Source organism: Pseudomonas sp. EA_5y_Pfl2_R50 (assembly GCF_963970475.1).
In the GTDB taxonomy this organism is placed as follows: Bacteria; Pseudomonadota; Gammaproteobacteria; order Pseudomonadales; family Pseudomonadaceae; genus Aquipseudomonas.
On sequence record NZ_CAXAPT010000001.1, the window covers coordinates 458,744 to 689,429 of the forward strand.

A 230,686-nucleotide genomic window follows, 5' to 3' on the forward strand; every position below is an offset into this window, starting at 1 on the left:
TGCAATCGATGCTAGAACAGCGTTGATAATTTACCTAGCCTATTCTCGGCGTGTATAAACATTCATCACCGATATATGATCGGCTGATTGCCAGCCCCAAAAACATCGCCCTAAATAACAAGAGAAGCCGCGTTATGAATCTGAGTAAGGTCGACCTCAACCTTTTCATCGTCTTTGACGCGATCTACACCGAAGCCAACCTGACCCGCGCCGGGCAGATTGTCGGCATCACGCAACCGGCGGTGTCCAACGCATTGGCGCGGTTGCGCGAAACCTTCAATGATCCGCTGTTCGTGCGTACTGCGCAGGGCATGGTGCCGACGCCAATGGCACAGAACATCATCGGCCCGGTGCGTAACGCGCTGTCGCTGCTGCGCGTGTCGGTTCAGGAAAGTCGCATTTTCAACCCGGCGCAAGCGGTGAAGACTTACCGCATCAGCATGACCGACCTCACCGAGGCGGTCATTCTGCCGCCGCTGTTCCAGCGCCTGCGCCGCCTGGCGCCGACCGTCATCATCGAAAGCTTCCTGTCGAAACGCCGCGAAACCACCAAGGAACTGGCCGCCGGGCGTCTGGATTTCGCCGTGGATGCGCCGCTCAACACCGACCCGCAGGTGCGCCACGTCAAGCTGATGGAAGACCGTTACGTGTGTGCGATGCGCAAAGGCCATCCGATGGCGGGCAAGGAAAAGCTGTCGCTCGATGATTACCTGTCGCTGACTCACATCCATATCTCCAGCCGCCGCAGTGGTTTGGGGTATGTCGATCTGGCGCTGGGCAAAATGGGCATTCAGCGCAAGATTGCCCTGCGTTCGCAGCACTATTTGATGGCCTCCCAAGTGATGCAGCAGACCGACATGGTCATGACCGTGCCGGAGCGCTTTGCCCGTCGCCATGAACTGCAGGCGTTCAACTTGCCGGTGAATGACGTGCCGCCGGTGGAGACGCACCTGTATTGGCATGAAAGCACCGACCAGGACCCGGCGAATCGCTGGATGCGCGAGCAGATGATCGAGTTGTGCCAGCAGGTGACGGCGCAGGAGAAAAAGCTGGATAAGGTGTAGGTTTTTTTACCGCGGCGCTGCCTTCGCGAGCAGGCTCGCTCCCACATTCGACCGCGTTGCTCCAGTTGAAATGCGATTCAATGTGGGAGCGAGCCTGCTCGCGAAGGAGCGATCAAATACAACACTAATCATCCCGCTTGACGTAAACGTCAACTCACCATTAGCTTAGCGCCAAGACCTTTTTTCGAGCGCTTTCATGAGCAGTCAGACTTACAGCATCTCCGACCTCGCCCGCGAGTTGGACATCACCACTCGGGCGATCCGCTTTTATGAAGAGCAAGGCCTGCTCAGCCCCGAGCGCCGTGGCCAGGAGCGCATCTATTCGCCCCGCGACAAGGTCAGCCTCAAGCTGATCCTGCGGGGCAAGCGCATCGGTTTCTCCCTCGCCGAATGCCGCGAACTGATCGAGCTCTATGACCCTTCCAGCGGCAACACCAAACAGCTCAACAGCATGCTGGCGAAAATCAGCGAGCGCCGCGAACAGTTGGAGCAGCAGTTGCTGGACATCGAACAGATGAAGCTGGAGCTTGATACTGCCGAAGAGCGCTGCGTGCAGGCACTGGAGCAGACGCTCAAGAGCCAGCAGGCCATGCAGTAACATCCCCATTCCCTGTGGGGGCGTGTCTGTTCGCGAATGCACTTTGCCTTCAACTCTGTGGCGATTGATACAGCGCATTCGCGAGCAAGCCCGCTCCCACAAGGGCCCCTCATACCAATTCAGAAATCTGAGCAGGTCAGCCCATGTCCCTCCCCTCCCAAGTACGTCTGATCGAAGTCGGCCCGCGCGATGGCCTGCAGAATGAAGCCCAACCGATCAGCGTCGCCGACAAGGTGCGACTGGTCGACGCCCTGAGCGCCGCCGGTCTTGGCTATATAGAAGTCGGCAGTTTCGTCTCACCGAAGTGGGTGCCGCAGATGGCCGGGTCCGCCGAGGTATTCGCGCAGATCCAGCGCAAGCCCGGCGTCACCTACGGCGCACTGACGCCGAACCTGCGTGGCTTTGAAGACGCGCTGGCCGCCGGCGTGAAGGAAGTCGCGGTGTTCGCCGCTGCGTCCGAAGCGTTCTCGCAGCGCAACATCAACTGCTCGATCAGCGAAAGTCTGGCGCGATTTGCGCCGATCATGGAAGCGGCGAAACACAATGGCGTTACCGTGCGCGGCTATGTGTCCTGCGTGCTGGGCTGCCCATATGAAGGGCCGGTCGCGCCAGAGCAGGTCGCAATGGTTGCGCGCGAGCTATACGCAATGGGCTGCTACGAGGTTTCGCTGGGCGATACCATCGGCACCGGCACTGCTGGCGCTACTCGACGTCTGTTCGACGTTGTTTCGGCGCAGGTGCCGCGAGAAAAACTCGCCGGACACTTTCACGATACCTACGGGCAGGCCATGGCCAACATCTACGCCAGCCTGCTCGAAGGCATTTCAGTGTTCGACAGCTCTATCGCCGGGCTCGGCGGCTGCCCATACGCGAAAGGCGCGAGCGGTAACGTTGCTACCGAAGATGTCGTGTACTTGCTCAACGGCCTCGGTATCGACAGCGCAATTGACCTGGACGCCTTGATTGCCGCGGGTCAGCAGATCAGCGCGGTGCTCGGTCGACCGAGCGGTTCGCGTGTGGCCAAGGCCCGTAGCGCACAGTGAGGGGCAACAATGTTACCGCTGAGTCTGGAATGTGCGCCCAAACGAGTAACACGGAAACAAATTGTCTGGTTTGTGCCGACCGAAAAATCTTACTAAAAACATAACTACTTGATTTATATAGTTTTTTAAAAGTTGGCACGCGATCTGCTATCTCTATGGCATAACAAGAATAAAAAGCAGCAAACCAATAAAAACAAAACGTACCGACTCTGACATAACAAAAACAACACGGCAGAGACGCAGCTAACAGATTTTTTTGGAGAAGGTGTGCTTTTCAGGGTGCTCTCAGGAGTGACCCGCAACCGGGCAGAGAACAATAAAACTACCCTCAGGTAGCTCCCGAATCGGTTGGATCGTTTAACGAGAAGGCAGATCAGCGCTCAAAAAAATACGTTTGCTCTTGACCCCGGATGGGGGTCGCCAAAAACAGCGGTAAAGGGCCACGGTTGCCAAAAACAACAACAGACCGCCCCTCAATAATAAAAAGAGCACGCGACGACAAAATTAAAGGGGAGCTTCGGCTCCCCTTTGTGCTTTGCGTGATTCCTGTTTTCACCACAAATCCTTGTGGGAGCAGGCTTGCTCGCGAAGGCGGTGTATCAGACACATCTGCGCTGAATGACACACTGCATTCGCGAGCAAGCCGCTCCCACATTTGATCTTCGTCAGGCGTGCTTTTCGCTCAGCTCTGCGATGCTTATTTCGCGCATGCGAAACTTCTGGATCTTGCCCGTCACCGTCATCGGAAACTCCTCGACGAACTTGAAGTGCCGGGGCGTCTTGAAGTGCGCAATACGTTCCTTGCACCAGGTTTGCAGCTCCGGTTCAGAGGCGCTGTGCCCGGGATGGAATTTGATCCAGGCGACAATCTCCTCGCCATAACGCGAACACGGAATGCCGATCACCTGCACGTCCGCGACGGCCGGGTGAGTGAAGAAAAACTCTTCCAGTTCACGCGGATAAATATTCTCGCCGCCACGAATGATCATGTCCTTGTTACGCCCGGCGATGTTCACGTAGCCCTCTTCGTTCATGCTCGCCAGGTCGCCGGTGTGCATCCATCCCGCCTCGTCGATGGCTTGCGCCGAGGCTTGCGGATTGTTCCAGTAACCGAGCATCACGCTGTAACCACGGGTGCAAAGTTCGCCGATGGTACCGCGCGGCACGAGGTTACCGGCCTCGTCGATGATCTTGCTTTCCAGTTGTGGCTGGGTGCGGCCGACGGTGGTCACGCGCAGCTCCAAATCATCGTTCGGCCCGGTTTGCAGTGACACCGGGCTGGTTTCGGTCATGCCGTAAGCGATCTGCACTTCACTCATGTGCATCTCACTGATGACCCGGCGCATGACCTCAATCGGGCAGGTGGCGCCGGCCATGATCCCGGTGCGCAGGCTGGACAGGTCGAATTCGCCACGTTGTGGCTGATCGAGCATCGCGATGAACATGGTCGGCACCCCGTAAAGGCCGGTGGCTTTTTCCTCGGCAACCACTTGCAGGGTCAGCAGCGGATCAAAGGCGTCGTTGGGATAAATCATCGTGCTGCCGTGGGTCAAGCACCCAAGGTTGCCCATGACCATGCCGAAGCAGTGATACAGCGGCACTGGAATCACCAGGCGGTCGCGCGGGGTCAGGCCGATGCTTTCGCCGACCATGTAACCGTTGTTGAGGATGTTGTAGTGACTGAGGGTCGCACCTTTGGGAAAACCAGTGGTGCCGGAGGTGTACTGGATATTGACGGGTTGATCGACGTGCAGGCTATCGCTGCGTTCGCTTAATTGCTGCGGGGAAACACTGGCGGCCAGATCGGTCAATTGTGACCACGGCAGGAAGCCTGAGGGCGGCTGGGCATCGAGGCTGATCACCCCGCGCAACTCGGGTATGCGCTCGCTGCGCAACTGGCCGATGGCTTGCTCGGCCAGTTCCGGCACCAGATCCTGCAGCATGCAGTGATAGTTGGAGGACTTGAACGCACCGGCGCAGACCAGCCATTGGCAACCGGATTGTCTGAGCACGTATTCCAGTTCTGAACTGCGATAGGCGGGATTGATGTTGACCAGGATCACACCGATTTTCGCCGTGGCAAACTGAGTGATGCACCACTGCGCGCAGTTTGGCGCCCAAATGCCGAGGCGGTCACCGGCCTGCAGCCCCAAAGCGAGCAGCGCTCTGGCGTGCAGGTCCACTGCATCGGCCAGTTGTCGCCAGGAGTAACGCAACTGCTGGTGGCGCACGACGAGCGCTTCTGCGTCGGGGTACTGCGCGGCGGTGTGATCGAACTGCTGCCCGATGGTCATCACCAGCAAGGCTTTGTCCTGAGAACCGCGGGTGTAGCTGCGCTGCGGGTTTGCACTGGGTTGATCCATGACGACCCCTGTTGTCTTTATTAGTGGGTTTTACCGGATTTAATCCCGGTAGGAGCGAGCTTGCCCGCTCCCACCAGGTCTGCTGCGTTTCAATCTTGAACGGTCACTACTCTCACTCAAGTTGACGTTAACGTAAAGGGTGATTGACAGCCATTCGTCCCAGGCTTACGTTAACGTAAAGGTGAGAGCTGAATGTCCGCCCTCCCCACCCGACAAAAAAGCCAAAAGGTGACCCATGAGCTATCCATCCCTGAACTTCGCCCTCGGTGAAACCATCGACATGCTGCGCGATCAGGTTCAGTCCTTTGTCGCCGACCAGATCGCTCCGCGCGCGGCGCAGATCGACAGCGACAACCTGTTCCCCGCCGACATGTGGCGCAAGTTCGGCGATATGGGCCTGCTCGGCATCACCGTGCCGGAAGAGTATGGCGGTGCGGGGCTGGGTTATCTGGCGCACGTCGTGGCGATGGAAGAGATCAGCCGTGGCTCGGCGTCCGTGGCGCTGTCCTACGGCGCGCACTCCAACCTGTGCGTCAACCAGATCAATCGCAATGGCAACCACGAACAGAAAACCAAATACCTGCCCAAACTGATCAGTGGCGAACACGTCGGCGCGCTGGCGATGAGTGAACCGAACGCCGGTTCCGACGTCGTGTCGATGAAGCTGCGCGCCGATAAACGTGGCGACCGTTTTGTCCTCAACGGCAGCAAAACCTGGATCACCAACGGCCCTGACGCCAATACCTACGTGATCTACGCCAAGACCGACCTGGAAAAAGGCCCCCACGGCATCACCGCGTTCATCGTCGAGCGCGACTGGAAAGGTTTCAGCCGCAGCAACAAGTTCGACAAGCTCGGCATGCGCGGTTCCAACACCTGCGAGCTGTTTTTCGACGACGTCGAAGTACCGGAAGAAAACATTCTCGGCGTGCTCAACGGTGGCGTGAAAGTCCTGATGAGCGGCCTCGATTACGAACGCGTCGTGCTGTCCGGTGGCCCGACCGGGATCATGCAGTCGTGCATGGACCTGATCGTGCCGTACATCCACGACCGCAAACAGTTTGGCCAGAGCATCGGCGAATTCCAGCTGATCCAGGGCAAAGTCGCCGACATGTACACCCAGCTCAACGCCAGCCGCGCCTATCTCTACGCCGTCGCCCAAGCTTGTGAACGCGGCGAAACCACCCGCAAAGACGCCGCCGGAGTGATCCTCTACACCGCCGAGCGCGCCACGCAAATGGCCCTCGACGCGATCCAGATTCTCGGTGGTAACGGTTACATCAACGAATTCCCGGCAGGCCGTCTGCTGCGTGACGCCAAGCTGTACGAAATCGGCGCTGGCACCAGTGAGATCCGTCGCATGCTGATCGGTCGCGAACTGTTCAACGAAACGAAATGAATTTCGTCAGCGGCAAGCTGCGAGCCTCAAGCGGCAAGAGCCATGCGCTCTTGCCTCAACTTGCAGCTTGTAGCTTGCAACTCGAAGCTGCTACGGAGTAGCCCATGATCCTGCACACTCAGCTTAACCCGCGCTCAGCAGAGTTCGCCGCCAACAGCGCGGCGATGCTCAAACAGGTCGACGCCCTGCACACCCTGCTCGCCCAAGTGGCGCAGGGTGGCGGTGCGAAAGCCCAGGAACGCCACACCTCGCGCGGCAAACTGCTGCCGCGAGAACGCATCAATCGCCTGCTCGATCCGGGTTCGCCGTTTCTGGAAATCAGCCAACTGGCCGCCCACGCCGTCTATGGCGAAGACGTGCCGGCCGCTGGTGTGATTGCCGGTATCGGCCGGGTCGAAGGCGTCGAATGCATGATCGTCGCTAACGACGCGACGGTTAAGGGCGGTTCGTACTATCCGCTGACCGTAAAGAAACACCTGCGCGCACAGACCATCGCTCAGCAGAATCGCTTGCCGTGCATTTACCTGGTGGATTCCGGTGGTGCCAACCTGCCACGTCAGGACGAAGTATTTCCGGATCGCGAGCACTTCGGGCGGATCTTCTTCAATCAAGCCAACATGAGCGCGATGGGCATTCCGCAGATTGCCGTGGTCATGGGTTCCTGTACCGCTGGCGGCGCTTATGTCCCGGCGATGGCGGACGAAGCGATCATGGTGCGCAATCAGGCGACGATTTTCCTCGCCGGGCCGCCGCTGGTGAAAGCCGCGACCGGTGAAGTGGTCAGCGCCGAAGACCTGGGCGGTGCTGATGTGCACTGCAAGATGTCCGGGGTGGCCGACCATTACGCCGAGAGCGACGAACACGCCCTCGCCCTCGCCCGCCGCAGCGTTGCCAACCTCAACTGGCGCAAACTCGGCGAAGTACAACAGCGTGCACCGATTGCGCCCCTGTACAGCGGCGACGAGTTATATGGCGTGGTTTGCGCCGACCCCAAGCAACCGTTCGATGTGCGCGAAGTGATTGCGCGGCTGGTCGACGGTTCGGTGTTCGACGAATTCAAAGCGCTGTTTGGCACCACGCTGGTCTGCGGATTTGCGCACCTGCACGGTTATCCGATCGCGATTCTGGCGAACAACGGCATCCTCTTCGCCGAAGCCGCGCAGAAAGGCGCGCACTTCATCGAACTGGCCTGCCAGCGCGGCATTCCGTTGCTGTTCCTGCAAAACATCACCGGCTTCATGGTTGGGCAGAAATACGAAGCCGGAGGCATCGCCAAACACGGCGCAAAACTGGTGACTGCGGTGGCCTGCGCCAAGGTGCCGAAATTCACCGTGATCATCGGTGGCAGTTTCGGCGCCGGCAACTACGGCATGTGCGGCCGCGCCTACGATCCGCGCTTTCTGTGGATGTGGCCGAACGCGCGCATTGGTGTAATGGGTGCCGAACAGGCGGCCGGCGTGCTGGTCCAGGTCAAGCGTGAACAGGCTGAACGCAGCGGTCAGGCGTTCAGTGCCGCGCAGGAAGCCGAGATCAAGCAGCCCATTCTCGATCAATACGAAGAACAGGGGCACCCCTACTATTCCAGCGCACGGTTGTGGGACGACGGCGTCATCGACCCGGCGCAGACCCGCGATGTACTGGCCCTGGCCCTGTCTGCGTCGTTGAACGCGCCTATCGAACCGAGCCGCTTCGGCGTGTTCCGGATGTGATTTTTTGTAGGAGCGGGATGAACATGAGCGACTTCAACACCCTCGAATTGCATAACGACCCGCGGGGTTTCGCCACCCTGTGGCTCAACCGCGCCGAGAAGAACAACGCCTTCAATGCCGAGATGATCCGCGAACTGATCCTCGCGCTCGACAAGGTTGCCAGCGACGCCAGTCTGCGTTTTCTGCTGGTGCGCGGCCGTGGCAAGCATTTCAGTGCCGGCGCCGATCTGGCGTGGATGCAACAATCAGCCGAACTCGATTACCACACCAACCTCGACGACGCCCGTGAACTGGCGGAACTGATGTACAACCTCGCCAAGCTGAAAATCCCCACTGTGGCCGTGGTGCAGGGTGCGGCGTTCGGTGGCGCGCTGGGCCTTATCAGTTGCTGCGACATGGCGATTGGCGCCGATGATGCGCAGTTCTGTCTGTCGGAAGTACGCATTGGTCTGGCGCCGGCGGTGATCAGCCCGTTCGTGGTGCAGGCGATTGGCGAACGTGCGGCGCGCCGCTACGCACTGACGGCCGAACGTTTCGGCGGGCAGCGGGCGCGGGAAATCGGCCTGTTGTCGGAAAGCTATCCGGCCGCCGAACTGGATCAGCAAGTCGAACAATGGATCAACACCCTGCTGCTCAACAGTCCCGCCGCGATGCGCGCCAGCAAAGATCTACTGCGTGAAGTCGGCAACGGCGCACTCACTCCGGCCCTGCGCCGCTACACCGAAAATGCCATTGCGCGCATCCGTGTCAGCGCCGAAGGCCAGGAAGGCTTGCGCGCCTTTCTGCAAAAACGCCCGCCGAGCTGGCAGGCCGCAACCACCACCAAGGAGTCGCGTTGATGGGCGCACCTGTTCTCACCACCCTGCTGGTGGCCAACCGTGGCGAAATCGCTTGCCGCGTGATGCGCACCGCAAAAGCCCTGGGCTTGACCACCGTTGCCGTTCACAGTGCCACCGACCGCGAAGCGCGGCACAGTCGAGAGGCGGATATCCGCGTCGATCTTGGCGGCAGCAAGGCTGCGGACAGCTATCTGCAAATCGACAAACTGCTCGCAGCGGCCAAGGCCAGCGGCGCGCAGACGATTCATCCGGGTTATGGCTTTCTCTCGGAGAACGCCGGGTTCGCCCGCGCCATCGAAGCGGCGGGCTTGATTTTCCTCGGCCCGCCCGCCTCGGCCATTGACGCGATGGGCAGCAAATCCGCCGCCAAGGCGCTGATGGAAACCGCAGGCGTGCCGCTGGTGCCGGGCTATCACGGCGAAGCTCAGGATCTCGACACCTTCCGCGACGCCTGCGAACGCATCGGTTATCCGGTGTTGTTGAAAGCCACGGCGGGTGGCGGCGGCAAAGGCATGAAAGTGGTCGAGGACGTCAGCCAACTGGCCGAAGCCCTCGCCTCTGCCCAGCGCGAGGCGCAATCGTCGTTCGGCGATTCGCGGATGCTCGTCGAGAAATACCTGCTCAAGCCACGCCATGTGGAAATCCAGGTGTTTGCCGATCAGCACGGCAATTGCCTGTACTTGAACGAGCGGGACTGCTCGATTCAGCGGCGCCATCAGAAGGTTGTCGAAGAAGCACCGGCACCCGGCCTCACCGCTGAGCTGCGCCGGGCAATGGGCGAAGCCGCCGTGCGTTCGGCGCAGGCAATCGGCTATGTCGGCGCCGGCACCGTGGAGTTTCTGCTGGATGCGCGCGGCGAATTCTTCTTTATGGAAATGAACACGCGCTTGCAGGTCGAGCACCCGGTGACCGAAGCCATCACCGGCCTTGATCTGGTGGCGTGGCAGATCCGTGTGGCCCGTGGCGAAGCGTTGCCAATCACTCAGGCGCAAGTGCCACTTAATGGCCATGCCATTGAAGTGCGACTGTATGCTGAAGACCCGTCGAACGACTTCCTGCCGGCGACCGGGCGCCTGGCGTTGTACCGAGAATCGGCTGCCGGGCCGGGACGCCGGGTGGACAGCGGGGTTGAGGAAGGGGACGAGATTTCGCCATTTTACGACCCGATGCTCGGGAAGCTGATCGCCTGGGGCGAGGATCGGGAGCAGGCGCGTCTGCGTTTGCTGAGCATGCTCGACGAATTCGCGATAGGCGGCTTGAAGACCAATATCAACTTTCTGCGACGGATCATCGCCCACCCTGCGTTTGCTGCGGCAGAGCTGGATACCGGGTTCATTCCGCGTTATCAGGAGCAATTGCTCCCGGCTCCGGGAGCGTTGAGCGATGCGTTCTGGCATGCCGCTGCGCAGGCGTTTGCGCAGAGTTTGTCTGGCGCTGTCCGGGCAGATGACACGGCTTCGGCCTGGGCCTCAGCCAACGGTTTGCGCCTGGGCCTGCCGCGCGAGGTCACGCTGCACTTGAGCTGTGAAGGTCAGGATCGGGCGCAGACGCTGGGCTCGAGCGGCGACGCAACGCTGTCGGGCGAGGCGTTGATCGTTGAGCACGAGGGTGTGCGTCGTATGCTGCGGGCGATACGTCAGGGCGATGCGCTGTATCTGCAATGGCAGGGCGAATTGCGGCGCATCGAGACCTACGACCCGATCAGCGCCGTCGAGGCCAGTCACAGTCATCAGGGCGGTCTGACCGCGCCCATGAACGGCAGCATTGTTCGGGTACTGGTCGAGGCCGGGCAAACGGTCGAGGCCGGTGCGCAGTTGGTGGTGCTGGAAGCCATGAAGATGGAACACAGCATCCGCGCGCCGCATGCCGGGGTGATCAAAGCGCTGTATTGCCAGGAAGGCGAAATGGTCGGCGAAGGCAGCGCTTTGGTTGAACTGGAAGAAGTGTGAAGTGAGGATCGATCCTGCGCTTGGCGAGGATCGATCCGACTAGTAACGCGCCGTGGCCTGAACCACGACACCGATGATTCGGCACTCGTCAGTGAACAGGGCTTTGGGCCAAGTCGGATTGAGCGGCACCAGGTAACGCTGACCGCCCTCTTCGTCGAGTTTACGGAAAATCGCCTCCTCACTGTCCGCCCACTGGGCAATCACCAGTTTGCCGGGTACGGCCTCTGCCGCCGGGTCGACCAGGATCAGCATGCCTTCGGCGACGCTCGGGCCGCTGGGGGCGGTCATCGAGTCACCCGTCACCGTCAACCAGAATGCCGGGCCACGGGCGTGGTAATCCGTCAGCTCGTAGCGCTGTTTGTCCGACGTCGCGGCATAAGCCGGCTGGCCGCTTTCGCGCACCTCGCACGACCTGTGCCAATCGCTGACCGGGTAGCGGAAGTAAGGATTGTACTTCTGCGCCAGGGGCATGTCTTCGTCGGGTGTCAATGGCGGTTCGCGGATCACCATCACCACTTCGAGGAAATCCATGCCCAGCGCCTGCAGCACGCGATTCATTTCCGTGACACCGGGTTCGCGACGTTTATTCAGCCAATGGCCGATCCCGCCCTGGGACATGCCGACGCGCTCTCCGAGCTCTGTTTGAGTGATTTTGAGTTCACTCATCTTGGCCTTGACCAACTCAATCCATTTATCCATGTGCGGCACCTTACGCGGACGCCTTCGGCCGGCAAAACACATACTGTAGTATTTAATTTCTGGTCACAACTACGAACCGTACTATTCTAGCAGGACGGTTTTTCAATCAAACAAGGAGTGACCTCTCATCATGGATATCAGCAGCAAAGACTTGCCCGATCTGCAAATAGACACCACGTTCACCTCGCCCCAAGGCACCGCAGCGGCCCAAAGAGCGCTGGATTATTACTTGAAACCAGCTGTTTCAGAACCTGAGGTCGACGAGCGTTTTTTCAACGTCAAAGGTCATCTCAGCGGTGAAGAAGCGTTGGTGCATGCTTCAGACCTGTTGCGCTGCGCCGCCGCCACTGCATTCAAGGCAGCAGAAAACCTGCAAGGTGCAAGTCGTGATCTGGCGTTTTCAGTAGTCCACATGGTGGATATGGCGCGGGCTATGGTTGACCACTCGATTGATGGCGATGAAGTCTGAGGAGCGACAGTTCGGACGGACAGGAAAGAATTTTCCGATCGCGCAGATAAAAACATTTGACTTGCAAATGATAATGATTATTATTGCAAGCAGCTGGTCGCGAGATCAGTCGATGGGCCAGAGACCTTAGGTCGGTCTTCTGGACTATCTCCTCATCAGGCTAATCACGGTTTTTGACCCGGCTTTTTGCCGGGTCTTTTTTTGCCCGTTTTTCGGGCTTATGTCTTCAGGCTAATGAAGTCTTTCGGTGCTGCAAATTCGATGGCGCGGATAATATCAAAAGAATATCGGTTGGCAAGCGAAGCCCGGCCACATTGGGGCAAACTAACGGCAATTAGCACTTGAGAATCAATCGCATAGCCTCTAAGCTGCGTCCGCGTCATGGAGGACGCCCCCCGCCCGCCCCTGCAATTCCCCTCGGTTCGGCACTGTCTTGCGTGTAAAGTAACGGCCATAAAAATCATATTCAGGAACCGATTATGACCGTGGCCAAATCCTCGTTCGACATCAGCGCCAATTTCGACAGCGGCAACATCCAAGTCATCGATATCAGCAATCCGCTCAGCCCGGTTCTGGCCATCCGCCAGGATACCCGCAGCGCCCACTTCCAGTGGTTCCACTTCAAGGCTACCGGCCTGCATGTCCATCAGGAACACTGGTTTCGTCTGGTCAACGCCAGTCAATCTTCCTATAACAAAGCCTGGACCAACTATCAGGCGGTCGCGTCCTACGACCACGTCAACTGGTTCCGCATTCCAACCAGCTTTGAAGGCGACAGCCTGCGCTTCTGCCTCGAAGCCGAGCAAACCCATGCCTGGTTCGCCTACTTCGAACCCTACAGCCGTGGCCGTCATGACTGGCTGATCGAACAGGCGCTGACGAAGGCCGGCACCGAACTGCTGGCCACTGGCAAGAGTGTCGAAGGTCGCGACATTCAATTGCTGCGCAAAGGCTCCGGCGCCGAAGGCCAGCGCAAAGTCTGGATGATTGCCCAGCAGCATCCCGGCGAGCACATGGCCGAATGGTTCATGGAAGGCGTGATCGAACGTCTGGAGCGCCACGACGATCCGGTGCTGAACAAGTTACTGGCCAGCGCCGATCTGTATCTGGTGCCGAACATGAATCCGGACGGTGCCTTCCACGGCCACCTTCGCACCAATGCGATGGGCCAGGATTTGAACCGCGCGTGGCAGAGCGCCAGTCAGAAAATGAGCCCCGAAGTACTTTTCGTACAGCAGCAGATGGAAAAGTACGGCGTCGACTTCTTCCTCGACGTACACGGTGACGAAGAAATCCCCCACGTGTTCACCGCCGGTGGTGAAGGCAACCCGGGCTACACACCTCGGATCGAGAAGCTCGAAGAGCATTTCCGCAGCCACCTGAAACACACCACCAAAGACTTCCAGACCCAGTATGGTTACGTGCGTGACAAGCCGGGCAGGGCCAACATGACCCTGGCCTGCAACAGCGTCGGCGAGAAATTCGACTGCCTTTCGCTGACCCTGGAAATGCCGTTCAAGGATCACGACGACCACCCCGACAAACAAACCGGCTGGTCGGGCAAGCGCTCGAAACAATTGGGCAAGGACGTGCTGACCACCCTCGCCGACATGGTCGATACGCTGCGCTGATGTCCCCCGACCTCTGCCAAAAGATCGCAGCTTGCCTGCGATCTTTTGCGTTCTGCACTTCCCCGACCACGCTACTGACAGGTTGACGCTCAAAAGTGACGCAGCAGAGCGGTGCGCCACCCTCGCGCGTTATCCGCGATCACGCCCCCGCACCATGCTGTCGAGCACTTCGTCGCGCCGCACCCAACCATGAAACAGCGCCGCCGCCAAATGCAACAACACCGTCAGGAACAGCAGATACGCCAGATAGCCATGCGCCTTGCGCAACAGCGCAAACAACTGCGCATCCGCCGGCACAATCGAGGGCAGATTCAGCGTCGCGCTGAGCATGACCGGCTCGCCCGACGCGCTGATCATCGCCCAACCGAGCAATGGCAACACCAGCATCAACGCGTACAGCAGCAAATGTGAAGCCTTGGCGGCCATCACTTGCCAGCCCGGCAGATCCGCCGGCAGCGGTGGCTGACGGGTAGTAAAACGCACCAGCAAGCGCACGATCACCAGCGCCAGAATCGCGATGCCCAGCGGTTTGTGCAGGTTGATCAGCCATTCATGCCGCGCCGAAACCGAGGTGACCATGCCGGCACCAATAAACAGCATGGCGATAATCATCAACGCCATCAGCCAATGCAGCAGGCGCGCCAACAGAGCGAAATGAGTCGGTTGAGCGCTCATGGACGAGCCTCCTGTTTGGCGGCGGGCAACTGGCTGACTTCGCTGGTGCGACGCAGGTAGGAATTGGCGTAACCGGCGGAGCGCGCCGCCAGCAACGGATCATCGGAGCCTTGAATCCCGGCCGGCAACACCAGCGGGTCGTAGTTGATGTCACGGCATTCGCCGCTCAGTTGTGGCTGGGTTTTCTCCAGCACCAGCAAGCCGGCATTCAACACCTTGCGGCCGGCGGGCCAGGTTTTGCTGGCGTCGTTGACCGGGTCATCGGGGTTGGCCAGGGTGATGTTCAACTGAAAGCGCAGAGGCGCAGCGGCCAGTCGTTGCACCAGGTCCTTCTCGAGAAAGTCGCTGCCTTCAGGGGCGGTGGCATTTGCGGCGTCCTGCGCCAGCGGGGTCATGCTCCACCGCACAGCTTGTTTCTTGCCGCTGGCATCCACCAGATAGAACGCATTGATGCTGTTGTAGGTTTCGGTGGCGTAGCTGGCCGACGGCTTGGCGGTCTTCACCCACGTCAGAAATGGCACGGCTTCAGGATGCGAGGCGAAGAACGCCGGCACTTTCGCCGGGTCCGGTTTGCCCGTGGCCGGGTCTGGCGACTGCGCCTGCTGCAATTGATAGAACGCTTCAGGCGTGCCGACCGGAAACACCGGCATGCTGTTCATCCCGGTGCGCCACTGCTGCCCGTTGGCCTGGGTAAAGCGCAGTGCCAGACTGCGAATCGGCACGGCGCTGTCCGGCGCATAGGGATTGCCCGCCGGCAGGGCGAAACGTCCGACCACCGGCGTGCGCGCCTCGTTGAACACCTGTGCAGTGGAAAATACCCGCGCCTCGCCACTGCTCTCGAAATGCCCGATCACACACACGCCTTTGGCGTGATTGCGGCGAAAGCCCGGGTGCACCCCGTTGTTTTTCTCCAGCACATCGACCAGCGCTTTTGGCGTCAGACGATGTGGGTCGAGGTTACCGTGAACGTAGGCAAATGCCCCGGCCACGGCGGCAACGACGACGGCAATGCCACCCAGGCGCAGGATCAGGCTCGCGGCACTCAATGGCGGGCGTTGCGACCCGCCGGGCGGCGCGGGGTTCGGTGATGAGCGATCAACCATGAAAGACTCCAGGACCATCGGCCACAAGTAGGAAGAATCAGCAAGACGCGCCCCGTCGAGGTTTATTCCACCGCCCGGTATTTATTTTTCCGAACGTGGAATAACCTCCAACGGCGGACGTCTTCCTAGTCCAAAGCGTAGTAACCAGTAGACACTCATGAGCGAATTCGACGAACAGTTGAGAGAAATCATTCCCAGATTGCGCCGCTTTGCCGTCTCGTTGACGCGCAACAGCAGCAGCGCCGACGATCTGGTACAGGCCAGCCTCGAGCGGGCCCTGTCGAGTTGGGCCGATAAACGCGCCGACGGCGACCTGCGTGCCTGGCTGTTTGCGATCCTGTACCGGCAGTTTCTCGACGCCCATCGCCGCTCCCGGCGCTATGCGCGGATGCTCGAATTCTTCACCGGTCGCGACGACGCCGAGCCGTCGGTCGAGCGCACCGTGATCGCCCAATCGACCCTGCAAGCCTTCGACCGATTGCCCACCGAACAGCGCGCCCTGCTGCTCATGGTCTCGGTGGAAGGCCTGACCTATAAAGAGGTCGCCGAGATTCTCGGCGCCCCGCTCGGCACCGTGATGTCGCGCCTGTCCCGCGCCCGCCAGGCCTTGCGCCAACTCAGCGACGGCGAAATCAGCAGCCCTTCTTTGCGGATACTCAAATGATCAGCATGCCTCCCAGTGAGCGTGACCTGCACGCTTACGTCGATCACCAACTCAGCGACGCCGACCGCCGTGTGCTGGAAACCTGGCTGGCCGCCCACCCTGAAGAGGCCGTGCAGGTTCGCGCCTGGCAACAGGATGCCCAGCACCTGCGCGCGGCCCTTGGCGGTGCGTTGCAGCAACCGGCCAACCCGCAACTCGATCCGGCGATGATCCGTCAGCGCCTCAAGCGCCAGACTCACCGGCGCCTGGCCAGTGTGGCGGTATTGCTGATCGCAGTTGGCATAGGTGGCGTCAGCGGCTGGCAGGCGCGGGAGATGACCCTGGTGCGCGCCTCGCCGTTGCCGATGACCGACGCTCTGCAGGCGTACCGATTGATTGCCCAACAAGGCATGTTGCCCGCCGATCATGAGGTCGACAGCGACGGCGACATGCAACGCTGGCTTGACCGTTATTTCACTCAGGCCCGTCGTTTGCCGGACTTGAAGGCCGCCGGGTTCGAACCGGTCAGCGGGCGGTTGCTGAGCACCGATGAGGGCCCGGCAGCGATGGTCATGTATGAGGATGGCAGCGGGCACAAAGTCAGTTTCTACGTGCGCCCGCCGGGGCCGAAAAACACCTTCCTGCCTCGCGGCATTCGCAGCGATGGCGATTTGCAGGCGCAATACTGGTCGGGCGGCGGCTACAACTACGCAATGGTCAGCCCGACCGATTCCCCGGCAGCGCAACAACTCAAGCAATCACTGCCATTCTGAAAACATCTCAAACCCGCTCTCACAAGGATTGTGGTGAGCGGGAAAAATAAAAGGGCCCGGCCCCCGCATCGAGTGCCCCATTCTGCAGAGACTTTCCCGTCGGCGGCGTGAACGACGGTAGAAGAGCCCCTTCGCGCCCGGTTAAACTACACCGCCGTATTTGCGCATAGCGCTTCGCCCCCCACGGAGTAAGCCCAGAGTGCCCGCCCGAGCGTCCAAACGATCACGCCTGACCCAACGCTGGTCGGCGTTGCGCCGATTTTTCGGCAAGGGCTTGCCCGCGAGCGTCGGGCATGACGCCCGCGCTCAGGCCGTTCGCGATTACTTCCGGGAAAAAGCTCACGCGCAGGGCTATACCCTCAGCAACAGTCAGCAGCGTGTCATCGATTGCATGGCCCGGCAGGCCAGCCTGTTGTTCGCTTCAACCGGGCAAACGCCGCCAAGCCTTTACCTGTTTGGCGCCGTCGGACGCGGCAAGAGCTGGCTGCTCGACGGTTTTTTCCACGCGCTGCCAACCCCCCACAAACAACGCCTGCATTTCCACCAGTTCTTCGCGCAACTGCATCAGGGCATGTTCCAGCATCGAGAGCAGGACGACGCCCTCGCCGCGACCCTCGACGAGTTGCTCACAGACTGCCGCGTCTTGTGTTTCGATGAGTTTCACGTGCATGACATCGGCGATGCGATGCTCATCAATCGGCTGTTCAAGGCGTTGTTTCAGCGCGGCATTCTGCTGCTGGTGACCTCCAACTATCCGCCCGAAGGCCTGCTGCCCAACCCGCTGTATCACGCCCGTTTCAAACCGGTGATCGAACTGATCAACGCACGCATGCAGGTCATGGAAGTCGGGGGTGCCCATGATTACCGCAGTCAGACGCGCAATCACGCCCATCAGGTGTTCACTCAGGGTCATTACGTCTCACCGGGGACGGCCGCCCAGCGCACCGCTCTGAATCTGCCGCCGGAGAACGCGCCGCCCCTCGTTCTGACAGTCGGCAGCCGACAGTTTCAGGCCCGCCTGTGCGAAGGACGGCGTGTCGGCTTTACCTTCAACGATCTGTGCGAACAGCCGACGGCCGTGATGGATTATCTGGAGCTGTGCCGACGCTTCGACCAATGGATCATCGATGAACTGCCGCCTCTGGCTGACTGCTCGATTGCCGCGCAGCAACGCTTCATCAACCTGATCGACGTGCTCTACGACCAGGACAAGCACCTGACCCTGCTTGGCCCGCTGGCGTTGTGTCAAAGCCTGGGCGGTAACGCCATCGACCTCGCGCGCACCCGCAGCCGCCTGGGACAACTGCAAGTCATCCAGGCCCCGGCCTGACACGCCGATTTCCTTGCGGGTTCTTCAGGGGCCGGCTTTGCCGTTATCATGGCGACCATTCCAGCGCCCCGCGCTTTGCCTTTTTCTGAAGTGAACACTGACATGCACACCCTTGCTCAATTGCGCGCCGGCGAGTTGTCGGGCGTCACCCGGCTGGATCTGTCTTGCGGGCTGACCGAGTTTCCGCCGGAGATTTTCGATCTGGCCGATACGCTGGAGGTGCTCAACCTCAGCGGCAACGCCTTGAGCAGCCTGCCGGACGACTTGCATCGACTGACGCGGATGCGCGTGCTGTTCTGCTCCGATAACCAGTTCACCGAACTGCCCGCGTGCCTCGGCCAATGCACGGCACTGACCATGGTCGGCTTCAAGGCCAATCGCATCGTCGATGTTCCCGGCGCCGCGCTGCCTGCGCTGCTGCGTTGGTTGATCCTGACCGATAACGAGATCGAAACCCTGCCCCACGAACTGGGCGAACGTCCTTATCTGCAAAAGCTGATGCTGGCCGGTAATCGCCTGCAAGCGCTGCCGCCGTCCCTGAGCCAATGCCATCGACTCGAGCTGATCCGGATTGCCGCCAACCGCCTGACTGAACTGCCGCAATCACTGCTGACGCTGCCGAGCCTGACGTGGCTGGCCTACGCTGGCAATCCATTGGAAACCGAGGCCGAACCCACGGGCCTCGAGGCGACGCGTCGGATCGACTGGGCGGCGCTGCGTCTTGAGCAGCAGTTGGGCGAAGGCGCGTCGGGGGTGATCTCCCGTGCGATCTGGCAACGGGAGGACGGTTGCGCGCAACCGGTCGCGGTGAAGTTGTATAAAGGCGAAATGACCAGCGACGGCTCGCCGTTGCACGAAATGAACGCCTGCATTACCGCCGGATTGCACCCGAATCTGATCCGCATTGAAGGCCGAATCAGCGGCCATCCGGACGGGCAACAAGGACTGGTGATGCAACTGATCGATCCGAATTTCGCCAATCTGGCGGCGTTACCCAGCCTCGCGTCGTGTTCGCGCGACGTATACGCCGCAGACCGGCGCTTTTGCGCACCCGTTGCACTCAGCATTGCCAAAGGCATTGCATCAGCGGCGCAGCATCTGCACCAACAAGGCATCACCCACGGCGATCTCTACGGGCACAACATCTTGCTGAACGATCAGGGCGAGTGTCTGTTGGGAGATTTTGGCGCGGCATCGTTCCATGCCATGGCTGACACCCCGCAAACACGCGCGCTGCAGCGCATCGAAGTGCGGGCGTTCGGGATATTGCTGGGGGAATTGCTGGCGCGTATCGACTCGGGGCTGAGTGATGAGCGGCGTGTGCTGCTGGAGGGACTGGAGCGGCGTTGCTGTCAGGCGGATGTACTGGCGCGGCCAGGGTTCAGTGAAGTCGTCGAGGTACTGGAAAACCTGTGACCGCTGCTCGGTCAATCGCTGGCAGGCCAGCGCCGACAGGGTCCGGGTCGTTCATAAATGCGTGAACAACGCCAAACCTGTGGGAGCCAGCCCGCTGACGATGAGGTCATCACTGACCCGGCAGATCAGCCTGCCAGACCGACGAACATATCCTGCACGTCATCATGGTTATCGAGACCTTCGAGGAAGGCTTCAACTTCAGCCATTTGCTCATCGCTCAAACCGCTGACCGGGTTCTTCGGCTGGTAGCCCAGTTTGGCGGACAACACGGTGAAACCTTGTTCCGGCAGTGCTTTCTGCACCGAATCAAGGTCGGTCGGGTCGGTCAGAAACAGGGTCGCGCCGTCTTCGCCGGCTTCAAAGTCCTGCGCGCCAGCTTCGATGGCGGCCATTTCCGGATCGGCGTCCGGGGTGTCCGGCGAGGCTTCGATCATGCCCACGTGGTTGAAGTCCCAGGATACAGAGCCGGAGGCGCCCAACTGGCCCTTGCGGAATGCCACGCGGATTTCCGCCACGGTGCGGTTGATGTTGTCGGTGACGCACTCGACGATCAGCGGCACCTGATGCGGAGCAAAACCTTCGTAGGTCACGCGATGGTATTGCACGGTTTCGCCCAGCAGGCCCGCGCCTTTCTTGATCGCGCGATCCAGGGTTTCTTTCGGCATCGAGGCTTTCTTGGCCTGTTCAACCACCAGACGCAGGTGTGCGTTGGTTGCGGTATCGGCGCCATTGCGGGCCGCAATGGTGATTTCCTTCACCAGTTTGCCGAAGATCTTGCCCTTGGCGTTGGCTGCCGCTTCTTTGTGTTTAACCTTCCACTGTGCGCCCATTACTCACTCTCTTGATCTGTGGCGCCGAGACATCTATTGGCCGACGCGTGGCGCCAAGTTTATACGGCCTAAAGTCGGCAATCGACCAAAAAAATCCATTACGGAATCGACTTGTTCGCCAGAACTCGTAGGGCAATTCTGAAAAACCGCTTTGATACGACCATTCTGCGCTGCGGTTTCGTACCCTCTGCGGTCCGTATTGCCTGACAGAGCCTGTGCAAATGCTCAATGACAAGGAAAGTCCGTTCACCCTGACCCTGATCGACAGTGGCTTGAGCCTGTCGGTGTTGAGCTTTGTTGGCGACGAAGCGCTCAACCAGCCCTTTCACTTCGACATCGAGCTGATCGGTCTCGCCCCTGCCTTGGCGCCGGCATTGCTCCTGCAGCAGCCGGCGTTTCTGCGCCTGGATGATCTGCATGGCATCCACGGCGTAATCCAGAGTGTCAGTTGCGAACATCGCGGTACGCACCGTATCGGCTATCGGCTGGTTTTGGCGCCGCACTTGCAACGGTTGGCCCAGCCGCACAAGCGGCGGGTTTTCGTGCACAGAAGCGTGCCGCAAATACTCCGGCAACTGCTCGACGAGCATGCGCTGCACGACTACCGGATCGAAATGAGCGCAGGCCAGTATCCCGCGCGTCCCTTTTGCATCCAGTACGAAGAAAGCGACCTGGCGCTGTTGCAACGACTGTGCGAAGAAGAAGGCATTCATTACCACTTCGAGCACGGACCTGGCGGGCATGTCGTGGTGTTTGCCGACGACAGCCTGAGCCTGCCCCAGGATTCGCGACTGATGCCGTTTCAGGCCGATGAGCAAACGCCTGCGTCCGGCATCAGCATGCTTTATCAGCGTCATCAGCCCGCGCCCGCTCCCACGTTGCATGCCGTGCGCAATCGCGGCCAGCCAACGGTCGGCGAAGAAGCCGCCAATCAGACCGTGGCGCATCCGCCGACACCGGTGCCTTCGGCCGAACAGCGCCATGCCGAGCAACGCAGCCGTCGTCACCTGCAACGACAACGCTGCCAGCATCGCTTGATCCATGGACGCAGCGACTGCGCCGGTTTGCTCAGCGGCCACTTGCTGCAGGTGACGGAGCATCCGCTCAGTCACTTCAACGAACAATGGCTGATCACCGACATGCGTCACCACGGTCAGCACCCGTCAATCCTTGAGCCGACGACGCGGGTGCATCGCTATCACAACGATTTCACCGCGCAACCGTGGTCCAGCGATTTTCGCCCGCCGCTCAGGCAAGTCCGCCCGAACGTGGCCGGCTATCACTTGGCGCAAATCATCGGCTTGCCCGGGCAACCGGCGCGCCTCGACGCACAGGGTCGCGTCGCCGTGCGGTTGTGGCCTGCACCGACCGCGCCGAGTGACGATGCCGACGCGATTTGGCTGCCCATCGCCATGACGCGAATCCATGGCCGGTTGTCCGCCGATGACGTGCCCTGCGCCGGCAGCGAAGTGTGGGTGAGTTTCCTCGACAGTGACCCGGATCGGCCGATCCTCTGCCTCTGTCAGTCGAGGGATTTCGCACCCCGAGAAACCCGCCCCCTGCGCGACAGCAGCCTGTTGCTCGACTGGCTGCTCGACAGCGACGCCTGCTGACCCTGCCACGTGGGGGCTGCCGCAGACTGCGAGCTTCTGGACATCAACATCAGAACATCGCAGCCTGCGACAGGCCTGCAGTGAGGGTTTCAGGCTTTGTCGGCTTTGCCAGCCGCTGCGGCGAACTTCGCCAGCCGCACGTCCAGATGCCGGGGTCGATGGCCATGGTCTTCGGCGCGCTCCTTGCGGCGGATGGCATTGCGCACCATCAGCGAACCGAGGTAACGAATCGGTTCCGGCGGAAAATACCCTAGCGGCCCGTTGACCAGCGGCGAACGCGTCCACGGGTTGTCGAGCCCCTGCACCAGCGACGAGAGGATCTGCCCGCCCATGTGGCACGGGCCGACGCCGCTGCCGGAATAGCCGAATCCGTAAAACACATTGCCGCTGCTGCTCATCTGGCCGAAGAACGGCAAACCGGTGACCGAGCGATCCGACGGCCCGTTCCAGGTCGCATCGACTTTGACATCGGCAAAGGCCGGGAAGAAGTCGGCGAGGCTGTTTTTCAGCAGGCCGGCATAAGGCGACGGCTGATCGAACACCGGCAGCATTCGCCCGCCAAAGGCGAAGGTGTTGCCGCCCTTGCCGAGCATCATCCGGCCGTCCGGGGTGTTGTGGTAGTAGTGCACGAAAATCCGCGAATCAAGCACGGTGACGCCACTGGTCAAGCCGATCTGCTGCAACAGATCCGGGCGCGGTTCGGTGATCAGCATGTCGCTGGAAACAATCGCCACGCTGCGTGCGAACTGTGGAAAGGCACGGGCCATCCAGGCATTCATCGCCAGCACCACGCGGTCGGCGATTACATTGCCGTTCGCAGTCTGGATGCGCGCCGGACGGCCCTCCTCCAGGCCGGTCATCGCCGTGTTTTCGTGGATCTTCACGCCCGATTGCAAGGCCACCCGGCGCAAGCCACGGACCAGTTTGCCGGGCTGGACACTGGCGGCGGCCGGCGAAAACCAGCCCTCCAGATGTTTGCTTGAACCGGCCATGCGCTGCACATCGGCGAGCGGACGCTGGCTGAACGAGTTGATGCCCTGACGTTCAAGCGCCGCGATCACCGCATCGGTCGAGCCGACTTGCGCACGATTGGTCGCGGTGTACAGCGTGCCATCAAGACGGTAATCGGCATCGACGCCGTACTGCTCGCAGAATTCGCCGATGGCGTGAATGCTGCGCTCGGACTCCTTGACCAGACGCACCGCCTCCTCAACGCCGAACAGGCGCTCAAGGGTGAAATACTTGGCCGACCATGACAGCGCGCAGCCACCGTTGCGCCCACTGGCGCCCGCGCCGCAAATGTCCGCCTCAATCAGCAATACCTCGAGTTCGGGGTTTTGCTGTTTGAGCATGATCGCCGTCCACAAACCGGTGTAACCGCCGCCGACGATGCACACGTCGGTACGCACTTCGCCTTGCAACGGCGGGCAGGTCTCGGACGTATCAGCCTGCAAGGCCTGCTCCAGCCAAAACGGTCTCATGGGTTTTCTCCAGTCAAAGGCTCACGCCACAGCCTGCCGCGAGCACCGCAGCAGGCCGCGAGGCAAAGGGGTTTCAGGAACGCAGGGGTTTGATCGTCAACGGGCAATTGGGGATCGACGCGCGCGGTTCCATGACGCCGACCGGGCGACTGTTCCAGTGCGGAATCAGCACCAGCGCTGAGAACAAGGCGCAACCGGCGAAGACAATGAACACCGTCACCGTGTCGAAGTAACCCGGCAGCAAGCCGCCGAGCACCGCGCCAACCGAGCCGCAGCCGTTGACGAAACCGGCAGCGGTGGCGCCCGCCTTGGCTTTGCCGAAGTCGATGGCGGCCGCGCCGCTGATCATCGAATCCGGGCCATAGAGGGTCAGGCCCATGACAAACAGCAGCGCGACCACCAGCAACACACTGCCGGTGTGCAGCGCGGCCATGAACAGCGCCAGGGTCACGGTCAGCGCCAGCAGACTCAGCACACAGGCCGGCATGCGCCGGGCGCCGAACAGTTTGTCCGAGGCCAGGCCAATCATGATCGGGCCGAGCAGGCCGGCCAGTTCAAACGAGGTGGGAATGATCGCCGCACCGACCTTGCCAACACTGGGCATTTGCTCGAACACGATCACCGGGCCCCACAGCAGAATCGCGTAACGCGCCGGTTTCAGCATGAAATACGCCAGGCCCAACACCAGCACCGTGCGGTTGCGCAGGATTTCCTTTAACGGCTCCCAGACACTGAGCTTGCTGTTGGCTTCGGTTTCCTCCGGCGTCAGTTCAGGCTCCGGCTCAACCGCCGGCAAGCCGACGTCCTCCGGTTTGTTGCGCTGAAAGATAAAGAACAGCACCGCCACCACCGCCACCACGGCGGCACTGGAAACAAACGCCGCGTGCCAACTGCCGACCAGCGTGTACGCCCACCAGCCAGCAAACGGCGAAGCGACCAGGCCACCAAAGGCGTAGCAGGAACTCCATAACCCGAGCACCCGCCCACGCTGCTGTGCGGGGAAGAAACTGCCAAGGTTTTTACACAGCCCCGACCATCCCGTCGATTGCGCCAACCCTTGAATCAACATGCAGGTGGCGAAGATCGGCAACGTGGCGAAACTGCCCATCACCAGCGCGGCGGCGGCGGAAATCAGCAAACCGCCGAACACCACGACCCTGGGGCCAAAGCGGTCGGCGAGCATGCCCCAGGTGAATTGGCCAAGGGCGTAAGCCGCCAGATAGATCGCATCGAGGTTGGCCATGGCCATTTTGTCGAGCATGAAGGTGGGGTCTTCGGCGATGCCGAGTTTGGCCACCGAGAAGGCCTTGCGGGTGAAGTAGAAAGCGGCGTAAGCAAGCCAGGTGACAGCGAAGATCTGCACGCGCCAACGCGCAATGGTGCCGATGGTCTTGTTCATGGTGGTTCTGACCTCAGGGTGTGAGTGTGCCGGCAGAATCGTTAAGAAAAACGCCTGTGTTTTTATTGTTGAGCACTGCGATATCAACCCGTCCCTATGGCGATACCGGTCAGATGAGTCCTGCTGTTGCACGCACAGGCTCATCGCCAACCCTGCTGCCCGAGAGGACAGTCAAAACTGGCGTGAGCCGATCAAAGCAATTACTGTTTAATAAATAAAATCGATTTATCGTATTTCACACATAAGCTCAGCTTGTTACTGACTGAGCGATCAGGTGACTTCATGTCGGTGTCCCACGCCCAACTCAAAGCCTTCCATGCCGTGGCCGTGCAGGGAAGCTTCACCAAAGCCGCCGAGCGGCTTTTTCTGACGCAACCGGCGATTTCCGACCAGGTGCGCAAACTCGAGGAACGCTTCGGTGTGCTGTTGTTTCATCGCAACAAACGCTCGGTGCGCCTGACCGATCTCGGCGAGCGTTTGCTGGCGATCACCCAGCGCCTGTTTGTCATTGAAGCCGAAGCACAGGAACTGTTGCAGGAGTCCCAAGCGTTGCAGACCGGCAGTCTGATTCTGGCGGTGGATGCGCCGGTGCATGTGTTGCCGCAGATCGCGCGGTTCTGTGAGCGCTATCCCGGGATCAGCGTGAAGATCGAAACGGGCAATACCGATGAATCGCTGTTTCGCCTGTTCAACTATCAGGCCGATCTGGCGCTACTCGGGCGCGATGTCAGTGACGAGCGTTTGATGTGTGTGCCGCTGCGTAACGATCCGATGGTGGCGTTCGTTTCGCGCCATCATCCATGGGCCGAGCGTGAATCGATCTGCCTCGCCGACCTCGATGACACGCCGCTGGTGCTGCGTGAGCACGGCTCGGTGACGCGGCAGACGCTGGAAGAAGAAATGGCCCGCGCCGGGCTTCGCATTCGTCCGGCCATTCAGGTTGAAGGCCGTGAAGCGGCGCGCGAGGCAGTGGTGGTCGGCATTGGAGTGGGCGTGGTGTCAGCGGCGGAGTTCGGTGCGGATTCGCGGGTGTGTGCCTTGCCGATTGTCGACTGCACCCGGCGATTGACTGAAACGCTGGTGTGCCTGCGGGAACAGAGTTCGCGGCGGGTGGTGGCGACTTTCCTGGATATGGTCCGCGACAGCCTTGTGTGAACCATGATGGCCCCTTCGCGAGCAGGCTCGCTCCCACAGGAGATTGCATTGCAGTGTGGGAGCGAGCCTGCTCGCGAAGGAGGCACCACCGCGTATCAGGCGGGCGCAAGACCAAAGAACGCCTGAATCAGACGCAACTCCCGCCGCCGCTCCATGCAACCGATCATGTGCCGGTTCATCAGCCCTTCCCCCACAATCGGAATCGCCACCACGCGCGGGTCGTGGCTGACCTCCACCGATGACACCACGCCCACACCCAACTCTGCCGCCACCGCTTCGGTCACCGCCTCACGGCTGTCGAGTTCCAGCAGCACTCGCGGATGGATCGACGCCTGCGCGCATGCCTCGTCAAACGTGCGCCGGGTGATCGAACTCGGCTCGCGCAGCACCATGATCACCTGATCCAGTTCCTTGAGTTTCACTTCACCGGCCCGCATCGCCCACGCATGCCCGGCCGGCACCAGCGCGCAGATCCGCGACTCGCTCAACGCCTGCAGATGCAGGCCTTTGCGCGGTTCGACTTCGGTCAGCACCGCAACGTCCGCGTGCTCGGATAGCAACGCTGCCAGGGTTTCCTGAGCATTGCCCAGCCGCAAATTCACCGTAATCCCCGGATACCGCGCGCGCAGGCTGGCGAGCATCGGCATGACCATGTGCGGCCCATCCGCTGCCACTTCCAGGCGCCCGGTCAATAACTGCCGATTGGCCTCGAGCAGGGTCTGCGCCTCTTCCGCGAGACCAAACATCGCCCGGGTGATCGCCGCGAGTTTGGTGCCCTCCTCGGTCAATTCCACCCGTCGCGCGGTGCGCCTCAGCAAGGTGATCTGGTAGTGCTCCTCCAGCGCCTTGATGTGTCCGGTGACCGCCGGCTGACTGATGAACAGGCGCGCGGCGGCGCGGGTAAAGCTGCCTTCACGGGCCACGGCATCGAACGCACGGAGCTGGAACAGGTTCATGAATAACTCTCACTGATGGCTGGCATAACAATAAACAATTTGATTGATGCAACGGCGAATTGCAACGTATGCCCCGTAGCTTCATCCCACAGCGCAATCCGAGGACACACGAATGAGTATCGCCGAACCCATCCTGCTCACTCCCGGCCCGTTGACCACTTCGGCCCGCACCCGCCAGGCGATGATGGTCGACTGGGGGTCATGGGATGACCGCTTCAATCAACTGACCGCCAGCCTGTGCGAACAACTGCTGGCGATCCTCAAAGGCGCCGCGACCCACCACTGCGTGCCGTTGCAGGGCAGCGGGACTTTCGCCGTCGAGGCCGCCATCGGCACCCTGGTGCCCCGTGACGGCAAAGTGCTGGTGCTGATCAACGGTGCCTACGGCAAGCGTCTGGCGAAAATCTGCGAAGTGCTCGGGCGTTCCTTCAGCACCTTCGAGACCGCCGAAGACGAACCGACCACCGCCGCCGACGTCGACCGTCTGCTGCGCGCCGACAGCAACATCACCCACGTCGCGCTGATCCATTGCGAAACCAGCACCGGGATTCTCAACCCGCTGGCGGATATCGCTCAAGTCGTCGAACAACACGGCAAACGCCTGATCATCGATGCGATGAGCTCCTTCGGCGCATTGCCGGTGGACGCGCAAAAAGTGCCGTTCGACGCACTGATCGCCGCGTCTGGAAAGTGCCTGGAAGGCGTGCCGGGGATGGGTTTTGTCTTCGCTCGCAAGGACTCACTGGCCGCCGCGGCTGGCAATTCGCACTCGCTGGCGATGGACCTGTTTGACCAGCACACCTACATGCAGAAGACCGGGCAATGGCGCTTTACTCCGCCAACCCACGTGGTCGCGGCGCTGCACGAAGCGCTGCTGCAATACAACGAAGAAGGCGGCCTGCCGGCGCGGCATGCACGCTATGCGGCCAACTGTCAGGCGCTGATGGAAGAGATGGGCAAACTCGGTTTGCGCAGTTTCCTGCCGGCGGCAATTCAGGCGCCGATCATTGCCACCTTCCATGCACCGAAAGATCCGCGCTACCAGTTCAAGGACTTCTACGAACGGGTCAAGGCCAAGGGTTACATCCTTTATCCGGGGAAATTGACCCAGGTCGAGACCTTCCGTGTGGGCTGCATCGGCCACGTCAACCCCGACGACATGCGTCAAGCCGTCTGCGCAGTGGGTGAAGTGCTGCGCGAAATGGAAGTGCTCGAAATCTAAGCCCGACCCCAATCCCACATTTTGAATTGCATTGCCAACTCAGGAATTGATTGCCATGAACTACGCAAACCCAAGCAAGCTGCAAGCCGCCATCCTCGACTGGGCCGGCACCGTGGTCGATTTCGGCTCGTTCGCCCCGACGCAGATCTTTGTCGAAGCCTTCGCCGAGTTCGACGTACAAGTCTCCATCGAAGAAGCCCGAGGCCCGATGGGTATGGGCAAGTGGGATCACATCCGCACCCTGTGCGATCAACCACAGGTCGCCGAGCGCTATCGCAAAGTGTTTGGCCGCACGCCAACCGACGACGATGTCACCGCGATCTACAACCGCTTCATGCCCCTGCAAATCGAGAAAATCGCCGAGCACTCAGCGCTGATTCCCGGCGCGCTGGAAACCATTGCCAATCTGCGTGAACAAGGCATCAAGATCGGTTCCTGCTCCGGCTATCCAAAGCAGGTCATGGACAAAGTCGTCGAACTGGCCGCCACCAACGGTTACGTCGCTGACCATGTCGTGGCCACTGACGAAGTACCGAACGGTCGCCCATGGCCGGCTCAAGCCCTGGCCAACGTGATCGCGCTGGGCATCGAAGACGTGGCGGCGTGCGTGAAGATCGACGACACCGTGCCGGGCATCCTCGAAGGTCGCCGCGCCGGAATGTGGACGGTCGCGCTGATCTGTTCCGGCAACGCACTGGGCCTGGATTACGAGGGGTTCCGCGCCTTGGGCAGCGATGAACTGGCCAGCGAGCGCAAGCGCATTCACGCCTTGTTTGCAGGCTCGCGCCCGCACTACATGATCGACACCATCACCGATCTGCCGGAAGTGATCGCCGACATCAACAAGCGTCTGGCCAACGGCGAGATGCCGCAATCGGCCTGACCCGCCATCGAGCTGCACAGAAAAAACGCCAGTGGTTTGCGCCACTGGCGTTTTTGCATGTTCGCCGAAGGTTTCAGTGCATTTCAGGACCAAGGTCGAGCGCGCGGCGTCCCTGCAAACCACCGGTGTGGACAAAAATCAGTCGAGTACCGCGGGAAAATCCGCCCGCCTCAACCTTCTCCTTGAGCGCCAGCAACGCCTTGCCGGTGTACAGCGGTTCGAGTGGCACGCCGCTGGCTTGCTCGGTCTGCTGGATGAACTTCAGCAACGGCGGATCAACCCTGGCGAAACCACCGCGACAGGCGTCGATCAACCCATACCCGGTATTCGTCCGCCCGGCGTCCTGCAGGATCGACGCCACCTGCTGCGGCACACCGTGATCATTCGGCACCGCCAGTGCGCCATACACCGGATGCGCCCCCGACTCGGCGAGCACCAGCCCCGCCAGCGTCGTCCCGGTGCCGCAAGCCAGCCACCAGCCGTGGTAATCGCTCCAGCCCAGCGTGTGCAATTGCGCTTGCGCCTGTTCCTTGATGGCCGCGCAGCCGCGCGCCCCCGATAATCCACCGCCGCCTTCCGGCACTTCTTGAAAGTCCGGATACTGCGCCCGCCACGGCAACCAGAAACCCGGCTCATGGCGCGCCCGATAACCGCCGTAACCGAGCCAGTGCAGTTGCATGCCGAACGCCAGCAGATCCTGCACCGTCGGCGTCTCCTGCGGATGCCCGCGCAACAGGCCGACGGTGTTGAAACCCAGACGTTTACCCGCCGCCGCCAAGGCATGCAGATGATTGGAGTGCGCCCCGCCAAGGCTGATGATGCCCGCAGCGCCGGCGCGGTCGGCGGCGTTGAGATGCTCAATGAGCTTGAACCATTTGTTGCCGCTGATCAGCGGGTCGATCTGGTCGAGGCGCAGGATCGCGACTTCAATGTTGGCGGTGGTCAGCCAGCCAAGTTGAAGGGGTTCAAGCGGGGCTTGAGGTAGCCAGTTGGAGGGGGGCAAAAGCATAAGGTGCCGGCTCGGTTTCAAGAGCCGGCATCTTACCAGTGAGCGACGGAAAATCTGCCAGTGTTCACTGTTCCCCTGTGGGAGCGAGTCTGCTCGCGAAGGCGTCGTGTCAGTCGACATGTGTACTGGCTGACACTCCGCTTTCGCGAGCAGGCTCGCTCCCACAGGTTAAGCGGCAGAGCTTAGAGCTCAGCCGCCAGACGCGAACCCTGGTTGATCGCGCGTTTGGCATCCAGTTCTGCCGCGACATCCGCGCCGCCAATCAGGTGCACGTTCTGCCCCGCTGCCACCAGTCCGTCATGCAATTCACGCAACGGGTCCTGGCCTGCGCAAATCACGATGTTGTCCACTGCCAGCACCTGCGGTTCGCCGGTTTCACCGATGCGAATATGCAGGCCTTGATCATCAATGCCCAGGTATTCGACGCTGTTGAGCATCTGCACTTGCTTGTTCTTCAGACCGGTGCGGTGAATCCAGCCAGTGGTCTTGCCCAGGCCATCGCCGACCTTGGTTTTCTTGCGCTGCAAGAGGAACACTTCGCGGGCCGGCGCGTGCGGTGCGGCCTTGATCCCGGCCACGCCACCGCGGGCTTCGAGTTGGGTGTCGATACCCCACTCTTTCCAGAACGCGGCACGATCCTGACTGGTGGCAACACCTTGATGGACGAGGAACTCCGCGACGTCAAAACCGATCCCGCCAGCGCCAATCACCGCGACACGCTTGCCAACCGGTTTACGCTCGAGGATCACGTCCAGATAGCTCAACACCTTGGCATTCTCTACGCCCGGAATGGCCGGCAGACGCGGCGCAATGCCGGTAGCGAGGATGATTTCGTCGTAGCCGCCTTCCACCAGTTTCGCCACATCGACGCGGGTGTTCAGGCACACCTCGACGTGGGAGGTCTGCAACTTGCGGTTGAAGTAGCGCAGGGTCTCGTAAAACTCTTCCTTGCCCGGCACGCGTTTGGCGACGTTGAACTGGCCGCCGATTTCGCTGGCCGAATCGAACAGCGTCACCTGATGGCCACGCTCGGCCGCCACGGTCGCGGCAGACAAACCGGCAGGGCCGGCGCCGACCACAGCGATTTTCTTGATCTGCTGCACCGGCAGGTAATTGAGCTCGGTTTCGTGGCAGGCACGCGGGTTGACCAGGCAACTGGTGAGCTTGCCGCCGAAGGTGTGGTCGAGACAGGCCTGGTTGCAACCGATGCAGGTGTTGATTTCATCGGCGCGACCTTCGGCAGCCTTGTTGACGAAGTCCGGGTCGGCAAGAAACGGCCGCGCCATCGAGACCATGTCGGCATCGCCTTCTGCGAGGATCTGCTCGGCAATTTCCGGGGTGTTGATGCGGTTGGTGGTGATCAGCGGAATGCTCACCGAGCCGCGTAGCTTGGCCGTAACCTTGCTGAACGCCGCGCGCGGCACCTTGGTGGCGATGGTCGGTATCCGCGCTTCGTGCCAGCCAATGCCGGTGTTGATGATGGTTGCGCCAGCCTGCTCGATGGCTTTGGCGAGCGTAACGATTTCATCCCAGGTGCTGCCGCCCTCGACCAGATCGAGCATCGACAGACGGAAAATGATGATGAAGTTCGGCCCCACTGCTTCACGCACCCGGCGAACGATTTCCACCGGCAGACGCATGCGGTTTTCGTAACTACCGCCCCAACGGTCGGTGCGGTGGTTGGTGTGCGCGGCGAGAAACTGGTTAATGAAATAACCTTCCGAGCCCATGATTTCCACGCCGTCGTACTCGGCGGTCTGCGCCAGCACCGAGCAGGTGACGAAATCGCTGATCTGCTTTTCGATGCCTTCCTCGTCCAGCTCTTTAGGCTTGAACGGGTTGATCGGTGCCTGAATCGCGCTCGGTGCGACCTGCTTCGGGCTGTAGGCGTAACGGCCGGCGTGAAGAATCTGCATGCAGATCTTGCCGCCTGCATCGTGCACCGCGCGGGTGACGATGCGGTGCTTGAGCGCTTCTTCCTCGGTGGTCAGTTTTGCCGCCCCGGAGTACACCCCGCCCTCGTCGTTCGGACCAATGCCGCCGGTGACCATCAAGCCAACGCCACCACGGGCACGCTCGGCGAAATACGCTGCCATGCGTTCGAAGCCTCCCGGCTTCTCCTCAAGACCGGTGTGCATCGAGCCCATCAGGGTGCGGTTGCGCAGCGTGGTGAATCCCAGGTCCAGCGGGGCCAACAGGTGCGGGTAATGAGCGGCGGTCATCGGTAACTCCACAACGAGCGATCACGGAAAAGTTGCGGGAGCTCTTCGTCCCCCGTCAGTCATGCCCCACAGACTAAGAGTCGCGTTGCTGTCACTCAATGACCGTAACTGACAAGTTAATGATCAAAATGTGCAGCACCCCTTGGCAAGCACGGGCATGGGCCCTACCCTAGTCGGCACACTCTGTACCCGGTTGTTGTTGGTCTTCATGCGCAAACTTTTGTACCTGACGTTTTCCATGGCCCTTGTGGCTGTCCTGACCACCTACGCCATGTGGGCGGCAGACCGGCCGGCAGGGCATTACCTGTCGGACCTGCGCATCAAACTCGCGGTCGATCAAGGCACGCCCGCCGACCGTGGCAATCTGCTGGGCATCCAGCCGGAACTGTTTCCCACCGACTATCAAAGCCCTGAGCGCCTGCATCGCAAACTCGCGGCCTATTTGCAGCAGGCGCAGGATCAGGGCTTGCTGAATGAAAAAACCATCGTGGTGCTGCCCGAGCATGTCGGCACCTGGCTGATGATCAGCGGCGAGAAAGACGAGCTGTATCAAGCGCCCAACCTGGCCGAAGCGATGAACTGGCTGGCGGCAAGCAATCCACTATTGTTCGCTCGTGCCTGGCTCAGCGCCAAAGGCAACAACCGCCTCGACGATGCGCATCTGCGAATGAAGTCCAAGGCCATGGCCAAGGATTATCAGCAACTGTTCGGCGGCCTGGCCAGGGAGTTTCGCGTCACCCTCGTGGCCGGCTCCATCGTGCTGCCCGAGCCAAGCATTCGTGACGGTCAGCTCAAACCCGGCAGTGGCGCATTGTTCAACAGCAGCGTGGTGTTTGGCCGTGATGGCGTACCGCTCGGACAGCCGCAGCGGCAAATGCACCCGATCTTCGATCAGCGCGACGTGATCGAAGGCGAAGACAAGCACGCGATCAACGTGGTCGACACCCCCGCCGGACGCCTGGGCATCCTCATCGGCAGCGACAGCTGGTATCCGGACAACTACCGCAAACTCGACGAACACGGTGCGCAACTGATTGCCGTGCCTGCGTTCGTCGTCGGTCATGGCGTGTGGGATCAGCCGTGGGGCGGCTACAAAGGTTCGAGCACTCCGGGCTCGGTCAGCTTGAAACCGGGCGAAGTCAGCGAAGGTCAGGCCTGGCATCGCCTGACCTTGACCGCACAGCCGCCCAGCAGCCACGCGATTGCCGGGGTCAGCGTGTTCCTGCGCGGGCAGTTCTGGGACAAGTTGAGTTCCGGTCAGAGCTTCCTCAGCAGCAACGGCCAGCAATTCGCCGATGGCGATGCCCGTGGTGCGCGTTTGCTGAATATCTGGTTGTAAGCCATGAAGCCGCTGCCGATGCGTCTGGGAGATTTGTCGGTCGGCTTCGTGCACAGCCTCGCCGACGCCGTTCGCAGTCGCGGTGCCGATCCGCAACCTTTGCTTGAACAATACGGCCTGGATGCCGCACGGCTGGCCGAGGCCGGCGCACGGTTATCGATTCCGCGCTATATGCGCCTGGGCCACAGCGCGATCCAATTGACGGGTGACGCGGCGCTAGGGCTGCACATGGGCCAGCTCAGCCGTCTGAGCCAGGCCGGGCTGGCCGGCGTCACCGCCTCCCAAGCGCCGACCGTGCGTGAAGCCGCGCGCTGCCTGATCCGATTCGAACCGTTGTACGGCTCCAACTATCGCGGCCAGTCGAGCTTTCATGAAGACGCCAATGGCGCGTGGCTGCGCTTCTATTCGATCAGCCCGTACAACGCCTATAACCGCTTCGTGGTGGATTCGATCATCGCAGGCTGGTTGCATCAACTTTCCAGCGTCAGTCGTGAAGCGCTCAAGGCCGAGCGCATCGAGATCGAATTCGAACCGCCTGAATATCGTGATGTTTACAGCGTGCTCGGCGATTGCCCGATCCAGTTTGGCGCCGAGCGCAATCAGCTACGCCTTAGCCTGAGCAGCCTGGCCCAACGCAACCCGGAACACTGCCCGAGCACCTGGCGCCACCTGCTGCAATTGTGTGAGCGGGAACTGGAGCAATTGACCCGCACCCGCAGCCTGCGCGAACGCATCACGCAATTGCTCGGGCCGTTGCTCAATGGTGGCCGGGAACCCGACCTGGAAGAAGTGGCGGCACGCCTGAAACTGCCGACCTGGACGTTGCGGCGCAAACTGGCCGAGGAAGGCACGCAGTTTCGCGCGATCCTCAATGACACCCGCCGCGACCTGGCAATGACTTACATCCGCGATACCGAACTGGCCTTTGGCGAAATCGCCTACTTACTGGGATTCGCCTCAGCCGAAGCGTTCCAGCGAGCCTTCAAACGCTGGAGCGGACAGACCCCGGGCGAGTTCCGCCGCAGTCATCGCAAAACGGCATAGAAGCCAGTTGCAAGCCGCCATCCACGAGCAGCAAGCAAGTGTTTAAAGCTCGGTCGCGTCGTCGGCAGGCTCGGGTTGATCCAGTTCATAGGCCTGGAATTCGAGCAGCTCTTCTTGATAGTCATCCATCGTGTCATCCCCCCTGCTGCTCTCTTGAATGGGCCTGAGCAAATGCCCAGCGCCTCGAGCATAAACTGCCCGTGTGAAGGAAAAGTGAAACCCAGCCTTCATCAATAAAACGTAGCAGGGGGTCAGGAATTTATCGCAGGATTTTTGTCAGGGGAATGTAACGAGATTTTAAGCCAACCCAAAATCGTTGTGGGAGCGGGCTTGCTCGCGAAGCGTCGGTACATTCAGCACTGATGAGACTGAACGTCCGTCTTCGCGAGCAAGCCCGCTCCCACAGTCAGTTGTGGTGAGGCTGAATTATTGGCCGGACGCAGGCATCGCCGGAATAGGCTCGGACGGCGGCGGGATGTCCGGGTTTGCCGGCGGTGTGATGGTTTCGGTCGCCGGGGCAGGTGCAGGTTCAGCGCTCGGCTCCGGTGTGATCGGAGCTGCCTCTGCAGGCGCAGCCACTGGTTCCGACGTCAAAGGTGCCTCCTCAGCGGGTGCAGGTGCAGGTGCAGGTTCAGCCGCAGGCGCCGGCGTCGCGACAGGCTCAGCCGCTGGCGTCGGGGCTGGGATTGGCGTTGGCGTTGGCGTTGGCGTTGGCACCAGCGCTGCCGGAGCGACCTTTGCCTCGGGCACACCCAGGTCCGCGTTCGGCTTCTCTTCGATATGCGCCGCTTTCTTAGCGTCCGCCGGCAGGAACTGCTCGACCAGCGTAAAGAAACGTTCGTAAAACTTCTGCGCCGTCACCGTCTCGCTGGCGACCTTGACCATCGAGTCGTCAGACGAACCGATCGGCATCGACACCGAACCCAACACACCCACACCGAGGCTGGCGGAATTGTTGGTCTTCTTCAGCGCATAACGATCCTGCAGGGCGTTCGCGAACATCGTGGCGTGGTGCCCCGCGCTGCCGTCATCGGCACAGACCACATTGAAGCTGATCTCCATGTGGGTTTCGCCGGTTTGCTGGAAGCTCTTGTGCCCGCTCACCAGTTTCGGGTCACTGCTGGTGATGATGTAGCCCTGGCTGAGCAACGCACGACGTGCCGCTTCGCAACTGACCGAGTCGGTCACCGGGTAATTGCGCGAAAACGTACCGGAGTCATCAAAGTTCTCATGCTCATACATCGGCTTGTCTTTCGAACAGCCGGCAACAGCGGTCAACAATAGCGCCAAACCGACAACACGCATGGGAGAGGAAATCAACATTGAACATCCTGAGAGAAAACAGCCTGGGGCGTATTGTGCAACAGATCGCGCCCCTGCGGCGTATGGATTAGTGTCTTGAGACAGCTACAACTTTAACGACACTCAATGGCACGCAAAAGTCGCGTTGCGTGTTGCTCGATGAAAACCCTGTCATCGAGTTGCAGTCGACCATAAAAAAACCCCGGTGTTGCGACCGGGGCTTTTGTCTTGCAGTTCAATCAGACATCAGAAACGCTTGATGTCAGCCTCGCTTTCCAACTGCTTGCGGTAGGCCGCGAAGTCCTGCTGACCTTCACGGGACGCGAGGAAGCGACGGTACTGAGCCTTCTCTTCATCGGTCGGTGCAGCCGCTTCGTTGACGCCGTTCAGGCGCACGATCATCAGGCTGCCGTCCGACAGGGTCACGCTGTTGAAGGTCGGCTTGTCCTTGGCAACCGGTTTCGGCATGCGGAACAGCGCCTGCAGAACGGCGGGATCAACACCTTCCTGCGCACGGGTCGCAGCTTCAGTGACTTTCCAGTTCTGACCGTCAACGGCCTTGTCCAGAGGCGCCTTGCCTTCGCGCAGATCAGCGATCAGCTTCTCGGCCTTGGTCTTGGCGGCGGCGCTGGCGTGCTCCTTGGTCAACTGAGTGCGGATGGCCGCGCTCACGCTTTCCAGAGGCAGTTGCGCAGGCTTCAGGTGCTCTTTGGCGCGCACTACGACCACGGTGTCCGGGTCGAGCTCGATGGCGGTGCTGTTGGCCCCCTCATCAATCACTTCAGTGCTGAACGCAGCGGTCACCACGGCGCGGTTGGCCGCAATACCTTCGCCACCTTCACGGCCAAATGGCTTGGAGGTGTGCACGGTGAGCTTCAGATCCGCCGCTGGCTGAGCCAAATCGGACGCTTCGAACGCCGAGTCTTCCAGTTGCTTGGTCGCCTCGACGAAACGCTGCTCGACCTGCGCGGCTTTCAGATCGCGGGTCAGCTTGTCTTTCAGGCTGGCCAGGGTCGGTACTTCCGGCGCTTCAACACCCAGCAGCTTGATCAGGTGATAACCGAAGTCGGTACGCACCGGCTCCGAAACCTGATCCTTGTTCAGCGAGTACAGGGCTTTTTCGAACGCCGGGTCGTAAACGCCTGGACCGGCATAACCGAGGTCGCCGCCATTGTTGGCCGAACCCGGGTCCTGCGAGAACTCCTTGGCCAGCGCTTCGAACTTCTCGCCCTTGGCCAGACGCGCCTGGACGTCTTCGATCTTCGCCTTGGCCTGGGCTTCGGTGGTCTTGTCGTTCACTTCGATCAGGATGTGCGCGGCACGACGCTGTTCCGACAGGTTGGCGATTTCTTTCTGATACGCCGCCTGCAGGTCTTCGTCCTTGACGGTAACCTGGTCGAAGAACGAAGCCTTTTTCAGCTCCAGGTAATCAATGACCACTTGATCCGGAGTCATGAATTCCTTGGCGTGCTCGTCGTAGTAAGCCTTGACCTCGTCATCGGTCAGCTTGACTGCAGCCAGGTCAGCCTTGATGTTCAGGGTGGCGAAATCGCGTGTCTGTTTTTCCAGACGGGCGAAGGCCAGCACTTCTGCATCGGTCACGAAACCGCTGCCCGCCACACCGGCGCGCAGTTGGCCGATCAGCATTTCCTGAGCCAGCATCTGGCGGAACTGCATGCGGCTGTAACCCAGTTGACGGATCACCTGGTCGAAACGCTCGGGGCTGAACTTGCCGTCGACCTGGAACTCAGGTGTCTGCAGGATGACTTGGTCGAGTGCGCCTTCAGAGAAAGCGAATTTCGCTTGTTCGGCGCCTTGCAGCAGCAGCTTGCGATCGATCAGACCCTTGAGGGCCGATTCGCGGAGCATTTTTTCATCGAGCAACGAAGCGTCGAAATCCTTGCCCAGCTGTTGCATCAGCTGACGGCGTTGCATGTCAACGGCCTGGCTCAGCTCGTTCTGGCTGATTTCTTCACCATTGACCTTGGCCGCCTCATTCTTGTGAGTGGTGGCCTGAAAAATGGCATCGAAACCGGTCAGGGCCATCAGTGCAACGATGACCCCGATAATGGTCTTGGCAATCCAGCCTTGTGAATTGTCCCTGATATTCTGCAGCATGCGTCCCCCAGAAACGGTTGAACTTCAAAATTAGGCAACCGTGGAGCGTGGGTAGAATCCGGATAGAAGAAAGGCGCATCCGAGGATGCGCCTTCTCGTAACTGGCGGAGCGGACAGGGCTCGAACCCTCGATCCCGGCGTTACAGGCAACTGTTCCAGCTACCTGCTCTACCGCTCCGCTGCCAAGTCAGGCATGACCCCGACCCGGATGGGTAAAAACTGAAACTTAGTTAACCGCTTCTTTCAGTGCTTTACCGGCTTTGAAACCTGGTTTTTTAGCAGCAGCGATTTGCAGCGTCTTGCCGGTCTGTGGGTTACGACCAACGCGAGCTGGACGATCAGTTACGGAGAAAGTACCGAAACCAACCAGAACAACGGAGTCGCCAGCCTTGAGAGCGCCAGTGACGGATTCGATTACAGCGTCCAGCGCACGGCCAGCAGCAGCTTTCGGGATATCAGCGGATGCAGCGATAGCATCAATCAGTTCCGACTTGTTCACTCTAAGTCCCCTTATATCTATTTTGAGATGATTCTAAGTTTTTTGGTGAAAGCAAAAACGAGTGCTGAATGGCCTACAGACACTTAAGAGCCGCTTTATAACAAGGGCTCTAAAAAGCTGTCAAGGAAGCCCCCCAGGCAAAAACGTATTAATGCGTGCTAATTCTTTCCTTAGAGTCAGACTCGCGCTTTTCATCCTTGGCAACTATCTCGGGAGCCACATCCGGCAAGGGCTCCGGCGCGTATTGCAGCGCAATTTGCAGGACCTCGTCAATCCATTTAACCGGTTTAATCTGCAGATCCTGCTTGATATTGTCAGGAATCTCCTTCAGATCGCGCACGTTCTCTTCCGGAATAATCACAATCTTGATTCCGCCGCGATGTGCCGCGAGCAGTTTTTCCTTCAGACCACCAATTGCCAGTACCTGACCACGCAAAGTGATTTCACCGGTCATGGCGACGTCGGCCCGCACAGGAATGCCGGTCAACGCGGAAACCAGCGCCGTGCACATGCCCACACCGGCGCTAGGACCGTCTTTCGGGGTCGCCCCTTCCGGCATGTGAATATGCGTGTCGCGCTTCTCGTGGAAGTCCAGGGGAATGCCCAGGCTTTTGGCACGGCTGCGGACTACAGTGAGCGCGGCAGTGATCGACTCGACCATTACATCACCCAGCGAACCCGTCTTGATCAATTGACCTTTACCCGGCACGACAGCGGCTTCGATGGTCAGCAATTCGCCGCCGACCTGCGTCCAGGCCAGCCCGGTCACCTGACCGATCTGATCCTGTTGCTCGGCCAGGCCGTAGCGGAATTTGCGCACGCCGAGGAAGTGTTCCAGCAGATCAGCTGTCACTTTCACCGAGAAGCGTTTTTCCAGCGCATGCTCTTTCACAGCCTTGCGGCAGACCTTGGCGATCTGACGTTCGAGGCCACGCACACCCGCCTCACGGGTGTAGTAACGGATGATGTCGCGAATCGCCTCCTCGTCGAATTCCAGTTCGCCCTTCTTCAGGCCGTTGGCGGCAATCTGCTTTGGCGAGAGATATTTGACGGCAATGTTGATCTTCTCATCTTCGGTGTAACCCGGCAGACGAATGACTTCCATGCGGTCCAGCAGCGCCGGCGGAATGTTCATCGAGTTCGAGGTGCACAGGAACATCACATCGGACAGATCGTAATCGACTTCCAGATAGTGATCGTTGAAGTTGTGGTTCTGCTCCGGATCGAGCACTTCCAGCAACGCCGACGCCGGGTCGCCACGCATGTCGCTGCCCATTTTGTCGATTTCATCGAGCAGGAAAAGCGGGTTGCGAACGCCCACTTTAGTCATTTTTTGAATCAATCTTCCTGGCATCGAACCGATGTATGTCCGGCGATGACCACGAATTTCCGCTTCGTCACGCACACCACCGAGGGCCATACGCACGAATTTACGGTTGGTGGCGTGGGCAATCGACTCCGCCAGCGAGGTTTTACCCACACCCGGAGGACCGACCAGGCACAACACCGGACCACGGATTTTCTTCACGCGCTTCTGTACGGCGAGGTATTCAAGGATGCGCTCCTTGACCTCTTCGAGGCCGTAGTGATCGGCGTCGAGAATGTCTTCGGCACGGGCCAGATCCAGGCGCACCTTGCTCTGGGCCTTCCACGGCACTTGCACCAGCCAGTCGATGTACGAGCGCACCACGGTGGCTTCAGCCGACATCGGCGACATTTGCTTGAGCTTGTTCAGCTCGGCCGTGGCTTTGGCCAGAGCGTCTTTTGGCAGACCAGCGGCATCGATGCGCTTTTTCAGCTCTTCGATTTCATTGTGACCTTCATCACCGTCGCCGAGCTCTTTCTGAATGGCCTTCATCTGCTCATTCAGATAGTACTCGCGCTGACTGCGCTCCATTTGCTTCTTGACGCGGCCACGAATGCGTTTTTCGACTTGCAGCAGATCGATCTCGGCGTCCAGTAGGGCCAGAACGTGCTCGACGCGTGCCGACAAGTCGATGATTTCGAGAATTTCCTGCTTCTGCTCGATTTTCAGCGCCATGTGCGCGGCCATGGTGTCGACCAGGCGGCCCGGCTCATCGATGCTGTTGAGCGACGACAGGACTTCAGCCGGGACTTTCTTGCCCAGCTGCACATATTGTTCGAATTGCGACAGCAAGGTGCGCACGAACACTTCGGACTCACGCTCGGCTGTATCGACTTCTTCGATCAGTGACACTTCGGCACGGCAGTGGCCATCGACTTCGCTGAAGCGCTCGACGGTGCCCCGCTGCTCGCCTTCGACCAGAACCTTGACGGTGCCGTCAGGCAGCTTCAGGAGCTGCAGAACAGTGGCAATTGTACCTACGCGATAGAGAGCGTCTTCACCGGGATCATCATCAGCCGGGTTTCTCTGGGCCAGCAGCAGGATCTGCTTGTCGCCCGTCATCGCGGCCTCGAGGGCTTCGATGGATTTCTCGCGCCCCACGAACAGCGGGATAACCATGTGCGGATAAACCACGACATCACGCAATGGCAGGAGAGGCAATTCGATGGTTGTCTTCATGATTTCGCCTCTACGGCGGCCATATGGCCGTAATCAGATGGAATTGAGCTTGAAACCAAGATGGGGGCTGCCTTGAAAAAAAACAAGCGCAAAGCGGATGTAAAAAATGACATAAAAAAAAAGAGGCCCGAAGGCCCCTTCTTTGTTGCGGCGCGGTGGACGCTTACGCGTCCGGCGCTGCCTTGGCAGTCGGCTCACTGTTTTCGTAGATATACAGTGGCTTGGACTTGCCTTCGATCACGCTTTCATCGATCACGACTTTGCTCACCTCGGACTGCGAGGGGATTTCGTACATCGTGTCGAGCAGTACACCTTCGAGAATCGAGCGCAGGCCACGGGCACCGGTTTTACGTTCCAGGGCACGCTTGGCGACCGATTTCAGGGCGTCGGTGCGGAATTCCAGATCCACGCCTTCCATCTCGAACAGCTTGGCATACTGTTTGGTCAGAGCATTTTTCGGCTCGGTGAGAATCTGCATCAGCGCAGCCTCGTCGAGTTCGTCCAGCGTCGCAAGAACTGGCAGACGACCAACGAATTCCGGAATCAGACCGAACTTGACCAGATCGTCAGGCTCGACTTCACGCAGGGATTCGCCGACTTTCTTGCCTTCTTCCTTGCTGCGCACTTCTGCGTTGAAACCGATGCCGCCCTTGGTGGAACGGTTTTGAATAACCTTTTCCAGACCGGAGAACGCACCACCGCAGATGAACAGGATGTTACGGGTGTCGACCTGCAGGAATTCCTGCTGCGGATGCTTGCGGCCACCTTGCGGCGGTACGGAAGCGACCGTGCCTTCGATCAACTTGAGCAAGGCCTGCTGCACGCCTTCACCGGAAACGTCCCGGGTGATCGACGGGTTGTCGGACTTGCGGGAAATTTTGTCGATTTCGTCGATGTAGACAATGCCCATCTGGGCCTTCTCTACGTCGTAATCACATTTCTGCAACAGCTTCTGAATAATGTTCTCGACATCTTCACCCACGTAACCCGCCTCGGTGAGGGTGGTTGCGTCGGCGATGGTGAACGGAACGTTCAGCAAGCGGGCCAGCGTTTCGGCCAGCAGGGTTTTACCCGAGCCGGTCGGGCCGATCAGCAGGATGTTGCTCTTGCCGAGTTCGACGTCGTCAGCCTTTTTGTCACGCTGATTCAGGCGCTTGTAGTGGTTGTACACCGCTACGGCCAAAACCTTTTTCGCACGCTCCTGACCAATGACGTACTGGTCAAGGATGCCGCTGATTTCTTTGGGCGAAGGCAATTTATGCGCGCTGCTTTCGGCCTGGGCTTCCTGCACCTCCTCACGGATGATGTCATTGCACAGGTCGACGCACTCGTCGCAGATAAAGACCGAGGGGCCGGCAATCAATTTGCGCACTTCATGCTGGCTTTTGCCACAGAAGGAGCAATAGAGCAGCTTGCCGTTGTCCTCGCCGTTGCGGGTGTCAGTCATTCGTTCGATCCAAATCCGATAGGCTTGCAACACAAGATGAAGGCTATTGCGGGCTTTTTCAAGCCCGCCGCTGATCGGACCAGCCGACCAGGCCTATTTTGAGCTGCTTATTTTTAAGCTGGACGCTGGTTGATCACTTCGTCGATCAGGCCATATTCCTTCGCAGCTTCTGCACTCATGAAGTTGTCGCGATTGGTATCGCGCTCGATTTCTTCCAGAGTGCGACCGCTGTGCTTGGCCATCAGCATGTTCAGACGCTCGCGGATGAAGAGGATTTCCTTGGCATGGATTTCGATATCCGAAGCCTGGCCCTGGAAACCGCCCAGTGGCTGGTGAATCATCACACGCGAATTCGGCAGGCAGAAACGCTTGCCCGGAGCACCTGCGGTGAGCAGGAATGCACCCATGCTGCACGCCTGACCGATGCAAGTGGTCGACACGTTGGGCTTGATGAACTGCATGGTGTCGTAGATCGACATGCCCGCCGTCACCGAACCGCCCGGAGAGTTGATATACAGATGGATGTCCTTGTCCGGGTTTTCCGCTTCAAGGAACAGCAGTTGCGCACAGATCAGGTTGGCCATGTAGTCCTCTACCGGACCAACCAGAAAGATCACTCGCTCCTTGAGCAGGCGCGAGTAGATGTCGTAGGCGCGTTCGCCACGAGCGGACTGCTCGACAACCATCGGGACCAGGCCGCCTGCGGCCTGGATATCAGAGTTCTGCTGAATATAAGAATTACGGAACATGCTCTGCAGTCGCTCCCAAATAGTTATGTCTTGAATACGCATAAGCCAGCTCGAGAGCTGGCTTATGGTGTGCACTTCTAACGCAAAATCAATCAGTCGGCTGTTGGAGCTTCTACCGGCTTGACCGCTTCTTCGTAAGAGACCGATTTGTCGGTCACACTAGCTTTCTGCAGAACAGTATCCACAACTTGTTCTTCCAGCACAACCGAACGGACTTCGTTCAGTTGCTGCTCGTTCTTGTAGTACCACGACACAACCTGCTCAGGCTCCTGATAAGCCGAAGCCATTTCCTGAATCATCTCGCGAACGCGGGCTTCGTCAGGCTTCAGATCGAATTGCTTGACCACTTCAGCAACGATCAGGCCCAGCACGACGCGGCGCTTGGCTTGCTCTTCGAACAGCTCGGCCGGCAGTTGATCAGGCTTGATGTTGCCGCCGAACTGCTGAACTGCTTGCACGCGCAGACGGTCAACTTCGTTGGACAGCAGAGCCTTGGGCACTTCAATCGGGTTGGTGGCCAGCAGACCATCCATTACCTGATTCTTGACCTTGGATTTGATTGCCTGACGCAGTTCACGCTCCATGTTCTTGCGAACTTCGGTGCGGAAGCCGTCGATGCCGCTTTCCTTGATGCCGAACTGGGCGAAGAACTCTTCGTTCAGCTCAGGCAGTTTTGGCTCGGAAACGGTGTTGACGGTCACGGTGAACTCGGCGGTCTTGCCAGCCAGATCCAGGTTCTGATAGTCCTCTGGGAAGGTCAGGTTCAGAACGCGCTCTTCGCCGGCTTTAGCACCCACCAGGCCTTCTTCAAAGCCAGGAATCATGCGACCGGAACCCAGCACCAGCTGAGTACCTTTGGCGGAGCCGCCAGCGAAAACTTCGCCGTCAACCTTGCCAACGAAATCGATGTTCAGTTGGTCTTCGTTCTGGGCAGCACGGTCAGCCACTTCAAAACGGGTGTTCTGCTTGCGCAGGATGTCGAGCATCTTGTCCAGATCAGCGTCAGCCACTTCAGCGCTCAGACGCTCAACGGTGATGCCGTCGAAACCGGCAACGGTGAACTCAGGGAACACTTCGAAGACAGCAACGTATTCCAGATCCTTGCCAGCTTCGAGCGACTTTGGCTCGATCGAAGGCGAACCGGCAGGGTTCAGCTTCTGCTCAACCACGGCTTCGTAGAAGGAGGACTGGATTACGTCGCCTACAGCTTCCTGACGAGCATCGGCACCGAAACGGCGCTTGATTTCGCTCATTGGCACTTTGCCTGGACGGAAGCCAGCAATCTTGGCCTTTTGGGCAGTCTGCTGCAGACGCTTGTTGACCTGAGTCTCGATGCGCTCAGCCGGCACGGTGACGCTCATGCGGCGCTCGAGAGCAGTAGTATTTTCAACAGAAACTTGCATGGATATTCCTCGTTGCACAGACGTTAGCCGGCCGTTTCCGACCCCAGAATCAAGGGCATGCATTCTAGTGGGTCAAACTCAAGAAGTCACCCTACTGGAAACGGGTAAAAAAACAGCGGGCAATTTAACGGGATCGATGCACGAATGCAGCGCACCCCACGGACGATTACAACCCATTCACGCCAGGGCTCTGCGCCAGCCGCTCCTATATATAGAAGGAACTGCCAATCACTCCCTGACAGCCATTCTTGCGAACAAGTACGGCAGGCAGCGCAGCATCATCGAGCAACATTAATTCGACGAAGCGCACTGCCCTGCAGCGCGAAATCGGCAAGCGCCGGATTTCAAACCGCTAAAAACAAAAAAGGCGCCAGACTGTTAAATCTGGCGCCTTTCGAAATATGGGGTGGACGATGGGGATCGAACCCACGACAACGGGAGTCACAATCCCGTGCTCTACCAACTGAGCTACGCCCACCATATTGCGTAACAAAAAAGCCAATCAACTTCTTTGTTGAAACCCCAAACACACCACAGGCATGAATGAAGCTTGTTTGGTGCGGATGAAGAGACTCGAACTCTTACGCCTTGCGGCGCTGGAACCTAAATCCAGTGTGTCTACCAATTCCACCACATCCGCGGATGAAGCTTTTTAAAGCAAAGGCGCCAGACTGTTACATCTGGCGCCTTTCGAAATATGGGGTGGACGATGGGGATCGAACCCACGACAACGGGAGTCACAATCCCGTGCTCTACCAACTGAGCTACGCCCACCATATCGCGCTACTTGTGCCAAAGCTGCCTAATGGCGCACCCGGCAGGACTCGAACCTGCGACCATCCGCTTAGAAGGCGGATGCTCTATCCAGCTGAGCTACGGGCGCCTTGTTAATCTGTACTCTTAAAGGACTACAAACTAAGTGCTTTCCAGCGTAACAGAACCTTAATTCCGCTTCGCCTTCTTAACCAGTGCTAGGCTGTGCCCGACAAGTGCGACGAATAGTATAGAGCGCTCCCAAGGTCGTCAAATCCTTTTTGAAAAAAATTCATTTAATTAAAGGAGTTAGGGGAATTTGCTGACCAAGCGCCTTTGCCCTCACCGTCTGACATGCGAGAATGCGTTCTCATTTTTTCCCCTCTCGATGGTTAATCACGCGCAATGACTGCACAACTAATCGACGGCAAATCGATCGCCGCCAGCCTGCGCCAGCAGATCGCCAAACGAGTTGCCGAGCGTCGCCAGCAAGGCCTGCGCACTCCCGGCCTCGCGGTGATCCTGGTCGGCAGCGATCCTGCCTCTCAGGTTTATGTCTCGCACAAGCGTAAAGACTGTGAAGAGGTTGGTTTCCTCTCTCAAGCCTACGACCTGCCCTCTGAAACAACGCAAGAAGCCCTGACCGATCTGATTGATCGCCTCAACGACGACCCTGCGATCGACGGCGTCCTGCTGCAGCTCCCGCTGCCGGAGCACCTCGACGCGTCGAAACTGCTCGAGCGCATCCGCCCGGACAAAGACGTCGATGGTTTCCATCCTTATAACGTCGGTCGTTTGGCCCAGCGCATTCCGCTGCTACGCCCGTGCACGCCCAAAGGCATCATGACGCTGCTGGAAAGCACCGGCGTTGATCTTTATGGCCTGGACGCAGTGGTTGTCGGCGCTTCCAACATCGTCGGTCGCCCGATGGCGATGGAACTGCTGTTGGCCGGTTGCACCGTGACCGTGACCCACCGCTTCACCAAGGATCTGGCCGGGCATGTCGGTCGTGCCGATCTGGTGGTCGTGGCCGCCGGCAAGCCGGGCCTGGTCAAGGGCGAATGGATCAAGGAAGGCGCGATTGTGGTCGACGTTGGCATCAACCGTCAGGATGACGGCAAGCTGGTCGGTGATGTCGTGTACGAAACCGCCCTGCCACGCGCTGGCTGGATTACTCCAGTACCGGGCGGCGTTGGTCCGATGACCCGCGCCTGCCTGCTCGAAAACACCCTCTACGCCGCAGAAACCCTGCACGCCTGAGTCGCGTTTTCAGCCATGACGGAACCCGCCTCGTGCGGGTTTTTTCATGCCTGAGAAAAAACTGTAACCGTTCGCCGGAAACCCCTCTTTTTACAGGCCTTTTCACGAGATTTTCAGGTCGCTCAAACAACCATCGACAGATCTTCAGCCATACTTCTAGAATGCGACGCTTTAAGAAATAACCCGTTACAAACTAACGGAATATCCAACCTTTATGAGTTCGCCCGCGTGAAAATTCGTCTTTCGATTCTGAGCCTGTTTTTTGCTTTTTCAGGCACATTCATCACGCCAACGATCAACGCTGCGGAAACCACAGCTGCTCCCCGCGACGCTTCGTCCCTGAAGATCGCCTCCGGCAGCGCCCTGCTCATGGATATGCAGACCAACAAAGTCATCTATTCCAGTAACCCTGACGTGATCGTGCCGATCGCTTCCGTCAGCAAACTGATGACTGGCCTGGTAGTGGTTGAAGCCCGGCAAAACATGGACGAATGGATCAATGTCGATATCAGCAGCACCCCGGAAATGAAGGGTGTGTTCTCCCGGGTCAAACTGAAAAGCGAACTGCCGCGTCGCGAGATGCTGCTGATCGCTCTGATGTCCTCGGAAAACCGCGCGGCGGCCAGTCTCGCGCATCACTATCCGGGTGGCTACGCAGCCTTTATCGCGGCGATGAACGCCAAGGCCAAGGCCTTGGGCATGACCAACACCCACTTCGTTGAGCCGACAGGCTTGTCCGAGCGCAACGTTTCCACGGCGCGCGACCTGAGCAAGTTGCTGGTGGCCGCGAGCAAGCATCCGATTCTCAGCGAGCTCTCCACCACCAAGGAAAAGACCGTGGCGTTCCGCAAGCCCAATTACACCCTGGGTTTCCGTAACACCGATCATTTGGTCAACAAGGCCAACTGGGACATCAAGATCACCAAAACCGGCTTCACCAATCCGGCGGGCCACTGCCTGGTGTTGGTGACGAAGATGGGCAATCGCCCGGTCGCCCTGGTGATTCTCGACGCGTTCGGCAAATACACCCATTTTGCCGATGCCAGCCGTATTCGCAGCTGGGTCGAAACCGGCAAGAGTGCCAGCGTGCCTGCGGTAGCGCAGCAATATAAGGCGGAAAAAAACCTCAAGTCGCGCCAGAGTGGCGTGGTTGAGGCTTCGAAGTAGGGAGTAACAGGCCCTTTCAGACCTGCCCCACTGTGGCGAAGGGATGCATCACCTCCCCACATGGCCCTCGACTGTTACGCCAATGAACACTCAATCATTGGGCAACGGCATCTGATCATCATCCGGAATCCCATCCCCCGCACTCGGGTCTCGCGAAGGTTCCGGGGTCAGCACAGCAGGTCTCGCCATCGGGTCGCGCAGCGGGCTGTCCGGGTTCAGCACCGGATCAATGTCCGGCTCCGGCGTGGTTGGCACGCTGTCGGGCTTTTGGTCATCGAAGCTCGAATCGGTACTCATACGCACCTCCCGTCAAGGTTTCAGATCGGCTAACGGATCGTAGGGTTTGGCCGGTTTCCTGTCGTCGTCACCCGGCTCCACATCCTTTGGCGCCTTTGCGGGGCCGATGGGATCAACTTGCGGATCGGAGACGTCCGGAGAGTCCGGGTCGAAGCCCAGGTCATTGCCGGAGGAATGCTCAGTGGAATGCGGGCCGTCTGGATTTTGGGGATCTGCCATGTTCGCCTCCTGTGTGGCCCGAGAAACGGGCTATATCCTTAAGAGGCGTGCCAGGCGTCGTTGTGCCCGGCAAATGACGAACGGACACTCAATGTGCAGCCAAAGCCTTTCTCGCCCGCGCGGCTTCGTTTTCCTGACCCGCCTGGGCCAACTCATCAGCGGCCTTCAGCCAGCGCTGGCGGTCGACGGCAGCCGGGATCTGGTTCGGTTTCTGGATCAGGATTGCCCAGCCACCGGATTTTTCCAGCGCCGATTCAAAGGCGCTGAAGCTCATCAACTCGCGGCGATTCATCCCCGCGCGCAATAGCACCTTCTGTTTGTTGCGGTCGTAACCCGACAAAATCGCGTAACGCGGTTCGGCCCAGAATGCCGAGCCTTCGCTGAAGCGCACCATCACCGGATAGCCCGCGGCGACTTGCGTCAACAGCGCCGGCAGGTTGCTGTCGAGCGGATAGACCACCATGCCGTACTCGCGAGCAAGGCTTTGCATGTTCTGCTGCAATTTATCCTCGGCACCCGGCAGGTGCAGCGGCTTTTCCAGCAACCCCGGCGTGATCACGATGCCCTGCTGCGACAACAGGCTGGCGAGCACCTGCGGGCCGCTCTGATTAGCCTGACCACGGTAGAACGTGCCGCTCAGCTCGACCCGCTCGGGCAGACGCTTGAGTTCTGGCGCGACACTGCCTGCACACCCGGCCAACGCCAATGCACACCCGGCGGCCAACAACGCTGCACGCATTCGAGAAAATACCTGGACCATCGTCACTCTCTGTTCAGACGCCGGTCATCGTGTTCCGGCAACGTCGCCGATCATAGGGCTGCTGAAGCTCGCGGTATAGCTTTAAGCGGCAGACAGATTGATTGCATAGAGCAAACTGATTGGTCATCAGCGACCTTTGGTCAATAGTCTGAAACACCTCATTGACTAGACTGTCAGTGGAAAAGAACGAAACGAAAAAAGTGGGCGCCCGACGCAGGGCAAAGAGGAGGCATTGATGAGCCTGACCATGACTATCGTAATGTTGATCGCCGGCTGGCTGGCTGTGGCCACTGCCATGCTGTGGGGCGTATTGCGCATTTCCCGACGCCACCATCACCACCCTGTCCAGCCTGCACCGCTGGAAAAAACCGCGAAGCACCGCGTGCGTCACGCAACTGCGCACTGACCCGCAGAAAACAAAAAGGCCCCCTGGACTCGATGAGTTCAGGGGGCCTTTTCGTTTATCGGCCGTTACGCCTGGGCAGCCAGTTTCTTCTGCTTCGAACGACGGGACATCATGTTCAACACCTCAATCGCGGCCGAGAAAGCCATCGCGGCATACACATAACCTTTCGGTACGTGGGCGCCGAAGCCTTCGGCGATCAGGGTCATACCGATCATGATCAGGAAGCCCAGAGCCAGCATCACCACGGTCGGGTTGTCGTTGATGAACTTGGCCAGCGGTTCAGCCGCAAACAGCATCACCAGTACCGAAACGACTACCGCGATGACCATGATCGGCAAATGCTCGGTCATGCCGACAGCGGTAATGATGCTGTCAATCGAGAACACCATGTCGAGCATCAGGATCTGGCCGATAGCGGCGGCAAAACCAAGCGTCACGGTCGAGGTCGCCGTCTTCGGATCGTCCGGCGCCGGGTCCATGCTGTGATGAATCTCGGTCGTGGCTTTCCATACCAGGAACAGGCCACCGGCAATCAGGATCATGTCCTTCCAGGAGAACGCCTGGCCAAGAACTTCAAACACCGGCTCGGTCAACTGCACGATGAACGCGATGGTACTCAACAGCGCCAGACGCAGAATCAGCGCCATGCCGATACCGATGCGGCGCGCCTTCTGCCGATGCTGCACGGGCAGTTTGTTGGTCAGGATCGAGATAAAGATCAGGTTATCGATGCCGAGCACGATCTCCATCACCACCAGCGTGGCCAAGGCAATCCAGGCGGCTGGGCTGGCGGCGAGTTCTAACAGATATTCCATGGGTCAGTCCTGACTCTGTGTAAGGCGGTTTAGATAGTCTTGGAGGAAGATTCGGATGTTTGCGAATCTTTTTCCGGGGTTTCCTTTTTCTCGATCAACCCGCCAGTGGCATCGCTAAGCGCTTGCTCGGCGGCCTTGTGGGTATCGTCAATCGCTTGCTTGGCGCTTTCGGCGGCCTTGCCCATCAACTGCTGAGCGCTTTTCTCGGCCTGATCGCAACCGGCCAGAAGCAGTAAAGACGTAAACATCAAAGCAGGCATTGTGTATTTCATGAGACTTCCTTCGAATGAACAGACAGGGTCACAGACCGACCGTCGATGGATGGGCATTCTAGGGAGGCAAACACTTCAGGAAAATTCGTATTTTTAGCGGCTATACTTCGATTTTTACGAAGTGAAGATCGCCATGCTCAACTACCGACAACTGCACTACTTCTGGGTGGTGGCCAAGACCGGCAGCATCGTGCGCGCCTGCGAGCAGCTGAATCTGACGCCACAGACCATCAGCGGGCAGATTTCTCTGCTCGAACACACCTACGGCATCGAGTTGTTCAGACGCGTGGGCCGGCAACTTGAGCTCACCGAAGCCGGCAGACAGGCCCTGCCCTACGCCGAGCAAATGTTCCAGCTCGGCGGCGAACTGGAACTGATGCTGCGCGCCCAACCCAATGAACAGCAGATTCTGTTCCGCGTTGGCGTGGCGGATGTGGTGCCGAAATCCATCGTTTATCGCTTGATCGCACCGACCATGGAACTGAACGAGCCGCTGCGCATTACCTGCCGTGAAGACAAACTGGAGCGCTTGCTGGCGGATCTGGCGATTCAGCGTCTGGATCTGGTGATTTCCGACAGCCCGATGCCCTCGCACCTGGACATCAAAGGCTATAGCCAGAAACTCGGTGAATGCGGCATCAGTTTTTTCGCCACCGCCGAACTGGCGGCACGCTACGGGCAGGATTTCCCGCGCAGCCTGCACGGCGCGCCACTGCTGATTCCAGGGGCAGAAACCGTGGTGCGCAGCCGCTTGCAGCGCTGGTTCGCCGAGCAACAGATTCAGCCGCAAATCGTCGGCGAATTTGATGACAGTGCCTTGATGCAGGCGTTCGGCCAATCGGGTAGCGGAATTTTTATCGGCCCGAGCGTGATTGCCGATGAGGTGAAGCGCCAGTACGGCGTCGAACTGATTGGCCAGACCGACGCCGTGACGGAGTCGTTCTATGCCATTTCGGTGGAGCGCAAGGTCAAGCACCCCGGCATCGTTGCGATTACCGAAGGTGCCCGACGCGAGCTGTTTACCGCGTTATGAGACTTGGGCGCAGAGTTCACGCGGTTTCAACGTCATCAGCACCATCGCGAGGAATACCGACAGCAGAATGAACCCGGCAGCGGCAAAGCCGAGGAAGCCCAGCCCCGCACTGTCGATGACCCGGCCACCGACGATGGCGCCCAGCCCGATCCCCAGATTCGCCCCGGCAATATTCAACGAGGCGGCAAACGCTGGCGCTTCTGGCGCGGCTTTCATCAGGCGCACGTGGCTGACGAGGAACAATGCAGCCTGGGTCACGCCCCAGATGCCCATCGCCACTGCCAGGCCCAGCGTCGAATGGATGTTCGGCACCAGCGAGACCATACCGGCAATCATGAAGGCGCAGAACAACACGGACGCCCCCAATGGATGCCGGTCCACTGCCCGGCCGCCCAACGAGTTGCCAATCAGCCCGACCGCACCGAAGCCCATCAAGCACCAACCGACCACAGTGCCGTTGAAACCGGCGAGGCGTTCAAGAATGTCGGCCAGGTAGGTGTAAGCGGTAAACATGCCGCTGAACACCAGAATCGACAGGACGATATGACCGATCATCAACGGGCTGCGCAGGATCTTGAACTGCGAGCGGAGGCTGACCTGATGCTGGTGCAGGCTGGTTTTCGGCAAGTAAACGAACAGCAACAAAGCCTTGGCAAAGGCGATCACCGCCAGAATGCCAAAGGCACTGCGCCAGCCGAACGCATCGGAAATCAGCGTGCCGACCGGGATGCCGAACACCGTAGCGCAGACAATGCCGAAGCCGATCTTGGCGATGGCGCGACCGGCGAAATCCGGGCCTACGATGTCCACCGCCGTTTCGCTGGCCAATGCCCAGAATACCGGCAGACCGAGCGCCGGGATCAATCGGGCAAACGCCATCACCCAGATATTCGGTGCCAGCGCCGCGACGGTATTGGCCAGGCCAAACATGATCAGGATGCTGATAAACAGTTTGCGCCGCTCGAAGCGGGCGAAATATGCGGTCAAGAAAGGCCCGAACATCGCCACGGTAAAAGCGAATAGAGTCACCAGCAACCCGGCCTGCGGGATGGTGACTTCGAGGTCTCGGGCAATCGCCGGCAACAGGCCGACGATGACGAATTCCGTAGTCAGCACCGTGAAACCGGCAGCAGACAACAGAAGAATGGGCAACAGCATGCGCAACTCCAGAAAAACGACGACACCAGCGATGACCCGAAGGCCCGCTGGCAGAACTTGAAAATAAGGATGCGCAATCTTAACAGAGTGTGTCCGGTCTGACTTGCTCAAACCTGCCGACTTTGTTGCCTGATCCGGTGGCAGATCGTCACATGCCTGAAGGATAAGGCCTACGCTGTGATAAAGTCCGCGCCCTGAAAAACGTACACCCTGATCAGCGACGTTTTCAAGACGCTGATGTCGATTCGACTTTCGGCTCGTGCCTGCCCACGAGACCTCGCACCCTATAAAAACAGAGATGCCGTTATGACTGCTTCATCCCCTTCGCTACTGCAACGTTTGGGCAAACTGAGCCTGGTCACCCAGATCGTGATCGGCCTGATCGCCGGTATTGCGCTGGCCCTGATTGCGCCCGAACTGGCCAAATCCACGGCGTTCATCGGCAAGGTCTTCGTGTCGGCGTTGAAAGCCGTGGCGCCGATCCTGGTATTCGTCCTGGTGATGGCATCGATTGCCAACCACAAGCACGGTCAGGAAACCCATATCCGCCCGATTCTGTTCCTGTACCTGCTCGGCACCTTCAGTGCGGCGGTGGTGGCCGTTGTGGCCAGCATGATGTTCCCGTCCAATCTGGTGCTGGCGACTGAAAACGTCGCCGTGACAGCGCCGGGCGGCATCGCTGAAGTGCTGCAGAGCCTGCTGCTGAGCGTGGTGGACAACCCGGTCAGCGCCCTGATGAACGCCAACTTCATCGGTATTCTGGCCTGGGCCATCGGCATGGGCATTGCGATTCGCCATGCCGGCGACACCACCCGCGAAGTGCTGGGCGATCTGTCCAATGGCGTGACCGTCATCGTTCGCGTAGTGATTCGCTTCGCACCGCTGGGTATTTTCGGCCTGGTCGCTTCAACACTGTCCACCTCCGGTTTTGGCGCACTGATCGGTTATGCGCACCTGCTGGCCGTGCTGCTGGGCTGCATGCTCTTCGTGGCGCTGGTGATGAACCCGCTGATCGTGTTCTGGAAGCTGCGTCGCAACCCGTACCCGTTGACCCTCAAATGCCTGCGTGAAAGCGGCATCACCGCGTTCTTCACCCGCAGCTCGGCGGCGAACATTCCGGTCAATCTGGAATTGAGCAAACGTCTGGGCCTGCACGAAGACACCTATTCGGTGTCGATCCCGCTGGGCGCGACCATCAACATGGCCGGCGCGGCGATCACCATTACCGTGCTGGCTCTGGCTGCCGTGCACACACTAGGCATCACCGTGGACATTCCGACCGCGATCCTGCTCAGCGTGGTCGCAGCGATCTGCGCCTGCGGTGCGTCGGGTGTGGCCGGTGGTTCGCTGCTGCTGATTCCGCTGGCGTGCAGCCTGTTTGGCGTTCCGAGCGAAATCGCCATGCAGGTCGTGGCGGTCGGTTTCATCATTGGCGTGTTGCAGGACTCGGCGGAAACCGCGCTGAACTCGTCGACTGACGTGCTCTTTACCGCCGCAGCGTGCCTGGGCGAAGAGGCGAGAGCCCAACGCACCGCGTAGTCATCGCCGCAATGAAAAGCCCGCCGAGGTGTGAACCCGGGCGGGCTTTTTTGTGGCTGAGATCTTTCCCCCCTCACCCCAACCCTCTCCCCCAAGGGGGGCGAGGGGGGAAAGGGAGCTGATTGGTGTGCTGTTCAAAACCTGAGTTCGACTCGATAAATCAGCTCGGCGTACCTCGAACCAACAACGCGATCAGTCCCCTTTCCCTCTGGGAGAGAGTTAGGGTGAGGGGCTTTGACGTTTTAGAACGCGCCCATGTAATCGCGTTTACCCACTTCAACACCGTTATGGCGCAGCAGCGCGTAAGTGGTGGTGACATGGAAGAAGAATTGCGGCAGGCCGTAAGTCAGCAGATAAGCCTGACCGCTGAAGCGCTTCTCTTTCGGCGTGCCCGGACGAGTCACGATTTCGATGCCCTCCTTGCCATCGATCTGCTCTGGCTTGATCTCGCCGATGTAAGCCAGAACCTTGGCGATCAGGGCTTGCAGCTCGGCGAAAGTGGTTTCGGTATCGTCGTACTTCGGCACTTCGACTTCGGCCAGACGCGAGGAAACGCCTTTGGCGAAATCCACGGCAATCTGTACCTGGCGGGTCAGCGGGAACATGTCCGGAAACAGACGAGCCTGCAGGAAAGCGTTCGGGTCGATGTTTTTTTCGGTGGCGTGGGCTTCAGCCTTTTTCAGGACATCGCTCAAGGCGTTGAGCATTTGTTGAAAAACCGGGACGGATGCGGCGTACAGGGAAATGGTCATGGCAGTCTCGTGTGGTGGCTGGGTGGAACAAGGTGGCGATTATAGCCATGCTTGATGACCACACGGCTTGCCTTTTGTTTGGCAAGGATTAGGCTAGGCGCCTTCGACTGCAAAGGGAACGCGCGATGAACACCGATCAAGAATCCACCTTCGACGAACCACGGCTGAACGCCACGGAAATCCGCATTCTGGGCGCATTGATCGAGAAACAGGCGACCAGCCCGGAGACGTATCCGCTGACCCTCAATGCGCTAGTCCTGGCGTGTAACCAGAAGACCAGCCGCGAACCGGTGATGAACCTGACCCAGGGTCAGGTCGGTCAGAGCCTGCGTGCCCTCGAAGGTCGCGGCTTTGCCAAACTGGTCATGGGCAGTCGCGCCGACCGCTGGGAGCACAAGGTCGACAAGGCGCTGGAACTGGTCCCGGCGCAGGTGATTCTGAGCGGCTTGATGTTTCTGCGCGGCCCGCAAACCGTCAACGAACTGCTGACCCGCAGCGGTCGCATGCATGATTTCGAAGATGCCGAGCAGGTGGTGCATCAACTCGAGCGCCTGATCGCGCGCGGGTTGGCGGTGTTGATTCCGCGTCAGGCCGGGCAGCGCGAAGATCGCTACACCCATGCGCTGGGTGATCCGGCGGACATCGAGGCTGTCCTGGCGGCGCGGCAGAATCCGCAGGATCGCGGCTCTAGCGGCGGTGTTTCAGTGGAACGCATCGAAGAGCTGGAAGCGCGGATTGCCGCGCTGGAAGAACGCCTGGCCCGACTCGAATAATCCCTGTTTTATGGTGGGAGCGAGCCTGCTCGCGAAGAGGTTGTGTCAGCCACATCATTTATGAATGACACACCGCCTTCGCGAGCAAGCTCGCTCCCACAGGGGTTATTCACCATCCCAGTAATCAACACCATCCGCCTGCCGCGCCACCGCAACAAAGCCTGAGGCATTGCCCTCGGCATCCACCGTGAAGTGATCCATCACCGCATATTTGTTCGAGTCCGGGTACTCACAGATCTCCGGCTGCTGCTGGGTGCTCACCGCCAGATAACGCAATTCGCCCGCGCTGGTATTGATGATCTGATGCGCCTGCTCCGGCCCGCCCGGCGGACAGGCGATCACGTCGCCCTCACGGATCGGAAAACGCTCGGCGCCAAGCCGCACCTCACCCTCCCCGGCCACCACGTAGAACATCTCTTCATTGACCCGATGACTGTGAAACGGACTGCCGCGCATGCCTGGGGGCAGCGCGCACAGGCGATAGCCGAGCTTCTGCGCGCCCAGTTGCTGGCCGACCCGCGCCATGCGCTGCTGATAGCGTCCGGCGGTTTCGCCTTCGGGGGCGAGGGCTTCGGGCAGGGGTTCGAGTTCGACCAGATGCAGGTTGAGAATGGGTGGGTGCATGAGGGCCTCGGTCACGGTTTTTATGGTGGGCAAGTCTGGGCTTGCCAAGGAGGCAGTATAGGCATTGATGCCCGGCATGAAACCGCGTCGCAGCCTTCGCGCTCCCACAGGCGACCGCATGCCAATGTGGGGCGAGCCTGCTCGCGAAGAGGCACGCCCAGCCACCAAGGCACTCAATCAGCTACGGGCAAATGCCACCGCCGCCGCAAACTGCTCTTCGGTCGGTCGCACCCCGGTGTACAACACAAACTGCTCAAGCGCCTGAATCGCAATCACCTCAAGCCCGGTGATCACCCGCTTGCCTTCAGCCCGGCCACGCACGATCAGCGGCGTCTCCGACGGAATCGCCACCACATCAAACACGGTCTCGGCCGCCTGAATCACCTCAGCCTCAAACGCCAGTTGCCCGGCTTCCGGCCCGCCATCCATGCCCACGGGGGTGACGTTGACCAACATCTGCGGACGCTCATCACCCAGTTCCGCCTGCCAGCGATAACCCAGCGACTGCGCCAGCGCACGCCCGGCGCGCTCGTTGCGCGCAACGATCAAGCCATTCCGGTAGCCGCCGTCGCGTAGTGCACTGGCCACCGCTTTGCCCATGCCACCGCTGCCGCGCAGGGCGAAGGTCGTTTCCTTCGGCACCGCATGGGTTTCGAGCAATTGCGCGACGGCAATGTAATCGGTGTTGTAGGCCTTGAGATGGCCGTTGGTATTGACGATGGTGTTGATCGACTGGATCGCCGCCGCCGACGCATCCAGCTCATCGACCAGCGCAATGCACGCCTCCTTGAACGGCATCGACACGCCACATCCACGAATGCCCAGCGCACGAATGCCACCGACAGCCCCGGTGAGATCCTGGCTGCTGAACGCCTTGTAGTAGAAATTCAGACCCAGTTGTTCATACAAATGGTTATGAAAACGCAGACCGAAATTACCCGGGCGTCCGGACAGGGACATGCACAGTTGGGTGTCTTTGTTCGGGTTCATCTGCATGAAACTTCTCCTTCAAACGCACTTTCGGATAGACGGGATTAGCCAGCCCATCGGGTTCTGAACGATCATAGAGGCCGGTCTTAAAGGTGTTTTGTGGCCCTTGCACGGCCCGGTAAAGAAGCCGGTACAGACCTTACACAAAATTTACCCAACGGCTGTGCTGATTTTCAGAGTTTCGCTGTCTGAGAAGTATCCCCGCGACAACTGTGGGCCTGGTGCAGGCCCTGCCGCCGGGTCGAAGAACCGAGGAATTATCATGATTCGTAAACTCCCCATTATGGCCTTGTTGATTGGCTCACTGGCGGTCACAGGTCAGGCAGAAGCCGGTGGTGGCCACGGCTGGCAAGGCCCTGCGGTGTTTGGCGCGATCGTCGGCTCGGCCATCATCGGCTCGGCGCTGATCAATCAGAATCGACCGGTGTATGTGCAACAACAGCCGGTGTATGTTCAGCAACAACCGGTCTACGTGCAGCAACCGCCCCCCGTTTACTACCAGCCAGCGCCGGTGTACGTGCAACAACCGGTATATGTTCAGCCGGCCCCGGTGTATTACGGCCCGCCGCGCGGATACTACGGCAGGCCTCATGGCTACTATGGCGGCCCACGCTGGTAATCGAAACGCAAAGCCCCGCTTTTACAGCGGGGCTTTTTATGACCGTTGGTCGGCCAGCGTCTTAAAAAATCTCGCCAGGGTCGCTGTGAGGACAGTTTCACCGGCTAAAGTCGGCATGATTGATTGACCGTTGTGGGCATTTCCATAAAACGGTCATCTATTTGTCATGACGGAACCGCAATCTGAATCCGTCCGTAAACAACAGGTTGATAACAACAAGGACGACTGTATGCCAACACAAAACCCGCACCGCATCGTCGGCCTGTGCACCTCCAGCAAGGTGTACAGCGCCCTGACCGAGCTCAAACATCTGGAAGGCCATCGCTGCGCGAAGTTTCTCTCGCTGCTGGCGGAAAACCTTGTGCACAAAGGTCTGCTCAACGAGCGCGAAGTCATGCATATGCTCGATCAAGTGGTCGACTGAGCCAGCCCTCAACGGCGTCAATGACCACTATCGAAAGCGTTGATTGTCCGTAAAACCCGCGAATCTTTAAGGTGGCTCCATTGATAGATGGAGGTACCCGTCATGGCTCAGGTTCAAATCATGTCCGTAATCGGCAGCGCCGTTCCCGCGACGCTCAGAGCATCAGGCCTGCTCGCCTGCTGGTATCTGATGCGCGACGGCGAAGCCATCAGCGGCCCGCTGACCTCGTTGCCCGCCGCACAAGCGTTGTCGCAGAAGATCGTCAGCCAGCCGTTCCATGCTTAAGGCAATTGCACCTTGGGCTTGGTTTCGACGAACAACGCCCAGCTCGACATGAACAGCGCGGCGATCAATGGCCCGATCACAAAGCCGTTGAGGCCGAACACCGCGAGGCCACCGAGGGTCGAGATCAGAATCATGTAATCCGGCATTTTGGTGTCCTTGCCAACCAGAATCGGGCGCAACACGTTATCCACCAGCCCGATCACGAATACCCCGAACAACCCCAGTACCATGCCCTGCCAGATCATCCCGCTGAGCAGGAAATACACCGCCACCGGCGCCCAGACAATCCCCGCGCCCACCGCTGGCAACAGCGACAGAAATGCCATCAACACCGCCCACAACAAAGCGCTGGGGATGTCGAGAAACCAGAAAATCGCCCCGCCCAATGCACCTTGTGTCACGGCCACCAGCACATTGCCCTTCACCGTTGCGCGCACCACCCGGTTGAACTTCAATTGCAAGCGGCGCTTGTGATTCTCCTCCAGCGGTACAGCCGCGCGCACCTTGCGCGCCAGTTCGGCACCGTCGCGCAGAAAGAAAAACAGCAAGTACAGCATGATGAAAAAACTCACCACGAACTCGAAGGTTCCCTGCCCAAAACTGAACGCCTGACTGGCGAGCACCTGGCTGCCCTGCATCGCCGCTTTGACGATTTTCTCGCGCAGGGCATTCAGTTCGCCCATGCCGAAACGGTCGAGCAGATGCTGAAAGTACGGCGGCAGACTGTGTTTGAACTGCGCCAGATAGGCCGCGATGTCCAGTTCGCCGCTCTCGATGTTCTTGTATACCGTCGTCCCTTCCTGCACTAACAGCACGCTGACGATGATCACCGGCAGAATCGCGATTACCAGACATACACTCAACGTACACAGTGACGTCAGGTTGCGTTGCCAGCCGAATTTCGCCTGCAGCTTGCGTTGCATCGGCGTAAACAGAATACCGAGGATCACCGCCCAGAACACCGCGCCGTAGAACGGCAACAGAATCCAGATAAAGGCGACCGTCACCAAAAACAGCAGGATGGTGAGGGATTTGAATTGAAGACTTTTTGCGTTCATGTCCGGTCCATGTCAGTCAGGCGTCATGCACGCCCGAAACCTTAGTCCGCCGGGACGTGTGCGAGTGCCATCTTTTATTCATCGAGCATAGTTGCGGATTGGCGTGAACCCCTATGTTCTGCGCTGTGACTGCGCCCGCAAAAACACCCGGATCGTAGACGCAGATCAATAAATCCCCCGCCCGACCGCATTACCCTGCCGCACTTTTGCGATTGACCTTGCCATGACCCCGACCCTCGTCGCCCCCGAACTGCTCGCTCCCGCCGGCACCCTGAAAAACATGCGCTACGCCTTCGCCTATGGCGCCGATGCGGTCTACGCCGGCCAGCCGCGTTACAGCCTGCGGGTGCGCAACAACGAGTTCGATCACGCCAACCTGGCGCTGGGCATTCGCGAGGCTCAGGCGCAGGGCAAACGGTTCTATGTCGTGGTCAACATTGCGCCGCACAACGCCAAACTGAAGACCTTTCTCAAGGATCTGACGCCGGTGATCGAAATGGCACCGGATGCGCTGATCATGTCCGACCCGGGGCTGATCATGCTGGTGCGCCGGCATTTTCCGCAGATGCCGATTCACCTGTCGGTGCAGGCCAACACGGTGAACTGGGCAAGTGTCGAGTTCTGGCAGCAACAGGGCCTGAGCCGCATCATCCTGTCGCGGGAGCTGTCATTGGAAGAGATTGGCGAAATCCGCGAACAGGTGCTAGGCATGGAGCTGGAAGTGTTTGTTCACGGCGCGTTGTGCATGGCCTACTCCGGGCGCTGCCTGCTGTCGGGTTACCTGAACAAGCGTGACGCCAATCAGGGGAGCTGCACCAATGCCTGTCGCTGGAAATATTCCGCGCAGGAGGCCACGGAAAACCAGCTCGGCGAGATCGTCCAGACGTGCCAGCCCGAGCCGACCCTGGGCCTCGGCGCGCCCACCGATCAGGTATTTCTGTTGCAGGAGGCCAACCGCCCTGACGAGTTGATGCCCGCGTTCGAGGACGAACACGGCACCTACATCATGAACGCCAAGGATCTGCGCGCGGTGCAGCACGTCGAACGCCTGACCCGGATGGGCGTGCATTCCCTGAAGATCGAGGGCCGGACCAAATCGCACTTCTACTGCGCGCGCACCACCCAGGTGTATCGCCGGGCGATTGATGACGCGGTGGCCGGTCATGAGTTTGACCGCAGTCTGATGACTGACCTGGAATCCCTGGCCCAACGCGGCTACACCGAAGGCTTTCTGCGCCGCCATGTACATGATGAATACCAGAACTACCTCAACGGCAGCTCAGTCTCGGAGCGCCAGCAATTCGTTGGCGAACTGACCGGCGAACGGCGTGATCGTCTGGCCGAGGTCAAGGTGAAGAACCGCTTTGCCCTCGGCGACCATCTGGAGTTGATGACGCCCAAGGGCAACTTCCACTTCGATCTGCACCAATTGCAGGACGCCACCGGTCAAGCCATCGACGTGGCACCGGGGGATGGTCATACGGTGTATCTGCCGATTCCGGATGCGGTGGATTTGCGTTTTGGATTATTGATGCGGGATTTGCGTGATGCCTGAAATTACGCCGGTGAATCCACAAACGACTCCTCCCACAGGGAAATTCGTTCCACTGTGGGAGCGAGCCTGCTCGAGAAGGGGCCGGCAAATCCAGCTCAAGAACCCAGTCTCAGCGCCGATCATCCGACAACGGCGTCGGCTCATCCGCTGGCGGCATGTCCTCATCGTCCGCCCCCGGGTCTTTCCAGTCATCTGGCCGGTCGGCGTCGCTCAATGGATCGCGACCCGGGGGAATTCCCATCGGTGAATCGTGATCAGCCAGCGTTGGTTCATCGGTACCGGGCAGCGGCCGGGTCGGATCGGTGGGCAGCACGCCACCCTGAAACAGCACATCATTCGCCATGACACACCTCACCAAGGAAGTCCGGAAAACCCGGGCCGTACAACTTGGAATCAGCCCTGCAGACGGCGTGCTATCGAACAGACCAACGGCCATCAACCCCGCGCTGAAAACCGGTCACGGCTGTTGGTCAGGTGCAGCCACATGGCTGCCCGTGCTGCATCCGGGTCCTGACGCTTGATCGCATTCAGAATCGCCTCATGCTCCAGATGGGCCAGTTGCCCGAGTTTGCTCAGATCCGCCGCGCCGCGCTCCGAGGCGTTGAGTCGATTACGCGGAATCATCGCACTGCCCAGGTGCTGCATGATCTCGCTGAAGCAGACGTTGCCGGTCGCTTCGGCAATCAGCAGATGAAAACGCCGATCCGCTTCGACGCAACTGTCGTGGTTATCCAGCAAACGCTGATAGTCATCCAGCGCCTGGCGCATCTGCAGCAAATGCTGATCGGTGCGCCGCTGCGCCGCCAGCGCCGCCGCTTGAGTCTCCAGACCCAGCCGCAGTTCGAGAATGCTGCGCACACCGAGCGCGGTGTCGACATTCAGTCGCAGACCCTGTTCCGGCACGCGCTCGATGACGAACGTGCCGATGCCGTGTCGCGTCTCTACCAGCCCGGAGGCCTGCAATTTGGAAATCGCCTCGCGCACCACGGTGCGGCTGACGCCGTGTTCCTGAACGATGGAGTTCTCCGACGGCAGTTTGTCGCCGGGGGATAGCTGGCCGAGCAGGATGCTCTGGCTGAGTTTTTCCACCAGATCATGGGCGAGGTTATGCGCACGTTTGCGAGCGGGGGCTTCGAGGTCTTCTTGCATGGTCGGTTCCGGTGATCGGGGCTTGCGGATCGTAGCATCGCACGGGGGCTGACAAGATAGAGTTTAGCGCCCCATCTTGTATGACAACACTCAAACTTAAGCTGACAACGTCAGGCAAGCCTGGCGACTAAATCAGCGCACCCGCATGAAAATATTGAACCTAGCCTCCTGAAGAGCCCAGCAAACATTGAGTAAAAACACGAAAAAGCATAAAAAATCGATCCTCCAGAAAAAATTAATCAGCCCTCCCCACTTGTAGGACAAAAAAAAGCGGTTGTATGATGTCTAGCAACAACGCAGCACCTGCCCTACCCCGCATAAAAATAATCAGTGGGAGAAAACCAAGTGAAAACCTCCGTCTCCGGGATGAACGAGGGCGTCGATTCGACACTCGCGTCGGCCATCTCGAAAGTGAAACGCCACGTCCTGCCACTCTTCGTGATCATGTTCATCGTCAATTACATTGACCGGGTGAACATCGGTTTCGTCCGTACCCACATGGAACACGACCTGGGCATTGGTGCCGCCGCCTATGGCTTCGGCGCCGGGCTGTTCTTCATCGGTTACGCGCTGTTCGAAGTCCCGTCGAACATGCTCCTGCAAAAAGTCGGCGCCCGCATCTGGCTGACCCGCATCATGTTCACCTGGGGCCTGGTCGCCGCCGGCATGGCGTTCATCCAGAACGAAACCCACTTCTACGTGTTGCGTTTTCTGCTCGGCGTCGCCGAGGCCGGGTTCTTTCCCGGAGTGATCTATTACTTCACCCGCTGGCTGCCCGGCGCCGAACGTGGCAAGGCGATTGCGATCTTCCTCAGCGGCTCCGCTGTAGCCTCGTTGATCTCCGGCCCCTTGTCCGGCCTGCTCCTGCAGATCAACGGGCTGGGCATGCACGGCTGGCAATGGATGTACTTCATTGAAGGGATGTTCTCCGTGTGCCTGTGCGTGTTCGTCTGGTTCTGGCTCGACGCCAAACCCCACGATGCGAAATGGCTGACCCGCGCCGAACAGGACGCACTGGTCGCCGCCATCGACGCAGAGCAAAAGGCCCGCGAAGCCGCGACACCAATCCGGGCATCAATGGGCAAACTGCTCAAGGACCGCCAGATCATTCTCTTCTGCCTGATCTACTTCTTCATTCAACTGACCATTTACGCGGCGACCTTCTGGCTGCCGAGCATCATCAAGAAAATGGGCGAGATGAGCGACTTCCAGGTCGGCCTGTTCAACTCGATTCCCTGGTTGCTGTCGATCATCGGCATGTACGCCTTCGCTTCGTTCTCGGCGAAGTGGAAGCACCAACAGGCGTGGGTCGCCACCGCGCTGTTGATCGCGGCAGCGGGGATGTTCATGTCCACCACCGGCGGGCCGATCTTCGCCTTCGTCGCCATTTGCTTTGCGGCGCTGGGCTTCAAGTCCGCATCGTCGCTGTTCTGGCCGATCCCGCAGGCGTATCTGGATGCCCGCATCGCTGCGGCGGTGATCGCGCTGATCAACTCGGTGGGCAACCTTGGCGGCTTCGTCGCACCCACCACGTTCGGCCTGCTCGAAGAACACACCGGTTCGATTCAGGGCGGCCTCTATGGTCTGGCCGCGACCTCGATCATCGCCGCCATCATTGTTTTCTTCGCGCGCACCACACCGAAACCGGCGGCTGAAATAGCCGTGGCCGACGCGGCGCCAAAGCACGCCTGAACTCTTTATAAGAAGGATAAAAACCATGACTGCACACAACACCGCCAAAGCCCCGATCATCACCGACATGCAAGTCATCCCGGTGGCCGGCCACGACGGCATGCTGCTCAATCTGAGCGGCGCCCACGGACCGTTTTTCACCCGCAACATCGTCATTCTCAAGGACAACGCCGGCCATACCGGTGTCGGTGAAGTACCCGGTGGCGAGCGTATTCGCCAGACCCTGGAGGACGCCCGCAGCCTGGTGATCGGCAGCCCGATCGGCACGTATCAGAAGATTCTCAATCAAGTGCGCCAGACCTTCGCTGACCGCGATGCCGGCGGTCGTGGCCTGCAGACGTTTGACCTGCGCATCACCATTCACGCCGTTACAGGCCTCGAAGCCGCCCTGCTCGACCTGCTCGGTCAGCATCTTGATGTACCCGTTGCAGCCCTGCTCGGCGAGGGCCAGCAACGTGACGAAGTGAAGATGCTCGGCTATCTGTTCTACGTCGGCGATCAACGGGAAACCGATCTCGCCTACCGCAGCGAACCGGACGCCGACAACGACTGGTTCCGCGTGCGTCACGAGAAGGCGATGAGCGCCGAAGCCGTGGTGCGCCTCGCCGAAGCAGCCCATGCCAAATACGGTTTCAAGGACTTCAAACTCAAGGGCGGCGTGCTCAGCGGCGATGCGGAAATCGAAGCGGTGACGGCGCTGGCCGAACGCTTCCCCGACGCGCGAATCACCCTCGATCCGAACGGCGCCTGGTCACTGAAAGAAGCCATCCGCTTGTGCCGCGATCAGCATCACGTTCTGGCCTATGCCGAAGATCCGTGCGGTGCAGAAAACGGCTATTCCGGACGTGAAGTAATGGCCGAGTTCCGCCGCGCCACCGGGTTGAAAACCGCCACCAACATGATCGCCACTGACTGGCGCGAAATGGGTCATGCGATCCAGTTGCAGTCGGTGGACATTCCACTGGCCGACCCGCACTTCTGGACCATGCAAGGTTCGGTGCGCGTGGCGCAGATGTGTCATGAGTGGGGCCTGACGTGGGGCTCGCACTCCAACAACCACTTCGATATCTCGCTGGCGATGTTCACCCATGTGGCGGCTGCCGCACCGGGCGACATCACCGCCATTGACACCCATTGGATCTGGCAGGATGGCCAGCGCCTGACCAAGGCACCGCTACAGATTGTCGACGGTCTTGTGCAAGTGCCGAAAAAACCGGGGCTGGGTGTGGAGCTGGACATGGACCAGGTGGCCAAGGCCCACGAACTGTACAAAGGCATGGGCCTCGGCGCGCGGGATGACAGCGTGGCGATGCAGTTTCTGATTCCGGGATGGACGTTCGATAACAAGCGGCCGTGCCTGCTGCGCTGACACTTCTTTGAATCCACCACTGTCCTCTTGTGGGAGGTTTTGCATTAACCGGAGATTTGCAGCAGCCAGTTTTTGAAGGCGAGCATCGCCGCTGTTTCCGGGCGAGACTGCAACCGCGTCAGCCAGTAACTCCCCGTGGTGATCTCAATCGCAAACGGCTGACAAATTGCCTCTGCGGCCAGTTGTCGGGCGAACATCAGCGGCGGTGCCAGTGCCACCCCGCCGCCCTGCAACGCCGCCTCCATCATCGCCAACGACGAATCGAACACGATGCTTTGCGGCGGAGCAGCCTGGGTTGCCAACCCGGCGGCCTGAAACCATTCCGGCCATTCATCCGTGCGATATGAACGCAGCAATGTCTGCTGCAGCAAATCCCCCGGCGTCTGCAGTTGTCGGGCGATTTCCGGGACGCACAACACCGACAGCGGTGCATCGAGCAAGCGCGTCGCTTCGATGCCATGCCACGCACCGGCGCCAAAACGGATCGCGTAATCCAATCCTTCCGCCGCCACATCCACACGGTTGTTGTTGGTCGACAGGCGCAAATCTATCAGCGGATGTTTCGCCCGAAAATCCACCAGTCTCGGCAACAGCCACCCCACCGCGAACGTCCCCACCGCGCCGACGGTCAACATTTCGCGATACTGACCGCCGGCGAGGCGCTCGAGCATCTGCGCGATATGATCAAACGAGGTGCTCAACACCGGCAGCAAGGTTTCGCCTTCACTGGTCAGCATCAGCCCACGGGGCAAGCGTTTGAACAGGGTGACGTTGAGTTGCGCCTCCAGACTTTTCACCTGATGGCTGACCGCCGCTTGCGTGACACACAACTCCACCGCCGCGCGGGTGAAGCTCAAGTGACGCGCCGAGGCTTCGAAGGCGCGCAATGCGTTGAGCGGCAATTGAGGTCGAATCATGCCCAGTCCCAAATTTTTCTAATGGCTCGTGCGAGATTTCATCGTTTGCCGAACCTCGCGACACTGCCTAAATTGGCGGCGCTGATCAGCCGCCCAACGAATAAATCGCCCGCAGTGTAGCGGGCCAACACTATCAACACTCATGGAGAGTGGTTCATTCATGTCATCCCTTCAATCGAGCAAAGTCATTTCCCGCGCCGCTTTCGGTCTGGTGTTCGGCGCCACGTCCTGCCTGGCCACCGTACCCAGCGACGCGCAACTGCAAGCGCTGGTCAACGATGCGGTGACGCCAGTGATGCAACAACAGCACATTCCCGGCCTGACCGTAGCGCTGACCATCAACGGTCAGGCGCATTACTTTAACTACGGTGTGGCGGCGAGAGACACCGACCAGAAAGTCAGCGAAAACACCCTGTTCGAAATCGGTTCGGTGAGCAAAACCTTCACCGCCACCCTCGCCGGTTACGCTCAGGCCACCGGCAAGCTCGACCTGTCGACCAAGGCCAGCCAACTCTGGCCTGATCTCGAAGGCAGCGCCTTCGACCACATCAGCGTGCTGCAACTGGGCACCTACAGCGCCGGCGGTTTGCCGCTGCAATTTCCGGACAATGCCGATTCGCCTGACAAGATGCTCGGCTATTTCCAACAGTGGAAACCGCGTTATCCGGCAGGCAGCCATCGCCAGTACTCCAATCCAAGCCTCGGACTGTTTGGCTATCTCGCCGCGAAAAGCCTCGGCCAGCCATTTGATCAAGCGATGACGCAAACCCTGCTGCCGAAAATGGGCCTGCAACACACCTACCTCAGCGTGCCCGCCGCACAAATGGGCCTGTACGCGCAGGGTTACAACAAGGATGGCAAACCGGTTCGCGTCACTCCCGGTGCGCTGGACGCGCAAGCCTACGGCGTGAAAACCAGCGCCGTGGACATGCTGCGCTACGTGCAGGCCAACCTGAAACCTGAAACGCTGGAAGCGTCCCTGCAAAAAACCATCGCCAACACCCACACCGGTTACTACACGGTCGGCGACATGACTCAAGGTTTGGGTTGGGAAATGTACCGCTACCCGATCAGCCTCGACCGCTTGCTCGCCGGCAACTCGACAGAAATGGCCATGGAAGCGCACAAAGTGCAGTGGCTGAATCCACCGCAACCGCAACCGCATGACGTGCTGATCAACAAGACCGGCTCAACCGGTGGTTTCGGGACTTACGTGGCGTTTGTGCCAAGCAAGGATGTTGGCATCGTGATCATGGCCAACAAGAACTTCCCGATTCCTGAGCGGGTGAAAATCGCCCATGCAATTCTCAGTGCCGTGGCCGACTGAACAGGTTTTCACATGGCAAAAAATGGGCGACCTTTTCCGGGTCGCCCATTTTCGTTTCGGCGGTTAACGCTGCGCTTGCAGCTTCCAGCCGATGACATCCATCAAGTCGCAACTGTCACGCAGCGGAATCGCCATCACCCGGGCAAAATCCTGCAGCAGCAAGGCGTCATGACCCTTTTCCGTCTCCCAGCGCCAGCGTTTCCATCAGTTGCGTGACGCAGCGTAAACGGTAAGCCGCCGTGCCGTGCAGCACATCCACTGGCGCCTCGCGGTCGATCAGCAGGCAGGGAATCTTGCAGTCGATCCCGGTAATCGGAATGTATCGCGTCATGTTCGAACCTCCCTGTTCAATGTTGCGTCGCCGTTGGCGGGTCGAGATTGTCCAGCGCCCGGTTGACCAGCAACTCACCAAGTACAGCCAACTGCTGAATCGACAAGGCAAGGCTGCGCGGTGAACCCTGCAGTTCAGCGGCGAGGTCGGTGGTCAGGACGTTCAATGAAGCGAGGGTTTCGCAAGCGTGGCAGAGCAGCGTGGGCGTATCGATATCAGGGAGGATGGTGAAGAGATGGCTGATGGGATCGGGGTGATGGGGGTTGCGTAATCGGGGGCTGTGGGCGTCGAAGGGGCCTGAATCCATGGGGGATTCGGGAGGGTTTGGCGTTGGTTTTTTCATGTATGAGTACCGTAGTGAATTGTAGGAAAAACTACCTTTCTCACTTCCACATGAGGGTGGCAGCTGTACGCAGGTGTGGAAGACCAGGCCAATCCACCAAAACCCGGCGCACTCGAAAGTGCCCCTGCGCACAGCCGCCAAAAACGCGGCGATGTTGACATAAATAACGTCGACATGCGCTTTTGAGACATTGATGGATGTAACCGACAACCGGACTTCCACACCCAACCGCTGTGTTTTGCAGCGGCCAAAGAAGACTATCCCGCCTCCCCAAAACCCACCAGTTCACCACCGCCGCCGCGACTTGCAGGAAAAATCCCAGGGGTCTGAAGGAGCTTTGTGTCAGACATATCCGCCGGCACATGCTGCAACGACTTTGGGTTAACGAATGAATTTGTTGTATCTACACTGCACCGAGTCAATCTTTGGACGAGGATGGCGTCGGGCAAAGAAACAGTCATTCGAAAGGCACAGTGATGGAAATCAAAAGTTTGAAGCTTACGGATGTCGGACAATTTGGCGACATGGATATTCAGTTTGCCCCTACCCTGACACACCGCTCGAACATCACGGTGCTGGCGGGAAATAACGGCAGCGGAAAAACCACCATTCTTAAATCCCTGAATATCTGTCTGAGCTGGCTGATCGCAAAAATTCGCTCCAATAACGGCAAAGGCAAATACCTTATCCATGAAGACATTCGCAACGGCGCCTCAGGAGCAGTTCTTTCGATTGGCATCACCGACATTTCGCACCCGCGCACGGCTGACAGTGATACGGGTTCCGAAAACGAAGACGGGATTTCCGACACCGCACTGGCCGAAATCGCGAAAAAATTCGGGACTGACAGCGACGCCTGGAAAACGCTCGCCAATGTGAAAGTCTCCACTCGCGATCGCCAATTGACTGCCGTCCGTTCGGCCCTCAACGCGTTCATGCCGGATTTCACTAACCTGCGTGTGCAACGTAAACCACATCTGCATATGGCAGTCGACAAACATGGCGCAACATTCAGCCTCACTCAGCTCTCGCTTGGCGAAAAGTCGATGATTGCGTTGGTGGGTGATATGGCCAGGCGTCTGGCGATGATGAACCCGTCGATGGACAACCCGCTGCACGGCGACGGCATTGTTCTGATCGACGAGGTGGAGTTGCGCATGGACCCGCAATGGCAGCTCGGTCTGATCGCACAATTAAGTACGACCTTTCCCAATTGCCAGTTCGTGTTAACCACGCGCTCTCCTCTGGTCGTAAGTGATACCGAAGGTGTGCTGGTTTACCTGCTTCATGAGGGCGATAGGCCTGAGTAGACAAGTAGCTGTGAGGGCGTCGGTGTCCGCCAATATGCAGATAACGGAATAAACATTGTAGAAGTGAGCAGGCTCACTCCTACAGGGGGCCGTTTTTATTCAGTGAGTGTGCAATCAATCATCCGGCATTTCCGGCGGCTTGCTCGGTTTCGCAGGCTTCGCCGACTTGGCATTCTTGGCACCTTTCGCAGGCTCTGGTTCGGCAGCAGCCGGAGCCTGCGCGGCAGCCGCAGCGGCGGCTTCTTTCTCGGCCATGGGCATGGCGTCGATGGTGTCGAAGATTTTCTTCAGGTCCACAGCTTTCGCTTCATCCCCGGATGCCGAAAGTTTGGTCTCGCCGTCCTTGCCCACCAGAAACACTTTCGGATACGCCCCGGCGCCGAGCTTCAGCGAGCGCAGCAGCGCCATGGTCTCTTGCTGGCCCAGGTCCTTACCGTCGAGCTGGCCGGCCATGTTGAGGATGGTGTAGACCTTGATGTTGCGGTCGGCAACGCCTTTTTTGTTGGCCGGGTCTTCCAGCGATTTTTTCAGGCTTACCCACACCGGGTCGACGGTGCTTTTTGCGATCACGATCAGCGGTCGGGCGCGGCCCACGTCCCCGGCGATGGGCGAATCGCTGTCTGCGGCGAACAAGGGGCCGGCAATCGCCAGCAAGAGTGTCAGGGTCAGTGACCTGATGAGCATGCGCATCTCCTTTTGATATCCACGCTCTAATGATTGCGCATCGTGGCGATTGTTCCGGGAGTGACCGGCAAATATGTCTCGCCTGATCAGAAGCTTAGGACAGGCACGACATTGCGCAACATCACAGACGTGATCGCAACCCGGATTTGATTACCTTTTATGACCGCATTAGGGTGGCTGCTCTGCCAACGAAATGGAGTTCAGCCGCATGCACATCGATTACCTGTGCGATCACCCCGAATTGATCGAAGAACTGGCGACGCTCAACTTCAAGGAATGGGGCGAGTTTCGTCCCGGGCAAACCGTCGAGGACCGTATCGAGCACATGCGCGCAGCGTGTGGCAAAGGCGCAGTGCCCAGCGTGGTGGTGGCGCTCGAAGGTTCGCGTCTGCTCGGTGGCGCATTGCTGATCAAGAACGATCTGACATTGCGGCCAGACCTGACACCCTGGCTGGCCGGGGTTTATGTGAAGGCTGAGGAGCGTGGTCGCGGGATTGCTTCGCAACTGGTCAATCGGGTGGTCGAAGAAGCCACGGCGCTGGGTGTGCGGGAGCTGTATCTGTACACCGACACGTCGCAGTCGCTGTATGCGCGACTGGGTTGGGAGGTGCTTGAGGAACTGGTGTACGAAAACTTGCCGGTGACGGTGATGAAATACACCACTCAGAACGCCAGTTTGTAACCGATCAACACCAGCATCGTCGCCAGGCACGGGCGCAGCACTTCATCGGAGATGCGTCCGGTCAGGTGGCTGCCGAGCCAGATGCCTGGCAACGAGCCCACCAACAGGAAGCCCAGCACGCCCCAATCCATGTTGCCCATGCTCGCGTGGCCCAGACCGGCGACCAGGGTCAGCGGCACGGCGTGGGCGATTTCGGTGCCGACCAGACGGCGGGTCGGCAGCAGCGGATAGAGGATGAACAATGCGACGGTGCCGAGGGCGCCGGCACCAATCGACGTCAGCGCGACCATGCTGCCGAGGATCAGACCGGTGATCACGGTCATCGCGTTGAGCCGGGCACCACTGGGGTTGTAGTGGCCGCCGGCGCGTTTGTGGGCGAAGTCGAGCAGGCGTTTCTTGAAGAAAATCGCCAGCGCCGTGGCAAACAGCACGAAGCCCAGCGCCTGTTTGATGATGGCGTTCATCGCGTCCGGCGCGGTGTGCAGGGTGCTGAGGAACCACAAGGTCAGCGCCACTGCCGGCACGCTGCCGAGGGTCAGCCAACCGGTGATGGCCCAGTCGATATTCTTGTTCTTGCGGTGAACGAGGACGCCGCTGGATTTGGTGATGGCCGCATACAGCAGGTCAGTGCCCACTGCCGTTGCCGGGTTGATACCGAACCACAGCAGGATCGGCGTCATCAACGAACCACCGCCGACACCGGTCATGCCGACAATAAAACCCACGACCAGCCCGGCGATCACCAGACCGAAATTTGCCAATTCCATTAAGACGTCCAGAAAAACGACATGAAAAATCTGGCCCGCAGCATAGCGATTTTTCTTATAACTACATATATCGATGCGGTCTATCGTTATGCCACATCGAACTCAGCGCGACTCTGGTGGGAGCGCGCTTGCTCGCGAAGGCGTTGTGTCAGTCGACAAACTGATTGCAGATCCACCGCTTTCGCGAGCAAGCCCGCTCCCACAGGTTTAGGCCGCAGCATTGACAGTCAGTGCACCCGCCGCCCCGGTTTAAAGCTGTGCTGGCTGTTGATCCACACCGTGACCAGGGCGATCAGCGACAGAATCAGCAACGCCCACGGAAACGACATTGCTCCGGCCCGATCCAGCAACAAACCACCGAACAAGCCGCCGCCGGCAATCGCCACGTTCCATGACGTGGTCAGCATCGCCTGCACCACATCGACATGCTCGCCCGCCGAGTCCGCCGCGGAGGTGAGCAGCAAGGTGGCCGAGCCGCCAAACGACAAGCCCCACACCGCCATGCTGGCGTAAATGATCAGCGGTGACGGCGCTGCCAGCGCGAGGACCAGCGCCATCAGCGCGAACACCGTGAGGCTGATCAGTGTCAGCCAGCGCAACCAGCGATCCACCAGCAGACCGATGATCCAGATCCCCCCAAGCGAACACAGGCCAAACACCAGCAGCACCAGATCGACCCGATCAGCCAGCCCGGCCTGGGTCAGGAACGGCGCGATGTAGGTATAAAGAATGTTGTGGCCGAGCATCCACGTCAGCACCACAAACAGCACCGGCCGCACGCCGGGCAGGCGCAAGGATTCGAGCAACGGCAGACGTTGCTCCTGTGTTTGCCCCGGACGATCCGGTACGGCGAGGACGATCCACGCCGCCAGCACCAGCGCCAGCGCCGACATGATCCCGAACGATGCACGCCAGCCGATCAGATTGCCCAGCCACGTCCCCGCCGGCGTACCCAGTGACAACGCCACCGGCGTGCCGAGCATCGCCAGCGCCAGCGCACGCCCCTGCTGGTGCACTGGCACGATCCCGCGCGCATAACCGGCCATGATTCCCCACGACAACCCCGCCGCCATCCCGGCCAGAAACCGCGAGGCAAGGGTCAGGCCGTAATGACTGGAGAACGTGGTAATGGTGTTGAACACAAGAAAACCACCGACCGTCATCAACAGCACCCGCCGCCGAGGCCAGCCGCGCGTGGCGACCGTCAGCGGAATGGCCGCGACAATCGAACCCAGCGCGTACAGCGTCACCAGTTGCCCGGCGAGCACTTCGCTGACGTTGAGTCCGGCGCCGATTTGCGGCAGCAACCCGGCGGGCAGGGTTTCGGTGAGGATGGCGATGAACCCGGTCATGGCGAACGCCAGCAACGCGGCATAGGGCAGTTTTTCCGCACGGGCGGTGCGGTCGACGCGGCTGAAATCGGCGCTTGCGGGGTCGGTCATGACGGGTGCAGCTCCATGCTGATCAATAACGGTGACGGATTGTATACAAAAACCCTGTGGGAGCTAGCCCTGTTAGCTCCCCCATTGGATATTTGCCACACCCTAAATCCCGGCCGTATCTCCAACCGGTATTGAGCTCCCACTGGGGTAAGCAATGCTTCGAATTCACTGCACCGGCAGGAAATTCAGGAACAGCAAACTCTGCGCGTAGTTAAGGCCGATGCGCCGGTAACGCTCGTCGAGCATCTGCGTGATCAGATCCAGTCGCGCAACGATTTTGCCGAACTCGGTGGCGAAGCTGAGGTTGGTGCCCTCCTCCGAGATTTCATTGGAAAACAGCAGCGGCTGGCCTTCCTTGTTCTGCCGTTGGGACAGAATCCACGTGGCTTTTTCGATATTGCGGGCGGCGTTGTGCACGAACGTCGGGTTGATTGCGTCCGTCATGTAGAACTCGGTGCGATTGCCGTGGGCGGTGACGAGCATGCTGCCAATCGCATAGATGAACGCGCCGACGCGGTCACCGAGAAATTCCGGACTCATTGCATAGCTGAGCGCTGCCAGATCCTTGCGACCGCCGAGCACCGGCAGCGGCTGTTGCTGCTCGATGGCCAGGCGCACCTGCTTCACCGCAGCATGAATGTTGAGAAAACCGGATTTGCGCAGCTCATCCGGGTTGCGCAGGTACAGCTTGGCTTGCAGGCGGTACAGGCTGCCGAGGTTGTCGCGCATTGCCAGGGTGGCCATGCGGTCGACGCTGGTCTGCAGGAATTCCTGCGGCTTGCCCTCACGCATCTGATTGAAGAAGCCGTTACCGTCCTGATGGCTGCAACCGCTGAATAACAGCGACAACAGACAGACGAGCAATACGCACGGACGACGAAAAAAAGGGGCTGTCAGATGAAAAGCGCTCGGCATGAATTCTCGATCAGGCACGTTCCTGTGCGGCGGGAGTCACCGCATCCTGGCCATGGATAGAGCCGCCGATTGCGAAAAAGTGCAGTGGTGCATATGAACAACCGACCTCCGGCACCTTCGCCACAACCAATTAGTCTGTCTTTATTGTTGAAATAAACGATTAATCAGCTATAAATTTCTTTCTAGCCGATAAATAGCCTGACTAGTTACGCTTTAAAAACAACAACAACAAGGAAGGTCTACCATGCTTCAATCCCGTCACCTGCTCTCCGGCCTCGGACTGTCCCTGATGATCGCTACGCTTTCTGCCCAGGCCGCAGGCCTGACCGCCGAACACAAATCTTTCGGCAAAACCAATGACGGCACGCCCGTCGAGCAATACATCCTGCGCAACAGCCACGGCATGCAAGCCACCGTCATCACCTACGGCGCGACGCTGCAATCGCTGAAAGTGGCGGACAAGCACGGCAAGTTCGACGACGTGGTGCTCGGCTTCGATGATGTGCAGGGCTACCAGAAAGGCACTGCTTACTTTGGCGCGACCATCGGCCGCTTCGGCAATCGCCTGGCTGACGGTGCGTTCGAACTCGATGGCAAACGCTATCAAGTGCCGCAGAACGACAAGACCAACGCGCTGCACGGCGGCACGCAGGGTTTCGACAAGAAGGTCTGGAAGGCGCAAGAAACCAAGGACAAGGACTCAGTCGGCGTGACCCTGACCTATCTGTCGGCGGACGGCGAAATGGGCTTCCCCGGCAATCTCACCACTGAGGTGACCTATCGCCTCACCGACAACAACGAACTGCGCATCGACTACAAGGCCAGCACCGACAAACCGACCGTGCTCAACCTGACCAACCACAGTTACTTCAACCTCGCCGGCGCCGGCAATGGCGACATCCTCAAACAGATCGCAACCCTGCACGCCAGCCACTACACGCCGGTGACGGCCAAGCTGATTCCAACCGGTGAACTGGCGCCCGTGGCCGGCACGCCGATGGATTTCACCCAACCCACGGCGATTGGCACGCACATCAAGGCTGATCATCCGCAGCTGAAATTCGCCGAACCGCAACAGGGTGGCTTCGATTTCAACTGGGCGCTGGACACCAAGGGCGATATCACAAAAGTCGCCACTGAAGTCAGCGATCCGCAGTCCGGTCGCGTTCTGCAACTGTTCACCACGGAACCGGGCGTGCAGTTCTACACCAGCAACTTCCTGGACGGCTCGGTCAAGGGCAAGGGCGGCAAGGTGTATCCGCATTGGGGCGCGTTTACCCTGGAGACCCAGCACTATCCGGACTCGCCGAATCAGGCGAACTTCCCCAGCACTCGCCTCGATCCGGGGCAGACCTATGCTCACAGCGTAATACTCAAGTTCTCCGCAAAATAACCTGCCTCGCCGTAACGGATCGTTCCCGCGCAGAGCGTAGGCACGATCCGGCTGCGTCTGATCTGAAAGCATTCGGAACGATCTGGTCTATCCTGCTGCCAATTAAAAGGTAGCGAGACATTTCAGATAGGAGGTTTGAATGCGTACCCTCGAACTGGCCGGTGTGCAGGTTCCGCTGATCGGCCAAGGCACCTGGCGCATGGGTGAAGACCGCTCGGCGCACAAACGTGAAGTCGCCGCGCTGCGCAGCGGGATCGAGTTGGGCATGACCCTGATCGACACGGCGGAAATGTACGCCGAGGGCGGCGCCGAAAGCGTGGTCGGCGAAGCGATTGCCGGCATTCGCGATCAAGTGTTTCTGGTCAGCAAGGTCTACCCGCACAACGCCAGCCGCAAAGGCATCCCGCAAGCCTGTGAGCGCAGCTTGCGCCGGCTCGACACTGACTACATCGATCTCTATCTGCTGCACTGGCGCGGCCAGTATCCGCTGGAGGAAACCGTCGAAGCCTTCGAACGCCTGCGCGAGGACGGCAAGATTGGCCGTTGGGGCGTGTCGAATTTCGATGTCGACGATCTCGAAGAACTGTCGAGTTCGGCCTGTGCCACCAATCAGGTTCTTTACAATCTCGAAGAACGCGGCGTCGAATTCGACCTGTTGCCGTGGTGCCAGCACCAGCGCATGCCGCTGATGGCCTACTGTCCGATTGGTCAGGGTGGCGCGATGCTCGCCGAACCCGTGTTGAACGACATTGCCATTCGTCATGGCGTGACCCCGGCACAGGTTTCGCTGGCGTGGATTCTGCGTCAGGATGGCATCATTGCGATCCCCAAGGCTGTGCGACCCGAGCACGTGCAACTCAATGCACAAGCGGCGCAGCTGCAACTGGAGGCCGGGGATCTGGCGGCGCTGGACCAGGTGTTTCCAGCGCCACAACGCAAGCAGCGGCTGGCCATGGTCTGAGCCGCTGCCGACTGGCGGGCTTTGCGATGAGAAGCACTGATCAGTACGACCCGTTCAACCTGCAACGTTTTGTCCAGGCACAGGACCCGGTGTTCGAGCGCGTGCAACGCGAGCTCGCCGAAGGCCGCAAACGCAGCCACTGGATGTGGTTTGTCTTTGCGCAGTTTGCCGGCCTGGGCGGCAGTGAAACGTCCCGGCGCTTCGCCATCGGTTCAGCCGAAGAAGCCCGGGCCTATCTGGCCCACGAGCAGCTCGGTGCACGGCTGCGTACCTGCACGCAGTTGGTGCTGAACGTGCAACAGCGTTCGATTGCGCAGATTTTCGGCCATCCCGACGACCTGAAATTCCATTCCTCAATGACCCTGTTTGCACAGTTTGCCGCTGAGGACAGCCTGTTCAATCAGGCACTGGAGCGCTATTTCCACGGCATTCTCGATGAATGGACGCTGCAACTGCTCGACTTAGAACAGGCCCAGTTGCCCACCGATCAGGGTTGAGAAGTCGTCGTCGACAAACGGCAGAATGGCGTCGGCCACCGGTTGCAGCTGGCGGGTGATGTAGTGGTCGTAGTCGATGGCCGCACGACGCACTTCCAGCGGTTCCGGGCCGGCCAGGGTGATGACGTAACTGATCCAGCCACCGTTCTGGTACTGGCGCGGGCGCCCGTGTTGCGCGTTGTAATCATCGGCCAGGCGCGCCGCGCGCACGTGCGGCGGGACATTGCGCTCGTAATCGTCGAGGGTGCGACGCAGGCGTTTGCGGTAGACCAGTCGATCATCGAACTCACCGGCCAAGGTCTTGCGCACATAGTCACGCACGTAATCCTGATACGGCTTGCGCTGGAAGATCCGCTCGTAGAGTTCCTGCTGGAATTGCCGGGCCAATAGCGACCAGTCGGTGCGCACGGTTTCCAGGCCCTTGTAGACCATTTCATCGCTGCCGTCTGCGCGGGTGACGAGACCGGCATAGCGCTTTTTGCTGCCCTCCTCCGCGCCACGAATGGTCGGCATCAGGAAGCGTTTGTAGTGAATCTCGAATTGCAGTTCCAGGGCGCTTTCCAGGCCATATTCCTCGCGCACGTACTCGCGCCACCAATCATTGACGTGCTTGACCAGCGCATGCCCGATGTTCGCTGCCTCTTCCTGCCCGTGCGGGCGACGCAGCCAGACAAACGTCGAATCGGTGTCGCCGTAGATCACCTCGTGGCCTTGCTCTTCGATCAGCTTGCGCGTGCGCAGCATGATTTCGTGGCCGCGCAGGGTGATTGACGACGCCAGCCGCGTATCGAAGAAGCGGCAACCGCTGGAACCGAGCACGCCGTAAAAGGCGTTCATGATGATCTTCAGCGCTTGCGACAACGGCGCGTTGCGCTCGCGTTTGGCGGTCTCGCGGCCCTCGGCAACGCGCGAAACAATCGAGGGCAGGCAATGGCGGGTGCGCGAGAACCGCGCGCCACGAAAACCCGGCACCGAATCGGCATCATCCGGGTGCTGCAAGCCTTCGATCAGTCCCATCGGGTCGATCAGAAAAGTGCGGATGATCGACGGATACAGACTCTTGTAATCGAGCACCAGCACCGATTCGTACAGGCCCGGTTGCGAGTCCATGACGAAACCGCCGGGGCTGGCCTGGGGTGGATTGGTGCCCAGGTTCGGCGCGACGAATCCCTGTCGGTGCATCAGCGGCATGTACAAGTGAGTGAACGCCGCCACCGAACCGCCACTGCGATCCGCCGGCAGTCCGGTGACGCTGGCGCGCTCGAGCAAAAACGTCAGCAGCTCGGTCTTGGCGAAGATTCGCGTGACCAGTTCGCAGTCCTTGAGGTTGTACTTGGCCAGCGCCGGCTTGTCCTCGGCGAACATGCGGTTGATTTCGTCCATGCGCTGGTACGGGTTATCGATGGACTTGCCCTCGCCCAGGAGCGTCTGCGCGACATTCTCCAGACTGAACGAAGGAAAACTCCAGGTCGCCGAACGCAGGGACTCGATGCCGTCGATGATCAGGCGTCCCGCTGCCGAGGCGAAATAGTGGTTACGGCTGCCGTGTTCACGCCACTGCATTTCTTCGCCGCCACGGCCGATCTTCAGCGGCACACCCAGGCGCCGGGCGTGCTCGTGGAGGATGCGCAAATCGAACTGCACGACGTTCCAGCCAATGATCGCGTCGGGGTCGTGGCGGGCAAACCAGTCGTTGAGCTTCTTTAAAATGATGGTGCGCGAGTCGCAATATTCCAGATCGAAGTCGACGATGCTGGCGTCGCCGTTGGGTGTACCGAGCATGTACACCTGGCGCTGGCCGCAGCCTTCGAGGGCGATGGAATACAGCTCGCCGGTTTCGGTGGTTTCGATGTCGAGCGAGACCAGCCGCAGATTCGGCCGGTAATTCGGCGCCGGTTTGAGCTGGGCGTTGCGCAACACGCCGTCGGCATCGGGTGTTCCGCTGAACAACACCGGGGCGGTGATGAAGCGCTCCATCAGATAGCGTTCCGGCGGCCGCACGTCTGCCTCATAAACGTCGACACCGTTGCGATTGAGCGCGGTTTCCAGGCGCATCAACTGGCCGTGTTGCTGGCAATACAGGCCAAGCACCGGGCGATGCTGGAAATCCTGCAGAGCCAGCGGGCGCAGTTCGACGTTCTTTTCGTCGTGCAGCAGACGTTCGGCAACCGCCCGCTGCTCGGCGGGGATAAACGCCACTGACGGTTGGTGCGGCAAGCGCACACGGCGCGGCCCGGCGTCGGTCGCCAGCCAGAACTCGACTTCGGTGCCGGCCGGTGTATCGCGCCAATGCCGGGTCAGGACGAAGCCCTGCGGTAAATCCACCACTGCAACCTCGGAAACTGAAACAGAGGGGCATTCTACGCGGCATTGCGTGGGATGACCCTTGGGATAAATCGACGCCAGCCGCGGAAAAAACCGGCAAATGACGTTTTTTGCGTGCTATCTGCCGCTTTGCCACCTTGCCCTGCGCGCTTGCGTCTACGATGCTTGGATAACAACTACAACACCTGAGTAACCGCCATGAAGACCGTCGCCCAACTGCTCAAGCTCAAAGATCAGATAAATCAGGAAGTGCACCAGATCAAGCCTGATCACATGGTGCTCGATGCGCTGAGGAAGATGGCCGAAAAAAACGTCGGCGCCTTGCTCGTGGTCGAAGACGAGCAAGTGGTCGGCATCATCAGCGAGCGCGACTACGCGCGCAAACTGGTGTTGCATGGCCGCTCCTCGGTCGGCACGCCGGTGCGCGACATCATGGTCGCGAACGTCATCACCGTGGACACCCATCAAACCGTCGACACGTGCCTGGGCATCATGTCCGACAAACGCCTGCGCCACTTGCCGGTGGTGGAAAACGGAAAGTTGATCGGCCTGCTGTCGATTGGTGACCTGGTCAAGGAAGCCATTGCCGAACAGGCGGAGTTGATCAAGCAGTTGGAGCAGTACATTCGCGGGGAGTAAATCCCGCAAATTCACCGCAATCCCCCACATTTGATTTGGGGTGGGTCAGGCGGGCCAATGCCGCGCGAAAACCGGCGCCAGCACCGGGTGCCGGTCGATGCGTTGCAGCCACGCGTAGAAGCCGGGTCGGGACTGGCGCAAATGCTCACGACTGCCCGCCCAGCGCGTCACCACCGCCGCCAGCACATCCAGCGCCCCTGGCGTTTCGTCGTCCAGATACAACGCGGCGGAAAACTGGTCGGCAAACACCTCCCAACACCAATGCAAACGCTCACGCGCACCGGCCATCAGGTTCTGCCGTGAGGCTTCGTCGGGCATCAGCAGCCAGCGCTCGGGGTAATCGATGACGCCGATGGCCGCGTAACAATTGCTGACGATATAAACCATGCCGCGAATGGCCTGGTCGCGGTCTGCGGCCCCGGCGGGCAGCAGGCCCGATTGCGGGAACGCCAGGCCCAAGTGAATCAGGATCGCCGCGCTCTCGGTCAGTGCACTGCCGTCGGGCAATTGCAGGGTTGGAATCTGTTTCAGCGGGTTGAGTTTGGCCAACGCTTCGGCGGCCTCGGTACTGGCTTCGATATCGATGAAACGGTAGGCGATCTGGCACAACTCCAGCGCCGCTTCAATCGCGGCTGCGCCCGAATTTCTGTGCCCGTAGAGCTGGTACATAGCCGATCCCCCGAATTGAGCCTTTGCCAAGGGTAGATGGCGGCAGGCCCGATGTAGAAAAATTCTGCATGTGTGTCGGTTTTGGCACGTTTTTCCCATGCCATCGCGACTTGCGAATTCAAACCTCGCAAACAGCGCTGATGGTGCCCATCCCGCACCAAGAGCAATCATCGAACGCTATCCGCGTTCTTGTAAGGTGCGATACCGAACCAAAAGTTCGTGTGTCCGAGCTGGCAATAAGGAGTTCACCGCGTGAATCTTCAATCGCTTTGCCGCATTACCCTCTTTTCGCTTATTCCTGAACAGCGCCGGGTTCACCTGAACAGTCGCGTCTGGCTTCGCACTTACTTTATTACCTGAGATAACGAGAGCACACGGCATTCGGCAATGGATCATTGGCCGACGGCAGCGTGCTATTTGTTTTTTAAATATGACCGACTAGTTGTTGCGCAACGGCTTCAGCATTTGAACGGAAAGAGGATTGTCGAACAATAACTTTCAGGTTCTTTGCAAGTGCACCAAAACCGTTCCACCGACTTCAATCGCTCGATACATCAAACATTGATTTCGTTTAAACAAAAACAAGGAACACGCCCCGTGACCCGCTAAAACATTGACCCGCACCAATTCAGTCCGCCGCGCACCAGCAAGTGCCCTGGCCGCAAGCCAAGCAGCCGCTCTATTCCGCCGTTCAGCCGGATAGCGCGCTTAGCCTGACTCGCCTCTGAAAAAGCTCTGCCAGACAGAGTCACGGATGGCTGCGCCCCGCAGAAAAACGGCGACGACGGTAAAACTTATATAAATGCGACACGGGTAACACCGATGAAATAACAGCGCGACATTTCGGCAATATCTGGCACAACCGTTGCTATGTATCAGGAATGAGACAGCTTGATGTCTCAATCAAATAAGAGAATCACCAGGGATCGGGTATATGAACAGACGAAGTCGATGGCGCTAAGCCAGTAAGTTTGCACATGCCTTGTTAACCGGATAGTCCAACTATCGGCTTGTGCACACCCCTAAGAAAGTTGCACCCATTCACTCGAACATCACTTACATGTTCGGACGGCACCTTATTGCCCTTCATCAACCCGAGGGAGCTTTAATGAACGATGCGGTAAAGCACAGAACCCTGCCGGGCCCGTTGCGGGAAGCGCCGATCCCGTCGCCCTCGGACCGGCCGGCCTTTAAAGCCAACACCTCGCAACCCGGCGGGTTGAATAAACAGCAAATGGTGTTGCTGGTGGCTGTGTCGGCACTGATACACGGTGGCGCCTGGTGGTTTCTCCAGCAGTCGCGAACCGAGCCATTGCCGACGCCCCCACAGATTCCGGAAATGACCGTCGAGCTGACCAGCCCGACGCCACCGGCACCGCCCACGCCAGAACCGCCACCACCGCCGCCTCCACCGCCCCCGCCGGAGCCTGAACAACCGGTGGAAGACGAAGACGCGGTCAAGCCGCCCCCCAAGCCGGTGGAGAAGCCCAAGCCCATCGAAAAACCGAAACCGGTCGAGAAGCCCAAACCGGTGAAAAAAGTCGAGCCGCCAAAAGCCCCGCCCGCTCCGGCACAACCCGCTGCGCCTGCCGCACCGGCCACCCCGAGCGCGCCGCCAGCGCCTGCTGCCGCCCCTGGGCCGGTGAAGGAGTCGGCGGCGATTTCCGGCCTCGCCAGCCTCGGCAACCCGCCACCGGAATACCCGTCGCTGGCGCTGCGACGCAATTGGGAAGGCAGCGTGGTGCTGCGCATTCAGGTGCTGGCCAACGGTCGCGCAGGGACGGTCACAGTGACCAAATCCAGCGGCAAGGCACAACTGGATGATGCCGCCGTCGCCGCCGTGAAGAACTGGAAATTCATTCCGGCCAAGCGCGGAGACACACCGATTGACGGCTTCGCCACCCAGACCATCGATTTCAAATTGCCGCAATAACCAAACGCTCAATCAACGCACAACCGAATAACGCAAGCGAGGTGTCACCATGAACGATTTGTCTTCGATGATTGTCCCCGGCGTGCTCTGGGGTCTGGTGCTGTTTTCCGTGGTCAGCTGGGCGATCCTGCTGGTCAAATCGGCGCAGTACCTGCGGCAGAAAGCGCAGAACAAACAATTCACCAAAGCCTTCTGGGGCGCGCCGGATCTGCTCACCGCCGCCGAACATGCCAGCCAGTATCCGGGTTCGCTGGCGCGCATCGCCAGCAGCGGTTTCGAGGCGCTGCTGGTGGAAGATTCGCCGCGCACCACACAACAACTGGCGCACACCATCAATCGCTCGGATCGCCTGGAGCGCAACTTGCGCCAGCAGATTCAGAAGGAACGCCGTTCCCTGGAAAACGGTCAGGCGATCCTCGCCAGTATCGGCAGCACCGCGCCGTTCATTGGTTTGTTCGGCACCGTGTGGGGAATCATGGAAGCGCTGAAAAGCATCGGCGAAACCGGTTCCGCCAGCCTGGAAGCGGTCGCCGGGCCCATCGGTCACGCGCTGATCGCCACCGGTGTGGGGATCGCCGTCGCGGTGCCGGCAGTGCTGATCTACAACTTCTTCCTGCGCCGCTTGAAGCTCGCGTCGGCTGACATGGATGACTTCGCCCACGACTTCGACGCCCTCGCCTCGCGCAGCGCGTTTTCCATCAGTCGTCAGGCCATTGCCAGCAAAACCACCACCGCCGTGCGGGAGGCCAGCTGATGTCATTCTCCACACAAGACAGCGATGAAGTGCTCAGCGAAATGAACGTCACGCCACTGGTCGACGTGATGCTCGTGCTGCTGGTGGTGTTCATCGTCACCGCGCCGCTGATGACCAACGCGATCAAAGTCAACCTGCCGAAAACCGACGCCGTCGCCCCCGCCGAGAAAAAAGACCCAGTGGTGGTCAGCGTCGATCAGGACGGCAAGTTCTATCTGGCGAAAACCGAACTGGCCCCGGAATCCTTGGAGGCCAGCCTCAAAGAGGTCAAGGCCAAGGACGCCGAAGTACGCGTCCAGTTGCAGGCCGACTCCGCCGTCAATTACGGCCAGGTAGCGAAGGCCATGGCGTCTATCGAACGCTCGGGCATCACCAGAATATCGGTGATGACCACCCACTGAGTGCGGTGGCGGACGCACCTTGAAAGACGCGCCCGCCACCGCCCGCTGAATCCCGTCGCAACCCGCCGACCGAAAAAACGCCACGCGTCTTCGGAGGGGATCGGCTTGCTTGAAGAAAGTGGTTTTCCGCACGCGGTATCACCGAAAGCGGAGCAATGAGGGGCTCACAAGGCCAATTCGATAACGTCTGATAAAGTCGGAAACAACCATGCTGATGAACACTCCACGCTTCACGCTCAAACCCTTGGTGGCAACGATTTCTCGCCACCGTTTTGTTCCGTTGTATCTGGTGGCCATGGGGATGGGCGCCGGGACCGTGCAAGCGGCCGAGGACGACAACGCCGCCGTGCCCGCTGCAGCCGCAGTGGTGGCGCCGACCACACAACTGCAACGGGTGGAAGTGACGGGTTCGGCGATTCGCCGGGTCGATGCGGAAACGGCGGTGCCGATCACCATTCTCAAAGCCGATGAGCTGCGCAAACAGGGCGTGACCACCACCGCCGAACTGGTCCAGCGCATCACCGGCAGCCAGTCGATCAACAACAGCGCAGGCTCCGTGGGTGCAGCCACCGGCGGCGCTTCGTTCGCCGACATGCGCGGCATCGGCGCGAACAAGACGCTGGTGCTGCTCAACGGTCGACGCCTGGCCAACAACGCCTTGTCGGGCACCAACTCGGCCGGTGGCGCGGTGGATCTGAACATGATCCCGTTTGCCGCCATCGAGCGTGTGGAAGTCCTGCGTGACGGCGCCTCGGCCCTGTACGGCACTGACGCCATTGGCGGCGTGATCAACTTCATCACCAAAAAATCCCTCACCGACGGCCAGTTGACCCTCGGCGGCGAAACCCCGACCCACAGCGGCGGCGGTGCAACCAAAGACATGAGCGCCAGTTGGGGCTATGGCGATCTGGAAGAAGACCGCTTCAACGTCCTCGGCGTATTCAACTACAACAAGCAGCAGAACCTCGACGCCAACGACCGTTCCTTCGCCCGCGACTACGATCCCGGCCGTGGCCTCGATCAGACCTCCGGCACCGCGTTCCCCGGTAACTACAGCCAGAACGGCAACGCCACCAACCCGCTCGCCAACAGCAATTGCAACGGGCCGAACCTGGTCGCGCGCGATGGCCTGTGCCGCTTCAGCACTCGCGAATACATCGACCTGGTACCGCAGACCGAGAAGACCTCGTTTTTCGGCAAGACTACCGGCAAACTCGGTGACGATCACAACGTCAACCTCGAATACTTCTGGTCGCGCAACAACAACGCCACCGCTGTCGGTCCGGCGCCGCTGACCGGTCTGAGCCTCGACGGCTCATCGCCCTACTACCCCGGCAACGGTATCACCCCCGCCCCGACCGATTTCACCCTCGACCCGACCCAACCGGTCGACGTCAACTGGCGCGAAACCGCTGCCGGCCCGCGTGAATCGAAAGACCAGAACACCAGCCAGCGCTTCCTGCTGAGCTTCGATGGTCTGGTCGGTGGTTGGGATTACAACGTCGGCGCCTCGTACAACCAGAACAAAATCGTCTCCAGCGTCACCAGCGGGTATGTCAGCGATCAGGCGATGATCGACGGTCTGGCCAGTGGTCTGCTCAACCCGTTCGGCCCGCAGTCCGCTGCCGGTCAGCAATACATCGACGACGCGGCCTACCATGGTGCCTACTCCACTGCCGTCGGCCGGGTCGCCGGTTTTGACGGACGCATCAGCCGCGAAATCGGTGACTGGTTCGGCGCCGGCCCGTCCGGTCTGGCGCTGGGCGGCGAGTACCGCAAAGAGAAATTCCACCAGGATTTCGAGTCGTTCGCCGGTGACATCCAGAGCCTCGGCATCGACCCGGCCGGCAGTGTCGAGGGCGACCGCAGCGTGAAAGCCGCCTACGCCGAAATCAACGTGCCGGTGCTCGACAGTCTCGAACTCTCCGCTGCTGTGCGTCACGACAAATACAGCGACTTCGGCAGCACCACCAACCCGAAATACTCGTTCCGTTATCAGCCGTTGAAAGAACTGGTGGTGCGTGGCGCCTACAGCGAAGGTTTCCGTGCGCCGTCGCTGTATGAATTGTATTCGCCGCGCAGCATCACGTTCACCCAGGGCTACTACAACGACCCGGTGCTGTGTACCGGCGGCGTGGTGCAACCGGGCGGCAACGGCGGGCGCGATTGCGGTCAACAGTTCCTCAACCAGATCGGCGGCAACGAAGACCTGGCCCCGGAGAAGGCGCGCAACGTGACGCTGGGCTTCGTTTACCAGCCGATCAGCAACTTGTCGGTGGGTCTGGATTTCTGGTGGATTCATATTTCCAACCAGATCCAGCCGTTCCCGGAATCCACCGTGTTTGATCAGGCTGGTTCCTACCCGGATCGCTTTGTGCGCAACGCCGACGGCACGCTCAACTACATCGTCACCGGCAATGCCAACCTCGGCATCGTCGAAACCAACGGTGTCGATGTGTCGCTCGACTATCGCTTCCCGAACACCCCTTATGGTCAGTTCGGTTTGGGGCTGCAAGGCACTTATGTCGACGAGTACGACTTCCAGAGCACCATCAAAGGCCCGTTCACCGACAAGGTCGGCGACTTCCAGGGTGACGGCGTGATTGCGCGCTGGAAGCACAACCTTACCGGTAGCTGGACCTTAGGTGCCGCTCGCGCGTCGCTGACCAACCGCTTCACCACCGGCTACAACGATTACGACCGCGAGACCCACGCGCGCGTGGCGTCGTATTCGGTGTGGGACCTGTCGGCGGGTTACACCTTCAACAAGGTGCTGGACGTCGATGCCGGGATGAAGAACGTGTTCGACCGCAACCCACCGTTCTCCAACCAGGCCTACAACTTCCAGAGCGGCTATGACCCGCGCTATACCGACCCGCTGGGCCGCACCTTGTTTGCGCGCATGACGTACCACTTCTAACCGGAAACACCAGATGTCTCCCCTGTGGGAGGGGCCTTGCCCCCTCCCACAGTTTGATCTGTGTGCATTCAGGAATTAAGGAGTGATTTCATGAGATTCATGCGCAACATGGCCGCTCTGCTTCTGGGTGGTGCGCTGCTGTGCCCCGGCACCTCGGCGCTGGCCGCTGGCAGTTATGCGCTGACGGTGTACGGCGAGGCGCCGAAGTATCCGGCGAACTTCCAGCATTTCGATTTCGTCGACCCGCACGCGCCCAAGGGTGGTTCGCTCAGCCGTGCATCGATGGAAATCGGTCAGTACAACTACATCACCCCGTATGCCGATCAGGGCATTTCCGTGGTGCAGGTCAACGACTGGGTGTACTCGCCGCTGGCGTTCCGCTCGCTCGATGAGCCGTACACTGTTTACGCACTGGTCGCGCAGCAGATCGAACGCGACCCGGAGGGTTTGTGGGTGCGTTTCACCCTCAACCCAAAGGCACGCTTCGCCGACGGCACGCCGATCACCGCCGAAGACGTGCGCTACACCTTCAACCTGCTGATGACCAAGGGCAGCCTGAGTTATCGCCAGCAATACGCCGACGTGCAGGACGTGACAATCGAAGGCCCACGGCAGGTGCTTTTCACCTTCAAGAACAACCTCAACCGCACCTTGGCACTGGACCTGGCGACGATGCGGATCGTCCCCGAGCACTGGTGGAAGACCCGCGATTTCGCCAATGGCGGCGGTTTCGAGCCACCGTTGGGCAGCGGTCCGTATCGGGTGAGCAAAGTCGACGCCGGGCGCAGCATCAGTTTCCAGCGCGACCCGGACTGGTGGGGCAAGGACCTGCCGGTCAGTCGCGGCCTGTACAACTTCGACACCCTGACGGTGAATTTCTACGGCGACACCGACGTCGCCCGGCAGTTGTTGCAGGCCGGCGCGTTCGACTACAACCGCGAGTTTTCCTCCTCCGGTTACGTGGTCGGCTACGACAGCCCGGCATTGCGCGACGGTCGTTTGCAGCAGTCGATTCTTGCCCCGGAAAAACCGACGGCGGCGCAAGGCTTCGTGTTCAACCTGCAGAACCCGATTTTTCAGGATCGCCGCGTGCGCCAGGCAATCAGCCTGCTGTGGGATTTCGAGTGGACCAACAAGCAGATGATGCGCGGCTTCTATGTGCGCCAGAACAGCTTCTGGCCGAAGAGCGAAATGGCCGCCACCGCGCTGCCTGATGCCGAAGAGTTGAAAATCCTCGAACCGCTGCGCGGGCAGATCCCCGACGAGGTTTTTACCACCGTCTATCAAGCGCCAAAAACCGATGGCAGCGGCTACATCCGCGACAAGCAACTGCAAGCGCTAAAGCTGCTCGCCGAGGCTGGCTGGACGCCGCAGCACAATCGGCTGGTCAATGCTGCCGGAGAGCCGCTGGCGTTCACTTTCCTCGATGGTCAGGGCGGTTTCGACCGCATGCTGCTGCCGTTCAAACGCACCCTCGCGCAGATCGGCATCACCCTCAATCTGCGCCGGATCGATTCGGCGCAGTACGTCAACCGTCTCAACGCCCGCGACTACGACATGATCGTCACCACTTTCCCGCGCAGTGGCGATCCGATCGTCTCTCCGGGCCGCGAGTTGTACAGCCTGTACGCCTCGCAGAGTGCCACGCAAGTCGGCAGTTCCAACTCGATGGTGCTGGCCAATCCGGCGGTCGATCAACTGATCGACGGACTGGTCCAGGCCAATACCCGCGATGCCATGGTGCATTACGCCCGCGCCCTCGACCGGGTGCTGCAATGGGGTTACTACATGATTCCCAACTACTACTCCAAAGGCACACCGACGGTGTATCAGAACCGCTTCGGCATGCCAGCCGTGCAACCGGCCTACAACGAAGGCCTCGACACCTGGTGGGAGGTGTCGACCAAGGCGTTGACCAACCAGCAGATGCACAGCCAGCTTGCGGGGGGACAGTGACATGCTGCGTTATCTGAGTCGCCGCTTGCTGCTGATCATCCCCACGCTGTTGTGCATTCTGGTGGTCAATTTTTTGATCGTGCAGGCCGCGCCGGGCGGTCCGGTGGAGCAAGCCATTGCGCGCCTGCAAGGCTTCGGCGGGCACAGCATGGGCGGTGGTGGCGAGGTCGCCGCGATTGGCGGCGCGGGCCGCAGCAGCCGAGGCCTCGACCCGGCGCTGATCGAAGAAATCAAGCACCACTACGGCTTCGACAAGCCGCTGCATGAACGCCTGTGGCTGATGCTGAAAAACTACGCGCAGCTGGATTTGGGCAGCAGTTTCTTTCGCGGCGCCAAGGTCACCGACCTGATCGTGCAGAAGTTGCCGGTGTCGCTGTCGCTGGGCTTGTGGGCGACCTTGATCACCTATCTGATTTCGATCCCGCTGGGCATTCGCAAGGCGATCAAGAACGGCAGCGCCTTCGATGTCTGGAGCAGCACGGCGATCATCATCGGCTACGCGATGCCGGCGTTCCTCTTCGCGATTCTGCTGATCGTGGTGTTCGCCGGTGGCAGTTACGTCAACTGGTTTCCGGTGCAGGGCCTGATCTCGGATAACTTCGCCAGCCTCAGCCCCCTGGGCAAGGTCGGCGATTACCTCTGGCACCTGGTGTTGCCGGTGACGGCGCTGGTGATCGGCGGTTTCGCCACGCTGACGATCCTGACCAAGAACAGCTTCCTCAACGAGATCAGCCGTCAGTACGTGATCACCGCACGGGCCAAGGGTCTAACCGAACGCCGCGTGCTCTACGGCCATGTGTTTCGCAACGCGATGTTGTTGGTGGTGGCGGGCGTGCCGTCGGCGCTGATCGAGGTGTTTTTCGCTGGTTCCCTGCTGATCGAAACCATCTTCAACCTCGACGGCCTCGGGCGCATGAGCTACGAAGCGGCGGTGTCGCGCGACTACCCGGTGGTGTTCGGTGCGCTGTTTCTGTTCACCCTGTTCGGTCTGTTGATCAAGCTGATCGGCGACCTTTGCTACACCCTGCTCGACCCGCGCATCGACTTCTCGGCGAGGACTGCCTGATGTTCACTCTTTCCCCTCTCGGCCAGCGCCGCGTGGCGCTGTTCAAGGCCAATCGGCGCGGGCGCTGGTCGTTGTGGCTGTTCATAGGCCTGTGCCTGATCTGCCTCGGTGGCGAGTTGATCGCCAACGACAAGCCGCTGGTGATCCGTTATCACGACACTTTCTACTTCCCGATCCTCAGCGATTACCTGGAAACCGATTTCGGCGGCGAGCTGCCGTTTCAGCCGGATTACGCCAGCGGTTATGTGCACAAACTGATCGAGGATCAGGGCGGCTGGATGCTGTTTCCACCGATCCCGTTCAGCTACGACACGGTCAATTACGACCTCAGCGAACCGGCGCCGAGTCCACCTTCCTCAAGCAACTGGCTGGGCACCGATGATCAGGCCCGGGACGTGTTGGCCCGAGTGATTTTCGGCACGCGGATTTCGATTCTGTTTGCGTTGATGCTCACCGCTGTCAGTGCACTGATCGGCATCGTTGCCGGCGCGTTGCAGGGTTATTACGGCGGTTGGGTCGATTTGCTCGGGCAGCGGGTGCTGGAGATCTGGTCGGGGTTGCCGGTGCTGTATCTGCTGATCATTTTGTCCGGGTTTGTCTCGCCGAGTTTCTGGTGGCTGCTGGGGATCATGGCGCTGTTTTCCTGGCTGGCGCTGGTTGATGTGGTGCGTGCCGAATTCTTGCGGGGGCGCAACCTCGAATACGTGAAAGCCGCGCGGGCGTTGGGCCTGACTGACACCGAACTGATGTGCCGACACATCCTGCCCAACGCAATGACCTCCACCCTTACCTACCTACCGTTCATCCTGACCGGTGCCATCGCCACCCTCACCGCGCTGGATTTCCTCGGTTTCGGCATGCCGGCCGGCACCGCGTCGCTGGGCGAATTGATCGGTCAGGCCAAGCGCAATCTGCAAGCGCCGTGGCTGGGACTGACGGCGTTTTTCGCCTTGGCGCTGATTCTGTCGTTGTTGGTTTTCATCGGTGAAGCCTGCCGAGATGCCTTTGATCCGAGGAGCTGACATGAATGACCATTTGATCGAGATCCGCGACCTGCGTGTCGCCTTCGCCGGGCAGGAAGTGGTGCACGGTTTGAACCTCGACATCCGCCGTGGCGAGTGCCTGGCGCTGGTCGGTGAATCCGGCTCGGGCAAGTCGGTAACGGCGCATTCGATCCTGCGTTTGTTGCCGGGCAAAACCGTTAGCAGCAGCGGCGCGATCCGCTACAACGGCGTCGACCTTTTGCACGCCAGCGAACAGCAGATGCGTGGTTTGCGCGGCAATCGCATAGCGATGATTTTCCAGGAGCCGATGACTTCGCTGAACCCGTTGCACACGGTGGAAAAGCAGGTCAGCGAAGTGCTGGAGATTCACAAGGGTTTGAAGGGCCGCGCCGCCCGTGCGCGCACCTTGGAGTTACTGGAACTGGTGGGCATTCGCCAACCGCTGCAGCGCTTGAAAGCCTATCCCCACCAACTCTCCGGCGGTCAGCGGCAACGCGTGATGATCGCCATGGCGCTGGCCAACGAGCCGGAACTGTTGATCGCCGATGAGCCGACCACCGCACTGGACGTGACCGTGCAGCAGAAGATTCTTGAGCTGTTGATCGAGTTGCAGCAACGCCTGGGCATGTCGTTGCTGCTGATCAGCCACGACCTCAATCTGGTGCGGCGTATCGCGCAACGGGTGTGCGTGATGCGCCAAGGCGAGATCGTCGAGCAGGCCGATTGCGAAGCGCTCTTTCGCGCGCCACAGCATCCTTACAGCCGCTTGTTGATCGAGGCAGAACCCAGCGGAGCGCCGGTGCCGAGTGAGTACGACCACAACCTGCTGGAAGTCGATGACCTGAAGGTCTGGTTCCCGTTGCCCAAGGCGTTGTTCAGTCGACAGCAGGAATACATCAAAGCCGTGGACGGCGTGAGTTTCAGCCTGCAACGGGGCAAGACCCTGGGCATTGTCGGCGAGTCCGGTTCGGGCAAGTCGACGCTGGGTCAGGCGATCCTGCGGCTGGTGGAATCGGAGGGCAATATCCGTTTCGGCAACAAGCAACTGAGCCTGCTCAATCAACGCTTGATGCGGCCGCTGCGGCGGCAGATTCAAGTGGTCTTTCAGGACCCGTTCGGCAGCCTCAGCCCGCGGATGTCGGTGCAGCAGATCATCGCCGAAGGCTTGCTGACCCATGGCATCGGCACCGAGGCCGAACGTGAGGCGGCGGTGATTCGCGTGCTGGAGGAAGTCGGCCTCGACCCGCAGAGCCGCCATCGTTATCCCCACGAGTTTTCCGGAGGCCAGCGCCAGCGCATTTCCATCGCCCGCGCACTGGTGCTGGAACCGGCGCTGATTCTGCTGGATGAACCGACCTCGGCGCTGGATCGCACGGTGCAGAAACAGGTGGTGGAGTTGTTGCGGCAGTTGCAGATCAGGCATGGGCTGACGTATCTGTTCATCAGCCATGATCTGGCGGTGGTGCATGCGCTGGCCCATGATTTGATGGTGATCAAGGAGGGCAAGGTGGTGGAGCAGGGTTCGTCGCGGGAGATTTTCGCCGCGCCGCAACATCCCTACACCCAGGAACTGCTGAAGGCCTCTGGCCTCAAGCCCGACAACAATCCCTGTGGGAGCGAGCCTGCTCGCGAATACGGTGTATCAGTCACATAAGTGTTGGATGACCTAGCGCCTTCGCGAGCAAGCCCGCTCCCACAGGGGGTATCGTCGGGTTTGAAATTTATTTTCGGGCCACTGCATCCAAACGCCTCCGTCACGGGTAGTCCCTGTAACAGCCCTCTTCGGCTGTCAGCGGTTTACCCTTTTCGGAGAAACATACTGATGAACATCACCCATCTGATTGGCCTCACCGGTTTGCTCGCCGTCACTTCGACGACCTTCGCCCAAAGCAGTTATCCCGACGCGATCAAAGTGCCGGAGGGCCACAAGATCGCGATGGAAACCACCGGCGTCGGTGAAATCACCTATGAATGCCGCGACAAAGCCAATGCGCCGGGGCAGACCGAGTGGACCTTCGTCGGCCCGAAAGCGGTGCTCAATGATCGCGGCGGCAAGCAGGTCGGTACCTACTACGGGCCGCCGGCCACTTGGCAGGCCACGGACGGTTCGAAAATCACCGGTACGCAACTGGCCGTGGCGCCGTCAAGCCCGGGCAACCTGCCCTATCAGCTGGTCAAAGCCAATCCCGCCGAGGGCAAAGGCGCGATGACGGGCGTGAGTTATATCCAGCGCGTCGCGCTCAAGGGTGGCGTGGCACCGGGCAGTGAGTGCACGGCGGCGAACAAGGGCAAACAGGAAGTGGTGAAGTACCAGGCGGATTACATCTTCTGGGCGGCGAACTGATTCCTGAAACCACTGCAAAACCCTGTGGGAGCGGGCTTGCTCGCGAAGCGGTGCATCAGCAAAAGAGGTGGTGGCTGACACAACGCCTTCGCGAGCAAGCCCGCTCCCACAAGGATTGATGTTGTTTTGGCGAATGTGAGCTAGATTGCAGGACATGTCTTTACCTGAATCCGTTTTCGATTACGAAGCCCGCCTCGCCGCCTGTGCCCGTGGCGAGCGCTCGGCCCTGCGCGATTTGTATGTGCAGGAAGGCCCGCGTCTGCTCGGCGTGGCCAAGCGGCTGGTGCGCGACACGGCGCTGGCGGAGGACATTGTCCATGAAGCGTTTATCAAGATCTGGAACGGCGCGGCGGGATTCGATCCGGCGCGGGGTTCGGCGCGCGGCTGGATGTTCAGCGTGACGCGGCATCTGGCGCTGAATCTGTTGCGTGATCAGGGTCGCGAGACCTCGCTCGGCGATGAGCACGAAACGGCTGACGACGCTGACGGCTTCGATGCTCACGCGCATTCGGCGCGCATTCATCGTTGTCTCGAACAACTGGAGCCGCAACGCCGCCACTGCATCCTCCACGCCTATGTCGACGGCTACAGCCACGCACAGATTGCTGCGCGCCTGGACACGCCGCTCGGCACGGTCAAGGCGTGGATCAAACGCAGTCTCAACGCATTGCGGGAGTGCATGGGATGACCACTGAATCGGCACAGGATCGCGATGAACTGGCCGGCGAATACGTGCTCGGCACCCTGCCTGTCGAGCAGCGAATCGAGGTGCAACGGCGTCTGGCGAATGATCCGGAACTGCGCGCAGCGGTGGATGCCTGGGAGCGGCGTCTGCTGGAGCTGACCGATCTTGCGCCCTCGCAACAACCCTCGGCGCTGCTATGGCCACGCATCGAACGCAGCCTCGACCGAATCACGCCAAAAGCGTCATCGAGTTCATGGTGGAACCTGCTGCCACTCTGGCGCGGGCTGAGTGCTGCCGGCTTGGCCGCGACCTTGATATTGGGCTCGATCCTGCTGACCCAGACCACGCCGACACCAAGCTATCTGGTGGTGCTGGTCGCGCCGCAGGACAAGGCGCCGGGCTGGGTGATTCAGGCCAGCAATTCACGGGAGATCCAGTTGATTCCGCTGGGCGTGGTCGAGGTGCCGAAAGACAAGGCGCTGGAATTCTGGACCAAGGCTGACGGCTGGCAAGGCCCGGTGTCGCTGGGGCTGGTCAAGCCTGGGCAGGCCTTGTCGGTGCCGCTGGACAAGTTGCCGCCGCTGCAACCGAATCAGCTGTTCGAACTGACGCTGGAAGGAACCAATGGCTCGCCGATCGGCAAACCGACCGGGCCGATTCAGGCGATCGGGCGTGCGGTGAAGGTGCTGTGAGGCTCTGATCTGCGGGTTCCAGCAACCATCATCGGCGTCGATGTTTACCATCACGGCAATGAAGTTCTCATAAAAAATCTCCGGCGTAACATCTGCTCCATACCAACCAACAACACCCCGGAGCACACCATCATGAAACGCCAAACTCTTCTCAGCATCGCTTTCTCGGTCTTCGCTATCAACGCTTTCGCCGCGACCCCGGCCCACACCATGATCGCCGAAGGCGGTTCGGACAAACTGATCGAAAGCCGTTTGGCTGAAGGTGGTTCGGATCGTTTGATCGAACGCCGTGTGGCCGAAGGTGGCTCGGATCGTCTGATCGAACGCCGCGTGGCCGAAGGTGGTTCTGATCGTCTGATCGAACGCCGCGTGGCCGAAGGTGGTTCGGATCGTCTGATCGAACGTCGCGTGGCTGAAGGTGGCTCGGATCGTCTGATCGAACGTCGCGTTGCCTGAATGCATGGCTTCAAGCGCAACACCCCAGAGAAACCCGGCTCCCTCAGCCGGGTTTTTTATGTCTGTGGGTTTTATCCGGCCTTGGCCATGCAGCGCTTGTAGCGCTCGTCCACGCGTTTGGCGAACCACGCCGTGGTCAGTTTGCGAGTGATCTTCGGACTCTGCAGCACGATCCCCGGCAACACCGCACGCGGCAGCTTTTTCCCCTCCGCTTGCTCCGCCAGTTCGAATACTCGTTGATAGAGCCTGGTCTCTTCCAATTCCAGGGTTTTGCCCTTCTCCAACTGATCGCGAATGGTCGGGTTGCGCATGCCCAACGACTTGCCCAGGGTGCGCACCGCCAGTTCCGTGCTGCCGGGCATGATCGAGTCGTAGCGGATCAGGTCACCGTCCAGCGCCAATGGAATACCCGAGGCGCGACTGACAGCGTTCTGGAACGCGGCATTGCGACTGGCGTACCAACCGGCATTGAAGTCGGCAAACCGATAGAGCGGTTCGCGGTAACTCACCGGGTAACCGAGCAAATGCGCGATGCCGAAGTACATGCCGCCTCGGCGGCTGAATACTTCACGGCGGATCGTGCCGTCCACCGGGTACGGGTAATCCTTGGCATGCTGTTCGGCGAATTCGATGCTGACCTGCATCGGCCCGCCGGTGTGCACCGGGTTGAAACCACCGAACAGCGTGCGGCCCATTGGCACCCTGCCGATGAAGTCGTCGAAGATTGCGCTCAACTCTTTCTCGCTGCGTGCTGCGTTCAGGCGTTCGCTGTAGGTCTTGCCGTTGGTTGAACGCACTTGCAATGCGCCGCTGACCAACAGGCTGGGGATGTGCACCTTGGCGGCGCGGCGGTCGATTTCGTCGCGGGCGATTTTGCCCAGGCCGGGCACGGTGGGGTCGGCCTGAAAGGTGGATTCCTGTTCGGCGACAGCCAGTACGGAGCAGAGGTTCTGCGTGGTCGGGCTGATGTTCTGCGCAGCGAACGCGGCATAGATATCCGAAGCCCAGCCTTGGCGGTCGGCGATTTTCGCCGGCATCAGCCGGACGATTTCGGCCTTGACTTCAGCAGGCGCACGCGGAACCGGCTCCTGGCTGCGCTGCCCCGCGCAACCAGCGAGCACCAGCAGTGCGGCGAGGATGATCGGTAATCGAGGGTTGTGCATGTTGCTCCATCCAGTCCAATAAGCCAGAGCAACCATACACAATCCGCGCAGGAGGGTTTGAAAAAGGGGTGATGACAAACTGATTGCAAAACGTTACTGAGAAAATCTATCATTTGCACCTGGAGTCGCATTTGCGCAAGGAGTTCCGCGCCGCCCTAACTTTTTCCAACTGGCCGCGCGCCTCCAGGAACTGAACATGCTCACTCCAGCCCGACTCGGCGTCCCTTTTCGCCCGACGCTTCTCGTTCTGCTGTGCTCCCTGACCGTCACCGCCCACGCCGCTGAAGGCGATAACAAAGAGCTGGTGCTCGACGACGTCAACATCAACGCTCAGGCTCCAGTGCCAAACGCCCTGCCCCCGGCCTACAGCGGCGGTCAGGTTGCGCGTGGCGGTCAGCTCGGCGTGTTGGGCAATCAGGACATGATGGACGTGCCGTTCAGCGCCGCGTCCTACACCGAGCAACTGATCCAGGATCAGCAGGCCGAAAACGTCGCCGACGTGCTGCTCAACGATGCGTCGGTGCGCCAGGCATCCGGTTTCTCTAACCAGGCGCAGGTCTTCATGATCCGCGGCCTGCCGCTTAACGGCGACGATATTTCCTATAACGGCCTGTATGGCGTGCTGCCACGGCAGATCATTTCCACCGACGCGTTGGAGCGCGTGGAAGTGTTCAAAGGTCCGAACGCCTTCATCAACGGCGTGACCCCGACCGGCTCGGGCATCGGCGGCGGCGTCAACCTGCAACCCAAACGTGCCGGTGACGTGCCGCTGCGTCGCTTCACCACCGACATCAACAGCGAAGGTCGCGTCGGTCAGCACTTCGACATCGGCCAGCGTTTCGGTGAAGACAACCGATTCGGCGCGCGCATCAACCTGTCCCAGCGCGAAGGCGACACCGGCATCGACCACGAGAACCAACGCTCTAAACTATTCGCCATCGGCCTCGACTATCGCGGCGATGCCCTGCGCGTCTCCGGCGACTTCGCCTACCAGAAAGAACGCGTCAACGGCGGGCGCAACTCGGTCAACCTCGGCACCGCCACGCACATTCCGGATGCGCCGTCGGCGGATACCAACTACGCGCCGAAATGGGGCTACACCGACATCGAAGACACCTTCGGCATGCTTCGCGCCGAGTACGACCTGAACGACAACTGGACCGCCTACGCTGCCGGCGGCGCCAAGCACACCCGCGAAGTCGGGCGCTACAACTCGACGACGCTGGTCGGTAACAACGGCGCCTCAACCACCACCGGTTCGTTCATTCCCCATGACGAAGACAACACCAGCGTCATGGCCGGCCTCAACGGCAAGTTCAACACCGGCCCGGTCAGCCACAAGCTCAACTTCGGCCTGACCGGCATCTGGGCCGAACAGCGTAGCGCGTATGATTTCGACCTGACCAGGTACGCCAACAACATCTACCATCCCGTGGAAACCCCGTTGCCGGTCGGCAATTTCGCCGGTGGCGACAACAGCGATCCGGGCATCGTCGGCAAAACCTTCAACCGCAGCCTGGCGATCTCCGACACCTTCGGTTTCTTCGATGATCGCCTGCTGATCACGGCCGGCCTGCGTCGCCAGCAACTGGTCGTGCAGGGTTACAGCTACGCCAGCTATGGCAGCGGCCCGCGCTCCTCCAGCTACGACGAGTCGATCACCACGCCGGTGTACGGCATCGTGTTCAAGCCGTGGGAACACGTATCGTTCTACGCCAACCACATCGAAGGTCTGGCTCAAGGCCCGACCTCGCCGACCAGCTCCGGCGGCTTGCGTGTGACCAACGGCAACGAAGTCTACGCACCGTCACGCTCCAAGCAGACCGAAGTCGGGGTGAAAGTCGACATGGGCACTTACGGCGCGAGCCTGGGCCTCTATCGCATTGAGCAGCCGAGCGATGGCTACTGCGAAATCGACAGCGCCACCACCTGCACCTACGTGCGTGAGGGCGAGCAGGTGAACAAAGGCGTGGAAATGAACGTGTTCGGCGAGCCGATCAATGGCCTGCGCCTGATCAGCGGCCTGACGTTGATGGACACTGAACTGAAGAACACCCTTAACGGCGCCAACGACGGCAACCACGCCATTGGCGTGCCGACCTTCCAGTTCAATGCCGGCGTCGATTGGGACGTACCGGGCCTGCAAGGCGTAGCGCTGAATGCGCGGATGCTGCGCACGGGCGGCCAATACGCCGACGCCGCGAACAACCTGAGCCTGCCAACCTGGAACCGCTTCGATGCGGGTGCGCGTTACGCCTTCAAGGTCTCGGAGAAGGACGTGACCGTGCGTCTGGGCGTAGAGAACCTGGCGAACAAGAAGTACTGGGAATCGGCTCAGGGCGGCTACCTGACGCAGGGTGAACCGCGGGTTGCCAAGTTGTCCGGGACTATTGATTTCTAAGCGTAATCGGTAATAAGAAGGCTCCGCAGCTTTGATGGCTGCGGGGCCTTTTTTTGCGGCGTTTGACAGGTCCTGCTCGCGATGGGGCCCGAACTGGCTACCCTCTCCTTCTGATCCATACTTGCTCCACAGCAAACGGAGGACAGGCCCATGAACCGCAGCGATGTTCTGATCATCGGCGCTGGCCCGACCGGGCTGGTGCTGGCCCTGTGGCTGAGCAAACTCGGCGTGCGCGTGCGCATCATCGACAAAACCTCGGCGCCCGGCACCACCTCGCGGGCGCTGGCAGTGCAGGCGCGCACGCTCGAGTTGTATCGCCAGCTCGATCTGGCCGACACCGTGGTGCGCAACGGCCACCGGGTGGCAGCGGCGAACTTCTGGGTCAATGGCAAACCGGTCGCGCAACTGCCGCTCAACCGCATCGGCGAAGGCCTGACGCCTTATGCGTTCGTCGAAATCTTCCCGCAGGATGAGCACGAACGGCTGCTGATCGACCGCCTCGAAGACTATGGCGTGACGGTTGAACGCAACACCACGCTGGAGCGTTTCGAGGAATCCGGCGACGGCCTCACCGCGCATCTGCGCCTGGCCGATGGCGCGCAGGAAGTCTGTCAGGCCTGCTATCTCGCAGGGTGCGACGGCGCCCGTTCAGTGGTGCGCAAAACCCTCGACGCCGGGTTTCCCGGCGGCACTTACCAGCAGATTTTCTACGTCGCCGACGTCAAGGCCAGCGGCCCGGTGATGAACGGCGAGTTGCATCTGGATCTGGACGAGGCGGACTTTCTCGCGGTGTTTCCGCTGGCCGGCGAGGGCCGCGCCCGCCTGATCGGCACGGTGCGTGACGAGCGCGCAGATCGTGCCGAAACCCTGGAGTTCTCCGACGTCAGCAGCCGCGCCATCGAACACCTGAAAGTGCACATCGAAGACGTCCACTGGTTCTCGACCTACCGTGTGCATCACCGCGTGGCCGAGCATTTCCGCGACGGCTGCGCGTTTTTGCTCGGCGATGCCGCGCACGTGCACAGCCCGGCCGGCGGGCAAGGCATGAACACCGGCATCGGCGATGCGATCAATCTGGCGTGGAAACTCGCGGCGGTGCTCGGCGGCGGCGCCGAGCCGAGTCTGCTCGACAGCTATGAAACCGAACGCATCGCCTTCGCCCGACGGCTGGTCTCGACCACCGACAAAGTCTTCAGTTTCGTCACCGCCGAGGGGCGCATGGCTGATCTGCTGCGCATGCGCGTGGCGCCGTTCCTGATCCCGAAAATGGCGTCGTTCGAGGCCAGTCGCGAGTTCCTTTTTCGCACGGTGTCGCAACTCACCCTCAACTATCGCGGCATGCCGTTGAGCCAGGGCGTCGCCGGCCACGTCCACGGCGGCGACCGCTTGCCGTGGGCCCATGATGGTGAGGGGGATAACTACGAACCCCTGCGCCAGCCGTGCTGGCAAGTCCACGTGTACGGCGACACCAGCGACGAGATGATCGCCTGGTGCAATGAACACCACTTGCCACTGCACGTGTTCGACTGGCGCCCGGCGTTTGAAACGGCAGGGTTGGGACGTAACGGCTTTTACCTGCTGCGCCCGGACACCTATGTGGCGGTTGCCGACAACAGCGCCGATCCGAAAGTCATAGAACGCTACTGGCGCGATCACGGCATCCGGCCCTACCTCAACAGCCCCTGACATCCCGCAGTCCAAATGTGGGAGCGGGCTTGCTCGCGAAGGCGGTGCATCAGCAACAGATGTGCTGGCTGACACAACGCCTTCGCGAGCAAGCCCGCTCCCACCGTTCGGATTTGCGCTGTTGTCTAGATACCGGCCAGTGCCAGGTCCATCGCAAAGTAAGTGAAGATCAGATCCGCACCCGCACGCTTGATCGCGCCAAGGCTTTCACGTACCACGCGATCTTCATCGATTGCACCAGCCTGCGCGCCGAACTTGATCATCGCGTACTCGCCACTGACCTGATACGCCGCCAGCGGCAGGTTCGAGGCTTCGCGAATGTCGCGGATGATGTCGAGGTAAGCGCCGGCTGGCTTGACCATCAGCGCATCGGCGCCTTCCTGCTCGTCGAGCAGCGATTCGCGCAGGGCTTCACGGCGGTTCATCGGGTTCATCTGGTAGCTTTTGCGGTCGCCTTTCAACGCACTACCACCCGCCTCGCGGAACGGGCCGTACAGCGCCGAAGCAAATTTGGTCGAATACGCCATGATCGGGATCTGGGTAAAACCGGCCGCGTCCAGCGCCTGGCGAATCGCCCGCACCTGACCGTCCATCGCTGCCGACGGCGCAATCACATCAGCGCCAGCGCGGGCCGCCGCCACGGCTTGTTTGCCAAGATTGATCAGCGTCTGATCGTTGTCGACTTCATGGTTGTGCATCACGCCGCAATGGCCGTGATCGGTGTATTCGCAGAAGCAGGTGTCGGACATCACGATCATTTCCGGCACGGCATCCTTGGCGATACGCGACATGCGCGAAACCAGACCGTCTTCACGCCAGGTGTCGCTACCGTTGCTGTCCAGATGGTGGGACACACCGAAGGTCATCACCGACTTGATGCCGGCGCGGGCATAGCGCTCGATTTCGCTGGCCAGTTTGCGCTCGGGAATGCGCATCACGCCGGGCATGCTCTTGATCGGCACGAAGTCGTCGATGTCTTCCTCGACGAAAATCGGCAGCACCAGATCGTTCAGGCTGAACTCGGTTTCCTGGAACAGGCTGCGCAGGCTCGCATTGCGGCGCAGACGGCGGGGACGTGATTCGGGGAACTGACTGGACATGGGGCCTTTCCTGAAATCGGAAGATGAGACGAAAGTCGTAGGGGGCGAAGCTTATGCCTTGCGGGGGCTGGCGTACAAACCTGGATCAATCAAGAGTGCATTACAGGACGGGTAACAATCTTCCAGAACACTGTAAATCCCTGTGGCCGCTGGCTTGCCAGCGATGGCGGCGGGTCAGTCAACGCGATCTGCGGCAGCCGCCACATGAACCGTAACATCTTGTCGCTAACCTGCGGCCAGACCGTTGAAGGTTGCCGCTAAAGTGCGGATCGAACCAATCGGGCCTCAGAGGACTCTGAGCTATGTCTTTCTCGCAGAGGAAGCTGTTCATGACAGGGAAACCACCCGGTGCTGGGAGCCCGCGGTGCCAAGGTTTGTCAGCCTTAACCGAAATTGCTGAAGAACCCTTTATCTGATGACGAACCTCATGAGTTTCGCCAAACGCTTCAAACATCGCGCCTACGTCGTCCTGCCTTCGGTGCTGGCGGTCAGTGCATTGTTTCTCTCGCTGGAGTCCAGTGAAAGCCGCGCGCAGCCGGTGGACGGCACCCAGACCCTGGTGTTCCTGCGTCACGCAGAAAAACCCGAAGGCGGCCTCGGCCAGCTCAACTGCCAGGGCCTGAACCGCGCCATCGACCTGTCGACGCTGCTGCCGGAAAAATTTGGCAAGGCCGATTACGTGTTCGCCGCCAATCCGACGCGCAATGTCGAAGAAGGCGAACTGGATAATTCCTACAGCTACATTCGCCCGTTGATGACCATCAGTCCGGCGGCGATCAAACTCGGCCTGCCAGTGAACATCGAGTTTTCCGCCAATGACACCAGCGATCTGGCCCGCGAACTGCTCGACGACAAGTATCACAACTCGACGATTTACACCGCGTGGTCACACGGTTATCTGCCGGAATTGATCAACAAGGTGGCGGGCAAAGCGGTCGGTGAGAAACAGAACATCACCGATGACTGGGCGGGCAACGATTTTGACTCGCTCTATGTGCTGACACTGACCTGGCACAACGGCAAGGCCAGTCTGCAAAGCCACAGCTACAAACAGGGGCTGGATCATGGCAAGGAAACCTGCCCCACCTGATTTGCGGGGTGGCTGATCCGGCCCCTTCGCGAGCAAACCCGCTCCCACAGCCGATCGAATGTGGGAGCGGGCTTGCTCGCGAAGGGGCCCGCCGCTACAACCTCAGCCTTTCTGGCTCACCCGCTCGCGAAGATACTCAAGCACCGCCCCACTTTCCCCGGCGAACTCGATCCGCCCGCCCTTCTTCTCCCGCTGAAACACATACATCGGGTCGTAATACTCGCGCAGCAACCCCTCGATCCAGCCGCGATGGCGATCCACCGCACCGCTGCGTGCCTGCTCGATCAACGCCTCTTCCATCAACAGCAACATGCGCTGATGGCGCTCTCCACCCAGGCGTTTCTGCACATTGTTCAGGCTTTCCAGCAGTCGCTCGGAAAACAGCGCAAAACCGCTCTCGCCGTGCACCGCCGAAAACTCTGCCGACAAATCCACCACGTAGTCCCGCAGGATGCGCTCGACGCGATCCTCGAAACGGTCCTCCAGCCAGACCATCGGGTACTGCTGCATGCCCTGATAAAGCGAAAGCGGCAAGGCACAACTGCCGACCACCCGGCTTTCGTCTTCCAGTACGAACTGCTCGATGCCGGCATCACGTTTCTTGAGAATGTCGATGGCCAGGCGGTTTTCAAAATCGATGTTCGACGGCTGCCCCGTGGCACGCTTGCCGAAACTCGAACCGCGATGATTGGCGTGGCCTTCCAGATCCAGGCCGTTACGCAACTGCACCAGCGCTTCGGTCTTGCCGGTGCCGGTCATGCCGCCGAGCAGGACGAAATCACACTGCGCGATGGCCTGCTCAGTGGTGTCGATGAGGAAGTTGCGCATGGCCTTGTAACCCCCACCGACGCGCGGGTAATCGATGCCGGCTTCATCACGCAACCATTGCTGGGTGATCTGCGACCGCAAGCCGCCCCGGAAACAATACAGATAACCCTCAGGATGGGCCCGGGCGAAATCGGCCCAGGCCTGGATGCGCTCGGCTTTCACTGCGCCGGCCACCAGTTGATGACCCAGTTCGATGGCGGCCTGCTGGCCGTGCTGCTTGTAGCAGGTGCCGATTTTCTGCCGCTCGATGTCGTTCATCAGCGGTAGATTGACCACGCCGGGAAATGAACCTTTGTGAAACTCGACCGGCGCACGGGCATCCATCATTGGCCGGTCGTTGAGGAAAATGTCACGGTAGTCGGTGCAGTCGCGGAGCATCAATTCACCTCGACCGCGTTCGTCTGTCGCTCAACCAGTTCGCCGATGGGCTCAAGGTTCAAGCCCAGCTCAGCGGCGACGGCGAGAAACTCATCATTGCCTTCAGGCGTCACGGCAATCAGCAGGCCGCCACTGGTTTGCGGGTCGCACAGGACGCGCTTGTGCAATTCCTGCACGCGACCGACCTTGCTCGCGTAGCTGTCGAAATTGCGCAGCGTGCCGCCAGGGACGCAACCTTGATCAAGGTAATACTCGACGCTGTCCAGACGCGGCACGCGGTCGTAAGCGATGCGCGCTGTCAGTTGGCTGCCATCGGCCATTTCCACCAGATGACCCAGCAGGCCGAAACCGGTGACGTCCGTCATCGCCGTCACCCCGGCGAGTTTGCCGAAGCGGCTGCCGGGTTTGTTCAGGGTGCACATCCAGTCGCGGGCCACGCCGACGTCGCTGATGCGCAATTTGCCCTTCTTTTCGGCGGTGGTGAGGATGCCGATGCCCAGCGGTTTGGTCAGGTACAGCAGGCAGCCAGCGGTGGCGGTGTCATTGCGCTTCATGTGGCGTTTTTCCACCAGACCGGTCACGGCCAGACCGAAAATCGGCTCCGGGGCATCAATCGAGTGCCCGCCCGCCAACGGAATACCTGCCGCGTCGCACACCGCGCGGCCACCGCGAATCACTTCCCGCGCCACTTCCGGCGCCAGCACATTGACCGGCCAGCCGAGGATCGCAATCGCCATTAACGGATCACCGCCCATCGCATAGATGTCGCTGATTGCGTTGGTGGCGGCAATCCGGCCGAAATCGAACGGATCGTCGACAATCGGCATGAAGAAGTCAGTAGTCGACACCACCCCGCGCTCGGCATCGATCTCGTAGACCGCCGCGTCATCACGCGAGGCGTTGCCGACCCACAGTTTCGGGTCGAGGTTCTGCGCCCCGCTGCCGGCCAGTATCACTTCCAGCACCTGCGGGGAAATCTTGCAGCCGCAACCGGCGCCGTGGCTGTATTGGGTCAGACGAATCGGCTCGCTCATGGGGAGGGGTCTCAGGCTGTTGATGGGGCGGATTCTAGCAGAGCCGCTGCGGCGAGATGTTTTACCAAACCAGGCGGACATTTGCGTTGGGTGTAAAGCCGCCATCACGAGCAGGTTCACACCTACAGGGGGTAGGTAATTTTTCCGCTCGGAAATGGTTCTATATCTCCCGCTTTTCCAGCGTGCTCAATGTGCGAGGCACCCATGGGCTTGCCGTTGCTATTCAACATGGTCAGCCCACTCAAGATGTCTGGCCTCGACGAGAGAAAGCGCAGGGATTTCTTTGACCAACCGAGGAGCGACCACCGAAAAGTGCCCCTCCCCCCGAGGATTCATATGAATGACACGAGTCTGCGATGCCCGCTCGTCATTGCCATTCAGGGCTTGAACATAGACTGCCAGTTCTAGCGTTTCCTTCGCAGGCGTGTAAACAGCGCTGGGCGGAAGGTTGGAGAAACCTTCGATATCGAGTTTGAAAACGATCGGTTTGCCGGCGGTAAGCATCCACATTGCCCTGTGTCTTTCAGGCACGGGACTTTGCATGGATCTACAGATAGCCGCAGTGGGGAAAGTCGCTTATTTGTGTAGGACGCATCCGGGATCTTTTGCACTGCAAAAAAACCGCCCTCACGGGCGGCTAAACGTGCTTCGACACTCGATCAGAAGCCAAGGCTGAAGCTGATGGTCATCGCATGGTCGTTGCTGTCGTTCGACAGTTGCCCCGAGTAGCCGACCCCGAGCTTACCGGTCGGGCTGATCTGGAAGTCCACGCCTGCTTCGACAATCGCGCTGTCCTTGGCAATCGGCACGCCCTGGGTGCTGAACGAGGCGCCGCCGTCGATGAAGGTCAGGTCGACGTCAGGCTTGGTATCCCCGAAAGCATGGCGCCAGCCGAGGGCCGCGCGCGGGGTGAACTGCCCGCCGTTGGCCAGGGTGATGACTTTGCCGGCGCGCACCCCGAGGGTCGAGAAGGTGATGTCCTGGTCGGCATCGGCCTGCAGGCGCCCTGCTCCGCCTTTTTCCTTGGCTTTATCGGTGTCGTAGTTGACGTAAGCGAGACCGGCGAACGGCTCGAGCGCAATGCCGCCGGCATCAATCGCGTAACCGACTTCACCGAACACCTGAGCGCTGCGTGCGTCGTAATTGGCCTCCAGGCGGTCGTTGTAGCTGCCGACGCTGACATCGCGTTTGCTCTCGATGTCGTGCCAGCTGTAGGCCGCGCCGAGGCGCACCGCCAGCGCATCGAACTGCGAGTTGAGGTACGCCGCCAGGTGGTAGCTTTCAACGGTCGCGTCCGAACGACGATCATGGGCGTCAAGGTCGCTGCGGGTGTAACCGGCGGCCATGCCCACGCGCCACTGGTCATCGAGCTGCTTGTCGGTGCCGAGCATGAAGCCGCTGAGGTTGCGGTCGAGTTTCGCCGCGTTGCTGTCGCCATCCGATTCGCCCCAGGCACCGAGTGCTCGCGCCCAGCCGACCATTTCGCCGTGGCAACCGCTGCTGCTCAACTGGTTGTCGCTTGGCGCAAGGGCGCGGCGTGGATCATCCGCCGCGCTGCAGGACGGTTGCCGCATACGGTCGTTGACCGCGTCACGCACGTAACGCGAATCCTCAAGGATGGCGCTGGCGGTGCTGGCGTGGATCTCACCGGACAGACTGTCGAAGGCATTACGCGCGCCCGCGACACTGAGGTTGACGATCTCGTTCTGCAACGCAGCGCCTGCCGGGCCGTTGTTCGACAGCGCAGTGGCCGTGCGGAACTGGTTGCCGGAGGCGGCGACATCGGCGAACGAGTTGCCGTTGCGGCTGACCACCAGGTTCACCGCGTTGGCGTCATACACCAGGGCGCTGTCGAGGAACGCGTATTGCGGCAGGTCCGTTGCGCTGAAAGTGCCATTCACGCCACCACCTGCGGTAATCAGCGAATACGTGGTGTTGCCGGTGAACGGTGCCAGCGAGTTCACTTGCAAGGCGCCGCCCAACGTCGCGGTGCCACCGACGGCCAGCGGCGTCGCAGTGGGCGAACTGACTGTCAGCACCAGCATACCGCCGCTCGCGTTGGTCAGGTTACCGGCCACGCTGAGGGTTCCGGCTTCGGCACCGGAAGCCACCACACCCTGGTTGACCAGCGAGCCGACGCTGCCGTTACCGCTCAGCCCTGCGCCGCTGGCGACGGTCACCTGCCCGCCCAGCGACGCCCGCGCCGCACGGCTACCGACTTGCAGCACGCCTTGATCGACCGCGACCGTGCCGCTGAACGGGTGATCACCGGTCAACAGCAAGGTGCCGGTACCGCGTTTTGCCATTGCACCGAGACCGCTGAGGCGACCGTTGAACAGGCCATTGTCGTTCTGCACAAAAAACAGCGAAGCGTTGTTGAGGATGTTGCCTTGCAGGCTGGTGGTGTTACCGATCAGCGTACCGCCGCTGACCGTAGTGCCACCGCTGTAAGTGTTGGCGCCGCTCAATACCAGGGTGCCGGAATCGAGCTTCTCGATACCGCCAGTGCCGACCAGCGGCGCGGAGATTTGCGCACTCCCGCCGGCATTCACTCGCACCGGAGCGAGGCTGCCGTCCGAGCCGTTGACCGGAGTCAGCGAGCCACCGGCACCCGGCGTCAGGCTGTAGCCGTTGGCGAGAAATTGCAGACCGGTGAAGTTCTGGTTGCCCTGTACGGTGACCGTACCGCCCTGGCCGCCGAAGACTGCGAATTGACCATTGGAGGCAAGTGCCTGCGTGCCGTTCGGATCAGTCCAGTTAGTGCCTGGCCCCCACACACCGCTGCCGCCACCGATGCTGCCATCCGGGTTGGTCTTGTCACCGTTCCAGAACTGCACTTCACCCGGCGTGCCTTGCACCAGCAGGTTGACCTGATTGGCGATGGCGGTTTGCAGGATCAGATTGGCCGCCGACACCGGCAGGCTGCCGTAGACCAGACCGTTGTCGGTCAGGCTGCCGCCGTAGCTGAACAATTGATAAACGCCGGTGCCGAAGCCGCCGGCATTGCTGACGTTGAGCGTGCCATCAAGGGTCAGGTTGCCAGCCACATTGACGACGGTGGTCGAACTGGCCGCCGAGCCGAGACTGAAGTCCAGAGTGGTTCCCGACGACAGCACCAGCGAACCGACCGACAACGGCGTTGCCGCGCCGCCACCGGCCAGCGTCGCGCCGTCAGCCAGTTGCACAGCACCGCCGAACTGGCCGCTGCCGCCAACGCTTGCGCCGCTGGCAACGCTGACATTGGCACTGTTGAGCGTGCCGTTGACCAGCAGGCTGCCGGCTTGCACCGAGGTGTTGCCGGTGAAGCCGCTGTTACCGGTCAGAAGCAATTGGCCGCTGCCGGTTTTGTTCAGCGTACCGACGCCAGTGAGGTTGCCGGTGTAGCTGCCATCGGCGTTCTGCTCGAACGTCAGCGTGGCGTTGTTGACGATTGCACCTTGCAGGCTGCTGGTGTCGCCGAAGGTGCTGCCGCCGTTCAGCGTGGTGCCGCCGCTGTAGGTATTGGCGCCGCTGAGCGTCAGGTCGCCTGCACCATTCTTCACCAGGCTGCCGGTGCCAGTGACGGCGCCGAGCAGCGTGGTGTCCTGGTTGCCGGCCAGGGTCAGTTGGGCACCGAGGTTGACGGCGTTGGCCAGTTGCAGCGCCGAGGTGCTGTCGAGGCTGCCGCTGCCGGACACGTTCAATGCGCCGCTGCTGATGGCGCTGTTGTTGCCCAGCACCAGCGTGCCGCCGGCGAGTTGAGTGCCGCCGCTGTAGGTGTTGCTGCCGTTGAGGGTCAGGCTCGATGCACCCGTCTTGATCAGACTGCCCGCACCGCTGACCACACCGTCGAGGGTCAAAGCACTGGAACCGGCTACCGTCAGGCCGCCGTTGAGCACCACGTTGTTGGCAAGGCTGACCGCCGCGTTGCTGTCCAGCGCCGTGCCGTCCGCAGCGGTCAACACCCCGGTGCCGAGCGCCGCATCATTGCCGACAACGATCTTGCCGCCGTTGAGCGCGGTGCCGCCGGTGTAGCCGTTGGCGGCGTTGAGCACCAGCGTACCGGTGTCGTATTTGCCGAGGGTGCCGGCACCATTGAGCGCTACGCCGAGGGTCGCGGTAGCGTTCGGATCGACGCGCACCGAAGCGTTGCCCATTGAACCGTTGACCAGATTCAGCGAACCCGCCGTGCCGTTCTGCAGGCTGTAGCCATCGCTGACGAATTGCATGCCGGTGAGGGTTTGCGCGCCGTTGACCGTCACAGTGCCCGCCGCGCCCTGGAAGACGGCGAAGTTGTTGGTCCAGGCCTGATTGCTGGTGCCGTTGACGTCGGTCCAGTTGGTGGTGCCGCTCCCCCAGGTGCCACTGCCGCCCTCCACTGCACCGTTGGCAACCAGTTGATTGCCGTCCCAGAACTGCACGGTAACGCCCGGCGCGGTGACCAGCAGATTGATCTGGTTGGCCAGCGCGGTTTGCAGGGTCAGATCGCCCGGGGTGACGCTGCCCGGTACGCTGCCGATGAGCATGCCGTTGTCGGTCAGGCCGCCGGTGTAATCGATCAGGCGATACACGCCACTGCCGAAGCCGCCGATATCACTGACGTTGAGCGTTCCGTCGAGGGTCAGATTGCCGCCGACATTGACCAGCCCGTTGCCGCCCCCGGAGACCGGTGCGCCGAGGCCGACATCGAAACTGGAGTTGCCGTTGAACGCCAGCGAAGCCACCGACAAGGTGCTGCCGGTGACACCCGCCAGATGCCCGCCGTCGGCCACGGACACGGCACCGGTCAACGTGCCGCTGCCACCGAGGGTGCCGCCGTTGTTGACCAGCACATTGCCGCTGGCCAGCGAACCGTTGACCTGCAACGTGCCGGCATTGACGTTGGTGTCGCCGGTCAGGTCGCTGATGCCGCTGAGTGTCAGGGTACCGCTGCCCAGCTTGCTCAGGCCCCCGTCACCGCTGAGGGTGCCGGCGAAGGTGCTGCTGACGTTGTTGCCGCCCAGGCTCAGGGTGTTGCCGGTGCCGACCAGCGCGGTGCCGCTGCCGGTGAGGCTGGCGAGGCTGCCCGAAGCACCGAGATTGAGCGCCGCGCCCCCCGCGAGATTGAGCGCGGCATTGTCGCCCAGCGCCCCGCTACTCAGCGTGGTCAGGCTGCCGGCGAGTACATCGAAGGTGCCGCTGAAGGTGTTGGTGGCGCTCAGGGTCACGTCGGACAGACCGTTCTTGGTCAACGTGCCGGCGCCAGCAATGATGCCGCCGAGGGTCAGGTTGTTGTTACCGGCCAGAGCCAGATTGGCATTGACGTTGAGGTTGTTGGTCAGCACCAGTGGCGCCGTGTTGTCGAGAGTCGAGGCACCGGCCACGGTCAGCGCGCCGCTGCCCAATGCAGTGCCGGTGCCAAGGGTCAACGTGCCGGCATTCAGCGTGGTGCTGCCCGTGTAGGTATTGACGCCATTGAGCGTCAGGTTCGACGCGCCGTTCTTGATCAAGCCGCCCGCGCCGCTGACGACACCGGCGAGGGTCAGATTGTTGCTGCCGGTATTGCTCAGGTTGGCGTTGAGCACGACGTTGTTGCCCAGACTCAGCGCGCTGTTACTGTCCAGCGCCGACGCGCCGGCGACGGTGAGGTTGCCCAGGCCCAGCGCCGAGTTGCTGCCGGCGGTCAGGGTGCCGGCGTTGAGGGTGACGCCACCGAGGAAATTGTTGTTGCCGCTGAGGGTCAGGTTCGACGCGCCGTTTTTGCTCAGGCTGCCGGCGCCGTTGACCGTACCGGCGAGCGTCAAATCGGCCGTGCCAGCGATGCCGAGATTGCCGGCCAGATTGACCGCATTGTTCAGCGACACCGCCGTGCCAGCGTCCAGCGTGGTGCCGCCAGCAGCGTTCAGGGTGCCGGAACCGAGCGCCGAGTTCGACGCCAGAATCAGTCCGCCTGCGTTCAGCGCGACCGGGCCGAGGAAGGCGTTGTTGCCACCGAGGGTCAGGTTCGCAGCGCCATTCTTGATCAGGCCACCCGTGCCGCCGATCACGCCGTTGAGGGTCAGCGCATTGCTGCCGACCACAGTGAGATTGCCGTTCAGTGTCGCGGCGTTGCTCAGGGTCACCGCCGCGTTGCTGTCCAGTTGCGTGCCGGCATTGGCCGTCAACGTGCCAGTGCCCAGCGCGGTGTTGCTGCCGACGATGATTTTGCCGCCGTCCAGTTGCGTGCCACCGGTGTAAGCGTTGGCACCACCGAGCACCAGGGTGCCGCTGTCGAGCTTATTGAGAATGCCGCTGCCATTGATGTTGGCGTTGATGGTCGCAGTCACGCCCGGATCGACGCGCAACGCGGTGGTGCCGCCAGTGCCGTTGACGGCCGTGAGTTGCCCCGCCGCGCCGTTGACCACGTTGTAGCCGTCGGTGAGGAACTGCATGCCGGTAAAGGCTTGCGTGCCGTTCACCGTCACCGTGCCGGCAGTGCCTTGGAACACCGCGAAGTCGCCGGCCCACGGCTGGTTGACCAGGCCGTTGGCATCGGTCCAGTTGGTGCCGGCCGCGTTCCACGTGCCGCTGCCACCATCGACCACGCCGTTGGCAATGGTCTGGCTGCCGTCCCAGTAACGAATATTGACGTTCGGTGCCGACACCTGGATGTTGATCTGATTGGCCACGCCGGTCTGCACCACCAGATCGCCGAGGCCATAACCGACCGGCACGCTGGCAACGTCCAGCCCCAGATTGGTCAGTGCGCCGGTGTAGTTGAACAAGCGATACACACCCACACCGAAACCGCCGGCATCGGTGACGTTGAGATTGCCGTCGAGGGTGAGGTTGCCGCCGACGTTCATCAGCGACGCGGTCGACGGTGTGCTCAGGGCCACATCAACATTGCTGCCGGCGCCGAGGGTCAGCGCACTTGCCGACAAGGTGTTACCCGACGCCAACGCCAAATGCCCACCGTTGTTGATGTTGACCGCGCCGAGCGCTGAGCCGGTGCCGGTCAGGGTGCCGCCGGTATTGACGTTGAGTTGAGCACTGCCCAGCGAACCGCTCAGATTCACAATACCGCCATCGATCGCGGTATTGCCTGTCATGCCGTTGATGCCAGTGAGGTTCAAGGTGCCGGTGCCGACCTTGACCAGACCGCCGCTGCCGCTGAGGTCGCCGTCGAAGGTGCTGGTGACGTTGCCGCCGCCAACGGTCAGAGTATTGCTGCCGGTCAATTGCACGCTGCCGCTGCCGGTCAGCGCGCCGAGACTGGCGTCGCTGCCCAGATTGAGCCCGGCTCCGGCACTGATGTTGACGCCGGAGGTGTTGCCCAGCGCGTTGTTGTTGAGCGTGGTGACGCTGCCGGAGACGATGTTCAGCGCGCCGGTAAAGGTGTTGTTGCCTGCGAGTGTCAGATCGGAGAGACCGTTTTTGGTCAGGCTGCCGGCACCGTCGATGATGCCGTTCAGGCTCAAGTCGTTGTTGCCGGCAACGGTCAGTCCGGCATTCAGCGTAATGGCGTTGCCGATGCCGAACGAAGCGCTGTTATCCAGCGTCGCCGCACCACCGACAACCAGTGCGCCGCTGCCCAGGCCATTGGCATTGCCCAGGGTCAGCGTGCCGGCATTAAGCGTGGTGCCGCCGCTGAAGCTGTTGTTGCCGTTGAGCGTCAGGTTGGCCGCACCGTTTTTGATCAACTGGCCCGTGCCGCTGGTGACGCCGCCGAGGGTGAGGTTCTGCGTGCCGCCCACGGTCAGCGCAGCATTCAGCGCGACGGCGTTGTTGAGGCTGACCAGCGGCGAGTTGCTGTCCAGTGTCGCGGCACCGGCGACGGTCAGCGCACCGGAGCCCAACGCCGAACTGTTGCCGACGGTCAATGTGCCGGCGTTCAGCGTGGTGCCGCCGAGGTAGTTGTTGGCGGCGTTGAGAATCAGGTTGGCCGCGCCGTTTTTCACCAGACTGCCGGCGCCGCTGACCAGGCCGGTCAGGGTCAGGTTCGCCGTGCCGCCGACATTCAAGGCACCGGCGAGCGCCACCGCGTTGTTCAGGCTGACCGCCGTGTTGGCGTCCAGCGTGGTGTTGGTTGCCGTGTTCAACGTGCCGGCGCCCAGCGCGCCGTTGGCACCAACAATCAGTGTGCCGGCATTCAGCGCAGTGTTACCGAAATAGGTGTTGGCGCCGTTGAGGGTCAGGTCGGCCGCGCCGTTCTTGATCAGGCCACCGATGCCAGCGACCACACCGCCGAGGGTCAGCGCATTGCTGCCGCCGACGGTCAGGGTGCCGCCGAGGTTGACGTTGTTCGCCAGCGTCGCCGCCGTGCCGGCATCCAGTGTCGTGCCGTTCGAGGCGTTCAGTGCGCCCGTCCCCAGCGCAGTGTTGGAACCGACGATCAGCGAACCAGCCGTCAGCGCCGTGGTGCCGGTGTAAGTGTTGTTGCCGTTGAGGGTCAGGCTCGACGCGCCGTTCTTGATCAGGCCGTTACTGCCGCTAATGACCCCGTCGAGGGTCAGCGCGTTGGCGCTACCAGCGGTGAGGTTGGCATTGAGCGTGATGGCATTGCTCAACGTCACCGCCGAACTGCTGTTGAGGGTGCCCGCCCCGGCGACGGTCAGTGCGCCGGTACCGAGTGCCGCGCCGTCGCCGACGGTCAGGCTGCCGGCGTTCAGCGTGGTGCCGCCGCTGAACGTGTTGGCGCCGCTGAGGGTCAGGTTGGCCGTGCCATTCTTGATCAACTGACCGGCACCGTTGACCAAACCGGACAGGGTCAGGCCACTGCTGCCACCAATGGTCAGGGCACTGCTGTTGAGGTTGATGTTGTTGTTCAGGTTGACGGCGGTGTTGCTGTCCAATGCCGATACATCGATGACGTTCAGCGCGCCGCTGCCCAACGCGGCCGCGTTGCCCACCGTGAGGGTACCGGCAGCCAGTGTGGTACCGCCGAGATACGTGTTGGCGCCATTGAGAATCAGATTGGCGAAACCTCGCTTGGTCAACCCGCCACTGCCACTGATCACGCCGCCGAGGGTCAGGTCAGCGCTGCCACGCACTTCCAGATCACCACCCAGGGACACCGCATTGTTCAACGTGGCCGTGGCACTGGCGTCGAGGGTGGTGCCTGCCGCGGTGGTCAACGCGCCGGTGCCCAGCGCAGTGTTGGAGCCGACAATCAGCGTGCCGGCATTCAGCGCAGTACCACCGGCGTAGGTATTGTTGCCGCTGAGGGTCAGGCTCGCTGTGCCGTTCTTGATCAGATTGCCGGCGCCGCTGACGACGCCGCTCAGGCCCAATGCCTGCGTGCCGCCGATGGTCAAATCCGCCGCCAGCGCGACGGCATTGGCCAGGGTCACCGCCGTGGTGGCATCCAGCGTAGTGCCTGCGGCCGCGTTCAACGCGCCAGTGCCCAGCGCAGTGTTGCTACCGACGAACAGGCTGCCGGCGTTGAGGAGCGTGTTGCCGGCGTTGGTGTTGTTGCCACTCAGGGTCAGGCTGGCGCTGCCGGATTTGGTGATGCCGCCAGTGCCGCTCAACACGCCGCCAAGGGTCAGGGCGTTGCTGCCGAGCACGTTGAGTGCGCCGGTCATGCCGATGTTATTCGCCAGGGTGACGTTGGCAGTGCTGTCGAGACTGGTGCCGGCGGCGGTGTTCAGAGCGCCGCTGCCCAGCGAGTTGTTATTGGTCACCAGCAGGCTGCCGGCGCTGAGGGTGGTGGTGCCGCTGTAACCGGTGTTGGCGCCGCTGAGGGTCAGGCTGCCGGCGCCGGTCTTGATGATGCCGCTGCTACCGCTGATCAGACCGCCGAGGGTCAGCGCACCGGTGCCGGCGGCCGTCATCGAGCCGCCGAGGCTGATGGCGTTATTCAGGCTAATGGTGCCCGGTGCCGACAGGCTGGTGGCGCCGGTGAAGTTCAGGGTGCCTGTACTCAGCGCCAGGTTGTTGCCCAACTGCACGGTGCCGCCGTTGAGCGTGGTGTTGCCCAGGTAGGTGTTGGCGGCGCTGAGGCTCAGTTGCCCGGAACCGACTTTGGTCAGACCGCCGCTGCCGGAAATCACCCCGCTCAGGGTGGTCGCATTGGTGCCCTGCACCGTCACGCCGCCCGCACCGACGGAGATCAGGTTGCTGACATTCAACCCGGCATTACTCGCCTGCAAAATCCCGCCGTTGGACGTCAGCACACCGCTGCCGAACGTGGCGTTGTTGTTGAACTGCGCGACGCCGCCATTGAGAGTGGTCGCGCCGCTGACCAATGGCCCCTGCAAAGTCCAGGTGCCGCTGTTGAGCGTCAGGTTGTTGAAGTTGACGTAGGTGGCGCTGGATGCGGTGCCGACACCCGTGGTGCCGCCGCCGACGCCAATCGGGTTTTGCAGGATCAGGCTGTTGGTGCCGCCCGCCCCACCATCGACCGTGCCGGTCGGGGCGAAGGTCAGGTTGATGCCAATCAGACCACCGAGGCCGACACTGACCTGCACGCCGTCACCGACCTGCACCGAAGAACCGGTCACTGCCGTGAAGGTGTTGGTGCTGGCCGCGCCCATCGACACGCCGCCGGTGATCGCGCCGGCGTTGGTGAACGTGTTGCCCGACGCCGACGTCTGGAAGGCGATCCGGCCGTTGATAACACCGGTGCTGCTGTTGGTCATGTTGACCTGAGAGCCGCCGTAAACGCCGACCACCGGCGTATCAGCCAGGGTGATGCCGCCGATCGACAACCCCGTAGAGGTGATGGTGCCGTTATTGGTGATGCTGGTGGTCCCGGCAGCGGCGTTGTTCACGCCAATCGCCAGTCCATCGATGCTGGTCAGATTGAGCCCCAGCAGCATCCCCGTGCCGCGCATGATGCCGCTGGCATTGTTCAGCACGCTGATCGTGCTCGTGGCGCCCGTGCCGATGAACGCACCGCCACTCAACACCGAGACCAGACCGAGCAACGCAGGGTCAAGGGTCCCGGAGTTGTTCAGGGAGATGTTCACCCCGGTCAGGTCTATCACATGACCGCCAAGGGTGGCGTTCATCTGCGCCCCGGAGTTGACGTTGACCGTCAGTCCGCTGGTGGCACTGGAGAAATTGTTGAGAAACAGCGGCAGGCTCGGCACACCGGTGCAGGTCACGGTCGAACCGACCGTGGAACAGGCGGCCAATGCAGGTGTGCTGACACCGCCAAACAACAGGCTGGCGACGCTCAAATGCACAGCAAGGGAAAGTGGGGAAAAACGCGAAACGAGGGCGACACCAAACCTTGCTTGCACGGGCTACTCCTTGTAGTGGCCTAAGTCTTCCTTGAAGGCGCGAGAGGCAAGCGGCGGCTTCGTCGACACGCGAATCAAGACTGCGACGGTCATCACAAAACCGTTCCATTCCTGACACACGCTAGTCGACGCCCTGCGATGGGGCACTGCTTAAATGGTGTTAATACTTTGGTGCTAGAGCGCTCTGGAATGAGCCATTCCGCCACACCGGCAGTTGAACTCAGGGCGGTCCCCCCCCTGTGGGAGCACACAAGCGCACCTGACCGCCCCATCAGCCAATACTGCGAAACCTGCGAAATTTCAGCGCATTTGAAAAACTGGTACGCCTTGTGCAAACGTTTGCGTCACGTCAATCCCGGCGTTTTCGCTACAAGACCGTACAAGCCCACGGAACACGGGCCTCGATCCGCAAAAAAGGACTTTGAATGCACGCCGCATCCCCCTCTCGCGCTTCGTTTGCGCGCACGTTTGCTGTTTCCTTGCTACTGACCGGCGTTACCGGCCTTCCCAGCCACAGCGCCCTCGCCCAGCCGGCATTGCCGGACGAATCCGCCCAGGGCGAAACCCTCAGCCCCGAGGCCAGCCCGCCCAAACAAGGCGCGTACCTGTCGGACTGGTACAACCAGGACCTGACCCTGATCGGCAGCAAAGACATCAGTTTCGGCCCGCAACCCACCGATGACATTTACCTCGAATACGAATACTTCGGCCGCAAAGGCCCGTTCGAGCTGTATGGCTACATCGACATTCCGAAGATCTTCAACATCGGCAACAGCCATGACAAAGGCGTGTGGGATCACGGCTCGCCCGTGTTCATGGAACATGAGCCGCGCATCTCCATCGACTACCTCGCCGGTCGCAGCCTGGCCATCGGCCCGTTCAAGGAATGGTATGTGGCGTTCGACTGGATCTACGACCACGGCAGCCGCAAGGAAAACCGCGCGAATACCCTCTACAGCGGTTTCGGCACCGACATCGACACCCACTCGCGGGTCAACCTGTCGGCCAACCTGTACGGTCGCTATCAGTGGGAAAACTACGGCGCGAGCAACGAATACTCATGGGACGGCTACCGCGCGCAGCTCAAATACATCATCCCCATCGACAAATTCAGCAACGGCGCCTCGCTGACCTACATCGGTTTTACCAACTTCGATTTCGGCTCGGACATCCACAAGGACAACCCGGCGCGCACCGCCAACGCGACAGTGGCGACCAACGTGTTGCTCTACGCGTTCACCCATTTGCGTTTCACCCTGGTGGGGCGCTATTTCCACAACGGCGGCAACTGGGAGGACGGCAGCGAGCTGAATTTCGGCGACGGCAACTTCCGCGCACGTTCCAACGGTTGGGGTTACTACGCGGGCGTCGGTTATCAGTTCTGACCCCCAAAGATCAGCGCAATCGCTGCACGAGCAAGGCTTGCCCGCGAAGGCGTCTGTTCAGTCGATACGTCAGTGACTGACTGACCGCTGTCGCGAACAAGCCCGGCTCCTGCAGGGTTTGCGCAAGCAAGGGGAACCTGGGCGGGTCAGGGGATGAGGATGACCTTGTCACTGCTGCCCTGATTCACCTCGGCGTAACGCTGGAGGCCGTCGGCCAGCGGCGCTTCGACCCATCCTTGCGGCAACGGCAGCGAGCCTTCATCAAAGAATCGCCCGAACTGCTCCAGCATCGCCGCACACGCCTCGACGCCGTACAGCAACGAATTGATCCCGACCACTGAACCGCCCTTGCGATACAACGCCAGCGCCGGCAATTGCACATGGCCGTCCACCGGGGCGGCGATGATTGCGATTCGGCCAAAGGTAGCCAGCGCCGCCACCGACGCGGGCAACCAGAAACCGGTGGTGTCGAATATCACATCAGCGCCCCCGCGATACACCGCATTGACCTGGGCGCCGAGGTCTTCGGGTTTATCCAGCTGGATTGTCCGAAAACCCTGCGCTTGCAAGTCCGCAACCTGTTCCGGACGCCGTGCAGCGGCGAGAATCTGCGCGCCACGCACTTTCGCCAGAGCCAGTGCCGCCGTCGCCACCGCGCCGCCGCCGATCACCAGCAAACGGGTTTCAGCGCTGACCCGGCTGCGCTCCAGCGCATCCCACGCCGTGGTGTACGGAACGCCAAGGCTGGCCGCTTGGGTGAAACTCAGGTGCGACGGTTTGTGCGCTACGCCATTGACCGGCAGTTTGACGAATTGTGCGTGAGTGCCGTCGGCAAAAAAGCCCAGCTCGCGCCCGGTGCCCCAGACCTCTTGCCCGATCAACGGCTGAGGGCCCTCGACGACCACACCGGCGAAGTCCCGCCCGGGAATCCGTGGCAGCGTGGTGTAAGGGAATCGCCCGAGGACGTTTTTCACGTCGCTGGGATTGAGACCTGCAGCCTTGATCTGCACCAGCACTTCATCCACGCTGGGTACCGGCGTCGGCACTTCGACGAAGCGCAGGGAAGACAGGTCGCCGGTCTGATCGAATTGCAATGCTTTCATGGGCACCTCCACCGAAGGAAAAAAGAATATTCAGGACAACCAGCCGGCAACCATCTGCCGGCCCATTGGCCACAACTGCTCACCGGCCAACATGCCGAGCAGACCGACCAGCGCAATGGCCGGCGGTGCGGGTGAACGGAAATCCAGCGCGCCGTAGAGCAAACCAACGCCCAGACCGATGGCCAGCGAAATCAGATAGTTCATGGAGAGAACTCCGCCGTTTGAAAGGAATGGGCAGAGTCTAGGGAATCAGCGGGGACGGCATCGGCCAAGGACTTCGGAATTTCGGACAAACCACGAAATCGGCACAAGCCCGCTCCCACAAGGGAACTGCGCAGGTTGGGTTAATCCTGATCCACAGTGAATTGCGAGGGCGCCACACCCAGTTCGCGGCGAAACATGTCGCTGAAGCTACTGGGGGAGTAGCCGAGTTCCCGGGCAATCACACTCACCGCCTGACCCTGAATCAGCGCTGCCACCGCCGTCGCCAATTGCACCTGCCGCCGCCATTGCGCGAAACCCATGCCGATGCTGTCCTTGAACAGCCGCGCCAGCGTCCGCACGCTGGCACCGGCGTTTTCGGCGTGCTGTTCGAACGGAATCGCCAGCGACGGCGCGGCCATCACCGCTTGGCACACATTCATCAAACGCCGATCAGAGTCATCTGGCAGAGGAATCTTCAACTGCGAACGCCTTGCGCGTTTCAGCTCCAGCAATGCCAGCCTGACCAGCGCTTCGTAATACCCCGGATCACCGCTGTCGCCCTGCTCCACCAGGCCGACGATCAGCTCGCGCAGCAGCCCGCCGACCTCAATCACCTGCACAGTCTGATCCAGCGTCGCCGCCAACGCCGGACGCAGGTAGATATTGCGCATCTGCAAATCCGACACCACCCGAATCCCGTGCGGCACACCGGGCGGCAACCACACCGCGCGCTGCGGCGGCACCACCAGCGCCTCATGCGGCGTCTCGACCCACATCACCCCGCTCATCGCGTACAGCAACTGCCCCCAGACATGCTCGTGCGGCTCGATGAACAAACCACGCGGATAGGTCCGCGCCAGCGGTTGCACGGGCACATCGGTGTCACTCAGATCGGGGGGCGCGGCGAGGGCCATGGCGAGCATTCATTGGGGTTGGCGGAAGCGCCATGGTAACCAGTGCGCCAACCGGCCGCCAACGAGAGATACCGTCGGACAATCCAAGTGAATTTTCCCGCAGCGCGGTGATCCCTCTATTACCACAGGGAGGAATCCGGGCTTTATGAACAACGCAAAACTCTACGTCATCGAATACACCCTTCACGGCGCGCCCAAATCGTTCATTATCCGCTCGGACAGAATGGACAATGCCGAGGCGTGGCATTGGGCGAGCTGCGACGCTGGCGTCGGTCGCATCCCGCGCTTCGGCCGGGAAAAGGTACAGAAGACGAGCAAACCGATGGCGGAAAAATTCGGCGTGGAAAACGTCGTCTGGCGACCGACCAGCTAAGCTCTGCACGACAATCGTCATCATTCGGGGGAACGCACCATGACCCACATCAGCAGCCCGGCGCATCTGGACTACGGCCTCGATACGCTGTTCGGGCGTATCACCAAAAGCGTGGACTGCCGCGTCGGACTGGAAGCGGTCGAAGATGACCCGTTTCGCTTCGCCCTGAGAGTGCCCGCCCCTCTGCCGGAAGACCTCGACCAGGCGAAAACCGTGGTGGTCCGGGTAGACGGGCGAAGGTTGCAAGGCACGGTGCGCCATACCGAACGGCAAGATGACGAAAGCCTGAAACTGGAAGTGGAGCCTGATTAGGCTCCACTTTTTTTTGCGCGAGTTATTTCGGATGAGCGCAACCGCAACCTTTGCTTGAACACTCCTCGCCGCTTTTGTGGTGATGCGCACAGGCTTCACAGCAATAGTGCTTACCGTGCACGGCGTAGGCATGATCGCCTTCCTTGATCGTGCACTTGCAGCCGGGACAATCGCATTTTCTATCAGGCATGGGACAGACTCCTTGGGTGGTGGTCTGGGCTTGAAGAGCAAGCCGTGATTACCAGTGTAGCTGCCCAAGCCTGCGGCCTTTGGTTTGCGGATCACGGGCCTATCCGGCAACGGCCAGGCACTCAATCCCAACCCACATCAACCGGCCTGTCGCGAGCTCCGGTACATGAACACCAACGCCACCCCCAAACACACCATCGCCACCATCCGCGACCCGGAAAGCTCAATCGCCGGATTCCCCAACCAGCCAAAATTATCAATCAACATCCCCATCCCCAACTGCCCGACAATCACCGCCACCGTCGCCACAGCCGTCCCCACCACCGGCACCGCGCCGACCATCACCATCATGTACACCACGCCAAACAGCGCCCCCGTCAGTTGCCACTTCGGCACATCAAGAAGACTCACCGCCTGCGCCGGCTCAAAAAACAAAATCAACAACCCTGTCACTACTGCGCCCACGACAAACGTCAGCAAACTACTGCGCAGTACCCCAACGGTTTCACCGAGACGTCCATTGATCGCCGCCTGCACACTCAACACCGCACCGGCCAATACCACCACCGCCAACAAAATCACCAGTCCCATCACTCACCCCCGCGCAATCAAAACCAAAGCCACCACAATCAACCCCAACGCCAGCCAGCGCTCAGCGTTGACCTTCTTGCGCGTGGCCCCGAACCAGCCGAAATGGTCGATCAACACGCTCTTGCCTACCTGCCCGGAGAGAATCGCGATCATCGTCATCGCAATGCCGATATGCGGCGTAGCGAGGGTCAACACCACCACATACATCGGCCCGAGAAACCCGCCGATCAGCTGCCAGCGCGGCAGGTCAGTCAGGGCCGGACCCTTTTGCGGGCCAGCGAACAAAAGCAGCAAAAACAGAATTGCCGAGCCGACACCGAAGATGCTCAAGGTCGCCCACAGATGCCCGACCTGCCCGCCCAGCGGCCCAAGCAAACCCGCCTCCACCGACAAGCCCATGCCTGCCAGAATCACCAGCGGCAGCAACAACAGGCGCAACACCGTGTTCTTCGCCGGTGCCGCCACACTCACCTCATCCAACGTCTGCATAAACAACATTCCACTTCACTAAACGATGGCGCGGATTATCGACTGGTGTCGCTGTGCGATAAATGGGAGCATCCGGACAACACTTTTGCGTAACACGCATAGCAGGACACACCATGCACGGGCTCAACGAACTCGGATTCAAGGCGCTACGACTGTTTGTCGCGGTGCTCGACCACGGCAGTTTTTCTGAAGTCGCCCGCCGCGAAGGTGTGGCGCCCTCCTCGATCTCGCGGCAGATCCAGTTGATGGAACAGGCGCTGAACCAGCAATTGCTCTACCGCCACACCCGCGCAGTCACGCCAACCGAAAGCGGGCGCCTGCTCGGCCATCACGCTCGGCTGCTGCTGGTGCAACTGGAAGAAGCCGGACAGGCGTTGCAGGAACAACAAAGCGAACCCACCGGCCTGGTGCGCATCAACGCTCCGGTGGTGTTCGGCCAACGCCATCTCACGCCGTGGCTTGGTCAGTTGTGCGCGCGTTATCCGAAGCTGCAACTGGATATCCAGCAGACCGATCATTACGTCGACCCGCTGCAGGAAGGCGCCGATTTGCTGTTTCGCATCGGCCCGCTGCATGACTCGAGCATGCAGGCGCGGATTCTCGCGCCACACCGCTTTCAGGTCGCAGCCAGCCCGGCGTATCTCGAGCGTTACGGTACGCCGCGAACACCGGAAGACCTCGCGCAGCACCAGTGTCTGGCCTACAAGGGCGCGGCCGGTCTGCAACGCTGGTTTTTCCGCTGCGAGGGCGCAGACTGGACACCGTATTCGGTGAAAGGCCCGATCACCGGCAACCACGCCGACACCCTCACCCAAGCCGCCGAACAGGGGTTGGGACTGGTGATGTTTCCATCATGGCTGATCGGTGAAGCGGTGCGCGCCGGCACACTGGTGCCGGTGCTGGGGGACTATCAAGTGTCCAACAGCCTGGAACCGCAGCAGATTGCGGTGTTGTGGCCGGGAAGCCGCCGGTTGTCGGTGAAGGTGCGGACGGTGATTGATTTCTTCGTCGAATGCTTCGGTGAAGTGCCTTACTGGGATCGTCCCTGAAAGCTGAAAATCAAAAGCCCCTCACCCTAACCCTCTCCCGGAGGGAGAGGGGATTGATTGGGGGATGCCATGGAACTACGCCGACCTGAATCAGCTTCACCGAATCCATAATCGCCTGAATCTCTCGGGTCGATGGATGACGCCAGACACCTCGGTCAGTTCCCTCTCCCTCCGGGAGAGGGTTAGGGTGAGGGGCTTTTCAGGCGATCAGATCCGGAACTGGCCGACCAGGTTGCCCAGCCGCTGGCCAAGATCCGCCAGACTGCGCGACGTCTGCGCACCCAACTGCGTTTCATCGGCCACGCTGTCCACCGCCACCGCAATCTGATGCACGCTGCGGTTGATCTCCTCCGCCACCGCCGTCTGCTCCTCGGCGGCACTGGCAATCTGCGCGTTCATCGAGTTGATGGTCGCAATCAACGAGGCCATCGCATCCAGCGAAGCCCCGGCCTGATTGGCCTGCGCCGAAGTGCCGTCACCGGCCTCACTGGAACGACGCATCGCCTCGACCGCTTGCTGAGTGCCTGCCTGCAAGCGGTCGATCATCCCCTGAATCTCCTGAGTGCTGATCTGCGTGCGGCTGGCCAGTGCCCGCACTTCGTCCGCCACCACGGCAAACCCGCGTCCGGCCTCACCGGCGCGCGCCGCTTCAATCGCGGCGTTGAGCGCCAGCAGGTTGGTCTGCTCGGCAATCGAACGAATCACCCCCAGCACGCCGACAATCGACGTCACGTCTTGCTGCAGGCTGTCCAGCGACACACCGCTGCTGCGAATGTCATCGACCAGCGCATGAATCTGTTTGATGCTGCCGGCCACCACACGCTTGGCGCTCTGACCTTCTTCGTCGGTCTGCTGGGCGGCGACGGCGGCGTTTTGCGCGCTCTTGGCGACTTCCTGCGCAGCGGCGGACATCTCGTTGATCGCCGTGGCGACCTGATCGGTCTCATGACGCTGACGCTCCATCGCCTGATCGGAACGCTGGGCCTGATCGGACACCTGCGTGACCAATCCGGTGAGTTGCGTAGTCATCTCGGTGATCTGCCGCACCAGGCCGTGGATCTTGTCGACGAAGCGGTTGAACGAGCCGGCCAGTTCGCCGAGTTCATCCTGGCTGGTGATGTTCAGGCGGCGGGTCAGATCGCCCTCGCCTGCAGCAATATCGTCGAGATTGGCTTTCATCAGGGTCAGCGGACGCAGAATGGTATTGGCCAGCAGCATCCCCGCCGCCGCAATCACCAGCAGCACCACCACCGCCACGCCGACGATGCTCAGCACCACGCCTTGCATACGCTTCTGTACCTGCACTTCGACCAGCGCCACTTGCGCTTCGATGCCGTCGAGGTTGACCGAGGTACCCACCGCCATGTCCCACTTCGCCAGGTATTCGGTGTAACCGAGTTTCGGCACCAACACCTTCGCGTTGCCCGGCAGCGGCGAGCTGTATTGCAGATAGTGGGTGCCATCCTTCGCGACTTTCACCAGCCCCTGGTTGACGTAGACGCCGTTCGGGTCGCGGTTGTCCTTGAAGCTCTTGCCCACGCCTTCGGGATCGTTAGCCTTGAACAGGCGCACGGTCTCGGAGTCGTAGCCGAAGAAGTAGCCGTCCTTGCCGTAACGAATGCCGGAGAGCAATTTGATCGCCTGCGCGCGTGCCTCGTTGTCACCGGGAGCAGCAGCGTCGTACAGGGGCTTGATCGTGGTCATGGCCACGGCGACGTAACTTTGCAGGGTGGCTTTGGCGTCGCCGAGCAAACGCTCGCGGGTCTGCTCGACCTCTTTGTGCGCTTGTTCCTGGAGGATGAACAGCGTGGTCAGGCTGATGACCAGTGCAAAGAGCAACACCGGAAGAACGGCGAGGGACAGGACTTTAGCCTTGAGGCTCAGGCGCATTGTGGGGGCTCACTCTTTTGATTTTATTGGCGTGCTTAAAGGCTTTAACGGCACGCAAAAGCAAAAGTTGAGTCAGGGATGTCCCCAATTCCCTGTGGGAGCGAGCCTGCTCGCGAATGGGCCGGCTCAGTCACTGTAATTGTGAATGACCCACCGCTTTCGCGAGCAGGCTCGCTCCCACAATTGGGATTTTGCCAATCAGAGAACCATCGCGGCCACCCAGCCGAATGCCAGCAACGGCAGGTTGTAGTGCAGGAACGTCGGCACCACGGTGTCCCAGATGTGATGATGCTGGCCGTCGATGTTCAGACCGGAAGTCGGGCCGAGGGTCGAATCCGAGGCCGGCGAACCGGCATCGCCCAAGGCGCCAGCGGTGCCGACGATGCACACGATGGCAATCGGGCTGAAGCCCAGTTGCACGCACAACGGCACAAAAATCGCCGCCAGAATCGGCACCGTGGAGAACGACGAACCGATGCCCATGGTCACCAGCAACCCGACCAGCAGCATCAACAGCGCGCCAACGGCCTTGCTGTGATTGATCCACGACGCCGACGACTCGACCAGGGTCTGCACTTCACCGGTGGCCTTCATCACTTCGGCAAAACCGGAGGCGGCGATCATGATGAAGCCGATCATCGCCATCATTTTCATGCCTTCGGTGAACAGGTCATCGGTTTCGCGCCACTTGACGATGCCGGACACCGAGAAGATCAGGAAACCCGCCAGCGCGCCGATAATCATCGAGTCCAGCAGCAGTTGCACGATGAACGCTGCGGCTATCGCCACGAGGGCAATCAGCAGGCTCAACGGGTTGTACTGCACCGCCACTTGCTCGACCTGCTCGATTTTCGCCAGGTCGTACACGCGCTTCTTGCGGTAGCTGAAAAACGCCATCGCCAGGCCGAAGACCATGCCCAGCGCCGGAATGCCCATGGCGTGGGTGACATTGATACCGCTGATGTCGACGCCACTGCGGGCCACATTCGCCAACAGAATTTCGTTGAGAAAGATGTTACCGAAGCCTACCGGCAGGAACATGTACGGGGTGATCAGACCGAACGTCATCACGCAGGCGATCAAGCGGCGGTCGAGTTGCAGCTTGGTCAGCACATAGAGAAGTGGCGGAACCAGCAGCGGAATGAATGCAATGTGGATCGGCAGGATGTTCTGCGAGGCAATCGCCACCACCCACAACAGGCCGATCAGCAACCATTTGACGCTGCCGCCGCCGGTCGAATGCTGCCGGTCAACCATCGCCAGCGCCCTGTCGGCCAGCGCATGGGCCAGGCCCGACTTGGCAATCGCCACGGCGAAAGCGCCGAGCAACGCGTAGGACAACGCCACCGTCGCGCCACCGCCCAAGCCACTGTTGAAGGCCTTGAGCGTGGCGTCGATACCCAGACCACCGGTCAGGCCGCCGACCAGCGCGCCGACGATCAAAGCGATCACGACATGCACGCGGGACAGGCTGAGCACCAGCATGACGCCGACCGCCGCTATGACTGCATTCATTTCACTACCTCGAAAAACACGGCGATGGACAACCGACCGCCAGACAGAATGAGTCCGCCAGGCTTGACCGGCGGATTTGCAAAGAGGGTTTTATTAGAAGGGCGCGCACTGTGAATGAAGCAGCGGCAAGCTGCAAGTCACAAGCTGCAAGCTTTTGCGTTTTTTCGCTTGCAGCTCGCGGCTCGGAGCTCAAGAAAGCTGCTCTTGGGCCGTTACAGTGCAAAGTCTCAGATATTTATCGAATAAGGACGTCTCCATGTCGCTCAGACAACTTTCCATCCAATGGAAAATCACCCTGCTCGCCGGGCTCTGCCTGGCCGGTATCGTGACCCTGTTGGTGGGTCTTTCCCTGTATCGCATGGAGCACAGTTCCGAACTGGTGAAGGCCTCGAGCATGGAAATGCTCACCGAGTCCGCCCAGGCGCGCATTGAATCCCAAGGTGAAGTGCAGGCCGCCGGCATTCGCCAGCAGTTCATGGACGCCTATCAATATGGTCACGGTTTTTCGCGGCAGGTGCTATTCCTGCGTGAACAGGCCGAGAAGCGCTTCCTGGATGCCTTCGACCTGCGCGAAGACATGACCCGTCAGGTCAAATCGGCACTGCAAGCCAACCCGGACCTGCTCGGCCTGTCGCTGGTGTTCGAAGCCAACGCGCTGGACGGCAAGGACGAACTGTTTGCCGGCCAGGCTGAACTGGGCAGCAATGACAAGGGCCGCTTCGCCCTGTACTGGTCGCAACCTGTACCTGGCAAAGTCACCTCGATGGCCCTGCCGGAAAGTGACATGGCCGACACCAGCACCGGCCCCAGCGGTCAGGCGGCCAACGCCTGGTTCACCTGCCCGCGCACCACACTCAAGCCGTGCGTGATCGAGCCGTACTTCTATGTCATCGACGGCCACAACGTACTGATGACCAGTATCGTCTTCCCGCTGATGGTTGACGGCAAAGTCATCGCTTCGCTGTCGGTGGATATCAACCTCAACAGCCTGCAAGCGATCAGTCAGGGCGCGAGCAAAAAGCTCTATGACGGCCAGACCACCGTGAGCATCATCAGCCCCGCCGGCCTGCTCGCCGGTCATAGCCCGGACGCCGGCAAACTCAGCCAGCGTCTGGATAGCGTGGATACAATCAGCGGCGCCGAACTGCTGAGCAAACTTGCCTCCAGCACCAGCGTCAGCAGCCTGCACAGCAACGGCCAGTTGAAAGTGCTGTCACCGTTCCAGCCGATTCCCGGTGGCCCGTCGTGGGGCGTGTTGCTCGACGTGCCGGAAAAGGTGCTGGTGGAGCGTGCCGAGGCACTCAAGCAGCAATTGGATGCGAGCAACCACTCGGGCACCCTGATCGAACTGAGCCTCGGTGTATTGGCCGCGCTGGTCGGCCTGCTGCTGGTGTGGCTGATGGCGCGCAGCGTGACCAAACCGATTCTCGGCGTGGCGCACATGCTCGAAGACATCGCCAGTGGTGAGGGCGATCTGACTCGCCGTCTGGCCTACGACAAAAAGGACGAACTCGGGCAACTCGCTGGTTGGTTCAACAAGTTTCTCGACAAGTTGCAGCCGATCATCGCCGAGGTGAAACGCTCGGTGCAGGACGCGCGTAACACCGCCGACCAGTCCTCGGCCATCGCCACCCAGACCAGCGCCGGCATGGAACAGCAGTACCGTCAGGTCGATCAGGTCGCCACCGCCTCCCATGAAATGAGCGCCACCGCGCAGGACGTCGCGCGCAGCGCCGCGCAAGCCGCCGAAGCCGCGAAGGATGCCGACCGTGCGACCCGTCAGGGCTTGACCGTGATCGACCGCACCACGGCGAGCATCGACACCCTCGCCGCCGACATGAGCGCGGCGATGGCGCAAGTCGAAGGGTTGGCGACGAACAGCGAAAAAATCGGCACGGTGCTGGAAACCATCCGCGCCATCGCCGAGCAGACCAACTTGCTGGCACTCAACGCGGCAATCGAAGCGGCTCGTGCCGGTGAAGCAGGCCGTGGTTTCGCGGTGGTCGCCGATGAAGTGCGCAACCTCGCCCGCCGTACCCAGGAATCGGTGGAAGAAACCCGTCAGGTCATCGAGCAATTGCAGAGCGGTACGCAGGACGTGGTCAGCTCGATGGGCAACGGCCATCGTCAGGCCCAGGGCAGCGTCGAACAGGTTGGCCAGGCGGTGACCGCCCTGCGCCAGATCGGCGATGCGGTGACGGTAATCAGCGACATGAACCTGCAGATTGCCAGCGCGGCGGAAGAACAGAGCGCGGTGGCTGAAGAGATCAACAACAACGTGGCGACGATTCGCGATGTCACCGAATCGTTGTCCGGGCAGGCCAACGAGTCGGCGCGGGTGAGCCAGTCACTCAACAGCCTGGCGAATCAGCAGCAGAGTTTGATGGATCAGTTTCGGGTGTGACCCAGACTCGAAATACCCAATGCGGGAGCGGGCTTGCTCGCGAAGAGGCCGGCACATTCAACAGGTATGTCGCCTGGCCTGACACCTTCGCGAGCAAGCCCGCTCCCACCGGGGTCTTCGGTGTATGGCCGGTTAACGTTTGGGCAACTCGATCACCACTTTCAAGCCGCCCCATTCACTTTCGCCTAAAACCAGCAACCCGCCCCACGTGTCGACGATGTCGCGCACAATCCCCAGCCCCAGGCCATGCCCGTCAGTCTGCTCATCCAGCCGCGTGCCCCGGCTGAACACCTCTGTGCGCTGCTCTTCGGGAATCCCCGGGCCGTCGTCTTCCACGCTCAGGGCAAAGCCATCCGAACGCTCGATCACGCTCAGGCGCACTTCGGCATCCGCCCATTTGCAAGCGTTGTCCAACAAGTTGCCGAGCAGCTCCAGCAAATCTTCACGATCCCACGGCAGTTGCAGCCCTGCAGGCGCAACGTAACTAAGCGCCAGATGCTCGCCATGGATCATGTTGAGCGTCGCCAGCAACCCCGGCAGCTCGCCATCGCAATCGAATAGCGCACCGGGCAGTGCATCCCCGGACAAGCGCGCACGATTGAGTTCACGATTGAGCCGTTGCTGCACCTGTTGCAGTTGTTCGGTGAGGATCTTGCGCAACTCCGGATGAGCATCGAGTTTTTCACTCGACGCCAGACTCAACAACACCGCCAGGGGCGTCTTCAAGGCATGCCCGAGATTGCCCAGGGCATTGCGCGAACGCTTGAGGCTGTCCTCGGTGTGCGCGAGCAAATGGTTGATCTGTGCCACCAGCGGCTCCAGCTCGACCGGCACCTGATCATCCAGTTGTGAACGCTGACCCTGCTGCAATTGCGCGATCTGTTCGCGAGCCTTTTCCAGCGGCTTCAGGGCGCGGCGCACGGTCAGCCGCTGCAGGAACAGAATCAGCAACAGCGCGGCCAGCCCCACGCCCAGACCGATCTGGCGCATGCGCTGAAAGCTCTCGCGCACCGGGGTGTAATCCTGGGCAACGCTGATCGAGATCGATTGCCCCAGACGCCGATAATCCGAACGCAGTACCAGCAGTTGCTGGCCGTCCGGGCCCAACTGCAGATTGCTGTGCAGGCCGGGATGTTCCAGCAGCGGCAGATCCTGATCCCATAACGAGCGCGAGCGCCAGTGGCTGTCGGCAAAATCGATGCGGAAGTAATGTCCGGAAAACGGCCGCTGATAGGCCGGTGAAAGATGACGTTCGTCCAGCTGCAAACCCTGTGGCCCGCGCACCAGTGCCAACAACAGGCTTTCGCTGTCGTTGCGCAGGCCGGCTTCGAGGTAACGCTGCAAACCCACTTCGAACAACCACAGGCTGGTTTGCGCCGTCACCACACCGACCACCACCATCACGCTGATCAAGCCCAGGCTCAAGCGGCGCTGGATCGACCTCACGAAGCTTGTCCGCCGAACAGGTAACCCTGGCCGCGACGGGTTTCGATCACGCTTTTGCCGAGTTTGCGGCGCAGGTGATTGACGTGGACTTCGAGGACATTGGAATCGCGTTCGGTCTCACCGTCGTAAAGGTGTTCGGCGAGGTGGCTCTTGGAGAGGATCTGTTCGGGGTGGAGCATGAAATAACGCAGCAGACGGAATTCGGCAGCCGTCAGTTGAATATCGGCACCATCGCGCACCACACACTGACGGCTCTCATCCAGGTGCAGGCCGGCGGCCTGGAGTGTCGGCTGATTGGCCTGACCTTTGGAGCGACGCAGCAACGACTGAATGCGCAGGTACAGCTCTTCAGGGTGAAACGGTTTGGTCAGGTAATCGTCGGCGCCGGCCTTCAGGCCTTCGATGCGCTCGGCCCAGGAATCCCGCGCAGTGAGAATCAGCACCGGAATCGCCAGACCACCCACGCGCCATTGCGCCAGCACTTCAAGCCCTGGCACCCCAGGCAGGCCGAGGTCGAGGATGATCAGGTCATACGGCTCGCTGCTGCCCTGATACAGCGCATCGCGGCCATCCGCCAGCCAGTCCACCGCATAGCCCTGACGTTGCAGGCCGGCGAGCAATTCGTCAGCCAGCGGTACGTGGTCTTCCACCAATAGCAAACGCATCGGTCAATCTTCCTTGTCTTTCACCAGTTCGCCGGTATCGGCCTTCAGGTGCAGCTCGCGCGCCACCCCTTGGACCGTCAGCAACTCGACCTCATAAATGTAGACGTCGTGTTTTTCTTCCAGCTCGACTTCCAGCAGTTTCGCGCCGGGGTAGCGATCCATGGCCTGCTGCAGCACTTGCTCCAGCGGCAGGATCACGCCTTGCCTGCGCAGATTGAGGGCTTCATCCGGACCGAGGTCGCGGGCCATGGCCGTAGAGCAAAACAGCACCAGCGCCAACGCCGTGCGGCGGGTGGCGCGAACTTTAAACTTCATTACGTATCCTGATGATCCTTGAGAACTTGCCCGGTCACCGCGTCCAGTTCCAGATCCCACTCCAGCCCTTGGGGATCACGCATTTCGACCTGATAGATGTACTTGCCATACTGCTCTTCCAGCTCGGTATCGGTGATCGTCGAGCCCGGGTGTTTTTCCAGCGCGGTGGCGTTGAGCTTCTCGAAGGACACGATAGTACCAGCGTCGCGCAGACGCAGGGCTTCATCGGGGCCCAGATCGCGAGCGTGCGCCAGGCTGGCAGTGAAACCGATGATCGAGGCAATGGACAGGGCAGTCAGGGTTTTCATGGTGTCTCCGTATTTTTATGTGTTGCTTTACGGTGGGCACCTTAGCGATTTGAACTTAACTGAAACTGAATTGCCATCATTGCTCCAGCGCAACACTCTGCCTCTTGTGGGAGCGGGCTTGCTCACTCCCACAAGAGGGCCGCAATGGTTCTATAATGCTTCGCTTGCTAACGATCGAGACCGGTATGACCGCCATCCACATCAAATTCCCCGCCCTCACCCTCAAGGCCGGCCCCCGAGCCATGGCGCGCATCCGTGCCCAGGGCCTGCACGCTGCCGATGTCGGCACCCTGCCCGGCGCCGCTGGTGGGCCGAAGGCGTTGGGGATTCAGGGACTGGATCTGGCGCTGTTCGGTGAATGGCTGCCGGGTGCGCCGCGCGAGCGTTCGCTGATCGGCGCGTCGGTCGGTTCCTGGCGCTTCGCCAGCGCCTGCTTGCCGGATGCCGCCGAAGGCATTCGTCGCCTCGGTCATCTGTACACCGAGCAGAACTTCAACAAAGGCGTGACCATGGCCGAGATCAGCCAGAGCTCACAGCGCATGCTCAACGACCTGCTCGACGGCCGCGATGCGAGCATCCTCGACAACGCCCACTACCGCTTGAATATCATGGTGGTGAAAAGTCAGGGCCGGTTGGCCGATGATCATCGCGGTCGCCTCGGGCTGGCGCTGGGCTCGGTGATCGCCGACAACCTGCGCGGTCGCGCACGGCTGTCGCGGCACTTCGAACGGCTGATCATCCACGACCCGCGTCTCGCCCCGCCCGTGAATGCACTCAGCGATTTTCCCTCGCGCTTCGTCGCGCTGAACACCGGCAATCTGCGCCAGGCCCTGTTGGCCTCGGGTTCGATCCCGATGGTCATGGAAGGCGTGCGCGACCTGCCCGGCGCCGGTGCCGGCACTTTTCGCGACGGCGGACTGCTCGACTATCACCTCGACCTGCCTTACAGCGGCGACGGCATCGTGCTCTATCCGCACTTCACCGACCGGGTGATTCCCGGCTGGTTCGACAAGACCCTGCCGTGGCGCAAGGCTTCGGTGGAACGCTTGCAGGACGTGCTGTTGCTCGCCCCCTCGAAGGAGTATCTGGCGCGCCTGCCCTACGGCAAACTGCCCGACCGGAATGACTTCAAGCGCTTCATGGGCGATGCGTCGAGCCGGCAGAAATACTGGCGCGCGGCGATGAACGAAAGCCGCCGTATGGGCGATGAGTTCCTCGAACTGACTGCCAATGGTCGCCTCGCCGAGCGCTTGCTGACCCTTTAGTCAGCACGCCCAAACACAAGCTGGTAAACTCGCCGACTGCCCGAATCGCTGCGGCGAACGCCATCTGAACAGAGCTGAAAATACCGTGGAAATCTTCAAAGAGTTTACTTTCGAATCCGCCCACCGCCTGCCGCACGTACCCGACGGCCACAAGTGCGGGCGCCTGCACGGTCACTCGTTCAAAGTGGCGATTCACCTGAGCGGTGACCTCGATCCGCACACGGGCTGGATTCGTGACTTCTCGGAAATCAAAGCGATCTTCAAGCCGCTGTACGAGCGTCTGGATCACAACTACCTCAACGACATTCCCGGCCTGGAAAACCCGACCAGCGAAGTGCTGGCCAAATTCATCTGGAATGAGTTGAAACCGCTGCTGCCGGAACTGAGCGCCATCCGCATTCACGAAACCTGCACCAGCGGTTGCATCTATCGCGGTGAGTAACCCAAGACACCTCCCACAGGGGGTTGGTGTTTTGTCCGGAAAATAGAAAACAGCCTTCGCGGCTGTTTTTTTACGCCGATGCTTTTTGGCTCCCACCCGCCAAGAGTACAGGCCCATGACAGACTGGCTGCTGGATCAGGTCTTTGACTTCAACGGCCGACAGGTTCGCTATGCCGTGCGCGGCGACGGCCCGCCGCTGGTGTTCGTGCATGGCACACCGTTTTCGTCATACGTGTGGCACCGGATTGCACCGCACTTTTTTGCCACACACCGCGTGCATTCTGTCAGCCACCACACCTCGCGCCTGTGCCGCCCCCTTCGCGAGCAAGCCCGCTCCCACAAGGGTTCTGCATCATCCCGCGCCACCACTGCCAACCACCAACCTGTGGGAGCGGGCTTGCTCGCGAAGACGTCTTCAGCCTCACCCTCACAAACCGAGTCGCTCCCACATTGGGCTTGGGTCTATTCAGTGCACCGCTTTCGCGCCAATCCGCGCGACTGGTCTATACATAACCCGCGCCCTCTGACATTTGGCACGACCACTGCAACCCTCCCCCGCGTCTTCCCTACTCCAGCAAGGACCGCCCCATGACGCAGAACGATCCCGGCAACGATTACCCCCTCAGCGAAGTCCCGATGCACGCGCGCAAAGGCCTGGCCTCCACGGCGATGGTCTTGCTCGGTTTCACGTTTTTCACCGCAACCATGTTTGCCGGCGGCAAGCTCGGCGTGGCGTTCAGCTTTGGCGAGATGATGGCGGTCATCGTCGTCGGCAACCTGCTACTGGGTTTATACGCGGCGGGCCTGGGTTACATCGCTTTCAAGAGTGGCCTCAACTCAGTATTGATGGGCCGCTTCTGTTTCGGCGAAGTCGGCAGCAAGCTCAGTGACCTGATCCTCGGCTTCACGCAGATCGGCTGGTACGCTTGGGGCACCGCGACCGCTGCCGTGGTGATAGGTAAATACTTTGATTTGAACGAAGGCACGGTGCTCGCCTTGATGGTGCTGTTCGGTCTGCTGTTCTGCGCCACGGCCTATGTCGGCTATCGCGGGCTGGAGATTCTGTCGTACATCGCGGTGCCAGCGATGATGTTGCTGCTGATGCTGTCGATGTGGGTCGCCACGGTGAAGGTCGGCGGTTTCGAAGGTTTGCTCAGCATCGTGCCCAGCGGTTCGCTGGACTGGTCGACGGCCATCACCCTGGTGTTCGGCACCTTCGTCAGCGGCGCTACACAGGCAACCAACTGGACACGTTTTTCGCGCTCGGCAAAAGTCGCCGTGTTGGCCAGCCTGATCGGTTTCTTCATTGGCAACGGCCTGATGGTGCTGATCGGCGCTTATGGCGCCATCGTCTATCAACAACCGGACGTAGTGGAGGTGCTGCTGTTGCAAGGCTTTGCCATGGCCGCCATGGCGATGTTGTTGCTGAACATCTGGAGCACTCAGGACAACACCATCTACAACTTCGCCGTCGCCGGTTGCAACCTGCTGCGTACCGGTCGCCGCAAGACCGTGACCTTGGCCGGCGCCGTGATCGGCACCCTGCTCGCGCTGTTGGGCATGTACGACATGCTGGTTCCGTATCTGATTCTGCTCGGCACGGTAATTCCACCGATTGGCGGGGTGATCATGGCGGACTTCTTCTTCCGTTGGCGCGGGCGTTATCCGCGCCTGGCCGACGTGCGGTTGCCGGCGTTCAACTGGCCGGGGCTCGGGGCCTACGCGGTCGGCACCATCGCCGCGTTCAGCTCGCCATGGGTCGCGCCGCTGGTAGGGATCGCTGCTGCCGCGCTAACGTATGTCATCGTCACCGGTTTGCTTGGCGCCCGCAGCGCCAGCGCGCCACTACAAGACTTATAAAGAAGGATTCGCCTGATGCACATCATCAACGCCCGTTTGCGCAACCAGGAAGGTTTGCACGAATTGCACCTTGAAGACGGGCTGATCCGCAGCATCGTCCGTCAGACCGAAGCCCCGACGCTGGGCCCCGACGACCTCGACGCCGGCGGCAATCTGGTGGTGCCGCCCTTCGTCGAGCCGCACATTCACCTCGACGCAACCCTGACCGCCGGCGAGCCGCGCTGGAACATGAGCGGCACGCTGTTCGAAGGCATCGAATGCTGGGGCGAGCGCAAGGTCACCATCACCGAAGAAGACACCAGGACCCGCGCCAGGAAAACCATTCAGGCACTAGCGGCGCATGGCATTCAGCACGTGCGCACCCACGTTGACGTCACCGACCCGCAACTCACCGCACTCAAAGCGATGCTCGAAGTGCGCGAGGAAACCCGTCACCTCATCGACCTGCAAATCGTCGCGTTCCCGCAAGAAGGCATCGAGTCGTTCCGCAATGGCCGCGAGCTGATGGAAGAGTCGATTCGCATGGGCGCGGACGTCGTCGGCGGCATTCCGCATTTCGAGTACACCCGCGATCAGGGCGTCAGTTCGGTGAAATTCCTGATGGACCTGGCCGAGCGTACCGGTTGCCTGGTCGATGTGCATTGCGATGAAACCGACGACCCGCATTCGCGCTTCCTCGAAGTCCTCGCCGAAGAAGCGCGCAGTCGCGACATGGGCGCCCTCGTCACTGCCAGCCACACCACGGCGATGGGCTCTTACGACAACGCTTACTGCGCCAAACTGTTCCGCTTGCTCGGTCATTCCGGGATCAGTTTTGTCTCCTGCCCGACCGAAAGCATTCACCTGCAAGGGCGTTTCGACAACTTCCCCAAACGCCGTGGCGTTACCCGTGTGAACGAGTTGCTCGAGGCCGGGATGAACGTGTGCTTCGGCCAGGACTCCATCGTCGATCCGTGGTATCCGCTGGGCAACGGCAACATCCTGCGCGTGCTGGAAGCCGGGCTGCACATCTGCCACATGCTCGGCTACCGCAACCTGCAAAGTGCGCTGGATCTGGTCACCGACAACAGCGCCAAAGCCATGCACCTGGGTGAGCGCTACGGCCTGGAACAGGGGCGTCCGGCGAACCTGCTGATTCTGTCGGCGGACAGCGATTACGAGGTGATCCGCAGTCAGGGCTTGCCGTTGTATTCGATTCGCGGCGGCAAGGTGTTGATGAAGCGGCAGATGCCGGTGGTGGAGTTCGCTACTGATCTGAGTTGAGATCGTTGTCGGAGCTGATGGCCTCATCGCTCGGCCCTTCGCCCTATTCGAGGACCCGGGCGACGATGGGAGCGAGCCTGCTCGCGAAGGCAGTGTGTCAGTCGATATAGTTTGAGCTGATACGCCGCTTTCGCGAGCAAGCCCGCTCCCACAGGGTAGGATGTTGCCTGTACTTCCCCGAATGGCCGGCGATCGAACCTCGTCGCTGAATCACTGTCCTTCGGGGACGCGAAGTTTTTTGCCAAGGATCGATATGACCAGCCTCAACGCCCAAGCCACGTTCGTCCCCGGACGCCTGCAACAGATGTCCACGCGCATCGCCTTTTTCATTGCCGGGCTCGGCATTGCCGCATGGGCGCCGCTGGTGCCGTATGCCAAGGCGCGCGCGGGGCTGGATGAGGGCACGTTGGGCTTGTTGCTGCTGTGCCTGGGGGTCGGTTCGATTCTGGCGATGCCACTGGCGGGGATTCTGGCTGCGCGGTTCGGCTGCCGACGCGTAGCAACGGGCGGCACTCTGCTGATCTGCGCAGCATTGCCGTTGCTGGCGACGGTGTCGTCGATACCGGCGCTGATTGCCACGCTGTTCATGTTCGGTGCCGGGCTAGGCACGGTGGATTCGACGGTGAACCTGCAAGCGGTGATCGTCGAACGCGCCAGCGGCAAGCACATGATGTCGGGCTTTCACGGCTTGTTCAGCCTCGGCGGCATCGTCGGCGCGGCGGGCGTCAGCGCCCTGCTCGGCCTCGGTTTGACGCCGCTCGCCGCCATGCTGGCAGTGGTCCTGGTGCTGATCGCGGCGCTGTTCAAGTGCGTGCCGCACATGTTGCCTTACGGCAGTGAAAGCTCGGGCCCGGCGTTCGCCATTCCCCACGGCATCGTGCTGTTTATCGGCGGGATGTGCTTCATCGTCTTTCTCACCGAAGGTGCGGCACTGGACTGGAGTGCGGTGTTTCTGGCGCAGGAACGCGGGATCGACACGGCGTATGCGGGGTTGGGTTATGCAGCGTTTGCATTGACCATGACGGTCGGACGTTTGCTCGGTGACAAGATCGTGCGGCGTCTGGGGGCGACGCGGATCATTCTGTTTGGCGGGCTGTTGGCGGCGGGCGGTTTGTTTCTGGCGACATTCGCGCCGAGCTGGCAGGCAGCGCTGGTCGGCTATGCGCTAGTCGGCGCCGGGTGTTCGAACATTGTGCCGGTGCTGTACACAGCGGTGGGCAAGCAGACGGTGATGCCGGAAAGCATCGCGGTGCCGGCGATTACCACCCTGGGTTATGCGGGAATTCTGGCCGGGCCGGCGGTGATTGGCTTCGTCGCGCATGCCAGCAGTTTGAGTTTTGCCTTTGCATTGATGGCGCTGCTGTTGGTCGCCGTAGCCATCGGTGGCAAAGTCCTTAAAGTCTGAAAACTTCGCGAGCAGGCTCGCTCCCACAGGAGCTCAGTGAGCCATGTGGGAGCGAGCCTGCTCGCGAAGAAGCGCTACGGTTTATCAGAAACCGACGCTGGCCTGCACAAAGAAAGTGCGCGGCGCACCGACATACATTCCCGAGTTGTTATCGCTGGAACGGGTGAAGTACTGCTTGTCGAAGATGTTCTTCACCCCGGCACCCAGCTTCAGGTTCGACACCTGCGGCCCGAAGTCATACCCACCGCGCACGTTCCAGGTCACGTAACCCGGAATGTCGCCGTACTGCCCGTCCGCCGTGCCTTCGGTGATGTAGTTGCCGTTGAAGCTGCCATCGGCATTCACACCGGTGCCCGGCGAGCGCTGCTTCGATTGGGCGAAACCGTCGATGTTGTAGGTCCAGCGGTTGATGTCATAACGCAAACCGACGGTTGCCACCTGACGCGAGTAGAACGGCAGATCACGGCCCTTGAAGCCCGGAATCTCGCCCTCATAAGTCGCGCGGGTGTAAGTCAGACCGGCGTTGGCGGTCAGACCATCGAGGCGTGGATCGAGTGCGGCCATGTCGTAATGCACCGAGGCTTCAATGCCCTGATGCTTGGTCGCGCCGAGGTTGGTCCAGCCGACGTCGTTGCTGATGTACTGCAGTTCGTCATCGAAATCGATGTAGAACAGCGTCACTTCCCCGCCCCACACGTCATCGTTGTAGCGCGTGCCGATTTCGTAGGTCTTGGCCTTCTCCGGCTCCAGACCGTTGGCCGTCTGATCACCCGAACCACCCTGCCCGAGCTGGAAATATTGCAGGCTGCCAAACGAGGTTTCGTAGTTGGCGAACAGTTTCCACGCGTCCGACAGGTGATACATCACGCTCAGCGCCGGCAGAGGTTCGTTGCTTTCGATGCTGCGATTTTTCTCCGGCACGCGTCTGCCGGCGGTGTCGAGCACGGCGCGATCATGCCAGTCGGTGCTGATGTGTTCGAAGCGAATGCCCGGCGTGATGGTCCAGTTGCCGACGTCGATTTTGTTGTCGACGTAAACCGAATTGGCCTCAGTGCCGCCGGTGCGATCCTGGAACACGTGACCGTCGGAGGTCGGCGTCACCACTGGCTGGTTGTTGACCAGCGCCAGACGACTCGACTGCTCGTGCATCGCCTCTTTCAGGTAGCGATAACCGACGCTGACTTCCTGGGTGGTCGAGCCGACATCGAATACTCGCGAAACCCGTGGTTCGATGCCCAGCGTGTAATACGTGCGCGGGTAGGAACTGAGGGTTTTCTGGTCGCGGGCGGCGATGGTGCTGCCACGAAAGCTGTCGGTGTAATAGGTCAGAATTTCCGCTTGGGTGCGCTCGTCGATCTGGCGTATCCACTTGAACGACACGTCTTTGCGACGGCCACTGAACTGGTCGTAATCACGCACCGAGTCGTAAGGTTTGTCGTCGTACTGCTTTTGCGTCAAACCGCCGGGCATGTCGGCGCTGGCGTCGTAGTAGTGGAAGTTGAGGCTGAAGTCATCCTGATCGGTCGGCGCCCAATGCGTCTTGAGCAACACGTCGTCGATGTCATTACCGTTGTTGCGCTCGCGGTAACCGTTGCCATTGACGCCCGAATACAACAACGCCACGCCCATGCCGTTGTCGGCGGTGCCACCGAGAAACGCGGTGTCGATGTGTTTCCAGCCGCCGTACTGGGTGGTTTCCAGGGTGGTGCCGATTTCGCCGGTGGCTTTTTCCGGGATCGCACGGGTGACGAAGTTGATCACGCCTCCGACGTTCTGCGGCCCATAACGCACGGAACCGGCGCCACGCACGACGTCGATGCTGTCGAGGTTGCCCGAGGAAATCGGCGCCATCGACAACTGCGGCTGACCGTAGGGAGCGAACGCAGCGGGAATGCCATCGATCAACACGGTGGAGCGCGGTGACAGACGCGAAGTCAGGCCGCGCACGCCGACGTTGAGGGAAATATCACTGCCACCGGTGCCGTTGTTGTCCTGCACCTGCACACCGGGCACACGCTTGAGTACGTCACTGACGTTCATCGCGCCCTGCTCGACCATCGCTTCGCGACGGATCACCGTGCGCGCGCCGGGATGGTTCTGCACCACGGCGGCGTTTGCATCACCGAGCCAGTCGCCGACAACCTTGATGTCGGTCACGCCCAGCTCCAGCGGGCCATTGCTGGCAGCAGAAGTTGCGGCGGGCGCTAGCGTGACCGAGCCTTCGTTGATCTGGTAGTCCAGACCGCTGCCTTGCAGCAATTGGCGCAGCGCCTGTTCCGGGGAAATGTCGCCATCCACCGCCGGCGCCTGCTTGCCGGCGACCAGATCGGGGCTGAAAAACACTTGAAGAGACGTCTGCTGGCCCAGCTCGCTCAAGGCCTGCCCCAACGGTTGTGCACGGATATGAATGGCTTCGCCGGCAAACGCCAGCGGCATCGCGGCGTTGACCGCCAGCGCAAGGGCCAGCGGCAACCAAGGGGATTTTTTGTTGTTGGCAGTGGTGTTTTTCACGGCGTACATAGTCCTGTGGATCGCAAGAGTGTGCGGCTGTTAATGCAAACCAGTTGCAGTTGAACAGGAAGACGATGAACTCGAAAAAAACCTGAATTTTATTTTGAGATAATTTCCTGACTGCCGTCCGCGTGGGTGCGCACGGCCACCGGCAGGATGCTCGGCAAGGCTTTGAGCAAGGCGTCGGTGTTGTCGGATTTGAACACACTGGTCAGACGCAAACTGCCCACCGCCGGGTTGCTGACCGCCAGCGGCTTCTCGCGATAACGCGACACTTGCGCCGCTACTTCGCTGAGGCTGGCGTTGTTGAACACCAGTTTGCCGCTGCGCCATGCCGTGAGTTCCGCCGGGTTGACCGCATAGGCCGCTGCAACCTTGCCCTGGGCATCGACATAGGTGCCCAGGCCCGCCGTCAGATTGATAAACGGGCTGTCCGGTGCATCACGCCCCTGCACTTTTACCGTGCCCTGCTCCACCGCTACGTGGGTTTGCGTGAGGTCGCGGCGCACGTCAAAACGAGTACCGGTGACCGTAACCTTGCCGTTGCCGGCCTCGACCACAAACGGTCGCGAAGCATCGTGCTCGACGCTGAACATCGCCTCGCCTTCGCTCAACTCGATCATTCGCCGATCTTTTTCATAACGCACCTGCAAGCGGCTGCGGCTGTTCAGATCAACCACCGAACCGTCCGGCAGCGCCACATGCTTGCGTTCGCCCAACGCCGTGGTGAATTCGGCGCTGTAGCCACCCGGATGATTCAAACCGCTGAACAGACCGAGGCCGAGTGCCACCGCCAGCACACTGGCGGCGACCGCATAGCGCAACAACGGACGGCGTTCACGGCGCGTCGGCGATGTCTCGACCAGGGCTTCAAGGCGTGGCGCCGGCAGCAGATCCGCCGCCGACCACAAGCCCTGCAGCAACTGGAATTCGTCGCGGTGCTGCGGGTGTTCGTTCAGCCACGCGTCGAAGCGCTGCTGCTCGTCGGCACTGATCGCCGGCTCCTGCAAACGCACAAACCAGCGAGCCGCGTCATCGCGCACCGTTGTTTGCCCGCACGCGCAATCACGAGTATCCATCATGGAATGTCCTGTCGGGCTGGGGATGGAAAGCTGCTGCGGCCGCTCATGACTGCAACCCGTCGAGGCGATCACGCAGATGCCGCAGGGTGCGGATCATATACTTTTCGACCATGTTCCTGGACAGCCCCAGGCGTTCGGCGATTTCCGCTTGGGTCAGGCCTTCGATCTTCTGCCAGACGAAGATTTTCCGGCAGTTGACCGGCAACTCAGCAAGCGCCCTTTCGATGGAGTCGGCCAACTGAATCGCATGCATGTAATGCTCCGGGTCGCCGCAAGACGACTCACTGTGATCATTCGCCTCCGCCTCCATGGCGCCCCGCCGATCCTCACGCCGATACCCATCGACCGCGATATTGCGCGCGGTCTGGTGCAAATACGCCCGAGGCTGCTGCACCGCCGCCGAATCCGACTCAAGCACCCGCACAAAAGCGTCGTGCGCCAGATCCTCGGCCTGTGCGCGATTGCGCAGGCGGCGAGTCCAGGTGCCGATCAACTCTTCGTAATGCTCGAAAAAGCCGGGTCTGCGGGGACGCATGGGGTATGGGGGATGCGCTGAGGAAAGGGGTGTGAATAGTAATTCTTCTTATTAAGCCCGGCAATTCATTCCGTCGGCAACCGGAAAGCCGTGTGAACCCGAAACAAATGTGGGAGCGAGCCTGCTCGCTCCCACGGTTTTACCGGTGCTGGATCAGCCTTTTTCGTCGATCCCGGCTTGCAGGGTCTGGGTGTCCAGATGCCCGCTCAGGGTGATCGGGCCGACTTTCAGGTTGCCGTTTTCGAGGGAGACTTTCGGTGCGTTTTCCTCGGTTTTCTGTGGCAGATCAAGACCGGCCTTGACGCCGTAGTCACGGTTGCTCAGGTCGGTGTTGCTAACTGCTGAACCACCGAGGTCGACTTTTGCCTCTGACGACGTTATCTGCGCACCAGTCAGTTGCGTCGCACCGCCCACTTCAATGTTTACGCCATGGCTGCCATGGATGCCGGAAGCCTGCTTCACACTGTCCTTGTGCGCGTATTCGCCCTGTGCTTTCAGCGTCGGTTTGTAGTCAGTGCCCGCCAGTTTCTCCTTGTCGCTCGGTGGATTTTTCTTCGCGGTCAGGCCCAGATCGACATCGACCTTGGCGTGGTTGCTGGTGTCCTGACGACTTTCGACAGTCAGATTACCCGCGACCTTGCCGCTGACATTTTTGGCGTCAATGCGCGCGCCCGCCAGCTGTGCATCACCGGCACTGTCGAGCACCACGGTGTCGGCCTTGATCTGGCTGTTTTGCTGTGTGGTGCCTTGCCCGTAATCCACCCCCACCTTGGCACCGGCATTGAAACCGTGGTCGTTGCTGGCCTTTTCATCGGCAGCGGTCGGGGTGCTTTTGCTCAGGTTGCCGCCGGCGTTCAGCGCGACATCCCAGTTGTTGCGGTGGTCGCTGGATGGCGCCGCTGTCTGCACGTAACCGCCCTTCTGCGCATCGATGCGCACATTCGGCGCGCTGACTTGCGTGCCTTGCAGGTGCACCGAATCGCCGCTCAGGGCAATCGAATCCTGCCCGTTGAGCTGGCCACCGGTAAGGCTTTGCGCATTTTCGTTGATCTGACCGATGTTGAAATTGCCGCTCAGATTGCCACCCTGATCGCGGCTCTTCTCGCTGCTGGTTTTGCTGGCGCCGCCCTTCAAGCCGCCGCCGAGATTGCTGCCGGTCGCGGTGTGGGTGTCACTGGCCGCTTGCAGATCGAGTGTGCCATCGGCCTTCAGGTCAATGGCGCCAGCGCTGTCGATCTTCGTGCCTTGCTGGATCTGATTGCCGCCGCTGCTCAACTGCACGCCGTTGCCGCTGATGCTCGCCACGTGGGCCTGGGTGTCGGTGGTTTGTTTGGCAGTGTGATCGAGCTGGAACCCGGCGCCGAGATCGACGTTGGTGCCATCGGTGCCCGGCAAGGTGCCGACGGTCAGCGAGCCATTACCGCGCAGGCTGGCGGCGTCGCTGTGCTGGCGGTCGTTGGCCTGATTCAGCGCCAGATCGCCACCGGTCTTGATGTTCACGCCAGCCTCGCCGCCATCGAAACGGCTGCCCTCGAATTGCCCGTCACCCGTGATCTTGATGTTCACACCGTGGCTGGCGACATAACCGCCCACCACAGCGGTGGAGTTGTCCTTGCTCGCAGCACTGCTGCCACCCGCGCCGCTGCCGGCAACGTTTACGTCCTCGCCAGTCTTGGTGTAGACCCGCACATCGACCTTGGCATCCACTGCGCTCTCGCTGCTGCGCTGACTATTGCTCGCGGCGTCGGCAACCAGCGTGTCGGCGCTGATGCTCACGTTGCCAGCGCTGGCGTTGTACCGGGTGCCTTGGTCGTGCAGCGTGCCCGTGGTGTTCACATCGACCGTGCCACCATCAAAACGGCTGACCACCGCGTTGCTGGTTTGCTCGGTTTTGCTGGCGCTGCCGTGACCGACCGCCAGGTCAATGCCGACATTCGGCTGGCCGAGATTGCTCAGCGCATCCTTGTCCGGCACCTTGCCGTTGAGCACCTCTTTGACGACGCCGGCAATGGGCCGTGCGATGTCCTTGTACTCGACGTTGGCGCCGATGTCCGCTGACCAGTTGCTCTCGGTGTGCGAGCTGGTTTCAGTGTTGGAAGCGGCACGGTTGTCGACGGCATTGGCGACGACATTGAGACCGTTGTCGGCACTGACCTGCGCACCTTCAGTGGCGAGCTTGTCGGCGTGGATGGTCAGGCTGCCGTTGCTCTGTACGCTGGTGGTTTGAGCGATGGTCTTGCTGGCCGAATCCTTTGCCGTGCCGTGGGCGAAATCGACGCCGCTGCCGGCACGGTCGAGACCGCCGGTGTAGTAGAAACCGCCGCCGGTGCTGGAGGTGTCAGTGCTGGTTTTGTGGCTGTTTTCTTCGGCCAGCAGCGAGACGTTACTGCCGCTCAGCGCAGTGTCGCCAACGGTGGATTTCACCTCCGCGCCCTTGAGCGTGACGTCACCGCCCGCCCTCACCTGCACGCTGCCGCCGCTGAGGCTGGAGCCTTGTTGGGTGACATCGTTGCGGGTGACGGTTTGCTGTTTGTCCTGATAATGAATCCCGGCGCGATACTGCTCCGGCGTTTGCTCTTTGGCGTAGGCATCGAAGCCACGGGTTTGCGTGGTGGAACGACTGTCAGACGTGTCCTGCGCGGAATGCACATTCACGTCGCCCGCTGCGTCAGCCGTCAGCGCACCACCAGCCTTGACCGATGCACCGGCGACGTCAATGTCCTTGGCGCTCTTGAGCTTGAGGTTACTGTCGGACGCCAGTTCGCTGCGCACGGTGGTGCTGTCTTTACTGTTCTGCCGCGACTCGTCCTTGGTGATACCGAAGAACTTGCTGTCCTTGTCGTGGTTGTCGCTGTGCGAAGTGTCCTGCACGCCGTCGATTACCAGCGAACCCTTGTCGCTGATCACGCTGGCATCAGTGCCGCCGCGCACCTGGCTGGCGCTGATGCGCACGTCGTCAGCCTCGACGATCAGCTTGCCGGCGGCGTTGATCCTGCTGCCCTGATGCCGGGTCTGGCCCTTGTCCGCATCACCGGTCTTGCCGAAGAAACCACCGCCGACCAGATCACCGGAATAACGGTTGTCGCTGCTGCGGCTGGTGTGCGCAGCGGTGGTGACTTCCACTTGTTTGCCGGCCAGTTGCAGGTCGCCGGTACTGGTCAGTTCCGCGCCTTCGGAGCGCAACAGCGCGGCGGTTTGCAAAGCGATATTGCCGGACTTCAACTGGCTGGTGACGCTGCGTTGCTCTTCGCTGCTGCTGTTCCAGTCGGCTTTCCACAGATGCTTGCGGTGATTGCCCTGATCGGTCTGCGTATGGCTTTCGGCTGCGGCGGTCAGACGCAGATCGCCTGCGCTTTTTACGCTGAGATTCTTCGCCGCTTCGACGCTGGCGGCCTTGAGTTCGGTGTCTTTGCCGGACGACAGCCTGGCGTCGCGGCTGGCGACGATCTGGCTGCCGTGCTGGCGAGTTTCGCTGTCAGTCTGGGTACGGTCGTAGGTTTCCCAGGTGATACCGATGGTGCTGTTGCTCCAGTTCTCGCGCTTCTCCTGAAGCTTGCGGCTCTCGACCGTGGTGAGGGTCAGGTTGCGCTTGGCCTCGGCGGTGACGTCGCGACCGCTGACATCGGTAGCGGCCAACGTCAGGTCCTTGCCGCTGTGCAAACCAACATCGCCCTGACGACTGCGAATCCCCGCGCGGGTGACGTCGAGGCTGTTGCCCAGCGCTTCACCGCTCACCGTGAGGTCACCGGCGGAACGAATCTGCACGCCGTCACGCCCGGCGACTTGCACCGCGCCCACCCGCACGCCGGCGCCCTCGGCGGTGCTGACGATGTTGATGCGCCCGGCCTGCATCGCACCGAACAGGCTTGCGTCGATGCGTTGATCGCTGGTGTGGCCCGCCGGGTCCACGGTTTTCACCTGGCCGCTGACGTAATCGACCTGATTGCGCCCCACCGTGAGGTTGAGATCATCGCGCGCACTGATCGCGCCCTGGCTGTCGATACGCGGGGCGATCAGATTGATCGAACCTTCGCCGTTGCGCAGGCCGCCGCTTTGAATCTGCAATTGCCCGGTTGCGTCGCGGGTGCTCAGCGCTTGCAGTTTGCCGTCATTGAGCTCCGGGCGACCGACCACCAGACTGGCGTTCGGCGTGTTGATGAAACTGCCGCCATTGACCGAGATGCCATTGGGGTTGGCCAGCACGTAATCGGCAGGCCGACCGAAGATTTCCTGCGCGCCGTTGATGGCCGAAGGATTGCGGCTGATCACTTCGTTGAGTATCACGCTCGCCGCCTGCCCTTGCAGTTGCGGGTTGGCCGCCAGTTGCCCGGCGAGTTGCGACTGCCCGGCCTGCAAGGCGTTGTTCAACACCAGTCCCTGACGGTCGACGTTGTAGTCGAGAAACTGGTTGTGCGACAGGCCCGAACCATTGGGCGCGACGATGTTGACGATGGGCACACCGCCCTGGGTTTGCAATTGCGCGGTGCCGCCCGGGCCCGGGGCAACGACGACACCGCCGGCCAAAGCGCTCGGCAGGTGCACGGCGAAGAACAGGCTGGCAATCGCCCAGCGCAATCTACCGCGAGGGGACAGATGAAAAGCAAAGGTGTGTGCTGGCATAAAAACGTCTCCATGTGAGTACGGCATCACGTCGCGCGTTTTAATCTTGGCCGTGGCTGACGCGCTCAGATCCAACGGCTGTGGGTTCACTGCGTTATCGGTTCAAGTAGCGCTCATATCTGCAGGCCGACGCGCATCAGCCAGGTTTCCGGTTCGTGTTGCAAACCGTTCGGGACGTTGAGTGCGCGTTGGTAATCGACGTCCACTTGCAGGTTTCTCCAGCCCAGATTGAGGCCGATGCTGGCGCCACTCAGGCGTTGACCCTGGGCGCCGTGATCGGCTTTGATCCAGCCGTGATCGAGGCCGATTCGCGGGGTGATCTGCAACGGCCATTCACGGCGCAGCGGCAGGCGCAGGGTGTTGCGCCAGATCGCTCCGCTGGCGCCCGAGGCGCTGCTGACCCGATAGCCGCGCACTGCCGAATCGTCGGTGCCGAGCAATTGCTCGATGGCCGGCAGCGGATCGGGGCTGTATTGCACGTTCAACTGACTCTGCCACTGCCACGCCTGCACACCGAACTGGCCGTTGCGCCATTGGCTGAGGCCGGCGCGGTATTTGCGAAACTGCGCCTTGGGCAGGTTGTTGATCTGATGCTGCGAATCGTCGTCAGCACCGAACCAGCGCAGGCCCTGGGCGTAGTTGATGTCGAGGTTCCACACCGCGCGGTCGAGCCAGAACAGGTTGAGTCCGGCTTCGGCCACGGTCAGCGTCGGGCTTTGAATGCCCAGGCGAACGTTTTCCAGATAGCTGTCGACGTCCTTGTGCGCCAGTTGCAGGTTGGCGCTGAGCTGCCGGCTCTGATCGCGCCACAACACGCGGTCGGCGCGCAGGCTGACCTGATCGGTGATGCCGGTGCTGTGAAAGGTTGCGCTCGGCAACTTGAACGGTGCGCGGTATTCGGCGTGGCTGGCGAATACGCTGTAGGTCCAGTAGCCATAGGGAACCGCGTAATACAGGCTGGCGTTACGGCTGTAGCGGTCGCCCCGGTTCAACGTGTCGCTGGCGCTGAGGCTCAACAGGTCGTTGAGTTGCAGCGGGCTGTCGAGGCTCAGGCTGAGCGTGTCGCGCTCACGACCGGTGCTGGCACTGCCGAGGTTGTCGAATCCCGCGTTCAACGCCCAGCGCGACGGCGCCGCGCTGCGTGAACGAAGGATGATGCGCGATGCACCGGGCTGGCTGCCGGGGGCAATGTCGGCGGTCAGATCGATGGAGCGCAGGCGATTCAACTGATCCAGGCCTTGCTCCAGATCGCGCAAGTTCAGCGGCTCGCCGAGCATCTGCGGGAACGCACCGCCGAGGGAGACCGGCAGGCTCTGATCGGCCAGTTCAATGGACTCGACATAACCTTCGTCAACGCGGATATCCAGCGACTGCCCCGCCGCCGGGGCACTGATCAAATAAGGCCGACTGGCGATGTAGCCCTTCTCGACGTAAATCGCGGTGATGGTCGCCAGCAGATGATTGATCTGGCCGACACCCATGCAAGGCGCCAGCAGCGGTTTGATGCGGGCGTTGAATGGGTCACTGTTGATCAGCGTGACGCCACCGATGCGCGTACCGCTCAACGGCCAGCAGCGCTGATCAGGGGTGACGGTTGGCGGGATGGCAGGGCTGAGCGGCGTCGGCCCGAACGCGCCGCGTTCCAGTTGGCGCTTGCGTTGTTCGAGTTGCAGTTGTTGCAGATCGCGTTGTTGCTGTTGCTGCTGGCGCAAGACCTCTTGGCCCGGTGCGGAAGGTTCGGCCGCTTCAAGTGAAGAGGCACACACGCTCAACACAAAGGCCGACAACAGCGGGCAACGCGTGGCACGACGACGAAAAACAGCGTGAAGCGAATACGGCACGCAACATCCTTGCAATCAACTGGCTTAATGCCACCCCATCAATAGCCGTGATAGTCAGAGCGCTCCTACACAAATGCAAGACGCTTCCTACGGCGCTTACACTTCTTAAACAATTGGTTTGCCTGGCTTTATCGAGTTATCAGCAATGGCGCCAGCCGTGGCGACGCACCTGGCCCTTGGCTCAAGAGCGCAACTGACAATCGGCGCCAGACATCATTTGCCACCCGGGAGGTCAGTGAACGTGCGGACTAAAGTAGTCCTGCCGCTCTGCCACACAAATAGCCAATCTCCCGGAAGACGAGTAGACCACCCACCCGGCGGGATGCTCAGTCCCGACGGCGCAACCACTGCAAAAAACCTCTTTTCGGCGTCTGCACCGGTTCTTCCTCAGCCAGCAACTGCGCCTTGTGCAGACGGAAGTCGAGCAGCGATTTCATGGCATCGTTGATGTCGTGACGGGCATCCAGGCACGGTTTGAGGTACGACTTCTCGATGGGAAATCCAGTCATCGAGCTGATAGGGCTTGGTGGTGTTGAGGACGATGCCGGAAAACACGTCGCTCAAGGTGCTCTGCAAGGCCAGACCGACGATGATCGCCAGCGCGCCAGAGGTCGCCAGCACGCCTTTGACCGGCAGATCCAGCACGTAAGCCAATTGGGCAAGTGTAGGAGCAATTGATTTCAGCGGGTGGACGCGCGCATAGAAACACGAAAACCCCTGTGGGAGCGGGCTTGCTCGCGCAGGCGTCAGGTCAGTCGAAAAAGACTTTGAATGACACACCGCTTTCGCGAGCAAGTCCGCTCCCACAGGGGTAGGTTTTAGCCGTGCATCCGGCCAAAACGGCCCGACTGGAAGTCGGCGAAGGCCTGGTGGATTTCCTGCTTGGTGTTCATCACGAACGGGCCGTGGCCGACGATGGGTTCGTCAATCGGCTCACCGCTGAGCAGCAATACCACCGCATCCTCGCTGGCTTCGAGGGTCATCTGGTCACCGTCACGCGCAAACAGCACCAACTGCCCGACACCCGCCGACTCCTCGTCGTTGACCCGTACCGAGCCCTTCAACACCACCAGCGCAGTGTTGCGACCTTCGTGCAGATCCAGCGTCAGCAACTTGCCGGCGTTCAGGCGTAAATCCCACACGTCGATGGGCGTGAACGTCTGCGACGGACCGCGCTGGCCGTCGAACTCGCCGGCGATCAGACGCAGGCGACCGGCGTTGTCCTTGAGCGCGATGCTCGGAATGTCGCCGTCGAGAACGGTCTGGTAACCCGGCGCAGCCATTTTGTCCTTGGCCGGCAGGTTGACCCACAACTGCACCATTTCCAGATTGCCGCCCGTTTTGGCAAAGTTCTCCGAGTGAAATTCCTCGTGGAGAATACCCGACGCTGCGGTCATCCACTGCACATCGCCGGGACCGATGGTGCCGCCGCTGCCCGTGGAGTCGCGGTGCTCGACTTCGCCTTCGTAGACGATGGTCACGGTTTCGAAACCACGATGCGGATGCTGGCCCACGCCACGCCTTTCGGTGGTCGGGGTGAATTGCGCAGGGCCGGCGTGATCCAGCAACAGGAACGGGCTGATGTGCTTGCTCAGGTCGTCATAGGAAAACAGCGTGCGCACCGGAAAACCATCGCCGACCCAATGGCCGCGCGGGCTGGTGTAGATACCGATGATGTTTTTCATGATGGGCTCCAATTGGGTGAATGGGGTGATGGATTCATCATAAATCTGTAGGCATTGATGCACTAGACGGCAAAAATCGGCCTTAGCGTTCTACCAGAAGGACAATGTTCGCGAAGAGCCCGTCCAGACACGATAACCCCGGTTCTGATTCATGACTTCTGATCAACATTGCTTTGCTCCACCCGCGGTTTTTCCCATGGCCGCAGGCGCAGATACTCCTGCCCATACCCACTGCAACTCTTGGAGTCCCGCATGTCTGTTCCCGCTTTCGGTCTTGGTACGTTTCGCCTGCAAGGCCAGGTGGTCATCGATTCGGTGCGCACCGCGCTCGAACTCGGCTACCGGGTCATCGACACCGCACAGATCTACGACAACGAAGCCGACGTCGGCCAGGCGATTGCCAGCAGCGGCATTGCTCGCAATGAATTGTTCATCACCAGCAAGATCTGGATCGCCAATTTCGCCGGTGATCGTTTGATCGACAGTCTCAAGGAAAGCCTGAAAAAACTGCAAACCGATTACCTTGACCTGACCCTGATCCACTGGCCATCGCCTGAAGGCCAGGTGCCCGTCGCCGAATTCATGGGGGCGTTGCTGGAAGCCAAGCGACAGGGTCTGACCCGGCAGATTGGCATTTCCAACTTCACCATCGACCTGATGGAACAGGCGATTGCCGCTGTCGGCGCGCAGAACATCGCCACCCACCAGATTGAATTGCACCCGTATCTGCAAAACCGCAAGGTCGCCGAGTTCGCCCGCAGCCAAGGCATTCATGTCACCTCGTACATGACGCTGGCTTACGGCGAAGTCCTGCAGGAGCCGCTGATCCAACAGATCGCCGAGCGCCTTCACGCCACCCCGGCACAAGTCACCCTGGCCTGGGCCATGCAATCGGGTTACGCGGTGATTCCATCCTCGACCAAGCGCGCCAACCTGCTCAGCAACCTCGGTGCCACTGCGCTGACCCTGAGCGAGACTGACATGGCGCTGATCGCGACACTGGATCGCGGCCATCGCCTGACCAGCCCGAAAGGCATTGCGCCCCAGTGGGATTGATCGTTCAGGCCTGAAGATGCCGGGCGAGGCTGTTCATGGCGTCACGCAGCTCTGTGATAGCGCTAACGACGGCCTCGGTTTGCGCTTGTCGACAGGCCTGCTCAAGGTCGGCACACGCTGACACCACCCGCGCCGCGCCGACCATTTGCGCACCGCCCTTGATGTGATGCGCCAGATCGCGCAGATCGCCCTGATCGTCCGCCGGACGCACATCGTCAAGCCTCTGCAGATCCTCGTGCAGACTGCTCAATACCTCTTCTCGCAGGCGCAGGAGCATGGTCGGGTCATTGCCGGTCATCTGCTCCAGCCTGCTCAAGTCGATCTCTTTCAGCACGGTGGTCTGGCGCAAATCCGCTGCGCTGTCGCCAGGGTTTGCGCCGTTCAACGCCTGCGCGAGATCGTGCAGACGAATCGGCTTGAACAGGCAATCGTCCATGCCGGCGGCCAGACAACGCAGCTTTTCCTCGGCCTGTGCATTGGCGGTAAAACCGATGATCAGGCACGGCGCGCGGCCACTGGCACGTTCTTCTTCACGAATCGCCCGGGCCAATTCGTAACCGTTGCGACGCGGCATGTTGCAGTCGCTGATCACCACGTCGAACGACTGCGCACGCCAGTGTTCCAGCCCCTGATCACCGTCCTCGGTGTCGACACTGCGGTGGCCGAGTTCACTCAGTTGCCAGCACAGCAGCAAACGGTTCACCGGGTGATCATCAACCACCAGCACACTCAGGGAACGCAATGGCGCGATGAGCGGCGCGGCGGGCTCGACGTCCTGCGCCAAAGCCTTGAGCGTCGGCACCTGCAGGTTGACGGCGACTCGCGTGCCCTGCCCCGGCTGGCTGTCGAGGCGCAGAGTGCCGCCCATCATTTCGCACAGGCCGCGACTGATTACCAGGCCCAGTCCGGAACCGCTGCGCACTGATTGCGCCGCGTTGCCCAACTGCACAAACGGGCTGAACAGGCGTTGCCGGTCTTCGGCGCTGATGCCAACCCCGCTGTCCTCGATGGTCACTTCGACGTTCAGCCACTCGGGCGTGGCGGCAATCACCCTCAGGCGCAGGCTGACTTCGCCTTCCTCGGTGAACTTGATCGCATTGTTCAACAGGTTCGACAGCACCTGTTTGAAACGGGTGGGATCAATCAGCACGTCGACATCGCTGTGGCCATCGAGTTCGATGCTCCACAACAGCTTCTTCTGCCGCGCCAGCCCTTCGAACACACGGCTCACCGAAACCACCAGTTCCCGCAGGTTGGCGCGTTCCGGGTTAATGGACAGATGCCCTGACTCGATGCGCGCGATGTCGAGAATATCGCCGATCAGCGCCAGCAGTTGCTGGCCGGCACTGGACGCCACCTGGATCGCGAGGCGGTCGGTGACGCCTTCCTCGGCGCGTTTGAGGGCCAGTTCGAGCATGCCGATCAGCGCGTTCATCGGCGTGCGGATTTCATGGCTCATGGTCGCCAGAAACGTGGTCTTGGCCCGATTGGCGTCATCGGCGATTTGCTTGGCCTCCTGCAATTGCCGCAGCCATTGCTGGCGCTGGCGGATCTGCCAGCGCTGAAAACCGATCCACGCCAACGCCAGCACCAGCAATCCGGTTGCGACCGTGAACCCCTGAATGATCGCTCGGCGATGGCGCAGCCAATAGCTGTCGTCAACCACCACGCCATGGCTCCAGCGCTCCACCAGATCGTCCATTTCCTGTGGCGCAATGCTCAACAGGGCCTTGTTCAGGATCGAATGCAACGCCGTCGCCTGGGGTGCCGTCGCCAGTGCGATGCGCGCCGGCTGATCACCGATGGTACTGACGATGCGTAACTGCCCGGCGTAGGATCGGTCGATCAGGTGACGCGCCACGACCAGGGAACTCACCGTCGCATCGACCTGGCCCTTCTCGATCAACGCCATGCCCTGCGCGGGACTCTTGACCTCGATCAAGCGTATCTGCGGCACCCGTTCCAATAGATAAGCGCGCAACGGATGGCCGCGATAAATCGCCAGACGCTTGTCCGCCAGATCGTCGAGACCGCGAAGGCTCTGCGTCCTGGCGGAAGTGACCAGCACAAACGGGTTATTCAGATACGCCCGGGAAAAACGCAGTTCGAGTTCACGTTCAGTGCTGGGCGTCACCACCGGCAGGATATCCAGGGCACCGGCCTTGAGTTGCTCGATTTGCAGGTCCAGCGAACGACCACGCACGATCTCGATGTTCAGGCCACTGCGCTGGCTGATCAGGCCGAGCAGTTGCGCGGTGAGTCCGTGGAAACGTCCATCGACGTCAAAGAACGTCAGCGGCGCAAAGTCCTCGATGGCGCCGACCCGTACCCGTGGATGCTCGGCCAGCCAGCGCTGCTCGCTGGCACTCAGGCGTATGCCTGTCTGCGCCGTCATTTCCACGCGACCGGCACTCCAGCGTTGCTCGATGAGCTGTCGGCGCTCCATCGGAATGGCCATCAGCGCGGTGTCGACGATGCGTTTGAGGCGCACATCGCTGCGCAACAGGGCAAAGCCGAACGGGCTGGCGTCGAGGCCGGATGAACCGGCCAGTTGCAGGTCGTTGCGATAATTGGTGTTGATCAGGTAATTGGCGCTGATCAAGTCGCCGAGATAGACATCATCGGTGCCAAACGCCACCGCACCGAGCGCATCCATTGCCGAGGCATAGCCCTGCACGATGGCCTGCGGGTAGAAGGTCTGCACCATCGTCAGCGGCAGGTAGTCCTCGACCATGGCGATGCGTTTGCCCGCAAGGTCTGCCGGCAGCGTTTCATCAAAACGCGTTGCCAGCATTGGCTGATCGTCCGCGTAGGCGCGCGTCAGCACCACGTCGGGGTCGGCCGCTTCGAAGCTGTTCGAGGTGCCGAGCAGATCGATTTCCCCGCGCTTGAGCGCGGCGATCACCGCATCCCGCCGTGCATAGCGGCGGACTTCGATGCGCAGATCCAGCAGTTGCCCGAGCAGGTCGGCGTAATCGGCGCTCAGCCCTTCCAGATCCTGATGATTGCGGGTGATTTCGAACGGCGGGTAATCTGGCCCGGAAATGCCCACGCGCAGCACCGGATGCGTGCGCAGCCACTGGCGGTCCTGACTGTCCAGCGGCACCTCAACGTGCTCCAGCCGGGTGCGGGTCAGCACTTCCAGCACCTGCGGCGCGGGCATCGCCACGCCTGGCAGCGACAGGCACATCAACAAGGCTAAGGTCCAGCGCCGGCAGTGCATGTGCGTGCTCTCAGATCAAATGATTACGCCTGGCGAAGTCACGCAGATGCACCGCGGCCTTTATCCCGAGCTTTTTCATCAGCCGTGTCTTGTAAGTGCTGATGGTCTTGTGGCTCAGGTGCATCTCTTCGGCAATGGTCTTGTTGGCCCTGCCCTGCCCGAGCTGCACGAAGATGTTCAACTCGCGGTCGGACAGTTGATTGATCATCTGTTTTTCGGTTGAGTGCAGAGGATTCAACGTGCCAACGCTGTCCGTCAGTGCGGTGAAGTAGGTGTAGCCGGACATCACCGCCTGAATGGCTTTGTGCAACTGCTGCAATTGATTGGTCTTGGTGACAAAGGCCATGGCGCCGGCGCGCAGGCAGCGCTCCTGATAAAACGCCGGATCGTGGGAGGTAAAAACCAGCACCCGACAGGGCAGCTCGTTACCCCTGATCCGCGCCAGCACATCGAGCCCGTCCAGCGTCGGCAATTGCAGGTCGAGCACGACGAGTTGCGGTGAATGTTTGCGAATCAGCGACACCACTTCGCTGCCACTGGAGGCCTCGTGAATATGCTGGAAACCTTCTGCTTGCAGCACGATCCTGACGGCGGCGCGCACCACCGGATGATCGTCGACGATCAACGCTGACCTCATAACCACTCCCGGTGGAAGACAATGAAAGACACTCCCTGCCTTTGCGCGTTGCAGCCACGATGGCTGCGCAAAGACTGTTGCATGGGAATCGAGATGAATCTACCTGTCAGGTCTGACAGTTGCGGCCACCACCGTTGTGTGTTCAAACCTGACGCTGCAGAGACCGTTCGGGTGTCGACATTGCAGCCGCAGGCGCCTGAACCTGCGCCATCAATTGCCTGATCGCCGTCGCCTGCGGCAACAGCGCATGACTGATCTGCACGTTGCCCCAGGCAAAGACCGGTGCAGAGGGCTCGTTGTAAATCAGTGCGTGATGCACATTCGGGTGGTCGAGAAAAAAACCGCACAGGTCCAGCGAGCCCGCCGCCAGTTCGGCGTTGATCACCACCACGTCGAACGGCTCGCAGCCGTAATCCACCAGGGTCAGCAGTTCGGCAAGGTTCTGCACCGGGGCGACGCGGTAGTAGTCGAGCTGATTGAAAAGACGCTCGATCTTCATCCGGTGAAAATGCTGCGGGTCGGCAATCAGGATACGCAGGGTTTTATTGATCATGCTCGATCTCCCATGGGCAGGCTTCAGAGTGGCGGCAAGACTACTGACGCGCCCGGCATTTCTCTGTAGGACTTTTCCTAAAGAACAGGTTATTCGTCCGCCCGCAGCTCATCGGCCCCGCCTATTCCGTGGTACTTGGACTCCAGAACGCCTGCACCACCAGCGCCGACGTGGAGATTCTGGCGACCAGGGCATCCAGCTCATCGCCGTCGACCGAGGTGGTTGCCAACGTGGCTTCGATCTCGATTTCGTCGGCGCCGAAGGCATGCACATCGACGTCGCTGGCCGGGTAGTTGCTGCGTTCCAGCTCTGCTTCGAGCAGGGCAAACACGGCTTTTTGCTGCGAGCGCCGGGCAATCACATAGACGATGTTGGTGACTTCCGCCGACACCACGTCCAGTGGCTGCCGGTTGATGTTGTTGACGATTGGCCGCAGCAACGTATTGGCGGCGAGGATGAACAGCGTGCCGAGCACTGCTTCGGCGAGCAGGTCGGCACCGGCGCAGGCCCCCACCGCAGCGGACGTCCACAGCGTCGCGGCGGTGTTGAGGCCGCGCACGTTGCCTTCTTCGCGCATGATCACCCCAGCCCCGAGAAAGCCGATGCCGGAGACCACGTAGGCCACGACCCGCACCGCGCCTTCCGCGCCAGCGAGACGGTTGGCCATGTCGACGAAGATCGCCGCACCGACAGCGACCAGCACGTTGGTGCGCAGGCCCGCCGTGCGCTGGCGATACTGACGCTCGAAACCGATCAGACCACCGAGGATGAACGCGGCGCTGAGGCTGACGAGGGTGTCGAGCAGGGAATCGAGGTTGAGGTTGTTGATGGCTTGCATAGTCATCTCCCTGAATACACACAAATCCACGGTGGAACCGTGTTGGCAGTGCGGTTATTGCCAGCCGAACCGGCGGATGTAGAAACCCTTCACCGCCTGGGTCAGCGCCATGTATGCCAGCAGGATCACCGGCAGGAACACGAAATACATCGACGGCAGCGCCTGCAATTTGAAGTAGTGCGCCAGCGGTCCCATCGGCAGGAAGATGCCGACCGCCATGATGATCCCGGTCATCACCAGCAGCGGCATGGCTGCACGGCTTTGCAGGAAGGGAATCCTTGGCGTGCGGATCATGTGCACGATCAGCGTCTGGGTCAGCAAGCCGACCACGAACCAGCCGGACTGGAACAGGGTCTGGTGATCCGGGGTGTTGGCATCGAATACGTACCACATCAAGGCGAACGTGGTGATGTCGAAAATCGAACTGATCGGGCCGAAGAACAGCATGAAGCGGCCGACGTCACCCGGCTGCCAGCGTTGTGGTTTTTTCAGCATGTCCTCGTCGACGTTATCGAACGGGATCGCGATCTGCGAAATATCGTAGAGCAGGTTCTGCACCAGCAGGTGCATCGGCAGCATCGGCAGGAACGGAATGAACGCACTGGCGACCAGCACCGAGAACACATTGCCGAAGTTGGAGCTGGCGGTCATCTTGATGTACTTGAGCATGTTGGCGAAGGTGCGCCGCCCCTCGAGCACGCCCTCCTCCAGCACCATCAGGCTCTTTTCCAACAGGATGATGTCGGCCGCTTCCTTGGCGATATCCACCGCGCTGTCCACGGAAATACCGATGTCAGCGGTGCGCAGAGCCGGCGCATCGTTGATGCCATCACCCATGAAGCCGACCACATGGCCGTTGCCTTTAAGGATGCGCACGATGCGCTCCTTGTGTGACGGCGTCAGTTTGGCGAAGACATTGGTGGTCTCCACGGCCGCCGCCAGCTCGGCATCGCTCATGCGTTCAACGTCGCTACCCAGCAGCAAGCCCTGCTGAGCGAGACCGACTTCGCGGCAGATCTTCGCAGTGACCAGTTCGTTGTCGCCGGTCAGCACTTTCACCGCCACGCCATGTTCGGCCAGGGCTTTGAGCGCCGGCGCGGTGCTTTCCTTCGGTGGATCGAGGAACGCCACGTAACCAATCAGCGTCAGCGCCTGCTCATCGGCCAGGCTGTAAACCTCACGACCTTCGGGCATCGAGCGGGCAGCGACGGCCACCACGCGCAAGCCTTCAGCGTTGAATGCTGCGGTGACCTGACGAATCCTGGTCAGCAATTCATCGCTCAAGGCTTCATCGACGTCACCGTGACGCACACGGCTGCACACCGCCAACACTTCTTCCACGGCACCTTTGCAGATCAGTTGATGTGGCTGGCCGCGTCCTTCGACCACCACCGACATGCGCCGGCGATTGAAGTCAAACGGGATCTCGTCGACCTTGCGAAACGCCGTGCCGACTTTCAGTTCACGGTGGATTTCCACGTGCTCCAGCACCGCGACATCCAGCAGGTTTTTCAGGCCGGTCTGGTAGTAGCTGTTGAGGTAAGCCATCTCCAGCACGTCGTCGCAGTCCTGACCCCAGACATCGACATTGCGTGCGAGGAAGATCTTGTCCTGAGTCAGGGTGCCGGTCTTGTCGGTGCACAGCACGTCCATGGCGCCGAAGTTCTGGATCGCGTCGAGGCGTTTGACGATGACTTTTTTGCGCGACAGGAACACCGCGCCTTTGGCCAGCGTCGAGGTGACGATCATCGGCAGCATTTCCGGGGTCAGGCCGACGGCAATCGACAGCGCGAACAGCAGCGCTTCAGTCCAGTCGCCCTTGGTGAAACCGTTGATGAACAGCACCAGCGGCGCCATCACGAACATGAATCGGATCAACAGCCAACTAACCTTGTTGACGCCTTGCTGGAACGAGGTGACCGCACGATCAGTGGCGCCGACACGCTGGGCCAGTGCACCGAAATAGGTGCTGTTGCCCGTGGTGAGAATCACCGCCACCGCCGTACCGGAGACGACGTTGGTGCCCATGAACAGGATGTTGTCCAGCTCCAGCGGATTGCGTGTCTCGCGATCAGCCTGACGTGGAAATTTTTCCACCGGCATCGACTCGCCCGTCATCGCTGCCTGGCTGACGAACAGATCCTTGGCGCTGAGCACGCGGCAGTCGGCGGGAATCATGTCACCGGCCGAGAGTACGATCAGGTCGCCCGGCACCAATTGCTTGATCGGCAATTCGCGGCGCGGCGCGTCGCGGCGCATCACCGTGGCGGTGTTGCTGACCATGGCTTTCAGCGCGTCGGCGGCGTGGTTGGATTTGCTTTCCTGCCAGAAGCGCAGCAGCGTCGACAACACGACCATGGAGAAAATCACCACGGCGGCCTTGAGGTCTTCGGTCAGCCACGAGATCACCGCCAGCAAGGTCAGCAGCAGGTTGAACGGGTTTTTGTAGCAGTGCCACAGGTGGGTCCACCACGGCAGCGGCTGCTCGTGTTCGACTTCATTGAGGCCGTATTGCGCACGCAGTGCATCGACTTCGAAATCGGTGAGGCCTTCGGAATGCGTGCCGAGCGATGACAGCAAAACACCGCTGTCGCAATGCGCAGCATCGACCAGGGTGTTGGCCAGAGTGGGAGGGACTTCACGGCTGACCGTGGTGTCGTTGATCGATTCCAGCAGCGTCAGGCGACGGAAGTGCCGGGCGATGTGGCGGTTCCGCAGGAAGCCTGCAAAGAATTCCTTGAGCGTAAGTTTCATGGCTGTTGCCCCTATGGTCAGCCGGGAAACCGTCGAGCAGGTACCGCCGCGCCTCGTGCGCCGGAAAAACCGGCACGGCAAGGCCTGGCGCGCCGGTCAGAAAAGACAGGCGTGTCGATAGGGCTGCGATCACGACGGTACAGTCGAAATCACGCTCTGTTCAGCGTCGATGAGAAGGAACGTCCAGACATGACCCAGGACGGGTCATGCACGGGATGCCGCTGCTCGCTGTTACGGCGAGACAACGGCAGAGAAAGGCTGCGCGTTATCTTGCCGAGAATCTGCCGGTTACCGAGACCGGCCGACAACTGTCACTCGAACAAGTACCCACTGTGGGTCTCCGCTATGGATGAAAACGCGCGAAGCTTACGCTCCGATGTCTGGAGAGTAAACCTGCAAAAAGAAGTGTGTCGGGGGAATGTGGGGAACGTTCAGGAAGGGTTCAGGATGAGGATTTGCAGGGTGTTTGATGGCCCCTTCGCGGGCAAGCCCGCTCCCACCTTTTGCCCTGCATGCACAGGACCCATTGTGGGAGCGGGCTTGCTCGCGAAGGCGGCCTGTCAGACGCCGCAGACTCAGCTGGCCGTCGCCAACAACAGATCCGCCATCGACCGATGCCCGCGGTTCTTGCCATGGTCGTACAGCGAACCGGCAATCTCGTCCGCACGAATCGGCAACACCGACAGCAGCGTGTCGCTCAGGCCATGGCTGGCCTGGCAGAAGCCCTGCATGTAGATGCCGGCCTTGCAGCGCTCATCGGTGATCACTTTGTAATTGCGATCAACCTCGAAGTCGCCCAGGTACTCCTCCAGCGGCGCCAGCAGTTTGCGGTGCGTCTGGCGCTCGTAACCGGTGGCCAGCACCACCGCGTCGTACAGGCGCACGGTGACTTCGCCGGTGGCGTTGTTGCGCACGGCCAGTTCGATACCGTTTTCAGTCGCTGTGGCTTTTTCGACGGTGGTCAGGGTACGGAACGCATGGCGGGCGATGCCGGAAACCTTCTGACGATAGAAGATGCCGTAGATGCGCTCGATCAGGTCAATGTCGACCACCGAGTAGTTGGTGTTGTGGTACTCGTTGACCAGGCGCTCACGCTCGGCGCTGTTCTGCTGGAACACCAGATCGGTGAATTCCGGCGAGAACACTTCGTTGACGAATGGGCTGTCATCCGCAGGCTTGAGAGCCGAACCGCGCAGGATCATGTCGACCTGCACCGACGGGAACGAATCGTTCAGATCGATAAACGCTTCCGCCGCGCTCTGCCCGCCACCAATGATCGCAATGCTCATCGGCTGATTGTTCACGCATTGCTGCCTGGCCATCTGCGACAGGTATTGCGAATGGTGGAACACGCGACCGTCGCCCTTCAGCGCCTTGAACGCCTCGGGAATGCGCGGCGTCCCACCGGCGCTGACCACCACTGAACGCGCGGTACGCACCAGTTGCTGGCCTTCGGCATCGCGGGAAATCACGCGCAGCGCTTCAACCTGATGGTTGTGCAGCACCGGTTCGATGGTCAGCACTTCTTCGCCGTAACGGCTCTGTTCGGTGAACTGTCCGGCGACCCAGCGCAGATAGTCGTTGTACTCCATGCGGCACGGATAGAAGGTGCCGAGGTTGATGAAGTCGACCAGACGGCCGTGGTACTTCAGGTAATTGACGAACGAGTAAGGGCTGGTCGGATTGCGCAGGGTCACCAGATCCTTGAGGAAGGAAATCTGCAGCTCGCTCTGGGTCGACAGGGTGTTGCCGTGCCAGCTGTAGTTGGCCTGCTTGTCGAGGAACAGCACATCCAGTTCGCCCTGGATCGGGCCGCGCTCTTGCAGAGCGATGGCGAGCGCCAGGTTCGAAGGGCCGAAACCGACGCCGATCAGGTCGTGAACGATGGGCGATGCAATTGCCTGTGTCATTTCCAGTGTCCTCTGGATGAACCCCTCAACCGTGGGGCTAAAGCCTGGGTGACCTGACCGGCCCCAAGCGGGACAGCAGGTCGTCTGTTGAGTAGGAACGAGGACAGTGAAAAAAAATTTAACGAGGATGGATCAATGGGCGTCCCATTGTTTGATCCGCACCCGGCAATGCTTCATCGCATTGACGATGTGTTTTTCCACCAGCGCTTTGGAAATGCCGAGGTTCGCGGCGATCTCGTTGTGGGACAGGCCTTCGATTTTGCGCAGCAGAAAACTTTCCCGGCACAGCGCCGGCAGCTCGGCCAGCGCGCGCTGGAGCATTTCCAGGCGTTGACCGTAATCGAGACTGCCGTGGGGCGACGGGGTGAAATAGCGCTCTTCGCTGTCGAGCACTTCCAGTGATTCGACCTGGCGCAGGGCGTTGCGCCGATGGTCGTCGATGACCAGATTCAACGCGGTGCGATAAAGGAAAGCACGGGGCTGTTCGATGGGCGTGTCGCTGGAACGCTCCAGCACCCGCAGATAAGCGTCATGCACCACATCCTCGGCAACCTGACGGTTGCCCAGCTTGGCGTTCAGGAAACACACCAGCTCGCGATAGTAGTTTTCCAACATGACTCCCGGCCGCAAAGGTGCGGTTTCGATCCTTGAGCCACACCCGACAACGTCAAAACGACGATGGCACGATACTGGCAATTTCAGATGCGTAATTTATAGTAATTCTCATATAGATTTAAAGTGCTGTTTCGATTTGCCCGACAAATTGTTACCGCCTATACCTGTTACCGCGTTTTTCAGCGCTTAAATTACCCGACGCGTCCCTCGTTTAAAGGACAGTTCCCCGTATCTGCCGCCTCTTGCGCCAGCGTTCGGTCGTGGCCCGCGTGCGGCGCCCGCTGAATGACGGGTCGATTTCCACTGGCCGGAACCCTGCATGAAACGTCCCCGCCCCGCCCGACGCGCCCTGCTCGTAGCCCTTTGTCTGATTCCTGTTGTCGCCGTAGCCGCCTGGCAGATATTGCCGCCCGGCCGCGACAAATTCGCCACCGTGCAAGTCAGTCGCGGTGACATCGAAAGTAGCGTGACGGCCCTGGGCACGTTGCAGCCACGGCGTTATGTGGACGTCGGCGCGCAGGCGTCGGGGCAAATCCGCAAAATCCATGTGGAAGTCGGCGACGTGGTCAAGCAAGGCCAATTGCTTGTGGAAATCGACCCGGCCACGCAGAAGGCCAAGCTCGACGCCAGCCAGTTCTCCATCGAGAACCTCAAGGCGCAACTGCAGGAACAACAGGCGCAGCACGAACTGGCCCGGCAGAAGTATCAGCGCCAGCAAAACCTTGCAGCCGGCGGCGCCACCCGGGAAGAAGACGTGCAGACCGCCCGCGCCGAACTGAAAGCCACCCAGGCGCGCATCGACATGTTCCAGGCGCAGATCCGCCAGGCGCAGGCCAGCCTGCGCAGCGATCAGGCCGAACTGGGTTACACGCGCATCTATGCGCCGATGGCCGGCACCGTGGTCGCGCTTGACGCTCGCGAAGGCCAGACCCTCAACGCCCAGCAACAGACACCCCTGATCCTGCGCATCGCCAAACTCTCGCCGATGACCGTCTGGGCGGAGGTTTCCGAGGCCGATATCGGCCACGTCAAACCCGGCATGACCGCCTACTTCACCACCCTCAGCGGCGGCCAGCGCCGCTGGAACAGTACCGTTCGGCAGATTCTGCCGGTGCCGCCCAAGCCGCTTGACCAGACCAGCCAGGGCGGCGGCAGCCCCGCCAGCAGCAGTAAAAGCGGCGCCGGACGGGTCGTGCTCTACACCGTTCTGCTCGACGTCGACAACGCCGACAATGCCCTGATGGCGGAAATGACCACCCAGGTATTCTTCGTCGCCAATCAGGCCAAGGACGTGCTCACCGCACCGATTGCCGCCCTGCAGGGCAGCACACAGCCAGGCAAGCACATCGCCCGCGTCGTCGCGCAAAACGGTGACGTCCAGCAGCGCGACGTGCGCACCGGCATCAGCGACCGCTTGAAAGTGCAGATTATCGATGGTCTCCGCGAAGGCGATCATCTGTTGATCGGCCCAGCCGACGGCAACGGAGGCTGAATGCAAACGCCTCTGATCGACCTGCAGGACATCCGCAAATCCTACGGCGGCGGTGACTCCCCGCAAGTTCATGTGTTGCGCGGCATCGACCTGTCGATCCACGCCGGCGAGTTCGTGGCGATTGTCGGCGCATCCGGCTCGGGCAAATCGACACTGATGAACATCCTCGGCTGCCTCGACCGCCCGACGTCCGGCGAATACCGCTTCGCCGGCGAAAACGTCGCCGGCCTCGACAGCGATGAACTGGCCTGGCTGCGCCGCGAAGCCTTCGGGTTCGTGTTCCAGGGCTATCACCTGATTCCGTCCGGCTCGGCCCAGGAAAACGTCGAGATGCCAGCCATTTACGCTGGCACCCCCGCCGCCGAACGCCACGCACGCGCCGCAGCCCTGCTGGACCGCCTCGGGCTGGCATCGCGCACCGGTAATCGTCCGCATCAACTGTCCGGCGGTCAGCAGCAGCGCGTATCGATTGCCCGCGCACTGATGAACGGCGGCCACATCATCCTCGCCGACGAACCCACCGGCGCCCTCGACAGCCACAGCGGCAAGGAAGTCATGGCGCTGCTCGACGAGCTGGCGAGCCAGGGTCACGTGGTGATCCTTATTACCCATGACCGCGAAGTCGCCGCCCGCGCCAAGCGCATCATCGAAATCAGCGACGGCCTGATCATCAGCGACAGCGCCCGCGACAACCCCGACGCCCAGACCACGGCCAATCCCGGTGCCTTGCAAGCCGTCGATCTGCGCAAGGGTTTGAGCGAAGGCGCCGAGGCCACCGGCGCCTGGAAGGGCGAACTGGTTGACGCCTTGCACGCCGCCTGGCGCGTGATGTGGATCAACCGTTTCCGCACCGCCCTGACCCTGCTGGGGATCATCATCGGCGTGGCGTCGGTGGTGGTGATGCTGGCGGTGGGCGAAGGCAGCAAGCGTCAGGTCATGGCGCAGATGGGCGCGTTTGGCTCGAACATCATTTACCTCAGCGGCTCGGCGCCCAACCCGCGCACGCCACCCGGCATCGTCACGCTCGACGATGTGCACGCCCTGGCGAGCCTGCCGCAGGTGCAACGCATCATGCCAGTCAACGGCGCCGACGCCGGAGTGCGCTTCAGCAATGCCGACCACCTGAGCTATGTCGGCGGCAATGACACCAACTTCCCGGCGATCTTCAACTGGCCGGTGGTTCAAGGCAGTTACTTCACCGACGCCGATGAGTTGAACGCCGCTGCCGTTGCGGTGATCGGCCACAAGGTCCGGACCAAACTGCTCAAGGATGTGCCCGACCCGATCGGGCAATACATTCTGATCGAAAACGTGCCATTCCAGGTGGTCGGGGTGCTCGCGGAAAAAGGCGCCAGCTCCGGCGATTCGGACAGCGACAACCGTATCGCCGTGCCCTACTCCGCCGCCAGCACACGACTGTTCGGCACGCGTAATCCCGAGTACGTGGTCATCGCTGCCGCTGACGCACGCAAGGTCAAGGAAACCGAACACGCCATCGAACAACTGATGCTGAGCCTGCACAACGGCAAAAAGGATTTCGAACTGACCAACAACGCCGCGATGATCCAGGCCGAGGCGCGCACGCAAAACACCCTGTCGCTGATGCTCGGCTCTATTGCGGCGATTTCGCTGCTGGTCGGCGGCATCGGAGTGATGAACATCATGCTCATGACGGTCCGCGAACGTACCCGCGAGATCGGCATTCGCATGGCCACCGGCGCCCGCCAGCGCGACATCCTGCGCCAGTTTCTCACTGAAGCGGTGATGCTCTCGGTCGTCGGCGGCGTTGCCGGCATCGCCCTCGCCCTGATCGTCGGCGGCGTACTGGTGCTCAGTGACGTCGCTGTGGCGTTCTCGTTGATAGCGGTCCTCGGTGCCTTTGGTTGCGCCTTGGTCACCGGTGTTGTCTTCGGCTTCATGCCGGCCCGCAAAGCTGCCCGGCTTGATCCGGTCACGGCCCTAACCAGTGAATGATCGCTTTATGAAACCGCGCCTGAGCCTGTTGACCGCTTGCCTGATCCTCAGCGCTTGCGGCAGTTCCCCCCAACCCCCGGACAGCGGAATTGTGCCGCCGGCCGCCTGGCAATCACAGCACAACACCCGCGACGAACGCGCCGCGCTGCGCTGGTGGACACGCTTTGCCAGCCCGCAACTCAATCAGCTCATCGAGCAGGCCCAGGTCGGCAGTCACGACCTCGCCGCCGCCATCGCTCGCGTGCGCCAGGCGCGTGCCGGCATCGTCATTGCCGGTGGTTCGCAACTCCCGGAAATCCAGGGCACCGGCAACGCCAATCGGCAAAAACTGTTGCGTGGCGAAGGCTATCGTCAACTGGATGCCGACAGCAGCAACAAGGCTGTGGACTACTTCGACGCAGGCCTCAACGCCAGCTACGAAATCGACTTCTGGGGCGGCAAGCGCGCCTCACGCGACAGTGCGCACTTCAGTCTGCAGGCCAGTGAGTTTGATCGCGCCACCGTCGAGCTGACGTTGCTCAGTGGCGTCGCCAACAGCTACACGCAGGTGCTGTCACTGGAGGAACAGAGTCGTATTGCCGAGCTCAATCTGGCCAACGCGCAAAACGTCCTGCAATTGGTCCAGACGCGATACAACGCCGGTTCCGCCACAGCGCTGGAGCTGGCGCAACAGAAAAGCCTGGTGGCCGCGCAGCAACGCCAATTGCCGACCGTCCGGCAACAAGCGCAAGACGCGCGAATCGCGCTGGCAGCGCTGCTCGGCCGTCCGGTGCAAGAGCTGCCGGCCAGTCACGAGTCCTTCGATCAATTGCAATGGCCGCAGATTGCCGCCGGCCTGCCCAGCGAACTGTTGACACGCCGCCCGGACATCGCCCGCGCCGAGGCACAACTAGCGGCAGCCCAGGCCGATGTCAGGGTCGCCCGTGCGGCGATGCTGCCAAAAGTCACCCTGAGCGCGAGCCTCGGCTCAGGCGCCAATCAGGCGGGCGACCTGTGGCGCAGTCCGTTCTACAACCTCACCGCCGGACTGGTCGCACCGGTGTTCAACAATGGTCGTCTGGGTGCCGAACGCGACAAGGCCACGGCTCGTCAGGAGGAACTGCTGGAGACTTACCGAGGCGCAATCATCAACGGGTTTGCTGACGTCGAAAAAGCCCTCAACAGCATTCGCGGCCTCGATGAACAACGACAGTGGCAGAGCGAAGAACTGAACCAGGCGCAAACCGCATTCAACATTGCCCAGAGCCGCTATCAGGCCGGCGCCGAGGACTTGCTCACCGTACTGGAAACCCAGCGCACGCTGTACGCAGCGCAGGACCAGAATGTGCAACTGCGGTTGTCGCGGATGCAGGCGAGCATTGCCCTGTACAAAGCGCTGGGCGGTGGCTGGCAGGCACGGTAACCACCCCGTCGAAGCCGACTCGCCAGCTCCCACAATGACCCAAGGTGTTGCAGCCATCTCGGCCCAACACAAAGCCTGTGGGAGCGAGCCTGCTCGCGAAGAACGATGACGCCGCCTCAGAGCGAAGTCCGTTTGGCCTTCAGATTGCGCGCATACCACGGCCGTTGCGGCACGCGGCGGAACAGGCCGGCGAGTTTCTTCTCGTCATTGAGGAAGGTGATGCGCAGGGCCAGCTTCATGGTTTCGGGGTCCATCTCCACGGTCTTTCCCGCCTGCAATCCTGGCGTGGTGCTACAACCATGGGTGACCGGTCCCAGCCATGGATCATCGACTTCAACCCAGCGCCCAGGCGCGAACCACGGCACCCCATTGACCACCAGACGGCTGACTTCGCCGGGATGGAAGCGCTCATGGGCGCGGAACCAGTCTTCGATGCGGTCATCGATCCAGCCATGAAAATGCCAGAACGACGGGTTGACGTGGGATGAGAACGGATCGCCAAGAAAGTCATTTTCCGGGCCATACCAACGCGCCGCGAAGTCCGCAGGATCACGCGCGAAAGGCACCGGCTGACCGTTCGACGGATCACGCGGCACAGACGCCCAGCGCATGTGCAGCCAGTCGTGCAGGCCCAGTTCCACCTCGGAACCGAACTGGCCCAGGGTCAGTCTGGCCAGATACGCCGGGTCACGGTATTGCGACTCCCAGACCTGAAAGTTGCTTTCGTAAGTTTCGGCAGTCTTGAGATCGCTGACCCACTGGCTGTACTCATCATCGCCATCGGCCAGCCACGGTGGCGGCAGCGCCGTGCCGTCATGGTTGTCGAAGTAACGGGCGAAACCAGCGCGATCACGGATCAATTCCGGCTGCGGCAACGGAAAATACTCCCACGATGGCAGATCCTGCATCGACCGCGCAGTGCCGAGCATGTGCCGGTGCATGAAGAAGAAATCGACGCCGGAACCATTGCGATCCTTGCGTGGCCCGCGAGCATCACGCTCCTTGTCACGCGGCCCGGGTTGCCAGCCGATGCCGCGCAGCGCCTCGCGCTTGTCTTCGTCGAGGGTGTGCCACTTGTCCCGCGTCGCATGCCACAACTGATGAAACAGTCGATGTTCGGGGGAAATCAGCCAGGCCAGCAGCGTCGGGTTCAGCGGTGTGCGCTCTCGCGCTTCGGGAAACAGCCGCTTGACCGCGACGAAACCGTTGTCCTGCGCCGGCAAGGCCAGCGGGCGATCCAGGCGCAAGGCTTTACCGCTCAGGGTGCCTTTGCCGGCGTTGCCGAAATCAGCCCAGACTTCGTCGAGGATCATTTCCAGCTCGTAGCTGATCTGGCCATCGGCACCGACCAGCCGCCAGCTCAGTTTCGCGGCATCGGCACCGGCCAGATCGCCAAGAATTCGGTAACGAGGTGTTTCGCCGGAACGCAAACGCTCCGCCGTATCCAGGAAACCGCAGACACCACGGCCTTTCTGGCCGATGTCGAGAAACACTTGCAGGCTCTTTAAGGGCAAACCTTCCAGACCGGCGTCGCGCCCTTCGAAGCGAATGTCCCAGACACCGCGCAAGGCGCTGGCCAAGCGCTGCCCGGCCAGATCGGCGACATCGAAAGACGCTTCACCGGGCGTGATCGTCGGGTCCGGCTTCGTCCATTCACGATGCCCGAAATAAGCCGCAGGCACGGCAGCGCCAGTCAGCGCCAGGCCCGCCATGAACCATCGTCGAGAAATCTTCATTGCCCTACCTGTGTCAGCCATGAAGCAGGCTTTATCCAAGCTAGAACGATTGCTGCCCGGGCAAATTTAAGCTGCCATTTTCGCCACGGGACGCTGAGCCTAAATTTCCCTGTTGATCGCTCGTCCTTCCCAGATAGCAAAGGCTTTGCGCCTGCACCTCGATGGCGAACCCGACTGAGATGGCAATGACAAAACCACGTTCGAAAAAGGCTCTATTCATCGGCCTGCCTCTGGCCCTGGCGATCAGCGCCGGCGCAGGCTTTGCCGCTTGGCATCACTGGTTCAAGGATGACCTCGGCTACAGCGCCAAGGTCGTGAAGCAGGCAGATGAACTGCACGAACGCATGCTCTCTTTCGACAGCCATGTCAGCCTGATGCAGAACTTCGGCACCGACGGTCACGAAGCCGACAAGGATGGCAGTGGCCAGTTCGATCTGGCCAAGGCCAGTCGCGGTCGCCTGTCCGGCGCGGCGCTGACGATTTTCGGCTGGCCGGAAATGTGGAACGGCCCTGATGCGCCGCACAAACCGACCGCCGGCTTCATCGACGAAGCGCGCAACCAGCAGGAGATCCGCTACAGGATCATTTCCGGCATGGTGCGCGACTTCCCCAATCAGGTGGCAATCGCCTACACCCCGGACGACATGCGACGCCTGCACGGCGAAGGCAAGTTCGCGATTTTCATCAGCATGCTCAACGCCTATCCGCTGGGCCATGACCTCGATCTGCTGGACCTGTGGACGGCGCGCGGCATGCGCATGTTCGGCTTCAGCTACATCGGCAACAACGATTGGGCGGATTCGTCGCGGCCCCTGCCCTTCCTCAATGATTCACCGGACGCCCTCGACGGCCTCTCGGACCTGGGCAAGCAAGCGGTCAAGCGCCTCAATGATCTGGGGGTGATCATCGACGTGTCGCAGATGTCGACCAAGGCCCTTGAGCAAGTCGCACAGCTGAGCCGTACACCGCTGATCGCCTCGCACTCGGCGCCGCGCGCGATGGTCGACATCCCACGCAACCTCAGCGACAAAGAAATGCAGCTGATCAAGAACAGCGGCGGTGTGGTGCAAATCGTCGCGTTCTCACAATACCTGCGGCCGCTGACCCAGAAGACCCAGGATCGCCTCAACGACCTGCGCAAGGAATTCGACCTGCCGCCACTGCCGAACCTGGCGATGGCCTTGATGCCGGGTGACCCGATCATTGCCGCGTGGTCGGAAACGAAATTCGGCCTGTACGCCAGCCGCCTATACGCCATCCTCGAAGACGAACCGAAGGCCAGCCTCAAGGATTTCGGCGACGCCATCGAGTACGCCGTGCGCAAGATCGGCATCGATCATGTCGGCATCAGCTCCGACTTCAATGAGGGCGGCGGCGTGAAAGGTTTCGAGAACGTCGGCGACATCCGCAACGTCACCGCTGAACTGCTGTCGCGCGGTTATTCCGAAGCCGATATCGGCAAGCTCTGGGGCGGCAACTTCCTGCGCGTCTGGGATCAGGTCGAAAAAGCCGCAAAACCTGCGTTGACCCACGCGCAGGGAACGCTAAAGCCATGAATAATCGTCGTGATTTTCTGAAGCAGGCTGGCATCCTCGCCGCCGCGCTGCCGCTGGGCGCCAGTCTGCCGAACATCGCCAGCGCTGCCGCCCCTGCAGCCCCAGCGTCAGCGCCGCGCAACAAGTGGACGCAGTTGCAGCACCTGTTCAATCAAGACCCGGACTACCTCCACTTCTCCAACTTCCTGATTACCTCACACCCGACGCCGGTGCGCGAAGCGATTGAACGGCATCGCGCCGCCCTCGACAAAAATCCCGGCCTGGCCATGGATTGGGACCTGGGCGTGATCGAGCAGCGTGAGGAAAACGTGCGGGTCTGGGCCGGTCAATACCTGCAAGTGAACGCGAAACAGATCGCCCTGACCGGCAGCACCACTGAAGGCCTGACGATGATTTACGGCGGCGTGCATGTGCGCCCCGACCAGGAAATCCTCACCACCGCTCACGAACACTACGCCACCCACACCATCCTCGCCTTGCGCAAGGAACGTGAGGGCACGCATGTGCGCAAGATCCGGCTGTTCAAGAACCCGCAGACCGCGACCAAAGCCGAAATCCTCGCCGCCATCGACAATGCCATCCGTCCTGAAACCCGCGTACTGGGCATGTGCTGGGTGCATTCGGGCAGCGGCATGAAGCTGCCGATCGGTGATATCGGCGCCCTCGTCGACAAACACAACCGTGGCCGCAGCGATGCCGACCGGATCATTTATGTGGTCGACGGCGTACACGGTTTTGGCGTCGACAACCTGAGCTTCGCGCAGATGAACTGCGACTTCTTCATCGCCGGCACTCACAAGTGGATGTTTGGCCCGCGCGGCACGGGCATCGTCTGCAGCCGCTTCGAAGAGGTCAAATACGTCACGCCGATCACCCCGACTTTCTCCGAGGCCACGGCGTTTTCCACCACCATGACCCCCGGCGGCTACCACTCTTTCGAGTATCGCTGGGCGCTCGACGAAGCGTTCAAACTGCACCTGCAACTGGGCAAGGCCGAGGTCGAGGCGCGCATCCACGCACTCAACAGCTACCTGAAGAAACGCCTGCTGGAACACCCGCAGATCGAACTCGTCACCCCGCTGAGCCCGCAACTGTCGGCCGGTTTCACCTTCTTCAGGGTCAAGGGCCAGGACTGCGACAACGTCGCCGCGTACCTGATGCAAAACCGGGTGATTGCCGACGCCGTGAACCGCGATGTGGGGCCGGTGATCCGCACGGCACCGGGCCTGCTCAACGACGAGGCGCAAATCGACCGTTTGATGGCGTTGCTGGCCAAACGGCTGTAAGCGCCCGCTCCCTCGTTTCCTTTCAACCTGTTATCGAGAATCATGATGAACAGCAGTGAACCGCGTATTTTTTCCTTGAAGGCGCTATCTGCGCTGGGACTCGTCACGTTGCTCGGCTGTGCCTTGCCGCAGCTGGCGCACGCGGCCGAGCCGCTCAAACCGGGCAAGGTCTTCAAGGACTGCAAGGACTGCCCGGAAATGGTCGTGCTGCCCACCGGCACCTTCACCATGGGCACCCCGGATGACGAAACCGGCCGCGAGCCGGACGAAGGTCCGCTGCACCCGGTGACGTTCGCCAACCCCCTGGCCATCAGTCGCTTCCAGGTGCTCAAGGGGCAATGGGACGCCTACCTCGCCGACACCGGTTATCAGATGCCCGACGGCGACACCCGCCCGGGCCGCGCGTGCAAGGCAGGCATTCCCGACTATGCGGGCAGCGACCCGAAAAAACAGTACACCGCCCAGCATCCAGCCGTTTGCATGGACTTTCCCGAGGCCGAGGCTTACGTGGCCTGGCTATCGAAGAAGACCGGCAAATCGTATCGACTGGTCAGTGAATCGCTGCGTGAATACGCTGCCCGTGCCGGCAGCGGCGGGCCCTTCCCGTTCCCCTTCGATGAAGGCCAGGATTACAGCATCGCCAAACACGCCAACACCTATGGCGCTGCCGACGGCTATAACTTCACCGCTCCGGCAGGCAAGTTCCCGGCCAACGCCTTCGGCGTCTACGACATGCACGGCAACATCTACGAATGGACCGCCGACTGCTACAACGAAAACTACGTCGGCGCGCCCAGTGATGGCAGCGCCTGGCTGAGCGGCGACTGCAAGATTCGCCGCATCCGCGGCAACGACTGGGGTGAAGCCCCGGTGTTCTCGCGTTCGGGCAACCGCAATGCCACCTACAGCGACACGCGCGGCGACTGGATCGGTTTTCGCGTCGCGCGCGATCTGTAACGACAGCGGTAACGGCAACCGTCACGGCGGCGCAGGCCGCTCGCTCGTCGCCTCAGCTTCGATAAACCCGTGGTCGGCTAAATCGCCGCCCACGGGTTTCGTCTTTTAACCAGCCCAATCCTTGAAACGATGCCGTTAGCGGCACTAGAAGCGGAAACCTCCATGACCACAAAATCGCGCGGAGCCATCAGTGAAGTCCTCGGCCTGCTCAAGCCTTACCGGGTCGTCGTGGCGCTGTCGATCCTGCTCGGCATGCTCGGTGGCGTCAGCGTCACTGCCCTGCTGGCGACCATCAACAAAGCCCTGAATGGCAGCGATGTTCCGTCATCCACCGTGCTCCTGACGTTTGCCGGCCTCTGCGCGTTCGCCCTGTTGACTTCGATTCTGTCGGACATCGGCACCAACCACGTCGGCCAGCACATCATCGCCGGCCTGCGTAAATCACTGGGCGAAAAAGTCCTGCTCGCGCCCATCGAGCAGATCGAGCGGTTTCGCAGTCATCGCCTGATTCCGGTATTGACCCATGACGTCGACACCGTCAGTGATTTCGCGTTTTCCTTTGCGCCACTGGCCATCGCGTTCACCGTCACCCTCGGGTGCCTGGGTTACCTGGCGTATCTGTCCCTGCCGATGTTTGCCCTGCTGTTGATCGCCCTCGTGATCGGCACCGTCGTTCAATACATTGCCCGCGCCAAAGGCATTAAAGGTTTCGAAGCCGCGCGCGAGGCCGAGGACGAACTGCAAAAGCACTACAGCGCCATCGCTGCGGGTGCCAAGGAACTGCGGATTCATCGCCCACGCCGCCAGCGCATGTTCAGCCAGCGCATCGAAGGCACGGCTGATTACATCTGCAACACGCACATCCGTTCGATCAACACGTTCGTGGTGGCGAAAACCTTTGGTTCGATGCTGTTTTTCGTGGTGATCGGTCTGGCCCTGGCCCTGCAATCGTTCTGGTTGGGCACCGACAAAGCCGTGCTCAGCGGCTTCGTGCTGGTGCTGCTGTACATGAAGGGCCCGCTGGAATATCTGGTCACCACACTGCCGGTGGTCAGTCGCGCAAACATTGCCTTCAAACGCATCGCCGAGCTGGCCGAACAGTTCTCCTCACCAGAACCGCACTTGCTGCTGCGCGAGTCCGCGCCAGCGAGCAAGACGCCGGTGCAGCAGTTGCAAATGCATAACGTGCATTACGCTTTCCCGCCGGTTCAGGGCAGCGCCGCATTTGAATTGGGTCCGGTCAATCTGAACATCGCCCAGGGTGAGATCGTGTTCATCGTCGGCGAGAACGGCGGCGGTAAAACCACCCTGATCAAATTGCTGCTGGGCCTTTACGCACCGCAACGCGGCGAGGTTCTGCTCAATGGCCAGGTGGTCGATGCCCAGGCTCGCGATGACTATCGCCAACTGTTCACCACCATCTTCGCCGACTATTACCTGTTCGACGAGTTGGTACAGGGCGACACGCAACTGCCGGCCGACACCAGCCGCTATCTGGAACGCCTGGAGATTGCCCACAAGGTGAGCATTCACGACGGCGTTTTCAGTACCACCGATCTGTCCACCGGCCAGCGCAAACGCCTCGCACTGATCAACGCCTGGCTGGAAGAGCGTCCGGTGCTGGTCTTCGACGAATGGGCTGCCGACCAGGACCCGGCCTTCCGGCGCATCTTCTACACCGAATTGCTGCCGGAGCTGAAACAGATGGGCAAGACCCTCATCGTGATCTCTCACGACGACCGCTATTTCGACGTCGCCGATCAGTTGGTGCGGATGGAGGGCGGCCGCGTGGTCACCCACAAGAAGCCCCTCGCAACAGCCTGACCGCTTGACGCTTTGCAGCCGGCCGGATGCCTGTCCTGCCGGCCTTCCATCCGAATGTTTATCGCCGTGGACCCGACTGTCGGCAACGCCGTCAGCGCTCACGGTGCTGCCAACCACGAGAGCCCGATGAACGACTTACTCGATGATGAGGTACTGGCGCTGCTGATGGCAGATGCCGGCGAGCAATCCCACGGCATCATTGCCCGCCCCCACCCGGCCCCGGCCCCCCTGTCCTTCGCCCAACAGCGCCTGTGGTTCGTGCAACAGCTGACGCCCGAGAGTGCCGCCTATAACCTGCCACGGGCCGTGCGCCTGAGCGGTGCCCTGCAAGCCCGACACCTGGAAATGGCGCTGAACAAAGTCATCGAACGCCACGACGTCCTGCGCAGTGCAATCGTCGAGATCGACGGCGTAGCGATGCAGGTGGTGGATGCCAACGCCACGCTGCAACTGGGGTTCGTTGATCTGCGCGACCTGAACGCTGAAACCCGCGACCAGCAGATTGCCCAGCGCATAGCGGCCGAAGCCGGCCAGCCCTTCAATCTGCAACAGGCGCCGCTGATGCGCGCGACGCTGCTGCAAGTGGCCGATGCGCAGCACTTGCTGCTGCTCAACATGCACCATATCGCCTCGGATGCATGGTCCAACGCGATTCTGATGCAGGACCTGACCCGCGCCTACGCGCAGGCGGCAATGGGCATTGACGCGCCTTTGCCGCGTCCGGCCATCCAGTACGCCGACTATGCCCACTGGCAGCGCGGTGACTATCTGCACAGCACGGCCTGCAAGACCAGCGCCGAATACTGGCAACAGTATCTGGGCCGGAATTTGCAGCCGCTGGACCTGCCGGTGGACTTTGCACGCAGCGAACAGCAGCGCCATCCGGCCGGCAAATACGACTTCAGCCTGCCCGCCACCCTGGCGCAAGCGCTCAATCGCTTCTGCCAGCACCACGGCCTGACCCCCTTCGTCGTCGCGCTGGGCGCCTGGCAACTGCTCTTGAGCCGCTACAGTGGCCAGGACGATTTCACCGTCGGCGTACCCAACGCGACGCGCAACCGCAGTGAAATTCAGGACCTGGTCGGGTTCTTTGTCAGCACCCAGGTGTATCGCGTGCGAATTGACCCGCAGCAGCCTTGCAAGGACTTCCTGCTGCGTCTGCGCCGCGAATCGCTGGCCGCGCTCGACCACGCCGACTACCCGCTGGAATTGAGCTTCGACGACCTGCAACTGCACAGCAGTCAGCAGATCAATCCGTTGTTCCAGGTGCTGTTCAACTGGCGCACGGACGGCGGCGCCGCGGTGCCGATGAACCTCGGCGGCTTGACTCTGGACTTTGTCGATGGCGGCAGCGGGCAGGCGAAATTCGACCTGTCGCTGGACGTCAGTTACTCCCTGAGCCGCATCGACGCCAACATCGAATTCAGCAGCGATCTGTATAGCCCGGCCACCATCGAACGACTGGCCGGACACTGGCAGAACCTGTTGCACGCCATCACCGACAACCCCGATCTCGCCTTGAGCGAATTGTCGCTGTTGGGCGACGCCGAGTGCCGCCAGCAACGCGAAGACTGGAACCCGCCTGCGGCCCCCTTGCCGAGTGAAGGCGTCCATCAGCTCTTCGAGCGCCAGGCACAGGCCACGCCGCAGGCCCTCGCCCTGATCTGCGATGACGTGCGCATGAGTTATGCGCAACTCAACTCGGCAGCCAATGGGCTGGCGCAGACCCTGATCGGCTACGGCGTGGGCCCGGAAGTGCGCGTGGGCATCGCGGTCGAGCGTTCGGCGCGGATGATCGTGAGTTTGCTGGCGGTGCTCAAGGCCGGTGGCGTGTACGTGCCTCTCGATCCAGACTACCCGCAGGAACGACTGAGCTGGATGATTGAAGACAGCGGCCTGAGCGTGCTGCTCAGCCAGCGCTCGTTGCTCCAGCGCCTGCCCTCGACAGACACGGTGAGCGTGCTGTGCGTCGATGAAATCGACCTTCTCGACAGCGCGCACCACGATAATCCGCCCTGCCGTACCCAAGGCCCGAACCTGGCCTACGTCATGTTCACTTCAGGGTCTACCGGCCGGCCAAAAGGTGTGGGGATTACCCAGGCGGCGTTGACCCGACACGCGCAAGTCGCGCTGGATTTTCTCGGCCTGACGCCTGCCGATCGTTCCCTGCAATTTGCCACGTTCAACTTCGATGCCTTTGTCGAACAGCTTTACCCGGCACTGATCTGCGGCGCGTCGGTGGTCGTGCGCGGGCCCGACATCTGGGACAGCGAAACCTGGTATCGGCAGCTACTCGACAAGCAATTCACGGTCAGTGACCTGACCACCACTTACTGGAACATGCTGGCGCGGGATTTTGCCGCTGCCGGTGTGCGTGACTACGGCCCGTTGCGGCAGGTGATCGTCGGCGGCGAAGCCATGCCGCCGGAGGGCGTGGCTGCGTGGGGCAAGGCCGGACTGGCCCATGTGCGCCTGCTCAACACCTATGGCCCGACAGAAACCACGGTCAGTGCGACGGTGCTCGATTGCACTGACTACGTCACCGGACATGCACCATTGCCGAAAACCATGCCCATCGGCCGACCGTTGGCGGGGCGCGCCATTTACCTGCTGGACAGCGGTGGCCAACCGGTGCCGGTGGGCGTGGTCGGTGAGCTGGTGATTGCTGGCGATCTATTGGCCCGGGGCTATTTCCAGCGCCCGGAACTGACCGCCGAGCGTTTCATGCCTGACCCGTTCAGCCAGGACGGCGGGCGCCTTTACCGCACGGGCGATCTGGCGCGCTATCGCGCCGATGGTGTCATCGAATACGTCGGCCGCCTCGATCATCAAGTCAAGATCCGCGGCTTCCGTATCGAACTCGGTGAGATCGAATCCTGCCTGCTGCAATGGCCGACCGTTCGCGAAGCGCTGGTCATCGCCCGCGAAGGGTTGGCCGGGATGCAACTGATCGGTTATGTCGTGCCGAGCGCCAGTGACTTGTCCAATGAACAACACGCGCCATTGCTCGCGGCCCTCAAGGCTGAACTGAAAAGCCGGCTGCCCGGTTACATGGTGCCCAGCCATCTGCTGATACTGGAAGCCTTGCCCGTGAGCCCGACAGGCAAACTTGATCGCAAGGCTTTGCCGCTGCCTGACTTCAATCAGTCACAGAGTCGCTTCAAGGCCCCGGAAACGGCTTTGGAGCAAGCGCTGGCCGAGCTCTGGCAGGACACGCTGCACGTCGACCGGGTCGGCCTCGACGACAATTTCTTCGAGCTGGGCGGACATTCGATTCTGGCCATCCAGTTTATTGCTGCGCTCAATGCGCGCCTGGGGATCAAGCTCGCGTTGCAGCAAATGCTCGCTCACGGCACCGTCGAAGCGCTCGCACAATTCATCGCCACAGAACACCAGCAGCAAACCCGATGCGTGGTCGAACTCGCGGTCTCGGCCGCCAGCGCCCCGCCGCTGTTCTGCCTGCATCCCAGCGGCGGGATCGTGTTCTGCTACCAGCCGTTGGCGAAACGCCTGAGCCAACACGCGCGCACCTTCGGCGTGATGCACAAAGGCTTCGCGGACAAACACTCCCATGCGCAGACCTGGGCGCAGATGATCGCCGACTACACCCGACAGATTATCGACCAACAGGCGGACGGCCCTTATCGCTTGATGGGCTGGTCGCTCGGCGGCTCGATTGCCATGGACATTGCCGCCGAACTGGAACGCCAGGGCCGTGAAGTCAGCTTCCTCGGCCTGGTCGATACCACATTGCCGGACAGCCTGTTGCCGGCAGATCTGCCGCGCAAACCGCTGGAGGAAGAAAACCCCGAGTATTTCAGTGCACAGAATGAACTGGCGACGGCCGTGGAAATGTTCAGCCTGATGTTCGCTCATCTGCACGAACCTGCGGCACGCTTCCTCGCCGAAAACCCGCAAACCGATCTCAAGGCGTTCTACCAATGGGCCAGCCAGCAGGCTGCCACCAGTGAACAGGAAATGGTGGCGACACTGGACGCTATCAAACAGGAAATCATGAACGCCCAAGCGTTCGAGATTCATGATCGACTGGTGAAAGCCTACGACGCCTTCACGCTGCCGACGCTCAAGGTCGAGGCCAGTTGCTGGTGGTCGCTGTCACACAAGACGCTGGAACAGGTATTGCACTCGGAACAGGTGCTGCGTGAGCATACAGTCAGCGGGCAACTGCAAGGCTCAGTGCACTCCCCCCTGCCTCACCGCAGCATGATCTACGGTGAGTCGTTGCTGGAGTCGTTTGAATCGGTGTTCCTGGCGTGCGAGGCGGCACGACACAACTGAGTTGACCTGCCAAAAAAAGCAGAAGCACCCGCTTCTGCTTTTTTTCGGGCGTGATTTGCCACATGACCTATGGCCGCCGGGTTGCCAGCGCCCACAGGGATTCACCCGCCCACGGAAGGCAAAAAAAACGGCCCACGCCCTCTTTCGAGGAGCGTGGGCCGCTTCGGTGAAGGGCCTTCAGTGCATCAGAACTGTGGAGTCCACTTCACGGAGAACATCACGTTACGCGGATCACCGAAGTTGTTGTTGCCGTCGAGCTGATTGTAGCCGGCCGCAATGTACTTCTTGTCGAACAGGTTGTTGGCGTTCACAGCCAGACCGACTTCCGGTGTCAGCTGATAACCGACACGGGCGTTCCATACGGTGTAGCCCGCGACGTCGTAGGTACCTTCGTAACCGAGCGTGTGGCTCTGGGTCACGAAGCCCAGACCGGTGCTGACGCGATTCCACTCACCCGGCAACTGGTAGTTGGCCCACATGCGCAGCATGTGTTTTGGGGTCCAGGTGCTGAATACGCGACCTTCGTTGCTCGGGTCCTTGATGTACTTGGTGGTGTTGTAGGTGTAACCGGCAAACAGTTGCAGGTCTTCCACCACTTCGCCGCTGATCTCGGCATCGATACCCTGGCTGCGCACCTTGCCCGAGGCCGTCGAGCAGTACGAACCATCACACTCGAAACCACCGGCAATGTCATTGATAGCACGGTTTTCCTGGTCGTAGCGGAAAACAGCCAACGAGGTGTTGACCCGGCCGTCCATCAGCTCGCCCTTGAGACCGATTTCGTAGTTGCTGCCGATGATCGGTTTGAGCACGGTGCCGTTGATATCGCGGTTGGTCTGCGGCTGGAACACGTCGGTGTAACTGGCGTAAACCGCCCACTCGCGGCTCAGGTCATAAACGATACCGGCGTAAGGCGTGACTTCGCCGGTCTCGGTCGCGGTGCTTGGGTCATTTTTGGTGATGCCGCCAAACGAAGATTGCGCCTTGGATTTGTAGCTGAAGTCATACCAGCTGACGCGGGAGCCCAGCACCAGGGTCAGATCATCGATCGGTTTGACGCGCCAGGTGCCGTACAGGCCTTTCTGACGAACATCATATTTGCTCAGGGTGCCACGACCGTTCGCAGCGATCAGGCTGTCATAGCTGATGTCGGTACGGTCCTTGTTCAAGTTGAAAATCGTGTCGCTGCTGTTGGTGAAAGTACGGGCGAGCTGGTCGTCCGTTTCGAGCTGGGAAAAGTTACCCCCAACCATGACTTCCTGCTGCATCGACAAGGCTTCGAACTTGCCATTCAGGTTCATGTCGATGCCGACTTTGGTGGAGTCGAAATCCGTCACGAAGTTGGCGTACTGCACACCGCTGCCATCCGCTTCCAGACCGTCGCCGGCACTCTGCACGCGCTGGTTTTTCGCCTTGTTGCTCTCGGTCATGCGCACGGCACCGACCTTGAACGCCCAGTCTTCGTTGAAGCGATGTTCAAGATCGGCGTACAGCGTGGTGACGTCGATGTCCGAACTGTTCCAGCGCGCGCCGGTGTAGGTCGAGCGCGAAATGTCCGGCATCTTGCCGTCGGCGTAGCGTGGCAGGCCACGAATCATCGGACGCGAGTCGCCGTCGGAACGGCTGACGGCCAGGCCGAGGGTGGTGTCTTCACTCAGGTCGAAGTCCAGCGCGCCGTACAGCGAGAGGGTTCGGCTCCACTCCGAATCGATGAACGAATTGCTCTGGTCCTGATCGGCGACCAGGCGACCACGAATGGTGCCCGCCTGGTTCAACGGGCCGCCTGCGTCGACTTGCAGACCGTAATGGTCCCAGGAACCGGCCTTGCCGGTCACGCTCACAGTCGGTGCCGCCTGACCGCGCTTGCGTACCAGGTTGATGGCGCCACCCGGGCTGCCAGTGCCTTGCAGCAAGCCGGAGGCGCCGCGCAGGATTTCCAGACGGTCGAAAAACACCAGATCCTGGGTCGCCCAGTTACCCAGCGAATAGGTGTTGCGCGGGATCGGCACACCGTCGTATTGCCAGTCGTCGATCTGGAAACCGCGCGAGGAAATGATCAAACCCTTGCCGACGCCCTGCAGACCCACGACACCGGTGGTCTGATTCAGCGCATCCTTGAGTTCGACCAGATCCTGATCGTCCATCTGCTTGCGGGTCATCACCGTGACCGACTGCGGAATTTCCTTGAGGGTGTGAGTGCCCTTGCCGATGGTGACGGCGTTGGACGTGTACGAGTTGCTGCCTTCAGTGGTCGCACTGAGCTGCTGCGCGCTGATGTTGGTGGCGCCCAGCTCCAGGCCTTCAGTGGCCGTGCCGCGAACCAGCATCAGGGTGTTGCCCTCGACGCTGTAGCGCACGCCGGTGCCTTTGAGCAGTTCGGCAATGGCCGCCTGCGGGCTCATCTTGCCGCTGACCGCGTGGCTCCTGAGCCCGGACATGTCGTCAGCACTGTAGATCACCTGTTGGCTGGTCTGTTGACCAAAGGCTTGCAGCGCTTGCGACAACGGTTGCGCCGGAATGTGGATGCTGACGTCTTCAGCCATCACCTGAGCGCTGAATGGCAATACACAGACCAGCCCCAGACCGGTCAACACTCGACGCGAACGCAGGCCGCGGGACATGACGAGTGCCTTGAACAGAGGTTTCAACTCATGAATTGCTGACATCGTGCTCTCTATTATTGGTAAAAGTGAAAGTCCATTTGGGCCGACGGGCCCGCCACGGCCAGCACATGGAAACCGCTCACTGTCGTTGGCCCCTTGGGCGACATTGCAGTGCACGGTGGACCGACCCCTCCCCGGGCGCAGTCATCCGGCTGGACGATGGCGAAATTTTTCTGCTGAACAAATCCGTTGCCTTGGCTGCCCTGCCCGCCCCGGATTTATCCACATACCCTAATAAGACGCAGCACCTCAAAAAAACCGGAATGAGTTTATTTATCATTAGCGCAAAAAGTTAAAAAAAAGGCCGACGCTGTGGGGCGACGGCCTTGTGTTTCTTGCTATTTCAGCTTGTCTGCGCAGCCTTGGCGGCTTGCAGCTGCCGCGCCTGTTCGGCCAGTCGAGCCTTTTCCTCGGGGCTCATCGCCTCCATGCGCAGGCGCACCTGAGCCATTTTTTCCAACTGCCCCGGCGCGCTTTCGACTGCCCGCAACGCCAGCGCCAAAGACGCCACGGTCGGATGATCGAAGACCAGGCCAGGATGCACTTCGCATTGCAGCAACTTGCGAATACCGGCCACTAATTTGATCACCAGCAACGAATGACCACCGGCGGCAAAAAAATCACGGTCGACGCCCAGACGCTCCAGCCCGAGCAGTTGCGCCATGCGCGCAGCCAGCAGTTGCTCCAGGGCATCGCGCGGCGCAACACCTTCGTCATGGCTGGCGGCGCCGGCCAACTGTTGCAGCGCCTTGCGATCGATCTTGCCGTTGGCCAGGCGTGGAAAACGCTCGATCACTTGCAGGTGCTGCGGCACCATCACTGCGGGCAGCCGCGCACTCAGCTCGGTGCGTGCGGCGTCAAGCAGTCCCGCCGTGCTGCCCTGCTGCGGCACGACGAACGCCAACAGACCTTGCTCTGCCGACGCAGCCGGCAACACCAGCGCTTCGGCAACCGATGGCAGGCGCAGCAGCTCGGCTTCGATTTCCGCGAGTTCGATACGGAAGCCGCGTACCTTGACCTGCTGGTCACGCCGACCGTGCAACTGAATCACCCCATCGGCGCGGTAACGTGCCAGGTCGCCTGTGCGATACAAACGCTGCGCAGGATCGAACGGGCTCTGGATGAACGTCTGCGCATCGGCGTCGGCATTCAGATAGCCACGGCACACTTGCGCTCCGCCCAGGTACAACTCGCCCAGCATCCCCACCGGCGCCAGACGCCCATCGGCGTCCAGGACGTACACCCGGTTGTTGCCCAGCACTTGGCTGAGCGCCGAACAATCGCTGGCCGAACCGTCGAGTGTCAGCGGATGAATCATCACGCCGACCGTGGTTTCGGTCGGGCCATAGTGGTTGAACACCCGGCAATCGCTGCGCAGCTGCGCAATGCGCTCGATCAGCGTCGGTGCAATGGGCTCGCCGCCCAGCACCAGTGTGTCCGGCACGCTTGCCTGCTCATTGTCGAGCAGCGCCGCGAGGTGTGAAGGCACGATTTTCAGGCAGTCGATCCGGTGCTGCTGCAGGTACTCGGCGAACAACGCGCCGTCCTGCATTTGCGCATCGCTGGCAACGTGCAGGGTCGCACCATTGAACAGCGCGCCGAACAACGCGGTATTGCCCAGATCCGCCGCAACGGTGGAACTGAAACCGATGTTCTTGCACTGCTCCAGGCCCAGCGCCTGACTCGCCTGAGCGACGTAATTGAGCAACTGTCGATGCTCGATCACCACGCCTTTTGGCACGCCGGTCGAGCCCGAGGTAAACAGCACATAGGCGATGTCGCTGCCCTCGGTAGACAGCGCCGGCAGTGCGCCGTCCGACGCGCCGAGGTCGGGCAGGGTCAGCGCGGTGTGCGACTGATCCTGCCAGGCCGACAGGTGCGGCACATCGGTCAGCAACAATGCTGCGCCGGCCTGCTCCAGCATCAACGCCTGACGCGCCTGCGGCCACTGCACATCCAGCGGCAGGTACGCCGCGCCGACGCGCCAGGTCGCCAACATCGCGACCACCAGATCTGCCGACCGTGGCAACGCCAACCCCACAATCGAACCGTTGCTCACGCCGCGCTTGCTCAGGCCATGGGCGATGCTGTCGACGCGAGCCTGCAACTGGCCGTAGCTCAATGGCCGCCCGGCGTCGGTCAGGGCGATGGCGTCTGGTGCACGCGTCGCCAGATCCGCAATGCGCTGCGGCAGGTAGCGCGAATCGGCCAGCGTCTGCAGCGCCGGGTTGATCGCCAGCAGATGCTGTTCGGCGGCGTGACTGAGCAGATTGAGCCGGCCCAATGCAGTGTGCGGCGCCTCGACAATCGCGCTCAACAACACGCCGAACTGTTCCAGTACCGCGTCGGCCGCAGCGGCCTGATAGCGCGTACCGGCGTACTGCAGATCGATACCGGCAAGACCTTGGTTTGCGTCCAGCTGCACCTGCAACAGCAACTCGAAAGCGTCCGGCTGCACGTGCACGGCGTCCGCCACGTTCCAGCGCAGACCGCCGCTGTTCGCAACAACGCCGACCTGACCGACGCTGAAGCCATACGCCGGGCGCGCTGCGTCGGGCGCCAGTTCCGGCGCCCAGTATTCCTGCCAGGTGCGATGGTCTTCCAGACGCCCCGCCAACTGCCCCAGCCAGTCGCTGAACAGTGCGCTGCCAGGCAGCTCGAGCGACAACGGCAAGGTCTTCTCGAACACCCCCACGGCGTTGGCGAAATATTCGTAGTCGCCACGGCTGTCGTGCCGCAGACCGACCAGCGCCTGATCGAGACCGCTCAAACGCCCAAGCAAAACCCACCAGGCGCCTTGCAGCAACGTGGCGACAGGCTGACCGAGCTGCCCGGCCAAGGCCTGCAGCGCCTCCCGCTGCGTCGCTTGCAATGTCAGCGATGCACGCGTGTCGGCGGCGCTGCTGGCCTGGCCGGCACGGCGTGCGGCCAGCCAGGGCGTGGCGATGTCCGTTTGTACGCCTTGCAGGTGTTGCTGCCAGTAGGCTCGCGCAGTCGCGGCGTCTTCATCGAGCACCACTTCACTGCGCCATTCCAGGTACTGGGCAAATTCCCCCGGCTCGTCATCTTCGGCCGTCTGCACGCCGGCATACGCCTGCTGCACTTGCTCCAGCAACAGGTGCAGCGATGGCGTGTCGGCGCTGTAGCGGGCAATCCCCAACACCAGTTGCCATTGACGCGGTGCCAAACGATAGAGCACCGCCTGAACACTGGCCGACTCTCCGACCACAAAAGCGCGACCCAGCGACTCGCTGATTTGCGCAGCAATGGCCTCGGCGTGTTGCTCGTCGGCATGCACCGTCAGCGCAAAGCGCCCGGCGCCGGCCGATGCCTGTCGCCAACCGTGGAAACCGGCGACCTTGCCCAACCGCGCCAACAGCATCGGATGTTGTGCGAGCGCGGTATCGAATGCGCCCTGCAAGCGTTGCGGATCAAGCTCACCGTCGATTACGACGCTCAACCAGCGCAAGGCCTCGCCACAGGTGGCGGTGTTCGACAGCCGTTCAAGGGCTGCCTGCTGCTCAGGCGTCAGGGCGAAACCCGGCTCCTGCACGTCCATGATGACTTCGCTCATGCTCCGGTTTCCTCAGTATTCTTTGCCACCTGAGCGGCGGCTGTCGGGCGCTCCAGGCTGCTGTGGTCGTACATGTCACCCATCGCCACGACAATCTTGCGCGGCCCTTCAAACGGATCACGGGCATGCGCGACCAACATGTTGTCGAGCAGAATCGCGTCGCCCTTCTGCCAGTCGAACCGCACGGCGCATTCTTCGTACAGCTCGCCAATGCGCTGCATCACGTCGTCTTCAATCGGCGTGCCGTCGCCGTAATACACGTGACGCGGCATGCGCTCGGGACCGAACATCGACAACAGGTCTTCACGCACATCCGGTTCCAGCCAGTAGATGTGGTGCAGTTGCACCTGATTGAAGAACGACTTGGCCCCGGTGATCGGGTGACGAATGATCGCCGGCCCCGGTGTGCGGGTTTGCAGTTCGTTGTTGTCGAGCCAGCGCCATTCGATGCCACCGGCGCGGCAGCGTGCTTCGACTTCGGCACGATCTTCAGTCTTGAAGAAGTGCTGCCACGACACATCGAGGTTGTCGGTGAAGGTGCGCACATACAGCAGACCTTTGGCCTCGAACTTTTCACGCAGGTCGGCCGGAAGTTTTTCGTACATCAGGCGGCAATCGACCACTGGCGTGGCACCGCCGACCGGTGCGGCCTGCTCGCAATAGAACATCTGCTTGCGCGGCCAGCGATCCTGGTGCGAGCTCTCGTTGTGGAACAGGATCATCTTGCGTTCCGGGTACGGCGTGGAGCGGTACGTGTTCTTGCCGCCCTCTTTTTTCGGCAGATCGCCGTACTGCCCGTACAGGCCCGGCTGGATCGCTTCGGCGAACGCTTCGAAACCCTGAATGCCGTCAAGCTCGAAGCCACGGAAGAGAATGCCGGCGTGGGTCGCCAGTTTTTCCTCGATCAGCGGACGGTTGTGCTTGATCCACTCGATCAAATCCAGTTGCGGCTCGTTCGGCTCCATCAGCAATGGAAACGGCTGCGGCGCGGCGATCAGCGATTCGCGGATCGGCGTCGGGCGCACCTTGGCAACCGGCGCGGCGCCACGCTTGAGGAACTTGCCCAGCTTGTCGGCCTTGGGTCCGGGGGCAGCAGCGGATTTGGCGGCCACTGCTGAATTGTCGACTGGCATGCTGATAGCTCCCAATTGAATGTCCTGATCAGCGACGATCTGTTCCAACAGGGCTATCCAGGCCTGCACCAGGTACTGGATGCGCTCGTGTCCGAACAAGGTTGTGGCGAATTGCCAATTACCCAGCAATTGCCCTTCTTCTTCGTCAACGAACAATGCCATGTCGAATTTAGAATGGCTCTGCAGCGCCGCCAGTGGCTCAACGCTCAGACCGCCCATGGACTGAGTGCGGCCCGGCAGGTTGTTCATCACGAACAACACCTGCACCAACGGGTTCATGCCCTTGTGTCGCGGCACGCCACAGGATTCGACGATCATGTCCAGCGGCAGGTCCTGATGCTCCAGCGCGCCGAGCAACGTGTCCTGAGTGCCGGCGAGGAATGTCGAGAACGACGTGTCTGCCGAGAAGCGCGAACGCAGCGGCAAGACGTTGACGAAGAAGCCGATCAGCCGCTCGAGCTGCGCCTGCTCGCGCCCGGCCACGTCGGCGCCGACCAGTACGTCATCACCGCCGCTGAACTGGTGCAACAACACCTGGAACGACGCCAGCAGCGTGCTGTACAAGGTCACCCCCGCGTCAGTGGCCACCTTGCGCAAGGCCTGGCTCAAATCCGCAGTCAGACGGAACTGCACGGCGTCACCGTCGTAAGACGCCACGGCTCCGCGCGGCGTGTCCAGCGGCAGATTGAGCTGGCCGCTGTACCCCCTCAGCGCCTCGCGCCAGTAATCCGCTTGCTGACCGAGAATGCCCTGGCGCTCCAGCGCCTGTTGCCACAGGGCGAAGTCCGAGTACTGCACCTCCAGCGCCGGCAACGATGCGGCAGCACCGACCTTGCTCAGCTCATAGAGCTGCACCAGTTCGTTGATCAACACACCCATCGACCAACCGTCGGAGATGATGTGATGCATCGAGAACAGCAGTACATGCTCGGTCGGCGACAGATGCAGGATGCGTCCACGCCACAACGGCGCCTGCTCCAGATCAATCGGGGTCCGTGCGTTATCCAGCGCAGCCTGCGCCACCTGCTCTTCCTGGGCACTGCGCGACAGACCGGAGAGGTCGAGCAGCGGGAAGTCGACATCAACCTGCTCGGCGATCAGTGCAATCGGATCGCCTTCGTCGTCCTGCGAGTACGCGGTGCGCAGCACTTCATGACGACGCACGACTTCGGCGAAACTGCTCATGAACCGCTCGACCGACAGCTCGCCGCGCAGGCGCAAAGCCAGCGGCATGCCGTAAGCCGAACTGCCGCCGGACAACTGCTCGGCCACCCACAACCGCCGCTGTACCAGCGACAACGGCGCAGTCGACTTCGCGCCCCAGGCTTTCAGCGGCACGACCTGGCGGGCCGGGCCGTCGAGGGACGGAGCCCGTTGCTCGGCCATCCAGGCTGCCAGGTCCTTGAGGCGCGGATAGTTGAACAAGTCCCGCAGGCTCAGCGTTCCGGCGGTCAAATGACGTAGACGCGACACCGCCTGAGTGGCCAGCAACGAGTGCCCGCCCAGTTCGAAGAAATGATCTTCGCGGCTGACCTGATCGAGCTCCAGCACGTTCTGCCAGATGGCAGCGATCTGCTGCTCCAGTTCACTGACCGGGGCGACGAAGTCACCCGCCGCCACAAACGCATCGACGCTCGGCAGGGCCTTGCGGTCGACCTTGCCGTTCGGCGTCAGCGGCAGGCTGCTGAGGAACAGCACGTGCGCCGGGATCATGTAGTCCGGCAGGTGCGCCTTGAGCCGCGCCTTCAGCCCTTCACGCAGCACCGCTTGCGCCGTCGCATCGGCGCTGGCCGCGGCCGCATCATCGACCACCACATACGCCACCAGTTGATGGCTGGAGGCAATCGGTTGTGCCACCACCAGCGCCTGGCTGACGTTGTCGATCTGCAACAGACGGGCTTCGATTTCGCCCAGTTCGATCCGGAAACCGCGCACCTTCACCTGGTGGTCGATTCGCCCGACGTACTGCAACGTGCCGTCGGCCAGATAACGGGTCAGATCGCCCGTGCGGTACATACGCTCGCCATTGCCGGCGAACGGATTGGGCACGAATTTCTCCGCGGTCATCGCCGCCCGGCCCAGGTAGCCACGGCTCAGACCCGCACCGGCAAGGTACAACTCCGCCGACACACCCTGGGGTGCCGGTTGCAGGTCGCCGCCCAGCACATAACTGGCGGTGCGGATCATTGCTCGACCGATGTTCGCTGTGCCGCCGGCTTCCCGGCGTGTCCAGGTGGAGTACACGGTGTCTTCCGACGGACCATACAGGTCGAAGATATCGGCGATGGTCGGCTGTTGGTACAGCGTGTCCACCAGGTTCTGCTTCAGCGCTTCACCACACAGGTTGATGATGCGCACGCCGGCAGGAATATCGCCGGCGTCCTGCAAGGCATTGATTGCCGACGGCACGGTATTGATCAGGCGCACCTGATCGCGCGCCGGCAATTGCGGCAACTCCAGCGCGTTGCGCGCAATGATCAACGAACCGCCGTTGGCCAAGGTGACAAACAGCTCCCACACCGACAGGTCGAAACACACCGACGTAGAAGCGAGTACGCCTTGAATGTCTTCGCGGCGGTAGAGGCGCTTCGACCAGTCGCTCAGCGCCATGATGTTGCCATGGGTGATCGATACGCCTTTGGGCTTGCCGGTGGATCCGGAGGTGTAAATCACATAGGCAAGATTGTTGACGCCCACGTCAGTGACCGGCACGAGCGTGCTGCAGGCCGAGAGATCCAGTTGATCCAGCAGCAACACCTGCATGTCGCTGGCGAGGGTAAGGGTCGCGGCCACACCGGTTTCGGTCAGCAGCACCCGGGCGCGGCTGTCTTCCAGCATGTAGGCGACCCGATCCGCCGGGTAGTCAGGGTCCAGCGGCACGTAGGTACCACCGGCCTTGAGGACCGCAAGCAAGGCCACCAGCAGATTGTCGGAACGCTGCATCGCCACACCGACGCGGACTTCAGCGGTGACGCCGGTGTCAATCAAACGGTGTGCCAGGCGATTGGCCCGTGCATCAATCTCGCCGTAGGTGAAGGACTGATGACCGAACGTCACGGCGCGCGCATCCGGGTCGGTCGCCACCTGACGCTCGATGGCCTGGTGGATGCAAATCGGCTCCAGGGCATCGGCTTGCGGCGGATTCCAGTCACGCAAGATCCGTTGCTCGTCGCCCGCCTCCAGCAGGTTCCATTCGCCCAGGCAGCCATCCACACAGAACTGCAGGCCGGTCAGCAACTGTTGCAACTGCGTGGCGAGTTTGACCACGGTGCCGGCGGCGAAGCTGCTGTGTTGATAGCTGAAGTGCACCGTCAGTTGCTGGTCAAGATTGACCATCAACGTCAACGGGTAGTTGGTCTGCTCATAGCGGTCGACCTCGCCAAAGCGCAGGTCAGCCGATTCGGCTTGCTGCAGGGCCTCGGCAATCGGGTAGTTCTCGAACACCAGAATGTTGTCGAACAAGGCCTCACCGCTCTGCCCCGCCCAACGCTGGATGTCGAACAGCGGCGTGTGTTCCTGCTCGCGCAGCTGCAGGTTTTGCGCCTGCACCTGTTGCAACCATTGCGGCAACGGCTGTTCGGCACGCGGGCTGGCGATAATCGGCAGGGTGTTGATGAACAGACCGATCTGGCCTTCGACGCCACTCAACTGCGCCGGACGCCCCGAGACCGTGGCGCCGAACGTGACAGTGTCCTGCCCGGTGTAGCGCTGCAACAGCAACAGCCACGCGGCTTGCACCAGCGTGTTGACCGTAACCTTTTGCGCCCGGGCAAACCGGTTGAGTTCGGCGGTCGCGTGAGTGCCCAGCGTGAGCAAGTATTCACCTTGACCGGTGACCGTTGCGTCAACGAGATGCGGCACGGCATCGGCCAGATACGTCGGCGTCTCGAAGTCGGCCAGTTGGCCCTTCCAGAAGTTTTCCGTGACCTGCGCGTCCTGCTGCGCCAGCCACTCGATGTAATCGCGGTAACGCCCCGCCCCCATCGCCGGCGCGTGGCCGTGATAGCGCTGCAAGACATCGCCGAGCAACTGCGAGTTGCTCCAGCCGTCCATCAGAATGTGGTGCGAGGTGTAAATCAGGTGGAAGCGCTCAGCCGCCACCTGCACCACGACCAGGCGCAGCAATGGCGCGGCGTGCAGATCAAAACCCTGCTGACGTTGTTCAAGTTCAAGGGCCTTCAGGGCTTGCGCAAGATCGCTGCGATCACGCCAGTCGAGCACGCTGAACGGCACGGGCAAGCCTTTGTGTACCACTTGCAGGGCGTTGGGCAGATCGCCTTCCCAGACAAAACCGCTGCGCAGCACTTCATGACTGTCCATCGCCGCTTGCCAGGCGTCGCGGAAACGCTCGACCTGCAGGCCATCGACAGCCACACACATCTGGTTGATATAGTCGCCGGACTGTTGCGCGTAGAGGGTGTGGAACAACATGCCCTGCTGCATCGGCGACAACGGATAAATGTCTTCGACCTGATGCGCCCGGACTGGCAAGCCGTCGAGATGCGCCTGGGTCAGGCCGGCCAACGGGAAGTCAGAAGGCGTCAGGCCAGCAACGTCCGGGGTCAGGCAATGGCCGATCAGCGCCGCGAGTTCCTCGGCGTAGTCGGCCGCCAATCCTTCGATCACCGCACTGTCGAAACGCTCGCGGCTGAACGTCCAGCCCACGCGCAATTCGCCGCCATACACCTGACCGTTGAGGGTCAGCCAGTTGCCCATCGGCGCGTCCGGGCTCTGCTCGAGACCGGCATTGTCCGGCGCGGGGGCAAACAGCGCGCCGTCATCGCCCTCGAAACTGCCGTCGAACTGGCCGAGGTAGTTAAACGTGATTCGCGGCACTGGCAAGGCGCGCAGGTGTTGCTGCACCTGCGCATCGCCGAAGTGACGCAATGCCCCGAAGCCGATGCCTTTGTTGGGAATCGCGCGCAGTTGTTCCTTGATTTGCCTGATCGATTCACCCGGTGTTGTGGCCGGGGTCAGGCGTACCGGGAACAGGCTGGTGAACCAGCCGACCGTGCGGGTCAGATCGACGCCGTCAAACAGCTCTTCACGTCCATGACCTTCGAGCTGAATCAGCGTCGAAGCCTGCCCGCTCCAGCGGCCAATGACCCGCGCCAACGCGGTCAGCAACAAGTCGTTGACCTGGGTGCGATACGCCGCCGGCGCTTCTTGCAGCAACTGTCGGGTCAATGCGCTGCCGAGTCGGGTCTGCACGGTGTGCGCCAGACGATTGTGCTGACCGGCGTCGACACGTTTGCACGGCAGATCGGTGCTGACATCGCTCAGGCACGCCTGCCAGTATGCGAGTTCCTGCTGCAACGCTGCGCTGTTGGCGTAGCGCTGCAAGTGCTCGCTCCAGTCCTTGAAGGCGCTGGTTTTCGCCGGCAGTTTCAGTGGCTGCCCGTCGAGCAATTGCTGATACGCGTTTTGCAGGTCATCCAGCAAAATCCGCCACGACACACCGTCGACCGCCAGGTGATGAATCACCAACTGCAAACGCTGGGTGCCATCGGCCAGATTCGCCAGCATCGCGCGAACCAGCGGCCCGTTCTGCAGATCGAGACTGCGCTGGGCACGATTGCCCAAGGCCTCCAGGGCGGCGGCATCAACGACGTCTTCCTGCCACAGCAGGTTGTGCGGCTGATCTTCAATCGCGCGATGCTCGGCACGCCACACGCCGTTGTGCTGAGTAAAACTCAGGCGTAAGGCATCGTGATGAGCGACCAGCGCACGCAGCGCCTCTTCGATTTTGTCGGCGTCCAGCGGCTGACGCGGCTTAAGCAGCACCGACTGGTTCCAGTGATGACGCTCAGGGATTGGATCGTCGAAGAACTGCTGCTGAATCGGCAGCAGCAACGCTGCGCCGGTCACCGCTTGCTGGTCGATGGTCGAGACGTCGTCACCCCACTGCGCGACCAGCGCCAGACGCTGGATGGTCTGGTGCTGGAACAGGTCTTTGGGATTCAGGCGAATCCCGGCCTGACGCGCACGGCTGACGACCTGAATCGAAATGATCGAGTCGCCGCCCAGTTCGAAGAAGTTATCGTTGAGGCCCACCTGCGGCAGCTTCAGCACGTCTTGCCAGATTTCGGCCAAGCGTTGTTCCAGCACGCTTTGCGGTGCCTGATAGGCCTGCTGCGCCTGACTTGCATCCGGCGACGGCAACGCGCTGCGGTTGAGTTTGCCGTTCGCTGTAAGAGGCAATTGCGCGAGCAGCAACAGGTGCGCCGGGATCATGTGATCCGGCAGGTTTTCCTTGAGCCCGGCGCGCACGCGGTCGCGCCATTGCGCCTGTTCGGCGGCGCTGGCATCGAGCAATGCTGCATCGCCCGGCACCAGCCAGGCGACCAGTTGCTGACCGCTGAGGCCCGGCTGCGCCAACACCACCGCCTGACGCACAGCGGCTTGTTCGAGCAGTTGCGCTTCGATCTCGCCCAACTCGATACGGAAACCGCGAATCTTCACCTGATGGTCAATTCGACCGATGTATTCGATCACGCCGTCGGCGCGATAGCGCGCCAGATCGCCGGTGCGGTACAGACGACCGCCGTCAGCGGCAAACGGATCGGGAATGAAGCGCAACGTGGTCAGGTCAGGACGGTTCAGATAACCGCGCGCCAGACCGGCGCGACCGACATACAGCTCACCGATGCAGCCTTTGGCGACCGGGTTCAGATCGCCGTCGAGCAGATACCACGACAGGTCGGGAATCGGCTCACCAATCGGGCTGCTCGCCTCACGCTGCAAATCGGCCAGCGACAACGGTCGGTAGGTCACATGCACAGTGGTTTCAGTGATGCCGTACATGTTGATCAGTTGCGGTGCCTGATCGCCGAAACGCTCGAACCAGAGGCGCAGGCTCTTCACTTCCAGCGCTTCGCCGCCGAACACCACGAAACGCAGCGCCGTTTGCTGCGCAGCGTGCTCCGGGGCGCAGGCCACTTGCATCAGTTGCTTGAACGCCGACGGCGTCTGGTTGAGCACGGTAATGCCTTCACGGCAGAGCAAGGCAAAGAACTCTTGCGGCGCACGGCTGACCTCGTAAGGCACCACCACCAGTTTGCCGCCGTACAGCAGCGCACCGAAAATCTCCCACACCGAGAAGTCGAACGCATAGGAATGGAACAGGCTCCAGACATCCTGCGCGCCGAAATCGAACCACTCGGCGCTGGCTTCGAACAGGCGCAGCACGTTGCGATGGGCGAGCAACGTGCCTTTCGGCTGACCGGTCGAACCTGAGGTGTAGATCACATAGGCGAGGTTATCCGCGCTCATGCTCACGTGCGGATTGCCGTCGCTGAAGCCTTCGAGGTCTTCGCGATCCTGATCGAGCATCAGCGTGCGCACCGAGTCCGGCACAGGCAGTTGACCGAGCAGATGGCTTTGGGTCAACAGCAGGCCGATACCGCTGTCACCGATCATGTAGCTGAGGCGCTCTGGCGGGTAACTCGGGTCCAGCGGCACGTAGGCGCCGCCCGCCTTGAGAATCGCCAGCAGGCCGACCAGCATGTCGAGGCTGCGCTCAACCGCCAGGCCCACGCGCACGTCCGGGCCGACGCCACTGGCGATCAGCTTGTGGGCCCATTGGTTGGCGCGGCGGTTGAGTTCAGCGTAGTCCAGGGCCTGTCCGGCATACGTCACCGCAACCGCGTGCGGTGCGCGAGCGGCTTGAGCCTCGATCAAGTGATGCAAGCACTGTTCGCTCGCAAAATCGGCCACGACCGGGTTCCATTGCCGCAGGGTTGCCGCGTATTCGCCGGCGTCATACAGCGGCAGTTCGGCGATACGCTGGCCGCTGTCGGCGACGATGCCTTGCAGCAGATTCATCCAGTGCTGCGACAGGCGCTCGATGGTCTCGACGTCGAACAGGTCGGTGGCATAGGTCAGCTCCGCCCAGACGTTGTCGGTCGATTCAAAGGTATTGAGCGTCAAATCGAACTGCGCGGTATTCGATGCCCACGGCAGGGCTTCGATCTCCAGTTGCGGCAGGCGTGTCGCCCCCTGCGCCTGACGCACCTGGCTCTGGTGGTTGTGCATCACCTGGAACAGCGGACTGTGGCTGAGGCTGCGTTGCGGTTGCAGCGCGTCAACCAACTGCTCGAACGGCAGGTCCTGATGGGCCTGAGCGCCGAGCACGGTGCTCTTCACTTGCTGCAACAGCGTGCGGAAGGTCTGCTGACTGTCAAACTCGGTCTTGAGCACTTGAGTGTTGACGAAGAAGCCGATCAGCCCTTCAGTCTCGACCCGGTTACGGTTGGCCACCGGCACGCCAACGCGGATGTCGGCCTGACCGCTGTAGCGGTGCAGCAAAGTCTGGAACGAAGCCAGCAACAGCGTGAACAGGGTGACATTTTCACGCTGCGCGACGTGCTTGAGCGCTGTCGCCAGTTCGAGGCTCAGCGGGATGTCGCGACGGGCGCCGCGATAGCTCTGTTCGGCGGGACGCGGACGGTCGCTCGGCAGCTCCAGCAGCGGCTGATCGCCATCGCCGAGTTGCGCGGTCCAGTAGCTCAGTTGACGCTCGCGTTCACCGGCGTCCATCCATTGCTTCTGCCACGCCGCGTAGTCGGCGTACTGCACTGGCAGCGCCGGCAATTGCGCGCTCTGCCCCTGGCTGCAGGCGGCGTACAACGCCACCAGTTCCTCGACCATGATGTTCATCGACCAGCCATCGGAGACGATGTGGTGCAGAGTGATCACCAGCGCATGATCATCCGCAGCCAGGCGCAGCAGTTTCACCCGCAGCAGCGGGCCGTGTTGAAGATTGAACAGATGCAGGGTTTCTGCGGCGACCAGCGCTTGTAGCGAGGCCTCGTCGAGATCCGCCGCCACGTCCTGCACTTGCAGATCCAGCGTGCCGTGGGCCTGGATCACTTGCAGGGTCTGGCCCTGCTCTTCGACGAAGCAGGTGCGCAGCGATTCGTGGCGCTCGATCAGCGCAGCGAAGCTTTGCTGCAACGCCGGCAGATCCAGTTCACCGCGCAGACGTAGCGCCGCCGGAACGTGATAGGCCGTGCTGGTCGGTTCCAATTGCCAGAGGAACCACTGACGTTCCTGCGCATAGGAAAGCGTCAGCGGTTGCAGGCGTGGCAGCGCGACAATCGCCGGCTCCCGAGAGGCCTGATCGACACCCAGCGCGGCCACGAAATCTTCCAGCGTGCTGTGTTCAAACAACGTGCGCAGCGGCACGTGTACCTTCAGCGCCTGACGCACACGCGACACCACTTGGGTGACCAGCAAGGAATGGCCGCCCAGTTCGAAGAAATTGTCGCCGAGGCCGACGCGCTCAAGCTTGAGCACCGCTTGCCAGATCTCGGCGACGCTGTGTTGAGTGGCGGTGTGCGGCGCGATGTAGGTGGATTGCAACTGGCTGGCGTCAGGCGCCGGCAAGGCTTTGCGGTCGACTTTGCCGTTGGGGGTCAGCGGCAGCTGCGCGAGGAACAACAGGTGCGCCGGCACCATGTATTCCGGCAGCTCGGCCTTGAGGCTGGCTTTCAGTGCGGCGCGCAGTTCGACTTCATCAATCACGCTGGCGGCGGGCACTACATAGCCGACCAGTTGCGCACCGGTCGGGCTGTCCTGCGCGACCACGACGGCTTCACGCACGCTGTCCAGCGCGAGCAAACGCGCTTCAATTTCACCGAGCTCGATACGCAAACCACGGATTTTGACTTGATGGTCGATGCGCCCGATGTACTCGATCACACCTTCTGCGCGATAGCGGGTCAGGTCGCCGGTGCGGTACAGACGCGCACCGTTTTTCGCGAACGGGTCCGGCACAAAACGTTCGGCGGTCAGGCTCGGGCGCTGGAAGTAACCGCGCGCCAGACCATCACCGCCAATCAGCAATTCACCCGGCGCGCCGAGCGGATTGAGCTCAAGGTCACTGCCGAGGATGTACAGCGCAGTGTTGTCGATCGGCGTGCCGAGGAACGGTCGGCTGTGGTCCGCGCTCAGCGCGTGTTGCGCAGACCAGATCGTGGTCTCGGTCGGTCCATAGAGGTTCCACACGCCTGACGTCAGCGCCAGCATGCGATCAGCCAATTCCTGCGGCAACGCTTCACCGCCACAGAGGAACGTGCGCCCCTTGAGAATCGTCGCGTGCTCGTTGTCGAGAAGCATGCGCCAGGTCGATGGCGTCGCTTGCAGTACGTTGACGGCGTGACGCTCGATCAGTTCGAGCACCGCTTGCGGATCTTGATGCACATCCTTGCCGGTCAGTACCACACAGGCGCCAGCCAGCAGCGGGCCGTAGATTTCCAGGCCAAAAATGTCGAACGAAAATGTGGTCAGCGACAGCATGCGATCCGCAGCGGCAATCCCCGGCTGCCTGATCATGCTCGCGACAAAATTACTCAGCGCCGCGTGGCGCACCATCACGCCTTTCGGTTTGCCGGTGGAGCCGGAGGTGTAGATCGTATACGCCAGATGCTCGCCATTGACCGCCACGTCCGGCGCGGTCTGTGGATAAGCCGCCAGCCAGTCACCGGGCTGATCGAGCAGCAGGGTTTGCACACCTGCCGGGATCGGCAACTGCGCTTGCAAATGCGCCTGGGTCAGGAGCCATTGCAGGCCACTGTCCTCGATCATGTAGGCCAGACGATCCTCGGGGTAGGCCGGGTCCAGCGGCACATAAGCGCCGCCGGCCTTGAGGATCGCCAGCAGGCCGACGATCATTTCAACGCTGCGCTCGACCGCGATGCCGACCAATTGATCCGGGCCGATGCCGGCTTCGACCAAGCGATGCGCCAGTTGATTGGCCCGGGCATCCAGTTCGCCGTAGGTCAGTGCGCTGTCGCCGATGATCAGCGCCGTAGCGTGCGGGCTTCGTTGTGCCTGCAAGGCAAAATCCTGCTGCACGCACTCGGCCTGCGCGCCGTGATCCGCCACGCGCAACCAGTCCTGCAATAACACGCCGTGTTCGGCACTTTCCAGCAATGGCAACTCACCGACGCGCTGGGTCGGGGCAGCGATGATGCCCTGCAACAGGTTCTGCCAATGGCGGGCCAGACGCTCAACGGTTTCCGGCTTGAACAGATCGGTGGCGTAGGTCAGTTCAGCGGCGAAACCGTCATCCGAGTCATAAGTATTGAGGGTCAGATCGAATTGCGCGGTGCGCCCTTCCCATTGCACATCTTCGACGCTCAGTTGCGGCAGTTGCACTGCGCCACGCCCCTGATCACGACGGGTCTGGTGGTTGAACATCACCTGGAACACCGGGCTGTGGCTGAGGCTGCGTTCCGGTTGCAGCGCTTCGATCAATTGCTCGAACGGCAGATCCTGATGCGCCTGGGCGGCCATCGCCGCTTGCTTGACCTGGGCAAGCAATTGGTTGAACGGCACCTGGCCGTTCACGTCGGCACTCAAAACCTGAGTGTTGACGAAGAAGCCGATCAGGCCTTCCGTCTCGACCCGGTTGCGGTTGGCGGTGGGCACGCCGACGCGAATCTGCGCCTGGCCGCTGTAGCGATGCAGCAAGGCCTGAAACGACGCCAGCAACACCATGAACAGGCTGGCGCCTTCGCGCTGGGCCAGTTGTTTGAGCGCATCACCGAGGGCAGCCGGCAGGTTCAGTTCGAGGCGCGCGCCACGCAGGCTTTGCACGGCCGGACGCGGAAAATCGATGGGCAGTTCCAGTACCGGCTGCTCGCCGCCAAGGGCCTTGATCCAGTAAGCCAGTTGGCGCTCACGCTCGCCAGCCTCCAGCCAGTGGCGCTGCCAGATCGCGTAGTCCGCGTATTGCACGTCCAGTTCCGGCAATGCCAGTGGCTGCCCGGCGGTGTCGGCGGCGTAATGCTGGATCAGCTCGTTGACCAGCACTTTGATCGACCAGCCATCGGAGATGATGTGGTGCTGGATCAACACCAGCACATGATCGTCATCGGCGACCTTGAGCAATGCCACGCGCAGCAACGGGCCCTGTTGCAGGTCGAACGGGCGCGCGGTTTCGCTTTCGACAAACGCCTTGATCGCCGCCTCTTCGCCAGCGGCGTCGAGGCCTGCCGGCAGCGGTACCCGGGTGATGTTCAGCGGCAGTTGCGGGTGAATCACCTGACAAAAGGTTTCGCCCTGTTCGGCAAACGTGGTGCGCAAACTGTCGTGGCGCGCGGCCACGGCATTGAAGCTGCGCTCCAGCGCCGCCACGTCCAGTTGCCCCTTGAGGCGCAGAGCGCCGGGAATGTGATACGCGGTGCTGTGCGGGTCCATTTGCCAGAGGAACAACTGGCGTTCCTGAGCATACGACAGAGGAATTGCCGCGAACCCGGAGCGCGTCTCCGGGATCGGCAGGTTGGCCGGCGAGACGCCCTCTTCGAGCATCTTTTCCAGGTACAGCTTACGTTTGTCCAGCGGCAGAGTGATAAAGCGCTTGGCTACCCTCAAAGCAACACTCTTGTCCATCAGACTTCCTCCATATCGTCAAGCAGGGCTTCCAGCTTGCTCAGTTTCTGTTCGTTGATTGCCCCGCCTCCTGTATCGAGGCGAGCGACAAAGTCGCTCAGGACGGGGTGCTGGAATAACAGTTGCGGGGTCAGCGTCAGGCCCAGTTCAAGGGCCAGGCGCGACACCACGTTGACCGCCAGCAGGGAGTGCCCGCCCAGTTCGAAGAAGTGATCGTTCAGACCGATGCGTTCGACGTCGAGCACTTGCTGCCAGATCGCCGCGACCTGCTGCTCAAGCTCACTCTGCGGCGCGACATACGCGGCCTGCATCAGGCTGGCATCCACCGCTGGCAGGGCCTTGCGGTCGAGTTTGCCGTTGGGGGTCAGGGGCAACTGCTCAAGGAACAGCAGGTGCGCGGGAATCATGTAGTCAGGTAACGAAGACTTGAGGCCAGTCTTTAGTCCGTCGCGCAGTTGGCGCTGCGCTTCGCCGTCAAACAGATCCAGTGACGGGGCGACCACATAGGCCACCAGTTGCGCACCGCCCTCGCCTTCAACGGCGAGCACCGCCACTTCGGTAACGGCCGGTTGAGCGAGCAATCGCGCCTCGATCTCCCCCAGTTCGATGCGGAATCCACGAATTTTCACCTGATGGTCGATCCGCCCCATGTATTCCAGTTCGCCCTCTTCGCGCTCACGAATCAGGTCGCCGGTGCGGTACATGCGCTCGCCGTTGCCGACGAAAGGATTGGGCACGAAGCGCTCGGCAGTCATCGCCGCACGGCCCAGATAACCGCGGGTGATGCCGGCGCCGGACAGGTACAGCTCGGCCGACACGCCTTGCGGCACAACCTGCAAATCGGCGTCGAGCAAATGACTGACGCTGTGCTCAAGGGCACGACCGATGCGCGCCTGACCAGCGGCGTTGCGACGGGTCCAGGTCGAATAGGTGGTGTCTTCCGACGGGCCATAGAGGTCGTAGACGTGCTCGACTGTCGACTGCCGATACAGCGCGTCGACCAGACCTTGTTTGAGCGGCTCACCGGCCAGGTTGATGATGCGCACGCTCGGCGGAATCTGCCCGGCGCGTTGCAGTGCAGCGATGGCCGACGGCACGGTGTTGATCAGGCGCACTTGATCGCGCGCCGGCAGGTTCGGCAGTTCCAGCGCATTGCGCGCGATGATCAGCGAACCGCCATTGGCCAGCGTGACAAACAGCTCCCACACGGACAGGTCGAAACACACCGAAGTCGACGCCAGCACGCCTTGGATGTCGTCGCGGCTGTAGACCCTGGCCGACCAGTCGATCAGCGCCATGACGTTGCGATGGGCAATCGCCACGCCTTTCGGCTTGCCGGTAGACCCGGAGGTGTAGATCACATAGGCGAGGTTGTCCGGCTGCACGCTGGTTTGCGGTGCGACCACTGAATAGCCGGTCAGCGACACCTGATCCATCAGCAGCACCTGCGTATCAGCCGGAACGCTCAGCGTCGCAGCAACCGCTTGCTCGGTGAGCAACACCCGCGCACGGCTGTCTTCGAGCATGTAGGCAACGCGATCAGCCGGGTAATCCGGGTCCAGCGGCACATACGCGCCGCCCGACTTGAGCACTGCCAGCAAGGCAATCAGCAAGTGTTCGGAACGCGGCATCGCCACGCCCACGCGCACTTCCGGGCCAACACCCGATTCGATCAGCTTGTGCGCCAGACGATTGGCCTGCGCGTCCAGTTCGGCGTAGGTCAGTCGCGTGTCGGCGAAGGTCACTGCCAGCGCATCCGGTGTCGTCGCCACTTGAAGGGCAATGGCTTGATGAATGCACTGTTCAGTGGCGAAATCGATCTCGACGCTGACGTTGTCGATCAGGTTCAACTCGCTCAACGAACGCTCACTGGCTACGGTCATTTGCGCCAGCAGACGCTGCAAACTCGCGCCGAACTGCGCGACGCTCGCCGCCGCAAAACTGTCGCGCTGGTAACTGAAATGCACCGACAGTTGCGCGCCCATACTCACCAGCAGCGTCAGCGGATAGTGGGTCTGCTCCTGATTCGCCACCTCACCGAAACGCAATCCCTGCGGTGCGCCACGTTCCAGCGCTTCGCCAATCGGGTAGTTCTCGAACACCATCAGGCTGTCGAACAGCGCGTCTCCGCCCTGCCCGGCCCAGCGCTGAATGTCCGCCAACGGGGTGTGCTCGAACTCTCGAGACGCGAGGTTCTGCGCCTGCACCGCTTGCAGCCAGCTGGACAGACTCTGCTGCGCTTGCGGTGCGGCAATCACTGGCAAGGTGTTGATGAACAGACCGATCTGCTCTTCGGCCCCCGGCAGATCCGCCGGACGCCCGGCCACGGTCGCACCGAACGCCACACACGCCTTGCCGGTGTAGCGCTGCAACAGCAGCAGCCACGCGGCTTGCACCAAGGTGTTGACGGTGACTTTCGAAGCCCGGGCAAACTCGCCCAGACGCACGCTCAGATCAGCGTCCAGCACTTGGTAATGGTCGCCATAACCGACGTTCGGCAAACCGTCGATGGGGCGCGCGATGGCGTTGGCCAGACGCGTGGGTTCTTGCAGAGGCTCCAGCGCTGCCAGCCAGTAATGCTCGGCAGCCGCCGCATCCTGACGTTGCAGCCAGCCGATGTAATCGCGAAAGCGACCCGCCGGGCGCGGCACCGCTTCGCCGCGATAATGCTGCAGCACTTCGCCGAGCAACTGCGCGCTGCTCCAGCCGTCCATCAGGATGTGGTGGTTGGTGTAGATCAGGTGATGACGATCCGTCGCCGTGCGCACCAGCACCAGGCGCAGCAACGGCGCACAGGTCAGGTCCAGGCCGAGGGCGCGTTCTTCGTCAGCGAGGGTTTGCAGCGCCGCCTCAAGATCAGCCTTGCCGTTCCAGTCGAGCACACTGAACGGCACCTCGACCTGACGCTGCACCACTTGCACCGGTTGCGGCAAGTCGCCCTGCCAGAAGAACCCGCTGCGCAGAATGTCGTGGGCGTCCACCACCGCTTGCCATGCCGCGCGGAAACGCTGGGGATCGACGCCATCGACGTCCAGCCGCATCTGGTTGATGTAGTCGCCACTACCGTGTTCAAGCAAAGTGTGGAAGAGCATGCCCTGCTGCATCGGCGACAACGGGTAGATGTCATCGATGCCTTGCGGCTCCAGCACCAGCGCATCCAGTTGCGCTTGCGACAGGTGCGCCAGCGGGAAGTCCGACGGCGTCACGCCACGGTTGCCGGCGTTGCAGCAATGGCCGATCAGCGCTGTCAGTTCCTGCACGTAGTCATCGGCCAGACGCTGGATGGTCGGCGCGTCGAACATCGCGCCGCTGTAAGTCCAGCTCAGGTCCAGTTCACCGCCGAAGACTTTGCCGTTCAGCGCCAGCGGGTTGCCCAGCGGGCCCTGCAGGTTGACTTCGGCACCGCCGGATTCGCTGGTCGGTGCGAACAAGGCGTCGTCGGCTTCATTGAAGCTGCCGTCAAACTGCCCCAGATAGTTGAAGGTCAGGCGCGGTGCCGGCAAACCTTGCAGGGTCTCGCGAGCCTGCGCATCCCCCAGATGCGCCAGCGCACCGAAGCCGATGCCTTTGTGCGGGATCGCCCGCAGTTGCTCCTTGACCTGTTTCAGCGAAGCGCCCGGTTCTGCCAGCGGCGACAGGCGCGCCGGGAACACACTGGTCAACCAGCCCACGGTGCGGGTCAGGTCGATGCTGTCGAAGAGGTCTTCGCGACCGTGCCCCTCCAGTAACACCAGCGCATGGTCGTCACCGGTCCAGCGCACCATCACCCGCGCCAGTGCCGTCAGCAGCAGATCATTGACCTGCGTGCGATAGGCGGCCGGCGCATCCTGCAGCAATTGGCGGGTAAGATTTTTGTCGAGGCTGCGACGGATGGTCAGTGCCTGATCGTGTTGCTGCCCGCCGTTCGGATTGTCGTAAGGCAAGGCCGCCGAGGCGCCCTGCAACTGCTGCTGCCAAAAGCTCAATTCAGTCTTCAACGCCGGGCTTGCCGCGTAGTCCTGCAAGGCGGACGCCCAGGCTTTGACGGCACTGGTCTTGGCCGGCAATTGCACGGGGGTACCCGCCAGAATCTGCCGGTAAACGTTTTGCAGGTCTTCGAACAGAATCCGCCATGAAACACCATCGACCACCAGGTGATGGACGATCAGCAAAAGACGTTGCGTCCCGTCGGCGAGGTTCGCCAGCACCGCGCGAATCAGCGAGCCACCGCTCAACTGCAAGCTGCGTTGAGCCTTGTCGCCCAGCGCTTCCAGGGCCGCCAGGTCAGTCACTTCGACTTGCCAGAGGAGGGTCTCGCCGGCCTGCGCTGCAACGTCGCGGTATTGCGCGGCCCAGCCCTCGGCCTGCTCGACAAACTCCAGCCGCAAGCTGTCGTGATGCCGCACCAAAGCGTCCAGCGCTTGTTCCAGCACCTGCGCGTCCAGCGCCTGATTCGGCTTGAGCATCACCGACTGGTTCCAGTGATGACGGTCGGGAATTGCCTGGGCGAAGAATGCCTGATGAATCGGCAGCAACGCTGTACTGCCCGTCACCGGTTGCTGATCGATCAGTGGCAGCGCTGCGCCGGTCTGCGCCACCAACGCCAACGCGGCAATGGTCTGGTGCTGGAACAGGTCTTTGGGCGTGAAGCGAATCCCGGCCTGCCGCGCGCGGCTGACTACCTGGATCGAAATGATCGAATCACCGCCCAGCTCGAAGAAGTTGTCGCTGATGCCCACCTGCTCGAGCTTGAGCACGTCTTGCCAGATCGTCGCCAGTTGCTGTTCCAGCGCCGTGTGCGGCGCAACGTAAGCCTGTTGCAGCTGGCTGACATCCGGTTTCGGCAGATTCTTGCGGTCAAGTTTGCCGTTCGGTGTCAGTGGCATGCGTTCCAGACGCAGGACATACGCCGGCACCATGTGCCCCGGCAACGTGGCCTTGAGTTGCGCACGCAGCTCGTCGGTGAAATCGGCACGGGTTGAATCGCCCACCACGTAGGCCACCAGACGCTTGCCACTGCCGGCGCTGCCTTCCTGCGCCACGACCACCGCTTCGCGCACGCCGTCGAGGGCTTGCAGGGCCGCTTCGACTTCGCCCAACTCGATACGGAAACCGCGGATTTTCACCTGATTGTCGATGCGGTCCAGATAATCGAACGTGCCGTCGGCACGCTGACGCACCAGGTCGCCGGTGCGATAAAGCAAGCCGCCCGTGCTGAACGGATCAGCGACGAAGCGCTCGGCGGTCAGCCCCGGACGGTTCAGATAACCCCGCGCCAGACCGCTGCCACCCAGGTACAGCTCACCGGCCATGCCTTGCGGCAGCAGGTTCAGATCGGCGTCGAGCACATAAGCGCTGCGATCACCGATACGGCTGCCGATGGGTGCGTAGGCTGCGCCGCATGGCACCTCGCGTCCGGCTTTCCAGATCAGCGGCGTGACCACGGTTTCGGTCGGGCCGTAGCCGTTGATGATGTAGTCCGGGTCGAGCGCGCGCTTGACACGCTCGAAACTTGCGTTCGGCACCGCATCACCGCCAAAGCAATAGATGCGCACTTTCGGCGGATGGCCGACGCGCTCGGCGTGTTCGGCCAGTTGTTGCAAGTACACCGGCGGGAACGCGACCACGGTCACGCCGTGTTCGATCATCGCGTTGTACGTCTGCTCCGGCGTCCACAGCGTGTCATCGCGAATCAGCAGCGACGCACCGTGGGTCAGGCTGGTCAGCCAGCGTTCATGGGCACCGTCGAAGGCGAACGACATGAAGTGGAATTCGCAGTCACTGTCACGCATTTCATAGCGCTGACCAATCGCCTGACAGTGCATGGCCAACGGGCCGTGCGCAACGCTGACGCCTTTCGGATTGCCGGTGGAACCGGAGGTGTAGATCACGTAGGCGAGGTTGTGCGGATCGAGTTGCACTGCCGGCGCCGTGGTCGGCAGCTCACGCAGATCGAGACGGTCCAGCTCCAGCAACGGCACCGACTCATCGACCGGCAACTGCCCCGATACCGAAGCATCACTGATCAGCAGCGCCAGCCCGGAATCTTCAATCAGATAAGCCAGACGTTCGCGCGGGTAACTGGTGTCCAGCGGCACATAAGCGCCGCCCGCCTTGAGCACCGCCAGCAATGCGACGATCACCGACTCGCTGCGCGGCAGCGCCACGCCGACGCGGGTTTCCACACCGACACCACGGGCGATCAGCACGTGGGCCAACTGGTTGGCACGCTGGTCGATCTCGCCGTAGCTGAAATGCTCACCATTGAAAATCACCGCCGTGCGCTGCGGATGTTGTGCCGCCAGCGCAGCGATGCGCTGATGCACGCCGATATCGACCGGGTAAGGCTGTGGATGGTTTTGCGCTTGCTGCCGCGCCTGCTCTTGAGCATCTGCCAGCGCGATTTCACCGAGATTGCGCTCAGCCGACACGGCGAATTGCTCAAGCAATTGCAGCAGGTGTGCGCTGAGACCTTCGATGACATCGCGGGCGAACCGGCCACGGTCAAAGCTGTAGTGCAACGCCAGTTGCTGACCGAGGGTGACCGCCACGCTCAGCGCGTAGTGGGTCTGTTCGAGGTTGCCGACCTCACCGAATGTCAGCCCTTGGCCGGCCTGACTCAGCGCTTGGGCAATGGGGTAGTTTTCGAACACCAGAATGTTGTCGAACAGTGCTTCACCGCCCTGTCCGGCCCAGCGCTGGATGTCCGCCAGAGGCGTATGTTCGAAGTCGCGCAGGCTGAGATTTTGCGCCTGTACCGCGTGCAGCCAACTGCCCACGGTTTGATCCGGACGCGGCGCGCCGATCACCGGCAAGGTATTGATGAACAGACCGACCTGTTGCTCGATGCCCGGCAGATCCGCCGGACGCCCGGCCACGGTCGCACCGAACGCCACGGCTTCGTGCCCGGTGTAGCGTTGCAGCAACAGCAGCCACGCCGCTTGCACCAAGGTGTTGACGGTGACTTTCTGCTGGCGGGCGAAGGCTTCCAGCGCCTGGGTGCGCTGCGCGTCCAGGGTCAGATAGTGATCGCCGTGACCGCCGGCCATCTCGCCAGCCGTCGTGGACCGTGCCAGGCGGGTCGGCTCTTGCAGCGCGGCCAATTGACCGCTCCAGAAGTCCTCGCTCAACTGACTGTCCTGACGTTGCAGCCAGGCGATGTAATCGCGATAACGCCCACCGCCCTTCACTGGCGTGCGCCCGCTGTAACGCTGCAAGACTTCGCCGAGCAACTGCGAGTTGCTCCAGCCGTCCATGAGGATGTGGTGATGGGTGTAAATCAGGTGCCATTGCCCGGCACCGGTCTGCACCAGAACCAGGCGCAGCAGTGGCGCACAACTCAGATCAAAGCCTTGTTGACGCTCGGCATCGGCCAGCGCCGCGAGCGCTGTCGGCTGATCGTCGCGGTTGCGCCAGTCCAGCGTGCTGAATGGCAGTTGCACCTGCTTGTGGACGATCTGCACCGGCTGCGCCAGCTCACCCTGCCAGACGAAACCGCTGCGCAGAATGTCCTGCGCATCGACGGTGGCCTGCCACGCGGCGCGGAAACGTTCGGGGTCGAGACCTTGCACGTCGACGCGCAACTGGTTGATGTACTCGCCCGCCGCTTGCTCATAGAGGGTGTGGAACAACAGGCCCTGCTGCATCGGCGACAGTGGATAAAGATCATCGAGTTGACCCGCCGGCACCGGCAACGCATCCAGTTGCGCCTGTGTCACGCGGGCCAGCGGGAAGTCCGAGGGCGTCGCTTGCGCGGCTTGCAAGGTGCAGCAGTGTTCGATCAGCGCGGACAGTTCGACGGCGTACTGATCCACCAGGTTCTGCACCGTCGCGCCGTCGAACATCTCACGGCTGAAGCCCCAGCTCATCGACAGTTCACCGCCATACACCTGACCTTCCACGGTCAGCCAGTTGGCCAAGGGTGCCGCCGCATCCTGCGCGATGCCGCTGGTTTCGGCGCACGGTACAAACAGCGCCGCGTCGTCGAACTGACGGTCGAACTGGCCCAGGTAATTGAAGGTAATACGGGGTTGCGGCTGCGCGGCCAGCTCGGCGCGCACCGCTGGCGCGCCGAGATAACGCAACACGCCATAGCCCAGACCTTTGTCCGGCACGGCACGCAGTTGCTCCTTGATCGACTTGATCGAACCGTCGAGATCGTCGCTAGCCGTCAGCTTGACCGCGAACAGGCTGGTGAACCAGCCCACCGTGCGGCTCAGGTCGATGTCATCAAACAGGTCTTCGCGACCGTGACCTTCGAGTTCGATCAGCGTGCCCGGTTGCTGGCTCCAGCGGCTGATGGTGCGGGCCAGTGCGGTGAGCAGCAGGTCGTTGACCTGCGTGCGATACGCCGCCGGTGCCTGTTGCAGCAACTGACGAGTGCGCTTGGCGTCGAGGCGCCATTCGATTTTCTCGCCATGCACATTCTGCAGGCTGCCGTCAGGTCGCTCGCACGGCAGATCCTGCGCGCCCTGATGCTGGGCTTTCCAGTAATCCAGTTGCGCGTCGAAACGGGCAGCTTCGCTTGCGAGCCGCGCCGTCCAGCTCTGAAAGGCATTGGTCTTGGCCGGCAACTGAATGCCGCCGCCCGCCGCCAGTTGTTCATACGCCTGCTGAACATCGTCCAGCAGCACGCGCCAGGAAACCCCGTCCACCGCCAAGTGGTGAATGATCAGGGCCAGCCGCTGAGTGCCATCGGCCAGCGTCACCAGCAATGCGCGCAGCAGCGGACCGTTCTGCAGGTCGAGACTGCGCTGGGCTTCGTTGCACAGCGCCTGCAATTGCTCAGCAGTCTCGGCATCGCGCAGCCACAGCTCAGCGCTGCCCACCAACGGGCCGTGGCTTTGCTGCCAGCCTTCGGCGCTTTCGACAAAACGCAGGCGCAAGGCGTCGTGATGATTGATCACATGCGTCAGCGCTGCATCCAGCCACTGCGCATTCAAGGTGTCGCGCGGGGTCAGCAGCAACGACTGGTTCCAGTGCTCGCGCAGCGGCATCGCACGGCTGAAGAAATGCTGCTGGATCGGCCCAAGCACCGCGTTGCCGGCCACCGGCCCTTGATCCACCGACGTTTGGTTGTCGAGCGTCGCCACCAAGGCAAGGCTGCGCACGGTCTGGTACTGGAACAGGTCGCGCGGGCTGACGCGAATGCCGGCCTGCCGCGCACGGCTGACCACTTGAATCGAGATGATCGAGTCGCCACCCAGTTCGAAGAAATTGTCTTCCAGGCCCACACGTTCAAGGCCGAGCACGTCTTCCCAGATCGCCGCCAGAGCTTTTTGCAGCGCATCCTGCGGGGCGACGAATGCTTGTTGCGGCGCGGCGTCCGGTTGCGGCAAGGCTTTACGGTCGAGTTTGCCGTTGGCGGTGACCGGCAATTTCGCCAGGGTCATCAGGTAAGTCGGCACCATGAACTCCGGCAGGCTGCCGAGCAGCCACGCCTTGACCTCCTGCTGCCACTGTTCGTGCGGCTGAGCATTGTCCAGCACCAGATAAGCCACCAGATGCTTGCCACCCTGCACCAGCACCACCGCTTCGCGCACCAGCGGATGCTGCAACAGACGGGTTTCGATTTCCCCCAACTCGATGCGCAGACCGCGCAGTTTCACTTGATGGTCGAGACGACCGAGGTATTCGATCACACCATCGGCACGCTGGCGCACCCGGTCACCGGTGCGGTAGAGCCGCGCGCCGTTGTGGAACGGGCACGGCACAAAACGCTCGGCGGTCAGCGCCGGACGCTGGTGATAACTGCGCGCCAGCCCGGCGCCGCCCAGATACAGCTCACCGGCGACGCCGCTCGGCACCGGCAGCAATTCGGCGTCCAGAACGAAGGTACGCAGGTTGGCGATCGGGCGGCCAATCGGCACGCTGTCCGCGCCTTCGTCAACGCACGTCCAATGGGTCACGTCGATGGCCGCTTCGGTCGGGCCATAGAGGTTGTAGAGGCCAGCGTTGGGTAATCTGGCAAAGACTTGCAGTTGCGCGTCCAGCGGCAGTGCCTCACCGCTGCAGACGATGCGCTTGACGCTCACGCAGCTTTCGACGCCCGCCTCATGAATGAACGCCTGCAACATCGACGGCACGAAGTGCAACGTGCTGATGCCGTGACGGTTGATAGTGTCGATCAGTTGCAGCGGATCGCGGTGCGCACCCGGCGCGGCCACCACCAGACGCGCGCCGGTCAGCAGCGGCCAGAAGAACTCCCAGACCGACACGTCGAAACTGAACGGGGTTTTCTGCAGCACCGAATCGCTGGCGTCCAGCCCGTAGGCTTCCTGCATCCAGCACAAACGGTTGACCAGCGCCGCGTGGCTGTTGCCGGCGCCTTTCGGTTTCCCGGTGGAACCCGACGTGTAAATCACATAGGCCAGGTTCAGCGGGTCGACGCTGACTTCCGGGCGGCTATCGCTGTAGCTGTCGAGCAGGCCCGGCTGATCCAGCGTGATGACCTGCACGCCATCAGTCGGCAGCGACGCCAGCAAGGCATCTTGCGTCAGCAGCAAGGTGATACCGCTGTCCTCGATCATGTAGGCCAGACGTTCCTGCGGGTATTCCGGGTCCAGTGGCACATAGGCGCCGCCAGCCTTGAGAATCGCCAGCAGCGCGACAACCATTTCCACCGAACGCAAAGCGCACACACCGACCAGACTGTCGGCCCGCACACCCTGCTCACGCAGCAAATGCGCCAGGCGGTTGGCCCGGACATCCAGTTCGGCGTAGCTCAGGGCCTGCTCGCCGAACAGCAGCGCAGGCGCATTTGGCGTGCGCGCCACCTGCGCTTCAATCAGTTGGTGTAGGGGTGTTTCGGTCGGATAGACCGCGTGGACGTTGTTCCAGTCATGCACCAGCGTGTGCTGTTCATCGGCTTCCAGCAGCGGCAGTTCGCCAACGCGTTGCGATGGATCAGCGACCATGCACGCGAGCAAACGCAACCAGTGGCGCGCCATGCGCTCGATGGTCGAGTCGTCGAACAAATCGCTGGCGTAGGTCAGCGCGGCGTGCAGCTTGCCCCCCTGTTCGTAGGTATCGAGGGTCAGGTCGAATTGTGTCGTGCGGCTCTGCCAGTCGAGGCTGTCGAGCACCAGGCCGGACGCAGTGCTGAGGCTGGCGATATCGGCCACTTGCGGCTGGTGGTTGTACATCACCTGGAACAGCGGCGTGTGGCTGAGGCTGCGTTCAAGTTTCAACGCTTCCACCAGTTGCTCGAATGGCAGATCCTGATGGGCCTGAGCGCCAAGTGCGGTTTCCTTGATCGCGCGCAGCAGGTCATCGACCCGCGTCTGCCCGTCCAGTCGGGTTCGCAGCACTTGGGTGTTGACGAAGAAGCCGATCAGCCCTTCGATTTCGCCACGGTTACGGTTGGCAATCGGCACGCCGACGCGCAAATCGGTCTGGCCGGTGTAGCGATGCAACAGCGCGTTGAAGGCGCCAAGCAAGAGCATGAACAGGGTGACCTGATGCTGCTGCGCGGTATGGCGCAGTTGCTCGGCCAAGGTCTCATCGACAGCGAATTCGTAGCGAGTGCCGCGATAACTCGGCATCGCCGGCCGCGCGTGATCCAGCGGCAACTCCAGCACCGGATGCTCGTCACCCAGTTGCGCCTGCCAGTAATCGAGCTGGCGCGCCTGCTCGCCTGCCTCCAGCCAGCGGCGCTGCCACAAGGCATAGTCGCTGTACTGGATCGGCAGTGCACCGAGTTGCGGCTGAAGGCCGGCATCGAAAGCGTCGTAGCAACGGATGAATTCGTCGATCAGCACGTTCATCGACCAGCCATCGGAGACGATGTGGTGCAGGGTCAGCAGCAGGACATGTTCCTGTTCGGCGAGCTTGAGCAAGGTCACCCGCAACAGCGGGCCGACAGCCAGATCGAACGGCAACACCGATTGCTGTTCGGCGGCGTGCACCACGGCCTGCTCACGCTCGCTGGCCGGCAGTGCGCTGAAGTCTTCATGGCGGATCACCAACGGCGCCGTGGTCGGCACTTGCAGCAGGCTGTCGTCAGGCTGGCGCTGGAACACCGTGCGCAGGGTTTCATGACGCTCGACCAGACGGGCAAAGGCCTGCTCCAGCGCTTCGAGATTGAGGCGCCCGCTCAGACGCACCGCGCCCGGCAGGTTGTAGGCGCCGCTCTGCGGGTCCAGTTGCCAGAGAAACCACATGCGTCGCTGCGCGTAGGACAACGCCTGTCGATCATCCGCCTCGATGCCGGCCGGAATCGGAAACCGGGCGAAATCCACCCCCTCCTTTTGCAGGGCCGCGAGGAACATCTGGCGCTTTTCCAGGGGCAACCCGATAAACCGGCGAGCAAGTTTCAAGGAGTCTTCAGCATTCATTTCTCAGCATCCGGATCAGTAGGCAGGAAGCACAAAGGCACGTCGTCCCTATAAAACGAATGCAGACCGGAAAAATTAGCGAATGAGAACAACTGTCAGGCAGGAGGTAGAGCGGGGATTTCAGGCGCACCACAAATCAAATGGGAGCCGGCTTGCTCGCGAAAGGGGCGTGTCAGCCCTGAAAATGTCGACTGACACAGCGCCTTCGCGAGCAAGCCCGCTCCCACAGGGATTTTCGGTGGTCAGGCAGTGGCGGCCATGGCGTGCCGGCGATGATGCACATCAAGCTGATCCTTGATCACCTTGAGCACTTTGGCTTCGTGCTCATGGATGAAGAAATGCCCACCCGCGAGCATGTCCACCGAGAAACTGCCACGGGTCTCCTTGCTCCAGCCGATCAGTTGCTCGGTGGTCGCGCGGTCAGCCTTGCCGCCCAGCACATGCACCGGGCAGTTGAGTTGGGGTCGCTGCAACGGCTCGAACTTGCCGCACAGCTGAAAATCGGCGCGCAGGATCGGCAGGGTCAGGCTCATCAACTCGGCATTGGCCAGTACCTCCTCGCTGGTGCCATTGAGGGTGCGCAGTTGCTCGATCAACTCGGCGTCGGTCTTGGGGTCGGCAAAACCGCGATCATAATCGGCGCGCATGGTCGGCGCGGCGGTGCCGGAGGCAAACATCGCCACCGGCTCCGGGCACCCCAGCGCGCGCAAGGCGTGGGCCATTTCGCAGGCCAGCAACGCCCCCAGGCTGTGGCCGAACAACGCATAAGGGGCTTTGAGTGTCGGGCGTAATTCCTTGGCCAGTTGCATCGCCAGGGCTCGCATATCGGTGTGCAGCGGCTCACCAAAGCGTGCGCCACGCCCCGGCAGCTCAACCGGTTGCACATGCAGCCACTGCGGCAACTTCGGCCGCCAGCGGCTGTAGACCATGGCGCTGGCGCCGGAGTACGGCAGGCACAGCAGGGTCAGCTTGGTCACCATGCTTTCCTCGAAAAATTTGTCTGTAGAGAAGAACGGACTCCGGCCCGGGCAAATTAGTCACCGCGCGGTAAATTCCCCAAACAGGTGCTCGTTAACTGTTCAGGCCAATACCCATAATGAGGATTCACCGTGGACCTGCAGAGCATCCTGGGCAAGTTGTTCGCCAATGCCGGTGCCGTCGGCATCGAAGGCGTTTTCCAATTCGTGTTTGCTCCGCACCAGGCCTTCTGGTCAGAGGTCAAGGCCAGCAGCCGCACCGAGCCCGGACGCCACGCCAGCCCGGACGTGACCATTGAAGTCACCGAGCGCGATTTCCTCGGGATCATGAGCGGCATGGCCAACGTCGAAGAGCTGTTCGCCAGCGGCCGCCTGAAGATCGGCGGCAACATGGGCCTGGCGACGATGCTGCCGCAGATCATCGAGCATGCGATGCACGGCCGCGCGGTGGCGGAAAAAGTCGACATGAACAAACGCTATCCAACCCCGCCGCGCTTCAGTGAAAAACTCACCGCCGGGCTGCCGACCCAGACCGTCATCGAACGGCGCCGCTTCAGCGAGCTGTCGGTGGAGGAATTCGAACGTGACTATTTGCCCCACGGCGTCCCGGTGGTGATCAGCAATGCGCTGCAGGACTGGCCGTTGTTCAAACTCAGCCGCGAAGAATCGCTGGTGCATTTCGCCGAGTTGCAAGGCATCACCCGTCACGGTGATTACGTGAAGAAAACCTTTTCCACCGAGCGGGATTTCCGCTCGACCTCGATGGCCGATTTCATCGCCTCGCTCGACCAGCCTGCGGCCAAGGGCGCCGATGGCGAACCCCCGGCCTACATGGGCAACAACATCCTCCCGGCGGCGTTGATGCAGCAGATCCAGTACCCACGCTACTTCGACACCTCGTTATTCATCCCGCCCCGCATCTGGATCGGGCCGAAAGGCACGCTTACACCGCTGCATCGCGACGACACCGACAACCTGTTCGCCCAGGTCTGGGGCCAGAAAACCTTCACCCTCGCCGCGCCGCATCACCGCGAAGCGCTGGGCACCTGGTCCACGGCACCGCAGGGTGGCCTAGACGGCTGTGATTTCAACCCGGATGCGCCGGACTACGAGCGCTTCCCCGCCGCCCGCGACGTGACCTTCCTGCGCGTGACGCTGGAGGCCGGGGATCTGCTGTTCCTGCCGGAGGGCTGGTTCCATCAGGTGGAATCGGTGTCGACTTCGCTGTCGGTGAACTTCTGGGTGAATTCGGGAAGGGGCTGGTAACACCGCACACCCTGTGGGAGCGGGCTTGCTCGCGAAAGCGCTCTTTCATTCGCCATCAATGTCAACTGATCGGACGCCTTCGCGAGCAAGCCCGCTCCCACAAGGGGGATCTCATTTCAGATGGCGGTAACTCTGTATCGCCGAGCCCAACACGACCGCCCCGGCAGCAATCGCCAACCAGAAACCGCTGCGTGCGCCAAAGGCGTCGACCAGTACGCCGGAACCCGCCGCGCCAATCGCCACGCCAATACTTAGGCCCGTCACCAGCCAGGTCAGGCCTTCGGTCAACTGGGCCGGTGGCACAATGCGCTCGATCAGCGCCATCGCCACAATCAGCGTCGGTGCGAAGAACAGTCCGGCGATAAACACCGCCACCGACAAGCCGAAAATATTGCTCGCCAGCAACAGCGGCAAGGTCGTGACCGCCGTCGCCACACCGCCGTACAAAAACAACCGGGGCAACGGCAACTTCGAGCGCATCGCGCCAAAGGCAATCCCGGCCAGGCACGAACCGATGGCGTATACCGACAGCACAATGCTCGCAGCCGCTGGCTGCCCTTGCTGTTGGGCAAATGCGACGCTGACCACATCGATCACACCCACGATGATGCCCATGGCGATCATCAGCGCCAGCAGCAACTGAACGTCGGTTGCGCGAATAATCGAGTCATGATGTTCGGACGAGCGCGGATGCACTGCCGGCTCGGTGCTGCGTTGCGCCACAAACGCCGTGACACCAATCGCCAGCGCCAACAGCGCCGCCAGTGGCCCCGCCTCGGGGAACACCGCCACGCATAACCCCACCGACAGCGGCGGGCCAACGATGAAACACACTTCATCGAGCACCGACTCCAGCGCATACGCGGTCTGCAATTGCGGCTGGCCGCGATAGATTTCAGTCCAGCGCGCCCGCACCATCGCCGACATGCTCGGCATGCAACCGGCCAGCGCGGCGAAAACGAACAGCGTCCAGGTCGGCGCCTGCAACCGCGTGCACAGCAGCAACATCAGCAGCGCCCCACCACCGATCAGCGCCGACACCGGGAGAATTTTTCCCTGCCCGAAACGGTCGACCAGACGTGACACCTGCGGCGCGCAAAACGCCGTGGCCAGGGCGAACGTCGCCGCTACTGCGCCCGCCAGAGCATAGCCGTCCTTTAACTGCGACAGCATGGTGATCACGCCGATGCCGGTCATGGAAATCGGCATGCGCGCAATCATCCCGGCCAGGACAAAATTCCGGGCGCCGGGGGCGGTGAACAATTCGCGGTAGGGGTTTGCCATGGGTGCTGCCTCATCAGGGGCCGCCAAGTTGCCATAAGGCTTGCAGGTCGCAAAGCGCACAATTGTTGGTGGAATGTGAAGGTGCGCGACTACCAGCCTGCGGTTCGGCTCATTCGTTTACGACCGATACCTGACCCAGCCGAGATTGCCGCCAACCTTAGAACCACGACGACCATTTGTCGAAAGCCACGCTGACCTGTCAGGTCTGACAGGTGCCTTTATTCGCCACACGAGTTTTCATTAAACCTTCGCTCAACTGCGCAGGACTCCTGATGACCAGGCAATTGCGCTTGGGCACTGTCCGCCAGCGAACACGCTCCGGGGCCATGCCATGGAAGAACAGCTCATTCTCGTCTCACCCAAGGATCGCCAGACTGGCGTGGCCGCAAAGATGCAAGTGCATCACCAGGGCCTGCGCCATCGGGCGTTTTCCATTCTGCTGTTCAATCCGCAGGGCCGGCTGCTGATGCAGCAACGCGCGTTGGGTAAATATCATTCCGGCGGGTTATGGACCAACACCTGCTGCGGGCATCCTCGCGCGGGCGAACGGACGGCAGTCGCTGCCAACCGTCGATTGCAGGAAGAAATGGGCATGTCCTGCAAGCTGCACAAAGTCGCCTCGATGCTCTACCACGAGCAAGTGTCCGATCACCTGATCGAGCATGAATTCGATCATGTGTTTGCCGGTATCAGTCAGACCGATCCGGTGGCCAATCCTGATGAAGCCGAAAGCTGGGAGTGGCTGGCGCTACCGCAAATCGCCGAGCGCATCGAGCAGACGCCCAACGTCTTCACGGTCTGGTTTCGGCGGATGTTCGAGCAGTTCGGGATAGAGGGGGTGCGAGGCTGGTTCGAGGCAGTGCGCGCGCACACCGCTTCACCCTCATCGCCGCCGCGAAACGTTGTTCGTATAGCTTCGCCCTGGGCCGCCCCACCGTTGTACTGCCCTGCTCCCTTTCGGGTCGATGCTGCGCTGGCCGAGGCAGTGGATGAACAGCTCATGCCATGGATCGAGCAGGTCGGGATCTTTCCGGGCCAACTGGAAAAAGTCCGCGCGATGGGCTTTGGGCGCTTCGCCATGCTGTGTCATACCGACACGGAGGATCCGGATCGTGTGTTGCTGGCAGCGCAATGTGTTGCCGCGCTGTTCGCCGTCGATGATTACTACTGTGATGATGAGAGAACCGGGTCTGAGCCCAAACTGGTCGGCCCGCGCCTGTCCGTCGCGCTGGCCGCGCTGGAACCGGTTTATTTGAGCGAACGGTTTCGGCCTGGTCTGGCACAGGCCTTGTGTGGCGATCCAGTATTGGTCGCACTGCAGGCCTATCTGGCGCGGGTGGAGGCCTTCGCGAAACCTGCCCAGGTCGCACGCGTACGCCATGAAATCATCGCCATGTTCGTGACCATGACAGCCGAAGCCGCCTGGCGCATCGAAGGCCTCACGCCGCCGCTCTGGGAGTACCTCGCCCACCGCCAGGTCAACAGTTTTCTCCCATGCCTGTCGCTCGTCGACATTGTCGGTGGCTATGAATTGCCCGCCAATGTCTACAGCGCACCGCAAGTGCGGCGGGTGACGACACTGGCTGCCAGCGCCACGATCATTGCCAACGACCTGTTTTCGGCGCTGAAGGAACAGCAGGCCGGGATTGGTGATTTCAATTTACCGTTGCTGCTGATGCGTGAGCAGCAATGCTCGCCGCAACAGGCCATGGCGCAAAGCGCCGCTGTCCATGACGAGATCATGCATCTGTATGAAGCCGCAGAGGTGGCCGTATTGCCGGGCGCATCGCCGCTGCTCAAACGCTATCTGCGAGGAATCAAGAGCTGGCTGGCCGGCAATGTCGAATGGCATCGCACCAGTGGCCGTTATCAGGTGTGAAGGTGTCGAACTTTTCATGATTACGGATGAACTCTCGTCGCCGCCTGTCAGTCAGCTAGATAAGTCCTCGACTCAAGGCGCGACCCTGCATGCAAATCTCCCTCACAGGACAAGTAGCCCTGATCACTGGCGCCAGCTCCGGCATCGGTCACGCCGTCGCCAAGGCCCTCGCCGCTGCCGGCGCCGCCGTGGTCATCAACTACAATCGTCAGGCCGAGCCGGCCGAAGCGCTGGCCCGGCAGATCATCGCCGACGGTGGCCAGGCGCTGGCCATCGGCGCCGACGTGTCGAAGGAAGACGAGGTTGAGCGGCTGCTCGCCCAGACCCTCGACGCCTTCGGCTCGCTGGACATTCTGATCGCCAATTCCGGGATGCAGAAAGATGCGGCGGCGGTGGATATGTCGCTGGACGACTGGAACGCAGTGATCGGCGTCAACCTCACCGGCCAGTTTCTCTGCGCGCGTGCGGCCCTGCGCATCTTCAATCGCCAGGGCGTTCGCGAAGGCGTGTCCCGTGCGGCGGGCAAGATCATTCACATGAGTTCGGTGCACCAGCGCATTCCGTGGGCCGGGCACGTCAATTACGCCGCGTCCAAGGGCGGTGTCGATCAGTTGATGCAGACCCTCGCGCAGGAAGTCAGCCATCAACGCATTCGCATCAACGGCATTGCGCCGGGAGCGATTCGCACGGCAATCAATAAAGATGCCACCGAAGGCGCTGCCGGCGAAAAGCTGCTGGACTTGATCCCCTACGGCCGCATCGGTGATGTCGAAGACGTCGCCAACGCAGTCGTCTTTCTCGCCTCCGACGCCTCTGACTACATCGTCGGCACCACCCTGTTCATCGACGGCGGCATGAGCCTCTATCCGGAGTTTCGCGGCAATGGCTGAGCATCACCTGGAACGACAAAGCCCCATCGACGCCCACGGCATCATTGGCGACATGCGCAGTGCGGCGCTGGTCAACGACAAGGGCAGCGTGGATTTTTTCTGCTGGCCGGAGTTCGACAGTCCGACGATTTTCTGTTCGCTGCTGGACACCCCCGAGGCGGGGATTTTCCAGATCACGCCGGACTTGCCCGATGCCCGCCGCGAGCAGATTTACCTGCCCGACACCAATGTTTTGCAAACCCGCTGGCTGAGTGAGCGCGCGGTGGTCGAGGTCACCGATCTGCTGCCCATTGGCGACAATGAGGATGACTTGCCGCTACTGATGCGCCGGGTTCGCGTGATCAGCGGCGAGGCGACATTTCATGTGCGCTGCGCAGTGCGCCACGATTACGCGCGCGCCGACACCCGTGCGCGGACGGACAGGCAGACGGTCATTTTCAGTGCCAAGGGTCAGCCGTCATTGCGCCTGGCCTCGGATCAAGCGCTGCAAATCGACGCCGATGCGGCGGTCGCCTGCTTCACGCTGAAGCAGGATCAAAGCGCCGCCTTCCTGCTCGGCGGCGAAGACGATCCACGCTTCGGGGAAGGCGCAGCGCAATTGTGCATGGAGCGCACGTTGAGCTTCTGGCGTGGCTGGATCGGTCAGTCCAACTACCGTGGACGCTGGCGCGAAATGGTCAATCGCTCTGCGTTGGCACTCAAGCTGCTGACCTCACGCAAACACGGCGCAATCCTCGCCGCCGCCACCTTCGGCCTGCCGGAAACGCCAGGCGGCGAACGTAATTGGGACTACCGCTACACGTGGATTCGCGACGCTTCGTTTACGGTATACGCGTTCATGCGCCTGGGCTTCGTCAGCGAAGCCAATGCGTACATGAGCTGGCTGCGCGGCCGCGTCAGCGATTGTCACGGGCAACCGGTAAAGCTCAACATCTTGTACGGCATCGACGGTCAGCAGCAGTTGCCGGAAACCGAACTGGATCACCTGTCCGGGCACGGCGGCGCAAAACCGGTGCGCATCGGTAACGGCGCTTATAACCAGATCCAGCTCGACATCTTTGGCGAACTGATGGATGCGGTGTATCTGGTCAACAAATACGGCGACGCCATTTCCCACGAAGGTTGGAAACATGTACGCGAAGTGGTCGATCAAGTGTGTGAGACGTGGCAGACCAAGGACGTAGGCATTTGGGAGATGCGCGGTGAGCAGCATCACTTCTTGCATTCACGGTTGATGTGCTGGGTGGCGTTGGACCGGGCGATTCGTTTGGCCTCAAAGCGCTCGCTGCCCGCCCCGTTTGCGCAGTGGGACCAAACGCGGCAGGCGATCTACAACGATATCTGGGACAACTTCTGGGATGAAGAGCGCGGACATTTCGTCCAGTACAAGGGCGGCACCGCCCTCGACGGTTCGATGCTGTTGATGCCGCTGGTGCGCTTTGTCAGCGCCAAAGACCCGCGCTGGCTGTCGACCCTCAAAGCCATCGAACAGCATCTGGTTCGCGATGGCATGGTGTACCGCTATCGCAACGACGACGCCAATATCGATGGATTGACCGGGACCGAGGGCGCGTTTGCCGCGTGTTCGTTCTGGTACGTCGAATGCCTGGCTCGTGCCGGGCAAGTGGAAAAAGCGCATTTGGAATTTGAACAACTGCTGCGCTATGCCAATCCGCTAGGCCTCTACGCAGAGGAATTCGACAGCCATGCACGACATCTGGGCAATACACCGCAAGCACTGACGCATTTGGCGTTGATCAGTGCGGCGAGTTTTCTGGATCGGCGGTTGAGTGGGGAAAAGAGTGAGTGGCAGCCGTAATTGTCATCAAAAGTTGTGGGAAATTTCTAGAGCCGCCGCGCATAACCAGGCTCCCTGCTACGCCAGATGGCCCGCAGGCCCCGTTTGCGTGGCAATGGCCTACAAACGCTCAAGATTGGCGCAGCAAGTCCCCCCCTGCAACTTGCACTTACACCCTGAAATACCTTGTTGCCAGCAGTTACATCCACCCCTACCATCCTCGTCAACGGGCACAGCGGAGCTGTCCAACAAAACCCGAATTCAAGGAAACAGAATGCCCCAGCACATCCAGCGCAGCATCGACTCACCTCTTCGCACCGGCCTGACCCGCGCCCAACTCTGGGAAGCCGGCGACAAAGGCCTGATCAAATGCTGGGAAGTCGGCCGCCAGCGCGCCGCACGTTTCCCCGACCTCGCCCACCGCTGCGTCGCCGGCGAACTGCCCGTGCTCGGCTGGAAAGGTGGCGTCAGCCGTAGCCTGAAGAAAAACGAGAAGTACGGTTCGCTGAAATATCTGGCGCAGTGGCAGGGCTTGCGTGGCGAGGACCTGGATATTGATTTGAGTGCAGAGCGCTCACTGACCTGCTCGCGGACCGGGATGGTGGTGACGTTTACGCCGGACAGGACGAAGTATTTCAATCAGGTGGCGGAAGCTGAGGTTTGAGCACTCAAGGCATTACCGGCTCTGCTGCAGCACTGACCGAGAACCGCTCCCGATAGGCCTGTGGCGTCACGCCGATGGCGCGCAGGAAACTGCGCCGCAGGGTCTCTTCACTGCCAAACCCGCAATTGGCCGCGATGCGTTTGACCGGTAACCCGGTGTCGCTTAACAGCCGCCGCGCCGTCTCGACGCGGATCAGTTCAATCGCTCGTGCCGGGGTCTGGCCGGTGTCGGCGCGGTAATGGCGGATGAAGCTGCGTTCGCTCATGCCGGCCTGTTCGGCGAGGGTCGGGATGCCGAGGTCGCAGGTCAGGTTTTCGGCGATCCACGCGTGTAACTCATCAAATCGATTGCCCTGGTTTTGCAACGACAAGGTCACGCTGAACTGCGACTGCCCGCCCGGACGTTTGAGAAACACCACCAGATGGCGGGCGACGTCGAGCGCGATGTCGCTGCCCAGATCCTCTTCAACCATCGCCAGTGCCAGATCGATGCCGGCGGTGACGCCTGCCGAGGTCCAGACCGGGCCGTCATTGATGAAAATCGGATTGGCCTCGACGTGCAGGTTCGGATGCTGTTGCGCCAGTTGCTCGCAACGGGTCCAGTGTGTCACCACACGGCGGCCATCGAGCCAGCCACTGGCCGCCAGCAAAAACGCACCGGTGCACACCGAAGCGACGCGCCGACATTTCGCCGCGTGTTCACGCACCCAGTCCACCAGCGGCACATCCTCGGCAGCGGGATAAATGCCCCAGCCACCGGCGATGATCAAGGTATCACTGGGCTCCTGTGGCAAGGGTTCGGCCAACACCGCCAACCCTGCCGAGGACATCACCGCCCCGCCGCCGCTGGCAATCACGCTCGGCGCATAAGGCGCCGGCAAACCGCGCTGGCGGGCGATGTCGTTGGCCGAGGCGAACACTTGCAACGGGCCGGTGACGTCGAGGATCTGCAGGTTGGCGAATGCGAGTACGTGGATGACTTTGGGCATTTGGCGTAATTCGTGGGGTTATTGGCGCATGCGCCAGAACCTACGCGCCTACAGTGAAGCCGTCCACCCCTTTTAACGGAGCAAGAACGATGACACTGCAGATCGGTTTTCTGTTGTTTCCCCAGGTTCAGCAACTCGACCTGACCGGGCCTTATGACGTGCTCGCCTCGCTACCGGGCGTGCAGGTGCATTTGATCTGGAAGGATTTGATGCCGGTCACGGCCAGCACCGGTCTGTTGCTGAAACCGACCACAACCTTCGTAGATTGCCCGGATCTGGATGTGATCTGCATTCCCGGTGGCGCAGGTGTCGGGCCGTTGATGGAGGATGAGCAGACCTTGAGTTTCATCAAGCGTCAGGCGGCGCAGGCGCGATATGTGACGTCGGTGTGCACGGGCTCGCTGGTGCTCGGTGCGGCGGGTCTGCTGCAAGGCAAGCGCGCGACCACGCACTGGGCGTATCACGATCTGCTGCCAACACTGGGGGCGATTGCGGTGAAGGATCGGGTGGTGCGTGACGGTAATGTGTTTACCGGCGGCGGCATTACGGCGGGGATTGATTTCGCCCTGGTGCTGGCCGAAGAGTTAGTGGGTGCCGACGCGGCACAACTGATCCAGCTGCAACTGGAATATGCGCCGGCGCCGCCGTTCGACTCGGGCAGCCCGGACACGGCACCGAGTGCGATTGTCGATCAAGCCCGCCTGCGTGCTGCACCATCGTTGAAACTGCGCACGGAAATTACCGAACGCGCGGCAGCGAAACTCAACATGCGCTGATCCCACGCCCTGCACAAATCCCACAGTTTTGATGTGTGTAGGGCCAACATGTTCTCGCGCCTTCACTTGTCCCCACGCCTTCGCCCGTGTAGAAAGCCCTTCCACAAACTTGCACAGGGACTTTCGATGAAGGCTTTGCCATGGCTCTATCTGGCATTTCTTGGGCTCGGTTATGGCTTGGCGCTGGGCTACGGCCAGCTCGGCTGGCTGGCGCTGATATCCGTGGGTCTGCTGGTATTTGCCGGTTTTGCCGTGCATCTGCAAAAAGTGCCGGTCGCGCGTTTTCTCGGTCATGGCCTGTTTATCGTCCTCGCTGTGGCGCTGGCGCTGCATTGGCTGCCAGGCTTTTCCAATGGCCGGGCAATCGACCCGCAGCGTTTCACCGACGATGCCGTCCCCTTCGCGATGTACATGAATCTCGACAAACCACTGATTGGCTTCTGGTTATTGCTGGTCTGCCCGTGGATCGTCGCGCGGCGTTCATTGCGCCTGACGGTGTACGCCACCGCCCTCGCGTTGACCTTGAGCGCAGTGCTCGCCCTCGGCGGCGCGTTGCTGCTCGGGGTGATCGCCTGGGCACCGAAGTGGCCGGATCAGGCGTGGTTGTGGGTGCTGAACAATCTGCTGCTGGTGACATTGGTCGAAGAAGCACTGTTTCGCGGCTATTTACAGGGCGGACTTGGTCGACACTTCAAACACCTGCCTTATGGCGACAACCTCGCGCTGCTGCTTGCCTCGTTGATCTTCGGCCTGGTGCACGCCGGCGCAGGCTGGACCTGGGTGCTGCTGGCGAGTCTGGCGGGGGTGGGCTATGGTCTGGCCTACCGTTTTGGCGGACTCGGCGCGGCGATTGCCACGCATTTCGGCCTCAACCTCCTGCATTTCGGCTTGTTTACCTATCCGATGCTCGCCGGCTGACGCAAGGGTCGTTTTGCGACGCCGTACTTAAATCTGAAAAAAAACTTCAATAAAAAGCTGTCATCGCCGACAACCTTTCAAAGCCTTGCGGATTGAAAAACCATGCGTAATAACCAGCCCATCACACAACGCGAACGGACTTTCCCGGCTCAGCAGCGGTTGATTTCCACAACCGATGCCAAGGGCGTGATCACCTACTGCAACGACGCTTTCGTCGAGATCAGCGGGTTTTCGCGAGAAGAACTGATCCGTGCGCCGCACAACCTGGTCCGTCACCCCGACGTGCCGGCGGCGGTGTTTTCGCACATGTGGGGCACACTGAAACAAGGCTTGCCATGGATGGGCATTGTCAAGAATCGCTGCAAATCCGGTGACCACTATTGGGTGAACGCCTACGTGACTCCGGTGTTCGAAGGCAATCAGGTGATCGGCTACGAGTCGGTGCGGATCAAACCCACCGCCGAACAGATCCGCCGTGCCGAAGCGCTCTACCAACGCATCAACCAGGGCAAGTCGGCGGTCCCTTCCAGCGATAAATGGCTGCCGGTGCTGCAAGACTGGCTGCCGTTCATTCTGGTCAGCCAGTTGAGCTTCGTGATTGGCGCCACCCTGAACTCGCAGTGGGGCTTCGCCCTCGCCGCCGCGTTGTCCGTGCCGCTGGGCCTGATGGGCCTGCAATGGCAGCAACGCGGGCTCAAGCGCCTGTTGCGTCTGGCCGAGCAGACCACCTCCGACCCGTTGATCGCGCAGATGTACACCGACAGCCGTGGCGCCCAGGCGCGCCTGGAAATGTCGATTCTCAGCCAGGAAGCGCGTCTGAAAACCTGCCTGACCCGTCTGCAGGACACCGCCGAACATTTGACCGATCAGGCCAAGCAGTCCGATGCCCTGGCGCACAACAGCTCCAGCGGCCTGGAACGCCAGCGCGTGGAAACCGAACAGGTCGCCACCGCCGTCAACCAGATGGCCGCGACCACTCAGGAAGTCGCCAGCCACGTGCAGCGCACCGCCGACGCCACTCAGGAAGCCAACCGCCTGACCGGTCGCGGCCGCGACATCGCCGGCGAAACCCGCGAAGCCATTCAGCGCCTGTCCGTGGTTGTAGGGGAAACCGGCCTGACCGTCACCCAACTGGCCAAGGACAGCGACGAGATCGGCGGTGTGGTTGATGTGATCAAAGGCATCGCCGACCAGACCAACCTGCTGGCACTCAACGCTGCGATTGAAGCCGCACGTGCCGGCGAGATGGGCCGTGGTTTTGCCGTGGTAGCTGATGAAGTTCGCCAACTGGCACAACGCACCAGCGAGTCGACCGGGCAGATTCATGCCCTGATCGCCAAGTTGCAGCAGACTGCCTCGAGCGCGGTGCAAACCATGGAAGCCGGGCATCGTCAGGCCGAAGAAGGTGTGGCGCGGGTGCTGGAAGCGGATCAGGCATTGGTCGGGATCAGTGAGGCGGTGGCCAACATCACCGACATGACCACGCAGATTGCGGCGGCGACCGAAGAGCAAAGTGCGGTGGCTGAGGAGATCAGCCGCAACATCAGCAATATTTCGGAGTTGGCGGATCAGACTTCCGAGCAAGCGCATAACTCGGCGTTGCTGAGTGAAGAGCTGACGAAGACGGCGAATACGCAGTATTCGTTGGTGGAGCGGTTCAACCGCTGACCCGCCAAGGTCGCCAGCGCCCTGTAGAAGCGGTCGCAGATTGCAATCTTCTGATCTTGCTGATCACCCACAAAAAACCCGGACAGCGAATGCTTCCGGGTTTTTTATCGTCTGCGTACCTGTCAGACCTGACAGTAGACGCGCGTGCACTGAAGGAGATATCTAGAAAAACCGTGAATGCAGTCGGTTGAAACAACTTCCCTAGCTGACAAAGGCAGGTTTGACGATGACCACTCAAACGTTTTTTCTCCCCAAAGGCCGCGCTACGAATGATGTCGGTTTTACATGGAACTTAGGCACCGGTGTAGTGCAAGCCGAATCCGCAACTTTCTATCTAAATGATTTTGCCGGTGCGCTGTACTGGATGATCGTTGCCAGCACAGGGAATTTCGAAGATGAGAACTACTTTTCCTTCGTCATGACATTACCTTTTACAGGTGACGAGAGTTTCGCAGGTATCTACGAGCTCCGCGACGGGTTGACCTTCACCCATGGCCACTGGATCCCCGCGCCGCCGGGATTCGATGGGTTGCGGACAGTGACTGCCGACTCAGCAATCCTCAACATCATCAAATACGACGCAGGATCAGACATTGTTGAGGGCACTTTCGAAGCGGTGTTCAAGACTGATGGCTATCGCCTGAACCCAAAAGGCACATTCAACCTCAAAAGGGTGAGAGGGCTTGAAGCTGGCTGAAACCGGCAGGTTTTTAGTGCGAGCAGGCTCGCTCCTGCATTGGATCTGCGGCGGTCACAGATTTGTGTCCGACGACAATCCACTGTGGGAGCGAGCCTGCTCGCGAAGAGGCCATGACAGCCCGCGAAATTATTGAGGCAACTTCAGCTTATCCAGCAGCCGATTGACCAACAGTTCGTTGAGCATGATCAGTTGTTGCAGCGCCAGCAGCGGTTTGCGTTCCGGGCCGCCTATCGAGTTGGCGATGCTACCGGCCATGGCATTGGCCGAGGACAGCGATTCGCAGGCTTCGACGAGCAGGGCTTCGTCATCCAGCGTGGGGTCGACGAGATAGATGGGGCGAAACCTGGGTGAGTGTGGGGATGCGGCCAGGTCTTCGGGCTTGAGGTAGTAGTCGAGGGCGCGGTCGGTGGCTTCTTTGATCTTTTGCGGGCTAAGCGCTGGGTCGTGGGGGATTGGGTCTGTGGGTGGGTTTGGTGTGATTTTGAACATAGATCAAGCTCCAATTTGAATAAACGGGAACCATCACCCTCGCTACCAAACGGCGGGTGGCGGCCATGCGCGGGTTGGTAGACCGGTCAAATTGGGTAACCCGGCGCTCACAGAGGAGCCCCACGCATGCCCACCATACAAAGCCATATCTCAAAAAAGGAGACAGCATCGACGGTGTCGCAACAACGACAATTTAAGGCGGGCTACCAAACCCGATCACTGATGTGCAGTGACAGGCAAACGATATAGCCCGACCTATAGCCGCGTAAGCCGGCGGATTCTGGCGTACACGTAGGTAACGACGCAAGGTGTTGTAGGCCAGGTGGCGTAACGGGTTGTGTAATTTACACGCGCCCACAGAATTGCGTTTACGGGTAGAAGACGCGGGACATTGGCTTGTTATTTTGATGTTTTTGTCAGGCCGCTTTCGCGAGCAGGCTCGCGAAAGCGGCCATGACAGCCCACGAAATTATTGAGGCAACTTCAGCTTATCCAGCAGCCGATTGACCAACAGTTCGTTGAGCATGATCAGTTGTTGCAGCGCCAGCAGCGGTTTGCGTTCCGGGCCGCCTATCGAGTTGGCGATGCTGCCGGCCATGGCATGGGCCGACGACAGCGATTCGCAGGCTTCGACGAGCAGGGCTTCGTCATTCAGCGTGGGGTCGACGAGATAGATGGGGCGAAACCTGGGTGAGTGCGGGGATGCGGCCAGGTCTTCGGGCTTGAGGTAGTAGTCGAGGGCGCGGTCGGTGGCTTCTTTGATCTTTTGCGGGCTAAGCGCTGGGTCGTGGGGGATTGGTTCGGTGCCCGGAGGATTTGGGGTAATTTTGAACATGGATGAAACTCCTATCGCAGTTTGAGGAGCCATCACGCTCGCTACCAAACGAGTGGGTGATGGCCATACGCAGGTTGGTAGACCGGCTGCAATAGGAACCCGGCGCTCACGAGTGAGCCCCACGCATGACCACCATAAAACCGAGCCTCAAGAAAGAGACTCCATACGGAGTTGCCACACAGCTATTACAGACGGGCTACCAAACCCGATCACTGATGTGCAGTGACAGGCAAACGATATAGCCCGACCGATAGCCGCGTAAGCCGGCGGATTCTGGCGTACACGTAGGTAACGACGCAAGGTGTTGTAGGCCAGGTGGCGTAACGGGTTGTGTAAGTTAAACCCGCTCACAAAATCATGTTTACGCACAGGAAATGCTGGACAGTGAGCGCTTCCAGTTTTTTATCGTGTCAGCGAAAAAGCCCCTCACCCTAACCCTCTCCCAGAGGGAGAGGGGACTGACCGTGGTGTTTGGGAGAGCTACGCCGACGTGCGATACCGAGTTGAACTCAGACTTTGAAAAACACACAAATCGGCTCCCTCTCCCTCGGGAGAGGGCTGGGCGTGCGGCGTTCCGATAAGGGGCAAGAGCACCACAAAACCAAGGCCGAACACCCGCTTTTCACCACTCAATAGGCCGAGTGTCAGCTCGCCTGCTCTTGATCTTGATCCACGGGCGACATCGGAAGGCTTCGTTCCGGGATTGATCCGGGCGTGGGAGCGCAGCGACCGTTTGGCGAAGCCAAACACAGCGAGAGGAGGTGCAGCGAAGCAAACCGTAGGCGCTGCGCCCGGATCGATCCCGGAGCGAAGGAACCCCGAGCCCCAGCGAGCGGGCCGCACGTAGGGGCAAGCGTTTTTTTGCTTACTTTTTTTAGGCGTTTTTAAAAAAAGTGAGTCGCCGTCAGGGCGAAACCCTAAGCCGCCGTTACCGCAGCAACGGATATACACCCCAAGTGAAGCCTCACCGAAGAAACCCAGCCACACGCCCAGCCGCACGGGCCAAATGCTCCTCATGCGTAAACCCCGAAACCTTCAAAGGCTTCAAATCATGATCCCCTGTCGCCAACCAAAACACCTCAATCTCAGGCGATAACGCATACGCTTCGACAGCCTCGCGATTGCCCAACGCATCCCGCTCCCCCTGCACAATCAAAGTCCGAGTCCGCAAACCCGCCAAATGCTCAACCCGAGGCTTCTCCGGCTTCCCCACCGCATAAAACGGATACCCCAGACACACCAACGCATCGGCCCCCAACTCGTCAGCCAGCAGACTCGCCATCCGCCCGCCCATCGACTTCCCGCCGATCGCCAAAACCCCAGCGACATGACGCCGCACCTCGGCATAAACCTCACGCCAGCATTCCTGCAGTTTCGCAGCAGGATTCGGCGGCCGTTTAACCCCATCCACCCGCCGCTGCGCCATATACGGGAACTCAAACCGCAACACATTCACCCCAAGCCCGGCAAGGCGCCCAGCCATGTCGTTCATCCAGTCGCTATCCATCGGCGCCCCTGCCCCATGCGCCAGGATCAAGGTCGCCAAGGCCTCGCCCGAGGCAGCATCCCAAAGCCACCCATGATCACGTACACACTGCGCCCATTGATCCCCGTCAATACTGGCCTTGTGCTGTTTGTCCATGCTTGCCTCGCTTTTAGTCTGCCTATAACTCCAGACGAAGGATTCGCCGCGTGTTGTGCGCGCGCTCACTTCGGCTGAACCGTGGATGGGGAACCATGAACACTTCTATCAGTACCGCCTACAACTACAAGGTGGTCCGCCAATTCGCCATTATGACGGTGGTGTGGGGCATCGTCGGCATGGGTCTCGGGGTTTTTCTCGCGGCCCAATTGGTCTGGCCTGAACTCAATTTCGATTTGCCCTGGACCAGTTTCGGCCGTCTGCGCCCGCTGCACACCAACGCGGTGATCTTCGCGTTCGGTGGCTGTGCGCTGTTCGCCAGTTCGTTCTATTCGGTGCAGCGCACCTGCCAGACACAGCTGTTCGCGCCGAAAATCGCCGCGTTCTGCTTCTGGGGCTGGCAACTGGTGATCCTGCTGGCGGCGATCAGCTTGCCACTGGGTTACACCAGCTCCAAGGAATACGCCGAGCTGGAATGGCCCATCGACATCCTGATCACCATCGTCTGGGTCGCCTACGCCATCGTCTTCTTCGGCACGATCATGCAGCGCAAGACCAAGCACATTTATGTGGGCAACTGGTTCTTCGGCGCGTTCATCATCACCGTGGCGATTCTGCACATTGTCAACAACCTTGAGTTGCCGGTGAGTTTCACCAAGTCCTACTCGGTGTACGCCGGTGCAACCGACGCAATGGTGCAATGGTGGTACGGCCACAACGCCGTAGGCTTTTTCCTCACCGCCGGTTTCCTCGGGATGATGTACTACTTCGTGCCAAAACAGGCCGAGCGTCCGGTGTATTCGTATCGGTTGTCGATTGTGCACTTCTGGGCCTTGATCACTCTGTACATCTGGGCCGGCCCGCACCACTTGCACTACACCGCGCTGCCGGACTGGGCACAGTCGCTGGGCATGGTGATGTCGCTGATTCTGCTGGCGCCGAGCTGGGGCGGCATGATCAACGGCATGATGACGCTCTCGGGCGCCTGGCATAAGTTGCGCAGCGACCCGATCCTGCGTTTCCTGGTGGTCTCGCTGGCGTTCTACGGGATGTCGACCTTCGAAGGCCCGATGATGGCGATCAAGACCGTCAACGCCCTCTCCCACTACACCGACTGGACCATCGGCCACGTACACGCCGGCGCTCTCGGTTGGGTGGCGATGATTTCCATCGGCGCGCTCTACCACATGATCCCGAAAATCTTCGGCAAGGCGCAGATGCACAGCGTCGGCCTGATCAACGCGCACTTCTGGCTCGCGACCATCGGCACCGTGCTGTACATCGCTTCGATGTGGGTCAACGGCATCGCCCAAGGCCTGATGTGGCGCGCGGTGAACGAGGACGGCACGCTGACCTACTCCTTCGTCGAAACCCTGGTGGCCAGCCACCCAGGCTTCGTCGTGCGACTGGTGGGCGGCGCGATCTTCCTCAGCGGCATGTTCCTGATGGCTTACAACACCTGGCGCACCGTGCGGGCCTCGCAGCCTGCTGACGTCGTTGCTGCCGCGCAGATGGCCTGAGGAGTCCGCCATGAAACACGAAACGATTGAAAAGAATGTCGGCCTGTTGATGTTGCTCATGGTGTTTGCCGTGAGCATCGGCGGTCTGACCCAGATCGTCCCGCTGTTCTTCCAGGACGTCACCAACAAACCGGTGGAAGGCATGAAGCCCTACACCGCGCTGCAACTGGAAGGCCGCGACATCTATATCCGCGAAGGCTGTGTCGGTTGCCACTCGCAGATGATCCGGCCGTTCCGCGCCGAAACCGAGCGTTACGGGCACTACTCGGTCGCCGGCGAAAGCGTCTGGGATCACCCGTTCCTGTGGGGTTCGAAGCGTACCGGGCCGGATCTGGCGCGGGTCGGCGCGCGTTACTCGGATGACTGGCACCGCGCGCATTTGTACAACCCGCGCAACGTCGTACCGGAATCGAAAATGCCGGCCTATCCGTGGCTGGTCACGCAAGCGGTCGACAGCAGCCACACCGAAACCAAGCTCAAGACCATGCGCACCCTCGGCGTGCCGTACACCGACGACGACATCAGCGGCGCGGTGGCCAGCCTCAAGGGCAAGACCGAAATGGACGCGCTCGTTTCTTACCTGCAAGTGCTCGGCACTGCGATCAAGAGCAAGAGGTGAGCCATGGTCATTGAAATGAGTGCAGGCCTGATTCGCGGCCTCGGCACGGTCGTGGTGTTCGTCGCTTTCGCCGGATTGACCCTGTGGGTATTCAACCGCAAGCGCACGCCGGAATTCGCCGAAGCACGGCTGCTGCCGTTCGCCGACGAGCCGCAAGCCGAAACAACCCCAGCAAATGAGACAAGGAGTACCCGGCCATGACCACCTTCTGGAGTACGTGGATCTGCGTACTGACCATCGGCAGCCTGATCGGCCTGACGTGGCTGCTGATCGGCACTCGCCGGGGCGAAACCAAGGGCAGCGTTGACCAGACCATGGGCCACAGCTTCGACGGCATCGAGGAGTACGACAACCCGCTGCCGCAGTGGTGGTTCATGCTGTTCGCCGGCACGCTGGTGTTTTCCGTGGGCTATCTGATCCTGTATCCGGGCCTGGGCAACTGGAAAGGCATCCTGCCCGGTTACGAGGATGGCTGGACCGGCGTGCACGAATGGGAAAAGGAAATGAACAAGGCCGACGCCAGGTTCGGGCCGATTTTCGCCAGGTTCGCCGCCATGCCGCTGGAAGAAGTGGCCAAGGACCCGCAGGCGCTGAAAATGGGTGGCCGCTTGTTCGCCTCCAACTGCTCGGTGTGCCACGGTTCGGACGCCAAGGGCGCATTCGGTTTCCCTAACCTCGCCGACAACAACTGGCGCTGGGGCGGCAACGCCGAGACCATCAAGACCACCATCATGGCTGGCCGGATGGCGGCAATGCCAGCCTGGGGCGAAGTGTTGGGCGAGACCGGGGTGAAAAACGTTGCTGCTTATGTGCGTCACGAACTGGCCGGTCTGCCATTGCCAGCCGACAGCAAGGCTGATCTGCAAGCCGGGCAGCAAGCGTTCAACACCACGTGCGTCGCCTGTCATGGGGCAACCGGCCAAGGCACTGAAGCCATGGGTGCACCGAATCTGACGCACCCGGCGGGATTTATCTATGGCACCAGCCTGACGCAACTTGAGCAGACCATCCGCCATGGTCGTCAGGGTCACATGCCGGCGCAGAACGAGCTGCTGGGCAACGATAAAGTGCAATTGCTTGCCGCATATGTATACAGCCTTTCAAAAAACAGTGAGCAATTGAGCGACAAGCTTCAAGCAGAAAGCCACAAGTAAAATCAACAGCACTGTACACAATCCTGCGAGCGACTCGATTCATCTTGTCGCTTGCAGCTTGCAACTCATAGCTGCTTCCTTTTGTCGCACCCCTTCACACCCTCTCCTTTCGGTTCCTCTGATTCGGGTCTACGCTTGCTCGATGCGGACTGGCTTGTGCCGGTTCCAGGTCAACGCTGACTGCTGTGTTCCGCGAACCGGCTGACTGATATGGCCGCAAACACCGGTAGATACCGGCTGTCGTGCCATTTACCGTCCGTCACCCGAACCGAGCGTTTGAACACACCTCGTCACAAGCGATCTGAACCCCTCGCTTTTTTAGTCCGCTGCGACATTTTGTCCGAGGCCGATTTTGACCTTACGCGGCGCATGGAAAGGCCGCAGAATCAGCGTTGGAAAGCATTGACCCAGGTCATGGCGCGTTGCAATGACCCCTTGCTCTCTGCATACTTGCGGCCGATTTTAATCCTAATAAAACACCCAAACCGTGGAACCTTAGAATGAGCACAGCAATCAGTCCGACTGCTTATAACTATAAGGTAGTCCGCCAGTTCGCCATCATGACGGTGGTCTGGGGGATCCTTGGCATGGGGCTCGGT

General features: G+C 61.0%; 166 protein-coding genes, 4 tRNA genes and 5 pseudogenes (1 of these 175 only partly in view). 88 read left to right on the forward strand and 87 right to left on the reverse strand.

Annotated features, from left to right (window positions below):
- Positions 1–134: 134 nt before the first annotated feature.
- The 3 genes from AACY19_RS02020 to AACY19_RS02030 all read left to right on the forward strand — a co-directional run bounded on the left by AACY19_RS02020 (position 135) and on the right by AACY19_RS02030 (position 2,705).
- The gene (locus AACY19_RS02020; RefSeq protein WP_016986544.1) at positions 135–1,064 is read left to right on the forward strand and encodes a LysR family transcriptional regulator; all 930 of its coding nucleotides are present in this window, start codon (positions 135–137) and stop codon (positions 1,062–1,064) included.
- A gap of 196 nt (positions 1,065–1,260) precedes the next feature.
- Positions 1,261–1,662 carry a MerR family transcriptional regulator gene (locus AACY19_RS02025; RefSeq protein WP_339447429.1) on the forward strand — a complete coding sequence of 134 codons (402 nt, stop codon included), beginning with the start codon at positions 1,261–1,263 and terminating at the stop codon, positions 1,660–1,662.
- 143 nt (positions 1,663–1,805) lie between these two features.
- Positions 1,806–2,705 (forward strand): hydroxymethylglutaryl-CoA lyase, encoded by a 900-nt coding sequence (locus tag AACY19_RS02030; RefSeq protein ID WP_339447431.1) that lies wholly within the window; start codon positions 1,806–1,808, stop codon positions 2,703–2,705.
- A 665-nt stretch (positions 2,706–3,370) separates the two neighbouring features.
- Here AACY19_RS02030 and AACY19_RS02035 read toward each other — a convergent pair.
- On the reverse strand, positions 3,371–5,068 hold the full coding sequence (locus AACY19_RS02035; RefSeq protein WP_339447432.1) for an AMP-binding protein: 1,698 nt from the start codon (positions 5,066–5,068) through the stop codon (positions 3,371–3,373).
- A gap of 235 nt (positions 5,069–5,303) precedes the next feature.
- On the opposite strand from AACY19_RS02035, the gene AACY19_RS02040 reads away from it, so the two are divergent.
- From AACY19_RS02040 to AACY19_RS02055, 4 genes are all read left to right on the forward strand, one after another.
- A complete protein-coding gene (locus tag AACY19_RS02040; protein WP_339447433.1) occupies positions 5,304–6,467 on the forward strand; it encodes an isovaleryl-CoA dehydrogenase in 1,164 nt (387 codons plus the stop codon).
- Between the two features lie 104 nt (positions 6,468–6,571).
- The gene (locus AACY19_RS02045; protein ID WP_339447434.1) at positions 6,572–8,176 is read left to right on the forward strand and encodes a carboxyl transferase domain-containing protein; all 1,605 of its coding nucleotides are present in this window, start codon (positions 6,572–6,574) and stop codon (positions 8,174–8,176) included.
- Between the two features lie 23 nt (positions 8,177–8,199).
- Positions 8,200–9,015 (forward strand): gamma-carboxygeranoyl-CoA hydratase, encoded by an 816-nt coding sequence (locus tag AACY19_RS02050; RefSeq protein ID WP_339447435.1) that lies wholly within the window; start codon positions 8,200–8,202, stop codon positions 9,013–9,015.
- Positions 9,015–10,964 (forward strand): acetyl/propionyl/methylcrotonyl-CoA carboxylase subunit alpha, encoded by a 1,950-nt coding sequence (locus AACY19_RS02055; protein WP_339447436.1) that lies wholly within the window; start codon positions 9,015–9,017, stop codon positions 10,962–10,964. Before AACY19_RS02050 ends, AACY19_RS02055 begins: the two co-directional genes overlap by 1 nt.
- 39 nt (positions 10,965–11,003) lie before the next feature.
- On the opposite strand, the gene AACY19_RS02060 is transcribed toward AACY19_RS02055, so the two are convergent.
- A complete protein-coding gene (locus AACY19_RS02060) occupies positions 11,004–11,663 on the reverse strand; it encodes a LexA family protein (protein WP_339447437.1) in 660 nt (219 codons plus the stop codon).
- 130 nt (positions 11,664–11,793) lie between these two features.
- Between AACY19_RS02060 and AACY19_RS02065 the strand changes: the two genes are divergently transcribed.
- Together AACY19_RS02065 and AACY19_RS02070 are read left to right on the forward strand one after the other, a co-directional pair.
- Positions 11,794–12,132 carry a DUF6124 family protein gene (locus AACY19_RS02065; protein WP_339447439.1) on the forward strand — a complete coding sequence of 113 codons (339 nt, stop codon included), beginning with the start codon at positions 11,794–11,796 and terminating at the stop codon, positions 12,130–12,132.
- 479 nt (positions 12,133–12,611) lie between these two features.
- Positions 12,612–13,763: a M14 family metallopeptidase gene (locus AACY19_RS02070; RefSeq protein ID WP_339447441.1), complete on the forward strand. Its 1,152-nt coding sequence runs from the start codon at positions 12,612–12,614 to the stop codon at positions 13,761–13,763.
- A gap of 129 nt (positions 13,764–13,892) precedes the next feature.
- Here AACY19_RS02070 and AACY19_RS02075 read toward each other — a convergent pair whose 3' ends face one another.
- Both AACY19_RS02075 and AACY19_RS02080 read right to left on the reverse strand, forming a co-directional pair.
- Positions 13,893–14,438, reverse strand: a complete 546-nt coding sequence (locus AACY19_RS02075) for a cytochrome b (RefSeq protein ID WP_339447443.1) — start codon at positions 14,436–14,438, stop codon at positions 13,893–13,895.
- Positions 14,435–15,541 (reverse strand): catalase family peroxidase, encoded by a 1,107-nt coding sequence (locus AACY19_RS02080; protein ID WP_339447445.1) that lies wholly within the window; start codon positions 15,539–15,541, stop codon positions 14,435–14,437. The genes AACY19_RS02075 and AACY19_RS02080 overlap by 4 nt, the downstream gene beginning before the upstream one ends.
- Before the next feature lie 157 nt (positions 15,542–15,698).
- Between AACY19_RS02080 and AACY19_RS02085 the strand changes: the two genes are divergently transcribed.
- From AACY19_RS02085 to AACY19_RS02100, 4 genes are all read left to right on the forward strand, one after another.
- Positions 15,699–16,205, forward strand: coding sequence for a sigma-70 family RNA polymerase sigma factor (locus AACY19_RS02085; RefSeq protein ID WP_339447447.1), 507 nt, complete (start codon positions 15,699–15,701; stop codon positions 16,203–16,205).
- Positions 16,202–16,957 (forward strand): anti-sigma factor family protein, encoded by a 756-nt coding sequence (locus tag AACY19_RS02090; protein WP_339447449.1) that lies wholly within the window; start codon positions 16,202–16,204, stop codon positions 16,955–16,957. The genes AACY19_RS02085 and AACY19_RS02090 overlap by 4 nt, the downstream gene beginning before the upstream one ends.
- Before the next feature lie 199 nt (positions 16,958–17,156).
- Positions 17,157–18,287, forward strand: a complete 1,131-nt coding sequence (gene zapE / locus AACY19_RS02095) for a cell division protein ZapE (protein ID WP_339447451.1) — start codon at positions 17,157–17,159, stop codon at positions 18,285–18,287.
- 102 nt (positions 18,288–18,389) lie between these two features.
- The gene (locus AACY19_RS02100) at positions 18,390–19,703 is read left to right on the forward strand and encodes a leucine-rich repeat-containing protein kinase family protein (RefSeq protein ID WP_339447453.1); all 1,314 of its coding nucleotides are present in this window, start codon (positions 18,390–18,392) and stop codon (positions 19,701–19,703) included.
- A gap of 125 nt (positions 19,704–19,828) precedes the next feature.
- On the opposite strand, the gene AACY19_RS02105 is transcribed toward AACY19_RS02100, so the two are convergent.
- The gene (locus AACY19_RS02105; protein ID WP_339447455.1) at positions 19,829–20,533 is read right to left on the reverse strand and encodes a YebC/PmpR family DNA-binding transcriptional regulator; all 705 of its coding nucleotides are present in this window, start codon (positions 20,531–20,533) and stop codon (positions 19,829–19,831) included.
- Between the two features lie 221 nt (positions 20,534–20,754).
- On the opposite strand from AACY19_RS02105, the gene AACY19_RS02110 reads away from it, so the two are divergent.
- Complete coding sequence (locus AACY19_RS02110; protein ID WP_339447457.1) at positions 20,755–22,146, forward strand: type VI secretion system Vgr family protein; 1,392 nt, start codon at positions 20,755–20,757, stop codon at positions 22,144–22,146.
- Between the two features lie 89 nt (positions 22,147–22,235).
- Here AACY19_RS02110 and AACY19_RS02115 read toward each other — a convergent pair whose 3' ends face one another.
- A complete protein-coding gene (locus tag AACY19_RS02115) occupies positions 22,236–23,627 on the reverse strand; it encodes an FAD-dependent oxidoreductase (RefSeq protein WP_339447459.1) in 1,392 nt (463 codons plus the stop codon).
- Between the two features lie 73 nt (positions 23,628–23,700).
- Positions 23,701–25,026 (reverse strand): MFS transporter, encoded by a 1,326-nt coding sequence (locus tag AACY19_RS02120; protein WP_339447461.1) that lies wholly within the window; start codon positions 25,024–25,026, stop codon positions 23,701–23,703.
- 282 nt (positions 25,027–25,308) lie between these two features.
- Here AACY19_RS02120 and AACY19_RS02125 point away from each other — a divergent pair, with 282 nt between their 5' ends.
- Positions 25,309–26,181: a LysR family transcriptional regulator gene (locus tag AACY19_RS02125; RefSeq protein ID WP_339447463.1), complete on the forward strand. Its 873-nt coding sequence runs from the start codon at positions 25,309–25,311 to the stop codon at positions 26,179–26,181.
- Between the two features lie 95 nt (positions 26,182–26,276).
- Here the strand turns inward: AACY19_RS02125 and AACY19_RS02130 are convergent, their stop codons facing one another.
- Entirely contained in the window at positions 26,277–27,137 is an 861-nt protein-coding gene (locus AACY19_RS02130; RefSeq protein WP_339447465.1) for a LysR substrate-binding domain-containing protein, read from the reverse strand.
- 112 nt (positions 27,138–27,249) lie between these two features.
- Here AACY19_RS02130 and AACY19_RS02135 point away from each other — a divergent pair, with 112 nt between their 5' ends.
- Positions 27,250–28,359 carry a 2-aminoethylphosphonate--pyruvate transaminase gene (locus tag AACY19_RS02135; RefSeq protein ID WP_339447467.1) on the forward strand — a complete coding sequence of 370 codons (1,110 nt, stop codon included), beginning with the start codon at positions 27,250–27,252 and terminating at the stop codon, positions 28,357–28,359.
- 55 nt (positions 28,360–28,414) lie between these two features.
- Entirely contained in the window at positions 28,415–29,242 is an 828-nt protein-coding gene (gene phnX / locus AACY19_RS02140) for a phosphonoacetaldehyde hydrolase (RefSeq protein ID WP_339447469.1), read from the forward strand.
- Between the two features lie 73 nt (positions 29,243–29,315).
- Here the strand turns inward: phnX and AACY19_RS02145 are convergent, their stop codons facing one another.
- Positions 29,316–30,251: a 1-aminocyclopropane-1-carboxylate deaminase/D-cysteine desulfhydrase gene (locus AACY19_RS02145; RefSeq protein ID WP_339447471.1), complete on the reverse strand. Its 936-nt coding sequence runs from the start codon at positions 30,249–30,251 to the stop codon at positions 29,316–29,318.
- Positions 30,252–30,433: 182 nt separating this feature from the next.
- Positions 30,434–32,473 carry an NADPH-dependent 2,4-dienoyl-CoA reductase gene (locus AACY19_RS02150; protein WP_339447473.1) on the reverse strand — a complete coding sequence of 680 codons (2,040 nt, stop codon included), beginning with the start codon at positions 32,471–32,473 and terminating at the stop codon, positions 30,434–30,436.
- Between the two features lie 208 nt (positions 32,474–32,681).
- On the opposite strand from AACY19_RS02150, the gene AACY19_RS02155 reads away from it, so the two are divergent.
- Both AACY19_RS02155 and AACY19_RS02160 read left to right on the forward strand, forming a co-directional pair.
- Complete coding sequence (locus AACY19_RS02155) at positions 32,682–33,812, forward strand: nitrilase-related carbon-nitrogen hydrolase (protein WP_339447474.1); 1,131 nt, start codon at positions 32,682–32,684, stop codon at positions 33,810–33,812.
- Positions 33,813–33,815: 3 nt separating this feature from the next.
- Complete coding sequence (locus AACY19_RS02160) at positions 33,816–34,856, forward strand: AraC family transcriptional regulator (RefSeq protein WP_339447475.1); 1,041 nt, start codon at positions 33,816–33,818, stop codon at positions 34,854–34,856.
- Between the two features lie 426 nt (positions 34,857–35,282).
- Here the strand turns inward: AACY19_RS02160 and AACY19_RS02165 are convergent, their stop codons facing one another.
- The 11 genes from AACY19_RS02165 to AACY19_RS02215 form a co-directional block, all read right to left on the reverse strand.
- Positions 35,283–36,179 (reverse strand): DUF2242 domain-containing protein, encoded by an 897-nt coding sequence (locus AACY19_RS02165; protein WP_339447477.1) that lies wholly within the window; start codon positions 36,177–36,179, stop codon positions 35,283–35,285.
- A gap of 225 nt (positions 36,180–36,404) precedes the next feature.
- A complete protein-coding gene (locus AACY19_RS02170) occupies positions 36,405–38,276 on the reverse strand; it encodes a SurA N-terminal domain-containing protein (RefSeq protein ID WP_339447479.1) in 1,872 nt (623 codons plus the stop codon).
- Between the two features lie 226 nt (positions 38,277–38,502).
- Complete coding sequence (locus AACY19_RS02175; RefSeq protein ID WP_008077714.1) at positions 38,503–38,775, reverse strand: HU family DNA-binding protein; 273 nt, start codon at positions 38,773–38,775, stop codon at positions 38,503–38,505.
- A 148-nt stretch (positions 38,776–38,923) separates the two neighbouring features.
- Positions 38,924–41,320 carry an endopeptidase La gene (gene lon, locus AACY19_RS02180; protein ID WP_339447481.1) on the reverse strand — a complete coding sequence of 799 codons (2,397 nt, stop codon included), beginning with the start codon at positions 41,318–41,320 and terminating at the stop codon, positions 38,924–38,926.
- Between the two features lie 163 nt (positions 41,321–41,483).
- Entirely contained in the window at positions 41,484–42,767 is a 1,284-nt protein-coding gene (gene clpX, locus AACY19_RS02185; protein ID WP_003223632.1) for an ATP-dependent Clp protease ATP-binding subunit ClpX, read from the reverse strand.
- A 113-nt stretch (positions 42,768–42,880) separates the two neighbouring features.
- Complete coding sequence (clpP, locus tag AACY19_RS02190; protein ID WP_016775336.1) at positions 42,881–43,516, reverse strand: ATP-dependent Clp endopeptidase proteolytic subunit ClpP; 636 nt, start codon at positions 43,514–43,516, stop codon at positions 42,881–42,883.
- Positions 43,517–43,608: 92 nt separating this feature from the next.
- Complete coding sequence (gene tig, locus AACY19_RS02195) at positions 43,609–44,919, reverse strand: trigger factor (protein WP_339447484.1); 1,311 nt, start codon at positions 44,917–44,919, stop codon at positions 43,609–43,611.
- Positions 44,920–45,321: 402 nt separating this feature from the next.
- Positions 45,322–45,397, reverse strand: a tRNA-His gene (locus AACY19_RS02200).
- Positions 45,398–45,474: 77 nt separating this feature from the next.
- A tRNA-Leu gene (locus tag AACY19_RS02205) sits at positions 45,475–45,559 on the reverse strand.
- A gap of 58 nt (positions 45,560–45,617) precedes the next feature.
- A tRNA-His gene (locus AACY19_RS02210) sits at positions 45,618–45,693 on the reverse strand.
- A 32-nt stretch (positions 45,694–45,725) separates the two neighbouring features.
- A tRNA-Arg gene (locus AACY19_RS02215) sits at positions 45,726–45,802 on the reverse strand.
- 275 nt (positions 45,803–46,077) lie between these two features.
- Between AACY19_RS02215 and folD the strand changes: the two genes are divergently transcribed.
- Both folD and pbpG read left to right on the forward strand, forming a co-directional pair.
- Complete coding sequence (gene folD, locus AACY19_RS02220) at positions 46,078–46,932, forward strand: bifunctional methylenetetrahydrofolate dehydrogenase/methenyltetrahydrofolate cyclohydrolase FolD (protein WP_339447486.1); 855 nt, start codon at positions 46,078–46,080, stop codon at positions 46,930–46,932.
- Positions 46,933–47,160: 228 nt separating this feature from the next.
- Entirely contained in the window at positions 47,161–48,099 is a 939-nt protein-coding gene (gene pbpG / locus AACY19_RS02225) for a D-alanyl-D-alanine endopeptidase (protein ID WP_339447488.1), read from the forward strand.
- Between the two features lie 90 nt (positions 48,100–48,189).
- Here the strand turns inward: pbpG and AACY19_RS02230 are convergent, their stop codons facing one another.
- The 3 genes from AACY19_RS02230 to AACY19_RS02240 all read right to left on the reverse strand — a co-directional run bounded on the left by AACY19_RS02230 (position 48,190) and on the right by AACY19_RS02240 (position 49,375).
- Positions 48,190–48,396 carry a hypothetical protein gene (locus tag AACY19_RS02230; RefSeq protein WP_339447490.1) on the reverse strand — a complete coding sequence of 69 codons (207 nt, stop codon included), beginning with the start codon at positions 48,394–48,396 and terminating at the stop codon, positions 48,190–48,192.
- 12 nt (positions 48,397–48,408) lie between these two features.
- Entirely contained in the window at positions 48,409–48,615 is a 207-nt protein-coding gene (locus tag AACY19_RS02235) for a DUF6021 family protein (protein ID WP_339447492.1), read from the reverse strand.
- 88 nt (positions 48,616–48,703) lie between these two features.
- Positions 48,704–49,375, reverse strand: coding sequence for a peptidase C39 family protein (locus AACY19_RS02240; RefSeq protein ID WP_339447494.1), 672 nt, complete (start codon positions 49,373–49,375; stop codon positions 48,704–48,706).
- 247 nt (positions 49,376–49,622) lie between these two features.
- Between AACY19_RS02240 and AACY19_RS02245 the strand changes: the two genes are divergently transcribed.
- Positions 49,623–49,781 (forward strand): hypothetical protein, encoded by a 159-nt coding sequence (locus AACY19_RS02245; protein ID WP_339447890.1) that lies wholly within the window; start codon positions 49,623–49,625, stop codon positions 49,779–49,781.
- 65 nt (positions 49,782–49,846) lie between these two features.
- Here the strand turns inward: AACY19_RS02245 and AACY19_RS02250 are convergent, their stop codons facing one another.
- Together AACY19_RS02250 and AACY19_RS02255 are read right to left on the reverse strand one after the other, a co-directional pair.
- A complete protein-coding gene (locus AACY19_RS02250; RefSeq protein ID WP_339447496.1) occupies positions 49,847–50,596 on the reverse strand; it encodes a TerC family protein in 750 nt (249 codons plus the stop codon).
- A gap of 29 nt (positions 50,597–50,625) precedes the next feature.
- Positions 50,626–50,868, reverse strand: a complete 243-nt coding sequence (locus tag AACY19_RS02255) for a hypothetical protein (protein ID WP_339447498.1) — start codon at positions 50,866–50,868, stop codon at positions 50,626–50,628.
- A 133-nt stretch (positions 50,869–51,001) separates the two neighbouring features.
- On the opposite strand from AACY19_RS02255, the gene nhaR reads away from it, so the two are divergent.
- A complete protein-coding gene (gene nhaR, locus AACY19_RS02260) occupies positions 51,002–51,901 on the forward strand; it encodes a transcriptional activator NhaR (protein ID WP_339447500.1) in 900 nt (299 codons plus the stop codon).
- On the opposite strand, the gene AACY19_RS02265 is transcribed toward nhaR, so the two are convergent.
- A complete protein-coding gene (locus tag AACY19_RS02265; protein ID WP_339447502.1) occupies positions 51,896–53,059 on the reverse strand; it encodes an MFS transporter in 1,164 nt (387 codons plus the stop codon). The two genes, nhaR and AACY19_RS02265, sit on opposite strands and share 6 nt — an antisense overlap.
- 306 nt (positions 53,060–53,365) lie before the next feature.
- Here AACY19_RS02265 and sstT point away from each other — a divergent pair, with 306 nt between their 5' ends.
- Positions 53,366–54,598 carry a serine/threonine transporter SstT gene (gene sstT / locus AACY19_RS02270; protein ID WP_339447504.1) on the forward strand — a complete coding sequence of 411 codons (1,233 nt, stop codon included), beginning with the start codon at positions 53,366–53,368 and terminating at the stop codon, positions 54,596–54,598.
- A 242-nt stretch (positions 54,599–54,840) separates the two neighbouring features.
- Here sstT and AACY19_RS02275 read toward each other — a convergent pair whose 3' ends face one another.
- Entirely contained in the window at positions 54,841–55,350 is a 510-nt protein-coding gene (locus tag AACY19_RS02275; RefSeq protein ID WP_007917351.1) for a DUF1993 domain-containing protein, read from the reverse strand.
- A 125-nt stretch (positions 55,351–55,475) separates the two neighbouring features.
- Between AACY19_RS02275 and AACY19_RS02280 the strand changes: the two genes are divergently transcribed.
- Positions 55,476–56,123, forward strand: coding sequence for a YceH family protein (locus tag AACY19_RS02280; protein ID WP_339447508.1), 648 nt, complete (start codon positions 55,476–55,478; stop codon positions 56,121–56,123).
- A 105-nt stretch (positions 56,124–56,228) separates the two neighbouring features.
- Here AACY19_RS02280 and AACY19_RS02285 read toward each other — a convergent pair whose 3' ends face one another.
- Together AACY19_RS02285 and AACY19_RS02290 are read right to left on the reverse strand one after the other, a co-directional pair.
- Positions 56,229–56,747, reverse strand: a complete 519-nt coding sequence (locus AACY19_RS02285; RefSeq protein ID WP_339447510.1) for a cupin domain-containing protein — start codon at positions 56,745–56,747, stop codon at positions 56,229–56,231.
- A gap of 177 nt (positions 56,748–56,924) precedes the next feature.
- Positions 56,925–57,743 (reverse strand): shikimate 5-dehydrogenase, encoded by an 819-nt coding sequence (locus tag AACY19_RS02290; RefSeq protein ID WP_339447512.1) that lies wholly within the window; start codon positions 57,741–57,743, stop codon positions 56,925–56,927.
- A 256-nt stretch (positions 57,744–57,999) separates the two neighbouring features.
- Between AACY19_RS02290 and AACY19_RS02295 the strand changes: the two genes are divergently transcribed.
- The 3 genes from AACY19_RS02295 to AACY19_RS02305 all read left to right on the forward strand — a co-directional run bounded on the left by AACY19_RS02295 (position 58,000) and on the right by AACY19_RS02305 (position 59,065).
- Positions 58,000–58,356: a hypothetical protein gene (locus tag AACY19_RS02295; RefSeq protein ID WP_339447514.1), complete on the forward strand. Its 357-nt coding sequence runs from the start codon at positions 58,000–58,002 to the stop codon at positions 58,354–58,356.
- Between the two features lie 229 nt (positions 58,357–58,585).
- Positions 58,586–58,780, forward strand: a complete 195-nt coding sequence (locus AACY19_RS02300; protein ID WP_016984641.1) for a hypothetical protein — start codon at positions 58,586–58,588, stop codon at positions 58,778–58,780.
- 102 nt (positions 58,781–58,882) lie between these two features.
- Entirely contained in the window at positions 58,883–59,065 is a 183-nt protein-coding gene (locus AACY19_RS02305; RefSeq protein WP_339447516.1) for a hypothetical protein, read from the forward strand.
- Here AACY19_RS02305 and AACY19_RS02310 read toward each other — a convergent pair.
- Positions 59,062–60,123, reverse strand: a complete 1,062-nt coding sequence (locus AACY19_RS02310) for an AI-2E family transporter (protein WP_339447518.1) — start codon at positions 60,121–60,123, stop codon at positions 59,062–59,064. The genes AACY19_RS02305 and AACY19_RS02310 overlap by 4 nt on opposite strands.
- Positions 60,124–60,346: 223 nt before the next feature.
- Between AACY19_RS02310 and trhP the strand changes: the two genes are divergently transcribed.
- A complete protein-coding gene (gene trhP, locus AACY19_RS02315; RefSeq protein ID WP_339447520.1) occupies positions 60,347–61,678 on the forward strand; it encodes a prephenate-dependent tRNA uridine(34) hydroxylase TrhP in 1,332 nt (443 codons plus the stop codon).
- A 109-nt stretch (positions 61,679–61,787) separates the two neighbouring features.
- Here the strand turns inward: trhP and AACY19_RS02320 are convergent, their stop codons facing one another.
- Positions 61,788–62,021, reverse strand: a complete 234-nt coding sequence (locus AACY19_RS02320) for a hypothetical protein (RefSeq protein ID WP_339447522.1) — start codon at positions 62,019–62,021, stop codon at positions 61,788–61,790.
- 92 nt (positions 62,022–62,113) lie between these two features.
- Entirely contained in the window at positions 62,114–62,827 is a 714-nt protein-coding gene (locus AACY19_RS02325; RefSeq protein WP_339447524.1) for a FadR/GntR family transcriptional regulator, read from the reverse strand.
- A gap of 345 nt (positions 62,828–63,172) precedes the next feature.
- On the opposite strand from AACY19_RS02325, the gene AACY19_RS02330 reads away from it, so the two are divergent.
- Both AACY19_RS02330 and gudD read left to right on the forward strand, forming a co-directional pair.
- Entirely contained in the window at positions 63,173–64,519 is a 1,347-nt protein-coding gene (locus AACY19_RS02330; protein WP_339447526.1) for an MFS transporter, read from the forward strand.
- 25 nt (positions 64,520–64,544) lie between these two features.
- A complete protein-coding gene (gudD, locus tag AACY19_RS02335) occupies positions 64,545–65,888 on the forward strand; it encodes a glucarate dehydratase (protein ID WP_339447528.1) in 1,344 nt (447 codons plus the stop codon).
- Between the two features lie 44 nt (positions 65,889–65,932).
- On the opposite strand, the gene AACY19_RS02340 is transcribed toward gudD, so the two are convergent.
- Positions 65,933–66,805, reverse strand: a complete 873-nt coding sequence (locus AACY19_RS02340) for a LysR family transcriptional regulator (protein WP_339447530.1) — start codon at positions 66,803–66,805, stop codon at positions 65,933–65,935.
- Between the two features lie 160 nt (positions 66,806–66,965).
- On the opposite strand from AACY19_RS02340, the gene ampC reads away from it, so the two are divergent.
- A complete protein-coding gene (gene ampC, locus AACY19_RS02345; RefSeq protein ID WP_339447532.1) occupies positions 66,966–68,132 on the forward strand; it encodes a class C beta-lactamase in 1,167 nt (388 codons plus the stop codon).
- 63 nt (positions 68,133–68,195) lie between these two features.
- Here the strand turns inward: ampC and AACY19_RS02350 are convergent.
- Positions 68,196–68,463 (reverse strand): annotated as a pseudogene (locus AACY19_RS02350) (hypothetical protein).
- 16 nt (positions 68,464–68,479) lie between these two features.
- Positions 68,480–68,806, reverse strand: a complete 327-nt coding sequence (locus tag AACY19_RS02355; RefSeq protein WP_339447534.1) for a DUF6124 family protein — start codon at positions 68,804–68,806, stop codon at positions 68,480–68,482.
- A 476-nt stretch (positions 68,807–69,282) separates the two neighbouring features.
- Between AACY19_RS02355 and AACY19_RS02360 the strand changes: the two genes are divergently transcribed.
- Positions 69,283–70,116, forward strand: a complete 834-nt coding sequence (locus AACY19_RS02360; protein ID WP_339447536.1) for an AAA family ATPase — start codon at positions 69,283–69,285, stop codon at positions 70,114–70,116.
- Positions 70,117–70,230: 114 nt separating this feature from the next.
- On the opposite strand, the gene AACY19_RS02365 is transcribed toward AACY19_RS02360, so the two are convergent.
- Entirely contained in the window at positions 70,231–70,800 is a 570-nt protein-coding gene (locus AACY19_RS02365; protein WP_339447538.1) for a DUF4174 domain-containing protein, read from the reverse strand.
- Positions 70,801–71,008: 208 nt separating this feature from the next.
- Here AACY19_RS02365 and AACY19_RS02370 point away from each other — a divergent pair, with 208 nt between their 5' ends.
- The gene (locus AACY19_RS02370) at positions 71,009–71,482 is read left to right on the forward strand and encodes a GNAT family N-acetyltransferase (protein WP_339447540.1); all 474 of its coding nucleotides are present in this window, start codon (positions 71,009–71,011) and stop codon (positions 71,480–71,482) included.
- Here AACY19_RS02370 and AACY19_RS02375 read toward each other — a convergent pair.
- From AACY19_RS02375 to AACY19_RS02385, 3 genes are all read right to left on the reverse strand, one after another.
- A complete protein-coding gene (locus tag AACY19_RS02375) occupies positions 71,464–72,249 on the reverse strand; it encodes a sulfite exporter TauE/SafE family protein (protein ID WP_339447542.1) in 786 nt (261 codons plus the stop codon). The genes AACY19_RS02370 and AACY19_RS02375 overlap by 19 nt on opposite strands.
- 227 nt (positions 72,250–72,476) lie before the next feature.
- On the reverse strand, positions 72,477–73,691 hold the full coding sequence (locus AACY19_RS02380; protein WP_339447544.1) for an MFS transporter: 1,215 nt from the start codon (positions 73,689–73,691) through the stop codon (positions 72,477–72,479).
- Positions 73,692–73,856: 165 nt separating this feature from the next.
- Positions 73,857–74,606, reverse strand: a complete 750-nt coding sequence (locus AACY19_RS02385; RefSeq protein WP_339447546.1) for a hypothetical protein — start codon at positions 74,604–74,606, stop codon at positions 73,857–73,859.
- Between the two features lie 244 nt (positions 74,607–74,850).
- Between AACY19_RS02385 and AACY19_RS02390 the strand changes: the two genes are divergently transcribed.
- The 3 genes from AACY19_RS02390 to AACY19_RS02400 all read left to right on the forward strand — a co-directional run bounded on the left by AACY19_RS02390 (position 74,851) and on the right by AACY19_RS02400 (position 77,457).
- Positions 74,851–75,999: an aldose epimerase family protein gene (locus AACY19_RS02390; protein ID WP_339447548.1), complete on the forward strand. Its 1,149-nt coding sequence runs from the start codon at positions 74,851–74,853 to the stop codon at positions 75,997–75,999.
- Positions 76,000–76,138: 139 nt separating this feature from the next.
- Positions 76,139–76,960, forward strand: a complete 822-nt coding sequence (locus tag AACY19_RS02395; RefSeq protein ID WP_339447550.1) for an aldo/keto reductase — start codon at positions 76,139–76,141, stop codon at positions 76,958–76,960.
- 26 nt (positions 76,961–76,986) lie between these two features.
- On the forward strand, positions 76,987–77,457 hold the full coding sequence (locus tag AACY19_RS02400) for a DUF1810 domain-containing protein (protein WP_339447552.1): 471 nt from the start codon (positions 76,987–76,989) through the stop codon (positions 77,455–77,457).
- Here the strand turns inward: AACY19_RS02400 and AACY19_RS02405 are convergent.
- Positions 77,422–79,782 carry a DNA polymerase II gene (locus AACY19_RS02405; RefSeq protein WP_339447554.1) on the reverse strand — a complete coding sequence of 787 codons (2,361 nt, stop codon included), beginning with the start codon at positions 79,780–79,782 and terminating at the stop codon, positions 77,422–77,424. The two genes, AACY19_RS02400 and AACY19_RS02405, sit on opposite strands and share 36 nt — an antisense overlap.
- A 198-nt stretch (positions 79,783–79,980) precedes the next feature.
- On the opposite strand from AACY19_RS02405, the gene AACY19_RS02410 reads away from it, so the two are divergent.
- Complete coding sequence (locus tag AACY19_RS02410; protein ID WP_339447556.1) at positions 79,981–80,421, forward strand: CBS domain-containing protein; 441 nt, start codon at positions 79,981–79,983, stop codon at positions 80,419–80,421.
- Between the two features lie 45 nt (positions 80,422–80,466).
- Here AACY19_RS02410 and AACY19_RS02415 read toward each other — a convergent pair whose 3' ends face one another.
- Complete coding sequence (locus tag AACY19_RS02415) at positions 80,467–81,090, reverse strand: glutathione S-transferase N-terminal domain-containing protein (RefSeq protein ID WP_339447558.1); 624 nt, start codon at positions 81,088–81,090, stop codon at positions 80,467–80,469.
- 1,108 nt (positions 81,091–82,198) lie between these two features.
- Here AACY19_RS02415 and AACY19_RS02420 point away from each other — a divergent pair.
- The 12 genes from AACY19_RS02420 to AACY19_RS02475 all read left to right on the forward strand — a co-directional run bounded on the left by AACY19_RS02420 (position 82,199) and on the right by AACY19_RS02475 (position 95,301).
- A complete protein-coding gene (locus tag AACY19_RS02420; RefSeq protein ID WP_339447560.1) occupies positions 82,199–83,023 on the forward strand; it encodes an energy transducer TonB in 825 nt (274 codons plus the stop codon).
- 67 nt (positions 83,024–83,090) lie between these two features.
- Positions 83,091–83,777 (forward strand): MotA/TolQ/ExbB proton channel family protein, encoded by a 687-nt coding sequence (locus AACY19_RS02425; RefSeq protein ID WP_445262280.1) that lies wholly within the window; start codon positions 83,091–83,093, stop codon positions 83,775–83,777.
- Complete coding sequence (locus AACY19_RS02430; protein ID WP_158959203.1) at positions 83,777–84,178, forward strand: ExbD/TolR family protein; 402 nt, start codon at positions 83,777–83,779, stop codon at positions 84,176–84,178. The genes AACY19_RS02425 and AACY19_RS02430 overlap by 1 nt, the downstream gene beginning before the upstream one ends.
- Before the next feature lie 208 nt (positions 84,179–84,386).
- Complete coding sequence (locus AACY19_RS02435; RefSeq protein ID WP_339447568.1) at positions 84,387–87,098, forward strand: TonB-dependent receptor; 2,712 nt, start codon at positions 84,387–84,389, stop codon at positions 87,096–87,098.
- A gap of 90 nt (positions 87,099–87,188) precedes the next feature.
- On the forward strand, positions 87,189–89,054 hold the full coding sequence (locus AACY19_RS02440) for an extracellular solute-binding protein (RefSeq protein WP_445262276.1): 1,866 nt from the start codon (positions 87,189–87,191) through the stop codon (positions 89,052–89,054).
- Position 89,055: 1 nt separating this feature from the next.
- Positions 89,056–90,120 carry a microcin C ABC transporter permease YejB gene (locus AACY19_RS02445; RefSeq protein WP_339447570.1) on the forward strand — a complete coding sequence of 355 codons (1,065 nt, stop codon included), beginning with the start codon at positions 89,056–89,058 and terminating at the stop codon, positions 90,118–90,120.
- A complete protein-coding gene (locus AACY19_RS02450) occupies positions 90,120–91,142 on the forward strand; it encodes an ABC transporter permease (RefSeq protein WP_339447571.1) in 1,023 nt (340 codons plus the stop codon). Before AACY19_RS02445 ends, AACY19_RS02450 begins: the two co-directional genes overlap by 1 nt.
- A gap of 1 nt (position 91,143) precedes the next feature.
- The gene (locus AACY19_RS02455; protein ID WP_339447572.1) at positions 91,144–92,778 is read left to right on the forward strand and encodes an ABC transporter ATP-binding protein; all 1,635 of its coding nucleotides are present in this window, start codon (positions 91,144–91,146) and stop codon (positions 92,776–92,778) included.
- Positions 92,779–92,946: 168 nt separating this feature from the next.
- Positions 92,947–93,468, forward strand: a complete 522-nt coding sequence (locus tag AACY19_RS02460) for a DUF3455 domain-containing protein (RefSeq protein ID WP_339447574.1) — start codon at positions 92,947–92,949, stop codon at positions 93,466–93,468.
- Between the two features lie 154 nt (positions 93,469–93,622).
- Positions 93,623–94,156: a sigma-70 family RNA polymerase sigma factor gene (locus tag AACY19_RS02465; protein WP_339447576.1), complete on the forward strand. Its 534-nt coding sequence runs from the start codon at positions 93,623–93,625 to the stop codon at positions 94,154–94,156.
- A complete protein-coding gene (locus AACY19_RS02470) occupies positions 94,153–94,845 on the forward strand; it encodes an anti-sigma factor (RefSeq protein ID WP_339447578.1) in 693 nt (230 codons plus the stop codon). Before AACY19_RS02465 ends, AACY19_RS02470 begins: the two co-directional genes overlap by 4 nt.
- A gap of 132 nt (positions 94,846–94,977) precedes the next feature.
- Positions 94,978–95,301, forward strand: coding sequence for a hypothetical protein (locus tag AACY19_RS02475; protein WP_339447580.1), 324 nt, complete (start codon positions 94,978–94,980; stop codon positions 95,299–95,301).
- 71 nt (positions 95,302–95,372) lie between these two features.
- On the opposite strand, the gene AACY19_RS02480 is transcribed toward AACY19_RS02475, so the two are convergent.
- A complete protein-coding gene (locus AACY19_RS02480; protein WP_339447582.1) occupies positions 95,373–96,464 on the reverse strand; it encodes a DUF1615 domain-containing protein in 1,092 nt (363 codons plus the stop codon).
- Between the two features lie 196 nt (positions 96,465–96,660).
- Between AACY19_RS02480 and AACY19_RS02485 the strand changes: the two genes are divergently transcribed.
- On the forward strand, positions 96,661–98,865 hold the full coding sequence (locus AACY19_RS02485; RefSeq protein ID WP_339447584.1) for a TonB-dependent receptor: 2,205 nt from the start codon (positions 96,661–96,663) through the stop codon (positions 98,863–98,865).
- A 150-nt stretch (positions 98,866–99,015) separates the two neighbouring features.
- Positions 99,016–100,551, forward strand: a complete 1,536-nt coding sequence (locus AACY19_RS02490) for an FAD-dependent oxidoreductase (RefSeq protein WP_339447586.1) — start codon at positions 99,016–99,018, stop codon at positions 100,549–100,551.
- 125 nt (positions 100,552–100,676) lie between these two features.
- Here the strand turns inward: AACY19_RS02490 and hemB are convergent, their stop codons facing one another.
- Positions 100,677–101,651, reverse strand: a complete 975-nt coding sequence (gene hemB, locus AACY19_RS02495; protein WP_339447588.1) for a porphobilinogen synthase — start codon at positions 101,649–101,651, stop codon at positions 100,677–100,679.
- Positions 101,652–102,066: 415 nt separating this feature from the next.
- Between hemB and AACY19_RS02500 the strand changes: the two genes are divergently transcribed.
- Positions 102,067–102,741: a histidine phosphatase family protein gene (locus tag AACY19_RS02500; protein ID WP_339447590.1), complete on the forward strand. Its 675-nt coding sequence runs from the start codon at positions 102,067–102,069 to the stop codon at positions 102,739–102,741.
- Positions 102,742–102,843: 102 nt separating this feature from the next.
- Here AACY19_RS02500 and mnmH read toward each other — a convergent pair whose 3' ends face one another.
- From mnmH to AACY19_RS02520, 4 genes are all read right to left on the reverse strand, one after another.
- Positions 102,844–103,947, reverse strand: coding sequence for a tRNA 2-selenouridine(34) synthase MnmH (mnmH, locus tag AACY19_RS02505; protein ID WP_339447592.1), 1,104 nt, complete (start codon positions 103,945–103,947; stop codon positions 102,844–102,846).
- On the reverse strand, positions 103,947–104,981 hold the full coding sequence (gene selD / locus AACY19_RS02510; RefSeq protein WP_339447594.1) for a selenide, water dikinase SelD: 1,035 nt from the start codon (positions 104,979–104,981) through the stop codon (positions 103,947–103,949). The genes mnmH and selD overlap by 1 nt, the downstream gene beginning before the upstream one ends.
- A 219-nt stretch (positions 104,982–105,200) precedes the next feature.
- Positions 105,201–105,491 (reverse strand): hypothetical protein, encoded by a 291-nt coding sequence (locus AACY19_RS02515; protein ID WP_339447596.1) that lies wholly within the window; start codon positions 105,489–105,491, stop codon positions 105,201–105,203.
- Positions 105,492–105,640: 149 nt separating this feature from the next.
- On the reverse strand, positions 105,641–116,167 hold the full coding sequence (locus AACY19_RS02520; RefSeq protein WP_339447598.1) for an autotransporter-associated beta strand repeat-containing protein: 10,527 nt from the start codon (positions 116,165–116,167) through the stop codon (positions 105,641–105,643).
- 425 nt (positions 116,168–116,592) lie between these two features.
- On the opposite strand from AACY19_RS02520, the gene AACY19_RS02525 reads away from it, so the two are divergent.
- Positions 116,593–117,552: a nucleoside-specific channel-forming protein Tsx gene (locus AACY19_RS02525; protein ID WP_339447600.1), complete on the forward strand. Its 960-nt coding sequence runs from the start codon at positions 116,593–116,595 to the stop codon at positions 117,550–117,552.
- Between the two features lie 146 nt (positions 117,553–117,698).
- Here AACY19_RS02525 and AACY19_RS02530 read toward each other — a convergent pair whose 3' ends face one another.
- From AACY19_RS02530 to AACY19_RS02540, 3 genes are all read right to left on the reverse strand, one after another.
- Positions 117,699–118,655 (reverse strand): quinone oxidoreductase family protein, encoded by a 957-nt coding sequence (locus tag AACY19_RS02530; protein WP_339447602.1) that lies wholly within the window; start codon positions 118,653–118,655, stop codon positions 117,699–117,701.
- Positions 118,656–118,685: 30 nt separating this feature from the next.
- Positions 118,686–118,859: a DUF1427 family protein gene (locus AACY19_RS02535; protein ID WP_339447604.1), complete on the reverse strand. Its 174-nt coding sequence runs from the start codon at positions 118,857–118,859 to the stop codon at positions 118,686–118,688.
- A gap of 140 nt (positions 118,860–118,999) precedes the next feature.
- Positions 119,000–119,782, reverse strand: coding sequence for an AraC family transcriptional regulator (locus AACY19_RS02540; protein WP_339447606.1), 783 nt, complete (start codon positions 119,780–119,782; stop codon positions 119,000–119,002).
- A gap of 136 nt (positions 119,783–119,918) precedes the next feature.
- Between AACY19_RS02540 and AACY19_RS02545 the strand changes: the two genes are divergently transcribed.
- Both AACY19_RS02545 and AACY19_RS02550 read left to right on the forward strand, forming a co-directional pair.
- Complete coding sequence (locus tag AACY19_RS02545; protein ID WP_339447608.1) at positions 119,919–120,146, forward strand: DUF6555 family protein; 228 nt, start codon at positions 119,919–119,921, stop codon at positions 120,144–120,146.
- A gap of 39 nt (positions 120,147–120,185) precedes the next feature.
- Positions 120,186–120,458 carry a hypothetical protein gene (locus AACY19_RS02550; protein WP_339447610.1) on the forward strand — a complete coding sequence of 91 codons (273 nt, stop codon included), beginning with the start codon at positions 120,186–120,188 and terminating at the stop codon, positions 120,456–120,458.
- 22 nt (positions 120,459–120,480) lie between these two features.
- Here AACY19_RS02550 and AACY19_RS02555 read toward each other — a convergent pair whose 3' ends face one another.
- The 3 genes from AACY19_RS02555 to AACY19_RS02565 form a co-directional block, all read right to left on the reverse strand.
- On the reverse strand, positions 120,481–120,648 hold the full coding sequence (locus tag AACY19_RS02555; protein ID WP_339447612.1) for a metallothionein: 168 nt from the start codon (positions 120,646–120,648) through the stop codon (positions 120,481–120,483).
- A 137-nt stretch (positions 120,649–120,785) separates the two neighbouring features.
- Positions 120,786–121,238: a DMT family transporter gene (locus AACY19_RS02560; RefSeq protein ID WP_339447614.1), complete on the reverse strand. Its 453-nt coding sequence runs from the start codon at positions 121,236–121,238 to the stop codon at positions 120,786–120,788.
- A 3-nt stretch (positions 121,239–121,241) separates the two neighbouring features.
- Positions 121,242–121,727: a DMT family transporter gene (locus AACY19_RS02565; protein WP_445262277.1), complete on the reverse strand. Its 486-nt coding sequence runs from the start codon at positions 121,725–121,727 to the stop codon at positions 121,242–121,244.
- Between the two features lie 113 nt (positions 121,728–121,840).
- Between AACY19_RS02565 and AACY19_RS02570 the strand changes: the two genes are divergently transcribed.
- Positions 121,841–122,776 carry a LysR family transcriptional regulator gene (locus AACY19_RS02570; RefSeq protein ID WP_339447616.1) on the forward strand — a complete coding sequence of 312 codons (936 nt, stop codon included), beginning with the start codon at positions 121,841–121,843 and terminating at the stop codon, positions 122,774–122,776.
- 207 nt (positions 122,777–122,983) lie between these two features.
- Here AACY19_RS02570 and AACY19_RS27790 read toward each other — a convergent pair whose 3' ends face one another.
- The 3 genes and pseudogenes from AACY19_RS27790 to AACY19_RS02580 form a co-directional block, all read right to left on the reverse strand.
- Positions 122,984–123,805, reverse strand: a complete 822-nt coding sequence (locus tag AACY19_RS27790) for a methyl-accepting chemotaxis protein (RefSeq protein WP_445262281.1) — start codon at positions 123,803–123,805, stop codon at positions 122,984–122,986.
- A gap of 84 nt (positions 123,806–123,889) precedes the next feature.
- Positions 123,890–124,666: pseudogene (locus AACY19_RS27795) on the reverse strand (cache domain-containing protein); the annotation flags it as partial.
- A gap of 198 nt (positions 124,667–124,864) precedes the next feature.
- Positions 124,865–126,181, reverse strand: a complete 1,317-nt coding sequence (locus AACY19_RS02580) for a Na+/H+ antiporter family protein (RefSeq protein WP_339447620.1) — start codon at positions 126,179–126,181, stop codon at positions 124,865–124,867.
- A 1,399-nt stretch (positions 126,182–127,580) separates the two neighbouring features.
- Here AACY19_RS02580 and AACY19_RS27800 point away from each other — a divergent pair.
- Together AACY19_RS27800 and AACY19_RS27805 are read left to right on the forward strand one after the other, a co-directional pair.
- Positions 127,581–127,727: pseudogene (locus AACY19_RS27800) on the forward strand (HAMP domain-containing protein); the annotation flags it as partial.
- Positions 127,728–127,829: 102 nt separating this feature from the next.
- Positions 127,830–128,585 carry a methyl-accepting chemotaxis protein gene (locus AACY19_RS27805; RefSeq protein WP_445262282.1) on the forward strand — a complete coding sequence of 252 codons (756 nt, stop codon included), beginning with the start codon at positions 127,830–127,832 and terminating at the stop codon, positions 128,583–128,585.
- 132 nt (positions 128,586–128,717) lie between these two features.
- Here the strand turns inward: AACY19_RS27805 and AACY19_RS02590 are convergent, their stop codons facing one another.
- Genes AACY19_RS02590 through AACY19_RS02605 form a run of 4 tightly spaced genes read right to left on the reverse strand, consistent with a single transcriptional unit; the run spans position 128,718 to position 131,319 of the window.
- Positions 128,718–130,031, reverse strand: coding sequence for a sensor histidine kinase (locus tag AACY19_RS02590; RefSeq protein WP_339447625.1), 1,314 nt, complete (start codon positions 130,029–130,031; stop codon positions 128,718–128,720).
- The gene (locus AACY19_RS02595) at positions 130,028–130,696 is read right to left on the reverse strand and encodes a response regulator transcription factor (RefSeq protein WP_339447627.1); all 669 of its coding nucleotides are present in this window, start codon (positions 130,694–130,696) and stop codon (positions 130,028–130,030) included. Before AACY19_RS02595 ends, AACY19_RS02590 begins: the two co-directional genes overlap by 4 nt.
- A 3-nt stretch (positions 130,697–130,699) precedes the next feature.
- Entirely contained in the window at positions 130,700–131,011 is a 312-nt protein-coding gene (locus AACY19_RS02600; protein WP_339447629.1) for a PepSY domain-containing protein, read from the reverse strand.
- On the reverse strand, positions 131,011–131,319 hold the full coding sequence (locus tag AACY19_RS02605; protein WP_339447631.1) for a PepSY domain-containing protein: 309 nt from the start codon (positions 131,317–131,319) through the stop codon (positions 131,011–131,013). The genes AACY19_RS02600 and AACY19_RS02605 overlap by 1 nt, the downstream gene beginning before the upstream one ends.
- A 185-nt stretch (positions 131,320–131,504) precedes the next feature.
- Between AACY19_RS02605 and AACY19_RS02610 the strand changes: the two genes are divergently transcribed.
- The 6 genes and pseudogenes from AACY19_RS02610 to AACY19_RS02635 all read left to right on the forward strand — a co-directional run bounded on the left by AACY19_RS02610 (position 131,505) and on the right by AACY19_RS02635 (position 137,554).
- Positions 131,505–132,584 carry a patatin-like phospholipase family protein gene (locus tag AACY19_RS02610; RefSeq protein WP_339447633.1) on the forward strand — a complete coding sequence of 360 codons (1,080 nt, stop codon included), beginning with the start codon at positions 131,505–131,507 and terminating at the stop codon, positions 132,582–132,584.
- Between the two features lie 85 nt (positions 132,585–132,669).
- Positions 132,670–133,026, forward strand: a complete 357-nt coding sequence (gene queD / locus AACY19_RS02615; protein ID WP_007955941.1) for a 6-carboxytetrahydropterin synthase QueD — start codon at positions 132,670–132,672, stop codon at positions 133,024–133,026.
- 115 nt (positions 133,027–133,141) lie between these two features.
- Positions 133,142–133,306 (forward strand): annotated as a pseudogene (locus AACY19_RS02620) (alpha/beta fold hydrolase); the annotation flags it as partial.
- A gap of 308 nt (positions 133,307–133,614) precedes the next feature.
- Entirely contained in the window at positions 133,615–134,886 is a 1,272-nt protein-coding gene (codB, locus tag AACY19_RS02625) for a cytosine permease (RefSeq protein ID WP_339447635.1), read from the forward strand.
- Between the two features lie 15 nt (positions 134,887–134,901).
- Complete coding sequence (gene codA, locus AACY19_RS02630; RefSeq protein ID WP_339447637.1) at positions 134,902–136,149, forward strand: cytosine deaminase; 1,248 nt, start codon at positions 134,902–134,904, stop codon at positions 136,147–136,149.
- Between the two features lie 253 nt (positions 136,150–136,402).
- The gene (locus AACY19_RS02635) at positions 136,403–137,554 is read left to right on the forward strand and encodes an MFS transporter (protein ID WP_339447639.1); all 1,152 of its coding nucleotides are present in this window, start codon (positions 136,403–136,405) and stop codon (positions 137,552–137,554) included.
- 84 nt (positions 137,555–137,638) lie between these two features.
- Here the strand turns inward: AACY19_RS02635 and AACY19_RS02640 are convergent, their stop codons facing one another.
- The 8 genes and pseudogenes from AACY19_RS02640 to AACY19_RS02675 all read right to left on the reverse strand — a co-directional run bounded on the left by AACY19_RS02640 (position 137,639) and on the right by AACY19_RS02675 (position 149,828).
- Positions 137,639–140,065 carry a TonB-dependent siderophore receptor gene (locus AACY19_RS02640; protein ID WP_339447641.1) on the reverse strand — a complete coding sequence of 809 codons (2,427 nt, stop codon included), beginning with the start codon at positions 140,063–140,065 and terminating at the stop codon, positions 137,639–137,641.
- A 98-nt stretch (positions 140,066–140,163) separates the two neighbouring features.
- Positions 140,164–141,147: a FecR family protein gene (locus AACY19_RS02645; protein ID WP_339447643.1), complete on the reverse strand. Its 984-nt coding sequence runs from the start codon at positions 141,145–141,147 to the stop codon at positions 140,164–140,166.
- Positions 141,148–141,190: 43 nt separating this feature from the next.
- On the reverse strand, positions 141,191–141,682 hold the full coding sequence (locus tag AACY19_RS02650; RefSeq protein WP_339447645.1) for a sigma-70 family RNA polymerase sigma factor: 492 nt from the start codon (positions 141,680–141,682) through the stop codon (positions 141,191–141,193).
- A 153-nt stretch (positions 141,683–141,835) separates the two neighbouring features.
- Positions 141,836–146,302 (reverse strand): hemagglutinin repeat-containing protein, encoded by a 4,467-nt coding sequence (locus AACY19_RS02655; protein WP_339447647.1) that lies wholly within the window; start codon positions 146,300–146,302, stop codon positions 141,836–141,838.
- A 113-nt stretch (positions 146,303–146,415) separates the two neighbouring features.
- Positions 146,416–148,143: a ShlB/FhaC/HecB family hemolysin secretion/activation protein gene (locus tag AACY19_RS02660; RefSeq protein ID WP_339447649.1), complete on the reverse strand. Its 1,728-nt coding sequence runs from the start codon at positions 148,141–148,143 to the stop codon at positions 146,416–146,418.
- Between the two features lie 326 nt (positions 148,144–148,469).
- The gene (locus tag AACY19_RS02665) at positions 148,470–148,652 is read right to left on the reverse strand and encodes a hypothetical protein (RefSeq protein ID WP_339447892.1); all 183 of its coding nucleotides are present in this window, start codon (positions 148,650–148,652) and stop codon (positions 148,470–148,472) included.
- Positions 148,639–148,806 (reverse strand): annotated as a pseudogene (locus AACY19_RS02670) (mechanosensitive ion channel protein MscS); the annotation flags it as partial. The pseudogene AACY19_RS02670 and the gene AACY19_RS02665, both read right to left, overlap by 14 nt.
- A gap of 155 nt (positions 148,807–148,961) precedes the next feature.
- Positions 148,962–149,828 (reverse strand): pirin family protein, encoded by an 867-nt coding sequence (locus tag AACY19_RS02675; protein WP_339447651.1) that lies wholly within the window; start codon positions 149,826–149,828, stop codon positions 148,962–148,964.
- A gap of 252 nt (positions 149,829–150,080) precedes the next feature.
- Here AACY19_RS02675 and dkgB point away from each other — a divergent pair, with 252 nt between their 5' ends.
- On the forward strand, positions 150,081–150,884 hold the full coding sequence (gene dkgB, locus AACY19_RS02680; RefSeq protein WP_339447653.1) for a 2,5-didehydrogluconate reductase DkgB: 804 nt from the start codon (positions 150,081–150,083) through the stop codon (positions 150,882–150,884).
- Positions 150,885–150,888: 4 nt separating this feature from the next.
- On the opposite strand, the gene AACY19_RS02685 is transcribed toward dkgB, so the two are convergent.
- From AACY19_RS02685 to AACY19_RS02715, 7 genes are all read right to left on the reverse strand, one after another.
- On the reverse strand, positions 150,889–154,074 hold the full coding sequence (locus tag AACY19_RS02685) for an ATP-binding protein (RefSeq protein WP_339447880.1): 3,186 nt from the start codon (positions 154,072–154,074) through the stop codon (positions 150,889–150,891).
- Between the two features lie 43 nt (positions 154,075–154,117).
- Complete coding sequence (locus AACY19_RS02690; protein WP_339447655.1) at positions 154,118–154,744, reverse strand: response regulator transcription factor; 627 nt, start codon at positions 154,742–154,744, stop codon at positions 154,118–154,120.
- Between the two features lie 142 nt (positions 154,745–154,886).
- On the reverse strand, positions 154,887–155,297 hold the full coding sequence (locus AACY19_RS02695) for a chemotaxis protein CheY (RefSeq protein WP_339447657.1): 411 nt from the start codon (positions 155,295–155,297) through the stop codon (positions 154,887–154,889).
- Positions 155,298–155,418: 121 nt separating this feature from the next.
- Complete coding sequence (locus AACY19_RS02700) at positions 155,419–156,135, reverse strand: MgtC/SapB family protein (protein ID WP_008084043.1); 717 nt, start codon at positions 156,133–156,135, stop codon at positions 155,419–155,421.
- Positions 156,136–156,189: 54 nt separating this feature from the next.
- Positions 156,190–158,889: a magnesium-translocating P-type ATPase gene (gene mgtA, locus AACY19_RS02705; RefSeq protein WP_339447660.1), complete on the reverse strand. Its 2,700-nt coding sequence runs from the start codon at positions 158,887–158,889 to the stop codon at positions 156,190–156,192.
- Positions 158,890–159,464: 575 nt separating this feature from the next.
- The gene (locus tag AACY19_RS02710; protein ID WP_339447663.1) at positions 159,465–160,799 is read right to left on the reverse strand and encodes a lysine N(6)-hydroxylase/L-ornithine N(5)-oxygenase family protein; all 1,335 of its coding nucleotides are present in this window, start codon (positions 160,797–160,799) and stop codon (positions 159,465–159,467) included.
- Between the two features lie 132 nt (positions 160,800–160,931).
- Positions 160,932–161,414, reverse strand: coding sequence for a sigma-70 family RNA polymerase sigma factor (locus tag AACY19_RS02715; RefSeq protein ID WP_339447665.1), 483 nt, complete (start codon positions 161,412–161,414; stop codon positions 160,932–160,934).
- Positions 161,415–161,733: 319 nt separating this feature from the next.
- Here AACY19_RS02715 and AACY19_RS02720 point away from each other — a divergent pair, with 319 nt between their 5' ends.
- From AACY19_RS02720 to AACY19_RS02730, 3 genes are read left to right on the forward strand one after another with little or no spacing between them, the layout of a single operon-like run.
- Positions 161,734–162,906 carry an efflux RND transporter periplasmic adaptor subunit gene (locus tag AACY19_RS02720; protein WP_339447667.1) on the forward strand — a complete coding sequence of 391 codons (1,173 nt, stop codon included), beginning with the start codon at positions 161,734–161,736 and terminating at the stop codon, positions 162,904–162,906.
- Complete coding sequence (locus AACY19_RS02725) at positions 162,907–164,880, forward strand: MacB family efflux pump subunit (protein ID WP_339447669.1); 1,974 nt, start codon at positions 162,907–162,909, stop codon at positions 164,878–164,880.
- A 7-nt stretch (positions 164,881–164,887) separates the two neighbouring features.
- A complete protein-coding gene (locus AACY19_RS02730; RefSeq protein ID WP_339447671.1) occupies positions 164,888–166,282 on the forward strand; it encodes an efflux transporter outer membrane subunit in 1,395 nt (464 codons plus the stop codon).
- 116 nt (positions 166,283–166,398) lie between these two features.
- Here the strand turns inward: AACY19_RS02730 and pvdP are convergent, their stop codons facing one another.
- Positions 166,399–168,018, reverse strand: coding sequence for a pyoverdine maturation tyrosinase PvdP (gene pvdP / locus AACY19_RS02735; RefSeq protein WP_339447673.1), 1,620 nt, complete (start codon positions 168,016–168,018; stop codon positions 166,399–166,401).
- Between the two features lie 185 nt (positions 168,019–168,203).
- Here pvdP and pvdM point away from each other — a divergent pair, with 185 nt between their 5' ends.
- From pvdM to AACY19_RS02760, 5 genes are all read left to right on the forward strand, one after another.
- Complete coding sequence (pvdM, locus tag AACY19_RS02740) at positions 168,204–169,574, forward strand: pyoverdine-tailoring dipeptidase-like protein PvdM (RefSeq protein ID WP_339447675.1); 1,371 nt, start codon at positions 168,204–168,206, stop codon at positions 169,572–169,574.
- Positions 169,571–170,860 (forward strand): pyoverdine-tailoring periplasmic protein PvdN, encoded by a 1,290-nt coding sequence (pvdN, locus tag AACY19_RS02745; RefSeq protein WP_339447677.1) that lies wholly within the window; start codon positions 169,571–169,573, stop codon positions 170,858–170,860. The genes pvdM and pvdN overlap by 4 nt, the downstream gene beginning before the upstream one ends.
- 42 nt (positions 170,861–170,902) lie before the next feature.
- A complete protein-coding gene (gene pvdO, locus AACY19_RS02750) occupies positions 170,903–171,817 on the forward strand; it encodes a dihydropyoverdine dehydrogenase (RefSeq protein ID WP_445262278.1) in 915 nt (304 codons plus the stop codon).
- Positions 171,818–171,979: 162 nt separating this feature from the next.
- A complete protein-coding gene (locus AACY19_RS02755; protein WP_339447681.1) occupies positions 171,980–173,641 on the forward strand; it encodes a cyclic peptide export ABC transporter in 1,662 nt (553 codons plus the stop codon).
- Positions 173,642–173,767: 126 nt separating this feature from the next.
- Positions 173,768–177,940, forward strand: coding sequence for an amino acid adenylation domain-containing protein (locus tag AACY19_RS02760; RefSeq protein WP_339447882.1), 4,173 nt, complete (start codon positions 173,768–173,770; stop codon positions 177,938–177,940).
- Between the two features lie 185 nt (positions 177,941–178,125).
- Here AACY19_RS02760 and AACY19_RS02765 read toward each other — a convergent pair whose 3' ends face one another.
- The 5 genes from AACY19_RS02765 to AACY19_RS02785 form a co-directional block, all read right to left on the reverse strand.
- A complete protein-coding gene (locus AACY19_RS02765; RefSeq protein ID WP_339447683.1) occupies positions 178,126–180,606 on the reverse strand; it encodes a TonB-dependent siderophore receptor in 2,481 nt (826 codons plus the stop codon).
- Positions 180,607–180,946: 340 nt separating this feature from the next.
- Positions 180,947–184,177, reverse strand: a complete 3,231-nt coding sequence (locus AACY19_RS02770) for a non-ribosomal peptide synthetase (RefSeq protein WP_339447685.1) — start codon at positions 184,175–184,177, stop codon at positions 180,947–180,949.
- The gene (locus AACY19_RS02775; RefSeq protein ID WP_339447687.1) at positions 184,174–197,706 is read right to left on the reverse strand and encodes a non-ribosomal peptide synthase/polyketide synthase; all 13,533 of its coding nucleotides are present in this window, start codon (positions 197,704–197,706) and stop codon (positions 184,174–184,176) included. The genes AACY19_RS02770 and AACY19_RS02775 overlap by 4 nt, the downstream gene beginning before the upstream one ends.
- Positions 197,706–210,020, reverse strand: a complete 12,315-nt coding sequence (locus AACY19_RS02780; RefSeq protein ID WP_339447689.1) for a non-ribosomal peptide synthetase — start codon at positions 210,018–210,020, stop codon at positions 197,706–197,708. The genes AACY19_RS02775 and AACY19_RS02780 overlap by 1 nt, the downstream gene beginning before the upstream one ends.
- A gap of 242 nt (positions 210,021–210,262) precedes the next feature.
- Positions 210,263–211,000 (reverse strand): thioesterase II family protein, encoded by a 738-nt coding sequence (locus AACY19_RS02785; RefSeq protein ID WP_339447691.1) that lies wholly within the window; start codon positions 210,998–211,000, stop codon positions 210,263–210,265.
- Between the two features lie 129 nt (positions 211,001–211,129).
- On the opposite strand from AACY19_RS02785, the gene AACY19_RS02790 reads away from it, so the two are divergent.
- The gene (locus tag AACY19_RS02790) at positions 211,130–212,263 is read left to right on the forward strand and encodes a cupin-like domain-containing protein (protein WP_339447693.1); all 1,134 of its coding nucleotides are present in this window, start codon (positions 211,130–211,132) and stop codon (positions 212,261–212,263) included.
- Positions 212,264–212,374: 111 nt separating this feature from the next.
- Here AACY19_RS02790 and AACY19_RS02795 read toward each other — a convergent pair whose 3' ends face one another.
- Positions 212,375–213,547 carry an MFS transporter gene (locus AACY19_RS02795; protein ID WP_339447695.1) on the reverse strand — a complete coding sequence of 391 codons (1,173 nt, stop codon included), beginning with the start codon at positions 213,545–213,547 and terminating at the stop codon, positions 212,375–212,377.
- 331 nt (positions 213,548–213,878) lie between these two features.
- On the opposite strand from AACY19_RS02795, the gene AACY19_RS02800 reads away from it, so the two are divergent.
- The 4 genes from AACY19_RS02800 to AACY19_RS02815 all read left to right on the forward strand — a co-directional run bounded on the left by AACY19_RS02800 (position 213,879) and on the right by AACY19_RS02815 (position 218,778).
- On the forward strand, positions 213,879–215,426 hold the full coding sequence (locus AACY19_RS02800) for a family 2 encapsulin nanocompartment cargo protein terpene cyclase (RefSeq protein WP_339447697.1): 1,548 nt from the start codon (positions 213,879–213,881) through the stop codon (positions 215,424–215,426).
- An 89-nt stretch (positions 215,427–215,515) separates the two neighbouring features.
- Positions 215,516–216,316, forward strand: a complete 801-nt coding sequence (locus AACY19_RS02805; RefSeq protein ID WP_339447699.1) for a glucose 1-dehydrogenase — start codon at positions 215,516–215,518, stop codon at positions 216,314–216,316.
- Positions 216,309–218,135, forward strand: a complete 1,827-nt coding sequence (locus AACY19_RS02810; RefSeq protein ID WP_339447701.1) for a glycoside hydrolase family 15 protein — start codon at positions 216,309–216,311, stop codon at positions 218,133–218,135. The genes AACY19_RS02805 and AACY19_RS02810 overlap by 8 nt, the downstream gene beginning before the upstream one ends.
- 253 nt (positions 218,136–218,388) lie before the next feature.
- The gene (locus AACY19_RS02815) at positions 218,389–218,778 is read left to right on the forward strand and encodes a hypothetical protein (protein ID WP_339447703.1); all 390 of its coding nucleotides are present in this window, start codon (positions 218,389–218,391) and stop codon (positions 218,776–218,778) included.
- A 4-nt stretch (positions 218,779–218,782) separates the two neighbouring features.
- On the opposite strand, the gene AACY19_RS02820 is transcribed toward AACY19_RS02815, so the two are convergent.
- On the reverse strand, positions 218,783–219,766 hold the full coding sequence (locus tag AACY19_RS02820) for a GlxA family transcriptional regulator (RefSeq protein WP_339447705.1): 984 nt from the start codon (positions 219,764–219,766) through the stop codon (positions 218,783–218,785).
- Positions 219,767–219,855: 89 nt separating this feature from the next.
- Here AACY19_RS02820 and inhA point away from each other — a divergent pair, with 89 nt between their 5' ends.
- The 4 genes from inhA to AACY19_RS02840 all read left to right on the forward strand — a co-directional run bounded on the left by inhA (position 219,856) and on the right by AACY19_RS02840 (position 223,825).
- Positions 219,856–220,542 carry an isonitrile hydratase gene (gene inhA / locus AACY19_RS02825; RefSeq protein ID WP_339447707.1) on the forward strand — a complete coding sequence of 229 codons (687 nt, stop codon included), beginning with the start codon at positions 219,856–219,858 and terminating at the stop codon, positions 220,540–220,542.
- 126 nt (positions 220,543–220,668) lie between these two features.
- Positions 220,669–221,460 carry a CPBP family intramembrane glutamic endopeptidase gene (locus AACY19_RS02830; RefSeq protein WP_339447709.1) on the forward strand — a complete coding sequence of 264 codons (792 nt, stop codon included), beginning with the start codon at positions 220,669–220,671 and terminating at the stop codon, positions 221,458–221,460.
- 102 nt (positions 221,461–221,562) lie between these two features.
- Complete coding sequence (locus tag AACY19_RS02835) at positions 221,563–223,128, forward strand: methyl-accepting chemotaxis protein (RefSeq protein WP_339447712.1); 1,566 nt, start codon at positions 221,563–221,565, stop codon at positions 223,126–223,128.
- A 226-nt stretch (positions 223,129–223,354) separates the two neighbouring features.
- The gene (locus AACY19_RS02840) at positions 223,355–223,825 is read left to right on the forward strand and encodes a hypothetical protein (protein ID WP_339447714.1); all 471 of its coding nucleotides are present in this window, start codon (positions 223,355–223,357) and stop codon (positions 223,823–223,825) included.
- A gap of 129 nt (positions 223,826–223,954) precedes the next feature.
- On the opposite strand, the gene AACY19_RS02845 is transcribed toward AACY19_RS02840, so the two are convergent.
- From AACY19_RS02845 to AACY19_RS02855, 3 genes are all read right to left on the reverse strand, one after another.
- Positions 223,955–224,317 carry a DUF6124 family protein gene (locus AACY19_RS02845; protein ID WP_339447716.1) on the reverse strand — a complete coding sequence of 121 codons (363 nt, stop codon included), beginning with the start codon at positions 224,315–224,317 and terminating at the stop codon, positions 223,955–223,957.
- A gap of 469 nt (positions 224,318–224,786) precedes the next feature.
- The gene (locus AACY19_RS02850; protein WP_339447718.1) at positions 224,787–225,152 is read right to left on the reverse strand and encodes a DUF6124 family protein; all 366 of its coding nucleotides are present in this window, start codon (positions 225,150–225,152) and stop codon (positions 224,787–224,789) included.
- A gap of 964 nt (positions 225,153–226,116) precedes the next feature.
- Positions 226,117–226,794, reverse strand: coding sequence for an alpha/beta family hydrolase (locus tag AACY19_RS02855; RefSeq protein WP_339447720.1), 678 nt, complete (start codon positions 226,792–226,794; stop codon positions 226,117–226,119).
- 95 nt (positions 226,795–226,889) lie between these two features.
- On the opposite strand from AACY19_RS02855, the gene ccoN (AACY19_RS02860) reads away from it, so the two are divergent.
- From ccoN (AACY19_RS02860) to ccoN (AACY19_RS02880), 5 genes are all read left to right on the forward strand, one after another.
- A complete protein-coding gene (ccoN, locus tag AACY19_RS02860; protein ID WP_339447721.1) occupies positions 226,890–228,314 on the forward strand; it encodes a cytochrome-c oxidase, cbb3-type subunit I in 1,425 nt (474 codons plus the stop codon).
- 10 nt (positions 228,315–228,324) lie between these two features.
- On the forward strand, positions 228,325–228,933 hold the full coding sequence (ccoO, locus tag AACY19_RS02865) for a cytochrome-c oxidase, cbb3-type subunit II (protein ID WP_003223389.1): 609 nt from the start codon (positions 228,325–228,327) through the stop codon (positions 228,931–228,933).
- A gap of 3 nt (positions 228,934–228,936) precedes the next feature.
- Positions 228,937–229,134: a cbb3-type cytochrome oxidase subunit 3 gene (locus tag AACY19_RS02870; RefSeq protein ID WP_339447723.1), complete on the forward strand. Its 198-nt coding sequence runs from the start codon at positions 228,937–228,939 to the stop codon at positions 229,132–229,134.
- Positions 229,131–230,087, forward strand: coding sequence for a cytochrome-c oxidase, cbb3-type subunit III (gene ccoP, locus AACY19_RS02875; RefSeq protein ID WP_339447725.1), 957 nt, complete (start codon positions 229,131–229,133; stop codon positions 230,085–230,087). Before AACY19_RS02870 ends, ccoP begins: the two co-directional genes overlap by 4 nt.
- A gap of 500 nt (positions 230,088–230,587) precedes the next feature.
- Positions 230,588–230,686, forward strand: the 5' end (the start) of a protein-coding gene (ccoN, locus tag AACY19_RS02880; RefSeq protein ID WP_339447727.1) for a cytochrome-c oxidase, cbb3-type subunit I. The gene runs 1,344 nt beyond the window's last position; only the first 99 of its 1,443 coding nucleotides appear in the window; its start codon is at positions 230,588–230,590; its stop codon lies beyond the right edge, outside the window.

Coding starts and splice junctions, on each gene's coding strand:
- AACY19_RS02020 (WP_016986544.1), top strand. CDS start 135: ATGAATCTGAGTAAGGTCGACCTCAACCTTTTCATCGTCTTTGACGCG.
- AACY19_RS02025 (WP_339447429.1), top strand. CDS start 1,261: ATGAGCAGTCAGACTTACAGCATCTCCGACCTCGCCCGCGAGTTGGAC.
- AACY19_RS02030 (WP_339447431.1), top strand. CDS start 1,806: ATGTCCCTCCCCTCCCAAGTACGTCTGATCGAAGTCGGCCCGCGCGAT.
- AACY19_RS02035 (WP_339447432.1), bottom strand. CDS start 5,068: ATGGATCAACCCAGTGCAAACCCGCAGCGCAGCTACACCCGCGGTTCT.
- AACY19_RS02040 (WP_339447433.1), top strand. CDS start 5,304: ATGAGCTATCCATCCCTGAACTTCGCCCTCGGTGAAACCATCGACATG.
- AACY19_RS02045 (WP_339447434.1), top strand. CDS start 6,572: ATGATCCTGCACACTCAGCTTAACCCGCGCTCAGCAGAGTTCGCCGCC.
- AACY19_RS02050 (WP_339447435.1), top strand. CDS start 8,200: ATGAGCGACTTCAACACCCTCGAATTGCATAACGACCCGCGGGGTTTC.
- AACY19_RS02055 (WP_339447436.1), top strand. CDS start 9,015: ATGGGCGCACCTGTTCTCACCACCCTGCTGGTGGCCAACCGTGGCGAA.
- AACY19_RS02060 (WP_339447437.1), bottom strand. CDS start 11,663: ATGGATAAATGGATTGAGTTGGTCAAGGCCAAGATGAGTGAACTCAAA.
- AACY19_RS02065 (WP_339447439.1), top strand. CDS start 11,794: ATGGATATCAGCAGCAAAGACTTGCCCGATCTGCAAATAGACACCACG.
- AACY19_RS02070 (WP_339447441.1), top strand. CDS start 12,612: ATGACCGTGGCCAAATCCTCGTTCGACATCAGCGCCAATTTCGACAGC.
- AACY19_RS02075 (WP_339447443.1), bottom strand. CDS start 14,438: ATGAGCGCTCAACCGACTCATTTCGCTCTGTTGGCGCGCCTGCTGCAT.
- AACY19_RS02080 (WP_339447445.1), bottom strand. CDS start 15,541: ATGGTTGATCGCTCATCACCGAACCCCGCGCCGCCCGGCGGGTCGCAA.
- AACY19_RS02085 (WP_339447447.1), top strand. CDS start 15,699: ATGAGCGAATTCGACGAACAGTTGAGAGAAATCATTCCCAGATTGCGC.
- AACY19_RS02090 (WP_339447449.1), top strand. CDS start 16,202: ATGATCAGCATGCCTCCCAGTGAGCGTGACCTGCACGCTTACGTCGAT.
- AACY19_RS02100 (WP_339447453.1), top strand. CDS start 18,390: ATGCACACCCTTGCTCAATTGCGCGCCGGCGAGTTGTCGGGCGTCACC.
- AACY19_RS02105 (WP_339447455.1), bottom strand. CDS start 20,533: ATGGGCGCACAGTGGAAGGTTAAACACAAAGAAGCGGCAGCCAACGCC.
- AACY19_RS02110 (WP_339447457.1), top strand. CDS start 20,755: ATGCTCAATGACAAGGAAAGTCCGTTCACCCTGACCCTGATCGACAGT.
- AACY19_RS02115 (WP_339447459.1), bottom strand. CDS start 23,627: ATGAGACCGTTTTGGCTGGAGCAGGCCTTGCAGGCTGATACGTCCGAG.
- AACY19_RS02120 (WP_339447461.1), bottom strand. CDS start 25,026: ATGAACAAGACCATCGGCACCATTGCGCGTTGGCGCGTGCAGATCTTC.
- AACY19_RS02125 (WP_339447463.1), top strand. CDS start 25,309: ATGTCGGTGTCCCACGCCCAACTCAAAGCCTTCCATGCCGTGGCCGTG.
- AACY19_RS02130 (WP_339447465.1), bottom strand. CDS start 27,137: ATGAACCTGTTCCAGCTCCGTGCGTTCGATGCCGTGGCCCGTGAAGGC.
- AACY19_RS02135 (WP_339447467.1), top strand. CDS start 27,250: ATGAGTATCGCCGAACCCATCCTGCTCACTCCCGGCCCGTTGACCACT.
- phnX (WP_339447469.1), top strand. CDS start 28,415: ATGAACTACGCAAACCCAAGCAAGCTGCAAGCCGCCATCCTCGACTGG.
- AACY19_RS02145 (WP_339447471.1), bottom strand. CDS start 30,251: ATGCTTTTGCCCCCCTCCAACTGGCTACCTCAAGCCCCGCTTGAACCC.
- AACY19_RS02150 (WP_339447473.1), bottom strand. CDS start 32,473: ATGACCGCCGCTCATTACCCGCACCTGTTGGCCCCGCTGGACCTGGGA.
- AACY19_RS02155 (WP_339447474.1), top strand. CDS start 32,682: ATGCGCAAACTTTTGTACCTGACGTTTTCCATGGCCCTTGTGGCTGTC.
- AACY19_RS02160 (WP_339447475.1), top strand. CDS start 33,816: ATGAAGCCGCTGCCGATGCGTCTGGGAGATTTGTCGGTCGGCTTCGTG.
- AACY19_RS02165 (WP_339447477.1), bottom strand. CDS start 36,179: ATGTTGATTTCCTCTCCCATGCGTGTTGTCGGTTTGGCGCTATTGTTG.
- AACY19_RS02170 (WP_339447479.1), bottom strand. CDS start 38,276: ATGCTGCAGAATATCAGGGACAATTCACAAGGCTGGATTGCCAAGACC.
- lon (WP_339447481.1), bottom strand. CDS start 41,320: ATGAAGACAACCATCGAATTGCCTCTCCTGCCATTGCGTGATGTCGTG.
- clpX (WP_003223632.1), bottom strand. CDS start 42,767: ATGACTGACACCCGCAACGGCGAGGACAACGGCAAGCTGCTCTATTGC.
- clpP (WP_016775336.1), bottom strand. CDS start 43,516: ATGTTCCGTAATTCTTATATTCAGCAGAACTCTGATATCCAGGCCGCA.
- tig (WP_339447484.1), bottom strand. CDS start 44,919: ATGCAAGTTTCTGTTGAAAATACTACTGCTCTCGAGCGCCGCATGAGC.
- folD (WP_339447486.1), top strand. CDS start 46,078: ATGACTGCACAACTAATCGACGGCAAATCGATCGCCGCCAGCCTGCGC.
- AACY19_RS02230 (WP_339447490.1), bottom strand. CDS start 48,396: ATGAGTACCGATTCGAGCTTCGATGACCAAAAGCCCGACAGCGTGCCA.
- AACY19_RS02235 (WP_339447492.1), bottom strand. CDS start 48,615: ATGGCAGATCCCCAAAATCCAGACGGCCCGCATTCCACTGAGCATTCC.
- AACY19_RS02240 (WP_339447494.1), bottom strand. CDS start 49,375: ATGGTCCAGGTATTTTCTCGAATGCGTGCAGCGTTGTTGGCCGCCGGG.
- AACY19_RS02245 (WP_339447890.1), top strand. CDS start 49,623: ATGACTATCGTAATGTTGATCGCCGGCTGGCTGGCTGTGGCCACTGCC.
- AACY19_RS02250 (WP_339447496.1), bottom strand. CDS start 50,596: ATGGAATATCTGTTAGAACTCGCCGCCAGCCCAGCCGCCTGGATTGCC.
- AACY19_RS02255 (WP_339447498.1), bottom strand. CDS start 50,868: ATGAAATACACAATGCCTGCTTTGATGTTTACGTCTTTACTGCTTCTG.
- nhaR (WP_339447500.1), top strand. CDS start 51,002: ATGCTCAACTACCGACAACTGCACTACTTCTGGGTGGTGGCCAAGACC.
- AACY19_RS02265 (WP_339447502.1), bottom strand. CDS start 53,059: ATGCTGTTGCCCATTCTTCTGTTGTCTGCTGCCGGTTTCACGGTGCTG.
- sstT (WP_339447504.1), top strand. CDS start 53,366: ATGACTGCTTCATCCCCTTCGCTACTGCAACGTTTGGGCAAACTGAGC.
- AACY19_RS02275 (WP_007917351.1), bottom strand. CDS start 55,350: ATGACCATTTCCCTGTACGCCGCATCCGTCCCGGTTTTTCAACAAATG.
- AACY19_RS02280 (WP_339447508.1), top strand. CDS start 55,476: ATGAACACCGATCAAGAATCCACCTTCGACGAACCACGGCTGAACGCC.
- AACY19_RS02285 (WP_339447510.1), bottom strand. CDS start 56,747: ATGCACCCACCCATTCTCAACCTGCATCTGGTCGAACTCGAACCCCTG.
- AACY19_RS02290 (WP_339447512.1), bottom strand. CDS start 57,743: ATGCAGATGAACCCGAACAAAGACACCCAACTGTGCATGTCCCTGTCC.
- AACY19_RS02295 (WP_339447514.1), top strand. CDS start 58,000: ATGATTCGTAAACTCCCCATTATGGCCTTGTTGATTGGCTCACTGGCG.
- AACY19_RS02300 (WP_016984641.1), top strand. CDS start 58,586: ATGCCAACACAAAACCCGCACCGCATCGTCGGCCTGTGCACCTCCAGC.
- AACY19_RS02305 (WP_339447516.1), top strand. CDS start 58,883: ATGGCTCAGGTTCAAATCATGTCCGTAATCGGCAGCGCCGTTCCCGCG.
- AACY19_RS02310 (WP_339447518.1), bottom strand. CDS start 60,123: ATGAACGCAAAAAGTCTTCAATTCAAATCCCTCACCATCCTGCTGTTT.
- trhP (WP_339447520.1), top strand. CDS start 60,347: ATGACCCCGACCCTCGTCGCCCCCGAACTGCTCGCTCCCGCCGGCACC.
- AACY19_RS02320 (WP_339447522.1), bottom strand. CDS start 62,021: ATGGCGAATGATGTGCTGTTTCAGGGTGGCGTGCTGCCCACCGATCCG.
- AACY19_RS02325 (WP_339447524.1), bottom strand. CDS start 62,827: ATGCAAGAAGACCTCGAAGCCCCCGCTCGCAAACGTGCGCATAACCTC.
- gudD (WP_339447528.1), top strand. CDS start 64,545: ATGACTGCACACAACACCGCCAAAGCCCCGATCATCACCGACATGCAA.
- AACY19_RS02340 (WP_339447530.1), bottom strand. CDS start 66,805: ATGATTCGACCTCAATTGCCGCTCAACGCATTGCGCGCCTTCGAAGCC.
- ampC (WP_339447532.1), top strand. CDS start 66,966: ATGTCATCCCTTCAATCGAGCAAAGTCATTTCCCGCGCCGCTTTCGGT.
- AACY19_RS02355 (WP_339447534.1), bottom strand. CDS start 68,806: ATGAAAAAACCAACGCCAAACCCTCCCGAATCCCCCATGGATTCAGGC.
- AACY19_RS02360 (WP_339447536.1), top strand. CDS start 69,283: ATGGAAATCAAAAGTTTGAAGCTTACGGATGTCGGACAATTTGGCGAC.
- AACY19_RS02365 (WP_339447538.1), bottom strand. CDS start 70,800: ATGCTCATCAGGTCACTGACCCTGACACTCTTGCTGGCGATTGCCGGC.
- AACY19_RS02370 (WP_339447540.1), top strand. CDS start 71,009: ATGCACATCGATTACCTGTGCGATCACCCCGAATTGATCGAAGAACTG.
- AACY19_RS02375 (WP_339447542.1), bottom strand. CDS start 72,249: ATGGAATTGGCAAATTTCGGTCTGGTGATCGCCGGGCTGGTCGTGGGT.
- AACY19_RS02380 (WP_339447544.1), bottom strand. CDS start 73,691: ATGACCGACCCCGCAAGCGCCGATTTCAGCCGCGTCGACCGCACCGCC.
- AACY19_RS02385 (WP_339447546.1), bottom strand. CDS start 74,606: ATGCCGAGCGCTTTTCATCTGACAGCCCCTTTTTTTCGTCGTCCGTGC.
- AACY19_RS02390 (WP_339447548.1), top strand. CDS start 74,851: ATGCTTCAATCCCGTCACCTGCTCTCCGGCCTCGGACTGTCCCTGATG.
- AACY19_RS02395 (WP_339447550.1), top strand. CDS start 76,139: ATGCGTACCCTCGAACTGGCCGGTGTGCAGGTTCCGCTGATCGGCCAA.
- AACY19_RS02400 (WP_339447552.1), top strand. CDS start 76,987: ATGAGAAGCACTGATCAGTACGACCCGTTCAACCTGCAACGTTTTGTC.
- AACY19_RS02410 (WP_339447556.1), top strand. CDS start 79,981: ATGAAGACCGTCGCCCAACTGCTCAAGCTCAAAGATCAGATAAATCAG.
- AACY19_RS02415 (WP_339447558.1), bottom strand. CDS start 81,090: ATGTACCAGCTCTACGGGCACAGAAATTCGGGCGCAGCCGCGATTGAA.
- AACY19_RS02420 (WP_339447560.1), top strand. CDS start 82,199: ATGAACGATGCGGTAAAGCACAGAACCCTGCCGGGCCCGTTGCGGGAA.
- AACY19_RS02425 (WP_445262280.1), top strand. CDS start 83,091: ATGATTGTCCCCGGCGTGCTCTGGGGTCTGGTGCTGTTTTCCGTGGTC.
- AACY19_RS02430 (WP_158959203.1), top strand. CDS start 83,777: ATGTCATTCTCCACACAAGACAGCGATGAAGTGCTCAGCGAAATGAAC.
- AACY19_RS02435 (WP_339447568.1), top strand. CDS start 84,387: ATGCTGATGAACACTCCACGCTTCACGCTCAAACCCTTGGTGGCAACG.
- AACY19_RS02440 (WP_445262276.1), top strand. CDS start 87,189: ATGAGATTCATGCGCAACATGGCCGCTCTGCTTCTGGGTGGTGCGCTG.
- AACY19_RS02445 (WP_339447570.1), top strand. CDS start 89,056: ATGCTGCGTTATCTGAGTCGCCGCTTGCTGCTGATCATCCCCACGCTG.
- AACY19_RS02450 (WP_339447571.1), top strand. CDS start 90,120: ATGTTCACTCTTTCCCCTCTCGGCCAGCGCCGCGTGGCGCTGTTCAAG.
- AACY19_RS02455 (WP_339447572.1), top strand. CDS start 91,144: ATGAATGACCATTTGATCGAGATCCGCGACCTGCGTGTCGCCTTCGCC.
- AACY19_RS02460 (WP_339447574.1), top strand. CDS start 92,947: ATGAACATCACCCATCTGATTGGCCTCACCGGTTTGCTCGCCGTCACT.
- AACY19_RS02465 (WP_339447576.1), top strand. CDS start 93,623: ATGTCTTTACCTGAATCCGTTTTCGATTACGAAGCCCGCCTCGCCGCC.
- AACY19_RS02470 (WP_339447578.1), top strand. CDS start 94,153: ATGACCACTGAATCGGCACAGGATCGCGATGAACTGGCCGGCGAATAC.
- AACY19_RS02475 (WP_339447580.1), top strand. CDS start 94,978: ATGAAACGCCAAACTCTTCTCAGCATCGCTTTCTCGGTCTTCGCTATC.
- AACY19_RS02480 (WP_339447582.1), bottom strand. CDS start 96,464: ATGCACAACCCTCGATTACCGATCATCCTCGCCGCACTGCTGGTGCTC.
- AACY19_RS02485 (WP_339447584.1), top strand. CDS start 96,661: ATGCTCACTCCAGCCCGACTCGGCGTCCCTTTTCGCCCGACGCTTCTC.
- AACY19_RS02490 (WP_339447586.1), top strand. CDS start 99,016: ATGAACCGCAGCGATGTTCTGATCATCGGCGCTGGCCCGACCGGGCTG.
- hemB (WP_339447588.1), bottom strand. CDS start 101,651: ATGTCCAGTCAGTTCCCCGAATCACGTCCCCGCCGTCTGCGCCGCAAT.
- AACY19_RS02500 (WP_339447590.1), top strand. CDS start 102,067: ATGACGAACCTCATGAGTTTCGCCAAACGCTTCAAACATCGCGCCTAC.
- mnmH (WP_339447592.1), bottom strand. CDS start 103,947: ATGCTCCGCGACTGCACCGACTACCGTGACATTTTCCTCAACGACCGG.
- selD (WP_339447594.1), bottom strand. CDS start 104,981: ATGAGCGAGCCGATTCGTCTGACCCAATACAGCCACGGCGCCGGTTGC.
- AACY19_RS02515 (WP_339447596.1), bottom strand. CDS start 105,491: ATGTGGATGCTTACCGCCGGCAAACCGATCGTTTTCAAACTCGATATC.
- AACY19_RS02525 (WP_339447600.1), top strand. CDS start 116,593: ATGCACGCCGCATCCCCCTCTCGCGCTTCGTTTGCGCGCACGTTTGCT.
- AACY19_RS02530 (WP_339447602.1), bottom strand. CDS start 118,655: ATGAAAGCATTGCAATTCGATCAGACCGGCGACCTGTCTTCCCTGCGC.
- AACY19_RS02535 (WP_339447604.1), bottom strand. CDS start 118,859: ATGAACTATCTGATTTCGCTGGCCATCGGTCTGGGCGTTGGTTTGCTC.
- AACY19_RS02540 (WP_339447606.1), bottom strand. CDS start 119,782: ATGCTCGCCATGGCCCTCGCCGCGCCCCCCGATCTGAGTGACACCGAT.
- AACY19_RS02545 (WP_339447608.1), top strand. CDS start 119,919: ATGAACAACGCAAAACTCTACGTCATCGAATACACCCTTCACGGCGCG.
- AACY19_RS02550 (WP_339447610.1), top strand. CDS start 120,186: ATGACCCACATCAGCAGCCCGGCGCATCTGGACTACGGCCTCGATACG.
- AACY19_RS02555 (WP_339447612.1), bottom strand. CDS start 120,648: ATGCCTGATAGAAAATGCGATTGTCCCGGCTGCAAGTGCACGATCAAG.
- AACY19_RS02560 (WP_339447614.1), bottom strand. CDS start 121,238: ATGGGACTGGTGATTTTGTTGGCGGTGGTGGTATTGGCCGGTGCGGTG.
- AACY19_RS02565 (WP_445262277.1), bottom strand. CDS start 121,727: ATGCAGACGTTGGATGAGGTGAGTGTGGCGGCACCGGCGAAGAACACG.
- AACY19_RS02570 (WP_339447616.1), top strand. CDS start 121,841: ATGCACGGGCTCAACGAACTCGGATTCAAGGCGCTACGACTGTTTGTC.
- AACY19_RS27790 (WP_445262281.1), bottom strand. CDS start 123,805: ATGACTACGCAACTCACCGGATTGGTCACGCAGGTGTCCGATCAGGCC.
- AACY19_RS02580 (WP_339447620.1), bottom strand. CDS start 126,181: ATGAATGCAGTCATAGCGGCGGTCGGCGTCATGCTGGTGCTCAGCCTG.
- AACY19_RS27805 (WP_445262282.1), top strand. CDS start 127,830: ATGGAACAGCAGTACCGTCAGGTCGATCAGGTCGCCACCGCCTCCCAT.
- AACY19_RS02595 (WP_339447627.1), bottom strand. CDS start 130,696: ATGCGTTTGCTATTGGTGGAAGACCACGTACCGCTGGCTGACGAATTG.
- AACY19_RS02600 (WP_339447629.1), bottom strand. CDS start 131,011: ATGAAGTTTAAAGTTCGCGCCACCCGCCGCACGGCGTTGGCGCTGGTG.
- AACY19_RS02605 (WP_339447631.1), bottom strand. CDS start 131,319: ATGAAAACCCTGACTGCCCTGTCCATTGCCTCGATCATCGGTTTCACT.
- AACY19_RS02610 (WP_339447633.1), top strand. CDS start 131,505: ATGACCGCCATCCACATCAAATTCCCCGCCCTCACCCTCAAGGCCGGC.
- codB (WP_339447635.1), top strand. CDS start 133,615: ATGACGCAGAACGATCCCGGCAACGATTACCCCCTCAGCGAAGTCCCG.
- codA (WP_339447637.1), top strand. CDS start 134,902: ATGCACATCATCAACGCCCGTTTGCGCAACCAGGAAGGTTTGCACGAA.
- AACY19_RS02635 (WP_339447639.1), top strand. CDS start 136,403: ATGACCAGCCTCAACGCCCAAGCCACGTTCGTCCCCGGACGCCTGCAA.
- AACY19_RS02645 (WP_339447643.1), bottom strand. CDS start 141,147: ATGATGGATACTCGTGATTGCGCGTGCGGGCAAACAACGGTGCGCGAT.
- AACY19_RS02650 (WP_339447645.1), bottom strand. CDS start 141,682: ATGCGTCCCCGCAGACCCGGCTTTTTCGAGCATTACGAAGAGTTGATC.
- AACY19_RS02655 (WP_339447647.1), bottom strand. CDS start 146,302: ATGCCAGCACACACCTTTGCTTTTCATCTGTCCCCTCGCGGTAGATTG.
- AACY19_RS02665 (WP_339447892.1), bottom strand. CDS start 148,652: ATGACTGGATTTCCCATCGAGAAGTCGTACCTCAAACCGTGCCTGGAT.
- AACY19_RS02675 (WP_339447651.1), bottom strand. CDS start 149,828: ATGAAAAACATCATCGGTATCTACACCAGCCCGCGCGGCCATTGGGTC.
- dkgB (WP_339447653.1), top strand. CDS start 150,081: ATGTCTGTTCCCGCTTTCGGTCTTGGTACGTTTCGCCTGCAAGGCCAG.
- AACY19_RS02685 (WP_339447880.1), bottom strand. CDS start 154,074: ATGTGCCTGTCGCTGCCAGGCGTGGCGATGCCCGCGCCGCAGGTGCTG.
- AACY19_RS02690 (WP_339447655.1), bottom strand. CDS start 154,744: ATGAGGTCAGCGTTGATCGTCGACGATCATCCGGTGGTGCGCGCCGCC.
- AACY19_RS02695 (WP_339447657.1), bottom strand. CDS start 155,297: ATGATCAATAAAACCCTGCGTATCCTGATTGCCGACCCGCAGCATTTT.
- AACY19_RS02700 (WP_008084043.1), bottom strand. CDS start 156,135: ATGCAAGCCATCAACAACCTCAACCTCGATTCCCTGCTCGACACCCTC.
- mgtA (WP_339447660.1), bottom strand. CDS start 158,889: ATGAAACTTACGCTCAAGGAATTCTTTGCAGGCTTCCTGCGGAACCGC.
- AACY19_RS02710 (WP_339447663.1), bottom strand. CDS start 160,799: ATGACACAGGCAATTGCATCGCCCATCGTTCACGACCTGATCGGCGTC.
- AACY19_RS02715 (WP_339447665.1), bottom strand. CDS start 161,414: ATGTTGGAAAACTACTATCGCGAGCTGGTGTGTTTCCTGAACGCCAAG.
- AACY19_RS02720 (WP_339447667.1), top strand. CDS start 161,734: ATGAAACGTCCCCGCCCCGCCCGACGCGCCCTGCTCGTAGCCCTTTGT.
- AACY19_RS02725 (WP_339447669.1), top strand. CDS start 162,907: ATGCAAACGCCTCTGATCGACCTGCAGGACATCCGCAAATCCTACGGC.
- AACY19_RS02730 (WP_339447671.1), top strand. CDS start 164,888: ATGAAACCGCGCCTGAGCCTGTTGACCGCTTGCCTGATCCTCAGCGCT.
- pvdP (WP_339447673.1), bottom strand. CDS start 168,018: ATGAAGATTTCTCGACGATGGTTCATGGCGGGCCTGGCGCTGACTGGC.
- pvdM (WP_339447675.1), top strand. CDS start 168,204: ATGACAAAACCACGTTCGAAAAAGGCTCTATTCATCGGCCTGCCTCTG.
- pvdN (WP_339447677.1), top strand. CDS start 169,571: ATGAATAATCGTCGTGATTTTCTGAAGCAGGCTGGCATCCTCGCCGCC.
- pvdO (WP_445262278.1), top strand. CDS start 170,903: ATGATGAACAGCAGTGAACCGCGTATTTTTTCCTTGAAGGCGCTATCT.
- AACY19_RS02755 (WP_339447681.1), top strand. CDS start 171,980: ATGACCACAAAATCGCGCGGAGCCATCAGTGAAGTCCTCGGCCTGCTC.
- AACY19_RS02760 (WP_339447882.1), top strand. CDS start 173,768: ATGAACGACTTACTCGATGATGAGGTACTGGCGCTGCTGATGGCAGAT.
- AACY19_RS02765 (WP_339447683.1), bottom strand. CDS start 180,606: ATGTCAGCAATTCATGAGTTGAAACCTCTGTTCAAGGCACTCGTCATG.
- AACY19_RS02770 (WP_339447685.1), bottom strand. CDS start 184,177: ATGAGCGAAGTCATCATGGACGTGCAGGAGCCGGGTTTCGCCCTGACG.
- AACY19_RS02775 (WP_339447687.1), bottom strand. CDS start 197,706: ATGGACAAGAGTGTTGCTTTGAGGGTAGCCAAGCGCTTTATCACTCTG.
- AACY19_RS02780 (WP_339447689.1), bottom strand. CDS start 210,020: ATGAATGCTGAAGACTCCTTGAAACTTGCTCGCCGGTTTATCGGGTTG.
- AACY19_RS02785 (WP_339447691.1), bottom strand. CDS start 211,000: ATGGTGACCAAGCTGACCCTGCTGTGCCTGCCGTACTCCGGCGCCAGC.
- AACY19_RS02795 (WP_339447695.1), bottom strand. CDS start 213,547: ATGGCAAACCCCTACCGCGAATTGTTCACCGCCCCCGGCGCCCGGAAT.
- AACY19_RS02800 (WP_339447697.1), top strand. CDS start 213,879: ATGGAAGAACAGCTCATTCTCGTCTCACCCAAGGATCGCCAGACTGGC.
- AACY19_RS02805 (WP_339447699.1), top strand. CDS start 215,516: ATGCAAATCTCCCTCACAGGACAAGTAGCCCTGATCACTGGCGCCAGC.
- AACY19_RS02810 (WP_339447701.1), top strand. CDS start 216,309: ATGGCTGAGCATCACCTGGAACGACAAAGCCCCATCGACGCCCACGGC.
- AACY19_RS02815 (WP_339447703.1), top strand. CDS start 218,389: ATGCCCCAGCACATCCAGCGCAGCATCGACTCACCTCTTCGCACCGGC.
- AACY19_RS02820 (WP_339447705.1), bottom strand. CDS start 219,766: ATGCCCAAAGTCATCCACGTACTCGCATTCGCCAACCTGCAGATCCTC.
- inhA (WP_339447707.1), top strand. CDS start 219,856: ATGACACTGCAGATCGGTTTTCTGTTGTTTCCCCAGGTTCAGCAACTC.
- AACY19_RS02830 (WP_339447709.1), top strand. CDS start 220,669: ATGAAGGCTTTGCCATGGCTCTATCTGGCATTTCTTGGGCTCGGTTAT.
- AACY19_RS02835 (WP_339447712.1), top strand. CDS start 221,563: ATGCGTAATAACCAGCCCATCACACAACGCGAACGGACTTTCCCGGCT.
- AACY19_RS02840 (WP_339447714.1), top strand. CDS start 223,355: ATGACCACTCAAACGTTTTTTCTCCCCAAAGGCCGCGCTACGAATGAT.
- AACY19_RS02845 (WP_339447716.1), bottom strand. CDS start 224,317: ATGTTCAAAATCACACCAAACCCACCCACAGACCCAATCCCCCACGAC.
- AACY19_RS02850 (WP_339447718.1), bottom strand. CDS start 225,152: ATGTTCAAAATTACCCCAAATCCTCCGGGCACCGAACCAATCCCCCAC.
- AACY19_RS02855 (WP_339447720.1), bottom strand. CDS start 226,794: ATGGACAAACAGCACAAGGCCAGTATTGACGGGGATCAATGGGCGCAG.
- ccoN (WP_339447721.1), top strand. CDS start 226,890: ATGAACACTTCTATCAGTACCGCCTACAACTACAAGGTGGTCCGCCAA.
- ccoO (WP_003223389.1), top strand. CDS start 228,325: ATGAAACACGAAACGATTGAAAAGAATGTCGGCCTGTTGATGTTGCTC.
- AACY19_RS02870 (WP_339447723.1), top strand. CDS start 228,937: ATGGTCATTGAAATGAGTGCAGGCCTGATTCGCGGCCTCGGCACGGTC.
- ccoP (WP_339447725.1), top strand. CDS start 229,131: ATGACCACCTTCTGGAGTACGTGGATCTGCGTACTGACCATCGGCAGC.